This window comes from Paeniglutamicibacter sulfureus, from assembly GCF_039535115.1.
In the GTDB taxonomy this organism is placed as follows: Bacteria; Actinomycetota; Actinomycetes; order Actinomycetales; family Micrococcaceae; genus Paeniglutamicibacter; species Paeniglutamicibacter sulfureus.
The window spans coordinates 571,973-802,658 of sequence record NZ_BAAAWO010000001.1 but is presented as its reverse complement, the minus strand read 5'-3'; the positions used below and the strand labels follow the sequence as shown (position 1 = coordinate 802,658).

211 protein-coding genes, 4 tRNA genes and 1 other RNA gene (2 of these 216 cut by a window edge) are annotated in these 230,686 nt (G+C 64.3%); 125 read left to right on the top strand and 91 right to left on the bottom strand.

Annotated elements, in window-relative coordinates; translation table 11 throughout:
* The 3 genes from ABD687_RS03650 to ABD687_RS03640 all read right to left on the bottom strand — a co-directional run.
* A protein-coding gene (locus tag ABD687_RS03650) for a hypothetical protein (protein ID WP_310287150.1) crosses the window boundary here: on the bottom strand, positions 1 to 340 show its beginning. It extends 569 nt beyond the left edge of the window; the window shows 340 of its 909 coding nt (coding positions 1–340); it begins with the start codon at positions 338 to 340; its stop codon lies beyond the left edge, outside the window.
* 169 nt (positions 341 to 509) lie between these two features.
* Complete coding sequence (locus ABD687_RS03645) at positions 510 to 1,394, bottom strand: hypothetical protein (RefSeq protein ID WP_310287153.1); 885 nt, start codon at positions 1,392 to 1,394, stop codon at positions 510 to 512.
* Between the two features lie 81 nt (positions 1,395 to 1,475).
* Positions 1,476 to 3,200, bottom strand: a complete 1,725-nt coding sequence (locus tag ABD687_RS03640) for a hypothetical protein (RefSeq protein WP_310287157.1) — start codon at positions 3,198 to 3,200, stop codon at positions 1,476 to 1,478.
* A 251-nt stretch (positions 3,201 to 3,451) separates the two neighbouring features.
* Between ABD687_RS03640 and ABD687_RS03635 the strand changes: the two genes are divergently transcribed.
* The 6 genes from ABD687_RS03635 (at position 3,452) to ABD687_RS03610 (ending at position 7,852) form a co-directional block, all read left to right on the top strand.
* Entirely contained in the window at positions 3,452 to 3,928 is a 477-nt protein-coding gene (locus ABD687_RS03635) for a terminase small subunit (RefSeq protein ID WP_310287161.1), read from the top strand.
* Positions 3,925 to 4,050, top strand: coding sequence for a hypothetical protein (locus tag ABD687_RS03630; RefSeq protein ID WP_310287162.1), 126 nt, complete (start codon positions 3,925 to 3,927; stop codon positions 4,048 to 4,050). Before ABD687_RS03635 ends, ABD687_RS03630 begins: the two co-directional genes overlap by 4 nt.
* Before the next feature lie 560 nt (positions 4,051 to 4,610).
* Positions 4,611 to 4,772 (top strand): hypothetical protein, encoded by a 162-nt coding sequence (locus ABD687_RS03625; protein WP_310287165.1) that lies wholly within the window; start codon positions 4,611 to 4,613, stop codon positions 4,770 to 4,772.
* A 114-nt stretch (positions 4,773 to 4,886) separates the two neighbouring features.
* The gene (locus tag ABD687_RS03620) at positions 4,887 to 6,098 is read left to right on the top strand and encodes an integrase catalytic domain-containing protein (RefSeq protein ID WP_007273073.1); all 1,212 of its coding nucleotides are present in this window, start codon (positions 4,887 to 4,889) and stop codon (positions 6,096 to 6,098) included.
* A gap of 172 nt (positions 6,099 to 6,270) precedes the next feature.
* A complete protein-coding gene (locus ABD687_RS03615; RefSeq protein ID WP_007273073.1) occupies positions 6,271 to 7,482 on the top strand; it encodes an integrase catalytic domain-containing protein in 1,212 nt (403 codons plus the stop codon).
* Between the two features lie 46 nt (positions 7,483 to 7,528).
* A complete protein-coding gene (locus tag ABD687_RS03610; RefSeq protein WP_310287168.1) occupies positions 7,529 to 7,852 on the top strand; it encodes a hypothetical protein in 324 nt (107 codons plus the stop codon).
* Here ABD687_RS03610 and ABD687_RS03605 read toward each other — a convergent pair.
* The 8 genes from ABD687_RS03605 to ABD687_RS03570 form a co-directional block, all read right to left on the bottom strand.
* On the bottom strand, positions 7,828 to 8,469 hold the full coding sequence (locus ABD687_RS03605) for a hypothetical protein (protein ID WP_310287171.1): 642 nt from the start codon (positions 8,467 to 8,469) through the stop codon (positions 7,828 to 7,830). The two genes, ABD687_RS03610 and ABD687_RS03605, sit on opposite strands and share 25 nt — an antisense overlap.
* A gap of 43 nt (positions 8,470 to 8,512) precedes the next feature.
* Complete coding sequence (locus ABD687_RS03600) at positions 8,513 to 9,007, bottom strand: hypothetical protein (RefSeq protein ID WP_310287173.1); 495 nt, start codon at positions 9,005 to 9,007, stop codon at positions 8,513 to 8,515.
* 253 nt (positions 9,008 to 9,260) lie between these two features.
* The gene (locus ABD687_RS03595; protein WP_302262616.1) at positions 9,261 to 10,004 is read right to left on the bottom strand and encodes an ATP-binding protein; all 744 of its coding nucleotides are present in this window, start codon (positions 10,002 to 10,004) and stop codon (positions 9,261 to 9,263) included.
* 22 nt (positions 10,005 to 10,026) lie between these two features.
* Entirely contained in the window at positions 10,027 to 11,679 is a 1,653-nt protein-coding gene (istA, locus tag ABD687_RS03590; protein ID WP_302262615.1) for an IS21 family transposase, read from the bottom strand.
* A 356-nt stretch (positions 11,680 to 12,035) separates the two neighbouring features.
* A complete protein-coding gene (locus ABD687_RS03585; RefSeq protein ID WP_310287179.1) occupies positions 12,036 to 12,848 on the bottom strand; it encodes an ExeA family protein in 813 nt (270 codons plus the stop codon).
* On the bottom strand, positions 12,845 to 14,362 hold the full coding sequence (locus ABD687_RS03580) for a DDE-type integrase/transposase/recombinase (RefSeq protein WP_310287181.1): 1,518 nt from the start codon (positions 14,360 to 14,362) through the stop codon (positions 12,845 to 12,847). The genes ABD687_RS03585 and ABD687_RS03580 overlap by 4 nt, the downstream gene beginning before the upstream one ends.
* Before the next feature lie 86 nt (positions 14,363 to 14,448).
* Positions 14,449 to 15,093, bottom strand: a complete 645-nt coding sequence (locus tag ABD687_RS03575; protein WP_310287183.1) for a DUF6431 domain-containing protein — start codon at positions 15,091 to 15,093, stop codon at positions 14,449 to 14,451.
* Positions 15,094 to 15,330: 237 nt separating this feature from the next.
* Positions 15,331 to 15,939 (bottom strand): hypothetical protein, encoded by a 609-nt coding sequence (locus ABD687_RS03570; RefSeq protein ID WP_310287186.1) that lies wholly within the window; start codon positions 15,937 to 15,939, stop codon positions 15,331 to 15,333.
* A gap of 398 nt (positions 15,940 to 16,337) precedes the next feature.
* Between ABD687_RS03570 and ABD687_RS03565 the strand changes: the two genes are divergently transcribed.
* Both ABD687_RS03565 and ABD687_RS03560 read left to right on the top strand, forming a co-directional pair.
* A complete protein-coding gene (locus ABD687_RS03565; RefSeq protein WP_310287188.1) occupies positions 16,338 to 16,667 on the top strand; it encodes a hypothetical protein in 330 nt (109 codons plus the stop codon).
* A 593-nt stretch (positions 16,668 to 17,260) separates the two neighbouring features.
* Positions 17,261 to 17,806, top strand: a complete 546-nt coding sequence (locus ABD687_RS03560; RefSeq protein WP_310287191.1) for a magnesium chelatase subunit ChlI family protein — start codon at positions 17,261 to 17,263, stop codon at positions 17,804 to 17,806.
* Between the two features lie 24 nt (positions 17,807 to 17,830).
* Here ABD687_RS03560 and ABD687_RS03555 read toward each other — a convergent pair whose 3' ends face one another.
* From ABD687_RS03555 to ABD687_RS03540, 4 genes are all read right to left on the bottom strand, one after another.
* Positions 17,831 to 18,493: an ABC transporter permease gene (locus ABD687_RS03555; RefSeq protein ID WP_310287193.1), complete on the bottom strand. Its 663-nt coding sequence runs from the start codon at positions 18,491 to 18,493 to the stop codon at positions 17,831 to 17,833.
* The gene (locus ABD687_RS03550; RefSeq protein WP_264269690.1) at positions 18,490 to 19,227 is read right to left on the bottom strand and encodes an ABC transporter permease; all 738 of its coding nucleotides are present in this window, start codon (positions 19,225 to 19,227) and stop codon (positions 18,490 to 18,492) included. The genes ABD687_RS03555 and ABD687_RS03550 overlap by 4 nt, the downstream gene beginning before the upstream one ends.
* Positions 19,224 to 20,291, bottom strand: coding sequence for an ABC transporter ATP-binding protein (locus tag ABD687_RS03545; protein WP_310287196.1), 1,068 nt, complete (start codon positions 20,289 to 20,291; stop codon positions 19,224 to 19,226). The genes ABD687_RS03550 and ABD687_RS03545 overlap by 4 nt, the downstream gene beginning before the upstream one ends.
* 139 nt (positions 20,292 to 20,430) lie before the next feature.
* Positions 20,431 to 21,366: an ABC transporter substrate-binding protein gene (locus tag ABD687_RS03540; protein ID WP_310287199.1), complete on the bottom strand. Its 936-nt coding sequence runs from the start codon at positions 21,364 to 21,366 to the stop codon at positions 20,431 to 20,433.
* Between the two features lie 416 nt (positions 21,367 to 21,782).
* On the opposite strand from ABD687_RS03540, the gene ABD687_RS03535 reads away from it, so the two are divergent.
* The 3 genes from ABD687_RS03535 to ABD687_RS03525 all read left to right on the top strand — a co-directional run bounded on the left by ABD687_RS03535 (position 21,783) and on the right by ABD687_RS03525 (position 24,756).
* Positions 21,783 to 23,066 carry a DNA-processing protein DprA gene (locus ABD687_RS03535; RefSeq protein ID WP_310287203.1) on the top strand — a complete coding sequence of 428 codons (1,284 nt, stop codon included), beginning with the start codon at positions 21,783 to 21,785 and terminating at the stop codon, positions 23,064 to 23,066.
* A 70-nt stretch (positions 23,067 to 23,136) separates the two neighbouring features.
* The gene (locus ABD687_RS03530) at positions 23,137 to 24,120 is read left to right on the top strand and encodes a tyrosine recombinase XerC (RefSeq protein WP_310287205.1); all 984 of its coding nucleotides are present in this window, start codon (positions 23,137 to 23,139) and stop codon (positions 24,118 to 24,120) included.
* A gap of 132 nt (positions 24,121 to 24,252) precedes the next feature.
* Complete coding sequence (locus ABD687_RS03525; RefSeq protein WP_310287207.1) at positions 24,253 to 24,756, top strand: DUF3145 domain-containing protein; 504 nt, start codon at positions 24,253 to 24,255, stop codon at positions 24,754 to 24,756.
* Between the two features lie 230 nt (positions 24,757 to 24,986).
* On the opposite strand, the gene ABD687_RS03520 is transcribed toward ABD687_RS03525, so the two are convergent.
* From ABD687_RS03520 to aceE, 6 genes are all read right to left on the bottom strand, one after another.
* Positions 24,987 to 26,225 (bottom strand): beta-ketoacyl-[acyl-carrier-protein] synthase family protein, encoded by a 1,239-nt coding sequence (locus ABD687_RS03520; protein ID WP_310287209.1) that lies wholly within the window; start codon positions 26,223 to 26,225, stop codon positions 24,987 to 24,989.
* 247 nt (positions 26,226 to 26,472) lie between these two features.
* The gene (locus ABD687_RS03515) at positions 26,473 to 26,718 is read right to left on the bottom strand and encodes an acyl carrier protein (RefSeq protein WP_217388104.1); all 246 of its coding nucleotides are present in this window, start codon (positions 26,716 to 26,718) and stop codon (positions 26,473 to 26,475) included.
* A 98-nt stretch (positions 26,719 to 26,816) separates the two neighbouring features.
* Complete coding sequence (locus ABD687_RS03510) at positions 26,817 to 27,872, bottom strand: beta-ketoacyl-ACP synthase III (RefSeq protein ID WP_302266005.1); 1,056 nt, start codon at positions 27,870 to 27,872, stop codon at positions 26,817 to 26,819.
* 14 nt (positions 27,873 to 27,886) lie between these two features.
* Complete coding sequence (locus ABD687_RS03505) at positions 27,887 to 28,810, bottom strand: ACP S-malonyltransferase (protein WP_310287212.1); 924 nt, start codon at positions 28,808 to 28,810, stop codon at positions 27,887 to 27,889.
* Between the two features lie 77 nt (positions 28,811 to 28,887).
* Positions 28,888 to 30,153, bottom strand: a complete 1,266-nt coding sequence (locus ABD687_RS03500; protein WP_310287214.1) for a PucR family transcriptional regulator — start codon at positions 30,151 to 30,153, stop codon at positions 28,888 to 28,890.
* A 216-nt stretch (positions 30,154 to 30,369) separates the two neighbouring features.
* On the bottom strand, positions 30,370 to 33,117 hold the full coding sequence (gene aceE / locus ABD687_RS03495; RefSeq protein ID WP_264269682.1) for a pyruvate dehydrogenase (acetyl-transferring), homodimeric type: 2,748 nt from the start codon (positions 33,115 to 33,117) through the stop codon (positions 30,370 to 30,372).
* Positions 33,118 to 33,449: 332 nt separating this feature from the next.
* On the opposite strand from aceE, the gene ABD687_RS03490 reads away from it, so the two are divergent.
* The 9 genes from ABD687_RS03490 (at position 33,450) to lepB (ending at position 44,042) form a co-directional block, all read left to right on the top strand.
* Positions 33,450 to 33,866, top strand: coding sequence for a DUF3052 domain-containing protein (locus ABD687_RS03490; RefSeq protein WP_372342892.1), 417 nt, complete (start codon positions 33,450 to 33,452; stop codon positions 33,864 to 33,866).
* 3 nt (positions 33,867 to 33,869) lie between these two features.
* Entirely contained in the window at positions 33,870 to 34,361 is a 492-nt protein-coding gene (locus ABD687_RS03485) for a redoxin domain-containing protein (RefSeq protein WP_264269681.1), read from the top strand.
* Positions 34,362 to 34,479: 118 nt separating this feature from the next.
* Positions 34,480 to 34,552: transfer RNA gene (locus ABD687_RS03480), tRNA-Val, on the top strand.
* Between the two features lie 785 nt (positions 34,553 to 35,337).
* The gene (locus tag ABD687_RS03475; protein WP_344760957.1) at positions 35,338 to 37,221 is read left to right on the top strand and encodes a hypothetical protein; all 1,884 of its coding nucleotides are present in this window, start codon (positions 35,338 to 35,340) and stop codon (positions 37,219 to 37,221) included.
* A gap of 1,251 nt (positions 37,222 to 38,472) precedes the next feature.
* Positions 38,473 to 39,462, top strand: a complete 990-nt coding sequence (locus ABD687_RS03470; RefSeq protein WP_264269679.1) for an AfsR/SARP family transcriptional regulator — start codon at positions 38,473 to 38,475, stop codon at positions 39,460 to 39,462.
* 140 nt (positions 39,463 to 39,602) lie between these two features.
* Positions 39,603 to 40,268: a response regulator transcription factor gene (locus ABD687_RS03465; protein ID WP_310287220.1), complete on the top strand. Its 666-nt coding sequence runs from the start codon at positions 39,603 to 39,605 to the stop codon at positions 40,266 to 40,268.
* Between the two features lies 1 nt (position 40,269).
* Complete coding sequence (locus ABD687_RS03460) at positions 40,270 to 41,622, top strand: sensor histidine kinase (protein ID WP_310287222.1); 1,353 nt, start codon at positions 40,270 to 40,272, stop codon at positions 41,620 to 41,622.
* Positions 41,623 to 42,060: 438 nt separating this feature from the next.
* Entirely contained in the window at positions 42,061 to 43,545 is a 1,485-nt protein-coding gene (locus ABD687_RS03455; protein WP_310287225.1) for a multicopper oxidase family protein, read from the top strand.
* Positions 43,546 to 43,580: 35 nt separating this feature from the next.
* The gene (lepB, locus tag ABD687_RS03450) at positions 43,581 to 44,042 is read left to right on the top strand and encodes a signal peptidase I (protein ID WP_310287227.1); all 462 of its coding nucleotides are present in this window, start codon (positions 43,581 to 43,583) and stop codon (positions 44,040 to 44,042) included.
* Between the two features lie 6 nt (positions 44,043 to 44,048).
* Here lepB and ABD687_RS03445 read toward each other — a convergent pair whose 3' ends face one another.
* Positions 44,049 to 44,381 carry a hypothetical protein gene (locus ABD687_RS03445; protein ID WP_310287230.1) on the bottom strand — a complete coding sequence of 111 codons (333 nt, stop codon included), beginning with the start codon at positions 44,379 to 44,381 and terminating at the stop codon, positions 44,049 to 44,051.
* Positions 44,382 to 44,920: 539 nt separating this feature from the next.
* On the opposite strand from ABD687_RS03445, the gene argE reads away from it, so the two are divergent.
* The 3 genes from argE (at position 44,921) to ABD687_RS03430 (ending at position 47,682) form a co-directional block, all read left to right on the top strand.
* Positions 44,921 to 46,093: an acetylornithine deacetylase gene (gene argE / locus ABD687_RS03440; protein WP_310287233.1), complete on the top strand. Its 1,173-nt coding sequence runs from the start codon at positions 44,921 to 44,923 to the stop codon at positions 46,091 to 46,093.
* Between the two features lie 50 nt (positions 46,094 to 46,143).
* Entirely contained in the window at positions 46,144 to 47,418 is a 1,275-nt protein-coding gene (locus ABD687_RS03435; protein WP_302266014.1) for an MFS transporter, read from the top strand.
* A gap of 191 nt (positions 47,419 to 47,609) precedes the next feature.
* Positions 47,610 to 47,682, top strand: a tRNA-Val gene (locus ABD687_RS03430).
* A gap of 167 nt (positions 47,683 to 47,849) precedes the next feature.
* Here the strand turns inward: ABD687_RS03430 and ABD687_RS03425 are convergent.
* Positions 47,850 to 48,035, bottom strand: coding sequence for a CsbD family protein (locus ABD687_RS03425; protein ID WP_264269670.1), 186 nt, complete (start codon positions 48,033 to 48,035; stop codon positions 47,850 to 47,852).
* 294 nt (positions 48,036 to 48,329) lie between these two features.
* Here ABD687_RS03425 and ABD687_RS03420 point away from each other — a divergent pair, with 294 nt between their 5' ends.
* From ABD687_RS03420 to ABD687_RS03405, 4 genes are all read left to right on the top strand, one after another.
* Entirely contained in the window at positions 48,330 to 48,845 is a 516-nt protein-coding gene (locus ABD687_RS03420; protein WP_264269669.1) for a gluconokinase, read from the top strand.
* Positions 48,846 to 48,907: 62 nt separating this feature from the next.
* Positions 48,908 to 50,311 (top strand): GntP family permease, encoded by a 1,404-nt coding sequence (locus ABD687_RS03415; RefSeq protein WP_310287236.1) that lies wholly within the window; start codon positions 48,908 to 48,910, stop codon positions 50,309 to 50,311.
* A 40-nt stretch (positions 50,312 to 50,351) separates the two neighbouring features.
* The gene (locus ABD687_RS03410; protein ID WP_310287238.1) at positions 50,352 to 51,125 is read left to right on the top strand and encodes an SDR family oxidoreductase; all 774 of its coding nucleotides are present in this window, start codon (positions 50,352 to 50,354) and stop codon (positions 51,123 to 51,125) included.
* Positions 51,115 to 52,152: an L-idonate 5-dehydrogenase gene (locus ABD687_RS03405; RefSeq protein ID WP_310287240.1), complete on the top strand. Its 1,038-nt coding sequence runs from the start codon at positions 51,115 to 51,117 to the stop codon at positions 52,150 to 52,152. The genes ABD687_RS03410 and ABD687_RS03405 overlap by 11 nt, the downstream gene beginning before the upstream one ends.
* 102 nt (positions 52,153 to 52,254) lie before the next feature.
* On the opposite strand, the gene ABD687_RS03400 is transcribed toward ABD687_RS03405, so the two are convergent.
* Positions 52,255 to 52,980, bottom strand: a complete 726-nt coding sequence (locus tag ABD687_RS03400) for a FadR/GntR family transcriptional regulator (RefSeq protein WP_302266018.1) — start codon at positions 52,978 to 52,980, stop codon at positions 52,255 to 52,257.
* 212 nt (positions 52,981 to 53,192) lie between these two features.
* Between ABD687_RS03400 and gndA the strand changes: the two genes are divergently transcribed.
* Entirely contained in the window at positions 53,193 to 54,632 is a 1,440-nt protein-coding gene (gene gndA / locus ABD687_RS03395; RefSeq protein ID WP_310287242.1) for an NADP-dependent phosphogluconate dehydrogenase, read from the top strand.
* Between the two features lie 166 nt (positions 54,633 to 54,798).
* Here the strand turns inward: gndA and epsC are convergent, their stop codons facing one another.
* The 3 genes from epsC to msrA all read right to left on the bottom strand — a co-directional run bounded on the left by epsC (position 54,799) and on the right by msrA (position 57,084).
* Positions 54,799 to 55,383 carry a serine O-acetyltransferase EpsC gene (epsC, locus tag ABD687_RS03390; protein WP_264269663.1) on the bottom strand — a complete coding sequence of 195 codons (585 nt, stop codon included), beginning with the start codon at positions 55,381 to 55,383 and terminating at the stop codon, positions 54,799 to 54,801.
* A gap of 127 nt (positions 55,384 to 55,510) precedes the next feature.
* The gene (gene cysK / locus ABD687_RS03385) at positions 55,511 to 56,446 is read right to left on the bottom strand and encodes a cysteine synthase A (RefSeq protein ID WP_264269662.1); all 936 of its coding nucleotides are present in this window, start codon (positions 56,444 to 56,446) and stop codon (positions 55,511 to 55,513) included.
* A gap of 95 nt (positions 56,447 to 56,541) precedes the next feature.
* Positions 56,542 to 57,084, bottom strand: a complete 543-nt coding sequence (gene msrA / locus ABD687_RS03380; protein WP_302266458.1) for a peptide-methionine (S)-S-oxide reductase MsrA — start codon at positions 57,082 to 57,084, stop codon at positions 56,542 to 56,544.
* Between the two features lie 204 nt (positions 57,085 to 57,288).
* On the opposite strand from msrA, the gene ABD687_RS03375 reads away from it, so the two are divergent.
* The 4 genes from ABD687_RS03375 (at position 57,289) to ABD687_RS03360 (ending at position 61,847) form a co-directional block, all read left to right on the top strand.
* Positions 57,289 to 58,431, top strand: coding sequence for a Nif3-like dinuclear metal center hexameric protein (locus tag ABD687_RS03375; protein ID WP_377700391.1), 1,143 nt, complete (start codon positions 57,289 to 57,291; stop codon positions 58,429 to 58,431).
* 187 nt (positions 58,432 to 58,618) lie between these two features.
* On the top strand, positions 58,619 to 60,397 hold the full coding sequence (locus ABD687_RS03370) for an HNH endonuclease signature motif containing protein (protein ID WP_310287245.1): 1,779 nt from the start codon (positions 58,619 to 58,621) through the stop codon (positions 60,395 to 60,397).
* Between the two features lie 221 nt (positions 60,398 to 60,618).
* Positions 60,619 to 61,359 (top strand): zinc ribbon domain-containing protein, encoded by a 741-nt coding sequence (locus tag ABD687_RS03365; RefSeq protein WP_264269660.1) that lies wholly within the window; start codon positions 60,619 to 60,621, stop codon positions 61,357 to 61,359.
* Between the two features lie 77 nt (positions 61,360 to 61,436).
* Positions 61,437 to 61,847 (top strand): VOC family protein, encoded by a 411-nt coding sequence (locus ABD687_RS03360; protein WP_264269659.1) that lies wholly within the window; start codon positions 61,437 to 61,439, stop codon positions 61,845 to 61,847.
* On the opposite strand, the gene ABD687_RS03355 is transcribed toward ABD687_RS03360, so the two are convergent.
* Positions 61,844 to 62,632: a YaaA family protein gene (locus tag ABD687_RS03355; protein ID WP_264269658.1), complete on the bottom strand. Its 789-nt coding sequence runs from the start codon at positions 62,630 to 62,632 to the stop codon at positions 61,844 to 61,846. The genes ABD687_RS03360 and ABD687_RS03355 overlap by 4 nt on opposite strands.
* 124 nt (positions 62,633 to 62,756) lie before the next feature.
* Between ABD687_RS03355 and rnpB the strand changes: the two genes are divergently transcribed.
* The 5 genes from rnpB to ABD687_RS03330 all read left to right on the top strand — a co-directional run bounded on the left by rnpB (position 62,757) and on the right by ABD687_RS03330 (position 66,620).
* Positions 62,757 to 63,122: RNase P RNA component class A (gene rnpB / locus ABD687_RS03350), an RNA gene on the top strand.
* A 271-nt stretch (positions 63,123 to 63,393) separates the two neighbouring features.
* Entirely contained in the window at positions 63,394 to 63,606 is a 213-nt protein-coding gene (locus tag ABD687_RS03345) for a hypothetical protein (RefSeq protein WP_264269657.1), read from the top strand.
* Between the two features lie 66 nt (positions 63,607 to 63,672).
* Complete coding sequence (locus tag ABD687_RS03340; protein WP_264269656.1) at positions 63,673 to 63,990, top strand: hypothetical protein; 318 nt, start codon at positions 63,673 to 63,675, stop codon at positions 63,988 to 63,990.
* Positions 63,975 to 64,976: an alpha/beta hydrolase family protein gene (locus ABD687_RS03335; RefSeq protein WP_310287248.1), complete on the top strand. Its 1,002-nt coding sequence runs from the start codon at positions 63,975 to 63,977 to the stop codon at positions 64,974 to 64,976. Before ABD687_RS03340 ends, ABD687_RS03335 begins: the two co-directional genes overlap by 16 nt.
* 183 nt (positions 64,977 to 65,159) lie before the next feature.
* Complete coding sequence (locus tag ABD687_RS03330; RefSeq protein WP_264269654.1) at positions 65,160 to 66,620, top strand: glyceraldehyde-3-phosphate dehydrogenase; 1,461 nt, start codon at positions 65,160 to 65,162, stop codon at positions 66,618 to 66,620.
* A gap of 128 nt (positions 66,621 to 66,748) precedes the next feature.
* Here the strand turns inward: ABD687_RS03330 and def are convergent, their stop codons facing one another.
* From def to ABD687_RS03305, 5 genes are all read right to left on the bottom strand, one after another.
* Positions 66,749 to 67,321 (bottom strand): peptide deformylase, encoded by a 573-nt coding sequence (def, locus tag ABD687_RS03325; RefSeq protein ID WP_302266025.1) that lies wholly within the window; start codon positions 67,319 to 67,321, stop codon positions 66,749 to 66,751.
* A gap of 72 nt (positions 67,322 to 67,393) precedes the next feature.
* A complete protein-coding gene (locus ABD687_RS03320; protein ID WP_264271223.1) occupies positions 67,394 to 67,612 on the bottom strand; it encodes a hypothetical protein in 219 nt (72 codons plus the stop codon).
* Positions 67,613 to 67,786: 174 nt separating this feature from the next.
* Positions 67,787 to 67,862, bottom strand: a tRNA-His gene (locus tag ABD687_RS03315).
* A 140-nt stretch (positions 67,863 to 68,002) separates the two neighbouring features.
* Entirely contained in the window at positions 68,003 to 68,620 is a 618-nt protein-coding gene (orn, locus tag ABD687_RS03310; RefSeq protein WP_310287254.1) for an oligoribonuclease, read from the bottom strand.
* A gap of 143 nt (positions 68,621 to 68,763) precedes the next feature.
* Positions 68,764 to 68,970 (bottom strand): hypothetical protein, encoded by a 207-nt coding sequence (locus ABD687_RS03305; protein ID WP_264271225.1) that lies wholly within the window; start codon positions 68,968 to 68,970, stop codon positions 68,764 to 68,766.
* 384 nt (positions 68,971 to 69,354) lie between these two features.
* Here ABD687_RS03305 and mptB (ABD687_RS03300) point away from each other — a divergent pair, with 384 nt between their 5' ends.
* From mptB (ABD687_RS03300) to ABD687_RS03290, 3 genes are all read left to right on the top strand, one after another.
* Positions 69,355 to 70,953: a polyprenol phosphomannose-dependent alpha 1,6 mannosyltransferase MptB gene (gene mptB, locus ABD687_RS03300; RefSeq protein ID WP_264271226.1), complete on the top strand. Its 1,599-nt coding sequence runs from the start codon at positions 69,355 to 69,357 to the stop codon at positions 70,951 to 70,953.
* Positions 70,950 to 72,560, top strand: a complete 1,611-nt coding sequence (gene mptB, locus ABD687_RS03295; protein ID WP_310287256.1) for a polyprenol phosphomannose-dependent alpha 1,6 mannosyltransferase MptB — start codon at positions 70,950 to 70,952, stop codon at positions 72,558 to 72,560. Before mptB (ABD687_RS03300) ends, mptB (ABD687_RS03295) begins: the two co-directional genes overlap by 4 nt.
* Positions 72,561 to 72,628: 68 nt before the next feature.
* Positions 72,629 to 73,954: a glycosyltransferase family 87 protein gene (locus ABD687_RS03290; protein WP_310293319.1), complete on the top strand. Its 1,326-nt coding sequence runs from the start codon at positions 72,629 to 72,631 to the stop codon at positions 73,952 to 73,954.
* 257 nt (positions 73,955 to 74,211) lie between these two features.
* On the opposite strand, the gene ABD687_RS03285 is transcribed toward ABD687_RS03290, so the two are convergent.
* Positions 74,212 to 75,678, bottom strand: coding sequence for a DUF2079 domain-containing protein (locus tag ABD687_RS03285; RefSeq protein WP_310287258.1), 1,467 nt, complete (start codon positions 75,676 to 75,678; stop codon positions 74,212 to 74,214).
* A gap of 46 nt (positions 75,679 to 75,724) precedes the next feature.
* The gene (locus tag ABD687_RS03280) at positions 75,725 to 76,357 is read right to left on the bottom strand and encodes a uracil-DNA glycosylase family protein (RefSeq protein ID WP_217388294.1); all 633 of its coding nucleotides are present in this window, start codon (positions 76,355 to 76,357) and stop codon (positions 75,725 to 75,727) included.
* A 480-nt stretch (positions 76,358 to 76,837) separates the two neighbouring features.
* On the opposite strand from ABD687_RS03280, the gene ABD687_RS03275 reads away from it, so the two are divergent.
* The 4 genes from ABD687_RS03275 to ABD687_RS03260 all read left to right on the top strand — a co-directional run bounded on the left by ABD687_RS03275 (position 76,838) and on the right by ABD687_RS03260 (position 81,593).
* Positions 76,838 to 77,644, top strand: coding sequence for a DUF2637 domain-containing protein (locus ABD687_RS03275; protein WP_302266031.1), 807 nt, complete (start codon positions 76,838 to 76,840; stop codon positions 77,642 to 77,644).
* A gap of 204 nt (positions 77,645 to 77,848) precedes the next feature.
* Complete coding sequence (locus ABD687_RS03270; protein ID WP_310287261.1) at positions 77,849 to 79,114, top strand: GTP pyrophosphokinase; 1,266 nt, start codon at positions 77,849 to 77,851, stop codon at positions 79,112 to 79,114.
* A 186-nt stretch (positions 79,115 to 79,300) separates the two neighbouring features.
* A complete protein-coding gene (locus tag ABD687_RS03265; RefSeq protein WP_264271230.1) occupies positions 79,301 to 80,902 on the top strand; it encodes an ABC-F family ATP-binding cassette domain-containing protein in 1,602 nt (533 codons plus the stop codon).
* Positions 80,903 to 81,125: 223 nt separating this feature from the next.
* On the top strand, positions 81,126 to 81,593 hold the full coding sequence (locus ABD687_RS03260) for a GNAT family N-acetyltransferase (protein ID WP_310287263.1): 468 nt from the start codon (positions 81,126 to 81,128) through the stop codon (positions 81,591 to 81,593).
* A 16-nt stretch (positions 81,594 to 81,609) separates the two neighbouring features.
* Here ABD687_RS03260 and ABD687_RS03255 read toward each other — a convergent pair whose 3' ends face one another.
* The 3 genes from ABD687_RS03255 to ABD687_RS03245 are packed head-to-tail and all read right to left on the bottom strand — an operon-like array spanning position 81,610 to position 83,456.
* Positions 81,610 to 82,542 (bottom strand): SURF1 family cytochrome oxidase biogenesis protein, encoded by a 933-nt coding sequence (locus ABD687_RS03255; protein ID WP_310287267.1) that lies wholly within the window; start codon positions 82,540 to 82,542, stop codon positions 81,610 to 81,612.
* Positions 82,543 to 82,548: 6 nt separating this feature from the next.
* Complete coding sequence (locus ABD687_RS03250; protein WP_264271233.1) at positions 82,549 to 82,818, bottom strand: acetone carboxylase; 270 nt, start codon at positions 82,816 to 82,818, stop codon at positions 82,549 to 82,551.
* Positions 82,815 to 83,456: a DUF3099 domain-containing protein gene (locus tag ABD687_RS03245; protein WP_310287269.1), complete on the bottom strand. Its 642-nt coding sequence runs from the start codon at positions 83,454 to 83,456 to the stop codon at positions 82,815 to 82,817. The genes ABD687_RS03250 and ABD687_RS03245 overlap by 4 nt, the downstream gene beginning before the upstream one ends.
* 295 nt (positions 83,457 to 83,751) lie before the next feature.
* Here ABD687_RS03245 and fabG point away from each other — a divergent pair, with 295 nt between their 5' ends.
* The 3 genes from fabG to ABD687_RS03230 all read left to right on the top strand — a co-directional run bounded on the left by fabG (position 83,752) and on the right by ABD687_RS03230 (position 86,621).
* Positions 83,752 to 84,471 carry a 3-oxoacyl-ACP reductase FabG gene (gene fabG / locus ABD687_RS03240; protein ID WP_310287271.1) on the top strand — a complete coding sequence of 240 codons (720 nt, stop codon included), beginning with the start codon at positions 83,752 to 83,754 and terminating at the stop codon, positions 84,469 to 84,471.
* A gap of 541 nt (positions 84,472 to 85,012) precedes the next feature.
* Positions 85,013 to 85,477 (top strand): GatB/YqeY domain-containing protein, encoded by a 465-nt coding sequence (locus ABD687_RS03235; RefSeq protein ID WP_302266036.1) that lies wholly within the window; start codon positions 85,013 to 85,015, stop codon positions 85,475 to 85,477.
* Between the two features lie 397 nt (positions 85,478 to 85,874).
* Positions 85,875 to 86,621: an SDR family oxidoreductase gene (locus tag ABD687_RS03230; protein WP_310287273.1), complete on the top strand. Its 747-nt coding sequence runs from the start codon at positions 85,875 to 85,877 to the stop codon at positions 86,619 to 86,621.
* A 153-nt stretch (positions 86,622 to 86,774) separates the two neighbouring features.
* On the opposite strand, the gene ABD687_RS03225 is transcribed toward ABD687_RS03230, so the two are convergent.
* The 3 genes from ABD687_RS03225 to serB form a co-directional block, all read right to left on the bottom strand.
* The gene (locus tag ABD687_RS03225) at positions 86,775 to 87,056 is read right to left on the bottom strand and encodes a hypothetical protein (RefSeq protein WP_310287276.1); all 282 of its coding nucleotides are present in this window, start codon (positions 87,054 to 87,056) and stop codon (positions 86,775 to 86,777) included.
* A gap of 246 nt (positions 87,057 to 87,302) precedes the next feature.
* Positions 87,303 to 89,000 (bottom strand): VanW family protein, encoded by a 1,698-nt coding sequence (locus ABD687_RS03220; protein ID WP_310287278.1) that lies wholly within the window; start codon positions 88,998 to 89,000, stop codon positions 87,303 to 87,305.
* A gap of 160 nt (positions 89,001 to 89,160) precedes the next feature.
* Complete coding sequence (gene serB, locus ABD687_RS03215; RefSeq protein ID WP_302266040.1) at positions 89,161 to 90,069, bottom strand: phosphoserine phosphatase SerB; 909 nt, start codon at positions 90,067 to 90,069, stop codon at positions 89,161 to 89,163.
* 202 nt (positions 90,070 to 90,271) lie between these two features.
* On the opposite strand from serB, the gene ABD687_RS03210 reads away from it, so the two are divergent.
* The 5 genes from ABD687_RS03210 to lplAB all read left to right on the top strand — a co-directional run bounded on the left by ABD687_RS03210 (position 90,272) and on the right by lplAB (position 94,396).
* Positions 90,272 to 91,057 carry an ABC transporter ATP-binding protein gene (locus ABD687_RS03210; RefSeq protein WP_302266041.1) on the top strand — a complete coding sequence of 262 codons (786 nt, stop codon included), beginning with the start codon at positions 90,272 to 90,274 and terminating at the stop codon, positions 91,055 to 91,057.
* An 85-nt stretch (positions 91,058 to 91,142) separates the two neighbouring features.
* Positions 91,143 to 91,946 (top strand): sulfite exporter TauE/SafE family protein, encoded by an 804-nt coding sequence (locus ABD687_RS03205; RefSeq protein ID WP_264271243.1) that lies wholly within the window; start codon positions 91,143 to 91,145, stop codon positions 91,944 to 91,946.
* Entirely contained in the window at positions 91,946 to 92,845 is a 900-nt protein-coding gene (locus tag ABD687_RS03200) for a TrmH family RNA methyltransferase (RefSeq protein ID WP_264271244.1), read from the top strand. Before ABD687_RS03205 ends, ABD687_RS03200 begins: the two co-directional genes overlap by 1 nt.
* A 132-nt stretch (positions 92,846 to 92,977) precedes the next feature.
* On the top strand, positions 92,978 to 93,235 hold the full coding sequence (locus tag ABD687_RS03195; RefSeq protein ID WP_264271245.1) for a type B 50S ribosomal protein L31: 258 nt from the start codon (positions 92,978 to 92,980) through the stop codon (positions 93,233 to 93,235).
* Positions 93,236 to 93,328: 93 nt separating this feature from the next.
* The gene (gene lplAB, locus ABD687_RS03190) at positions 93,329 to 94,396 is read left to right on the top strand and encodes a lipoate-protein ligase LplAB (RefSeq protein ID WP_310287283.1); all 1,068 of its coding nucleotides are present in this window, start codon (positions 93,329 to 93,331) and stop codon (positions 94,394 to 94,396) included.
* 69 nt (positions 94,397 to 94,465) lie between these two features.
* Here the strand turns inward: lplAB and mtnN are convergent, their stop codons facing one another.
* The 5 genes from mtnN to ABD687_RS03165 form a co-directional block, all read right to left on the bottom strand.
* A complete protein-coding gene (gene mtnN / locus ABD687_RS03185) occupies positions 94,466 to 95,236 on the bottom strand; it encodes a 5'-methylthioadenosine/S-adenosylhomocysteine nucleosidase (RefSeq protein ID WP_310287285.1) in 771 nt (256 codons plus the stop codon).
* The gene (locus tag ABD687_RS03180; protein WP_310287288.1) at positions 95,233 to 95,700 is read right to left on the bottom strand and encodes an S-ribosylhomocysteine lyase; all 468 of its coding nucleotides are present in this window, start codon (positions 95,698 to 95,700) and stop codon (positions 95,233 to 95,235) included. Before ABD687_RS03180 ends, mtnN begins: the two co-directional genes overlap by 4 nt.
* Positions 95,701 to 95,887: 187 nt before the next feature.
* On the bottom strand, positions 95,888 to 97,261 hold the full coding sequence (locus ABD687_RS03175; protein ID WP_310287290.1) for an NAD-dependent succinate-semialdehyde dehydrogenase: 1,374 nt from the start codon (positions 97,259 to 97,261) through the stop codon (positions 95,888 to 95,890).
* Positions 97,262 to 97,383: 122 nt separating this feature from the next.
* A complete protein-coding gene (locus ABD687_RS03170) occupies positions 97,384 to 98,100 on the bottom strand; it encodes a VOC family protein (protein WP_310287292.1) in 717 nt (238 codons plus the stop codon).
* Positions 98,101 to 98,133: 33 nt separating this feature from the next.
* On the bottom strand, positions 98,134 to 98,787 hold the full coding sequence (locus ABD687_RS03165) for a dihydrofolate reductase family protein (RefSeq protein WP_302266048.1): 654 nt from the start codon (positions 98,785 to 98,787) through the stop codon (positions 98,134 to 98,136).
* Between the two features lie 149 nt (positions 98,788 to 98,936).
* Here ABD687_RS03165 and ABD687_RS03160 point away from each other — a divergent pair, with 149 nt between their 5' ends.
* Positions 98,937 to 99,368: a VOC family protein gene (locus ABD687_RS03160; RefSeq protein WP_264271252.1), complete on the top strand. Its 432-nt coding sequence runs from the start codon at positions 98,937 to 98,939 to the stop codon at positions 99,366 to 99,368.
* Positions 99,369 to 99,418: 50 nt separating this feature from the next.
* Here ABD687_RS03160 and pepN read toward each other — a convergent pair whose 3' ends face one another.
* Positions 99,419 to 102,076, bottom strand: a complete 2,658-nt coding sequence (gene pepN, locus ABD687_RS03155; RefSeq protein WP_302266049.1) for an aminopeptidase N — start codon at positions 102,074 to 102,076, stop codon at positions 99,419 to 99,421.
* Between the two features lie 205 nt (positions 102,077 to 102,281).
* Here pepN and ABD687_RS03150 point away from each other — a divergent pair, with 205 nt between their 5' ends.
* Positions 102,282 to 104,804 (top strand): PEP/pyruvate-binding domain-containing protein, encoded by a 2,523-nt coding sequence (locus tag ABD687_RS03150; protein WP_310287296.1) that lies wholly within the window; start codon positions 102,282 to 102,284, stop codon positions 104,802 to 104,804.
* Between the two features lie 37 nt (positions 104,805 to 104,841).
* Here ABD687_RS03150 and ABD687_RS03145 read toward each other — a convergent pair whose 3' ends face one another.
* From ABD687_RS03145 to soxR, 3 genes are all read right to left on the bottom strand, one after another.
* Positions 104,842 to 106,356, bottom strand: a complete 1,515-nt coding sequence (locus ABD687_RS03145) for an SDR family NAD(P)-dependent oxidoreductase (protein ID WP_310287298.1) — start codon at positions 106,354 to 106,356, stop codon at positions 104,842 to 104,844.
* Between the two features lie 482 nt (positions 106,357 to 106,838).
* Positions 106,839 to 107,645, bottom strand: coding sequence for a PspA/IM30 family protein (locus ABD687_RS03140; protein ID WP_310287301.1), 807 nt, complete (start codon positions 107,643 to 107,645; stop codon positions 106,839 to 106,841).
* A gap of 769 nt (positions 107,646 to 108,414) precedes the next feature.
* On the bottom strand, positions 108,415 to 108,897 hold the full coding sequence (soxR, locus tag ABD687_RS03135; RefSeq protein ID WP_310287303.1) for a redox-sensitive transcriptional activator SoxR: 483 nt from the start codon (positions 108,895 to 108,897) through the stop codon (positions 108,415 to 108,417).
* Between the two features lie 54 nt (positions 108,898 to 108,951).
* Between soxR and ABD687_RS03130 the strand changes: the two genes are divergently transcribed.
* Positions 108,952 to 109,830: a VOC family protein gene (locus tag ABD687_RS03130; protein WP_310287305.1), complete on the top strand. Its 879-nt coding sequence runs from the start codon at positions 108,952 to 108,954 to the stop codon at positions 109,828 to 109,830.
* Positions 109,831 to 110,130: 300 nt separating this feature from the next.
* Positions 110,131 to 110,775 carry a maleylpyruvate isomerase family mycothiol-dependent enzyme gene (locus ABD687_RS03125; protein WP_310287308.1) on the top strand — a complete coding sequence of 215 codons (645 nt, stop codon included), beginning with the start codon at positions 110,131 to 110,133 and terminating at the stop codon, positions 110,773 to 110,775.
* Positions 110,776 to 110,872: 97 nt separating this feature from the next.
* On the opposite strand, the gene ABD687_RS03120 is transcribed toward ABD687_RS03125, so the two are convergent.
* The gene (locus ABD687_RS03120) at positions 110,873 to 112,936 is read right to left on the bottom strand and encodes an acyl-CoA dehydrogenase family protein (protein WP_310293321.1); all 2,064 of its coding nucleotides are present in this window, start codon (positions 112,934 to 112,936) and stop codon (positions 110,873 to 110,875) included.
* A gap of 131 nt (positions 112,937 to 113,067) precedes the next feature.
* Positions 113,068 to 113,781, bottom strand: a complete 714-nt coding sequence (locus ABD687_RS03115) for a TetR/AcrR family transcriptional regulator (protein ID WP_264271260.1) — start codon at positions 113,779 to 113,781, stop codon at positions 113,068 to 113,070.
* 69 nt (positions 113,782 to 113,850) lie between these two features.
* On the opposite strand from ABD687_RS03115, the gene ABD687_RS03110 reads away from it, so the two are divergent.
* The 5 genes from ABD687_RS03110 (at position 113,851) to ABD687_RS03090 (ending at position 118,428) form a co-directional block, all read left to right on the top strand.
* Positions 113,851 to 115,149 carry an acetyl-CoA C-acetyltransferase gene (locus tag ABD687_RS03110; RefSeq protein ID WP_310287311.1) on the top strand — a complete coding sequence of 433 codons (1,299 nt, stop codon included), beginning with the start codon at positions 113,851 to 113,853 and terminating at the stop codon, positions 115,147 to 115,149.
* Positions 115,150 to 115,151: 2 nt separating this feature from the next.
* Positions 115,152 to 116,489, top strand: a complete 1,338-nt coding sequence (locus ABD687_RS03105) for a 3-oxoacyl-ACP reductase (protein WP_310287314.1) — start codon at positions 115,152 to 115,154, stop codon at positions 116,487 to 116,489.
* Positions 116,486 to 117,394 carry a MaoC family dehydratase gene (locus ABD687_RS03100; RefSeq protein ID WP_310287316.1) on the top strand — a complete coding sequence of 303 codons (909 nt, stop codon included), beginning with the start codon at positions 116,486 to 116,488 and terminating at the stop codon, positions 117,392 to 117,394. Before ABD687_RS03105 ends, ABD687_RS03100 begins: the two co-directional genes overlap by 4 nt.
* Before the next feature lie 89 nt (positions 117,395 to 117,483).
* Entirely contained in the window at positions 117,484 to 118,119 is a 636-nt protein-coding gene (locus ABD687_RS03095; protein WP_310287318.1) for an alpha/beta hydrolase, read from the top strand.
* Positions 118,120 to 118,227: 108 nt separating this feature from the next.
* The gene (locus tag ABD687_RS03090; protein WP_310287321.1) at positions 118,228 to 118,428 is read left to right on the top strand and encodes a hypothetical protein; all 201 of its coding nucleotides are present in this window, start codon (positions 118,228 to 118,230) and stop codon (positions 118,426 to 118,428) included.
* 33 nt (positions 118,429 to 118,461) lie between these two features.
* Here the strand turns inward: ABD687_RS03090 and ABD687_RS03085 are convergent, their stop codons facing one another.
* Positions 118,462 to 119,682 carry a glycosyltransferase gene (locus ABD687_RS03085; protein WP_310287324.1) on the bottom strand — a complete coding sequence of 407 codons (1,221 nt, stop codon included), beginning with the start codon at positions 119,680 to 119,682 and terminating at the stop codon, positions 118,462 to 118,464.
* Positions 119,683 to 120,038: 356 nt separating this feature from the next.
* Here ABD687_RS03085 and ABD687_RS03080 point away from each other — a divergent pair.
* The 3 genes from ABD687_RS03080 (at position 120,039) to ABD687_RS03070 (ending at position 122,833) form a co-directional block, all read left to right on the top strand.
* Positions 120,039 to 120,121 (top strand) — tRNA-Leu (locus ABD687_RS03080).
* Positions 120,122 to 120,287: 166 nt separating this feature from the next.
* Positions 120,288 to 121,613, top strand: coding sequence for a M20/M25/M40 family metallo-hydrolase (locus tag ABD687_RS03075; protein WP_310287327.1), 1,326 nt, complete (start codon positions 120,288 to 120,290; stop codon positions 121,611 to 121,613).
* Between the two features lie 95 nt (positions 121,614 to 121,708).
* Positions 121,709 to 122,833 (top strand): acyl-CoA dehydrogenase family protein, encoded by a 1,125-nt coding sequence (locus tag ABD687_RS03070; protein ID WP_310293322.1) that lies wholly within the window; start codon positions 121,709 to 121,711, stop codon positions 122,831 to 122,833.
* Between the two features lie 31 nt (positions 122,834 to 122,864).
* Here the strand turns inward: ABD687_RS03070 and ABD687_RS03065 are convergent, their stop codons facing one another.
* A complete protein-coding gene (locus tag ABD687_RS03065) occupies positions 122,865 to 123,119 on the bottom strand; it encodes a DUF5703 family protein (RefSeq protein ID WP_372342955.1) in 255 nt (84 codons plus the stop codon).
* A gap of 108 nt (positions 123,120 to 123,227) precedes the next feature.
* Between ABD687_RS03065 and ABD687_RS03060 the strand changes: the two genes are divergently transcribed.
* The 3 genes from ABD687_RS03060 to mshC all read left to right on the top strand — a co-directional run bounded on the left by ABD687_RS03060 (position 123,228) and on the right by mshC (position 125,729).
* Positions 123,228 to 123,419 (top strand): hypothetical protein, encoded by a 192-nt coding sequence (locus ABD687_RS03060; protein ID WP_377700389.1) that lies wholly within the window; start codon positions 123,228 to 123,230, stop codon positions 123,417 to 123,419.
* 97 nt (positions 123,420 to 123,516) lie between these two features.
* The gene (locus ABD687_RS03055; RefSeq protein ID WP_264271268.1) at positions 123,517 to 124,341 is read left to right on the top strand and encodes an undecaprenyl-diphosphate phosphatase; all 825 of its coding nucleotides are present in this window, start codon (positions 123,517 to 123,519) and stop codon (positions 124,339 to 124,341) included.
* Between the two features lie 110 nt (positions 124,342 to 124,451).
* Positions 124,452 to 125,729, top strand: coding sequence for a cysteine--1-D-myo-inosityl 2-amino-2-deoxy-alpha-D-glucopyranoside ligase (mshC, locus tag ABD687_RS03050; RefSeq protein ID WP_310287331.1), 1,278 nt, complete (start codon positions 124,452 to 124,454; stop codon positions 125,727 to 125,729).
* A 109-nt stretch (positions 125,730 to 125,838) separates the two neighbouring features.
* Here the strand turns inward: mshC and ABD687_RS03045 are convergent, their stop codons facing one another.
* Positions 125,839 to 126,789 carry a PAC2 family protein gene (locus ABD687_RS03045; RefSeq protein WP_302266061.1) on the bottom strand — a complete coding sequence of 317 codons (951 nt, stop codon included), beginning with the start codon at positions 126,787 to 126,789 and terminating at the stop codon, positions 125,839 to 125,841.
* A 73-nt stretch (positions 126,790 to 126,862) separates the two neighbouring features.
* Between ABD687_RS03045 and ABD687_RS03040 the strand changes: the two genes are divergently transcribed.
* The 18 genes from ABD687_RS03040 (at position 126,863) to ABD687_RS02955 (ending at position 147,401) form a co-directional block, all read left to right on the top strand.
* Complete coding sequence (locus ABD687_RS03040; RefSeq protein WP_310287337.1) at positions 126,863 to 127,582, top strand: HAD family hydrolase; 720 nt, start codon at positions 126,863 to 126,865, stop codon at positions 127,580 to 127,582.
* Positions 127,579 to 128,706 carry a site-2 protease family protein gene (locus tag ABD687_RS03035; protein WP_310287340.1) on the top strand — a complete coding sequence of 376 codons (1,128 nt, stop codon included), beginning with the start codon at positions 127,579 to 127,581 and terminating at the stop codon, positions 128,704 to 128,706. The genes ABD687_RS03040 and ABD687_RS03035 overlap by 4 nt, the downstream gene beginning before the upstream one ends.
* A gap of 62 nt (positions 128,707 to 128,768) precedes the next feature.
* Positions 128,769 to 129,863, top strand: a complete 1,095-nt coding sequence (locus tag ABD687_RS03030) for a tRNA (adenine-N1)-methyltransferase (protein ID WP_310287343.1) — start codon at positions 128,769 to 128,771, stop codon at positions 129,861 to 129,863.
* Between the two features lie 119 nt (positions 129,864 to 129,982).
* A complete protein-coding gene (gene arc / locus ABD687_RS03025; protein WP_377700388.1) occupies positions 129,983 to 131,734 on the top strand; it encodes a proteasome ATPase in 1,752 nt (583 codons plus the stop codon).
* A gap of 14 nt (positions 131,735 to 131,748) precedes the next feature.
* Complete coding sequence (gene dop / locus ABD687_RS03020; RefSeq protein ID WP_344761015.1) at positions 131,749 to 133,329, top strand: depupylase/deamidase Dop; 1,581 nt, start codon at positions 131,749 to 131,751, stop codon at positions 133,327 to 133,329.
* A 101-nt stretch (positions 133,330 to 133,430) separates the two neighbouring features.
* A complete protein-coding gene (locus ABD687_RS03015) occupies positions 133,431 to 133,616 on the top strand; it encodes a ubiquitin-like protein Pup (protein WP_264271274.1) in 186 nt (61 codons plus the stop codon).
* On the top strand, positions 133,613 to 134,410 hold the full coding sequence (prcB, locus tag ABD687_RS03010; RefSeq protein ID WP_302266064.1) for a proteasome subunit beta: 798 nt from the start codon (positions 133,613 to 133,615) through the stop codon (positions 134,408 to 134,410). The genes ABD687_RS03015 and prcB overlap by 4 nt, the downstream gene beginning before the upstream one ends.
* On the top strand, positions 134,411 to 135,121 hold the full coding sequence (prcA, locus tag ABD687_RS03005; RefSeq protein ID WP_310287351.1) for a proteasome subunit alpha: 711 nt from the start codon (positions 134,411 to 134,413) through the stop codon (positions 135,119 to 135,121).
* A gap of 6 nt (positions 135,122 to 135,127) precedes the next feature.
* Positions 135,128 to 136,495 (top strand): Pup--protein ligase, encoded by a 1,368-nt coding sequence (pafA, locus tag ABD687_RS03000; protein WP_264271277.1) that lies wholly within the window; start codon positions 135,128 to 135,130, stop codon positions 136,493 to 136,495.
* Positions 136,496 to 136,633: 138 nt separating this feature from the next.
* Positions 136,634 to 137,593 (top strand): FKBP-type peptidyl-prolyl cis-trans isomerase, encoded by a 960-nt coding sequence (locus ABD687_RS02995; protein WP_310287353.1) that lies wholly within the window; start codon positions 136,634 to 136,636, stop codon positions 137,591 to 137,593.
* Between the two features lie 37 nt (positions 137,594 to 137,630).
* Positions 137,631 to 138,026 (top strand): FKBP-type peptidyl-prolyl cis-trans isomerase, encoded by a 396-nt coding sequence (locus tag ABD687_RS02990; RefSeq protein WP_310287355.1) that lies wholly within the window; start codon positions 137,631 to 137,633, stop codon positions 138,024 to 138,026.
* 119 nt (positions 138,027 to 138,145) lie between these two features.
* A complete protein-coding gene (locus tag ABD687_RS02985) occupies positions 138,146 to 140,101 on the top strand; it encodes a helix-turn-helix transcriptional regulator (RefSeq protein WP_310287357.1) in 1,956 nt (651 codons plus the stop codon).
* A gap of 2 nt (positions 140,102 to 140,103) precedes the next feature.
* Complete coding sequence (locus tag ABD687_RS02980; RefSeq protein ID WP_377700394.1) at positions 140,104 to 140,463, top strand: hypothetical protein; 360 nt, start codon at positions 140,104 to 140,106, stop codon at positions 140,461 to 140,463.
* 35 nt (positions 140,464 to 140,498) lie between these two features.
* Entirely contained in the window at positions 140,499 to 140,723 is a 225-nt protein-coding gene (gene tatA / locus ABD687_RS02975) for a Sec-independent protein translocase subunit TatA (protein ID WP_264271282.1), read from the top strand.
* Positions 140,724 to 140,744: 21 nt separating this feature from the next.
* Entirely contained in the window at positions 140,745 to 141,566 is an 822-nt protein-coding gene (tatC, locus tag ABD687_RS02970) for a twin-arginine translocase subunit TatC (protein ID WP_310287360.1), read from the top strand.
* 73 nt (positions 141,567 to 141,639) lie between these two features.
* Entirely contained in the window at positions 141,640 to 144,438 is a 2,799-nt protein-coding gene (locus tag ABD687_RS02965) for a DEAD/DEAH box helicase (RefSeq protein ID WP_302266463.1), read from the top strand.
* Positions 144,439 to 144,520: 82 nt separating this feature from the next.
* Positions 144,521 to 146,140, top strand: a complete 1,620-nt coding sequence (locus ABD687_RS02960; protein ID WP_310287363.1) for an amidohydrolase — start codon at positions 144,521 to 144,523, stop codon at positions 146,138 to 146,140.
* 532 nt (positions 146,141 to 146,672) lie between these two features.
* Complete coding sequence (locus tag ABD687_RS02955) at positions 146,673 to 147,401, top strand: polyprenol monophosphomannose synthase (RefSeq protein ID WP_264271285.1); 729 nt, start codon at positions 146,673 to 146,675, stop codon at positions 147,399 to 147,401.
* An 89-nt stretch (positions 147,402 to 147,490) separates the two neighbouring features.
* Here the strand turns inward: ABD687_RS02955 and ABD687_RS02950 are convergent, their stop codons facing one another.
* The 6 genes from ABD687_RS02950 to zapE all read right to left on the bottom strand — a co-directional run bounded on the left by ABD687_RS02950 (position 147,491) and on the right by zapE (position 152,560).
* On the bottom strand, positions 147,491 to 147,850 hold the full coding sequence (locus ABD687_RS02950; RefSeq protein ID WP_264271286.1) for an RNA polymerase-binding protein RbpA: 360 nt from the start codon (positions 147,848 to 147,850) through the stop codon (positions 147,491 to 147,493).
* Between the two features lie 180 nt (positions 147,851 to 148,030).
* Positions 148,031 to 148,963, bottom strand: coding sequence for an SPFH domain-containing protein (locus tag ABD687_RS02945; RefSeq protein WP_264271287.1), 933 nt, complete (start codon positions 148,961 to 148,963; stop codon positions 148,031 to 148,033).
* Positions 148,964 to 149,021: 58 nt separating this feature from the next.
* Positions 149,022 to 149,489, bottom strand: coding sequence for an NfeD family protein (locus ABD687_RS02940; protein ID WP_264271288.1), 468 nt, complete (start codon positions 149,487 to 149,489; stop codon positions 149,022 to 149,024).
* Between the two features lie 157 nt (positions 149,490 to 149,646).
* On the bottom strand, positions 149,647 to 150,507 hold the full coding sequence (locus ABD687_RS02935; RefSeq protein WP_310287368.1) for a methyltransferase domain-containing protein: 861 nt from the start codon (positions 150,505 to 150,507) through the stop codon (positions 149,647 to 149,649).
* 182 nt (positions 150,508 to 150,689) lie between these two features.
* Complete coding sequence (locus tag ABD687_RS02930; RefSeq protein ID WP_310287371.1) at positions 150,690 to 151,355, bottom strand: peptide deformylase; 666 nt, start codon at positions 151,353 to 151,355, stop codon at positions 150,690 to 150,692.
* Positions 151,352 to 152,560 carry a cell division protein ZapE gene (gene zapE, locus ABD687_RS02925; protein ID WP_310287374.1) on the bottom strand — a complete coding sequence of 403 codons (1,209 nt, stop codon included), beginning with the start codon at positions 152,558 to 152,560 and terminating at the stop codon, positions 151,352 to 151,354. Before zapE ends, ABD687_RS02930 begins: the two co-directional genes overlap by 4 nt.
* Positions 152,561 to 153,645: 1,085 nt before the next feature.
* On the opposite strand from zapE, the gene ABD687_RS02920 reads away from it, so the two are divergent.
* A complete protein-coding gene (locus ABD687_RS02920; RefSeq protein ID WP_310287377.1) occupies positions 153,646 to 153,933 on the top strand; it encodes a GNAT family N-acetyltransferase in 288 nt (95 codons plus the stop codon).
* Between the two features lie 98 nt (positions 153,934 to 154,031).
* On the opposite strand, the gene ABD687_RS02915 is transcribed toward ABD687_RS02920, so the two are convergent.
* Together ABD687_RS02915 and ABD687_RS02910 are read right to left on the bottom strand one after the other, a co-directional pair.
* Positions 154,032 to 156,998, bottom strand: coding sequence for a Tn3 family transposase (locus tag ABD687_RS02915; protein WP_302263589.1), 2,967 nt, complete (start codon positions 156,996 to 156,998; stop codon positions 154,032 to 154,034).
* Between the two features lie 78 nt (positions 156,999 to 157,076).
* On the bottom strand, positions 157,077 to 157,649 hold the full coding sequence (locus tag ABD687_RS02910; protein WP_096287908.1) for a recombinase family protein: 573 nt from the start codon (positions 157,647 to 157,649) through the stop codon (positions 157,077 to 157,079).
* A 988-nt stretch (positions 157,650 to 158,637) separates the two neighbouring features.
* On the opposite strand from ABD687_RS02910, the gene ABD687_RS02905 reads away from it, so the two are divergent.
* From ABD687_RS02905 to ABD687_RS02885, 5 genes are all read left to right on the top strand, one after another.
* A complete protein-coding gene (locus ABD687_RS02905; protein WP_302263590.1) occupies positions 158,638 to 159,189 on the top strand; it encodes a Chromate resistance protein ChrB in 552 nt (183 codons plus the stop codon).
* Positions 159,186 to 159,617, top strand: a complete 432-nt coding sequence (locus tag ABD687_RS02900; RefSeq protein WP_310287384.1) for a chromate resistance protein ChrB domain-containing protein — start codon at positions 159,186 to 159,188, stop codon at positions 159,615 to 159,617. The genes ABD687_RS02905 and ABD687_RS02900 overlap by 4 nt, the downstream gene beginning before the upstream one ends.
* Positions 159,614 to 160,969, top strand: coding sequence for a chromate efflux transporter (chrA, locus tag ABD687_RS02895; RefSeq protein WP_302263592.1), 1,356 nt, complete (start codon positions 159,614 to 159,616; stop codon positions 160,967 to 160,969). The genes ABD687_RS02900 and chrA overlap by 4 nt, the downstream gene beginning before the upstream one ends.
* Before the next feature lie 57 nt (positions 160,970 to 161,026).
* The gene (locus ABD687_RS02890) at positions 161,027 to 162,505 is read left to right on the top strand and encodes a malate:quinone oxidoreductase (RefSeq protein WP_409373467.1); all 1,479 of its coding nucleotides are present in this window, start codon (positions 161,027 to 161,029) and stop codon (positions 162,503 to 162,505) included.
* A gap of 313 nt (positions 162,506 to 162,818) precedes the next feature.
* Positions 162,819 to 163,700: a YncE family protein gene (locus ABD687_RS02885; protein ID WP_310287390.1), complete on the top strand. Its 882-nt coding sequence runs from the start codon at positions 162,819 to 162,821 to the stop codon at positions 163,698 to 163,700.
* A gap of 360 nt (positions 163,701 to 164,060) precedes the next feature.
* On the opposite strand, the gene ABD687_RS02880 is transcribed toward ABD687_RS02885, so the two are convergent.
* Together ABD687_RS02880 and ABD687_RS02875 are read right to left on the bottom strand one after the other, a co-directional pair.
* Entirely contained in the window at positions 164,061 to 164,558 is a 498-nt protein-coding gene (locus ABD687_RS02880; RefSeq protein WP_310287392.1) for a hypothetical protein, read from the bottom strand.
* 944 nt (positions 164,559 to 165,502) lie between these two features.
* Positions 165,503 to 165,766 carry a hypothetical protein gene (locus tag ABD687_RS02875; RefSeq protein WP_310287395.1) on the bottom strand — a complete coding sequence of 88 codons (264 nt, stop codon included), beginning with the start codon at positions 165,764 to 165,766 and terminating at the stop codon, positions 165,503 to 165,505.
* A 380-nt stretch (positions 165,767 to 166,146) separates the two neighbouring features.
* Between ABD687_RS02875 and ABD687_RS02870 the strand changes: the two genes are divergently transcribed.
* The 9 genes from ABD687_RS02870 to ABD687_RS02830 all read left to right on the top strand — a co-directional run bounded on the left by ABD687_RS02870 (position 166,147) and on the right by ABD687_RS02830 (position 174,057).
* Positions 166,147 to 166,689, top strand: coding sequence for a GNAT family N-acetyltransferase (locus ABD687_RS02870; RefSeq protein WP_310287397.1), 543 nt, complete (start codon positions 166,147 to 166,149; stop codon positions 166,687 to 166,689).
* A gap of 161 nt (positions 166,690 to 166,850) precedes the next feature.
* Complete coding sequence (locus ABD687_RS02865; RefSeq protein WP_264271762.1) at positions 166,851 to 167,450, top strand: class I SAM-dependent methyltransferase; 600 nt, start codon at positions 166,851 to 166,853, stop codon at positions 167,448 to 167,450.
* Positions 167,451 to 167,837: 387 nt separating this feature from the next.
* Complete coding sequence (locus ABD687_RS02860) at positions 167,838 to 168,482, top strand: DUF6431 domain-containing protein (protein ID WP_302263213.1); 645 nt, start codon at positions 167,838 to 167,840, stop codon at positions 168,480 to 168,482.
* An 86-nt stretch (positions 168,483 to 168,568) separates the two neighbouring features.
* Complete coding sequence (locus tag ABD687_RS02855; RefSeq protein ID WP_310287402.1) at positions 168,569 to 170,086, top strand: DDE-type integrase/transposase/recombinase; 1,518 nt, start codon at positions 168,569 to 168,571, stop codon at positions 170,084 to 170,086.
* On the top strand, positions 170,083 to 170,895 hold the full coding sequence (locus ABD687_RS02850) for an ExeA family protein (protein WP_310287405.1): 813 nt from the start codon (positions 170,083 to 170,085) through the stop codon (positions 170,893 to 170,895). Before ABD687_RS02855 ends, ABD687_RS02850 begins: the two co-directional genes overlap by 4 nt.
* Before the next feature lie 291 nt (positions 170,896 to 171,186).
* On the top strand, positions 171,187 to 171,594 hold the full coding sequence (locus ABD687_RS02845) for an iron chaperone (protein WP_310287408.1): 408 nt from the start codon (positions 171,187 to 171,189) through the stop codon (positions 171,592 to 171,594).
* A 145-nt stretch (positions 171,595 to 171,739) separates the two neighbouring features.
* A complete protein-coding gene (locus ABD687_RS02840; protein ID WP_310287410.1) occupies positions 171,740 to 172,885 on the top strand; it encodes a glycosyltransferase family 4 protein in 1,146 nt (381 codons plus the stop codon).
* Positions 172,882 to 173,253, top strand: coding sequence for a hypothetical protein (locus ABD687_RS02835; RefSeq protein WP_310287412.1), 372 nt, complete (start codon positions 172,882 to 172,884; stop codon positions 173,251 to 173,253). Before ABD687_RS02840 ends, ABD687_RS02835 begins: the two co-directional genes overlap by 4 nt.
* Positions 173,254 to 173,259: 6 nt before the next feature.
* Entirely contained in the window at positions 173,260 to 174,057 is a 798-nt protein-coding gene (locus ABD687_RS02830; RefSeq protein WP_310287414.1) for an SGNH/GDSL hydrolase family protein, read from the top strand.
* 134 nt (positions 174,058 to 174,191) lie between these two features.
* Here the strand turns inward: ABD687_RS02830 and ABD687_RS02825 are convergent, their stop codons facing one another.
* A complete protein-coding gene (locus tag ABD687_RS02825) occupies positions 174,192 to 174,752 on the bottom strand; it encodes a GNAT family N-acetyltransferase (protein WP_310287416.1) in 561 nt (186 codons plus the stop codon).
* A 447-nt stretch (positions 174,753 to 175,199) separates the two neighbouring features.
* On the opposite strand from ABD687_RS02825, the gene ABD687_RS02820 reads away from it, so the two are divergent.
* From ABD687_RS02820 to ABD687_RS02775, 10 genes are all read left to right on the top strand, one after another.
* A complete protein-coding gene (locus ABD687_RS02820) occupies positions 175,200 to 175,829 on the top strand; it encodes a biotin transporter BioY (protein WP_310287418.1) in 630 nt (209 codons plus the stop codon).
* A gap of 8 nt (positions 175,830 to 175,837) precedes the next feature.
* Entirely contained in the window at positions 175,838 to 176,914 is a 1,077-nt protein-coding gene (locus tag ABD687_RS02815; RefSeq protein WP_310287420.1) for a class I adenylate-forming enzyme family protein, read from the top strand.
* The gene (locus ABD687_RS02810) at positions 176,901 to 178,025 is read left to right on the top strand and encodes a thiolase family protein (RefSeq protein WP_310287423.1); all 1,125 of its coding nucleotides are present in this window, start codon (positions 176,901 to 176,903) and stop codon (positions 178,023 to 178,025) included. The genes ABD687_RS02815 and ABD687_RS02810 overlap by 14 nt, the downstream gene beginning before the upstream one ends.
* Positions 178,022 to 178,714, top strand: a complete 693-nt coding sequence (locus ABD687_RS02805) for an energy-coupling factor ABC transporter ATP-binding protein (RefSeq protein WP_310287426.1) — start codon at positions 178,022 to 178,024, stop codon at positions 178,712 to 178,714. The genes ABD687_RS02810 and ABD687_RS02805 overlap by 4 nt, the downstream gene beginning before the upstream one ends.
* On the top strand, positions 178,708 to 179,319 hold the full coding sequence (locus tag ABD687_RS02800) for an energy-coupling factor transporter transmembrane component T (RefSeq protein ID WP_310287429.1): 612 nt from the start codon (positions 178,708 to 178,710) through the stop codon (positions 179,317 to 179,319). The genes ABD687_RS02805 and ABD687_RS02800 overlap by 7 nt, the downstream gene beginning before the upstream one ends.
* Positions 179,316 to 179,642 carry a CHY zinc finger protein gene (locus tag ABD687_RS02795; protein WP_264271752.1) on the top strand — a complete coding sequence of 109 codons (327 nt, stop codon included), beginning with the start codon at positions 179,316 to 179,318 and terminating at the stop codon, positions 179,640 to 179,642. Before ABD687_RS02800 ends, ABD687_RS02795 begins: the two co-directional genes overlap by 4 nt.
* Before the next feature lie 198 nt (positions 179,643 to 179,840).
* A complete protein-coding gene (locus ABD687_RS02790; RefSeq protein ID WP_310287433.1) occupies positions 179,841 to 180,398 on the top strand; it encodes a dihydrofolate reductase family protein in 558 nt (185 codons plus the stop codon).
* A 182-nt stretch (positions 180,399 to 180,580) separates the two neighbouring features.
* Positions 180,581 to 182,971 (top strand): hypothetical protein, encoded by a 2,391-nt coding sequence (locus ABD687_RS02785; protein ID WP_310287434.1) that lies wholly within the window; start codon positions 180,581 to 180,583, stop codon positions 182,969 to 182,971.
* A 67-nt stretch (positions 182,972 to 183,038) separates the two neighbouring features.
* On the top strand, positions 183,039 to 183,422 hold the full coding sequence (locus tag ABD687_RS02780) for a DUF3054 domain-containing protein (RefSeq protein ID WP_302266091.1): 384 nt from the start codon (positions 183,039 to 183,041) through the stop codon (positions 183,420 to 183,422).
* A 57-nt stretch (positions 183,423 to 183,479) separates the two neighbouring features.
* Positions 183,480 to 183,758, top strand: a complete 279-nt coding sequence (locus ABD687_RS02775; protein ID WP_264271748.1) for an Lrp/AsnC family transcriptional regulator — start codon at positions 183,480 to 183,482, stop codon at positions 183,756 to 183,758.
* Between the two features lie 348 nt (positions 183,759 to 184,106).
* Here ABD687_RS02775 and trpD read toward each other — a convergent pair whose 3' ends face one another.
* Positions 184,107 to 185,159 (bottom strand): anthranilate phosphoribosyltransferase, encoded by a 1,053-nt coding sequence (gene trpD, locus ABD687_RS02770; protein WP_264271747.1) that lies wholly within the window; start codon positions 185,157 to 185,159, stop codon positions 184,107 to 184,109.
* 146 nt (positions 185,160 to 185,305) lie between these two features.
* Here trpD and ctaE point away from each other — a divergent pair, with 146 nt between their 5' ends.
* From ctaE to ABD687_RS02745, 5 genes are all read left to right on the top strand, one after another.
* Complete coding sequence (gene ctaE, locus ABD687_RS02765) at positions 185,306 to 185,944, top strand: aa3-type cytochrome oxidase subunit III (RefSeq protein ID WP_377700410.1); 639 nt, start codon at positions 185,306 to 185,308, stop codon at positions 185,942 to 185,944.
* Positions 185,945 to 186,010: 66 nt separating this feature from the next.
* On the top strand, positions 186,011 to 186,799 hold the full coding sequence (qcrC, locus tag ABD687_RS02760) for a cytochrome bc1 complex diheme cytochrome c subunit (RefSeq protein ID WP_264271745.1): 789 nt from the start codon (positions 186,011 to 186,013) through the stop codon (positions 186,797 to 186,799).
* A 68-nt stretch (positions 186,800 to 186,867) separates the two neighbouring features.
* Positions 186,868 to 187,911, top strand: coding sequence for a cytochrome bc1 complex Rieske iron-sulfur subunit (gene qcrA / locus ABD687_RS02755; protein ID WP_264271763.1), 1,044 nt, complete (start codon positions 186,868 to 186,870; stop codon positions 187,909 to 187,911).
* 3 nt (positions 187,912 to 187,914) lie between these two features.
* Positions 187,915 to 189,591 carry a cytochrome bc1 complex cytochrome b subunit gene (qcrB, locus tag ABD687_RS02750; RefSeq protein ID WP_264271744.1) on the top strand — a complete coding sequence of 559 codons (1,677 nt, stop codon included), beginning with the start codon at positions 187,915 to 187,917 and terminating at the stop codon, positions 189,589 to 189,591.
* A gap of 493 nt (positions 189,592 to 190,084) precedes the next feature.
* Positions 190,085 to 190,384, top strand: coding sequence for a VOC family protein (locus ABD687_RS02745; RefSeq protein WP_310287444.1), 300 nt, complete (start codon positions 190,085 to 190,087; stop codon positions 190,382 to 190,384).
* Between the two features lie 143 nt (positions 190,385 to 190,527).
* Here ABD687_RS02745 and ABD687_RS02740 read toward each other — a convergent pair whose 3' ends face one another.
* From ABD687_RS02740 to ABD687_RS02715, 6 genes are all read right to left on the bottom strand, one after another.
* Positions 190,528 to 191,313, bottom strand: coding sequence for a GntR family transcriptional regulator (locus ABD687_RS02740; protein ID WP_264271742.1), 786 nt, complete (start codon positions 191,311 to 191,313; stop codon positions 190,528 to 190,530).
* A 160-nt stretch (positions 191,314 to 191,473) separates the two neighbouring features.
* Positions 191,474 to 191,875, bottom strand: a complete 402-nt coding sequence (locus ABD687_RS02735; RefSeq protein ID WP_310287448.1) for a cytochrome c oxidase subunit 4 — start codon at positions 191,873 to 191,875, stop codon at positions 191,474 to 191,476.
* A gap of 2 nt (positions 191,876 to 191,877) precedes the next feature.
* On the bottom strand, positions 191,878 to 193,596 hold the full coding sequence (gene ctaD / locus ABD687_RS02730; RefSeq protein ID WP_264271740.1) for an aa3-type cytochrome oxidase subunit I: 1,719 nt from the start codon (positions 193,594 to 193,596) through the stop codon (positions 191,878 to 191,880).
* A gap of 6 nt (positions 193,597 to 193,602) precedes the next feature.
* A complete protein-coding gene (gene ctaC / locus ABD687_RS02725) occupies positions 193,603 to 194,478 on the bottom strand; it encodes an aa3-type cytochrome oxidase subunit II (RefSeq protein WP_264271739.1) in 876 nt (291 codons plus the stop codon).
* A gap of 205 nt (positions 194,479 to 194,683) precedes the next feature.
* The gene (locus ABD687_RS02720; protein ID WP_264271738.1) at positions 194,684 to 195,058 is read right to left on the bottom strand and encodes a HesB/IscA family protein; all 375 of its coding nucleotides are present in this window, start codon (positions 195,056 to 195,058) and stop codon (positions 194,684 to 194,686) included.
* A 108-nt stretch (positions 195,059 to 195,166) separates the two neighbouring features.
* Positions 195,167 to 196,576: a dipeptidase gene (locus ABD687_RS02715; protein ID WP_310287452.1), complete on the bottom strand. Its 1,410-nt coding sequence runs from the start codon at positions 196,574 to 196,576 to the stop codon at positions 195,167 to 195,169.
* 196 nt (positions 196,577 to 196,772) lie between these two features.
* Here ABD687_RS02715 and ABD687_RS02710 point away from each other — a divergent pair, with 196 nt between their 5' ends.
* Entirely contained in the window at positions 196,773 to 197,228 is a 456-nt protein-coding gene (locus ABD687_RS02710) for a DUF3043 domain-containing protein (RefSeq protein WP_409373464.1), read from the top strand.
* Positions 197,229 to 197,427: 199 nt separating this feature from the next.
* Here ABD687_RS02710 and ABD687_RS02705 read toward each other — a convergent pair whose 3' ends face one another.
* Positions 197,428 to 198,519: a quinone-dependent dihydroorotate dehydrogenase gene (locus ABD687_RS02705; RefSeq protein WP_310287459.1), complete on the bottom strand. Its 1,092-nt coding sequence runs from the start codon at positions 198,517 to 198,519 to the stop codon at positions 197,428 to 197,430.
* A 60-nt stretch (positions 198,520 to 198,579) separates the two neighbouring features.
* Here ABD687_RS02705 and ABD687_RS02700 point away from each other — a divergent pair, with 60 nt between their 5' ends.
* Positions 198,580 to 199,779 (top strand): alpha/beta hydrolase, encoded by a 1,200-nt coding sequence (locus tag ABD687_RS02700; protein WP_310287461.1) that lies wholly within the window; start codon positions 198,580 to 198,582, stop codon positions 199,777 to 199,779.
* Between the two features lie 10 nt (positions 199,780 to 199,789).
* On the opposite strand, the gene ABD687_RS02695 is transcribed toward ABD687_RS02700, so the two are convergent.
* The 3 genes from ABD687_RS02695 to leuA form a co-directional block, all read right to left on the bottom strand.
* Complete coding sequence (locus tag ABD687_RS02695) at positions 199,790 to 200,620, bottom strand: isoprenyl transferase (protein ID WP_264268920.1); 831 nt, start codon at positions 200,618 to 200,620, stop codon at positions 199,790 to 199,792.
* Complete coding sequence (gene recO, locus ABD687_RS02690) at positions 200,617 to 201,369, bottom strand: DNA repair protein RecO (RefSeq protein ID WP_310287465.1); 753 nt, start codon at positions 201,367 to 201,369, stop codon at positions 200,617 to 200,619. The genes ABD687_RS02695 and recO overlap by 4 nt, the downstream gene beginning before the upstream one ends.
* 82 nt (positions 201,370 to 201,451) lie before the next feature.
* Positions 201,452 to 203,191, bottom strand: a complete 1,740-nt coding sequence (leuA, locus tag ABD687_RS02685; protein ID WP_302266099.1) for a 2-isopropylmalate synthase — start codon at positions 203,189 to 203,191, stop codon at positions 201,452 to 201,454.
* A 190-nt stretch (positions 203,192 to 203,381) separates the two neighbouring features.
* On the opposite strand from leuA, the gene ABD687_RS02680 reads away from it, so the two are divergent.
* Complete coding sequence (locus ABD687_RS02680; RefSeq protein WP_310287469.1) at positions 203,382 to 204,062, top strand: Rossmann-fold NAD(P)-binding domain-containing protein; 681 nt, start codon at positions 203,382 to 203,384, stop codon at positions 204,060 to 204,062.
* 86 nt (positions 204,063 to 204,148) lie between these two features.
* Here the strand turns inward: ABD687_RS02680 and era are convergent, their stop codons facing one another.
* From era to ABD687_RS02660, 4 genes are read right to left on the bottom strand one after another with little or no spacing between them, the layout of a single operon-like run.
* The gene (gene era / locus ABD687_RS02675) at positions 204,149 to 205,120 is read right to left on the bottom strand and encodes a GTPase Era (RefSeq protein WP_372342869.1); all 972 of its coding nucleotides are present in this window, start codon (positions 205,118 to 205,120) and stop codon (positions 204,149 to 204,151) included.
* Complete coding sequence (locus ABD687_RS02670; protein ID WP_264268924.1) at positions 205,117 to 206,427, bottom strand: hemolysin family protein; 1,311 nt, start codon at positions 206,425 to 206,427, stop codon at positions 205,117 to 205,119. The genes era and ABD687_RS02670 overlap by 4 nt, the downstream gene beginning before the upstream one ends.
* Positions 206,427 to 206,900: an rRNA maturation RNase YbeY gene (ybeY, locus tag ABD687_RS02665; protein WP_264268925.1), complete on the bottom strand. Its 474-nt coding sequence runs from the start codon at positions 206,898 to 206,900 to the stop codon at positions 206,427 to 206,429. The genes ABD687_RS02670 and ybeY overlap by 1 nt, the downstream gene beginning before the upstream one ends.
* Positions 206,897 to 208,012 carry a PhoH family protein gene (locus ABD687_RS02660; protein WP_310287475.1) on the bottom strand — a complete coding sequence of 372 codons (1,116 nt, stop codon included), beginning with the start codon at positions 208,010 to 208,012 and terminating at the stop codon, positions 206,897 to 206,899. Before ABD687_RS02660 ends, ybeY begins: the two co-directional genes overlap by 4 nt.
* A gap of 542 nt (positions 208,013 to 208,554) precedes the next feature.
* Here ABD687_RS02660 and ABD687_RS02655 point away from each other — a divergent pair.
* Positions 208,555 to 209,319 carry a GerMN domain-containing protein gene (locus ABD687_RS02655; protein ID WP_344760956.1) on the top strand — a complete coding sequence of 255 codons (765 nt, stop codon included), beginning with the start codon at positions 208,555 to 208,557 and terminating at the stop codon, positions 209,317 to 209,319.
* 103 nt (positions 209,320 to 209,422) lie between these two features.
* Here the strand turns inward: ABD687_RS02655 and ABD687_RS02650 are convergent, their stop codons facing one another.
* From ABD687_RS02650 to hrcA, 3 genes are read right to left on the bottom strand one after another with little or no spacing between them, the layout of a single operon-like run.
* Positions 209,423 to 210,226: a 16S rRNA (uracil(1498)-N(3))-methyltransferase gene (locus ABD687_RS02650; protein WP_310287480.1), complete on the bottom strand. Its 804-nt coding sequence runs from the start codon at positions 210,224 to 210,226 to the stop codon at positions 209,423 to 209,425.
* Positions 210,223 to 211,356 (bottom strand): molecular chaperone DnaJ, encoded by a 1,134-nt coding sequence (gene dnaJ, locus ABD687_RS02645; protein ID WP_310287482.1) that lies wholly within the window; start codon positions 211,354 to 211,356, stop codon positions 210,223 to 210,225. Before dnaJ ends, ABD687_RS02650 begins: the two co-directional genes overlap by 4 nt.
* Positions 211,357 to 211,405: 49 nt before the next feature.
* Positions 211,406 to 212,419: a heat-inducible transcriptional repressor HrcA gene (gene hrcA / locus ABD687_RS02640; protein WP_264268930.1), complete on the bottom strand. Its 1,014-nt coding sequence runs from the start codon at positions 212,417 to 212,419 to the stop codon at positions 211,406 to 211,408.
* A 280-nt stretch (positions 212,420 to 212,699) separates the two neighbouring features.
* Here hrcA and ABD687_RS02635 point away from each other — a divergent pair, with 280 nt between their 5' ends.
* A complete protein-coding gene (locus ABD687_RS02635) occupies positions 212,700 to 213,554 on the top strand; it encodes a DUF3097 family protein (protein ID WP_302266106.1) in 855 nt (284 codons plus the stop codon).
* A 200-nt stretch (positions 213,555 to 213,754) separates the two neighbouring features.
* Positions 213,755 to 214,168 carry a DUF4870 domain-containing protein gene (locus ABD687_RS02630; protein ID WP_302266107.1) on the top strand — a complete coding sequence of 138 codons (414 nt, stop codon included), beginning with the start codon at positions 213,755 to 213,757 and terminating at the stop codon, positions 214,166 to 214,168.
* A 91-nt stretch (positions 214,169 to 214,259) separates the two neighbouring features.
* Here the strand turns inward: ABD687_RS02630 and hemW are convergent, their stop codons facing one another.
* Both hemW and lepA read right to left on the bottom strand, forming a co-directional pair.
* Positions 214,260 to 215,489: a radical SAM family heme chaperone HemW gene (gene hemW / locus ABD687_RS02625; protein ID WP_310287488.1), complete on the bottom strand. Its 1,230-nt coding sequence runs from the start codon at positions 215,487 to 215,489 to the stop codon at positions 214,260 to 214,262.
* Positions 215,490 to 215,491: 2 nt separating this feature from the next.
* Positions 215,492 to 217,336, bottom strand: a complete 1,845-nt coding sequence (lepA, locus tag ABD687_RS02620; RefSeq protein ID WP_264268934.1) for a translation elongation factor 4 — start codon at positions 217,334 to 217,336, stop codon at positions 215,492 to 215,494.
* A 134-nt stretch (positions 217,337 to 217,470) separates the two neighbouring features.
* Here lepA and ABD687_RS02615 point away from each other — a divergent pair, with 134 nt between their 5' ends.
* Positions 217,471 to 218,046 (top strand): type II toxin-antitoxin system PemK/MazF family toxin, encoded by a 576-nt coding sequence (locus ABD687_RS02615; RefSeq protein ID WP_310287492.1) that lies wholly within the window; start codon positions 217,471 to 217,473, stop codon positions 218,044 to 218,046.
* A 50-nt stretch (positions 218,047 to 218,096) separates the two neighbouring features.
* On the opposite strand, the gene ABD687_RS02610 is transcribed toward ABD687_RS02615, so the two are convergent.
* Entirely contained in the window at positions 218,097 to 219,125 is a 1,029-nt protein-coding gene (locus tag ABD687_RS02610) for an AraC family transcriptional regulator (RefSeq protein ID WP_310287495.1), read from the bottom strand.
* Between the two features lie 165 nt (positions 219,126 to 219,290).
* Here ABD687_RS02610 and ABD687_RS02605 point away from each other — a divergent pair, with 165 nt between their 5' ends.
* From ABD687_RS02605 to rpsT, 3 genes are all read left to right on the top strand, one after another.
* Positions 219,291 to 220,502, top strand: coding sequence for an integrase catalytic domain-containing protein (locus ABD687_RS02605; protein ID WP_007273073.1), 1,212 nt, complete (start codon positions 219,291 to 219,293; stop codon positions 220,500 to 220,502).
* Between the two features lie 233 nt (positions 220,503 to 220,735).
* Positions 220,736 to 222,580, top strand: coding sequence for an FAD-dependent oxidoreductase (locus ABD687_RS02600; protein ID WP_264268937.1), 1,845 nt, complete (start codon positions 220,736 to 220,738; stop codon positions 222,578 to 222,580).
* 316 nt (positions 222,581 to 222,896) lie between these two features.
* The gene (gene rpsT / locus ABD687_RS02595; RefSeq protein ID WP_264268938.1) at positions 222,897 to 223,157 is read left to right on the top strand and encodes a 30S ribosomal protein S20; all 261 of its coding nucleotides are present in this window, start codon (positions 222,897 to 222,899) and stop codon (positions 223,155 to 223,157) included.
* A gap of 794 nt (positions 223,158 to 223,951) precedes the next feature.
* Here the strand turns inward: rpsT and holA are convergent.
* The 4 genes from holA to ABD687_RS02575 all read right to left on the bottom strand — a co-directional run.
* Positions 223,952 to 224,950, bottom strand: coding sequence for a DNA polymerase III subunit delta (gene holA / locus ABD687_RS02590; protein WP_302266112.1), 999 nt, complete (start codon positions 224,948 to 224,950; stop codon positions 223,952 to 223,954).
* Positions 224,951 to 225,013: 63 nt separating this feature from the next.
* Positions 225,014 to 227,491, bottom strand: a complete 2,478-nt coding sequence (locus ABD687_RS02585) for a ComEC/Rec2 family competence protein (RefSeq protein WP_310287501.1) — start codon at positions 227,489 to 227,491, stop codon at positions 225,014 to 225,016.
* Positions 227,492 to 228,050: 559 nt separating this feature from the next.
* The gene (locus ABD687_RS02580; RefSeq protein WP_302266116.1) at positions 228,051 to 229,256 is read right to left on the bottom strand and encodes a Fic family protein; all 1,206 of its coding nucleotides are present in this window, start codon (positions 229,254 to 229,256) and stop codon (positions 228,051 to 228,053) included.
* 771 nt (positions 229,257 to 230,027) lie between these two features.
* On the bottom strand, positions 230,028 to 230,686 hold the 3' portion of the coding sequence (locus tag ABD687_RS02575; protein ID WP_310287504.1) for a helix-hairpin-helix domain-containing protein. It continues 124 nt past the right edge of the window; 659 of the gene's 783 nt are visible here — the last part of the coding sequence; its start codon lies beyond the right edge, outside the window — the gene reads right to left on this strand; the stop codon is at positions 230,028 to 230,030.

The window sequence follows — 230,686 nt, the reverse complement described above, 5'->3', positions numbered from 1 at the left end:
CGTCACTCATTGATATAGCTCCACGACTAGCTTGTTCAATTAAGCCAAAAGCTATATTTTTGGATCCTTGTACCGAAAATCTGCCGACTATTGCCGTAGCTAGGTTGGAGTCGAGGGACAAGACGATGCCGATCACGTAGGCAGTAAAACTCAGGACTCCCAGTAACGCGGTGGGAGTCAAATATTCACCCAGGGAATTCATGAGTCCCATTGGCCCGGTTGTCATGTCCTTCGAAGGAACTGGCATGCCGAACAGTAGCCAGACGAGAATCATCCAGAGCGATCCGGTTACCAGCGGCGTCCTAAAATCCCTGAACCCTGGCAATATCTGTGCAAGCAAGCTTTCCCCCATGTCATGTTGTCTTGCCAGAAGCTTATCGGGAAGCGCCTAGACGCCTCATATGCAGCGCCGTGTGGCATCGATACGGCAGGTGTTAAGTGCTACGGAAAAGATCTTGAAGGCTGGTCGCGCTCCCACCCGCTGAGCCCCAATAGAGATTGGGAAGCCCCTAGCCAACTCTGGGCATGGGGAGTTTGGCAGGAGGTGGATCAATATTTGCCAGCAGGCTCAGCTCGCTGGATTCGATAGTGCCGATCTCCAGCGCTGTTATTACAACGTTCGTCGCAGATGAGCGCTTAGCAAGGCCACGTACAACCAACATCACCACCGCAATTAGACCAACGAGCGATGCCCATGGCCAGTAGTAATCACTATTTCCCCATGAAAGGATCAGTACTTGCACAGTCAGGACTGCGAGTGGCCCAGCGATGCTAAGACGGAACTCAGCTTCCGACTTATCCTTATCGTAGTTGTCAAACAGGTCCTTGTTCTTTTCCTGAAGTTTGATTGCGAGTGTAGGAATAGATGCTATTACGGCCTCTGATAGTAGAGGCTGTAGCTGTTTAACCGCATGATCCATTTGCTGAAAAAGCATACGGTCTTCGTCGCCCTGGCATTCATTCCTGTGAATATCGTAATCTTCCTCGCTTGTATAATATGGGTCAATCTCAAACTCTTCTATGAGCTGAAACGGCTTTACTTTTCTTTGCCTAGCCTTTTTGATGCTCGCTCGAACGATTTGATCTATTCTCTTCTTGTCGCTCTGCTTGCTCTTCAAGAGAAAGCGACGGACGATAGTAAGGGCTACGTCGCCACTCTTTATGTTGGCGGAGGTGATCATACCCACCACATACGCAACGAAGCTCAAGACTGTCAGGTAGATAGCTGGTGATAGGAAAGCTCCGAAAGCATTGATGATGCCCATTAAGCCTTCATTCGACTTGCCGTCGGGCAAGGGAGCTCCGATGAGAATCCAAAGGACAATAAGCCATAGGTAGCCAGTCACCAACGGAGTTCTGAAATCCCTGAAGCCGGGCAGTATCTGTGCGAGCAATTTTCCCCCATATGTCACGTTCTCTTGCAACGAGCTTATCGGTCGGCACGTTCGGACGTTTAGTGGCCAACCGACGAACAACTACCGTGGCATATACTCCAATAGCTGCGACCACAGTGAAGCGTCACCCGGTCCTGTCACCAAAAGTGTGACCATCGATACGGCTAAGGACACGCCAGCCACGAAAAGTGCTCTCCGGCCAAGCTTTGTGTCTTCAGCGCTTGCTCCGAGTGAGGCTACCGTGGAAAGCACATCCCGATAGGCTGTATCTTCCTCGACGAGATGTTGGAATTGCTCTTCACGACGCTTGCCCCACTCTTCAATTAGATCAAAGCCTGCCGACGGTTTTTTCCTGTCGCTTGCATCGACAGCATTGACTTGAATTCCATCGGAGCTACGCCATGGCATGGTCCATAATTCTGCTGAATCGCGTGCCATAACGGGCAGGTCAAGACTTGTCGTTAGAAGTTGGTGTCGCAGGGCTTCAATTTGCCGGGGTCCGAACTTTCGATGATTAACGCGAGCCATGTCGCGAGCAGCCGAGTAATCGTCAGCCACTTTTCTGGCGTATTGCATGATCGCGTCTCGAACGAGGAAACTTCGAATAGGATCGTCGAGCATCGCGGCCAGGGTTGTCACCGAATACGGCTTTTCTCCATAGCCGGCCCGATCATTTTCATCTGATACTCGGTCATAGGATCCAACAACGCCCCAACAATTCTCTAGACGATCCTTCTTATCTCTCATGCCCCTCGCAGGTACAAGTACTGCACCTGCGATTTGCGGAGAGATGTAGTTATATGGATATCCCCCCTCCATGGCTAGCGTTCCTAAGGGCATACTGTATTCTTGAGGGGCGCGTCCGTTCATGGGGTCATGATTAGCGAAGACATTGAGGTCGATCACCGGCTGTCCTGATTGTGTCCCAGAGAAGAATCCCCCGCATGACCGGCTCAGCCAATTGCGAGCTAGGTCATGTATCCGTTCTCGTTCTGCCTGAGTGGCTCGTGTGGCCGCTAGCCTTCGATCCAGAACTCCCGGCCGACGGAGGCCGCGCCACTCCAATGAAGGTTCATGTTGAGCGGTCCAAACGCTGTTGAGACTTGACTGACCCATCTTGCTGAGTCTGATGAAAGCTACTACGACAGTGAGTCCCTGACCCAACTGCATGGCCGTCAATTCAACTAACTCGAACTCTTCAGGTAAAACTTCGCGCTTTGCATCGAACACCATATAGCCCGAGTTTGGCCTCGCCACCGTTCCAATCCTTGACCAGGAGAATCCTCGACCTCGACGGGCGTTTGTTACTTTCTCGGCATTTGTACCGTCGCGGTTAGAAAAGTAGCTTTCTTTGTCCCAACCGTTCTTTTTGAGAGCCTTGAGCAACATGGGGTAGTAACTCGGCGGAAAGAATTCCGCCACCCAGATCCCGCCCTGCTGGACGGACTCGTTTTCTGGAATTATCAGATTGTGAAAAGGGTCGTCGAGAGGTTCGACTCTTTGACGCTCTAAATCATTGAACGGACTGAAGAAGTTTAGTGCTCGATTGAGAGTACGACGAACACGCCAATGTAAAAATCGACGCGGCTTTGAAGTAAGGAGCCACATCAGAGTGCGATAGGGGACGTCGTACCATCGCCATTGAGTACCGATCGCAGGTACGAGCGCGTATGCGCGTTCGAATTTGTCGTGAATCGCTTGAGAATCGACGGTTGCGGATTCTTGCGTCGTTGCCTGCTCGCTTGTCGATTTCGGTGGCTCGGTTGAGTCGTCGCCACCGGATTGCAGTCCTTCTACTTCGCTCACGCGCTGTTCAACTCTCTCGGCAAGTATTTTGTTCGCTCTCTGGACAATATGGTCTTATTGCCGATTAGCCAAGTTTCGGAAACAGCCAACACGTCAAAGGGAGTCTCCGAAAACACCACTTGTACTTTGACGGGCAGGGTAAGGATGCTACAAAGTGAGAAACACACTGATAAGCACCAGCCTGTTCGGGGAGAGATTGTAGCCGCTGGCCCTTTCAATATTCGGAGGTTTGTGCATAAATAGGTGCACATATGGCAGACGCTCAAACACCTGAAACTCCAGAAGAAAAGAACAAAGGCGGACGACCGCTCAAGTTTGAGTCTGTTGCCGAACTCAACGCGCAGATTGAGTCCTACTTCAACAAGCAAGACCCTCACTCGGAAATGCGTCGAGTTGAAGATGGTGTCAAGGCCGACGGCTCAACCAACTGGACTACTCGTGAAGTCATGACTGACCAGCGTCCGTACACCATCATGGGCCTTGCCTATCATCTGAAAACAAGCCGCGATACGCTGCTCGACTACGAGTCAGGTATGCACGATGAGAAGGCTGATGACTTCGACGAGACTGGCCAACGGTTTTCCGACGCTATAAAGCTCGCTAAGGCCCGCATCAACATGCAAGTGGAAGAGCGGATGCTCTCTGGTGCAGCGCCCTCTACCCCTTCCATTTTCTGGCTGAAGAACAACGCCAAGTGGAAAGACCAGCAACAGATTGACCACAAATGAGCAAGAGGCCGTTCGGCATCATGAACATCTACATTGGCCAGGCACGTGCAAACTTCGCAGCTGAAGGCCTCGACGACGACATTCAGAACATCTGGGGCAACACGTTCTGTTCGGCTTCGTAACGTCTAAACCAGGTCGCAAGCAGCTAAACGGTGGCTACAAGTTCGTACTTAAGGATGATCTCAAAACGACCAAGGAATACCTAAACGATCCTGAGCACACAAAGATCGTGGTTACTGGTCGCTACAACTACGAAATGCTAATGGACGACGCTCGGTACCTACTCAAGGACGCGTTCGCGACTGGAGCCTAGTCTGATGCGCAGTGGTATTAGCAAGATCAAGAACACGGTGGGGCAGTAGCTCCCACCAACCTGAAGGCAGTTACGGTCACAGTGGCAGCCGCTGCTCTGATTGGAACTGCCACGGTTAGGACCGGGGCTCACATCCTTGGCATCATGCCAGCCGGCAACCAGGATCAGTTTGTAGACAACGTTGTTGAAGCTGACGCAACGATTACCGTCACTCTCAGCTCAGTGGCTACAGCTGAAAACATTTTCAACGTAACGGTTCTGGAGGTATAGCCATATCCGATACAGCAACAGGAACAGTAGTGAGCGAGGTCAAGTACAACGGCGTGCTCTACAAGAAGGGCGAGTGCCTAGAGGCTTCAAAGGAAACGATTGATTCGTCTCGGAGTCGTTGAAGATCCATCAGTGACGGCAGCAGTTGAAAAAGTAGCGAACGCCGGAACTGCCGCAGCTGAAGCAAAAGCTGAGGCGATCATCGATGAGGCTAAGGTCACAGTAGCCGAGATGGTAGAAGAAGCCAAGGTGTCGCGTTGACTCACTAGTAATGCTCGCGAAATGAGGTGCGTGCCTCATTTAAGAATGCTCGCGAAACTCTGGCCACCAGGGCGGGCAGCAGGCTGTGCTGGGGAGATGAAACAGGGGATATCGATGCACACCCGGCGAGAGCTCGTCAGCGGCTTCGCCGCCGAGTATGCGAAAGGGACCAAGGGACAGAAGGGCGTGATGCTCGACTACCTGTGCGCATCGACCGGCTGGTCAAGGGCCAACGCCCGCCGGCGTCTGGCCACGGAACTGCGTAAGCCCGCACGCGGGATTCCGAAGCCCCTGCCGCGGCGCAGGCCCCGCAAGTACGGGCCGGCGGCCCTCAAGCTCCTGGAACGAATCTGGACGCTTTCCGGAGAGCCCTGCGGGAAATACTTGGCTCCGATCATGGCCGACGAGCTCGAGCGTTTGGAACGCTTCGACGAACTCGGGACAGTGGCGGGACTGCTGACCGACGAGGTCAGGGACGAGCTGCTATCCATGTCGGCCTCCACGATGGATCGGTATCTGAAGCCGTTGCGCGCCGCTCGATACCCCTCGGCACTGTCCTCGACCAAGCCCGGGGCGATGCTGCGTTCGGAGATCCCGGTGCGGTGGTCGGGCACGCCCATGGAGCAGGAACCGGGGTTCTTCGAGATCGACACCGTCGCCCACTGCGGACACAGCCTCAAGGGCGAGTTCCTGTATTCGATCACCCTGACAGATGTGTTCACCGGGTGGACCGTGAACACGTGTGTGAAAAACCGTGCGCACAGCCATGTCGTGGCCGGGGTCGACCTGCTGGTCCGGTCCCTGCCCTACCCGATGCGGGCCCTGGATTTCGACAATGGCGGTGAATTCATCAACACCCAGCTCATCGAGTGGGCGCAGGAACGAAACATTGATCTGACTAGGGCGCGGGCGTATAAGCATAACGACAATGCGCATGTCGAGCAGCGAAATCGGGATTGGGTCCGTCGCCATGCCTTCAGGTTCCGCTACGAGGGTCCGGAGGAGATGGCCCTGCTCAATGAGCTCTGGGCGCTGGTGAACCAGCGCAAGAACCACCTGCTGCCGATGGTCAAGGCCAACGGCTACGGCACCGCACGTTCGGGTCGCAGGAAGCGGACTTATGACCGGCCGCGGACCGCGTACCAGCGCATCATGGATCTGGAGGCCATGGACCCGGAACATGCCAAGGCCCTGGCGGGCATCCACGGGGACCTGAATCCGGCGGCCATCACTCGCCGCATCAATGCCATCCAGAACCATCTCATCAACCGGGCCAAGATGCGCGCGCAGTCCGGGGATGCCCTATTTGGCGAGCAAATTAGTTGAGGCATGCGGGATTATTTCGCGAGCATATTGACATGAGGCAAGGCGGGTGTCGCGTTGACTCACTAGTAATGCTCGCGAAATGAGGTGCGTGCCTCATTTAAGAATGCTCGCGAAACTCTGGCCACCAGGGCGGGCAGCAGGCTGTGCTGGGGAGATGAAACAGGGGATATCGATGCACACCCGGCGAGAGCTCGTCAGCGGCTTCGCCGCCGAGTATGCGAAAGGGACCAAGGGACAGAAGGGCGTGATGCTCGACTACCTGTGCGCATCGACCGGCTGGTCAAGGGCCAACGCCCGCCGGCGTCTGGCCACGGAACTGCGTAAGCCCGCACGCGGGATTCCGAAGCCCCTGCCGCGGCGCAGGCCCCGCAAGTACGGGCCGGCGGCCCTCAAGCTCCTGGAACGAATCTGGACGCTTTCCGGAGAGCCCTGCGGGAAATACTTGGCTCCGATCATGGCCGACGAGCTCGAGCGTTTGGAACGCTTCGACGAACTCGGGACAGTGGCGGGACTGCTGACCGACGAGGTCAGGGACGAGCTGCTATCCATGTCGGCCTCCACGATGGATCGGTATCTGAAGCCGTTGCGCGCCGCTCGATACCCCTCGGCACTGTCCTCGACCAAGCCCGGGGCGATGCTGCGTTCGGAGATCCCGGTGCGGTGGTCGGGCACGCCCATGGAGCAGGAACCGGGGTTCTTCGAGATCGACACCGTCGCCCACTGCGGACACAGCCTCAAGGGCGAGTTCCTGTATTCGATCACCCTGACAGATGTGTTCACCGGGTGGACCGTGAACACGTGTGTGAAAAACCGTGCGCACAGCCATGTCGTGGCCGGGGTCGACCTGCTGGTCCGGTCCCTGCCCTACCCGATGCGGGCCCTGGATTTCGACAATGGCGGTGAATTCATCAACACCCAGCTCATCGAGTGGGCGCAGGAACGAAACATTGATCTGACTAGGGCGCGGGCGTATAAGCATAACGACAATGCGCATGTCGAGCAGCGAAATCGGGATTGGGTCCGTCGCCATGCCTTCAGGTTCCGCTACGAGGGTCCGGAGGAGATGGCCCTGCTCAATGAGCTCTGGGCGCTGGTGAACCAGCGCAAGAACCACCTGCTGCCGATGGTCAAGGCCAACGGCTACGGCACCGCACGTTCGGGTCGCAGGAAGCGGACTTATGACCGGCCGCGGACCGCGTACCAGCGCATCATGGATCTGGAGGCCATGGACCCGGAACATGCCAAGGCCCTGGCGGGCATCCACGGGGACCTGAATCCGGCGGCCATCACTCGCCGCATCAATGCCATCCAGAACCATCTCATCAACCGGGCCAAGATGCGCGCGCAGTCCGGGGATGCCCTATTTGGCGAGCAAATTAGTTGAGGCATGCGGGATTATTTCGCGAGCATATTGACATGAGGCAAGGCGGGTGTCTCTAGATCAGGCAACTGCTTTGATCGTTGCCTCTACAGAAGCTGCCCAGGCTAAGGACAAGGAAATCGCTGAGACGGCCGCGGCTGAGGCTGACGAAAAGGCTAAGACGGTTGCATCTGAAGCAGCAGCAGAAGCTGATCGAATCGTTGCTGAAGCGAAAGCGGATGCCGCCAAGATCGCCAAAGACGCTCAGGAGGCCGCTAAAGCGACTCCAACAAACAAAACAGCTACTTCATCAAAGTGGGAGCTGGAACGCAACACAGCTCATGAGAGCGCCTATGACGGGCGCTCTCATTATTTTTCACGAGGTGTACCGTAGTTCTTTTCTAAATCTGCACCGAAATCATTCTTTATTTCCGTAATGCCCTCTTCAAGACGTTCCTTAGTAGCGGCATCTGGGAATACATAGGCGATCTCGCCAACTCCGCTGGCCTTTCGAAGTGTGTTAATGAAGGCGTACCTGGCAGTCTCAAGGTCTTGAAGCTGATCGTGTGGGATCTCGCTCCCAAATGCAGAAATTGACAGCAGCACACACGCAGCGTCGAGCCTCCCTCCAGTTTCAAGAGCCTTCTCATCCGCGAACAGCTCGAACTTGCGCCATTTTTCATTCACTCTAATGAGACTTGCTTGCATTGCCTTTAGATATTCATCTCGCTTTAGCGCCCTACTTGGATCTTGCTGAGTCCTAATTACATTAGCGAGTTCGGTTGCAGCGTCGAGATATTCCAAGCCGACTGTTCGGGTATCGATCATGATGCGTTCGTCTTTGTCTCGTTTTGCCTTGCGTTTGTCGCTGGCAAGCGTAGATAGAAATGCCAAGCTGGCACCAATCAGCAGGAAGCCCCCTGCAATTATGGGTACGCCCCACCAGGGAGCAGTGGCGGTAGTTTCCGCAGCTGCTGAGGCCAGAGATGTGTAGATGGTAGGAACGATCATCAAAATATCAACCTTTGGTGATGTATGGGCGTTGGGCTGTTATTCATCCAACCGGGAACCAAAGAATTTTGCGTGGCTTCTTCGCTACCAACTTAGACGGCGCTACACCGAGTTTTGTTCTGATTGCGTTAACCGCTTCGCCACGTGTGAAGCGAAGATCCTTTAATGCCTGGCTGGGATCGCTACTCATTCGAATTTTCGCGCTCAGTAGCTTTTTGTGGTGAGACCGGATGGCACCAACTAGTTCATCCGGTGCGATAAGCGACAAGTAGTCGGTAATTTCGCCTAGTTGACTCAACTCGTCTTTGATCGTCGCGTCCGCTTGCGTACGGGTAAGACGAATTTTTTGGCCATCTTTGTCTCTGAACTGGATGTCGAAGTCACCCGGCATGATGTTCAGCTTCCTCAGAATGGCTTCAGATTTGTCTGCTGCTCGAAAGAAATCCACGCAATGGGTACCAATCTCCGTGGCCCAGCGATGTTGATCCTCACGCTTTGCCCTACGTTGGTCACTTGCCTGTGTTGATAGGTAGGACATGAATGCGCCTACGAGCGTAGCAAGACCGGCAATTAGGGCGACTCCCCACCACGGGGCTGATGAGTTAGAAATGTTGTTTACGATTACGTCTGGCACAGGATAGAGCATTAGACAATCCTCCCATTCAGCCGCCACAACGTTGCATTACTACTGTTGTATGGACGGAGCTTTCGGTAACGCCTGTGGAACGAACCGGTAGCACTGGTGCGAGGACCCGGTAGTGCCCGAACCCTCGCACCAGCACCCCACCGCTTTAGCTTGCAGGCTCAGCTCCTTGATCGGCGTGGGCGCGCCGGCGCATATTCGGCCCGTCAAGCTGGATCAGTTCACTGCTGGAAACAATGCGGTTAAGGATTGACTCGGCGATCACCGCATCGTGCAGCGACTTGTACCAGTCCTCGGGATCGAACTGCGACGTCACCACCGTGGCGCCCCGGTGTTCACGTCCTGCGAGGATATTGAGCAGTTCGCTCGCAGTCTCCGGGCTGATCGGCGTGGTCAGGAAATCATCCAGGACCAGGACATCGCAGTCGTGCAGGTCTCCGAGGAACTTCAGCCGTTCGGAGTCCGCCCGATGATAGACCGCGAGCTTATTGGCCAGGTCATCAAGCCGGAAGTAGCGTGCCGTGTGGTCGTGCCGGCAAGCCGCGTTGACCAAGGCCTGGGCCAAATACGATTTGCCGACACTTGATTTCCCGAGGATCACCAGATTCGTCGTCTGCTCAATCCACTGGCACGACGCGAGCCGTGCCACGACCTCCCGGTTCAGCGTCCTATCGGGCAGATAGTGGATCTCTTCAATGCAAGCGGCCGGGTTGGGCGTTTTCGACTCCTTGAGCAGTTTCACCACCCGACGCTGGGCCCGGGCCGTGGTCTCCTGGTCCAAGGCGTGACGGACCTTGCGGGAGAACGTCCATTCGTCATAGGCCGGATCGTTGGCCATGTCGATGACAGCCTGGCCGAACGCGGTCATCCGCAACCTGGTAAACAGCCCCATGTCATCTTCCGTCAGGTGGTGGTCAAGCACGGCCTTCCCCCGTCGTCGGCTCGGTCAGGCTTGCGTTGGTCAGCGCCTCGAGACTGAACTGCGAGATCCCGTCCAGGTGGGCACGGCTGGTATCCCGGACGCCCACCGTTCTCCCCGTCGCAGCGGACGGCCCCGGGCCAGGAGCGAGAGTTGCAGGACGCCCGGCATGGTCCGCACGCAGGACGGCGATGCGATGCTTGACCGCGGTATAGCTGATCGGGTTCCTCGCGTCGTGCACGCAGAGGTCGTGGCAGGCCTGTTCCAACAGGCTGCGGTTGTTGCCTTTCCCCAGCTCGAGGATGTTCAAGCACGACCGGTAGCCCTGGGCTTCGATCTTCTTCCGCTCCAGCAACCGGGTCAAAGCCTGGACCGTGTAGGGGCCGACCTTGGTCGCTTGCCGGATGAAATAGGCCCGGGTCCATAGCAGTGAGGTGTCCTCATACCCGTGCGGCGCATGGTCGGCGTCGGTGACGTAGGAATGACGCCGCGCCCCACGCTGGTGCGAAGCGATCACTGCCCCGCCGGCAAGGATCGTGACCTGCTCACCGACCACCCGCACGTCCAGGGTCTGCCCGGCGTGCTGGTGCGGAACCGAGTATTTGATCGTGTCGACCTGCACGTGCCAGTCCCGCGAGACCTTCGCCTTGCGCCACTGAACTTCCCGCCACGGCTCATCCGGGAGGCCGATCAACTCGGGGCGCTCGGCTTCCTCGAACCACTCACGCCGGGAGCGGGGCTCACCGCGGAAGGGCGTCCGTTCGTTGATCATGTCCATCTGTTCGGCCACGGCCTCATTGAGCTCATCCAGGGTCGTGAAGCGCCGGTCGGCAAGATAGTGGATGATCCAGTTCGTCACGATCTTCACCCCGGCCTCGACGTGGCCTTTCTCTTGCGGCTTGTAGGATCCGGTCGGGACTGCCGCGCTCTGGTAATACTCCAGGAAAGCCTCATAGGACTGGTTCACGTCCCGGGCCTTTTCATAGCGGCTGATCTGGTTCGAGGCGGTCGAGGCATTGTCGGGAATGACCAGTTGGGTCACGCCTTGAAAATATTCAAAGGCCCTGCGGTGCATCTGGCACCACGCTGGAAGCTTCTCGTCCAGGGACCCGTACGCGAAGATCATGCCCGAATACGGCAACGACGCCACGAAGACCGAGACCTTCGTGGTTTCCCGGGTGATGGGGTCGGTCAGCTGCATCTTGGTCCCGGCCCAGTCGACCTGCATCGTGCGTCCGGGTTCGTGCGTAAGCGGGCTGGTCAGGTCGTTGGCCTTCACGTGCTCGGCAACGATCTGGCAGAACCGTTCATACCCGTAAAACCGGGCGGAGCCCGTGTGCGGGGTGTCCAGGTAGCGGGCCCACATGACCTTTAACGGTGGCTTTTTCCGGCCGATCCGGGCCTTCACCACGGCATCGATGTTGACGGGAACGAACTCGCTGGACACGTTCTTGCGGCCATCGCTGAAAAGCCGGTCAAGGTCCTCATCGCTAAGCGCACCGACCTGATCAAGGGTGGTCAGTTTCTGGTCGTCAAGGACCTGGCGGGCCTTGGAGATCGTTCGATGCGAGCAACCGGCTCGCGCTTGGACCTGCCGATACGAATTGCCCTGCACCAGCAGGGCCATGATTTGTTTGTAATCAGCCACTACGGTCGGTTTCCTTTCACTGTCCACGACCTGTTGCCGTGGGTGAAAGCAATCCTGACTCTGAATCCCCCGAAGCGCTACCGGATACTTACATTTTTGCTACCGGTTCGTTCCACATGCGCTACCGAAAGCTCCGCCTAAACAACTGTCCGGTTGCCCCGTTTTACGTATCGCTTCAAAACTCCGTGGAAGAGATCGGTCTATATGACCCGTAGATGTGTTGACCGTCGCGTTGTTTGACGATCTTCGCGTCACCGGGTTTGACGACGAGCCGCCCATGGAAATGCCCTGCCGAGGGGTTTCGGCAGGGCATTCGTTGTCTTGCTGACGGCGTGGTCGTCGTCGGTGCCGGGCTCCTATTCGCTGTTTTCGGTGATCGCGGATTGCGCCGCGGCCTGGTCGACGATGGTCTTGTTGCCGGCGTAGGTGGCGATCAACGCGGCGACGGCGAGGTTGTTCACCGCCCGCGGGTAACCCCGGGAGGCCTGGTGGATGGCGGTAACGGCATCCTCGGAGAACAGCGTGTCCGATCTGCCCGCAAAACCGAGATGCGCTTTGATATAGCTGGCTGTGTCGGCCAGGTTCATGCCGGTGAGGGTGAAACGGGTGCCGATGCGCTGGTCCAGCGCGGCCAGGACGGCCATCTTCAGGCGCCTGCGCAGCGTGGGTTGCCCAATGAGCAGCAATGCGAAGTGGGACCCGGTATCAAGGGCCGTGTTGGTGAGCATGCGCAGGGATTCCAGCTCGGTGTTGCTCAAAAGGTGCGCCTCGTCGATGACCACGACCGGCAGGCGGGAACGCTCGTCCAGCTCCCCGGCCAGCAGTGCCGCGGTTTGGGTGGCCAGTACCCCGGAATAGAAGGAAGGCTGGCCGCCCAGGGCCGAAACGATGGTGGCATGGATGCCGCGCATGGTGATGGTCGGGTCCGGAAGATAGATGACCTGGTGGCGGGAGGCCTCGAGCCCGGCCAGTGCCGCGCGCACCGCGACGGTTTTCCCGGCACCGACCTCCCCGGTGATCACACCCATTTGGCGTTGGCCGATGCACCAGTGGATCCGGGCGATCGCCTCGCGGTGCCCGGGGTGCGGATGCTGCGCCTGGGGCGGGATGTCCGCGCTGAAGGGCATGCGGGAAAAACCGTAATGGCTTTGCAGTGACGTGATGCTCACGGCGTGTTCTCCTGGCGGTGGTGCGCTTTGGCGGTGTCGGTGTTTCTGGACGGGGTGGCGAGTTTCTCGAAGCTGATCGGAGCCCCGCTCATGGTGTGTTTGTGTTGGTCCTCGAGCAGGCGCAGGTAATCGATGCCGGTGGAAACGTTTTGGGCCCCGGCGTCCCGGTCGGCGGCCGCATTCTTGGCCTTCGGGTGCACGTGCCGACGAATCTGAAGCAGGGTCGCGGTTCCGGCCGGGACTCCCAGGTGGGAGTGCACGGCGATGGGGGCGGCCAGGTCGAAGGGATCATAGATGAGTTCGACCCGGGTTCCTGCCAGCACCGGGTCCACCTGGTAGGTGTTGCCCAGCAGGGAGATCGTGGCAGTCTTGGTGACCTTACGTTTCTCGGACCAGAGGAATGCCTCACTGACCTGGTCCGGGGATTTGCGTACCGGGGTGCGTTTGACCCAGCTGGCATCCCAGCGCTCAAGCGGTGTTTGCCCGGTGGTGGAGTGGATGGTGCGGTGATAGAGAACCTGCACCCAGGAGGTGAAGAGCGCGTTCAGTTCTTGCAGGGTGGAGATCTCCGATCCCTGCCCGGTGCCCGGAAGCGAGGGCTGGTTGGTGACGGTGATTTCACCCAGGAATTGCTGGGACACGGTATTGAAGAACCGCTCAATTTTGCCCCTTCCCTGCGGGCGGTAGGGGGCCGAATGAACCAACCTGATCCCCAGCTTCGCCGTGACCCGCTGAAGTGCCTTGTCAGCAAAGGCACTGCCGTTGTCGACATAGACCTGACGTGGTATTCCGTGGGTTTGCAGGGCCGGACGCAGCACCGCGGCCAGGCGGACGGTGTCCTCGGCGAAGGCCCACCGGGAGGCGACCACCATCCGGGAATGGTCATCGAGGAACGCGAACAAATAGGTTTTGCGTCCCTCGATCCGCGGCCCATGCAGGGCATCTCCCACCCAGATTTCGTTGGATTCCTCGGTTTCGAAGCGGCCGGTGGAGGCCCCGGGAACGCCGGTGGAAATGTCCAGGGACCGGAAGTGGCGCAGCAGCGTCGTTTCCGAGGGTGCATCGCCCAGCGTGGTGGCGATGATCCTTTTGATTTGGGCGGCAGTGCGGTGAGGCTTCTCCCGCTTCAAGGTCTCGGCCAGCAGCAGCACCCGGGGCTCGGTGATCGGGCCTTGGGCGCGTTGGGTTGGCTTCAACCCGTCAAAGCCGTCCTTCTTCCAGGCCTTGATCCAGCGATCGATACTTTCCCGGGAGAACCGCTTGGTGCCCCCGAAAGGCCAGGGATGGTATTGGGTGGCCAGTGCGCGCACCATGACACCTCGGGCCTTGGCACCGAGCTGGTCATCGGCTGCGTCTCGGATGAGCTGGTAGCGGAACAGGGCGATCTGCTCGGCGCGTTCGCTGCGTTTCACCGGTCCTTTTACCGGAGCCGAGGACGGTGCCGGTGTTGCCGGTGGAGGGTCGGCTGCAACGAAGGTTTCCGGACGCTGTTCCGGGATCAGGGCAAGTGGCATCAAGGCGGTGTCCTTTCAGGGAAACGGTATTTATCGGCACCACCTGCACCGGGGCGCAGGTCATGCTTGTTGCCCACTTTCGCCCATCAACACCCCGCCCTATCAGGGCCAATTGGTGTTGCAAGCCTTTTCACCCACCAGGTGCCGCTGAACACCCACGGCCCGGCGCTGGCCAACGCGGCAGCATGCCAAGGAACCGCACTGGCTTCCGGGACCGCAAAACGCTCGCCCACCACCCGGGCATAGGCCAACAGAACCCCCAAGGCCTGGGCAAGAATTCCACGGGCGGACTGCGGCCAGAGCGACGCGGCATCCGACGCGTCCCGGAGCAGCAGAGACCGAAACCAAGAACACAGGGACGCGGCGGAAGAGCCGAAAGACCGCAGCCAACCACGCACCGTGCTCACCGGCCGGCCCACCCGATCCGCGATGGAGCGGTGGCCGAGCCCCTCGAGGGCCTTGGCTTCGATGGCTGCGGCGATCACCAAAGCCTCATCAGCCTTCCGTGCCGCCAGAACAACCGGCAACAGCACATGAGTCATCCGGCATCCGGTGCACCGGGCCCGCAACGGGCAAAACACCGACACGGACGGCCCCGCGGTTCCCATGCGGATCCGTCGTTCCCGTGCATGGCCCCACGGACGCAATGCCCCGGCGCATTCGGGGCATGAAAGGAGGCCGCAACGCAGATCAGATTCGACAGCGGCGGGCGCATAACTTACCGTGATCATTAGCGCGACTCTTTCGCGTTAGAACGACCCGGCGCAGCCTTCGAAATCTGGCGCTGGGTCGTTTGCCTTAAGTTTGGTTATCGTCAGCTTGCCGCCGCCAATAACCGAAGATCAAGACCTACAAGTCGAAACCTTGCATCGGCACAGAACTCGACGGCTCATCCCCAAACAACGCGACGCTCAACAAGATGCCACATTCAGGTATTGATTCAACGTATGGACTGGGGAACTGAAGAGCTATCGAGAACGCCTCGAACGCGACTTCTTCTGGGTCGGCGGTTCTTCCGGAGCCAGTTCGATCGCTTTGCGAACTTCATTTACGAAGTCGACTCGTGCGGCTTCAATTTTCTGCTTAATTTCGGGGTCATAGATCAACCCCATCATCCTCGCCCAGGAAACCTCTTCCTGCAGCGCACGTCCGGCTCTAGTTACCGATGCAGGAGCGATGAAGTCGAGTTGATTCATAGTCCTCCAGAGTGACTGCTCGATACCCGGTGCGTCCATGACGGCTTGCATGCGCTGATAGTTGTGCTCCCTAATTACGCCTTCGGGAGGACGATCCAGATCATCGGGCTTTGGAGTAGGTCGATCGATGTCTCGGAGCCCGTCGATGTACTTATCTATTTGCACTAAGAAATCAGCAGCATACTCGCGGATATTGTCGTCCCATCGTCTCGGCGATTCACGCTTTGCGCGCTGTCGGTCCAAGAACCAGTTTGAACCTAGGCCTATCAACGCGCCAGCAATCAGGAAGCCTCCTGAAATCAGCGGGCTACCCCACCACGAGTTAGCACTTTCTGCTATTGGCACTGCGGTCATTAAGGCGTACGAGTCGATAGTGATCACTCACGTATCGTCTCACGTCACCGTTTCAATTTGTTGGCGTTGGAGTCTAAACATAAACAGACGTGACAATGCCTGACTTCAGCAGAAACTGCCGTTCAACCCCGATCTACAGCAATAACATTCGGAATAGCGGATCGCGTTGTTCGGAATAGCCGTCTTTGAGAGAAACCTACGACCAATACGTGTAGTTCTGGAACGCGGCAGAGTGGGTGGGGGATCGATGCCGCCGATTGTTCAGGCAGGGTGGCTTACGCAGTGAAAAAACTGGCCATAGTGTTACTGCCTTGTAGAGATCTTTTGGTTCGACTCAGGGATCTTGCTATATCTTGGAGACGGCTCTAGGTTTTTCAGGGTATTTAATACCCGAGCATTCATTTTTCCACTAGGAGATCTTCCCAATGACCGATGGAACCGCACACGAACTTGAACCTGCTGGCGTAGCGATGCATCGTGCGCTTGAGCGGATGTCAGCTGCTTCAAGCCTTGACATAGTGAAGAACGCCGAGTTAGCAGCTGCGGCTTATCCATCTGTGTATTACGCATTGGGATTGTTTGATAACCCGCAACCAGGCTCTTCGGCTGCTGTAATGGCTGGTTATGTGGCTGAAACTGTCGCTGTTGCATCTCTTAGTCGAGTCGCCCTCGGACGGCAGCCTCTAACCGATGAGCAAGTAATGGGCGTCAAAGAATTTCTCAGGTCAATATTCAATGGCCTATTCGATAGGTAAGCACGCTATGCCATCAGAGACGGCAGAAGATTCGATTGCATTGCGGCTACTTCGCTACGAACGATCTCAGAAACTCTGCAATTACCTTGGTGGCGGAATCGGCGGAATACTCGTTATTGTAGGTCTCAGTTCAAATGCGATAACTAATGCTCCGTGGAAACTGGTATCAGCTACCATTACTTTGGCAGTTTTTTCTGCGGTTTGCTTGGGCCTTGCCTACATAGGATTCCTCAGTGCAAGTTTTAATCTAGTCCGACATCAGAAACGGGAAAAACTTGATGACGGGGAGCAAGTTCCCGACAATAAGAGTTGCTTGTACCCCGAAAATTCCTTTGTAACATTCAAAGCTTCGGTGATACTCCTGATTCTCGCAGGGATGGTTCTCTTGGCAGGGTTATGGTTTCAACCTAACGTTGTCGAACCTGCCCCGGCGAGCCCGCCGGTCATGACGCCACCGACGCCAGTCCCTACTGTTCCAACCGTCACTGTGGCTCCCTAGCGTTTTTACATAGTCCAGCATCCATTTACGGGCATAAATGGTGCGGGTTCATATGTAACGCAGTGCCTGCTCAGACTAACTCATTTACGGATGATTGAACTTAATAAGTATCGATTTTGGTGGAAGTCTGGACAGGGCACATAAGCTGGCCGCCAACCCGTGTCCGTGCGGGCGGAACCTGGGTAAGGGCACCGACTGCACCTGTACCCCGATGCAGCGCCGCCGCTACCTGGCCAGGCTCTCGGGTCCGCTGCTGGACCGGATTGACATGCAGCTCTTCGTTCCGCAGCTCTCTGCCCGGGAACTGGCCGGGCGTGGAACCGGCGAATCCTCCGCCGTGGTCGCGGCGCGCGTGGGCGAGGCCCGTACGGCGGCACGTGATCGGCTCAAGCGCTGGGGTATTGGCACCAACGCGGAGGTCCCCGGGTCGATCCTGCGCAACGAGCTGCGCCTGCTGACGGCCACCTTGGCCGGACTGAACCGGGCCACGGAGTCGCTGCGGCTCAGTGCACGCGGCTACGACAGGGTGCTGCGCATCGCGTGGTCAATCGCCGACCTGAACTCCCACGCCTGCCCCACGTCGGACGACGTGGATGTGGCCATCCAGCTGCGCCAGCACGGCAAGGGCGACGTGGGATAGCCGCGTTCGCCGAGGAATGCCAACTTATCGGTCGATTGATCGACGGGCAGGGGACACTGCCTTGGCCAGCAGGGCCAGCAATCCGTCGAGCACCAGTGCGAGGCCGGTGACCAGCACGGCACCGACCAACACCTCGCCGTAGTCGAAGAGGGCCAGCCCGTCGAAGATGTAGCGGCCCAGCCCACCCAAGTTCACGTAGGCGGCGATCGTGGCCGTGGCCACGACCTGCAGGATCGCCCCGCGCATCCCGCCCAGGATTAGCGGCAGCGCCAGGGGAAGTTCGACCTGCAGGATGATCCGCGAGTCCTTCATGCCGATGGCCCGCGCTGCATCCACCACCGCGGGCTCGACGTTGGCCACCCCCGCGTATACTCCTGCCAGGATCGGCGGGATCGCGATCAGCACCAGGGCTGCCAGCGGCGGCAACAATCCGATGCCCATCAGGAGCACCAGCAGCGTCATGATGCCCAGCGAGGGAAGCGCCCGTAGCACGTTGGAGGCCGACACCAGGAACACCGTCCCGGTTCCCGTGTGTCCAATGAAAAGGCCGACAGGGAATGCGATGACGGCTGCGGCCAGCACCGCGAGAAGGGAATACCAGAGGTGTTCGCCCAGTCGGGCGGGGATACCCGCGTCCCCGGACCAGTTCGCGGCGTCGGCGAAGTAGGAGAGCATCTCGTTGATCATTTGCCCGCCTCCCGGACCGCGGCATCCGGAGCCGCCGGGACGACCGGTTTTTCGCGGCCGTTGGCAGGCCGACGCCTGCCCGTGGAACCTGACGGGGCTGCACCGCTGTGCAGCCAGGGGGTCAGCAGCCGGGCGGCGCCGGCGATGAGGCGGTCAAGGACCAGTGCGAGCGCGAGGATCACAATGATGCCGGCCAGGATCTGGTCGGGGTAGTTGCGCTGGTATCCGGCCACGAACAGCTGGCCCAGCCCGCCGACGCCGATTACGGCACCTACGGACACCAGTGACACGTTTGTCACCGCCGCGACCCGCGTGCCGGCGGCTAGCGGCGCCACGGCCAGCGGCAGGTCCACGAACACCCTGCGCCGGGCGCGGGAGTAGCCCAGCGCTTCGGCCGCGTTCAGGACCTCCGGGGCCACCGCGTCCAGCGCGTCAAACACCGTGCGCACCAACAAGGAGGCCGAGTACAGGCTCAGCGCAATGACCACGTTCAACGGGTCAAGGATCTGGGTGCCGATGATCGAGGGAATCACCACGAACAGGGCCAGCGAGGGGATGGTGAAGATCGCGCTGGCCACCGCGGTGATCGCACCCCGGGCGCGCGGCTTGTTCCCGAAGACAAGCCCGAGGGCCAGCGCAACGACCACACCCACCATGGTGGGGACAATGCTCAGGTACAGGTGTTCGAGCGTAAGCGCCCAGGCCTGCCCGGCATTGTCCAGCAGCCACCTCATGCCGGGTTCCGCACGCCGTGGCGCAGGTACGGTGCCAGGTCATCGATGGTCACGCAGGCGGTCGGCACCGAGTCGCCGTTCAGCAGCAGTGCCGCCGAGACCGGGGAGGCCAGCACCGCATCAAGTGCCGAGCGCACCGTGTCCCCGCGCCGGACCGCGCCGCCAGCTGCAAACTCCGCCCCCGTGGGATCGATCCATGCTGCCCTGCCCTGCGCGGTGTCCAGCCGAAGCTTCCATCCCGGTGCGAGCGTCCCCAGCTCGATCAGGTCGTCGGCGCCGGGGGCGGGAAGCGCGGTGGCCTGCACGTCCTGGAGCGTGGCGAAGGACAGCTGGCGGAAACCGCGGTCCTTGGAGACCATTGAGGCGACAAAGTCGGTGGCCGGCCGCGTGAGGATCTGAAGCGGCGGAGCATATTGGTGAAGAACCCCGCCGGGAGCAAGCACCGCGATCCGGTCGCCCAGGGAAAGTGCCTCATCGATGTCGTGGGTGACCATCACGATGGTTTTCTTGATCTCCGCCTGGAGATGCCGGACCTCCTGCTGCAATTCAAGGCGCACGATCGGGTCCACCGCGCTGAAGGGCTCGTCCATGAGCAGGATCGGCGGGTCGGCAGCCAGGGCACGGGCCACGCCTACGCGTTGCTGCTGCCCGCCGGATAGTTGTGCGGGGTAGCGGTTGGCCATCGAAGCGTCCAGCCCCACCCGTTCCATTGCCTCGTATGCCTTGGTGCGGGCCTGGGCCTTGGGGAGTCCCAGCAGGCGCTGGACGGTGGCCACATTGTCCACCACGGTGCGGTGCGGGAACAGGCCTGCATTCTGCAGCACATAGCCGATGCCCAGGCGCAACGTGACAGCCCGGATGTCCGCAACGTCTTCGTCGTCGATGCAGATGCGGCCACTGCTGGGGGCGACCATGCGGTTGATCATGCGCATCGAGGTGGTCTTGCCGCAGCCGCTGGGCCCGACCAGGACGGTAAACGAACCGGTGGGAATTTCCAGGTCCAGGTCGGTCACGGCCTGGGTGCCACCGGGATAGGACTTGGACACTGATTCGAAGGTAATCATTGCTGGTTCTCGGGTCCTATCGGTGGCGGTGCTGCGCGAAAACGGTCAAAAATGGCCTGCTCCCACCGGCGGGAGAGAGCAATTACCCCCGAATCGAACAAGCGTTCTAGTCTTGTCGATTCGGGGGCGTGGTTATACGTTAGTTGCCCAGCAGTCCCTGGTCCGTAAGCCAAGTGATGGCCGCCTGCTTTGGTTCCACCTTGGCGCTGCCGGAAACCTGCTCGTTGAGCTTGATCAGCTCCTCGGTGCTCAACTTTGCCGAAATTGCATCAAGGGTCTCCACGGCCGTCTCATCGAGCTTGTCCGCGGCGGCCACCGGAACGACCTGCTGCGCAGGGAAGTTGTTCTTGGGATCTTCCAGCACGACCAGGTCGTTGGCCGGGATCGCTGTGCTGGTGGTGAAGATGTTCGCGGCGGTGACCTTGCCGTCGAGCAACGCCTTGACGGTGGCAGGACCGCCGCCATCGGAAATCGGTTCGAACTTGGAGGGCACAAATCCGTAGTTCTTCTCGAGCCCCGGCAGGCCCACGGGACGCTTGTTGAACTCGGGGGGACCGGCCATGACCACCTCGTCGTTGTGTGCCGCAAGGTCCTCGATGGTCGTGAGTGACCACTTGTCGGCGGTGGCACGGGTGACCACCACCGCGTCCTTGTCCTCCGCGGCAGCCGGGGTGAGCATGGTCAGCTTCTTGGCCTCCAGAACCGAAGGAAGGGCCGAAAGGATCGATTCGGGCGAGCTGACATCGGCATCCTCGTCCAGGGCCAGCAGCAGGTTGCCGGTGTAGTCGGGGATCAGGTCGATGGAACCGTCCTCCAGCGCCGGGATGTAGGCCTCGCGGGTGCCGATGCGGAACTTGGTCTCAACCGTGTACCCCTTGTCCTTCAATGCCTCGGCGTAGAGGTTGCCGATGATCTCGGATTCGGTGAAATCCGCGGAGGACACGACCAGGGTTTGGTCTGTGGCGCCCGATTCATCCGGCGCAGGAGCCGCCGTGGGATTGGAGCATCCGCTGAGAACCAACGAACCGGCCACCACTGACAGGGCGGCGATAAAAGGAAGCTTCATGCGTTTCATGTGTCAGGCCTAGTTCCGTTTCAGTAGTATCTACCGGCGGGTCCGCCTCGGATGCACGTGACCGTCGGTAGGCGGGCTGAACCTATCGTTACCTATTTGGCGTCCGACTAGCAACATCCCGACGCATCCCGCCCACGATATTGTCGAAGCAGCACCGGGCCAGGACCGCCCGCAGAGTGCTTCCACGAGGTTCCTGCCGACTTGCCCACACAGCATTAAAGCCGGATCGAGGTTCCCTGCGTGGTTCCCCAGACCGCGCTTGGACGCCTCCAAGGCTCCTTGGACGGGAGGCACGATGAAGACAGCACCATAGACGCACCCCCCCCGGCACCCACGCATCCCCTTCCACGCGCGATACCGGGGACCAAGTGCAAACCCCGCCCGGGAGCATCCATCGAACCGGAAGCCACGCAGACATGAGCAATGCAGACCCGGAGGTCTTGGCACGCGCCGGCCTCACCCACATCATCGAACCCAACGACCAAACCGGAGCGGCACTCGTGCAGGTCAGCGGAGCGGTGGAAGCGTACCGCATCATCCGCGACCACACCGGTCCGGCCCCGGCCCACGAACAGCAACAGGTCGCCGAACTGCTCGACGCACACGGAGCCAGCCGCGCGAGCCTGCGCCTGGATGCCGGCCTCGAACGCTGGCGCCCCCGCGCCGCGCTCGCGGACCCCCAGGCAGATCTCAAGCTCATGTCCACGCTCGGGGGAGGGATCATCCACCCCGGAGACGGGAACTGGCCCCAGGGTTTTGAGGCCCTCGGCCTGGCCGCACCACTGGCCCTCTGGTACCGCGGCACCGGCAACCTCGCCATCCTGCGCGATCCCGCCCGGCTCGCCGCGATCGTCGGATCCCGCGACGCCACCGAATACGGACGCACCGTCACCGCGGAACTGGTCCACGGGCTACGGGCACGCGGGATCTGCATCGTGTCCGGCGGAGCGTATGGCATCGACGCACAGGCTCATCAGGCGGCGCTCGCCGAAGATCCACCCGCCCGCGCCCGCCCGGGCGAACCCCTGCTACCTGCCACGATTGCTGTCATGGCAGGGGGATTGAACCGTTTCTACCCGGTCGGCAACGACGACTTGCTCAAGTCCGTCCATCGACAGGGACTGCTCATCGCCGAGGTCGCCCCCGGTGCCACCCCAACGCGCTGGCGGTTCCTTCAACGCAACAGGTTGATCGCCGCGCTATGTGCTGCGACCGTCGTCGCCGAGGCACGCTGGCGCTCCGGGGCACTGAGCACCGCACGCCACGCGGCGGAGATGGGCCGAGAAGTAGGTGCTATCCCGGGGTCAGTCTTCTCCGCCAACTCCGCAGGCTGCCACCGACTCATCCGGGAGGGCGCGGCCATCCTCGTCACCGACGCCGCCGAGGCACTCGAACTGCTCAAACTCCCCGATCCCGCTCCCGCGGACGTTCAAGCCCAACAGGCAAGCAACGACAGGGAAGAACCCCGGGACCACGACGGGCTGGCGATTCAGGACTTGCTCCTCCTCGACGCCCTGCCCGTACGGTCCCCGCGCACCGCCGACCAGCTGGCGGCGCTCGCCGGACTGGGAATGGGAGCCATCCTCGGAGGACTCTCGCGCCTGTCCACACGCGGACTGGCTGAACGCTCCGGCACCGGATGGATACGCCGCTTTCCCAACGGCAGGGAACCGCAACGCGGAGCCCCGGAACCCCGATGAGACATGCCGGAAGCGCACCCACCGGCGTGGCATCATCGTCCCAGCACGGGGTACGGGAGACAGTAGAGACGTGCCAGAGCCAATCGAACAAACCAACGAAGCCACACGGCTGCCCGCCGAGCTTCAAAAAGCCCACGACGGCTTCCTGAGATACATGGCCCTAGAGCGCGAACGCAGTGAACACACCTTGCGCGCCTACGGTAGCGACATCGGCAATCTCTACGCCTACGCCATCCCACGCGGCGCAACGACCTTGGCAGGCCTGGACCTCACCCTCCTACGCGCCTGGCTCATGGCCCTGCAGGAGTCAGGACTCGCCCGCGCCACCCTGGCCCGTCGCTCCGCAACCATCCGCAGCTTCCTCACCTGGGCAGTGCGTGAAGAACTCATCGCCACCAATCCCGCCATCCGGCTGAAATCGCCCAAACGCGAACAACGTCTCCCGCACATCCTGCAGAACAACCAGATCGAACGCATCTTCAAGCCGGTTCCCGAGCCCCAGGGCACACCAGAGGGCAAGGCCCCGGAGCCCACCCGCGAACAGCTCGCGCTCGCCGACCGCGACAAACTCATCCTGGAGTTGCTCTACGCGACCGCCATCCGCGTGGGGGAGCTGGTGTCATTGGACATCAACGATGTCGACCTGGACCGCCGCACCCTACGGGTGATCGGAAAGGGCAACAAGGAACGCACCGTGCCCTTCGGGCAGCCTGCCATGAACGCGGTTGACAACTGGCTGCGGCGGGCCCGACCGGCCTTGCGGACGGACGACTCCGGCCACGCCTTGCTGCTGGGCCGCCGAGGCAAGCGGCTGGACGCCCGACAGGCGCGCCAGGTGGTTTCCGATGCGCTGGCGGCACTGGGGGACACCGCTGCCCGCGGCCCCCACTCACTTCGCCACAGTGCGGCAACGCACCTTTTGGACCGCGGGGCGGACCTGCGCGCGGTCCAGGAGATCCTGGGACATTCCTCGTTGGCCACCACGCAGCTTTACACCCACGTTTCCGTCGAGCGGCTGAAGGAGAGCTATCAGCGGGCCCATCCGCGCGCATAATCCGAAGTCATGGTCGAAAGCCGCTGGCCGAACGCCGTATAATCGTGCACAATACTAATCAGGACTTGTTTGACTTCGAATCAGGGTTGTTGACGTTGGGGAAGACGTTCCAACAGCACATCGGAGGAAAGCATGTCTGACGCACTGACCAGGGGCGTACTTTTCGTACACTCGGCCCCCTCAGCGCTGTGCCCGCACATCGAGTGGGCGATCGGTTCCGTTGTCGACCAGCGGACCGATCTGCACTGGACCGAGCAGAGCGCCGCCCCGGGCATGTCCCGGGCGGAAGTCAACTGGACCGGCAAGCCCGGTACCGGTGCTCTTTTGGCGTCCGCACTTCGCGGCTGGGCACACCTGCGCTACGAGGTCACCGAGGAATCGAGTCCCGGTGTCGATTCGAGCCGTTGGTCCCATACCCCGGAGCTCGGGATTTTCCACGCCACCACGGATGCCGCAGGCAACATCATGGTCAGCGAGGAACGCATCCGCTGGGCTTATGAAAAGGGCGCTGGGGATCCCGCGATTGTCTACCAGGAACTCTCGATTGCCCTCGGCGAGGCCTGGGACGAGGAGCTCGAGCCTTTCCGCTACGCAGCAGAGGGTGCGCCCGTCCGTTGGCTGCACCAGGTCATCTGACCCGTTCTATCTCTGTACCGCCAATGAAGTCATCGACCACTCCTCCTGGTCGATGAGCCAACCGGTGTACTCCTCTACCTGCAGACAAAACGACGCGTAGGGTTTTCACCAGATGAAGTGACGACCGCGAGGTCCGGCTGCAGGCATATACGCAAAGAGCGGTGGCCCGAAGTTCCACGTGAACTTCGGGCCACCGCTCTTTGGTGCCTCAGGCTGCGCCTGCGCGCGTATTAGACGCTTCGGATGGCAACGACGGCATTATGTCCGCCGAAGCCGAACGAGTTGTTCAGGGCGACGATGGTGCCCTCGGGCAACTCACGCGGCGTGCCGACAACCACGTCCAACGGGATTTCCGGATCCTGGTTTTCCAGGTTGATGGTAACCGGAGCCTTGCGGTGGTACACGGCCAGCACGGCCAAGACCGATTCGACTGCGCCGGAGGCGCCCAGCAGGTGTCCCATCTGCGACTTCGTGGCCGAGACGCATACCTTGTCCAGGTGCGAACCCAGGGCGGCGCGCAGGGCGGTGTACTCGGGCTTGTCGCCCACCGGGGTGGAAGTGGCGTGCGCGTTGACGTGGACCACGTCTTCTGGCTGGATGAGGCCGTCAAACATGGCCGCCTTCAGGGCTCGGGTGGCACCCAGGCCCTGCGGGTCCGGTGCGGTGATGTGGTACGCATCGGCCGTCACCGAGGTGCCTGCCAGTTCGGCGTAGATCGTCGCACCGCGGGCGATGGCATGTTCCTCGGCCTCAAGCACCAAGGCACCGGCGCCTTCGCCCATGACGAAGCCGTCACGGTCGATGTCGTACGGACGCGAAGCATGCTCCGGGTCGTCGTTGCGCTTGGACAAGGCCTGCATGGCGGCAAAGGAAGCCATGGGCATGGGGTGGATGGCTGCTTCGGCTCCGCCGCACATCACCACGTCAGCCTTGCCCGAGCGGATCAGTTCAAGACCGATGTGCATGGCCTCGGTGCCCGAGGCGCAGGCGGAAACCGGGGTGTGCGCGCCGGCGCGGGCACCCAGGTCAAGAGACACGGCAGCTGCAGGACCATTGGGCATCAACATGGGTACCGTCATCGGCAGCACGCGACGCGGGCCCTTTTCCTTCAGGGTGTCCCACGCGTCGAGCAGGGTCCAGACCCCGCCGATGCCGGTGGCGAAGGCCACGGCCAGGCGGTCGTGGTCCATCTCCTCGATGCCCGCGTCCTTCCACGCCTCGCGCGCGGCGACCACGGCGAACTGGGTGGACGGGTCCATGCGCTTCATTTCAACGCGTGAGAGGACCTCGGAGGCCGGGTTGGAGGCCTTGGCGGCAAACTTCACCGGAAGGTTGTAGGTTTCAACCCACTCGTCGGGCAGCAGATGGGCGCCGGAGACACCCTTGAGGGCATTGCCCCACAGGGTCGGAACGTCCCCGCCGATGGGGGTGGTGGCACCAAGGCCGGTGATAACAACTTTGCGAGCCATGTTGAAACTCTCTACTGGTTGGGGGCGAAACGGCTAGCGAGGCTAGCGCGCGATCCAAGCGTCGGACGGTGGCCGAATGGACGGTGTCCGGATTGAATCGAAAATCTGGGGATCGGTGACGAAACCGGTAAAGCTAGTTGGCGTCTCAGGGCCTGCCAACCGGGAAACATGAAGTGAAAACGATGCCTCCCCTCGAAACGTGCTTCCGCGAGGGAACACGCTTCAAGGGGACGCATCACTACTTGGCTTAGACCTGTGCGCCGGCGATGAAGTTCACTGCATCTGCAACGGTCTTGAGGTTCTTGACCTCTTCGTCCGGGATCTTCACGTCGAACTTCTCTTCGGCGTTGACGACGATGGTCATCATCGAGATGGAGTCGATGTCCAGGTCCTCGGTGAAGGACTTGTCCATTTCGACTGCCTCGGTCTCCAGGCCGGTCTCTTCGTTGACGATCTCGGCCAAGCCGGCCAGAATCTCTTCGTTGCTAGCCATGATGGCTCCTTTTCTATGATTGCCGGTACCAAGCCCGACGACTATGCAGACCACAGGTGTGCGGTCCGAATGATGGGTTGTGTCCCTGGAGATAAAGCCTAGGGCAGGACAACGACCTGTGCGCCAAAGACAAGCCCGGCGCCAAACCCAATTTGCAGCGCGAGGCCGCCGGAAAGCTCCGGGTTTTCCTTGAGCATCCGATCCATGGCCATCGGGATCGAGGCCGCGGAGGTGTTACCGGCATTCGCGATGTCGCGGGCGACAACCACGGTTTCCGGAAGCTTCAGTTGCTTCACCATCTCGTCGATGATGCGCATATTTGCCTGGTGCGGGATGAAGGCGACGAGGTCCTCGGAACCGATGCCGGCCTTCTCGAGCGCGAGCTTGGCCATCTTGGCCATCTCCCAGACGGCCCAGCGGAACACGGTCTGCCCATCCTGGCGAAGGGTCGGCCACAACTGGGCCTCGGTGGCCGCCATCAGGGATGCGCCCTCGGGGGAGGACTCGGCCTGAAGGACCGCATCGCGCAGGTCAAGCTGCGAGTGGGTCATGCTGATGGCGCCCCACTTCGAGCCGTCCGAACCCCAGACCGAGGGTGAGATGCCGGGGATGTCGCTCGGGCCGATGACCACTGCACCGGCGCCGTCGCCCAGCAGGAAGGAGATCGTGCGCTCGTGGTTGTCGATGTAGTCCGACAGCTTCTCGGCACCGATGACCAGCACGTACTCGGCCATGCCGGAGCGAACCAGTGCGTCGCCCTGGGCCACGCCGTAGCAGTAACCGGCGCAGGCGGCGGAAATGTCGAAGGCCGGTGCCGGGGTGGCGCCGATGCGGTCGGCCAGCGCGGCGGCTGCCGACGGGGTGGCATGCGGGAAGGTTACGGTGGAGACGATGACCGCGCCAAGCTGGCTGGCCTCGATGCCGGCTGACTTCAGGGCTTCGCGCGCAGCTCCCTCGGCCATGTCCAGCAGCGAGGTGTCAGCCCCGGCGCGGGCGCGGGTCACGATGCCGGTGCGCTGCTGGATCCACTCGTCCGAGGAATCGATCCACTGGCACACGTCGTCGTTGGTCACAATGACGTCGGGACGGAAGGAACCCACGCCGTGGATGCGGCTGAATTCGCGCGCGGTGGTTTGGTTCATCACTGCAGTCATGATTCCGGAACTTCCTATGCTTGGGTGTGTTCGAGTACGAAGGCGCGTGCCGCCTCGAGGTCTTCAGGGGACTTCAACGCAAGGGTCGGGATGCCCTTCAGGCCGCGGCGGGCCAGTCCCACCAAGGTTCCAGCCGGCGCAAGTTCGATGATGCCGGTGACTCCCTGTGCGGCGAGCTCCTCCATGCATTTGTCCCAGCGCACCGGACGCGAGACCTGGGCGACCAGCGAGGCAAGGTTCGCTTCGCCACCGGCAACCGCCTGCCCGTCGTAGTTGGACAGCAGCGTGATGGCCGGATCCTTGGCCTCCAATGTTGCGGAAAGCTCTTGGAGCACCTGCACGGCCGGGGCCATGTGGTGGGTGTGGAAAGCTCCTGCGACCTTGAGCGGAATCACGCGTGCCTTGGCCGGGGGATTGGCTGCAAAGTCCTCGATTTGTTCCAGCGTGCCGGCGGCAACGATCTGGCCGCCTCCATTGGCGTTGGCCGGTGTCAGCCCGGCCGCCAGGATCGCCGCGTTGACCTCTTCGGCGTCTCCGCCCAGGACCGCTGCCATGCCGGTCGGGGTGGCAGCCGCAGCCAAGGCCATGGCGTTTGCGCGCTCGCGCACGAACACCATCGCGTCCTGCTCGCTGAGGGCACCGGCCAGCGCGGTGGCGGTGATCTCGCCGACGGAGTGTCCGGCCAACACGACGTTCGTCGGAAGCTCGTCACCGAAGAGTGCGCGCGCGGCAATGAGGCCTGCGGCAACGATCAGTGGCTGTGCCACCGCGGTGTCCTTGATGGTTTCTTCGTCCGACACGGTCCCGTGGGCGGTCAGGTCGCGCTCCGTGATGGCGGAGAGTCCGGCGAGATGTTCGGAAACACCCGGAACCTCGAGCCACGGAGAAAGGAATCCGGGGGTCTGGGAGCCCTGTCCAGGGCACACGATTGCTAGCACTACTCCAGCTTTCCAAAGATGTCGGTCTCGACGGCTGTTTTCGCACACCGACTTGTCGGCGTGCTTTTGTATGAATCCTACAAGGTGGTCAGGCTCTTGCGCGGCACCGATTGCCGCGTTTCGGACAAGATTTCGGTTGTTTCGGCGTCCAGTCGACCCACCACCAACGCGGTTTGCAGCACGAACGCCTCGCGCGGAACCAAGGGATCCCACCCGGTGACGTCGCACACCCTTTTAAGTCTATAGCGCACCGTGTTGGCATGTACGAACAACTCCCGGGCCGTTCCCTCCAGAGAGTGGCCCAGCGATAGATAGCTCGATAGCGTTTCAATCAGGCCGTTTCCGGCCTTGATGAGCGGCTTGTAGATCCCCGAGACCAGCGCCTCGCGCGCCTCGGAGTCGTTGTTCATGACTCGCTCGGGCCAGAGGTCATCGGCATCCACCGGTCGCGGAGCCAGTGGCCAGGCCTTGGCGGCGGCGATGGCGGCGAAGGCTGCCTTGGCGCTGGCGGAGGCTTCCTTGAGCGTCGGGGCCAAGGGACTGTAGACCACCGGTCCTTCGCCGAAAAACGTGGCGAGCCGGTCCAGCCCGGCCCGGTCGGCTTCCACGCCGCCGAGCATCAGGATGGCGCGTTCACCGTGGACACCGACCAGCGAGTCGCGGGCATAGCGGGCTGCCGCGCGGCGGAGTTCACTGACGAATCCCACCTGGGAGGAGGCCGGGGTTGCTCCGATCATCACCAAGATGTTTTCGTGCGACTTCCAGCCCACGGCGGCAATCCTGGAGCGGAGGGAATCCTGGGATTCTCCGCGCATGACGGCATCCACCACCAGTGCCTCGAGCCGCGAGTCCCAGGCACCGCGTGTCTCTGCCGCCCGGGCATACACGTCGGCCGCGGCGAAGGCGACCTCCCGCGAGTAGCGCAGGACCGCCTCGCGCAATTGCGTGTGCTCGGCCTCCGGGGCGATGTCAGGAACCTGGGATTCAACGACCTCGACAATGGTGCGGATCAGTTGGAGGGCCTTTTGCAGGCTGATGGATCGCGTCAGTTCGGTGGGTGCGGCGCCGAAGACGTCGTTGAGCACCCACTGCGGGGAAGTGGTGGGCCGTTCGTACCAGGAGACGAAGGAAGCAATTCCCTTCTGCGCCACCAATCCCAGCGCCGCGCGCTCTTCGGGCCGCAGTCCCCGGTACCAAGGCAGTGACTGGTCCAGGTGCTTCAGCGCCACCGTGGAGAGCACGCCCAAGTGCTGCTTGAGCCGTTTGAGGGTTTCCGGGCTGGCCTTGGCTTGCCGGAAGGGCCGGATCCGCTGCGCCGGATTCGACGTTTGCTCATCACTCATAGAACGAGCATACGCATCATCACGCCGACGAACTATTTTGTATGTTTCACACAATGACGTTCGACACTTCCGGGGTGCCGAGGCCCGGCGGTGGAGCGCACCGCAGGATCATTCCGGGCAGCCAAATACGAGGGCAGACGAAAACGGCGGTGGCGCCAATTTACCCCACGTGTGGGGAAACCGGTGCCACCGCCGTTGATCGGTTACTGCCAGAAGCTAGGCGTCGCCGCCCGCGTTGCCACTGGTGCCGGCGGTGACGTCGTCGAGCTTGTACTTGGCAAAGGCCTGGGCTGGAGCCGAGGCATCGACCTCCCCGCGCTTGGCCAGCATTTGCAGGGTGCGAACAACCACCGAGTGCGCGTCGATCTTGTAGAAGCGACGTGCGGCGGCGCGGGTGTCGGAGAAACCGAACCCGTCGGCGCCCAGGGTGGCGAACTCATTGGGCACGAACTGGCGGATCTGGTCCGGTACGGCCTTCATGTAGTCGGTCACCGCAACGATCGGGCCGGTGGCCCCTGCCAGCTGCTGGGCAACGAACGGCACGCGCGGTTCGGCAGCCGGGTCAAGGAACGACTGCTCCTCGCACTCCAGGCCGTCGCGGCGCAGCTCGTTCCAGGAAGTCACGGACCAGACATCGGCCGACACCCCCCAGTCCTCGGCCAAAATGCGCTGTGCATCAATGGTCCACGGCACCGCAACACCGGAGGCGAGCAGCTGGGCCCGCGGTCCGTCGACGGTGGCCGGGGAGACCTGGTAGATGCCGCCGAGCACGCCGGCAACATCGAGGTTCTCCGGTTCCTTGGGCTGCTGGTAGGGCTCGTTGTAGATCGTGATGTAGTACATCACGTCGGGGTTCTCGTGCTTGCCGCCATACATGCGCTCCAGGCCGGCCTTCATGATGTGACCGATCTCGTACCCATAGGCAGGGTCGTAGGTGATCACGGCAGGGTTGGTGGAGGCAAGGATCGGGGAGTGCCCGTCGGCATGCTGCAGGCCCTCGCCGGTCAGCGTGGTGCGACCTGCGGTGGCGCCCATGATGAACCCGCGGGTCATCTGGTCGCCGGCTGCCCAGAAGGCATCGCCTGTGCGCTGGAAGCCGAACATCGAGTAGAACACGTAGATCGGGATCAACGGTTCGTCGTGCGTGGCGTAGGCGGTGCCCGCGGCGGTGAAGGCGGCGACCGCGCCGGCTTCGTTGATGCCCGGGTGGATCAGCTGTCCGAGCGGAGATTCCTTGTAGGCAAGGACCAGTTCGCGGTCCACCGACAGGTAGTTCTGTCCGTCAGGGTTGTAGATCTTCGCGGTCGGGAAGAACGAGTCCATGCCGAAGGTGCGGGACTCGTCGGGAACGATCGGCACAACGCGCTTGCCGAATTCCTTGTCGCGCATCAGGTCCTTGAGCAGACGCACGAACGCCATGGTGGTGGCGGCCTGCTGCTTGCCCGAACCGCGGGCGGCGACCTCGTAGGCCTTCTCCTCCGGCAGGTGGATTTCCCTGGACTTGGTCCGGCGCGAAGGCACTGCACCGCCCAGGGCCTCGCGGCGTTCCATCATGTACTTGTACTCGGCCGAGTCCTGCTCCGGACGGTAGTACGGAGGCATGTACGGGTCGGCTTCAAGCTGCTCGTCGGTGATCGGGATGCGCAGGTGGTCGCGGAAGGCCTTCAGGTCCCCGAGCGTCATCTTCTTCATCTGGTGGGTGGCGTTGCGGGCCTCGAAGTGGGGGCCCAGGCCGTAGCCCTTGACGGTCTTGGTCAGGATGACCGTCGGCTTGCCCTTGAACTCGGTCGCTGCCTTGTACGCTGCGAAGACCTTGTGGTAATCGTGGCCGCCTCGCTTGAGGTTCCAGATTTCCTCGTCCGTCAGGTTGGCCACCAGTTCCTTGGTCTGCGGTGACTTTCCGAAGAAGTGCTCTCGGACGAAGGCGCCGTTTTCGGCCTTGTAGGTCTGGTAGTCGCCGTCCGGGGTCTGGTTCATGATGTCGACCAGGGAGTTGTCGGTGTCGGCATCGAGCAGGGCATCCCACTCGCGGCCCCAGACAACCTTGATGACATTCCAGCCGGCGCCGCGGAAGAAGGCCTCAAGCTCCTGCATGATCTTGCCGTTGCCGCGAACCGGCCCGTCAAGACGCTGCAGGTTGCAGTTGACCACGAAGGTCAGGTTGTCGAGCTTCTCGTTTGCGGCAAGCTGCAACAGACCGCGCGATTCCGGCTCGTCCATCTCGCCGTCGCCCAGGAAGGCCCAGACGTGCTGGTCGGAGGTGTCCTTGATGCCGCGGTTCTGCAGGTAGCGGTTGGACTGCGCCTGGTAGATCGCGTTCATCGGGCCAATGCCCATGGAGACGGTCGGGAATTCCCAGAAGTCCGGCAGCGAGCGCGGGTGCGGGTAGGACGGCAGTGCATGTCCCTCGCGGGACTTTTCCTGGCGGAACCCGTCCATGTCCTCTTCGCTCAAGCGTCCTTCGAGGAAGGCGCGAGCGTACATGCCGGGGGAGGCGTGGCCCTGGAAGAAAACCTGGTCTCCGCCGCCCGGGTGGCTTTTGCCCCGGAAGAAGTGGTTGAAGCCCACTTCGTACAGGGTCGCCGCTCCGGCGTACGTGGAGATGTGTCCGCCGACGCCTACCCCGGGGCGCTGCCCGCGGTGCACCATGACGGCGGCATTCCAACGCATGAAGGCGCGGTAGCGGCGTTCAATCTGTTCATCGCCGGGGAACTCCGGTTCCTGGTCCACCGGGATCGTGTTGACGTAGTCGGTGGTGGTGACCATGGGGACGCCCACGCTCTTGGCGCCAGCGCGCTGGAGCAATGAACGAACAATGTACTGGGCACGCTCGGTGCCCTGGGTTTCGACCAGATCATCGAAGGACTCAATCCATTCGGCGGTCTCCTCCGGATCCCGGTCCGGCAACTGGCTAGTCAAGCCGCTACGGATGTGAGAAATGTGTTCCTCTACAGCCACGTCCATCTTCTCCTCGTTATGGGGTACAGCGGGGACTGCGGGCCGAGCGCTAGATTGCATGCCTCGAACCGCAGTGGCGGTGCAAGCGCCAAAGTTGTGGCCCGTTCCCCAAGGGTGGTTGGTCGCGGACCGCCGATTACACTCTAATGCGCATGGGGACCCAAAACGTATCTGGGCCCTACACATGCGATGATTTGGAGTTAACAGGCAATGCGCCGAGAGACGAAATCAGGTCGAAGTAGTCACTATTTCGGCGTGTTGAAGCCTCTGCGCTTGATGAGAGCGCAAAAAGGGTGTTTGGTTGTAACCAGACGCTTTACAGCAGCAGGAGGAGTGACGTGAGCGACGCCGCACCGGCAAAGCACGAAGCCGCACACAAAATGGGCTTCAAAGACGGGGACCTGATCCAGGAACTCGGGTACGACGACGATGTGGACTTTGATCTGCGCGATTCCCTTGAGGAAGCAGTGGGTTCCGAACTACTGACAGAGGAAGACCACGAGGTTGTGGACGGAATCGTCTATTGGTGGCGCGCCGACGATGGGGATCTTATTGATGCCCTCGTTGATTCGCTGGTCAACCTGGATGAAAAGGGGGTCGTATGGCTCTTGACCCCGAAACCGGGACGAGATGGCCATGTGTCACCCGCCTCGATCCAGGCAGATGCTCCCACCGCAGGCCTCCATGTCACAAACACCGAGGGTGTTTCGGAGGATTGGTCGGCCACTCGACTTGTTGCGCGCCGCAAGAACTAGCGCGTGGAATTATCACATCCGGCAGCGGGGAACATTTCCCCGACGCCTCGGGCCGGTCAAACGGCCCCGGTCTTCGCCCTTCCCAACCAGCACGGTGAACTCATCGAGTCCCGGGCACTGGGCGAGCAGGCCTACTTCCTGGTCTTTTACCCGTTCGCGTTTTCCGCGGTTTGCGGGTCGGAACTTGAAGAGCTGGAACAGGTTCGCGAGGAATTTGCCATACGTAACACCCGCATCATGGGCGTTTCGGTGGATCACAAATACGCATTGCGCACCTACGCGGACCAGGCCCATTTCGGGTTTGATCTGTTGGCCGATTTCTGGCCGCACGGTGCCGTAGCGAAGTGCTATGGCGCATTCAACAACGAGTCCGGCGCGGCAACGCGGCACACGTTCCTCATCCAGAAGGGTCGTGTGGTGGATTCGTTTAGTTCACCCATCCATGAGGCGCGCGCCATCGCGCGCTACCGAGAGGCACTGGACCTACTCACCTAACAGGTGTCGAAGAATTCTTGCGTCTATTCGACAGCTCGGGCGGGTACATTGCCACAGTCATATTCTTGTCACGAACACTTCCGGCGGATCCAAAACCAAACGAATTCAGTAGTGCCAAGGGCCTTTAGCTCAGCTGGTAGAGCGTCACGTTTACACCGTGAATGTCATCGGTTCGATCCCGGTAGGGCCCACTTTAAAAGAGTCATTGCAATATCCATTCGCCAACTCGGCGGAGAGAACGCTTCCCGGTATTTCCGATCCCGTTGTTACTCCGTTTGCCCTGGCGGAGCCATGGAGGCGACGCGCTTGAGCTGCTCTCCATAGATGGCGGGGGATTTCCGCGTGCGACCGCAGCCACTCGATAGCCGCGCGCTTCGAGCGACATTGCAGTAGTCCCCGGCGGCTGCGCACGTGGTTCTCGCGAGCGTCCAGACAAAGTCCGTCCACGTGGAAAATCCTCCCACCGCGCTTTCGCGTCGCCACCAGCCTTCGGCAAAAGCGACTCCTATCTCATAAGCCCAAGCCGCCTAGGCTTTTCATAGGGTGAGATGGACAGAATCGATTCACGGTCGCACTCGGTAAGCGCAACAGGTGCCACATGCGAAGGCGCAATGAGGCGCGCGATTGCACCGTTAGGGCTCTCCAGCGGATACCCCCCCCTATCCGCAGGTCGGGCCTGGCGCCGTCCTCAAAGGGTCGGGCGCAGGCGAGGGTCCCGCTTCCCCAGGCGGGGCCCTCGTTTTCTTGACACCGATTTCCCCCGTCGGGGGCATTTCCAGTCGGAAGCAGAGCAGCCACTCCATTCGAAAAGCACGATCGTTCGGTGATTGTGGGCATCAAGGTTTCCCAAGGGTGGGCCATGCACAGTTTGTGTATCTTTTAGCTCGTCCAAGGAGTCGACATGAAATTGAACCATCCCGCATCGTCTGCGCCACGTGCACGCAGCAGGGGATCGCAAAAACCCAGGATCGCGCTAATGGCCATCGGCCTACTGGCACTGGCGACCATTACGCCCGCACAAGCCGCGACCGAAGTTGTGGAGAAGAACCCCGGTGGCATCGTGGCAGTGGGGCCGGTGAATACGGACCACGGCTACCCCAGCTGGTACCAGGACAGCGTCGGCACGCGCGTGGAGTTGTGCCTTGATTTTGAAAACCCATACTGCGGATTCGCCGCCGGGGACATCCCGAACGACGAAGCACCGATCTCGTTCCCAGATAATTTCCCGGAGGAAGCGTTTTACATGCTTGCTTCAACGACATTGGACCTACCGGGCGGCGGACGGGCAGTTCTGGTCCTCGGGCTTGAGGCCGCGTTCGCCAACCAGGTGCAGGCTGGTGACCAGGTAGTCTTCGGACGCCAACGTGTCACAGTGCGAGGGGCAGCTCCAAACACGACCCTGACCTTCAAGCATCCCTATGGTTCAATGACGATCGACACCGACGCTGCCGGTGACGGCAAACTCGTCGAGGACATTTCACCGGCGCAGGGAAACTTCACCACTGCACTGAAGAGCAACATCGGCCCCTTCCTGAAGTGGGATCCGGACACGGCTCCTGCCGCTCCGGAGGGTTACCTCGGCGACCCGGGACAGGAACACACCGTAACGGGAAGCCCCTTTGGCTACAATCAGTTCTCCGTCACCGGTGGTGGGCTGAATTTGTCCACGGACCAATTCTCACTTCAGGGAAAAATTTCCACCAACAAGGGTGTCGAGGGGAAAAAGGCCCTTCTTGAAGGAAACATGATCGATGTATTCGCGTCCAGTGAAGGCACCCAACTCCAGATAGAAGGCCAAGCGGGCAAGTTCGTGACCACACCCATGGAAACGGATCCGGCAAGCAATCGCTTTTATGCGCGCATCAAGTTTGAGGGAGATGCCCCTACCCAAATCAAGATCAGCAACATTGGTGACAAGCCCGTCAGCAATTCCGTCATCGACGTCACCAAGCCGCATGGGATCTCGGGCCTGGAGGCCACCTATGACGGCACGCTCCTCAACGTTGCCGCAGCCAGCAGGTTCGGCAATGCATTGACCGCCGAAGGCTTGGGGGTCTTGGACCCGGGCGCCACCACCCAAGCCACGCAAAGGGCAGCCTTTGCCGTGTCGGCGCCTCCGGAACGTGTGATCGTCAAGGACTCGACTGGTGCCAAGGCCTCGGTTGATGTCAGCGTTGTGGGCGGTGAAGCGACGCCGGAGGGCCAAGCTCCGATTGCGCCGGCACCTGATCCGGGTCCTGTCCAGGACCCTGCACCGGACCCGGCAGCACCCGCCATTGCACGGGCCACCCCCGAGTCGGCGAGCATCAACTACGGAGGCAGTATCGTGTTGGACGGTTCGACGTCGAGCGGGGCGGACACCTACAAATGGACTCAGGTCTCGGGTATGCCGGTTACGCTCTCGAGCGACACCAGTGCCACGCCGACCGTCACCGTTCCATACTTCGCCAACACCTCGGACACCGCCCCTTCGCCGGTGACAACAACAGAGGTCATCAAGATGCAACTTGTAGTGGGCAAAGAAGACGGCTCGGAGAGCGAGCCGGCAACAGTCGAACTCAACCTCGTCTCCGATAACGTGACGGTAGCCAGCGACGCAAGGCACCGGGTCAACAAGGAATTCAGGTTGACCGGAACCGCTACGCTGCCGGGAGTCACCGGAGCATTGACGCCAGGGTCCAGGGTCATCATCTACAACACCACGCCGGGCGCTCCGGTCGAAAAGATTGGCACGGCTGTGGTGGACGCCACCAACAACTGGCAGTTGAAACTCAAGCCCGGACCAAGTCGACAAGTCACTTCTGTCATGGTTCAATCCACTCGGGGTGGGGTGACCAGCGCCACGGTTGCCGCCAGATAGCGGTAAACAGCGGGCAACAGTGCTTCGCTGCGCACGGAACGTATTACGGACCGTGCGCAGCGAAGCAGCTGTGTGTCCAGCACAGGGCAGCTGGCTTCCCAAGGCGGCGGTAGCATGCGTTCACGGCTTGATCCCGGACTACTGACCGTGGCATCCCGCCACCGAGTCTCCGCAAGCAAGCAAGGATGCGTTGCTGGCCTGCCGCCCCCGGTATATTCGTGCCGCAGGCTGATTGCAGTGATTCCGGGCCGCCGGCGGTACGGGACCGGTACCAGGGGCATCGACAACTGGTCCCGGACATGGAACTGCGATCATTGCCAGGGACGACGTGGGTGTCAATTTCGTGGATCCGGAACAAGGGCCGCCCCCGGTTTTTTCGATCCAGCCGAGGTCTTCCGGGCGACGCCGCCATTGTGGAATGACCACCAGGATTTCGAGGGGTTCAGTAACGTCGATGACGGGAAAGCCCCACCACCACTCGGTGTCCCTCAACCGGGGTGGCGGGAAGATCTGGGGCAGGGACCTGCCGGACGCAGAAGGGCAACTCGAGGTCATGATTGGGCGGCTTTGCAACCGGCGACGTTTGCGCTTTTTATGTGCCAGTCGGTCACTATCGGAGCGCTCCTGAAAACCGCTTCCCAGACACGGTGAATCCAGTTCGGGGGGGAAATCCGATGAGTAACTGATTTGTCCGCGGACAAGCCTAAGGTTCACGCCATGGTCGCGGTCATCTTTGCACGTGAGGACCGGGCGGCTTCACGCTTCCCGGGCAACGTGGAGAATGCCGAAGACTTTGACGTCGAGCCGACGATGCTCTGCGGGATAGGCGATGAGTCGATCCGGGACGGCTCCACGGCCTCCAATCGAATCCGTGGCCCGTACACTCACACCAACGCCGCCGAAGAGCTGTCGCCGGCAAGGCCCTGGACCGCTGGGGAGGTTGGCTCTGCTGATCAAACATCTGCACCTCCCGGCGGCCCGGTGGAGGACCGAGTGGACGGGTGGAAGTCCGGTGGCACTAGTCCTTGCCGTGGCAACCATCGCCTGGCCAAAAACACTTTCCGGGGCAATCTGACATGCCTACAGAGCAGAGGGTCTTGGAAAATGCGCGGAAGGACCTGGCGGGCCAGATAGGGCACCCCCCCAAATTAGGGTGTCGAGAACCCCCTCAAGGGGGCTTGTAGTTCAGACGGGACAGAGGAAAATCGTAATTGTTGGACTTGGGGATTTTTCATCTTGGGGAGATAAAAAATGGATACGCTTTTGGGGTTTAGAGGGGATAACCATACCGTTTGGGAAACCGACGGAAAAATCCATGTACAGATCTTGGGGACCCTCAAGGTCCGCACGGGCGATGTCGTGTTGGAAGCCGGCGAGGTAGGTGGGCCGAAAGCTCGCCAAATACTGGAAATTCTGCTGTTGCAATTAGGAACTCCGGTCTCCAAGTCACGACTGATCGACATGTTGTGGGAGGGGTCGGCACCGCTTGCGGCAGTTTCAACCCTGGAATCATACGTCTCGGTTCTGCGACGGTGCCTACAGCCAGGACAAGGCAAGAACGGGGTGCTCAGAACCACCACCGGGGGTTACATGCTGGATCCGGAAATGGTCGACCTTGACCTGTCACGCTTTGACAGCCTCATACTCCGAGCCGAAGGTTCCGAACCTAAAATCGCCCTCCCGTTGTTGCGCCAGGCCCTGGCTCTGGCCACCGAACCACTTCTGGGGAGCGAGCTATTGCCTGGGTGGGCCGATGCAGAGCGTTGCGTGCACGCAGCTCGGGTAGCCTCAGCCGGCATACTGGCAGCGCAATTGGCCTTGGAGTTGGGCATGAATCTTGAGGCAATTCGCCTGTCGCAGGAAGTGTTGGATAGGGACAACCTCAACGAGGCGGCATGGACATGCCTGGTCCTCGGATTGGAAGCGGGCGGCAACCCGCTACAGGGCCTGCAAGCGCTCGATGACTGCCGGCGGGTTATGGATCGGGAGCTGGGCTGCTCCCCGGGGCCAGTCCTGCAACAAGCGCAAGAGCGGCTGTTGCGCTTGACCTCGGCGGCTGACGATGACTTCGGACATGTTATTGGTGCATTGCTTTCGATCCAGGAAGTTGTCGCCGGCCATGGCAACAGTGCGTGGCAACATGCGGGAAATGCTGGCAAGGTTCTCGGGTTCAGTCCCCAAGAAGCGGGCAGTGTCATTTTCGGCTACTTGCAACGAGCGCTGGGTGCGGCCTCCGTATAATCCGGTGGCCGGCTTTTGCCCTCATATCGTCTCGACCCTTGCCACGAACGAACTCATGCGTAGATACTGTCCCTAGGGCCTTTGGCCCAGTGTCAAGCGGCCTTGGGGGGATCGCGCTCATGGGGAGAGCTGTATTGCCAGTGGCAACCGAACAGAGCACCACGACCGGGCAAGCTGCCCGAATCGTGGTGATAGATGACCATCGCACTTTCGCCGAGCTCTTGGCCGCGGCCCTGAATCGGGAGGGTGATCTCGATTGCGTGGGTATGGCCCATGGGGTGCAGGCAGGTGTCGAGCTTTGCTTCGAACTATCTCCGGACCTGGTGATCCTGGATTACCGCTTGCCGGACGGTGATGGCCTTCAGGCGGCCGAGCAGATCCTCGCCCGTGCCCCGGACACGCGCATCGTCATGCTCACCGGCGATCCAAACGTACACGCCATCCAGCGTGCCGCTTCAGTGGGAATTTGCGGATTTCTTCCCAAGGATGGAGCTCTGGACATCCTGTTGGATGTAGTTCGCGGTGTGCGGACCGGGGAATTCGTGGTGGCTCCGGCGCTGCTTTCACGCCTTGATTTGTTGGGACGAAAGACCGTCGGGCCAGGTCCGAGTCTGACTGGTCGCGAGCTTGAGGTGTTGCGGCTCATGGCAGCGGGCCAAGATGTGTCGACGAATGCCCGGGCACTGGGCATCAGCACCCACACTTGCCGCGGCTACGTGAAATCGATCCTTGCGAAACTAGATGCGCATACCCAGTTGGAAGCCGTCGTAGCAGCTACAAAATTGGGTCTGCTGGGGAGCCCCTGAGATGAGGGGAGCCGTTGACAGGACGAAGGCCAAAGCCGATACCTCGACCGGGACCCTGGTCGAGGAGGGATCCGCCGTCCGTAGCGCAATCGTCAAATTCTTGGCAACCGGGTTGGTAGTGTTGGCGGTTGTTGCCATCCCGTTCTCATTCTGGGTCCGGGCAGTGTCCCGTGACCTGGCTCTTGAGGATGCGGTGGAACTCACCCAAAGGCTGGCCGACTACGTCATCAGCCCTGTGTTGGGCGTGGTTCCGGAAGAGCCTGACCCGGAGGTCCTGTCCCGGATTGACACGCGGTTGGCCCCGTGGCTAGCCGACGAATCAATCGTTCGCATCAAGGTGTGGAGCGCGGAGGGAACCATCCTGTATTCAGACAGGAGCGAACTTGCCGGTTCCAAATTCGAACTTGAACCGTGGGCGCGGGAGCTGTTGGCTGGTGGCCCCGGGGTGGCTACCGTGGAAGTGCAGGAGGAAGAAGAAAACCAGTTCGAATCCGGCGACGGCGAACTGGTGGAGGTTTACGTGGCTTCCCGCAGTGCGGGCGGTGTTCCGTTGCTATTCGAGGTGTATTTCGACGACGCTGTCGTGCGCGGTCCCGAGAATCAGTTCCTGCTGGGCATGATCCCTGTTCTGCTGGTCGCTGGCGCGGTTCTGCAGGGCGGGCAATTGATCCCCGGCATCCGGTTGGCCCGACAGGTCCAAAAGCACCAGCGGGAACGCCGTGCCATCCTGCAGCAGGCGATCGACGCTGGAGAACGTGAACGAATGCGGCTGGCCGCCGCGTTGCACGATGACATCATCCAGGATTTGGCCGGCCTAGCCTACGTCCTTGAACCATTGCCCGAGCTAGGACCTAACATTGCGCCGGGGGCGGTGCTGCAAGACACGATTGGGAAGCTTCGAGGGATCACGGCGGAGCTCTATTCCTCTTCGGTCACGGCGGACGAGTTGCCGCGCGCTCTTGGCATTCTCGCCGAGCGCGCCCGCAGCCAGGGAATCCGGACGATCGTCCGAATTGATCACCCCCTGCCATTCGACGACCGGCAATCGACCATGTTCCATCGAATCGCACGGGAGTCAGTGCTGAACGCCATCAAACATTCAGAGGCGAAGAACATGGAACTTCACCTGATGCGACTGGGCCGGAGTTGGGATCTGAATGTCAGCGACGACGGGGTGGGGTTTGGTTCCTCGGATCGGTCCGAGTCGGACCATTTCGGGCTACGTCTGATGGCCGATTTCGCCGAGACGGCGGGCGCACGACTAGAAATTACGAGCACGTTGGACAAGGGCACCAGCATTCGGGTCCGCGTCCCGACAAACGGGGCCTTCGCCAATCGCAGCGTTGACGCCTAAAGTGATCCGGTCCTCCCGAAGATCGTCGGGCAGACCGGTGAACACCCCCTTTTCCGCGGGTGGCGTCTGACTCGGCTCAGGACAGCGCACAGGAGTATGGCGGAACAGCCCCGTGACAGGAACAGCGACCCCGCCGTCACGTCGACGCGCAGCGATGGATCCCGCAGCAACCATGGCGTGGACAAGAGGCGAAGTCTCTCGATCGGGCATTCCCAGTCGGCGTCCGGGCCCCTCGTGCATTCATTGGTTTTTCACAAGCTTGTTGGGTCATGCTCGGTGACAGAACCAATGCACGCGCTCGAGTAAGGAACGATCATGCAGCCCTCAAGACGACAAGTCCTGCTGCTAGGTGGAATCGGCGTTCTGGGTGTTGGTGCGGTAGCCACCCCATGGGGAACGGTGGCGGCGAAGTCAGCCAGCCGGCTCAGGGATTCCGACATGCCCAGACCGTATCGGGCTGCATTTATCCAGCCGCCGGTCTTGCGTCCGTACTCGGTGGGCATCGACCCGGCCGACGGAGCCAAGGTCGAGAACTATGTGGTGACCCAAATGGCGGGAACGGCCAAAATCCTTCCGCGCCTTTCAACACCGATCCTGGGCTACAACGGAATTTTCCCTGGCCCCACCATCGAGGTGGAACGCGGTACCAAGACCACTTTGACGGTTAAGAACAAGCTTCCGGCGACCCACCCCACCCACGGGCACGTGCTTGCCACCTCAACACACCTGCATGGTTCGGCTTCGCTTCCGCAATATGACGGCTACGCCAGCGACGTCACCATGCCTGGTTTCCAAAAAAAGTACTATTTTCCCAATTTCCAGCCGGCACGAACGTTGTGGTATCACGACCACGGCGTGCACTACACGGCCCAGAATGCCTATTCAGGGCTGGCCGCACAGTACCGAATCCACGATCCGCAGGAACGCGGACTGCTTCCGCAGGGAGAATTCGACGTGGGCCTGACCATTACGGATGCCATGTTCGCTGCAAACGGTGCCATGGGATACGACGACAACACACACTCGGGCCTTTGGGGCGATGTCATTCTCGTCAACGGCGTTCCGTGGCCGGTGATGAAAGTGAAACGGCGCATCTACAGGTTTCGGGTGCTCAACGCCAGCATTTCCCGGTCGCTGCGGCTGGCACTCAGTACCAACGACGCCATGACCATGGTGGCCACCGACGGGGGACTAATGCCCGCACCCGTCACCGTCACATCGTGGCGCCACGGCGGCGCAGAGCGGTACGAGGTACTGATCGACTTCTCCAAGTACAAAGTGGGCCAGCGAGTCGAACTGCGCAACCTGTCCAACAAGAACAATGTTGACTACGACAACACCAACAAGGTCATGGCCTTTGATGTAGTGAGCGACCCGGTGGATAAAAGTGACACGACGTGGAACACGGTACCCACCGTACTTGCCCCGAACACTGACGTGATGGGCCTGACCAAGGGGATGGTTGAGCAGAAGCGATACATGCGGGTTGCGCGGGATGACAAGACAAACCTGTGGACCATCGGGGGATCAAGCTGGGCCGAGGTGATCGCGAGCGGTTACCAGAAAGTTTTCGCCCAGGTAGCGATGGATAGCGTGGAGGAATGGGAAATTGAGAACAAGTCGGGCGGTTGGTTCCACCCGGTACATATCCATCTGGTCGACTTCAAGATCATTAGCCGAAACGGCAAGGCTCCGATGCCGTACGAAGCGGGGCCCAAGGACGTTGTCTACGTGGGGGAGGGCGAGAAGGTGAAGGTACTCATGCGTTTTGGACCACACAAGGGCCGATACATGGTGCACTGCCACAACCTTCCCCACGAGGACCACGACATGATGACGCAATTTCGGGTCGCGCTGAACGCCAATGAGGTCGATGAGCATGATCCGATGACCGCTGCACGCCCGGAATGGGACAACGACTGATGTCCAGACCCGGACTACCAAGGCGCCGCCGTCTCGTGATCCACGCGGCGGCGGCACTTTTTGTAGTGCTGGTCTTGGGTAGGATATTCCTTCTCGAGCCGATCACGATCGCCTCGGACAGTATGAGCCCGCAGGTCAGCGAGGGCGCCCACGCCCTGTTGCTCAAGACCCCCGCGACAACGACCGGACCGAACACGGATGACCTAGTGGTATTCAGTGCTCCCGATGATGGAACGATTAGCTTGAAGCGGGTCATTGCCGTGGCGGGGCAGGAAATCGCGATCATCGACGGTGTTGTATATGTTGACGGCGTGCGCCGACTGGAACCCGATATCGACCCCAAAGCCATCGATGCAACGTATTTCGGGCCAATTCTTGTTGAGCCGAACACGGTATTTGTGCTGGGCGACAATCGGGGCCCCTCGATTGATTCGCGCGACTACGGTGCCGTACCCCTGGGAAATATGCGCGGTCGCATCCTGCACGTATGGAACTAGCCCGGCCTAGAGATTTGAGTGATGGGCGGTTCCGAGCGCAAGGCGCAGCTGCCCCGGTCCCTCTAGAACCAGCTGTATTGCCTTGTTGGGAATCTCAAAGATGAACGTCACCTGCAAATTTTCGCCCAGCGAGATGATTGCCGACTGCTGGCTGGCCCATAATGGTTCCGCCCTGAAACCGACGATTTCCCCAACGGCGAAGTCTGTTGATTCGAACCGCACGCCTGATGCCTTGCTGGCAGTCAGCTCCAGAAGAACCCGTACGCGATGACCGCCGGAGGCAATCGGCGACTTTAGCGTCGCAACGGGCTCCGGAGGCTTCCAGGAATCCGTTTCCAAGGGGATGATCCCGTGGATCCGCGCCAGTCCGCCGTCCAGTGACCCTAGAGCGCCCAACGGCGTGGCGGGCACGTCCGGGGGTCTGAGCAGTCTCGCAGCTCCGACTCCCACCCCGGCTGTTGCCAAGGCCGCCAACGGAACAAGGGCAAAGACAGTGCGTCGCGACGGGCGCCGTTTGTCCTGGGCCGGGGGTCCATCCTGATTTATGGCCTGATCGATGCTCATGCCTCGATGGTTGCCGATCAACCATGGGGAAACCCTGATGGACACTTGGGTCGTCCGTCCCCGAGTCATCTGGGCGGGCCTGAAAGTGTTCTCCAGCGTGTCCGTGAATGACTTTGGCGCAAAGCAAGGCAGATTCTTGGCGCCAGACGTGATTCCCGCAACAAGTTGCCATCTGCAAAGCCGAATTGGCCCTCCGGTGTTACGTTGCCCGTTCATGCTCGGCAACGCCCTGCCCGGGGAATGAGACACTCTTCGCGTCCCTTTCAGATTTACCATGGGCAATAAGGCCGGCCCCATGAACACCAGGAGAAGCAATGTCACACGCACCCAGCGAAGCGACCATGGCGGAAATCGCGAAGCTGATCGGCTTCGACACCACAAGCCGGGACAGTAACTTGCCCCTGATTGACTACGTTGTCGGGCGCCTTGATGCCCTCGGGATAGATTCATCGCTGGTCCACAACGCCGAGGGCAACAAAGCCAATCTTCTGGCAACCATCCCGGCCGCCGACGGCACCCGCAACGGAGGCATCGTGCTTTCGGGACACACCGATGTCGTTCCGGTCGACGGCCAAACCTGGAGCAGCGACCCGTTTGTCCCGGAAATCCGGGACGGCAAGCTCTACGCCCGGGGCACCTGTGACATGAAGACCTTTGTCGCCGTGATCATGGCCAAGCTCGAGAGCATCGCCCGGGCAAAGCTGGACGAACCCATTCACCTGGCCTTTTCCTACGACGAGGAAGTGGGTTGCATCGGGGCGGTTGACCTGGTCGCCGCCATCACCGAGGCAGGTTTGAAGCCGCGCGGCTGCATCGTGGGGGAGCCCACCAGCATGCGCGTAGTCCGTGGCCACAAGTCGGTGAACGTCATTCGCGTCGATTTCCATGGCGTCGCAGCCCACTCGTCCCTGACCACCCAGGGCGTCAATGCAATCTCCGCCGCCGCCGAATTCACCGCCTTCGTCGATTCGGCAGCACGGGACTTCGCCCAGGATGGCCCCTTCGACGATGCCTTCATCGTCCCGCACACGACTACGACGGTAAACCAGATCGAGGGCGGCATCGCGGTCAACACGATCCCGGCTGTTTGCACCCTCCACTTCGAGTTCCGCTCGATCGCGGACGACGATCCCATCGAGCTCATCGAGCGTTTCCGCCTCGAGGCCAAGCGCATCGAAACGGCCATGCAGGAGCGGAACCCGGAAGCACATGTCGAATTTGAGGTCCTGGCCAAGACACCGGGTCTGGATACCCCGGAGGAAGCGGGAATCGTCGCCCTGGCAGCCCAGCTGGGCGGCACCGCTAGCCCGGACAAGGCCACCTACGGCACCGAGGCCGGACTGTTCTTCAACGCCGGCATCCCCACGGTGGTGTGCGGTCCCGGCGACATTGCCCAGGCCCATGCCCCGGACGAGTTCATCGCACTTGACCAGATCGTCCAGTGCGAGGCATTCATCGACAACCTGATCGTGGCGCTCAGCGCCTGACCGCGCCGCAGCCCGAGCCCGGTCCTTCACCAACCCCCAAGGAGAAAAACATGGCCAACACCCAAGTGGCCACCCCAGCGCAGCTTTCGGCTGCCAGAAAGGCAGTGGTCAGTTCTTCGATTGGCGCCGCCTTGGAGTGGTTCGACATCATCGTCTACGCGACCTTCGCCGTGGTAATCGCGGAGAACTTCTACCCGGAGTCTGACGGGACCTTCGCCCTTGTGCTCACCTTCGCAACCTTTGCGCTGTCCTACGTCATCAGGCCGCTGGGCGGAATGATCCTGGGCAGCTATGCCGACCGCAAGGGGCGGAAGAATGCACTGACGCTGACACTCATGCTGATGATGGTCGGTACGCTCATCATGGCGGTGGCCCCGACCTACGCCCAGGTAGGCGTGTGGGGTGCGGTGATCATCCTGGTCTCGCGGCTGATCCAGGGCTTCTCCGCCGGCGGCGAGTTCGGCACGGCAACGGCCTTCCTGATTGAAACCGCTCCAAACAAGAAGGCCTTCTACTCGTCGTGGCAGGTCGCCAGCCAGGGCGCATCCATGCTGCTGGCCTCGGCCTTCGGCTATGGCTTGACGCAGTGGCTCTCCGAGGAGGACCTGTACAGCTGGGGCTGGCGGGTACCGTTCTTCGTCGGGCTGCTGATCGGCCCGGTTGGTCTTTACATCCGTGCCAAGCTGGATGAAACCGAGGAGTTCATGCAAAGCGAGAAGGAGCACGCTCCGTTGAAGGCCCTGGTGGTCAACCACTACGGCCGGCTGCTGGCCGGTTCGGCTGTCATCGGCGTCGCCACCATTTCGGTCTACATGATCCTGTACATGCCGACCTTTGCCGTGACCAACCTGGGGATCCCTGCCACCGCTGCTTTCCTTGGCGGCGTCGTTGCGGGTCTTATCGTGCTGATCGGGGTCCCGTTTGTCGGGCATCTTGCAGACAGGGTCGGCCCGGCCAAAGTCATGACCTATGCGGCCGTCGGGGCGCTCTTGCTGGCCTGGCCGTTGTTCCAGCTGATGGTCAGCAACCCGACCGTGCCGGTCATGGTGATTGTCATTGCGCTCCTCGGAGTGATCATGGCCTTCTACTTCGGCCCGATGCCGGCGCTGCTGTCGGCCTTGTTCCCGGCAGCCATCCGCGGAACTGGGCTCGCCGTCACCTACAACGTCGGAGTCACCCTGCTCGGAGGCATCGCGCCCCTCGTGCTCACGTGGCTGTTGAGCATCACGGGTTCCCTGAACGCCCCGAGTCTCTACTACATGGCGATTGCCGTCATTTCCCTCGTGGGTCTCTACTTCGTGCGTAAACGCTACGCGCAGGCGTAGCCAAGGGGGAGGTCCGGCCGCCGGATAGTTCCCTTGGGTACCGTCTGGTGGCCTCGGGCCTGCGCTGGACCGGCTTGTCCGGTTCACGCGATTCGGACGCGCGATTTGCCAAGTCAGGGATGTCTGTATTAGATTATCTTCTTGTTGCAACGCACTCGATCGGAAATATTCCGGGAAAGTGCTTGTTCCAGGGGCCTTTAGCTCAGCTGGTAGAGCGTCACGTTTACACCGTGAATGTCATCGGTTCGATCCCGGTAGGGCCCACACGCAAGATCCCTCGAGGGAATGACGTAAGTCGATTCCCTCGAGGGATCTTTTCGTTAAGCCAAAACATAGCCGGCAATGCGGGCGAACGCTCGAATGCAAAAGTGCTTCGCGGCCCCAGACTTGTCTCGGGGCCACGAAGCACTTGTATTGGGTCGAAGGACTGATTATTTGTCTGTAACGTCCTTGGCAGCATCCTTGACGTGTTCCCCGGCCTGCTTGGCCCTTGCCGCCGCCTGATCCTTGATGCCCTCGGCCTGCAACCGTTCGTTATCCGTTGCGTCGCCAAGTTTTTCCTTGGCTTGGCCGGCGACTTCCTGTGCCTTGTTGCTGATCTTGTCTCCGAGTCCCATGGTGGAATTCCCTTCGTTGATCTTGCCTGGACTCGTTCCACGCTATTAAGTCAACCTTGGCATTAGCTGGGAGCCACGGGGTGTGAACGGAAAGCCAGCTCCGCGGCCTTGGGGCCAGGCCCGTGCATCGGCATGTCGGCGCTGATTTTCGCAGACGGAGTACGTTCCGAATGGACTCGGGAAAACACTCGGTTGACACTCGGATGGGCGAGGCCTAGTCTGTATAAATCAGATTTATGTCCGATATCACCATGTTATGTAGGACATTACTTTTGGATCCACGATGGAGTGACGATGAACAGCCTTGCCAACCCGCCCATGATCGTTATGGGAGTTTCTGGATGCGGTAAATCCACGGTGGGCAAGATGCTTGCGGAGGAACTCGGTGCGACGTTCACTGACGGCGACGATCTTCACCCCGCGTCCAACAAGGAAAAGATGGCTGCGGGCCATCCGCTGGATGACGCCGATCGCCAGCCGTGGCTCGCGACCATTGGCCACGCACTTTCCAGAAGTTCCAAAAGCGGCACCCCTGCGATCATCGCGTGTTCCGCACTCAAGCGCAGCTATCGCGACCTGCTGCGTGCCCATGAGCCAGCCACGCTCTTCATCCACCTGCGCGGCCCTGCCGACCTCATCCAGAACCGGCTTGACGAACGCAGCCATGAATACATGCCCTCGACCCTGCTCACCTCGCAATTGAACGCGCTCGAGGCCATCGAAGCTGACGAAGCCGCCATCGAAGTGGACATCAGCCATAGCCCGGAAGACATTGTGGCCCTCGTGGCCAATAACTTGAACTACAAGTAACATCCGGAACCGACCGGTTCCACCCCCATCACCCGACATCCTTATACCTCCGAAGGACAATGATGACCGACGAGTTAGTCATGAACTGGACGCTGGGCACACCTGCGCTCCTCTCCATTGCCGTGGGCGCAATCCTGCTGCTGCTTTTGTTCATTATCAAATGGCGCATCCATGCATTCGTTGCACTCGTGGTCATCTCGCTGCTGACCGCAGTTGCCACCGGCATCCCGGTGGCAGCGGTGATTCCGACCCTCACCGGCGGATTCGGCGGGACGCTGGCCTCCGTCGCACTGCTGGTCGGCCTGGGTGCCATGCTCGGGCGCATGCTCGAGACAAGTGGCGGAGCCGAGGTGCTGACCAATGCGTTGATCAACAAGTTCGGCGAGAAGCGCGCACCGCTGGCGCTGTCCATCGCCTCGCTGCTCTTCGGATTCCCGATCTTCTTCGACGCCGGCCTGGTCGTCATGCTGCCAATCATCTTCACGGTGGCACGCCGCCTGGGTGGCTCCTTCCTGGGCTACGCCTTCCCGGCAGCCACCGCATTCTCCGTCATGCACATCTTCGTGCCGCCGCACCCGGGCCCGGTCGCCGCCTCCGGCCTGCTCGAGGCCAATGTCGGCCTGGTCCTGCTGCTGGGCCTCGTCGTCGCCCTGCCAACCTGGTTCTTCGCAGGCCACTTGTTCGGCAAGTATGTGGGACGGAAGTTCAACATCGCCATCCCGGACATCCTGGCCGGCACCGCCCAGGAGCAGCACGACTTCGCCTCCACGCCGAAGCTGGGCACCGTCGTGACCCTGTTGCTGCTGCCGCTGGTCCTGATCTTCATGAACACCGGCCTGAACACCCTTGCCTCAGCCGGAATCGTGGACAGCCAGGCACAGTGGGTCCAGATCCTGCGCCTGGTCGGCGAGACGCCGGTCGCCCTGCTGATCACCGTGTTGCTGGGCATGTACCTGCTGGGCTACAAGCAGAACAAGGACAAGACACTCATCGAGACCGTCGTCGACTCGGCACTTGGCCCGGTGTGCTCGATCATCCTGATCACCGGCGCCGGCGGCATGTTCGGCGCGGTGCTGCGCGCCAGCGGCATCGGCGACGCGGTTGCCGATTCACTCGACGCCCTCGGCCTGCCGATCATCGTCGCCGGCTTCATCATCGCCGCCGTGGTGCGCGTCGCCCAGGGTTCGGCCACCGTCGCGCTGACCACTGCCGCCGCCATCGTCCAGCCCGTGGTGGTGGGCAACGCGGACCTGAACCAGATTGAGGTCGTGGCCATCGTGCTGGCTCTGGCCGCAGGCTCTGTCTTCGCCGGCCACGTCAACGACTCCGGCTTCTGGTTGGTCAGCCGGTTCTTCGGGATGGACGTCAAGACGACGCTGAAGGTCTGGACCGTGGGCCAGGCGCTAGTCGGCGTGATCGGCTTTGCCATCGCGTACCTGATCTTCGCCCTCGCAGCCGCGTTCTAGTCCCGCAGCTCTTCGAACAACACCCAGGGAAGGAATCCACATGGGCAGCAACCTCTTTGACCTGACCGGGCGTATCGCGCTGGTCACGGGATCCTCGCGCGGCATCGGGAGGGAACTTGCCGCGGGCCTGGCCGACGCCGGGGCCACGATCGTGCTCCACGGCCGCAAGGCCGAGACACTGGCGGCCACGGCCGCCGAGTTCGAGGCCCGCTACGGAGCGGACCGCATCTTCTCCTACGCGTTCGACGTGACCGACGCGGACGCCGTGGCCCGGAACATCGAGGCCATCGAGGCCGAGGTCGGCCCGCTGCGGATCCTGGTGAACAACGCGGGCATCCAGCACCGCGTGCCGATGCTGGAGCTTGATGTCGCCGACTGGCAGCGCGTGCTCGACACCAACCTGACCAGCGCCTTCCTGGTGGGCCGCGAGGCAGCGCGGGGCATGCTTCAGCGCGGCGAGGGCAAGATCATCAACATCTGCTCCGTGCAGACGGACCTGGCCCGGCCCACCATCTCCGCCTACACCGCGGCCAAGGGCGGGCTGCGCAACCTGACCCGGGCCATGACCGCCGAGTGGGCGTCCGGCGGGCTCCAGGTCAACGGCATCGCCCCGGGTTACATCCACACCGAGATGACGCAGAACCTGGTGGACGATCGAGACTTCAACTCCTGGATCCTGGGCCGCACCCCGGCCGGGCGCTGGGGCACCGTAGCCGACCTGGCCGGTCCCGCCGTGTGGCTGGCCTCGGACGGATCCAACTACGTCAACGGCCAGACCATCTTCATCGACGGAGGCATGACAGTTGTCGTCTAGCACCCCTGCAACCGCTGTGGTGGCCCATGCCGCCGGCGACCTTAGGGTTGAGGCCATCGAGGTCCCCGCGCCGGCTTCGCACGAGGCGCAGATCGCCATCGCCTACGGCGGCATCTGCGGATCGGACCTGCACTACTGGATGCACGGGGCGGCGGGGGAGTCCATCCTCAAGGCGCCCATGGTCCTGGGCCACGAAATCGTCGGCACGGTCCTCGCCGCGGCCGCCGATGGAACCGGCCCCGCGGCCGGCACCCGCATCGCGGTGCACCCCGCCACCCCCGGCGGTTCCGGCGCACGCTACCCCGAGGAGAGGCCCAACCTCTCCCCGGGCTGCACCTATCTGGGCTCCGCCGCACGGTACCCGCACACCGAGGGTGCCTTTGCCACAGCTGTGAACCTGCCCTCGCGGATGCTGCGGGAACTGCCGGCGGGGCTTGCGCTGCGCGATGCCGCCTTGGCCGAACCCGCCGCCGTGGCCTGGCACGCTGTCTCCCGCGCCGGCGGGGTTGCCGGCAAGCGGGTCATGGTCATTGGCGCCGGTCCCATCGGCGTGCTGGCCGTTGCGGTGCTCAAGCGGGCAGGTGCCGCTCAAATCATCGCGGTGGACATGTTTGATCGCCCGCTGGAAATCGCCACGGCAGCCGGCGCGACCACCACCTTGAAGGCCGATGACGTCGACGCCATCGCCGAGATCGAGGCCGACGTGGTCATCGAGGCCAGCGGAAACCACCGCGGCTTGGCCTCGGCGATTCGCGGCACGGTCCGGGGAGGGCGCATCGTCATGGTCGGTCTGCTGCCCTCGGGCGAGCAGCCGGCACTGATCTCGCTGGCCATCACCCGTGAGCTCGAACTGGTCGGTTCCTTCCGCTTCAACGACGAGATCGATGAGGTGCTGGGCGCACTTGCGGACGGCACACTGGACGTCTCGGCCGTCGTCACCCACGAATTCGGTGTCGACCAGGCCCTTGCCGCCTTCGCCGTGGCGAAGGACTCCGCTGTATCCGGTAAGGTCCTGCTGAAGTTCTAACCGCTGCTTTCACCCGGTCAGCTTTCGACATACCGCAAAAAACATAGGCGCTCCGCCAGACTCCCATAGGGGATCCGGCGGAGCGCCTTTCGCTTGCGGGTCTTAGGCCTGGGGCTGCGGGAAGAGTCGCGGCCGATCCGCCCACACGCCGCAGATCTCCTGATTGGTGCGGCGCATGATCAGCTCCATGGATTCCCGCGCCCGGTGTGGCTCGCGGGCGGAAATCGCGTCGGCGACCGCCTGGTGCCAGGCCAGCGCTTCTTCGTGGGGGTGCTCGGGCATCAAGCCAAGTTCGGTGCGTCCCCGCAGCGTCTCGCCGATCGGATTGGCCAGGTTCGCAAACATCTCATTGCCCGAGGCCGCCAACACCAGCGCGTGGAAGCGGATGTCCAGCTCCAGGAACGACGCCAGGTCCCCGGAACGGCCGGCATGGCGCATCCGGGCCGCCAGGTTCAGCAACTCGCCGCAAAATTCCGGCGGCGCGTGCTCTGCCGCGAGTTCGGCTGCCATGGGTTCAACGGCCACGCGAAGCTCGGTCAGGGAGCGCAATTGCGCGCCCTGACCGTCGCCGGCCAGGCGCCAGCGGATGACCAGCGGGTCAAAGGGGTTCCAGTGCTCGGGGGCCAACACCCGGATCCCGACGCGCTTGGTGGAAACCACCAGGCCGGCCGAGGCCAAAACGCGTACGGCCTCGCGAACGACCGACCGGGAGACCCCCAGCTCGCCCTCCAACTCGGATGCCAGGATCACGTCGCCGGCGGGAATGGATCCGTCGACAATGCGGCTTCCGAGATGGTCGACGGCTCGTTGGTGCAGGCTATTGGGCATAAGCCAATCCTATCGGGAATCAACTGCACAAATTTCCCAGTGAACAGGCAAAAAGCCACGTGTTTCCGGGGCAACAAATGGCAACGAGGCGTGTTCTTCTGGCCATGGAGACGCCAGACAAACTAAAGTGGACAGAAGTCACGGAGCCGTGCCCGGCGCTCCTTCGTGCCGGTATTCGCCCGGCCCAGCAAAATCGCAACGATGGAGACTTCATGCCTGCACAGATTGGCGTCACCGGCCTAGCCGTCATGGGCGCAAACCTCGCCCGCAACTTCGCCCGCAACGGATACACCGTGGCGCTGCACAACCGCTCGGTCGCCAAGACCGACGCATTGCTGGCCGCGCACGGCGACGAGGGCGACTTCATCCGCACCGAGACCCTGGCCGAACTCGTCCAGAACCTTGAGACCCCGCGCCGCGTGCTGATCATGGTCAAGGCCGGCGGCCCCGTCGACTCGGTCATCGATTCGCTTATCCCGCTGCTCGAGGCGGGCGACATCATCATCGATGGCGGCAACTCCAACTTCGTGGACACCCGCCGCCGCGAGGCCGCACTGGCCGAAAAGGGCCTGCACTTCGTGGGCGTCGGCGTCTCCGGCGGCGAGGAGGGCGCCCTGCTGGGCCCCTCGATCATGCCGGGCGGTTCGAAGCAGTCCTACGACGCCCTGGGCCCGATGCTGGAAAAGATCTCCGCCAAGGCCGTCGACGGCGCTCCGTGCTGCGCCTGGATCTCCACCGACGGCGCCGGGCACTTCGTGAAGATGGTGCACAACGGCATCGAATACGCCGACATGCAGGTCATCGGCGAGGCCTACGATCTGCTGCGCACCGGCGCCGGCATCGAGCCGGCGGCCCAGGCAGCGATCTTCGAGGAATGGAACAAGGGCGAACTCGCCTCCTTCCTCATCGAAATCACCGCCGAGGTGCTGGCCCACACGGACGCGAAGACCGGCAAGCCGCTGGTTGACGTGATCGTCGACTCCGCCGGACAGAAGGGCACCGGCCGCTGGACCGTGCAGTCGGCCCTGGACCTGGGCTCCCCGACCTCGGCCATCGCCGAATCCGTGTTCGCCCGTGGCCTGTCCTCGCAGCGCGAGATGCGCGCCATCGGCCAGGAGGTCCTGGCGGGCCACGAGGTCGCCGTGGAACTGGGCGAAAACTTCGTCGAAGACGTGCGCCAGGCACTCTTCGCCTCCAAGCTGGTGTCCTACGCCCAGGGCCTGGACATGCTCACCAGCGCCGGCAAGGAATACAACTGGGAGCTGAAGCTCGACGAGATCGCCTCGCTGTGGCGCGAGGGCTGCATCATCCGTGCGGCTCTGCTTGCAGACATCACCAAGGCCTACGCAGCGGATGAGAAGCCTGCAAACCTGCTCTTCGCCCCCGCCTTCTCCGAGGCCATCGCCGCTGCCCTTCCGGCCTGGCGCCGCGTGGTGTCCACCGCCGTCCAGCTGGGCGTGCCGGTGCCGGTGTTCTCCGCCTCGCTGGCCTACTACGACGGCCTGCGCCGCAAGCGCCTGCCGGCAGCGTTGACCCAGGGCCTGCGCGACCTCTTCGGTGCGCACACCTACAACCGCGTCGACACCGCCGGCTCGTTCCACACCCAGTGGAGCGGCGACAAGACCGAAATCGAAGCCGAAGACACCCACTAGTCGACACGCGCTTCACCACCACGAGGTGGTGCCACCCGGAATACCGGTGGCACCACCTCGTGGTTTTTTGCGGGCATGTCCGCCGCCCGGAGACGCAAAAAACGGTGCCGGTGCCGCCCCCAAGGGGACCGGCTCCGACACCGCAACTTGTTCGATCAGGCCAGCCCTAGATCCACATGGCCGGATCGATGTATTCGGCCGGATCCACGGCCGGCTTGTGTTCCTCGGCGGTGCGCGGGCGGTTCTTCGCCGGCATGCCGGTGATGATGGAATCCGCCGGGGCATCCTTGACCACCACGGCGTTGGCGCCGATGGCGGAATCCGCGCCGATCACAATCGGGCCCAGCACCTTGGCGCCGGCCCCGATGACCACACGGTCACCGATGGTCGGGTGGCGCTTGACCTTGGCCAGCGAGCGCCCGCCGAGGGTCACCCCGTGGTAGATCATCACGTCGTCGCCGATCTCGGCGGTCTCCCCGATGACCACGCCCATGCCGTGGTCGATGAAGAACCGCCGGCCGATGGTGGCTCCCGGGTGGATCTCGATCCCGGTGAGGAATCGGCCGGCCTGGGAGAGCAGGCGCGCAGGAAAGCGCGTCCTGGGATTCTGCCACAGCCGGTGGGTCAGCCGGTGGATCCAGATCGCATGGAGGCCCGAGTACGCCAGGAAGTTCTCGGCCTGCCCGCGGGCGGCGGGATCATGCGCACTTGCCCCGCGCAAGTCTTCGGCTAGTCGGGAAAAGAATCTCAAACCTTGGCCTTTGTTTGTGCGGCGATCCGGCTGTTGGCCGGAAAGCTGCGGGTGAAGCCCGAAGCGGTGCCGGTCGGGGCGTGTGGTTTCCTGCGCGCCCCAACCGACACCGACCGGATCGGCAGTCTTAGCCACGGATGTCGTCGAAGAGCAGCGTGGAGATGTAACGTTCGCCGAAGTCGGGGATCACGGCGACGATGAGCTTGCCGGCGTTTTCCTCGCGCTTGGCGATTTCCAGGGCCCCCCAGACGGCGGCGCCGCCGGAGATGCCGCCGAGGATGCCTTCCTGCGTCCCCAGCGCGCGGGCAATGGCGACCGAGTCGTCGATCGAGGCGTCAAGCACCTCGTCGTACAGCTCGGTGTCCAGCACCTCGGGGATGAAGTTCGCTCCCAGGCCCTGGATCTTGTGCGGGCCCGGCTTGCCGCCGTTGAGGATCGCCGAATCCTTCGGCTCGACCGCGATGACCTGCAGGCCAGGCTTCTGCTCCTTGAGGAAGCGGCCGGCACCGGTGATGGTGCCGCCGGTGCCGATGCCGGCCACGAAGATGTCGATTTCGCCCTCGGTGTCGTTCCAGATCTCAGGACCGGTGGTCGCTGCATGCACCTCCGGGTTGGCGGCGTTGGCGAACTGCTGCGCCCAGATGGCGTTGTCGGTGGTGGCGACGATTTCCTTGGCCTTTTCCACGGCGCCGCGCATGCCTTCGGAACCCGGGGTCAAGACGATCTCCGCGCCGAAGGCCCGCAGCATCACGCGGCGCTCGGTGCTCATCGTCTCGGGCATGGTCAGCACCACCTTGTAGCCGCGGGCCGCTCCCACCATGGCCAGGGCGATTCCGGTGTTGCCGGAGGTGCCCTCGACGATGGTGCCGCCCGGGCGCAGGTCCCCGGAGGCCTCGGCGGCGTCAACGATGGCAACGCCAATGCGGTCCTTGACCGAGTTGGCCGGGTTGTAGAACTCCAGCTTCACGGCGATGTTGCCCGGCAGCCCGGCACCCAGTCGGTTCAGGCGCACCAGCGGGGTGCGGCCAACAATTTGCGTGACGTCGTTGTAGATCTTCGACATGGTGTCCTTTGTCCTTGGGTGTGGGAGCGGAATGGGCCGTTCAGGCACGGTCCCGTCGGGCAGTGACGCGCCGGGAACCTCAGGTACAAGCCTAGTCAGGACCGCTCGGCGGCGGGTTCCTCGAGCCATGTTGCGTAATATTTCCTGGCCTTGGCCAGTTTCGGGTCGATGATGACCCGGCAGTACCCCTCTTCGGGGAAGCGGTTGTAGTAGTCCTGGTGGATTCCCTCGGCCACGAAAAAGTCACCCGGGACCTCGAAAGCCGTCACCAGCGGATCGGGGTAGAGCTCCCCGAACTTCAGCGCGCTTTCGCGGAAAATCGACTCCTGCGCGGCGTCAAGCGGGTACATCGCCGAGCGGTACTGGGTGCCGACGTCGTAGCCCTGGCGGTTGAGCGTCGTGGGGTCGTGGGTGGTGAAAAACATGTCGAGTATGACCTCGTCCGGAACGACGGCGGGGTCGAATGTTACGGCAACGGCCTCGGCGTGTCCGGTGTTTCCGCCGCAGACCGAGCGGTAGTTCGGGGCGGGGTCGGAACCGCCGGTGTATCCGGACACCACCGCGTGGACCCCGCGCGTGCGCTGGTAGACGGCATCGAGGCACCAAAAACAGCCGCCGGCCAGCACAAAGGTGGTCAGCTCCTGACCGGCGGGACCCCGGGTCGTGGGAGAAAAGCGGATCGGTGTGCTGGAAATCGAGAAATCGTTCACATCTACACTCAAGCACAGGCACCGCCAATTCATTCCCGCGGTCCCGATGCCGCCGCCTGCTGGTCACGGCACAGGCGCAAATTGCGGTCAGCACATGAGGGCATTCGGGGCCGATCCGGATACGGTAGATGCATGCAGAGCAATAAGCAGCAGCCTCACGGCATGCGTATCGTCTCCGGGCCGGGATCGGCCGACCAGGAAAGCGCCGGCACCGCCCATACGGAGGCAAATCCCGCCGCCCCCGGCGCCGTGGCGGCCGCATCGCCGACGTCGAGCATGCCCACGACCGCACCCGGCAACGATTCTCCCCTCGATTCCGCCGCGGCGGGCACAGGCGCAGCGGGGCAGGCCGTGGCTTCCGGGAACGCCTCGACCGCCGCGCCTGCCCGGTTCGGCACCGAGACCGAAGAACCGGCATCCGGCCAGATGGAAGCCATGCTGTCCACTCCCACCCTCGGACAGGTGCTGGTTGCCGTCGAGGAACTCTGGCCCGCTTCGCTGGCCGAGGAATGGGACACCGTCGGACCCGTGGTCGGGCGCCCCGAACGCGAAGTCAAGCGGATCATGTTCGCCGTCGATCCCACCCTTGAGGTGGTGGCCGACGCGGTTTCCCGCGGCACCGACCTGCTGATCACCCACCACCCGCTGCTGCTGCGCCCGGTCAACTCCGTGGCCGCCACCGGGTTCAAGGGGGAGGCGGTGCACCTGCTCATCGAATCCGGCTGCGCGCTGGTCACCGCCCACACCAACGCGGACTCGGCCATCGGCGGGGTCTCCGACGTGCTGGCCGACATCTTTGGCCTGACCCAGACGCAACCGCTGGCACCCTCTAGGGACGGGCTGCCCGAGGAAGGCATCGGCCGGGTCGGCATGCTGCCCGAACCGCTGCAGTTGCACGAGTTCGCCTCCCGTGTCTTCTCCGCGATGCCCTCGGTGGCCGGCGGAGTGCGCGTGGCCGGGGACCGCTCAGGGATCGTGCGCAAGGTCGCCGTGTGTGGCGGGGCGGGGGATTCGCTCTTCGATGCCGTCCGTGCCGCCGAGGCCGATGTCTACGTGACCGCCGATTTGCGCCACCACCCCGCATCCGAGGCCCGCGAGGCCGCATTGAACGGCAAGCCCTACCTCATCGACGTTTCCCACTTTGCTTCCGAGTGGCTGTGGCTGCCCACCGCAGCCGACGCGCTGAAGAACGTCCTGCACGATTTGGGACACGATGTGGAGGTCGGCGTCTCGGCCATCAACACCGATCCCTGGGACTTCATTCTCACCCCGTAACCGGTCGAGCCCACCCACCTGCCTCGATGCGGTGCGCGCCCACCACACCCGGATTTCCCGGGCAGGGAGCGTGCACCGCATCTTTTGCATCCGCGCCGTTCGTACCCGCTTAAACGGCCGCGGGGTTATCCACAGAGCCCATCCCGGCGCTGGCGGGCACCGATGTCAGGGGAGCACCATGGATCCCATGGACACACCGGCCGGCATCATCGACTCGGCCCTCGCCGCACTCGGCGGGGCTTTGGGGACGGGCACCGGAGCATCTTCCGGTCCCGGCACCGCCGTCGATCCACTGCGGCTGTTGGCCGCCGTCGACTTGGTCGCCCGCCGCCTGCTGGAGCAGGGGGCCGCCTCCGCGGCCGGCTCCCCGGTCCGGGCCGCCGCGTTGGCGCAACTGGCCGAACGCCTCTTCCGCACCGGGTCCTACGGGCAGGTCCTGGCCGCCGGCACCTGCGAGGCCGCCGAGGTGCACACCCTTACCGAAGCGCCGCTGGCCGAAACGAACCAGGTGCTGAAAGACGCGGCCGGCTTTGCCGCCGGCACCAGCGGCCTGCCGGCGGATGCAGTGACCGGCCCCGATCGAAAGCCCCTGCATCGCGACACCGCCGAGTTCCTCAAGAACCAACTGCACCTGAGTTATTTCCAGGCCTCCCACCGCGTTAGCACCCACGCCCGGCTTTTGGAGCACAAGGGCCCGGACGGCACCACGCTGCCGCCGACCTTCCCGCAGCTGGGCCGGGCGCTGGCCGGCGGTTCCTCGGATCCAAAGATCCTGGCCAACACAGCGGCGAAGCTCGTCGCGCTGGCACCGTCCCTGGAGGCGCAACCGGATCCGGAGAAGGCCCGCACCGCGCTGGAGGAGCAAGTTGCCCGCACCCTGCACACCGCCGACGAGGCCGCGGTAGGCAGGCTCCTGAAGCAGGTAGCCATCGACCTTGAACACACCAGCGTCGAGGGGCAGGAGGCCGCAAGGGCCCGATTCGAGGGGCTGCGCTTTCGCTGCCACAAACCCGCCGGGTACATCTGGGAGCTCACCACGGATGCCGAGGGCCACGAAATGCTCTGCACCCTGGCCGACGACCTGAACAATCCCCGTACCGACTCCGGCACTCCAGCCACCCCGGAAACCGTCTCCCGGCCGGCACTCTTTGACGAGGCGGCAATCCCGGGCACGGCAAACGGCGCCGAAGCCATTGAACGCGCCGAGGACGCCGAAGACGCTTCCGAGATTCCCGCCTGGGCCGTCAACCCCGATGTCCCCGCCGGGCAGCGCCCCCGGGCCGGATTCAACGATGTCGGCAAGCCACTGCCATGCGCCAACCCTTACGGCCTGCCCGAGAACGACCGATACCCCGGCGAGACCCGAGACGAAGCCAACGCCAGGCGCCGCGCCCAACGCCTCTCGGGTGCACTTCTCGAGGCCCTGCGCTCCTGGATGGACCCCGCGGCCGCGCAGCCCGGGATGCCGTTGAACTCCCGCGTCGAATTGTTGGTCATGATCGACTATGCCGCGCTCACCGGGGCCCTGGAAACCGCCGGGTTCACCAGCCACGGGCAGTACATCTCCGCCGCCGCTGCCCGCCGCCTGGCCTGCAACGCCGGGATTACCCCGGTGGTCATGGGTGGGGAGGGCCAGCCCCTGGATGTGGGCCGACGCAAACGCTTCTTCACCAAGGGCCAGAGGCGCGCCATCGCCGCCCGCGACCGAGGCTGCGCCAACCCCGGCTGTTCCATGCCCGTCCACCGCTGCGAGGCCCACCACCTCAAGTCCTTCTCCGAAGGCGGAAAGACAGAAGTCAGTAACGGTTTGTTGCTCTGCATCCGGTGCCACACCGCCTTCCACGCGGGGCACTTCGGCATCCGGGTCGTAGCCGGCATTCCACATGTCGTCCTTCCCGCATCGCGCGACCCGCTCCAAAGACCCAGGCGGAACTGGGTCTTCCATCCCGAAGCCGCAGCCGCCTGATACTCCACTCCCGCCACAAGGCGAGCCTCCCGCGATGCCGTGACGCCTGCCGCCGCACCTCCCGACCGTGCCCGGGCGGTGCCAGCCTCGCCATCGACAGATTCCGGCGGGTCACAATCACCACGAAGTTCCCCGACTGACTAGGGTTGTGCCTAGGCGATCTCTGATCGCCCAGGCATACCAGGAACGGCAGCGCCACGGCGCGCACAGCGGAGGACACCATGGCAAAGGCAGCACCGGCGGAACAGCTTCGACTCTTGGACGTGGCAGCGCTCGATTCGCAGGCCACCAAGCTCACCCGCCAGATCGCCGAGGCCACCGCGGATGCACAACTTGCCGCGGCCCAGGTTGCCCTCGAGGAGGCCCGAGCCGCACAGGACGAGGTGCAGATCGAGGTCGACGCCGCAGCGGCAGCACTCAAGGAATCCGAGTTGGCCGTGGAAAAGGTCGTGGCCCACATCGGCAAGGACCAGAAGCGCATCGATGCCGGCGCCGGTACGCACCAAGACCTGATGGCGCTGTCACACGAAATCGACTCGCTCACCGTCCGTCGAAACGACCTTGAAGACACCGAGCTTGAGCTCATGTCGGCTCTCGAGGAGGTGCAGGAGCGGGCCGCGGAGGCGCAGGCCCGTACTGCCACCCGAGCCGACGAGCACGCGAAGCACCTGGCGCGCCGCGATGCCGCCGTTGCCTTGCTGCAGGACCAGCTTGCCGAATCCCGGGACGCCCGCGCCAGGCTGGTGGCCACCTTCGATGAAGCACTCATCGCCATCTACGAGAGGTTGCGCACCCGCAACGGCATCGGCGCGGCCCGCCTCTTCCACGGCACCTCCGAGGCCAGCGGCATTGCTCTGTCCGCGGGCGACCTGGGGGAAATCAAGGCTGCGCCGGCCGATGAGCTGGTCTTCTGCCCCGACACCGGAGCCATCCTGGTGCGCAGTGAAGAATGGGGAGCATAGGCCACCCCGCGGCCCATGTCCGTGAGAGTGCGCCGGGTTCCGGGCGGCTGCACCACACATAGATCCGGGTCCGCGACATGGCCGCGTCCCGGGGCACTCTCGGCCGGCTGTTCGAGGAACTTGGCTACACGGCTGGGGTTTGCTGGAAGGGCGGAACCAGCTACGTCGGGGCGCATGACTACATTGTGCTGGAATCGGGCCCCTATGTGCTCGACGAGCCCCATCGAAGGAAGGCACCAGGCGTCAACCACCTGGCCGGCTCAGCCGGATCGCGCCGAAGGGTCGACGCACTCACTTGGCAGGCCCAGTCCCGCGGCTTCGTCTTGCTCTTTGCCGAGGCACACCCGTATGCGGGTGGCCCGGCACGCTACGCGTCCTATCTGGAGCATCCGGCCGGGTTTGAAAACGAGCTGGTTGCCGATATAGCGGGGACCGATGGACCCGACATCGCCGAACCCGACGCGGCAAGTTCCAATCCCGCAAGCTAGTTTCCGACGGCCCTGAAGGCGTGGTCCTCCGGCAGGATGATGTTTAGCTGGTGCGCCTTGCGTGAGGTGCCGGGCACCAGCTCGGCTTCCCAGCGTTCGCGTGCGGCCTCCAGCAATTCCGTAGGCGTCGCGACCTCGGCCCCTCGGGTGAGCAGATGCGATGCCAGTTCGCCACGGGTGTGCTTGGCGAAGTGCGAAACAACCTTGCGCACGCCCCCGCGCAACTGGAACACCGAGACGCTCACGGAGTTTGAAGCCGGCGGCACCCACGCCGCGGCATAAGTGCTGGAACGGCAATCAACAACCAAGTCGTCGCCGGCCCGCGCGTTGAGGACCGGCGTCAGCTTCGGCTTCCACCAACCGGCAAGCTTGCCGATCTCGGGCAGCTTCACCGACATGGACAACCTGTACGCCGGGATCCGGTCGGCAAAACCCACGGCTCCCCAGAGCGCGGAGATCACCAGGATGCTCGCATCAGCTCGCTCACGCGCCGCGGCGTCCAGTCGTTCATAGCCCAGCGCCTCAAAAAGCACGCCGGTGTATACGGTGTGTGCGGCAGCCGCGGGTTCCGTGTGCAATTCGATGTTGCGCGTGACTTCGGCGACCAGCGACTTGCCCACGCCGAGCACCTCGAGCGCGTCATCGGCACGGGAAACCTCGGCCAGGGCAGCCAACAGCTGGTGGCGATGCGGCTTCAGCTCCGGGAACTGAAGGGCATCGGGATCAAAGGGGTCGCCGTTGCCGGCGGGTTCTTTGCCCTCGGAGGGCGGAAGCAAAATCAACACCGGTCAAGCCTAGTCTTCCGTCGCCCCAGTTCCTGATTCGTTGACGCCGCCAACCACCAGATGGGAGTTTGCCGCCTCTCTGGTGCGGAGAGCAGTGCAAAAGCGACTAGACTTGAATGCTGGACGGGATGGCCAGACGATCGCGTGCCACGCAAGTGGCCCGAGGAACGTCCGGGCTCCACAGAACAGGGTGGTGGGTAACGCCCACTCGGGGAAACCCGCAGGCCAGTGCCACAGAGAATAGACCGCCCGCATTCGTGCGGGTAAGGGTGAAACGGTGGTGTAAGAGACCACCAGCGCTCCGGGTGACCGGAGCGGCTAGGTAAACCCCACCCGGAGCAAGGTCAGACAGACTACTGGGTTGTTCGCTCAATGTAGTCGGGTGGACCGCTCGAGGGTGTCGGCAACGGCACTCCTAGATAGATGATCGTCACCGCGATTCGGGTAACCGACCGCGACACAAAACCCGGCGTATCGGCCATCCCGTCCACCACAATCCCGTGCCTCCCGGGCGACCCGTGGGAAGCCAGGCTCAACAACTGCACCGAGCTTGGCATCAAGGATCGGCCGCGCGCACGCATTTGACCAACCCGAGGGCGACCGCCACGCTGCCGGCCCTCGTGCAGCCTGCTACCCGGACCACTTCCACGCACAGGCGCCGAACCCAGGGCATCCACAACCTGCAAGTTTCGGTTGAGCAGCGGACGACGCCTGACTAGACTGTCTCCTGCAAAACTCGACGCGTACGAAAGGACAACACCGTGCATCAACTGGACTTGATTCGTGCCGCCGCAGAAGACGTGGCCTCCGCCCGCATTCTCCTGAACGAACGAATCGAAGCGCTCGACGCCATCGTGGCGGCCGCCCTGGAACACGACATCCCGATGGCCAAGGTGGCCGAAGCCGCCCAGGTGGAAGGTCTGGACGAGATCCGGAAATCGCCGGTGTCGGCAGATACCGTACTTGTCGCCTGAACACCCCAGGGGTGCCGGAGCACACGCCTCGCCCCGGCACCCCTGCCACAGCATTAGACTCAAGGCATGGAGTGGCTATTCTGGCTGATCGGGATACCGGTGCTGTGCATCGGTTTGCTGTGGGCTGCCTCCAAGTTCACCTTTCCCACCGAAGGCGGGGGTGACGGAGCCTCGGGCTTTTTCGATGCCCTGAACGCCTTCTACCAACCCTCCGGCACGGCCGCCCAACAGGCACGGGAGGAACAAAAACGCCAGGTCCTTGAGTCGGCCCAAGGCCAGGACAAGGACCCCCTTGCAGGTTTCCCGCACCAACCACCCGGCCACCCGCATGAGGCGGCCGACGGTTCCGATGATTCGCCACAGGAACCATGGACCCCGCGATAGTACAAAGCGATAAACGAATCGCGCCGCTGGCCACCCCCATCGAAGTCTCGTGCAGCGACGGGCAGATCCTGTACGGACACGTATTTGAACCGAACGGACGGGCCCCCGACACCTCGGACACGGTTCCGGTCAAGGGCATCGTGGTCATTGCCTGCGCTACCGGCGTGACGGCGCGATACTACCGCCGCTACGCCGCCTTTCTGGCGGAGCACGGCTTCAGCGCCATCACCTTCGACTACCGCGGGATCGGCGCCTCCGCACCCGGGTCGCTGCGCGGATTCCGGGCGCGATGGCATGACTGGGGCCTTTATGACATCGATGCGGTCCTCGGCTGGGCCCGGAACCACCACGTGCATCTGCCCCTGCACTTCGTGGGCCACAGCTTTGGCGGGTTCGGCGTCGGGCTTGCGCCCGAATCCCGCCACCTCACCCGCATCCTGACCGTCGGTGCGCAGCATGCACACTGGCGTGACTACGCGACGGGCCACCGCGCACGATTCATCGCCCGATGGCACCTGGTCATGCCGATGTTGACATTGGCCAGCGGATTCTTCCCGGGCAAGCGCAGCGGATGGCTCGAGGACCTGCCCCGGGGAGTCGCACTGGACTGGGCACGCGGCCGCAAGGACTTCACGTTGAATGCACCGCCCGCCTTGCGCAATAGACTCCGCGCCTCCCAACGTGGATTACAGGCACCCATCCTCGCGGTCGCCACCACCGACGACCCGTACGCCTCCGCGCCGGCGATCGCCCGCACCCTGGCCTACACACCGCACGCGCCGTCCACCACACGTTTCCTGGAACCGGGAGCCTACGGCCAGAAGGGCATCGGGCACTTCGGGCTTTTTCACGACATGCACAAGTCCACGTTCTGGCAGCAGACCTTGGTTTGGCTCGAGCACGGCGTTGATCCATGGGCCACGAAGGCGACTCCGTACCGGAGCCCAGGACGCACCCCGGCGTCCGAGACCCCGAAGAGCCAGTAGGTGTGAGAGACCTCACCGACCCGCACCGTGGATCTCCGCGCAGGCATACTAGAATGGTTTCGGGCCCTAGTGCTCCACGGGGGAATGATCCTGCTACCCCCTGAACAACCGTTTCTGCAAAGGTGCTTTTACGGTAACAACCGGCTTGAGGATCGCCAGCCGGCTGATTTGGAAGGATTTTCAGTGACCCAGCAGTCTGTCGAAGCCCTACAGGAATGGAGCGGGCGCGAAGAGCTCGCCGAGGCCATGATCCCGTTGATCGGGCGCCTGTACCGCAACAACAACGTGGTGACCTCCATTTATGGCCGCAAGCTGATCAACCAGTCGGCCATCAACATCCTCAAGGCACACCGCGTGGTCCGCCGCATCGAAGGCGAGGAGCTGCCCCTTGAGCAGACCATGCCGCTGCTGCAGGCCATCGAAACGCTGGACCTCGGGGCCGTCGCCATCGATCTGGGACGCCTGAACAAGAAGTTCACCGAATCCGGCTCCACCGATCTCACCGCTTTCCTCACCGAGGAACTGGGCGAGAAGGTCGGCAAGTCCGGCGCCACCGACGCCGAGCCCACCGACGTGGTCCTCTACGGTTTTGGCCGCATCGGCCGTCTGCTGGCCCGCATCCTCATCGAACGCGGCGGCTACGGGTTGCGCCTGCGCGCCATCGTTGTCCGCAAGGGCTCGGACGACGACATCGTCAAGCGCGCCTCGCTGCTGCGCCGCGACTCCGTCCACGGTCCGTTCGACGGCTCGATCACCGTGGATGAGGAGAACAACACCATCCTCGCCAACGGAACCCTGATCCAGGTCATCTACTCGAATGACCCGACCACCGTCGACTACACCGAATTCGGCATCGACAACGCCATCGTGGTGGACAACACCGGTCGCTGGCGCGACGAGGCAGGCCTCTCCCAGCACCTGCAGGCCAAAGGCGTTTCCCGCGTACTGCTGACCGCACCGGGCAAGGGCAACCTGAAGAACATCGTCCACGGCATCAACCACAAGGACATCACCGCCGAGGACAAGATCGTCACCGCCGCATCGTGCACCACCAATGCGATCACCCCGGTGCTCAAGGCCCTGAACGACCGCTTCGGCGTCATCCACGGCCACGTCGAGACGGTCCACTCGTTCACCAACGACCAGAACCTCATTGACAACTTCCACAAGGGCGAGCGTCGCGGCCGTTCGGCGGCGCTGAACATGGTCATCACCGAGACCGGTGCAGCCAAGGCCGTGGCCAAGGCCCTTCCGGAGCTCGAGGGTAAGCTGACTGGCAACGCCATCCGCGTTCCCACCCCCGATGTCTCGATGGCGATCCTGAACCTCAACCTTGAGACGGAGACGACCAAGGAAGAGCTCAACACCTACCTGCGCGAGGCATCCCTGGGAGCCGAGCTGCACAAGCAGATCGACTTCATCGATTCACCCGAGGTCGTCTCCTCCGACTTCGTCGGCTCGCGCCGCGCCGGCATCGTCGACGGCCTGGCAACCATCGCCACCGGCAAGAACGCCGTTGTCTACGTCTGGTACGACAACGAGTTCGGTTACTCCTGCCAAGTGGTCCGCGTCCTTGAAACCATGGCCGGCACGCACCCGCTGGCGGTTCCGGCCATGGCCGTGACCGAGCCTGCAGCGGTCTAGCTGGTCCTTCCCCAATCGGGGAATAGAAGCGGGCGCTGCCTTCCGGATAACCGGAAGGCAGCGCCCGCTTCTTGCATGGTGCCCGCATCCATGGCTCCCCGGCGAGGGGATGCGGGAACGGGTTTGTCTCAGTGGCCGAAGGGATCCTCGTCGGTTCCCGGCATCCACGTCAGGTTGGGCACGCCCCAGCCCAGTGACTTCTTGGCCTTCTTCCAGCGCCGCGCCCACTTGTCGTTGAGCTTGTCGACGTAGAGGTAGCCGTCAAGGTGGTCGTATTCATGCTGCATGATGCGGGCGAACCAGTCCGTAGCCTCGAAGGAGATCGCGTTCCCGTCGCCGTCAAATCCCTCGACCCGGGCGTAATCGGCGCGCTTGAGCGGGAAGTTCAGCGCGGGGGCCGAGAGGCACCCCTCGATCTCTTCTTCCGGATCCGGGTTGGCCTGCGAGACCTTTGAGAGGGTCAGGCGCGGGTTGACCACCACGCCGCGGGACGGAGCGCCGTCATCGTTCTCGTACGCGTAGGTGAAGATGCGCAGGCCCACGCCGATCTGCGGGGCAGCCAGGCCCACGCCGTTGGCCGCATCCATGGTGTCGTACATGTCGGTGATGAGTTCGCGCAATTCGTCGTTGAACTCGGTGACTTCCTGCGCGCGCGTGTGCAGCACGGGCTCGCCGTAAATGGTGACCGGACGAATACTCAAGGCTTCTCCTAGGGCTTTCAGGGGGATCGGGTAGGGGGGGAGGGGCGGGGGCGGCCCCCGGGACGATGGGCTTCAGGCGTGGGCGAGCAGCGAGGTGCAGATGCCTTCAGGCCTGTGCTTGCTGGTGATTCCGACGACTGTCGGCAGCTGCGCGGCCAGGAGCGCCTGCGCGACCGGGGTCTCCACGATGTGGCCACCGCTTGCGGTGCCTGGGCGCTGATCGACGTGGCCTTCTGGGGGGAACGGAGCTACACCGGGGCTGCCCGCGACCTCCCACGGAGAGCGGGGCATCCGGCGTTCCCCTCTCCCGGTCCAGGTGGCCGGTGGCGATCTCGCGGACGTGACCGTGGTCTTCACCAAAGATGCTGCGTTCCATCTGCTGGTCCGGCCCCTCTCTGCCGTGCGATGACGTGAAGTGTGGTGGGATGACAAAAGCCGCTCCGGAAATTTCCGGAGCGGCTTCATTGGGGTGAGTAACGGGGATTGAACCCGCGACCTTCTGGACCACAACCAGACGCTCTGCCGACTGAGCTATACCCACCAAGTTCGCCCTGAGGCTAGCTGTCCTGCCGGTCGGAATCTCTTCCGAACTGCTGGGCAACGAGAACTATCTTACACATACTTTGAGGTTGAGTGCCAACTCGAAAGCCGCCCTTTTGCATGTGTTATGCACCACAGTTCCTAATCAGCCGGTCTTTGCGCGATGATCCGGGCCGCTGCGGCCTTCGCCGACGCCGAATCCGGCCCCGGAGCTGGGACCATGACGGTGGCCCGGTAGTACTTCAATTCCTCGATGGAGTCCCGGATGTCGCCCAAGGCCCGGTGGTTGCCGGTCTTGGCTGGTGCCTGGAAGAACGCGCGCGGGTACCAGCGGCGGGCCAGCTCCTTGATCGTGGACACGTCCAGGATCCGGTAGTGCAGGTGTTCGGTGACCTCGGGCATGTCCCGGGAGAGGAAATTCTTATCGGTGCCCACGGAGTTTCCGGCGAGCAGTGCCTTGTTGGGCTCCGGGGCGTGGGAACGGATGTAGTCCATGACCAGCTTCTGCGCCGCGTCCATCTCCAAGCCGGCGTCCAGCTCGGTGATCAGCCCGCTGGCTGTATGCATGTTGCGCACGAAGTCGCCCATTTGCTCCAGGGCGGCGGCGGGGGGCCTGATCACCACGTCGACCCCGTCACCCAGGATGTTGAGCTCGGAGTCCGTCACCAGGACCGCAACTTCGATCAACGCGTCATGTTCCAGGCTCAGGCCCGTCATCTCGCAATCGATCCATACAATTTTTTCAGCTGATATAGGCACGGACCCCAATTTACCCGATTCCTTCGCGGGCGGACCGCGGCGCGGCCAGCGCGGGAGCGGATCCGAAATGCACACCCCTGGCGGGGGTGCCCGTCAGGGACGGCCAAGCCTGTGGGAGGGGGTGCCTCGCCAAGTTGCGATGCTCAGTGCCTGGTGGAGCTGCCCGTGGCGCTCAGTAGCCACAGCATCACGAAGACGACCAGCAGGGTGCCGGCCAAGGCGATCGAGGCGACGGTGCTCATCCCCAGCAACGGCGAAGCAACCCCCAGCAGGACCGAAAGGAACGCACCCCAGCCCAGCAGGGAATGGTTGCGCACCGCACTGCCGACACTCTTTGCACGCCTGCCCACGGGTGTTGCCTCACTTCTGTGATCGATCAATGTTCCGGCCCCCAGCCTATGCACCATCCGCGGGCACCAACCCGTTAGCCACGCCCGGTGCGCAGCCGCGTTCAGGTGCCGGCGGCAGGGCGCCGCACTTGCCCTGGCCCGCACCCGCCGACGCGCCCGTGGATGCGCTTATCGGTCCGGTCCGACCGAACAATGTGACCTCGCGCGCACCGGGGCCCGCTTCCGGGTCAAACCCAGCGGGCGATGCTAGGATCGGACTTGATTTTTTACGCGGACTTTAGCGCCCGTGGGCGCCGCCGCGACGCGACCGGACAGCCGGTGCGCAAGCAGAAAACACACCTGGTGGATCCAGCCAAGGTACGACGAATCAGGAGCGGGGCGCAGATGAAAGCGGTGCGATCCTCCGCCGGGACCACTAGCCAGGCGGGTCGCGGGCCGCACCTGTCCCCGCTGATCCAAGGCACCATCGGCTCGATCATGATCATGCTGGGATCCTTCGGTGTCGGCTGGCTCGCCAGTGTCTCCCCGCTGAACCGCTACCCGCTGCTGATCGCGATCCGCACCGACTATTGGGGCGTGGTTGCCGGAACCGTGGTGCTGACCCTGGGGTGTTGGATCCTGTTCCGCGCCTGGCTGCGGCTGGGCCAGCAGCTGGCCGGCTGGCCGGAGGGCTCGCTGCGAACCGTGAAGAAGGCCGTGTGGGCCTGGAGCGTCCCGATGCTGATGGCGCTGCCCATCTTCTCCCGCGACGTCTTCGCCTACATTGGCCAGGGACGACTGGTGGCCGCGGGCCAGGACCCATACGTCGATGGCATCTCCACCATGAACAACTGGTTCCAACTCGGCGCCGACATCACCTGGGCCGAGGACGAAACGCCCTACGGCCCCCTCTACCTGAACGTGGAGTTCTGGGTGAACCAGCTGGTGGGCACGAGCCCGGACCTCTCGGTGCTGATCTTCCGCCTGGTCGCATTCACCGGGGTGATCCTGTGCATGGTCTACGTGCCCAAGATCGCGGCGCTGCACAAGGTCTCCGGTGCCAAGGCCACGTGGATCTCGGTGGCCAACCCGCTGTTCCTGATCAGCTTCGTCGCCAGCGCGCACAACGACTCGCTGATGATCGGCCTGGCCCTGGCCGGCACCTACTACGCGGCCACCCGCCGGGGCGTGCTCGGCGTGGTGCTCATTGCCGCATCCATCGGCGTCAAGCCCATCACCCTGGTCCTGTTGCCTTTCATTGGCCTGCTGTGGGCGGGTCCCGACGCCGGATGGTGGAAGAAAATCCGCTACTGGGCCTATACGCTGCTGCTTGTCTTCGTGATCATGGCCGTCATCGGTTGGGCCAACGGCTACGGCTTCGGCTGGCTCAAGGTCATGCTGGGCACCGGCACCGGTGCCGTCATCTTCGCCCCCGTGGGCGCGCTCAACGCCCTGCTCTCCGGGGCGCTGTCGACCATGGGCGTGCCCAGCGACTGGCTGCTGCCGGCACTGAAGCTCATCGGCCGGCTCGCCTCCGTGGGGCTGGTCCTGCTGCTGATCTTCAAGGGCAAGTCCTCGCACCTGATCCAGCGCATGGCCCTGGCCTTCTCCGCGCTGGTGGTGCTCTCTCCAATCATCCAGCCCTGGTACATCCTGTGGCTGCTGCCCTTCTTCGCCATCACCGGCATCCGCGACGACTGGCAACTGTTGTGGGTCTATGTCACCACCGCCTTCTTCATCGCCTTTGGCGCCGCGGACCAGCTATTCATCTGGCAGTTCCTCTCCGACCTGGACCCGTGGGTCAAGCACCTGTCCACCGGGATTTCCTGGGCCGCGATGGCGTACCTGGCGTTCGTGGACCCGCGGACCCGGAAGCTCTTTGTCGCGACGCTGCCGACCCGGTTGGGCGGAGGCGCCGGGCCGCTGCGCACCGGGCGCAAGAGACCCGGCGCCACGGCGAACGGTCTCGGGCCACGCGAGGATCCCGAGGTGCCCAACCCGTGAGCAACCCCGCCGGGATCCCGGATTTCCCCGACCTTCGAGCCGGCCGACGCTTCGCCGGCACCACCCGCGCCCTCGAGGCGTTGCGCCAGCGCGGTTCCCGCATCCCCTTGCTGGGCCGGCTGACTGGCGGCGGGGAGAACTCCCCGGACATCGCCATCGCCCAGGGCCTGCTGGCATCGATCATGGTGATGGCCGGGTCCTGGGGCGTGGGCTGGATCCCCAGCTCGCAGGAATCCCTGCTGGCCCGCTCCAAGTTCCTGCTTCCGCTGCGCGTGGAGATGCTCGGGGTCATCATTTGCACGCTGCTGCTGGCTTTGGGCTCGATGCTGCTCTTCCGCGCGTGGCTGCGGCTGCGCCAGCGCGCCGGAGAACCGGGCACCGACCCGGTGGCCTCGATCGCCAAGTCCATTTGGGTGTGGTCGATCCCGCTGCTCTTTTCCTTCCCGATCCTCTCCAAGGACGTCTACTCCTACCTGGGCCAGGGGAGGCTCATGCATGCAGGCCTCTCGCCCTACACCGACTGGGTCTCCCAGCTGCCGGGCTGGTTCGCGCAGGGCTCCGACTCCCTGTGGGCCGAATCCACCTCGCCCTACGGTCCGCTCTTCCTGATGTACGCGCGGTTTGTCTATTTCGTCTCCGGCGGCGTGCCCGAATACGGGGTCATGCTCATGCGCCTGGTGGCGGTGGCCGGGGTCGCGTTGTGCGCCTGGGCTGTGGTGGCCCTGGCCAGGCTCACCGGCCGGGATGCGGCATGGCCGCTGTGGATCTCCGTGGCCAACCCGCTGTTCCTGCTGAACATGGTCGGCGGGGTGCACAATGACGGGCTGATGATCGGCGCCACCTTGCTGGGCTTCGTGCTGGTGGCCCGCAAGCGCCACCTGGCCGGCATCCTGGCGGCCGCCGCGGCCATCGCCATCAAGCCCATCGTGGTGCTGGTCCTGCCCTTCCTGGGCCTGGCGATGGTGGCGCGCAACGCGCGAATGGGGAGCAAGATCCGCGCCTGGCTGTACACCGGGGCCGTTGCAACCGCGGTGATGGCACTGCTGGGCGAGGCCTCCGGGCTCTGGTTCGGGTGGATCCCGGCGATGGCAGGCGCCGGATCCGCGGCCTTCCCCTACGCCCCGGTCGGGCTGCTGGGCATGCTCGTCGGCTGGCTGGGCTCGCTGGCGGGCGGGGACCTGGACTTCATTGCCGGCATCGTGTTCTCGGTCTTCCGGCTTGCCTCCCTGGCCATCGTGTTCTGGCTGGCGGTCCGCCGCCCGGCCGGGCCGCCGCTGCTCTACGCCGGCTACGGGCTGGGCGCTGCGGTCGTGCTCGCGCCCATCATCCAGCCTTGGTACCTGCTCTGGCTGATCCCGTTCTTCGCCCTGAGCAGGCGATACCCGGTGAATTGGGAACGCGCCCTGTACATCCTGTGCCTGCTGGTGCTGCTCTCCGGGGTGGTGGACCAGCTGTCCATCGGCCAGTGGTTCTCCCTGCTCTGGGTGCGGCTCTTCGCCGCGGCCATCTGCCTGGCCTACATGGGCTACCTGGTGTTCATCGACCCCAAGACCGCGGCGATCTTCGGCGCGGACCGCCGCCGGCCGCTGCTGCCGGGCAAGAAATAGCCCCTTCGTCCCCGCAAAACCCCCTCCAAAATCCCGAAGACCCCTAGAAATGAGGCAACCGGATCGTGATGCAACCGGTCAAGAACCTGTTCAACGCCCGTGAGGCCACGCGCCCGATCATCATCGGGCTGCTGGTGCTGACCGCGATCGGCGCGTCCATCGCCGTGCTGACCAAGCAGTGGTGCAGGAGCAACGGGTGGCCCGACGCGGAACAGCACCTGCACCTGTGCTATTCGGACTTCACCCAGCTCTTCGGCACCCGGGGGATGGCCGACAAGCTCTTCCCGTACTTCACCGGGCTGCCGGCCGAACAGGCGCTGGAATACCCGGTCCTGCTGGCCATCCTCGCCGGACTCACCGCGCTGGTGATCCCCGGCATCGGCTTCTCACCCGAGCGCCAACTGGCCTATTTCGACGTCAATTCCGCGGTGTCCTTCATCTGCTGGGCGGTCGTCGTGGTGGCCGTCGCCTACGCGGCGCGGCACCGCAGCCGGGACGCGATCATGGTGGCGCTGGCCCCCGGGATCATCCTCACGTCCCAGCTGAACTGGGACCTGTTGGCGGTGATGCTGGCGATGACGGGCCTGCTGGCCTTTTCCCGGAAGCACATTGTGTTGGCCGGGGTGTTGCTGGGCCTGGGCGCAGCGGCCAAGTTGTACCCGTTCTTCCTCTTTGGGGCGATCCTGGTGCTGTGCCTGCGCACCGGGCGGATGCGCCACTTCTGGGTGTCCCTGGCCTCCGGAGCGGTGGCCTGGCTGGCCGTCAACGTCCCGTTCATGCTCACCGCGTTCGACGAGTGGTCCCGCTTCTACACCTTCTCCGGGGACCGCCCGGCAGGCAACTCCTCGATGTGGCTCGCCTTCGTCTGGACCGGGATGGACGGCTCGACGATGTCCTACTTGTCCAACGGCCTCTTCGGACTGGCCTGCCTGGGCATCGCCTGGCTGGGGCTCACCGCCACGCGCCGCCCGCGCATGGCCCAGCTCGCGTTCCTGATCGTCGCCGCGTTCCTGCTGCTGGGCAAGGTCTACTCTCCGCAGTTCGTGATGTGGCTGATCCCGCTCTACGTGCTGGCACGGCCCAAGTGGCGCGAGTTCCTGGTGTGGCAGGGCATCGAGGTGTTCCACTGGGTCTTCGTGTGGCTCTGGAGCGCCAAGTGGGTCTCCGGGCTGAAGTACTTCGGGGATTCCTGGACGATCGAGATCCTCTACGGCCTGGGCATCGTCGCGCACATGGGCATGCTCGTCTACCTTTGCGTCAAGATCATCGGCGACATCCGGAACCCCGAGCGCGACGTGGTGCGCACCGAGGGTCTCGACGATCCGCTGGCAGGGCCGCTGGAAGGGCTTGAGGACAGGTTCGTGCTGGGGAGCAAGACCGCGAACAGCCGATGATGCCCGGCAACCGGCCGACGCAATCCGGTCTGACCCCACGCTGAACCGGCGGGATGGGATCCAGGACAACCTGGCTCCCATCCCGCTTTTGCGTACCCGGGCGGGCGGGCGGCCGGCAGGAGGGTCTGGATTCCGGGGGGACTTTTCCCACGACCCGGATATCGTGGGGAAGTGGTGGGCACCGGCCCGGAAAGCGCGCAGGGGCCGCACCGGTCCACGGTGCGGCCCCCGTTGGAAGTCCCTGGCTGAAACGGTCGCTAGCGACCCAGGTACTCCGAGCAGACAGGCGCCACGGGGATGTCGCGGTGCAACACCAGCAGCCCTTCGTCGAGGGGAGCCACTTCCTCGAATCCCAGGGCGTGCGCGCGTTCCAGTGCCTGCGGCGGGCTCAGCGGATCCCAGCCGCCGAGTTCCTGCTCGTTGAAGTCGATGATCATCCAGTTGGAGAGCTCGGTGCCGATGTCCCCGTGCATGCCCACATAGGTGCGGGTGGTCAGGTGCGGCACCAGCGTGTCGGCTGCCTCGACGCACACGCCGTCGGGGATCATCGCCACGGCCCGTTCCTTGGCGGCGACCAGTGTGCCGGGTGCCCAGTTTGCGCCGGTGAGCGTGCGGCCCAACGGGAACACCGAATGGAAGAACAACGTGCCGACCAGCGCGAAAGCCAGCAGCCAGGCCGGTGCAATGACCCGGATTTTTTTCCAGCCGAAGCGCTCCATGAGCTTGCCCAGCACGTGCACGGCGGAGAGGATGAGGATCGGGGCCATGATCGCGTCGTATTGGTACACCGGAGCCCAGGTGTTCAGGCGGTCGTTGAACAGCCGGCTCAGCAGCATCGGCGCACCCAGGATGACGTACGGGGAGGCCAGCGGCAACAGGGCCAGCGGCAGGAAGCTCAGCAGCCACAGCGCGACCTTGAGCTCGTGGTCGAACAGGATGGCGATCGACTGGAACGGGTGGGTCAGCAGGAAGAGGATCGCCGCCCCGGCGCTGGCGCCCAGGGCGGTGTACTGCCAGTAGGTGAATTCACCGGCGGGGGAGAAGAGCGGAATCAGGTAGCTGGTGACAGCCACGTAGCCGCCCAGGCCTGCGGCCGCCAGCAGCGCGGCCTTGGCGCACTGCTTATGGAAGAGCATGACGATGCCGATGGCCACGATGGTGATGCCCATGTCCTCGCGCACCAGCAGCAGCACGGCGGACAGGCCCACAACCAGCCAGTGGCGGGAGCGGTCGAAGGCCCAGATGATCCACGCCATGATCGGCACGCCGAACGCAACCTCGTGGAATTCCCAGTTCACGATCGCCTGGAACGGCCACCACAGCAGCATCGCCGAGGCGGTGAGCAGGGCGCCGAGGTGCCCGAAGCGCGGCCTGGTGAACAGGTAGACGGGGATCGCGGTGGAAATGAGCAGCAGCGTCAGGACGATGCCCAGCATCCGAGGGTCGTTCCAGATCCAGTAGAACGGTGCCAGCAGCGCCAGGATCGGGTGGAAGTGGTCGCCCAGCAGGTTGAAGTCCACGCCCTTGATCGGCACGATCGGTGCCTTGAACATGGCGTACTGCCGGGCCGCCTGGTCGAAGATGCCCAGGTCGTAGCCGCGGGATTCGAAGTTGGCAAAACGCAGGAAAGAGTGCGCAACGTACAACACCCCCGCGAGGACCATTGCCGTTCCCAGTTGCAGTTTCTGGGCGCGGCTCACGGGAGCGGGGGTGTTGTTGGGCATGGACTCGAGTTTATCCGCAAGTCGCTGCGTGGACGATTCGATGGTGTTACTTGGCGGGAGCCAGACCCGTGCGGGCCATCGCGTCGGCGTAGGCCGCGTAGATTTCCTCAAGGTGGGCTTGCTGGCGCTCCGGGGAGCCGGCAAAGGCGCGCCCGTCCAGCGACTTGACCTTGTAGGTCTTGAATCCGCGACGCCACAGCAGCGGGTTCTGGGTCTTGACCAATTGCTCGGAGAGGCGGTGCGCCTCGGTGCCGTGGGCGATCAGGACCGATGCGCGCGGCACGACCTTGAGCAGACGCAGCAGCGGCTTGAGGCCCGAGGTGATCTGCGGCGGGGTGAACTTGCCGTTGGCCTCGCCCGGGGTGTGCCACGGGTGCACGTTCCACGGCAGGATGTACTCGGGACGCAGCCCCAGCTGCCATTGCATGCCCAGCATGCGCGTGGCGGCTTCCTGCGAGCCGGCGTCGATGAATCCGCTCTCATGGGCCACACCGATGTTGGAGTACAGCGAGATGATCCGCGCCTCCTCGATGTTGTGCATCGGATCCACGTAGGAAACGGAGGTGGCGGGTCGAAGCGCGCGGGTCTCGTCCAGAAGACGGTTGACGGGTTCGATCTGCTCCTCGTAGCGGCGTTCCATGAGGGAGTGTTCGACGTGGTCCGGGGCAATGGCTGTCATGAAGGTGAGGTTCTCCTGCTGGTGGTACGGAGACATGGGGCGTCGTTGCGGGCGCGCGTCATCCAAGGGGCGACGCACGTCCATAACCATGTCAATGCTGCTAGAGCGGGGGGAGTGGGATCGAAGTGGTTCCGGTGGCTGTCATGCCCCAAGGTGAACGCAGGGTTGATCCACGCTTAACAATAGCCGCTCGCGGGCCGTTTGGGCAGGCTCGGCCGCCACGAGCCGAGGGTGATGATTGGCACAGATCCCGCATCGGGGCACACAATCGGTGGGCTTACTTGGTGCTTTCTTCATGGCCCGCCGCCTTGACCGCGTGCTTCCCCGCGGGCCGGACCCGGGGCTGCGCGGTCGGACGGCGCGGGTGCAAGCACATAGGATTGACCGTGGTCGGCCACCGGGGGGAACATGCCGTGGCATGCCCGGAGGGCCACCGTTAGCGCATCACCAGACCCACGATCGATTGAGGCATCCAGCCAAATGAATGAAAAGATCCCGAACGAGCCGCACAAGGCCGTCTTGCGCACCGCGGTGGCTGCGACCGTCGTGATTGCCGTCGGCGCATTCGTATTGTCCTTTGCCGCCCTGACCGACCTTGCCCAGCGCTCGGGCATCGACGAAAACCTGGCCTGGATCTGGCCGGTCATCGTTGACGGCATGATCGTGGCCTCCACGGTGGCCATCGTTGCGCTTAACGGCCACGACCGCCGCGCCATGATCTACCCGTGGACGCTGCTCTTCTTCGGCGCCTTCGTCTCCACGGCAGCGAACTCCGTGCACGCAATCCTGACCGTCGGCGCCATGCAGTCCGACATCCCGCCGGTGGTTTCCGCGCTGGTGGCGGCCATGCCGCCGGTCGTCCTGCTGGCGATCACCCACCTCACAGTGCACATGTACCAGAAGAAGGCAGAAGCCGCCGAGCGTCGCGCCATTGCGTCATACGACGAGGAGGCTGTCGAGGCCGAGAAATACGGGCTGGCCTACGACGACGGCTTCCAGGCTGCCATGAGCGATGCACAGGCAGCCGAGGCCGAACGCCTGGTTGCGGCCAAGGAGCAGCTGGCCGAAGCCACCGCACGGGCCCGGGCCGAGGGCCGTGCCGACGCCGGCAAGAGCGCCCCGGGCGCAAAACCGGCCGCGGCCCCGTCCGCCGGAGCGAAGAACCCGGCCGCCGCTGCTTCCAACGCAGCCCAGGCTTTCCCTTCGGGCAAGGCCCAGGCCATGGATGCCAACGGCCCCTCGCCGCTCTACGACGAGGTTGCCCAATCGCTGGATGCCAAGAACTAGGCACCTGCGCCCACCCGCTGAAGCCCGCGGACCGTTGTTCCAGGGATTTGTCCCCCGCCTCAACGGGCCGCGGGCTTTTCCATGCCCTCCCGCAAGAGGGACAAACTTTGGGACCGCTGCCGCGCCGCCACAAATGACGGGAAGTGGCAGTTGATAAGCTGATCCGTGAGCACCCCCGACCAGCCGTTTTTGTAGGAGGCACGTGTGGGCACCCCCTGGGAAACCCTTGATGATTCGTTGCGCGACCAGGTTAGGGGCAGCGTTGAACGGTATGCCGCTGCCCGCCCGATGCTGGAACATGTCGCCGAGGCCATGCGCACCCGCATCGAGTCCCTCTTTGACGAAACCGAGAACACCCCGTTGTTCGTCGTTAGCCGGGTCAAGACTGTCGAGTCCTTCCGTGACAAGGCCTCCCGCATGTTGGTGGGGGAGGAGGGGGAAACTCCCGCGCTGGAGTTCCCCAGCCCGCTGCGCGAGATCCACGACCTGGTGGGAGTGCGGGTGATCGTGAAGCTGCCGCATGAGATCCGCGAAGCGGCGAACCTGATCAAGCGCCGCCGCTCCGACTTCGACTGCCGCTCCGACCGGGAGAAGGACATCGGCTCGGTGGAATCGGGAACCTACGGCTATTCTTCCCGCCACCTGATCCTCAAGACCCGCGGAGAGGAGGTCGTGCGCGACTTCCAGGCGAGGCTCGGCGGGGACACCAAGATCACCGGAAACTTCGTCTTCGAGGTGCAGATCCGCACGATCCTTTCCCACGCGTGGAGCGAGATCGAGCACGACATCCGCTTCAAGAACGCCGAGCCGCGCGCCTGGAGCCCGCACATTGACCGGCAGTTCACCGCCACCGCCGCGATGCTCGAGGCGGTGGAAGACCAGTTCTCCGAGTTGCACGAACGCTTCGAGACCGTCACCGGCTTCTGGGATGCCGAGGGCGAGGGAGCAGTGCCGCTGGGAGCGGCGCGCATCCAGTTCATCTGGCAGACGCTGCTGCCGCACGTGGACAGGAAGTCCGATGACGACTGGGGGTGGGCCGCGGAACTGCTCGCCGCCCACGGACTCGCCCGCACCCGCGAATTTGCCGCGCTGCTCCAACCCAACGTGATCACCTCGGTGCGTGCGGCCCTTGACCACCGCTACTCCCCGGGCCCCGACCGCCTGTTGGACGACGTACTGCTGTGGCACTTCGGAACCACCCACATCGATGCCACCAGTGGAGGGGATGCGCACCGGGCCGATTCACTGCGCCGCCGCCTGGTGCAGATGGACGCGTACCGGATCAAGCAGGCCCAGAACACTCCCGTGCCGGCGCCCGCCGCCGGATTGCCTGCATCGGCGGCGCGAGCGGCGTTGGACGAATCCCAGGCCGAGGCGACAGCCGATTCGAAGCCAGATTCCAAGGCTGTGCCCAGGTCCGGTGGCGCCAAGGCAGACCAGCAACCTGCCAAGGGCAACGCCAAGCCCTGAGCATCTCAGATCCCCGGCGGCACCGCACATCGTGTGCCGTCGCGGGGGCTCAACTGCGTCGGATGCGGGCCCCCGGTGTGGAGCCGGCGTGAGATTGAACGCATCATCACACCAAAGGGCTTGTCACCCGCGTAGACTGGGTAGGTTGCCCAGCAGGGCCCCAAAACTTTACCGAAAGGTCTCACTGTGATTTCCGTTGCCGATCTGGAGCTGCGCGCCGGCGCACGCCTTCTCATGGAGGGCGTCTCGTTCCGCATCGACAAGGGCGACAAGATCGGCCTCGTCGGGCGAAACGGTGCCGGCAAGACGACGATGACGCGCGTGCTGGCCGGCGAATCGTTGCCTGCCGGCGGTGCCGTCACCACCACGGGATCCATCGGCTACCTGCCGCAGGACCCGCGGACCCCCAACATGGAGCAACTGGCCCGCGACCGCATCCTCTCGGCCCGTGGCCTGGACATCATCGTCGGCAAGCTCAAGAAATGCCAGGACGACATGGCCTCGGAGGACGAGGCCGTTGCTGCCAAGGCCATGCGCCAGTACGACCGCATCGAGGCCGAATTCATCGCCGGCGGCGGCTATGCCGCCGAGTCGGAGGCCGCGGCGATCTCCAACAACCTGGCCCTGCCCGACCGCTTGCTCAACCAGCCGCTGTCCACCCTGTCCGGTGGCCAGCGCCGACGTGTCGAATTGGCCCGGATCCTCTACGCGGACGCCGAGACGCTGCTGCTCGATGAGCCGACCAACCACCTCGACGCAGACTCCGTCACCTGGCTGCGCGGCTTCCTGGCCAACCACCAGGGCGGCCTGCTGGTGATCTCGCACGACACCTCGCTGCTTGAAGCCACCGTTAACAAGGTCATCCACCTCGATGCCAACCGCGCCACCATGGACGTCTACAACCTGGGCTGGAAGCGCTACCTGGCCCAGCGCGAGACCGATGAGCGGGCCCGCAAGCGCGAGCGCGCCAACACCGAGAAGAAGGCCACCACGCTGCTCGCGCAGGCCAACAAGATGAAGGCCCGGGCCTCGGGTGCTTCCGCCGCGCAGTCCATGCTCAAGCGCGTGGACCGGCTCATGGGCGGGCTGGACGACGTCCGCGTCGCCGACCGCGTCGCGGCCTTGCGCTTCCCGGATCCGGCCCCCTGCGGCAAGACCCCGCTGATGGCCGAGGGCCTGTCGAAATCCTACGGCTCGCTGGAGATCTTCACCGATGTCTCCCTCGCCATCGACCGCGGCTCCAAGGTCGTCATCCTGGGCCTGAACGGCGCCGGCAAGACCACGCTGCTGCGCATGCTCGCCGGGGTCTCCAACCCCGACACCGGCGACCTGATCCCGGGACACGGCCTGAAGATCGGCTACTTCGCCCAGGAGCACGACACCCTGGACGTGGACCGCTCGGTGCTCGAAAACATGCGCTCGGCGGCCCCTAGCCACATGGGAGATGCGGAGGTGCGGGGCATTCTGGGTTCCTTCATGTTCTCCGGCGACGACGTTTCCAAGCCGGCCGGCGTGCTCTCCGGCGGCGAGAAGACCCGCCTGGCCCTGGCCACCATCGTGGCCTCCAGCGCGAACGTGCTGCTGCTCGATGAGCCCACCAACAACCTGGACCCGGCCTCGCGTGCCGAGATCCTCTCCGCGCTGTCCAACTTCTCCGGCGCCGTGGTCATGGTCTCGCACGACGAGGGCGCGGTTGCAGCGTTGAACCCGGACCGTGTGGTGCTGCTGCCCGACGGCGACGAGGACCTCTGGAACGATTCCTACCTGGAACTGGTCACCCTGGCCTAGTCAGGATTCGGCCCGCCTTTCCCGTCCCTGCCAATGGCAGTCATCGGGAGGGCGGGCTTTTTCATGTCCGCGGCCGGGGGAGCGATGCCGCCGACAGTGCCCGAAGCGCATCGATCCCGCCCCACCTTGCGCGCGGAGCCGGGCAGGGGCTAGCTTCGGTGTAGCGGACCCGCTCCACCGGGCGGGTCTGCTGCCACCCCCCTGCACGCCACGGGACGGAACCATGGACCCCACCGACTGGACTATCGGACCCGCTACGGACCCTTCCGAGCTGGTCGCGGCCTCCGACCTGTTCGATTTCCCGGTCAGCGAGCACGGGGCCAGGGATTTCCTGGCCATGCCGGGTCACCGGTTGCTGCTGGCAAGAACCGCCGACGGAACCGCCGTCGGCTTCGTTTCCGGCGTCGTCATGCGCCATCCCGACAAGCAACCGGAAATGTTCGTCTACGAGCTGGGCGTCGCGGAGAGCCACAGGCGCCGTGGGATCGCCGCCGCACTGTTGCGCGCACTGGCACTTGAAGCCTTGGCGCTTGGTTGCACGGGTATGTGGACCGGGACCGAAAGGGGGAATGTCGCTGCCCTGGCGACCTATGGGTCCCTGGGTGCCACGGTGGATGACGAATCGGTGTTCATCCAATGGGCAGCGTTGGCAGAGGCCTTCGTCCCGGGAACGACGCCTTCCAGCACGTAGGGCCGGCGGCGTGGGGCTAGGAGTGGGGACCGGCCACCCCGGCGTCCCGTGCGGCGGCGGCCTTGCGTTCCAGCTCATCGAGGTAGGCATCCTCGGTGGCCTCGTCGGTGGGGCTGCCGTCGCGGCGGACAAGCTTCTTGGGCTTTCTGCGCAGCCGGTGCGCCTGGTGCAGCACCGGTTCCTCGCCGCGCAGCGCAGCCGCCGCCCGCTCCTCGCGGTCCTCGCGGTTGATCCTGGCCTGCTGCTTGGCCGCATAGCCGAAGCCGATGAACACCAGCACGCCGAAGGCGAACCACTGGAAGGAATAGGACAGGTGCGGTCCCTCGTCTTCCTCGGGGCGCTGCAGCTGGGTGGGTGCCGCGGCCGGAGCCGGGTCCTCCAGATACATCAGCCCATAGCTGCCGGTGGCCACGGGGTATCCCAGTTGCCGCTCGTAGGTGGCCAGGTCCACCGAGGCCAGCTGCCCCTCGGGTGCCCCGCGGTCCAGCGTCGGCTCGCCGGTCTTGAGCCGGACCTGGACATCCACGGTTCCCGCCGGCGGCGCGGGGATGGCGTCCGGGCGCCCGGAGTTGTCATTGCCGATGGGCAGGAAACCGCGGTCAACGATCACGGTGGTTCCCTCCAGGGTGCGGAAGGGGACCAACACCTCGTAGCCGGGGCGGGAGCCGGAGATGCGGTTGCGCACCACCACCTGGTCATCGGCCAGATAGCTGCCGCGCAGGGCGACGGGCGTCCATTTGCCGTCGCTGGGTAGTTCCTCGAAGAGACCCTGGGCCTGGGCAAACGGGATCGGCTCGGCGTCGTAGTTCAGCTTCACATGGGAGATCTCGGTCAGGGCGCCTTCACGGCGGTCCATCTGCCATTTGCCCAGGAACGTGAAGGTGGTGGCGAACAGGCACACGAGCAGCAGCCAGCCAATCCAGCGGGTGCTTGCCAGGAATCGATACACGCTTCTTCATTCTCCTTGGGTGCTCGAGCCGGGTGCGGCGTCTTCGAGCGGCAGGCGCTGCTTGAAGAGCAGGCGCTCGGTGAGGTAGTTTTCGAGCCAGTCGGCATGATCGGCACAGGCCAACCAGGTTTTCCGTCGTTCCGGAGTGTGGATCTTCGGGTTGTTCCACAGCAATGCAACGGTGGCGTCGGCACGGCAGCCTTTGCGCGAACATTTCGGGGGCCCGGTGGGGCCCTGGGGCAGGCTGGCGCCTCCGAGTGAATCAAAGATGCTCATGCAGTGCCCCCGTGCCGGTGTCGGCCGGCCGCGGGCTGGCCCGGTTCGGTGGGCTGTTCCGCATCTTCCACAAAGCTCCCGTCGATGGTGGTGGGCGCTTCCTGCGGGTAGGGAGCGTCGACAGCCGCCCAGTAGGCGTCCGGGCCATCAGGCTGCGCGCTTCCGGAAGCATCCTCCGTGGCGGCGCGCTCTGTAACGGTTTCGCCGAACTCGTCGAATTCGTAGCTTTCACCTGCAGTCCAGGGGCGGGCAGGGGCCGCTTCCGTGGTGGGTTCGCCGAAGGGCGTTGGATGGGTCTGGTCGTTCCCGGTTTCCGGTGCCGCGGTGCCGGACCCAAGCTGGTGCGGGTCATCGCCCGCGAAGTATTCCGCTGCCGGCTGGCGCTTGGTCACGTCCGCACCGCCGTTGGCGATGACGACGGCGACGTAGGGCAAGACGATGGCGGCGGCGAGGAAGGTCCACTGCAGCCACCCGTGCACGAAGAAGGCAGCAATGAAGCAGGCCAGGCGCACGGACATCGAGATCGTGTATTTGAGCACGCGGGAGTGCTGTTCCACGGTGTGGGACTCTTGCGCCTCGGTGATCCGATGGACCGGTTGGCCCTGGTCATGGTGGTGGTTGTGATGTGGCTCGCTCATGGTTCTTCCGTCGATCCGTTAAGCACTATTGTCTCACCGACTCGCGCCGCCTTACGAATCCTTGCCTTGCCCCCGAGGGGAAATTCCGTGCCGGGCCCGACCGGGGGCCGCACGGCAGGGGGGTGTTCCCTTGCCGCGCAATGGTTTTCCGACTCCGGCTCACAGGTTCAGTACACACCGGTCACTTGAAGATGACTCGCTGAACAGCGGGTACAAGACGGGGTTGGCACGGCTCCGGCTAGAATTGGATGCGCATACCCCCCTGCCCACCCCAGAACTTCTTTATGGAGGATCCATGTCCGAAACCCCCACCGGCCGCAGCGTGCTGGTCACCGGAGGCAACCGCGGAATTGGCCTGGCCATCGCCCGCGCCTTCGAAGCCAACGGCGACAAGGTCGCCATCACCTACCGCAGCGGAGAGGTCCCCGAGGGGTTGCTGGGCGTTCAGGCCGATGTCACCGACACCGCCTCCATCGATGCAGCGTTCACTGAGGTTGAAGCAGCCCACGGTCCGGTAGAGGTGCTGGTTGCCAACGCCGGTGTCACGCGCGACATGCTCCTGTTGCGCATGAACGAGGACGATTTCACCTCCGTGATCGACACCAACCTCACCGGTGCGTTCCGCGTCATCAAGCGCGCCTCCAAGGGCATGATCAAGATGCGCAAGGGCCGCGTGGTCCTGATTTCCTCGGTCGTCGGCCTCTACGGTTCCCCGGGCCAGATCAACTACGCCGCCTCCAAGTCGGGCTTGGTGGGCATCGCCCGCTCGCTGACACGCGAATTGGGGTCGCGCGGCATCACCGCCAACGTCGTGGCACCCGGCTTCATCAACACCGACATGACTGCCGCATTGCCCGAGGCCACGCAGAAGGGGTACCTGGCTTCCATCCCGGCGAACCGCTTCGCAGAGCCCGAGGAAGTGGCCAACGTGGTGCGCTGGATTGCCAGCGACGAAGCTGCGTACATCTCCGGAGCCGTCATCCCCGTTGATGGCGGACTGGGCATGGGCCACTAGCATCATCCAGCATGACCCTTCCCCGCTCCGGTGAGGGGGGAGGGCTCATGCGGTCGCCACACATTCTGTGCTGACCGCATGAGCGGGTCAGCGTGTTTGGTGCCCCTTGACGGGGGAGTATCAGCGAGGGCAGCGGAATCCCGATGCCGAGGCAGAACACCCTTTGAAACGCAGCAGGATCGTGCGGCTCTGACCAGCTTCCATTTCCTGGTCGATGGTTGTTGAAAAACGGCCAATTTTATTTATCTAGGTAAATTTTTGAGTTAGTCAATCTCCTAGCTGGGTGCGTCATGCACGAAGCTCGCCACCACTACCTTCATTGAAGACGGGGTCTTCCATCGTGATTCGGGAAACAGCCCACGGCAGGGGGACCTGTCAATGCATCGGAAACGCGGAGCGCTGACGCTGCTTTCCCCAACGCGCCGTCCAACCGATGCGACGTGCTCCGGTTCCACGCCATAAACTGGGGGTGACACCGGCAAACGTACGGGTGCAGCCGCACAGCGTACGAGCCGGGCTACGACGGGAAGAAGAAGCCATCATGGAAAGCCTCAAGGACCGCCTCCGCGCGGACATGACCGCGCACCTCAAGGCCGGGAACAAGGTGGAACTCACCACCGTGCGCAACCTCCTGGGTGAGATCAACACCCGCGAAAAGGGCGGTAAGACCCCGCTCGAACTCGACGACGCTGCGGTGATTTCCTTGCTCCAGAAGGAAGCGGCGCGTCGGCGCGAAACTGCCATGACCTACACCGAGGCCGGCCAGCTGGATCGCGCCGCGGCCGAAGAGCAGGAAGCCGCCGTCATCGAAGGCTACCTTCCGGCGGCACTGACCGAGGACGAAGCCAAGGCGATCGTCGCCGACGTCGTCGCCGAATTGCGCGCAGGTGGAACCGAGCTTGGCATGCGCCAGATGGGCACCGTCATGAAGCAGGTCACCGAAAAGGTCGCTGGCCGCTTCGACGGCAAGGCACTAAGCAACATGGTTCGCGCGGAACTGGCCTAATCGTTTCCACGGGGGAGAGCATCCCAAGGGGGGGGTGCGCCCCCGTGCCGGGGACAGCAGCGTGGACACTTCCTGCAACTGCTCCGTGGCGCGGTCGGGGCGATGGCCCCAGGCAAACTCACTCGCGGCGTCCGCGCAGGTGGCGGCATAGGCCACCGGAAGGCATATCGTTGGGCGCCCACCACCGCGTGCCCCGCACCTGGCCAAGGGGCCCCCTGGACTAAACTTGTTTGGAGGATTCCTACAACAGTGCACACCCGTGTGGACTGGCAGGATTGAGAAGGCGGAGCGCACGTGTTGTGTGTTCCACCCAAAGACTTTCACCACCAACACCATAAAAGTGCCGAATCCAGTGCGCGCCGCAGCGCCAGGCCCGGCCACCACTTTAGGAGCAGCATTGAACGATCTTTCAGCCAAGGGCGCCATCGTCACCGGATCCTCCCGCGGCATTGGTGCCGAAGTAGCCAAGATCCTCGCCGCACAGGGTGCCGGCGTGGTCATCAACTACCGCCAGAAGGCGCCGCGTGCCAACAAGATCGTTGCCGGTATCGTCGAGGCCGGCGGCCGCGCCGTGGCCGTGGGCTCCGACCTGACCACCCCCGAGGGACCGGCCGCGCTGGTGGATGCCGCGATCGAGAACTTCGGCTCGCTCGACGTGCTGGTGCTCAACGCCTCCGGCGGCATGGAATCGGGCCTCGGTGAGGACTACGCACTGCGCCTGAACCGCGATGCCCAGGTAGCAATGCTCGAGGCGGCCACCGCGAAGATGGCCCCGGGCTCCCGCGTCGTCTTCGTCACCAGCCACCAGGCGCACTTCATCGACCAGGTCGAGACCATGGACGCCTACGAGCCGGTGGCCCGCTCCAAGCGCGCCGGCGAGCTGGCCCTGCGCGAGTTCATCCCGGCGCTTGAGGCCAAGGGCATCAGCTTTGTGGTCGTCTCCGGCGACATGATCGAGGGCACCATCACCGCGACGCTGCTGGACCGTGCGGAGCCGGGCGCCATCGAGGCCCGCCGCGCCGCCGCCGGCAAGCTCTACTCCGTCGAGGAGTTCGGCGCCGAGGTGGCCGCCATGGTCACCGCCGATGTTCCCACCGGCCACACTGAGTACGTGGGCGGGGCCGGCGACTTCCTCAAGAAGTAGTCCTGCCGTCCGGCATCTCGCTCGGGCGCCTATGGGAAAACCGTGCATTTCCACCTTCCCCTGCGAAGGCGGAAATGCCCGGTTTTCCTGCTTTCCGCCAGAAAGCGTTTCAGGCGACCGGAGGGAATTCGCGTGCCGCGGGTCCGCGACGAGTCACTTTCGCGTGATCAGGATCCGCACCAGGGAGCGCAGGCCGAAGATGAACCCGCCGAGCGCCAAGGTATAGCCAAAAAACTGGTAGAGCCGTAGGTTCTGCGCCAACATGGGGCCGCTCTCGGCTACCATCAGCAAGATGCTTCCGAGGATCGCGGCGATGGATATCCCGGCGATGATGCCCTCGTGGACAAGCCCGGTGAGAAAGCCGCGGTCCGTGGGGGAGGCGAACTGACGGACGTTGACCTGCAAGTTGCCGTTCTCGATCTTTTCGTTCAGCATGGACAGGTTCCGCGGCATGCGCTGCAGGCTTGAAATGAACCCGATGGCGTTGGAGGCCAGTAGGTGTGCTCACATGTGGCCCACGCGTCCAGACTACGTGACTCGCTGCTCCGCCGACACGGCTGCCAGGCGTCCCGGGCGGGCAGCGGGAATCCGCAGCGATGCGGTGAATGGAAGAAGGCGGCGTTCCCGTCCCCCGGCCGGGGGGACGGGAACGCCGCCTTCATGGATGCCCGTGGGCCAGGGCTAGGGCTTCTTGCCGCAGATGACCTTGTTCCAGGGCTGATAGGTCCAGGACTTGGTTTCAGCCGGGAGCGTCTTGTCCGGTGCGGTGCGCGTGCGAGTGACGTTGATGGAGAAGCCCTTCTTGCCGCCGCGTTCGGGCTTGCAGTTGGCGGCAGGATTGTACTCGGTCCCCGGGTTGGTCAAGTTGTACTTGGCCGAGGACTTGCTGCCCACCTTCCAGTAATCGGTGCTCCACAGTCGCGTGTTGACCTTGCCGCCGCCGACCCACGCCTCGATCATCACGCCGTAGGGGGTGTTGTTCTTCCATGCCATGTCGACCTGGCCCTCCCAGAGGGTGGCCTCGCGTCCGGCCGGGTAGCGTTCAAACCAGCGGCTGTGCGGCTTGTGCGTAATGTCGTCGTACCCGGCCAGGAACCCGGCGTTGTACATCTGCGTGGAGATCTGCGAGAGTCCGCCGCCCACGGCCTCGGTGGCGAAACCGTTGACGACCACGCCGGAACCGAAGTAGCCATTGGCCGTAGTGATCGGGCCCAGCGCCTTCTCCAGCGAGAAGGTTTCCCCGGGCATGACCAGCACGCCGTTAAGCCGCTTGGAACCGGCATAGAGGTTCTTGGTGCGCACGGTGTCCGCAGCCGGGTACGGCGTGGAGAAGTTCACGATGGCTTCCTTCACACCCAGCTTTTTCGCCTCCGCGGTGGTCAACTCCGGGACCGTGGTGGTCAAGGAGACCTTGGCGGTGCGGTTCTTGGCCTTGGAGGCAGCCAGGACCAGCTGGTCCAGGTTCTTCGAGTCGATGGTGGTGCCGTTCTGGGACGGGATGACCTTCGGCGCCCCGCCGGAGAGCACGATCCTGGCGTCCTTGGCCGTGGACTTGAATCCGTCGGCCCCCTTCGCTGCGGCGGCAACCAGTTTCTCGGTGTCCAAGGACATGGTCACGGCGTCGCCGGAGACCTTGAACGAGGCGGCATCGCCCAATTGCTCGGGGGTCAGCGAGGCGGTGGACTTCCCATCGGTGAGCTTGATCGGGCCGGCCACCAACGGCTTCGCCGTCTCCTCCAGCGCTGTCTCCAGCGTCTTGGCAGAGGTCTTGGGCTCACTCAGCGCGGCGGGCAGTTCCAGCGGCTCCGCCGGGTCGAACCAGGATTCCGAGACGACGCCCACGGAATCGTCCACGTTCAGCACCACACCGGTAACCGGCTTGGTCAGCACGGGCTTTGCGCCGTCGAAAGCCAGCTTGCCTTCGGCGGTCTCCGTTGCGACCTTGGCGGCCAAGGAATCGAGCTCGGCGCGAAGCTTGGCCTCGTCGACGTTGCTGGCCGGTTCAATCTGCAACTCGCCGGTGAAGCGCTCGAGCAGGGTGGCTGGGTTCAAGTCGAAGCCGACGAGTTCGTCCACGGTGCCCTCGAGATCAATCGAGAGACCGGCGGCGGCCGGGTCGAGGGACTCCTCACGGCCGTTGACCTGCACCGGGATTTCCTGCGCGGTGGCAGGGGTGAGCTTCTCCGCCAGGATCTGGCGTGCCGCTTCCGGGGACAGGGAGCCGACGTTCACCCCGTGGACGGTGGTGTTCGCCGGAATCTGCGAGCCTGCGTATGCCGCAGCCCCTGTGTACAGTCCGCCGGCAAGTACGACGCATGCCCCGCCAATGAGCCAACCACGGTGTGACTTGCGTTCGGGGCCGCGCTTTTTGCGTCCCATGTTTTCACTGTGCAAAACGAATCGTTCTCTTCCATCGGGGGCACGGCCGCGAACCGTGTTGGGGGTTGAGGCGTCCCTGTAACAGGGCTTCGCCACCACCTGCCATTCTACCGGTGGCATCCAAACGAAGGACTAAATAACGGGTGATTAGGGAAAATCGTTATGAGATCCCCACCAAGTCGGCGATGATGTCCAGCCGCGGCAGGTCGATCCTGGCATCCGCGGCTTCACGCAACAGCGGCTTGGCGTTGAACGCGACGCCGAGCCCGGCGGCGCCGACCATGTCCAGGTCGTTGGCACCGTCCCCGGCCGCGATGGTGTGCTCCATGTCGACCCCGAGTTCGCGGGCCCAGGTGCGCAACATGACTTCCTTGTACGCGCGGTCCACCACCTGCCCGTTGACCATGCCGGTGAGCTTCCCGTCGACGATGACCAGGTCGTTGGCGCGGGCAAAGTCCAGACCCAGTTCGGCCGCCAGCGGATCCAGGATCTGGGCGAAGCCGCCGGAAACCACTGCCACGTGGTGGCCAGCCGCCTTGAAGGCGGCGATAAGTTCGGCCGCACCGTCACTGAGCTCCAGGCGCCCGCGCACCGCATCGATCACCTCGGCATCGAGCCCTGCCAGGGTGGCCACCCGGGCATGGAGCGAGGCGGCGAAGTCCAGTTCGCCGCGCATTGCAGCCTCGGTGACGGCCGCGACTTCGGCCTCCCGTCCGGCGTGGGCGGCCAACAACTCGATGACCTCTTGCTTGATCAGGGTGGAGTCCACGTCCATGACCAGCAGCAACTTTTTCGCACGCACAAGTGCGGCAGGCACCACGGCAATGGCGGAAGTGCGCAGCTCGAGATCCTCCGAGCGGGCCAGCAGGTTGTCCAGCGGGTTCACCAGGGCACGAAGCTGGCGCACCGTCCCGGTGACCTCCCAGCGCGCACCGTTGCGACCGGCACGCTCGAAGGACTGCTCCTTGATCACCGCGTGGCCGGCGGCGGCCAGGGTGCGGCGCAGGCCGGCGGGTTCGGCACACGGCGTGGCGGCTGAATGGAAGACGATGAAGGCGGTGGATTGCATTCACCTATTCTCCCGCGGCCACACGCGCCCGCCCAAAACGTCGCACGCTTTGTTGCGCGGGATCTTGTCCGACATCACACGCCCATTACGGCCCCGGGACGCCGAGCGGGAACGGGGGCAGCGACGCGCCAGGGGCCCGCCAGCGGCATGTCGGGCGCCTTCGGTTGGGTCAAAGACGGGTCACTGGCCTAGTGTTTTACCCATGAATGAAGTGCTGGGCCTCGCCGACGTCTCCGTGGTACGCGGACGCAAAGACTTACTGACTGACATCAACTGGCACGTAAAGGAGGGCGAGCGTTGGGTGGTTCTTGGACCCAACGGAGCCGGCAAGACCACGTTGCTGCAGATCGCCGGTGCCCGGATGCACCCCACCCGCGGTGTTGCGGGAGTGCTGGGCGAGGTACTCGGCGCCGTCGACGTCTTCGAGCTGCGCCCGCGCATCGGCCTGTCCTCCGCAGCCCTGGCCAACCACATCCCCGAGCACGAGAACGTGCTCAATGTGGTGCTGACGGCATCGTATGGAATGACCGGACGCTGGCGCGAAGACTACGAGAAACTGGATGAGCGCCGCGCTTTCTCCCTGCTGCACGACTGGGGCATGTCCACCATGATCAACCGGCCGTTCGCTACGCTCTCCGAGGGGGAGCGCAAGCGCGTGCAGATCGCCCGGGCGCTGATGACCGATCCCGAGCTGCTGCTGCTGGACGAACCGGGTGCCGGCCTTGACCTGGCCGGCCGAGAGGACCTCGTGGCACGCCTGACCGAACTGGCCGGCGACGAGGAAGCACCGGCGATGGTGCTGGTCACCCACCACCTCGAGGAAGTCCCCCCGGGATTCACCCACGCGCTGCTGCTGCGCGATGGCCGCGTGGTCTCCGCCGGTCCGATCACCGAGACGCTGACCGAGGAAAACCTCTCGGAGACGTTCAACACGCCGCTGAGCCTGCGCGCCGAGCGCGGGCGCTACAGCGCCGTCGCCAAGCACTAGCCCAAACCCGCGGCAGCACCGCCGCCGCGGCCATTCGGGCCCTGGCGGACAGCAATACATCATCAACAGGGGAGCGGTTTCCGGCGTGGACTTGTGGCGCGACATCATCATTTTCTTCGCGGGCCTCTGGGCCGGAACCATCAACACCATCGTCGGATCCGGCAGCCTGGTGACCTTCCCGGTTCTCGTGGCTCTCGGATTCGCGCCGGTCAACGCGGTGGTCTCCAACGCCATGGGACTGGTTGCCGGTGGATTCTCCGGCGCCTGGGGCTATCGACGGGAGGCCGCCACCGTCTGGCGGACGATGCTCAAGCTGGTCCCCGTCTCGCTGGTCGGCGGACTCATCGGCGCCTGGCTGCTGCTGCATCTGCCCGACACGGTCTTCGGCTACGTGGCCCCGGTGCTGATCGTGCTGGCGCTGCTGCTGGTGATCTTCCAGCCACGGCTTTCCGCCTGGGCGAAGGGGCGCCAGGCTGCCAGCGTCGGGGTCAATCCGGACGAAGCCGACAGGACCCGCATCGGGCCCACCCTCTACATCCTGGTGTTCCTCATCGGCATCTACGGCGGCTACTTCACCGCCGCCCAGGGCATCTTGCTGATGGCGGTCTTCGGGATCTTCCTGCATGCCTCCCTGCAGCAGTCCAACGCCATCAAGGTGATCCTGTCGCTGGTGGTCAACCTGGTGGCCGCGGTTTCCTACCTGGTCTTCGCCCCCGAACGCATCCACTGGCCGGTGGTGCTGCTGATCGCGGTGGGCTCGCTGATCGGCGGGTTCATCGGCGCGAAGGTCGGGCGCAAGCTCTCCCCGGGCTGGCTGCGCCTGGTCATCGTGGTCCTGGGACTGGTGGCGCTGGCCAACATGGTCGCCAAGCTCATCGTGGGTCCCTGATGCAGGCCAACCACCAAGCCAACGACCAAGCACCCGGCGCGCAGAACGGGTTCGAGGAAGCGGTGCGCGAGGCAGCCGGCGGGGACATTTCCCGGCGGCTGGTCTTCCTGCACTCGGGTGTGGACCCGCGGGTCCATGACTACGCGGGGCTCTCGGACGCAGCCTTGCGCCAGGTTGCCGATCCGGCCAACGGGCGCTACATCGCCGAAGGCTCCAAGGTCCTGCGCCGGGCACTGGCGGCAGGGCACCGCCCGCGATCCTTCTTCATGGCACCGAAGTGGCTTGATTCGCTGCGCGACGTGTTGACCGCGCACCCCGGGGTGCCGATCTTCGTGGGATCCGACGCGGTGCTCGAATCCATCACCGGCTTCCACCTGCACCGCGGAGCGCTGGCGGCGATGGACCGCCCCGAACCGCTGGAACTGGAGAAGGTACTCTCCGGGGCCCGGAGGGTCGCGATCCTCGAGGACATCGTCGACCACACCAACCTCGGCGCCATCTTCCGCTCCGCCGCAGCGCTGGGCATCGACGCCGTGCTGATCACCCCGCGCTGCGCCGACCCGCTCTACCGGCGCTCCATCCGGGTGTCCATGGGCGCAGTGTTCCAGGTGCCGTGGGTCCGACTGGATGCCTGGCCAGATGGAATGCGGGCCGTGGCCGCCGCGGGATTCGAGATCGCCGCCATGGAACTGACCGCCCACGCCCGGGGCATCGATGAGGTGGCCGCCACCGACCGCGGGAAATTGGCGCTGGTGCTGGGCACCGAGGGTGCAGGGGTCAGCGACGCGGTGCTGGAGCAGGCCGACCTCCACGTCATGATTCCCATGCGCCCGGGCGTCGATTCGCTGAACGTGGCGGCGGCCTGCGCGGTGGCCTTCTGGGAATTGCGCGCTCGCTAGGCGAACCGTCGGCTGAATTGGAAAATCCTTGTCCCGTTCGGCTACACTGGAACGTCGGCTTCGTGATCCCACGGGCCGGTTTGGCACATTCGGTTGCTGGCAAAATCCAGTGACGTGAGCAAAGGTTTTAGCATGAAGGCTGATATTCACCCGCAGTACAACACCATGGTGTTCAACGACCTCGCCTCGGGCGAGAAGTTCCTGACCCGTTCGACCGCCACGAGCAAGAAGACCATCGAGTGGGAAGACGGCAACACCTACCCGGTCATCGACGTCGAAATCTCCGCCGCTTCGCACCCGTTCTACACGGGCAAGCAGCGCATCATGGACTCGGCCGGCCGCGTCGAGCGCTTCAACGCCCGCTTCAAGGGCTTCGGCGGCAAGAAGTAATTCCGCCTTCACGCCTGCACACGGGATCCTCCACTTCGGAGGGTCCCGTTGCTGTTTAACCTCCGCCACGGCAAGGTGGATAGGATTGATCCCATGACTCACGGCTACACACATCACGGTGAATACAAGGTTGTCGGCGGCAAGTTGGTTGTCGTCGACCTGCTGGTGCAGGACGGGACGATAGCAGCCGCCTCGCTGAACGGGGACTTCTTCCTGGAGCCCGACGAAGCCCTCTTCGACCTGAACCAGGCGCTGGTGGGCCTGCCGGCGACCGTTGAGCACTCGGCGGTGCGTGACGCCGTCACCACCGGCCTGCGCGAGGGCGCGGTGATGTTCGGCTTCGACGCCGACGCCGTGGCCCGCACGGTGCGCCGCGCCCTGGGCCACGCCACCACCTGGGCCGACCACAGCTGGGAGGTGCTGGGCCCGGACACCATGCCGATCATCGAGAACGTGGCCCTCGACGAGGTGCTGGCCCGCCAGGTCGCCGCCGGCACGCGCGGCCCGACGCTGCGCCTCTGGGACTGGGAGGACTCGGCCGTGGTGATCGGCTCCTTCCAGTCGGTGCGCAACGAGGTCGACGCGCAGGCCGCTGCGGAGCACGGCATCAAGGTGGTGAGGCGGATCAGCGGCGGCGGGGCGATGTTCATGGAGGCGGGAAACTGCATCACCTACTCGCTCTACCTGCCCTCCTCGCTGGTGGACGGCATGAGCTTCGCCGATTCCTACCCGTTCCTGGATGCCTGGGTCATGGAGGCCTTGGCGACGGTGGGCGTCAAGGCGCACTACAAGCCACTGAACGACATTGCCACCGAGGTCGGGAAGATCGGCGGGGCGGCGCAAAAACGACTGGCTGGAGGCGTGGTGCTGCACCACGTGACCATGAGCTATGACATCGACGCGGATAAGATGCTACAGGTGCTGCGCATCGGCCGGGAGAAGATCTCCGACAAGGGCATCACCTCCGCGGCCAAGCGCGTGGACCCGCTGAAGACCCAGGCAAAGCTGTCGCGGGCCGAAATCATGTCGACGATGGCAGACACCTTCGCCCGCCGGTATTCTGCCACCCCGGGGCGGTTGGACGCCCCGACGCGGCAGGCCGCACGCGATCTGGCGGAATCGAAGTTCTCCACCGACCAATGGACTGCGCGCGTCCCGTAGCCATGGTGCGGTGCGGGACCCCCGTTCGACGGGGGTCCCGCACCGGCCTCGTGGGCAGGATCCCCGGTGTCAGGCCAGCGCCAGCTCGGTTTCCTTGCGCGGGGTCCCGGAATCCTGCCAGGACCTCAGGAACGCCGCGGTGATCTCGGCAGAGCGCTCGGCGGCGTCATCGACGTGATCCAGGAAGTCCTCATCGGAGGCCGGACCGCAGAGGTCCGAGATTCCGCGGATGGCCAGGAACGGGGCCCCGAAGGAGGCGCAGGTCTGCGCAATCGCCGAGGACTCCATGTCGGTGGCCAACGCTCCGTCGAACTGCTCCTTGATGACGGCCGAACGTTCGTGTCCGACGAACGAGTAGCTGGACACGACCAGCCCGTGGTGCACGGTGGCCACGATTCCGTGCCCCGGGCTCCCGATGTTGCTCGCGTCGAGGAGGAATCGCGGCGCCGGGTAGGAAGCGGGCATGCCGGGCACCTGCCCGAGCTCGTAGCCGAAAGCGCGCGCATCGGCATCGGCATTGATGTTCACCGAACCGATGACAACGTCTCCCACCCGCACCGAATCGCCCAGTCCGCCGGCGCTGCCGGCGCTGATGACCAAGGGCGTGGGGGCGTCGGGGTCTTCCCGGTTGGCCCGCAGCAGTGCCGCGGTGGCGGCGCTACCCGCGTTGACCAGGCCGATGCCGCCCTGGACGAAGAGTGCGTTCAGGCCCTCAAGGGTTCCGGTGCGCTGGATCGAGTTGCCGACGCGGACAGGTTCGCCCACGGAGGTGGCGCGCGCCAGGAACGGGAGGGTCTCCTCCTCCATGGCGGCGATGACCACGACGTCGATGCCGCTCACGCGGTGACCTGCTCCCAGGCGGCGCGCTGCGCCAGGAACGCACGGGCGGCCTCCTGCGCGCCGGCGAGCGAGTGGTTTTCGCCCCAGCCGCACTGGATTTCGTTGGCGGCAGGGACCTCGGTGGCCTGCAGCACGTCGGTGAGGGTGGCCTCGACGAGGTTGGCCACGGACCCGACATCGGGCTCGCCCTGCATGATGAGGTAGTAGCCGGTCTGGCAGCCCATGGGGGAGAAGTCGATGACGGATTCCGAGTAGTTGCGGGATTTCTCGGCGAAGAGGTGCTCCAGGGAGTGGATCGCCTTCATCTCCAGGTGGGCAACGTTGGGCTGGGTGAAGCGCACGTCATACTTGGTAATGACATCTCCCTGCGGGAGCACCTTGCGGTCGGCGACACGCACGTAGGGTGCGGCGACAGTGCGGTGGTCGAGGTTGAAGGACTCAACGTTCATGCGTTCGGGGTTCATGGTTGCGCTTTCCTGCCGGTGTTTCGACGCCGGGCCAGCTTGTGCCCGGTACTTCCACCATCAATTCTAACCGGAGCGCGGCCGGCCCCCGGAATGCCGGATCGCCCGCCGACCGAAAGGCAACCCGCCCGGGGCCTGACCCGGCAGGGGGCCGCCGCGTACATGCAGCCCCCCACTCGACGTTCCGCTAGCCGCGGAAGGTGACCAGCTTGCGGTTCACGAACTCCTCCATGCCGTATTTGCCCAGTTCGCGGCCCACGCCCGAGCGCTTGACCCCGCCGAAGGGGAGTTCGGCGGCCGACCCGCTGGTCTGGTTGATCGAGACCATGCCGACCTCCAGCTGCCTGGCGATGCCATGCGCCCGGTCCATGTCCTCGGTCTGGATTGAGGCCCCCAGCCCGTAGGCCGAGGCGTTGGCCAGGGCCACCGCCTCCTCGTCGCCGGAGACCTTGTAGAGCACGGCCACCGGGCCGAAGAGCTCCTCGGTGTAGGCGCGCATCTGCGGTGTGACATCGGCCAGCACCGTCGGTGCGAAGAACGATCCGGCGCCCTCCAGAACGGATCCGCCGACCAGGACCGTGGCACCCTTGTCGATGGCGTCCTGCACCTGGGCGGCAAGACCTTCCCTGGCGGCGGCGGAGGACAGCGGGCCCAGGAAGGTCTCCGGGTGTGCCGGGTCCCCGACCTTGATGCCGCTCACGGCGCCGGTGAAGGAATCGACGAACTCGTCGTAGACCAATTCGTCGACGATGATGCGCTTGGCGGCGTTGCAGGCCTGGCCGGTGTTGCCGAAGCGGCCCATCATGGCCTGCTTGGCCGCTCGGGCGACGTTGGCGTCCTCCAGCACCAGGAACGGATCAGAGCCGCCGAGCTCCAGCACGACCTTCTTCAGGTTGCGGCCGGCGATCTCCGCCACGGCGGAGCCTGCGCGTTCGGAGCCGGTGAGCGAGACGCCCTGCACGCGGTCATCGGCGATGATGTCGGCGACCTGCCCGTTGGTGGCGAAGATGTTCACGTAGGCACCCATCGGGGCGCCGGCGTCGGTGAAGATCTGCTCCATGGCCAGCGCGGATTCCGGGCACTGCGGGGCGTGCTTGAGCAGGATCGTGTTGCCGTTCATCAGGTTGGGGGCGGCGAAGCGGGCGACCTGGTAGTAGGGGAAGTTCCACGGCATGATGCCCAGCAGAACGCCCACGCCCTCCTTGCGGATCAGCGCGGTGCCGCCGGCGGCGACCTCCAGCTCCTCGTCGGCCAGGAACTTCTCGCCGTTGGCTGCGTAGTAGCGGTAGATCGAGACGGTGATGTCGATTTCCTTGCCGGACTGGAAGATCGGCTTGCCCATTTCGCGGGTGATGATTGCGGCCAGTTCGTCGCGGCGTTCCTCGTAGATGTCCGCTACACGGGTCAGCAGGGCGGCACGCGTGGCGATCGGCGTGGTGTTCCAACTGCCGAAGGCGGCATCGGCGCGTGAGAGCGCGGCCTGGATGTCCGCGTCGCCGGCCGTGGGATACGTGGCTTCGAGAATGCCGGTGGCCGGGTTGGTTACTGCGTAAACACTCATGGGAACTCCTTGGGACGGCAGAACGTGGTTACTGGCCACCGTAATCCACGTGTGCCCCCGATCACCAACCGGCCCGTGGGGCGGCGTCATCCCTGGCCGCCGTCCTCCCGGGTGCAGACGGCCTATGGTGCGGGAAGGACGCAGAATTCGTTGCCGGAGGGGTCCTGGTAGACCCGCCAGGGAATGTCTCCCCAGTCCGGGCGCAATTCCCGCCCGCCGCGTGCGCCGATCCCCGCTGCAACCTCGTCGGGATCGTCGGCTGCCTCCAGCCTCACGTCCAGGTGCATCCTGTTCTTCAGCTCCGACTTGGGTGCGGGCTCCTCGCAGAACTCCAACAGCGGTCCGCGCAGGGAGGGGTGCCGCAGGGTCCTCGGCGCCGCGGCGCCGGCGTCGGTCCACCCCGTCAGCCAGGCCCAGAAGCGTGCGTCCCGTTCCGGGTCGGCCGAATCGATGGGAATGGCGGCGATGGGACCGGTGTCGCGGTGCGCGGTCCGGTCGTCCATGACGCAGAACGCGTTTGACTCCGGGTCGCCCAGCACTACCCAGGGGACGTTGCCCTGCCCGATGTCCAGGTGCCTGGCCCCGAGCCGCAGGGCCTCGGCAACCACTGCGTCCCGTGCCGGGCCGCTGAGCACATCCAGGTGCAGGCGCACGGGATCCGCCGGCGGGTCGGGGACTGGTTGAAAGCAGAGGTCCAGATCGGGTCCGCCGGGAATCGAGAGGCGGGTCTCAAACCCCTCCGGGGAGTCGGTGAGCAGCTCGGCGCCGAGCAGGTCCTGCCAGAAAGTGCCGAGGCGCCGCGGATCCACCGCGTCGAAGACGATGTTTTCCAGGTACATGGGCACAAGGTTACAGCAGGCGTTCGGTGTGCCTCAGGAACGCTGCAGGCGCACGTGCATGGCGCCCTCGCCCTGCTCGGATGCGACCAGCCGATAGCCGTCCTCTGCCCAGTTCCCGGTGAAGAGCGGTTCCCCGGCGCCCAGCAGCACCGGTGCGATGGCCAGGTGCAGCTGGTCGACCAGGCCCGCGGCCACCGCCTCGCGCACGGTGTGCACGCCGCCTCCGATGCGCACATCGCCACCGTTCGCGGCCTTCCGCGCGGCCTCGAGTGCGGCACGGATCCCGTCGCTGACGAAGTGGAAGGTGGTGCCGCCGGCCATCGGCAGGGGATCGCGCCCATGGTGCGTGAGCACAAAGACGTCGTGCCCGAAGGGCGGGGACTCGCCCCACCAGCCGCGCCACGAACGCGCGTCGTCGTCCGCGTCCCAGGGGCCGCGGATGGGGCCGAACATGTTCCTGCCCATGACGGTGGAACCGATGCCCTCGTCCCCGGCCCGCAGCCAGGCATCGTCCTTCCCGGTGCTGCCGCCGGGTTGCCCCGTCCTTTGGTGCCAGTAGGCGGTGCCGAAGATCCACTCGTGCAGCTCCTCGCCGCCCACCCCGAGCGGTTCCTTCAATCCCTGGTTGCTGCCGGCGCCGTAGCCGTCGATCGACAGGCCGAAATTGTGGACCCTCACCAATGACATGGTGCGCTCGCTTTCAAGTCGGTGTTCGATGCCGCCGCGGCCGGCTTCGGCGACACACGGCCCAGAATACGTTCGGGGCAACCGGGCGGCAAGGGCCGGCGGGGAGAAGGCCTCTTGAATCGGGACCCCGTGCGGAATAGCGTGTGCCCATGGACCTCTCAATTCAAATCACCATCGACAGCGACAACCCGCACAAGCAGGCCGTCTGGTGGGCGGAGACGCTCGGCTGGACGGTGGAGCCCAGCGACCCGGACTTCATCCAGCAGATGATCGACGAGGGCCATGCCAGCGAGGACGAAACCCTGATCTTCGACGGCGAGCTGGCTTGGCGGAGCGGGGCGGGAATCTGCCCGCTGGACCAGCTGGGCAAGGTGCCGCGCCAGCGGATCCTCTTCCAGCTGGTACCCGAACCCAAGACCGTGAAGAACCGGATTCACCTGGATCTTGACCTGGGGGACAGGCACGCGGCACGTGAGAAGTTGCTGGACCGCGGGGCGACGTTCCTGCACGAGGCCAGCCAGGGGCCCTTCGCCTGGTACACGCTGGCCGACCCCGAGGGCAACGAGTTCTGCATCCGGTAGGCGTCGGTGCCATTCCTTGCCGCCCCGGCGGCACGGCGGGGGGGTGGAGGCTAGCCGGCGCCGAGACGTTGGCCGGCGCTGAGACGCTGGGCGGCCAAGGCGCGGGAGAGGTAGTCGCGTTCCTCCAAGAGGATGCGCCGCAGCGCCGCCGGGGCGTCCGGATTCCCCGCGAGCCAGCCGTCCACCCGTGCCATGACCGGGTGCACCGCGTCGTCCCCCAGGTCCTGGGCGGCGGGGAAGAGCCCGGCAATCACGCGGGTGGCCATGCCGATGCTCATCGATTCCCAGATCCCGGCCAGCTCCGGCCAGTACTGCACGTAATACCCGTCGAGCAGCTCCCGGGAGCCCAGCTGGAAGCCAGCCGCGATGGCGGAGACCGCCTCGTTTGACAGTGCCGAGCCATCCGCGTCGCGCCCGGTGAGCACCGCGGTGAATGACGCCTTCTTCACGGCGGGCTCCGGACGCGCGGCCAAGGCCAGCAGGCGGCCGGAGGTGGCCACGGCCGAGGGGTGCGCGGCGGCGTCGGCCTCGAGTCGGGCCAGCGCCGACTCGTCCAGCGTGCCGGAGGCGGCCTTGGCCTGCCACAGCGCCCAACGCAGGTCCTCGTCCAGCTCCAGCCCCGGATGTGGCTGCTCTCCGGCCAGCAGCGCGTCGACCAGTGGCCCGGCGACGCCGCCGCGGGCCAGCACTGCCAGTGCGCGGGCGGCGGCGACCTGCTTGTCGCTGCCCGGCTCCGCCCGGCCGAGCCAGTCGGTGATCGCCTCGGCCAGGGCCGCGCGCTCGGCATCGCGCAGCACCGGGGGAAGGTAATGGGTGATGGCCGTGCGGGCTTGGGTCAGCAATTGCGTGAAGACCGCTACCTCGGTGACCGATTCGGCGTGGGAGCGCACAGCGGCCAGGAAATCGGGGGCCGGCAGCTTCGCATCGCGCACCATGTTCCACAGTGCCGCCCAGCAGCTGGCGCGGGCCAGCGGATCGGACAGCGTGCCCAGGTGCGCCAGCAACGTCGCCAGGGAGACCGGATCGAAGTCCACCATCGCGTAGGTGTCATCGCCGTCGTTGGGCAGGATCAAGTCGGGGCGGGCCTCTCCGAGCAGGAAGGGGAGCGCCACGGTGCTTCCGGCCAGCTCCACGCGGTGGGATGCGGTGCGGGCCAGCGCCCCGTCGACCACGTTGAACAGCCCGACGTCCAGTACGTGCGGGTGGGCGATCGGGGTGCCGGTGATCGGGTCGGTGCCCGACTGCGTGAGCGTCGCGGCGGTGATCTTCGAGTCGACGATGTCCAGCTCGATGCCCAGGCGCGGGACCCCGGCGGTCCTGAGCCAGGCGTCGGACCAGGCGCCCATGTCCCGTCCGGAAGCTGCGGCCAGCGCGGAAAGGAAATCGGCCAGGGTGGTGTTGGAGTATTCGTGGGCGCGGAAGTAGGTGCGCGCGGCGTCGCGGAACGCATCGGCCCCCACGTAGGCGGCGAGCTGTTTGAGCACCGCGGCGCCCTTGGCGTAGGTGATGCCGTCGAAGTTCTGCTTCGCGGCCTCCAGGTCGGCGATGTCCGCGACGATGGGGTGGGTGGATGGCAGCTGGTCTGCCACGTAGGCCCAGCCCTTGCGGCGGTTGGCGAAGGCCACCCAGGCGGTGTCGAATTCGGTAGCCTGCGCGTTGGCCAGGGTGCCGATGTAGTCGGCGAAGGACTCCTTGAGCCACAAGTCGTCCCACCAGGCCATGGTCACCAGGTCGCCGAACCACATGTGGACCATCTCGTGCATGATGGTGTTCGCGCGGGCCTCGTGCTGGGACTCGGTGGCGCGCGAGGTGAAGACATAGTGTTCGGTGAAGGTCACCAGCCCGGGGTTCTCCATGGCGCCGAGGTTGTACTCGGGCACGAAGGCGGAGTCGTACTTGCCCCACGGGTACGGGTAGTCGAAGAGCTCGTGGAAGAAGTCCAGCCCTGCCTTCGTCAACTCCAGGATGTTCGCCGCGTCGAAGTGCGCGGCCAGCGAGGCGCGGCAGGTGGCATTGAGCGGGATGGCCAGTTCGCTGCCGTCGGGCAGCGTGCGGCTGTAGGTGTCGGTGGCCACGAAGTAGGGTCCGGCCAGCACCGTGGTGATGTAGGTGGAAATCGGCAGGGTGGGGGCGAAGTGCGTGGTGGCGGTTCCGTCGCCGTGCTGGTCCACCCGGACGGGGGACTGGTTGGAGGCCACGTGCCAGTGATGCGGGGCGCGCACGATGAAGGTGAACGGCGCCTTGAGGTCTGGCTGTTCGAAGTTGGCGTAGACGCGGCGGGCGTCGGCCGGTTCGAATTGCGTGTAGCAATAGGTCTGGCCGTCGGCCGGGTCGACGTAGCGGTGCAGGCCCTCGCCGCTGCGCGAGTACTTCGCGTGTCCATCGATGACGACGGTGTTCACCTCGCCATCTCCCGCGGCCAGGCCGTGCAGGTAGATGCGCGAGCCGGCGACGGCTTCGGCGGGGTCCACCGGGGCTCCGTTGAGCGTGATCGATTGGACGGATTCGTGGATGAAGTCGATGAAGGTGCCGGTGGTGCCGTGGACCGTGAAGCACAGCGTGGTCAGCGAGCGGTACCCGGTCACCGAGGGGTCCTGCGCCGTCGAAAGGTCCAGGTCCACCTCGCAGGAGACCATGCGGAGGGTGCCGGCGCGCCAGGCGGCCTCGTCGCGTGTCAGGTTTTCATTCTGGCCGGGGGTTCTCTGCATGTGATCCACCAGACCATTCAAACATGAAACGAGCGTTTGACAATGCCGGGCCCCGGAGAGCTTCGCACAACGCGGCGGGGCCGGCGCCCACGGACGAACCTGTCTTTTTGCGGTGCCCTCGGCTAGCTTGAACTCAAACCACTGTCCGGGACTCCCCGGTGGCGCCGGGCCCACGCGGAAACCGGAACGGATTGAGGGTATCGGCATGCTCGAAGGACACAGTGAAGCGGCGCGCCACCGCCGGGAAACGCCGGAGGTGGGCGACCTGAAGGATTTCGGGGCCGGGGATCTTGCCGCGGCCGGGGGGAAGGGCGCGAACCTGGGGGAACTGCTGCGGATCGGGCTGCCGGTCCCGGCGGGTTTCATCATCAGCACCGCAGGGTTTGCGTCGATGCTCGACGACACCGGGCTGCGGTCCGGGATCTCGGCACTGCTCGATGGCGGGGCCGCGGGACACGACATCCGGACGGCGGTTGGCGCCGTCGCGGTTCCGGCCCCGCTTGCCGGGAAGATCATTGCCGCCTACCGCCGGTTGGGCTCCGGTCCCGTGGCCGTGCGCTCCAGCGCCACGGCCGAAGACCTGCCCGGTGCCGCCTTCGCCGGCCAGCAGGACACCTTTCTGAACGTGACGGGGGAGGCTGCGCTCCTCAAGGCGGTGGTGGCGTGCTGGGCCTCGCTCTGGACGGATCGGGCCATTGCGTACCGGGCGCGCCGGGGCATCGACGAGCGGGGTCTGGGGATGGCCGTCGTCGTCCAGGAGATGGTGCCAGCCGAGGTCGCCGGTGTCATGTTCAGCGCCGACCCGGTAACCGGCCGGCGGGACAGGACCGTCCTGGACGCGGCGGCGGGCCTGGGGGAGTCGGTCGTCTCGGGCCTTGTCACGCCCGAGCACTACGTCCTCGATGCCTCCGGACGGTTGCGGGACTGGAGCCCGGGAGGGGCGGAAACCGTCGTTGAGGCCGCATCCGGCGGCGGAACCAGGCAGCGACCGGGCACGGTGTCCGTCGGCCGGATCCTGGGCAAGGCGCGGCTGGCCGAGCTGGCGCGCATCTCCCGCCGGGCGACCGAGCACTTCGGGACACCGCAGGACATGGAATGGGCGGTGTCCGGGGACAAGGTGCTGGTGCTGCAGTCGCGGCCGATGACCGCACTGCCTCCCGAACCGGTGGTGCTGAACCCCCTGCAGCGGCGGGTGGGACCGTTCTTCATCGAGATGTTCCAGGAACGTCCCTATCCGCTGGATGTCTCCGGATGGCTGCGCTTCGGGATCGTGGGGATGCTGCAATCCATGGCCGGAAGCCTCGGGGTCCGCTTCCCCTCCGTGAGCCAAATGCTCCCGGAGGAGGACGGGGTGGTCAGCCGGCTGGTGGTGCCCTCCCCGCGGCCGACGCTGCGGACGCTGGCGGCGCCGTTCTCGGTGGTCCGGCGGGCGCGCCGCTTCGATCCGGCAAATTGGCGGGCGGACGCGCGGTTCGCCTCCTTCCTGGCGGACATCGACGAGCTCAATTCCCGGGACCTGGGGCAACTGGACTGGGCGGCCGTGGTGGCCTTTGCCCGCCGCGCCCTGCGGGCCACCGAGCTGGTCACCCAGCTGCGGGTGTCCTACCTGCCGGGCGCGTTCCTGCCCCAGCTCGGGCTCCGGGCGATGTTGTTGATCCTGGGCAAGCACCGGCTGGCCTCGGCCTTGATCGCCGGTGCCCCTACCCAGACCTCCCGGGGCAACGAGGTGCTGGAGCACCTGGCCGGCCTGGTCCGGAACGACGTGGACCTGGCCCGGGCCTTTGCCGGGCTTTCGCCCCGGGAGCTGCTGGAGCAGTTGGCGGTCGAGTCGGAGTTTGCCGCCTTCGGCAAGGAGTTCGACGACTTCCTCGCCGAGTACGGCCACCGGGAAACCGTCAGCCTGGTGCTCAGCAGCTCCCCGACCTGGATTGATGCCCCCGCCGTTGTGCTCGGGCTGGTGAAGATGCTTCTGGTCGAGCCTCCCGCGACAACCAACCAAACCGGCGAGGCACTCGAGTCCCTGCTGCACCACCGGGCCCTGCGCGGCCGCCGGTTGCGCACGTGGGCGCTGGGATCCGTGGAAGCCGCCCGGCGGGGGATGGGGTTCCGGGAAGACAGCCACTTTTACCTGACCATGGCACTGCCGCCACTGCGCCGGGCGCTGCTGGAGCTGGGAGCGCGGCTGCGCTCCGCCGGCGTCCTGGACGAGGCCCACGAGGTGTTCCACCTGCGCTTCGAGGAGCTCGCGTCCATTGACGGCGGCGGCTCCCTGGCACCCGGGGAGGCGGCACGTTGGCACGGCATCGTGCGCGCGCGGTCGGCCAAACGGGAAGAACTTGCCGGTGTCCCGCTGTTGGATCTGGATGCGGCGTTCGCCCCGCGCGCCCCGGAGGGCAACGCATTGCTTAGGGGCACCCCGGCAAGCCGGGGCACCGCCACCGGAATCGTGCGCGTCATCCGGGGGCCGGAAGGCTTCGGTGAACTGCGGGCCGGGGAGATTCTGGTTTGCCCGTACACGAACCCCTCATGGACGCCGCTTTTCCAGCGGGCGGCGGCCGTGGTTGTCGATACCGGTGGCCTGGGTTCTCACACGGCCATCGTGGCCCGCGAATACGGCATCCCCGCCGTGATGGGAACCCGCACCGGCACCAATGTGCTGGCCGACGGGGACCGCGTCACCGTCGACGGGGGCACCGGACGGATCACCGCGGTCGGCGAGGGCCCCTGACCCCTCCCCGGAGCCGGCGCCCGAACCATGCGTCTTCCTACCAGGGGGAGGGTTCGTAGTCCTTCAGGAAGCAGCCGTAGAGGTCGATGCCGCGTTCCCCGTCGACGATCGGCTGGTACACCCGGGCCGCGCCGTCGATCAAATCCAGCGGCGCGTGCCAGCCCTCGGCGACCATGCGGACCTTGGAATCGTGCGGGCGCTCGTCGGTGATCCAGCCGGTGTCCACCGCGGTCATCAGGATCCCGTCGGTCTGCAGCAATTCCTCGGCGCTGGTGCGCGTGAGCATGTTCAGCGAGGCCTTGGCCATGTTGGTGTGCGGATGCCCGGCGCCCTTGTAGCGGCGGGAGAACTGCCCCTCCATGGCCGAGACGTTCACGATGTACTTCCGGTGCGCGTCGCTCGCCGCCAGGGCCGGGCGCAGGCGCGAGGCCAGCAGGAAGGGTGCGGTGACGTTGCACAGCTGCACCTCGAGCATTTCCAGCGCGTCGACATCGCCCAGGATCTGCGTCCAGGAGTTCTCCGTGACCACATCGGGCACCAGCCCGCCGGCGTCGATCGCGGTGCCCGCGGCAATGCGTTCCAGCGAGGCGGATCCGGCGGTCATCGCGAGCTCGGCAACCGCCTGCGCGTCGTAGGTGGTGGGGGTGGCGGGGACCAACAGCGCCGAGTCCTCCAGCCTAAAGGCGCTGGCCAGCGCGCGCGGGTGCTCGGACGGGGGATTGGCCTCGCCCCATACCTCGGGGCCGCCGGCGGCGAACTCGAGTTCGGCCGGCAGTGGCTGGTTCTCGGACTCGACCAGGTGCAGGTAGGAGTTCGAAGTGCGGCGCACGGTCTGCGCGGCATTGTTGATCAGGATGTCCAGCGGGCCCTCGGCGGCGACGCGGTCGGCCAGCGAGATCACCTGGGAGGGGTCGCGCAGGTCGATGCCGACGATGCGCAGGCGGTGGATCCAGTCCGCGGAGTCCTCCAGCGCGGCGAAGCGGCGGGCGGCATCGCGCGGGAAGCGCGTGGTGATGGTGGTGTGGGCGCCGTCACGCAACAGACGCAGGGCGATGTGCATGCCGATCTTGGCGCGCCCGCCGGTGAGCAGCGCGCGCTTGCCGGTCAAGTCGGTGCGGGCGTCGCGGCGTTCGCGTCCGGCGGCGGCGCACTCCGGGCACAGGTAGTGGTGGAAGGCATCGACCGTGGTGTAGCGCTGCTTGCAGATGTAGCAGCCGCGCGGCTTGATGTACTCCCCGGCGGTGTGGTCCTCGGTCGGCGTGCTCAGATCCAGACCCAGTGTTTCGTCATCCAGGCGCTGCGGGGAGCCCGTGGCGGTGCGTTCAACGACGGCGCGGTCGGCGGCGTTGATGGCAGAGCGCTTCTCGTTCTTGCGGTGCCGCTTGGCGGCCTTGAACATCTTTCCCGTGGCCCGGCGCACGGCAACGTGGCGCTCGTCTTCGGCGTCCAGGCGGTGCACCTGGCCCAGCACCTTGAGGGCGGCCTGGAGTTCGGCGTCGGTAAAAATCTCGTCGTTGCCGGCCGCATCGGCCGCAGGATAATTCTCAGTCATGTCGATATCTAGTCTACCGGCAGCTCTCCCCGTGGCCGGAACGCCTGATTTGGTGGGCATGGGGCAAACCGGTGCAGGCGGTGCGGGCCTATGAAACAACTATTAAAGTGGAAGGTGAGCGAGGCAATCAACGGGCGCCTGGCTGCGATCCGGTCATGGCGGAACGCCTCTGTGCAGGACCGGGGCTCCGTCCACACCATCCTCAAGGACGGCAACGAACGCGCCAACGCCTTCGCAGAGGCGACCTTGGTATATACCGAAACGCATCAAGTGGTTTCCAACGTTCGATGCGGAGGGTGGCCACGTTGCAGTTTGGTGGAGACGGCCGGACTTCGCCTGCTCGATATGCTGCTGCCATTTAGGCCAACACCATTTGTGTGTCCGCCGACGACGCCTTTCCGCGACAGGAAACGTGGCGGATACGAATAGGTCGCATCCGCCACAAACGGGTCCCGACATTGGGCCGTGGTCTTCGCGAAGGGTTACTGGTTCTTGGCCTTCAGGGCCGCCAGGCGGGCCTCGATTTCCGAGGGGGCCACGGTTTCCTCGATCGCCGGAGCGGTTCCCTGCTCCAGGATGTTGCTTTCGCCCTTCATCGCCGCCAGGCGGGCCTCGACCTCGGTGGCCTCACCCAGGTCCTCGAGGGAAGCGAACTGTGCATCGAGGGAGGATGCGGCGAGTTCCGCCGCGCCGCGCACGCGCGACTCATCGGCGCGGATCTTGGATTCGAACCGGTTGATCTCCGAGGTCGGGTCGTTCATGTCCAGGGCCTTGACCGCGTCCATCATCTGGCCCTGGGTCTTGGCGTTGCGGGCGCGTGCCACCAGCTCGTCGCGCTTGGCAACCAACTCCTGACGCTTGGTGCCCATGGTGTTCAGCCCGGTCTTGAGCTTCTCCACGATCTCGCGCTGCGAGGCGATGTTCGGTTCGGCGTTGCTTGCCTGCTTCTCGCTGGCCATTTGGCGCTGGATGGCCAGGGTCGCTAGTTTGTTGAACTTCTCGGCATTGGTGCTGTCGCCGGCTGCGGTGAATTCCTCGGCCTTGTTGGAGGCAGCCAATGCCTTCTGGCCCCACTCGCGTGCATCGTTCAGGGCGATCTTGTAGTCGTCCTCCAGCATGCGCAGGTTGCCGATTGTCTGTGCGACGGCGGTTTCGGCCTGGGCGATGTTGTTGGTGTAGTCGCGAACCTGCTGGTCCAGCATCTTCTGCGGATCTTCGAGAGCGTCCAGCGCAGCGTTGGCGTTGGACTTACCGATTCGAAACAGTCGTGAAAAAATTGAGTTCTTCATGGGGTGTATCGCCCTTTCATAAGCCGCGTTGCATCAATTCTATGCGACGGCTTGAACCGGCCCAACCGAAGACCATTGTTGTTCGTCCGACCCCCAGACCACAGAATGTCAGTCCTTTTCCGAACGCGATCATAGATTCCCACAGCCGACCCTGCGATTCTGGTTCCACGAGTGGAAGGATCCCGGGAAGCGCCATCACGCCCAACTATCTCATAGGCCGTCAACCCGAAAACAACTTGCGAAAGTCTTTCCCACGAGCAGCTTTCTTCCCCGTCCGCAGTTTCGCCTCCACAAATTGAGGCCGGCTCGGCCGTGCCCAGCAACGAGGGTCCCGCCTTTCGGAAACGGGACCCTCGCCTGCGCAGCATCCCCACGCGGGATTGCGCCCGACCCAATTGCGCGGGGTGGGGGGAGTCCGCGCATCGAGCCGAACGGTTTAATCGGTGACCCAACAAGCAGTTCGCAAACCGTGACTGGGATTGTTGTCCCTAATCAGACCGTGAAATCAGCATGACCAACGAACCTTGTGAAAAGCTAGTAATGGTGCCACATCCCCTTCTTGAGGGGGTCACTCAAGCCCTCGATCACGTGGGAAAACAGGTGTCGCCCCCCTATTTGAGGGGCGCGGCGCTCCCAAGGCAAACAACCCCGGCGGACGCAAAACGACCAAAAGCGCATCGGTTGTTGACTGACTTACTGAGGCGCCGCTCGTCAGGAACTGCAAGTCTGGCAACAGCGACAGGGACTTCCTGAGGGCAGGAGACGGCGTTCAACCGTTGACACCTTTTCCGTCGTCGTCCACGCTCCTTCGAACCCAACGCGAACCCGGGCCTTCAGATGCCGCCTCGTCTTGAGGATTGAAGAGGTGGCACTTCGCGAGGGAGAGGCAACCGCAGCCGATGCAATCGTCGAGTGATCCTTGGAGTTTTTCCAGCTGGCGGATTCTTTGTGCCACCAAGAGCGCCCAGTGCGTGCTGAGTTGATGCCAATCGTCCTGGGTCGGCGCCTTGTCCGGTGGGAGTTCGGCCAGTGCCTCTGCAATCTCCGCCAGGGTGAGACCTACTCGTTGTCCTGCGGCAATGATGGCCAATCGCCGCAGGGTGTAGCGGCGAAAGACGCGCTTGTTGCCGGCCGTTCGTTCAGAGGTGATGAGGTTTCGAGATTCGTAGTACCTCACGGTAGGCACCGAGACTCCTGCCCTGCTCGCAACTTCACCGATAGGCAGCATGCTCTTGGGTTTGGCGGTGCTCATGTGCTCATGTTGTCAGGCCCCCAGCTTGACCTCAAGTTAGCTTTAGCTAGTTCCATGGTGCGTACGCGCCGCCCGCAAACAACCACTGAGATTGAGGCTGCCCAGGAAACAGCTCGGCGGGGGAAGTGTCGCCAGCCGATCAACGCAACCTTCTGCCGCACGAATCAAACCGGATTCTTTTGGCTGGAAGTTACGGCCCAAGAATCATCTGACTTCAACGGCATGCCGCAGTACCGATTCCCAACGAAAGGCATTTCACAAATGAAAATCCGAAACGTATCCATCACGGTCAGTGACCTCGCGATGGCAGTGCAGTTCTACCGCGACACCCTGCTGCTGCCGGTCGAATGGACGCCCGCCGGCGCAGATGTCGTCATTGGCTCGTCCCGACTATCGATGGCCGCGGGGGATGGTTTTGACGGCGTCCATCACCTCGCATTCGGAATCCTGCCCTCAGAGTTTGAACGGGCGCACGAATGGCTAGCCCGTCGCGTGTCGTTATTCCAGGCGGACGGCTCCGAGATCATCCCTGGCCCGGATGATTGGAATTCCCGCTCCTTGTATTTTCTCGGTCCCGAAGGCATCATCCTGGAATTCATTGCCCGCGCCGCGGACACGTGCACTGATTCCAGCAAGGGTGACAACCCGAGAATCTTGTCGATCAGTGAAGTCGGCCTCGGCGTTGAAGACGTGCTGGACGCCGTGGCAACGCTGTCCGAGGAGTTGGCCATCCCCAACTTTTACGATTGCTCCAGCACCTTCGCATCCATGGGTGGCCATGATGGTCTCCTGATCGTTGTGCACCGGGAGCGGGTGTGGTTCCCCACGGAATCATCTCGACCAGCCCGGGGGTTCCTCACCGTTCAGATCGAGTCACGAGCGAGGAAATCCCGAGTGGATCCCGCCCCAGGAATTTCGATAATCAGCGGGTAGCTTTCCGTCTCCACTAGATGCTCTCTAGTTTGGGCCATGCGGAGTCGATTCACCCATGACACGATGCCCAATTGAGAATCACGGGAAGGTCGACAGCCGCGCATCCCCTGTCGGGTGAGGCGGCGTGAAATGGAACGTTGGTTTACCGTGTGGGCTACCTGTTGGGCGTTCCGAAAACCATGGCTTGACGGTATCGTGCGGCCTCCCGGCAAGGGAGTTCCGCACGTCGCCGCTGGTGCACGGTGCCGACCTGCGCTCCGCTTTCTTGCCAATCCGGCGCACTGCTGCTTTGGTGGTTCCATGACCCCGCGACACAACCCCGAAGTCTGGCCCGTGGTGCACGACGAGAGGCTGGCGTTGCTCCGCGATCTGGAGAACCTGTCGGCAAAACAGTGGGAGACACAGTCATTGTGCCCAGGTTGGGATGTTCACGACGTACTGGCCCATTTGACTGACTCCGCCAAGGCCACGAGGTGGGGATTTATCCGGCGCATGGTCCTTGCGGGCTTCGATTTTGACAAGGACAACGCCGTCGGCATCGCCACGCAGCGGTGCGTAGACCCTGCCCAAACCCTGGCCGGGTTCCGCGATGTGCTCGGGCGCACGAGCACCCCGCCTGCGGCACCGGCCACGCGACTGGTCGAGGCGTTCGTGCATGGGGAGGACATTCGTCGTCCGCTGGGCATGCGCGGCGACTATCCGGCTTCCCCTGTCGCCAAGGCCCTGGCCTACCAACTGCGGACGAGCGTCAAGATGGGCGGCGGGAAGGAACGTGCCGCGGGATACACCTTGGTTGCCACCGACACGACCTTCGGGCACGGTGCCGGCCAGGAAGTTCACGGGAAGGCGATCGCCCTGCTCCTGGCGGTTTCGGGGAGGCCCGTTGCCCCCGACGAACTCACCGGTCCGGGAGCCGGAGCGTTCGTGGAAAGAACGCGCGGCTAGACGCAACCTGCAACAAACCCGAAAGGGCGGCGCGGGCCGGGGCAGTTGCTTGCCCGTTGGTCCGCGCCGCCCTCCCGTCGGGAGCGCGTGCCGGCGACTACTTCTTGGCCGCCTCGTGTGCTGCCTTTTTGGCTGCCTTTTCCCTGGCGATCAGCACCTTCTCATCCACGGGGGCATCCGCGCTGGCGCGCAGCCGACGATAATATTCGGCCGCCTCGTCCTGGCGCTCCTGCTCGGACCCGTCGGCGATCTTCGCCCGAAGGTGCTCTGGGCCATAGCCGAAGGCATCGACCAAACCCTGGGCATGTGGGCGCAATCGGTCCAGCAGGATGTTGATGTATCCGGAAAGGGTGCGGGCACGCTGCATCGACAGGCGTCCGTTCATCAGGTACCAGCCGAGGTTCCCCTCGATCAGGGACAGCGCGTAAACATCTCGCAGCCAGGTCAGCACCGTGCGGGTGCCTGCATCCGTGGTCTGGGCCAGCGCCCGGGTGAAGGCTTCCCAGCGCAGCAGTTCGCCGTGCGCGCGGGCAGCGGCGATGAGCGCGTCCTGCTTCTCGTTGAAGGCGGCAGCCGCGGTAGCGCGGTCCTTGGTGGAGACCCCGCGCAACGCGTCGGCGATCTCCGCGACCATGGTGTTGATCCGGTCGGTGAGCAGCGCCCGCTGGTTGGCCTCGTCCTTGAAGAAGTTCGCGCTCTTGCGCTCATCCCCGGTGTCGGCGAAGGCCTGGCCAACCGAGCGCAGCCCGGTGCGGTGCAGTGCCACGTTCTCGGCCTGCTTGACGACGTAGCGGGCCAGGACCCCGGCGTCGAGCTTACGGAATTCCTGCCCGTAGTCGGTGAGCAGTCGCTTGCCGACCAGCTGCAGCAGTACGTTGTTGTCGCCCTCGAAGGTGACGTAGATGTCCAGGTCCGCGCGCAGGGAGGTGAATCGGTTTTCGCCAATGAACCCGGCGCCACCGCAGGCCTCGCGGGCCTCCTGCAGAGTGTCCAGGGCGTCCCAGGTGCTCAGCGGCTTCAATGCCGCGGCAAGGGTTTCCAGGTCCTGGCGGTCTTCATCGGTGTCGGTAATCCCGGAGAACACCCCGTCGAATTTTTCCAGCAGGTCCTCGTGGGCGAAGGAAGCGGCGTAGGTGCGGGCCAGTCGGGGGATCAGCCGGCGTTGGTGGCGCTGGTAGTCCATGATCGTTTCCTCCCGGGTATCCGAGGAGGCGTTGAACTGGCGGCGCTGGTTGGCGTAGGTCACCGCGATCTGCAGGGCGATCTTCGAGGCCGCGGTGGCGGCCCCGTCCAGGGAAACGCGGCCCTGGACCAGGGTGCCGAGCATGGTGAAGAAGCGGCGGCCGGGGGAGTGGATCGGCGAGGAATAGGTGCCGTCCGCGGTGACGTCGCCGTAGCGGTTGAGCAGGTTGGTGCGGGGGATGCGCACGTCGGTAAAGTGCAGCCGGCCGTTGTCGATGCCGTTGAGCCCGCCCTTGAGCCCGTCGTCCTCGCCGCCGACTCCGGGCAGGAAACCGTTCTCGTCGCGGATGTCAACGTAGAAGGCATGCACGCCGTGGTTTACCCCGCCGGTGATGAGCTGGGCGAACACGGTTGCCGCCTTGCCATGGACGCCGGCGTTGCCGAGGTATTCCTTCCAGGCCGCCTTGAAGGGCGTGTTGATCACGAATTCCTGCGTGTCCGGGTCGTAGGTGGCGGTGGTGCCGATGGAAGCGACATCCGAGCCGTGCCCGATCTCCGTCATGGCGAAGGCGCCGGGGATTTCCAGGGACATGATGCCCGGCAGCCACTTGTCGTGGTGCTCCTTGGTGCCCAGGTGCAGCACCGCGCAGCCGAACAGCCCCCACTGGACCCCGGCCTTGATCTGCAGGGACGGGTCGGCGGTGACCAGTTCCTCGAAGCTGGCGACGGATCCGCCGTGGTTGTCCTCCCCGCCCAGGCGCTTGGGGAAGGCGCGGTGCACGGCCTTGGCGTTGACCAGCTCGTGCAGCTGGGAGAAGACGCGTTCGCGGTGCTCGTCCATGCCCAGGCCCGGGATGCCGCGCACGGCCTCGGTGCCGGCCAGGGCGCGGGCTTCCTTGCGGATGGCTGCCCAGCGGCCCAGCAGCTGTTCGCCGAGGGCCGCCACATCGACGGTGGCGTCTGCGGTGTCAAGGGTCATTTGTTCCTGGGTCACTGGCGTATCTGCCTTTCGGTTGCGCTGCCCTCGCGGTGCGGGGTAACTGTCTTGGGGTTCGTAGTGGTTGGTGCTGGCGTCTGTGTGTGCCGTTGCCGGCGGCCATGTGGTTGCGTTCAGGGTCGTTCTGCTTGCGCCTGGTGGGCCACGCCGTGCGTGAGCCAGTCGGCAATGCTTTGGGCGAGTTCCTCGATGCCGGGCCGTTCCTTGGTCTCCGGTGCGCGCAGCCACAACTCGCCGGCGGCCCGCACCATGCCGATGGAGGCGCGCGGCCAGAGCTCAAGGGCGGGGCTGGCAAGCTGACCGGGGGCGATTCCCATGTAGGCGTGCATGCGTTCGCGCATCATCGAGGTCAGTTCGTCGAAGAAGTCGTTCAGCGCGCCCTCGCGCATCCGGCCACCGGCACCGGCCGGGTCGGTGAGCACGTCGACCGAGGGGCTGGCGGTGACGAAGAAGTAGATGTTGGGCGAGTTCGAGGCCATCTGCAGGTAGGCGAGCATCATGGCATGCAGGGCCTCGCCGTTGCCGTTGGACTTGCGTCCTGCAGCGATGACCCCGGCACGGAAGCGCTGGATGACGAATTCGCCCACTGCGTGGCGCAAGCCGTCCTTGTCGCCGAAGTAGCGGTAGAACACCGGCTTGCTGGTGTTGGCGTGCGCGGCGATGTCCTCCATGGAGGCGTTGGGCCCCAACTCGTGAATTGCACGCCGGGCGAGCTTGATCAGTTCGATGCGACGGGCCGTACGGTGTGCGTCCCAGCGTGCCGAGCGGCGGTCGGTGCCGGTATCGCCCTGCTGTGCCATGGGGACTTCGGTGGTTGGGTTCTTCACGTTACCCAGCGTATCAGGTACGCTGGGTATCAGTAACCCATCTCACATCTGCGCCAGGAGCCCCACAGCATGTCCGAACCATTGCAAGCCATTCGTCCGGCCGTCGTCATCGGCGGGAACCGCATCCCCTTCGCACGATCCAACGGCGCCTATTCCAGGGCCAGCAACCAGGACATGCTCACCGCCGCACTTGACGGACTCATCGCACGCTTCGGACTGCAGGGACAGCGCCTGGGCGCCGTCGCCGCCGGTGCGGTGCTCAAGCATTCCAAGGACTTCAACCTGGTGCGCGAATCCGTGCTGGGCACCTCCCTTTCCGCGCAAACCCCCGCCTACGACGTGCAGATGGCCTGCGCCACCGGCATGGAGGCCATCGGCTCGCTGGCCAACAAGATCAAGCTCGGACAGATCGACTCGGCCATCGGCGGCGGCGTGGACACCACTTCAGATGCACCGATCGCCGTCTCCGACGGACTGCGCGCGGTACTCATGGATATCTCCCGCGCCCGCTCCACCAGCGCCAAGCTCAAGGCACTGTCGAAATTCCGCCCCCGCGACCTGGCGCCGAACGCACCGGGCACCGGCGAGCCACGCACCGGCCTGTCGATGGGCGACCACCAGGCGATCACCACCAAGACCTGGGACATCAGCCGCGAGGCGCAGGACGAACTTGCCCTGGCCAGCCACAAGAACCTGGCCGCTGCCTACGACAGGAACTTCTTCGACGACCTCATCACCCCCTTCGCCGGGGTCTCCCGGGACAACAACCTGCGCGCAGACTCCACCCTTGAAAAGCTTGCGACCCTGAAACCCGCCTTCGGCAGGAACCTGGGAGCCGCGGCAACCATGACGGCCGGCAACTCGACGCCGCTCACCGACGGCGCCTCCGCGGTGCTGCTGGGCTCTGAGGAGTACGCCCGCGAAAACGACCTGCCGACGCTGGCGAACTTCGTGGACTTCGAGGCCGCCGCCGTGGACTTCGTGCACGGTGCCGAAGGGCTGCTGATGGCCCCGGCCTACGCGGTGGCCCGGATCCTGAAGCGCAACAACCTCACGCTGCAGGACTTCGACTTCTACGAGATCCACGAGGCCTTCGCCGGCACTGTGCTCTCCACGCTGGCCGCCTGGGAAAACGAAGATTTCTGCAAGAACAAGCTGGGCCTTGACGCACCGCTGGGGTCCATCGACCGCAGCAAGCTCAACGTCAACGGCTCCTCGCTGGCCGCCGGCCACCCCTTTGCCGCCACCGGCGGTCGCATCGTGGCCACCCTGGCGAAGATGCTTCATGAAAAGGGTTCGGGCCGCGGCCTGATCTCCGTGTGCGCCGCGGGCGGGCAGGGCGTCGTGGCGATCCTGGAGGCACGCTGATCATGGCCGATAAGTACCTGGAGCTCGTGAACTCCGGCTTCACCAAGAAGCTCGCCAAGTCCCTGGGCCTGCCTCGCCCCTCGATCCTGCGCCGCCACGTGCCCGGCGCCCCGTTGCTGCCGGGCCCACTGTTGTTGCTGGGCAATTCGCCCTCCACGCAGGAACTCGCCGACACGCTGCTGGGCTGGGGCCTTGACGTGCGCCGGCACGCCGTCGGGGTGTCCACGCTCGGCGGAATCCTCCTGCTGCTCGACGATCTCGTTGCCCCGGAGGGGCTCTCGGCACCCATGCTCGCGGCCGGGCAGGCGCTGCGCCAGCTCGCCCCCGGCGGACGCGTGGTGGGCATCAGCCGCGCCGCGCTTTCCACTGACGCACCCGCGGTCGCCGCCGTGCGCCAGGGCATCGACGGTGCATTGCGCTCGGTGGGCCGCGAGTTGCGCGGCGGGGCCACCGCCAACGGGGTCGTGCTCGGCGAGGGCGTTGCCCCCACCGCACCCTCGGCGCTGGCGGCCCTGCGCTTCCTGCTCTCGGGCCGCAGCGCCTACGTCAACGGGCAGTTCCTGGCCATCGACTCTGCCGAGGGGAAACTGCCGGAGGACTTCGGCAGGCCACTGGCCGGGAAGGTCGCCGTGGTCACCGGTGCCGCACGCGGCATCGGTGCGGCCATTGCCGCCACGCTGCACCGCGACGGCGCCACCGTGGTGGTGGTCGATGTCCCGGCCGCGGGTGACGCGCTGGCGAAGGTCGCCAACCAGGTCTCCGGCACCGCCTTGCAGTTGGACGTGACCCGCGCGGACGCCGGGGAGAAGATCATCGAGCACGCCCTGGCGCGGCACGGGCACCTGGACATCGTCATCCACAACGCCGGGATCACCCGCGACAAGCTGCTGGCCAACATGGACGCCGCGCGCTGGGATTCGGTCATCGCGGTGAACATCTCCTCGCAGCTGGCCATGAACGCGGCATTCCTCGCCGCCGACCTGCCGGGGCTGCGCATCGTCTCCCTGGCCTCGACCTCCGGCATTGCCGGGAACCGCGGGCAGACCAACTACGCGGCGTCCAAGGCCGGGGTCATCGGCATGGTGCGGGCCTCCGCACCCGCCTTTGCGGCCAAGGGCGGCGGCATCAACGCCGTGGCGCCCGGCTTCATCGAGACCGACATGACCGCCAGGATCCCGGTGGCCACGCGTGCCGTGGCCAGGATGCTCATGCCCTCGCTGATGCAGGGCGGGCTGCCTGTCGATGTCGCAGAGGCCATCGGCTTCCTCGCTTCCGACGCGGCGGCGGGCATCAACGGACGCACCCTTCGGGTGTGTGGGCAGTCGCTGGTGGGGGCATGAGCGCGCACACGCGGGTGTTGCTCGATGCTTCCCCGTCGCTCGGATCGCTCTATGCCAAGGCCGCCGGCGCGCGGCTTACGGCCCAGTTTCCGGGTTCCAAGCCGGCGGGCGGCGCGCTGCCGGAGGTCGAGCACCACCTGGAGGGCTTGCAGGTCGATGCGGCCAAGCTGGTTGCCTACCAGCGGCTGATGGGGGACACGGTGCGCGATGAGCTGCCCAGCGTGTTCGTGCACGGGATGGTGTTCCCGCTGGCAATGTCGGTGATGGTGCGCGAGGACTTCCCGCTGCCGCTGCTGGGCATGGTCCACCTGGCCAACCAGGTCACCCACCTCCGGCCCATATCGCCGGGCGCCATGCTCTGGGCCACCGCCCGTGCCGTGAACCTGCGCGAGCACCGCGCTGGCACCCAGCTTGACCTGGTGGTCGAGGCCGGCGAGGGTGCCGATGTGGTGTGGCGCGGGGCCTCCACCTATCTGGCACGCGGGGTGTGGCCCGGGGCCAGGCCGAGCGCCCCTGCGGCACCGAGGCCGCCGCGGGACAATCCGGAACGCACGGCGTCGTGGAGGCTTGCCGCCGATACGGGGCGCGCCTATGCGGCGGTGCTGGGCGACTACAACCCGATCCACCTCTCGGCGGCCTCGGCCCGGGCACTGGGCATGAATCGCGCGATCGCCCACGGCATGTACCTGGCCGGGCGCGCGCTGGCTTCAGCGGCACCGCACGGTGTCGGCTATGACTGGGGGATCGAGTTCGCCACCCCGGTGTTCCTGCCCTCGAGCGTCGATGTGGCCATCCGGGTCGGCGAGCGTGAAACGACATTCAGCGGGTGGGGTGCGCGCAGCGGCAAGCCGCACTTCAGCGGATCGGTCGCCGCGCACGGGAAGGTGCCGCCCGCCGGGGACTAGGTCAGGCAACACACCGCGGGCCGGGAACTGGTGGGGGGCTTTGTGGAAGACTCGAGTTGTTCCCGGCCCGTCGAAAGGTGCAGCCCGCCATGCAGAAGCGTCGACCAGTCGAGATCGGCATCGAAGACTACGCGGACTTCCTCCCGCCTGGCAGGCGACTGCCGCTTGTTTCCCCGGACTCGACGTGGTGGTTCTGGAAGAACCATCGGGTCCACCTCTCCAGGTTCAGAAATCCGGACGCCGCGGTGCGCTTGCTTGTCGTCCACGGCGCGGGAGCCCATGGCGCAGCGCTTTGGCCCGTCGCCGCCCTTCTGGCCGGCGGCCGGGTCGACATCACCGCCGTCGACCTGCCGCTGTACGGGAGAACCGTCACGGGATCGCGCCACACGGTGGTGTACGAGGATTGGATCGCACTGCTGGTTGACCTGCTGACGGCCGAGGACGACGGACGGCCCGTGGTGCTCTTCGGTGCAAGCATTGGCGGGTTCCTTGCTGTTCAGGCGGCTGCCGCCTCTCACGGCGTCGCCGCGGTCATCGCCACCTGCCTGCTGGATCCGCGGGATCGGGGGACCCAGGCGGCCCTAACGCGCTTCGGGTCCTTCGCGACGCCCTTCATGCCGTTGCTCTCGTTGGTGAGGGGACCCGTGGCCCGGATCCCGGTGAAGATTTCCTGGATTGCCGACCTCGCGCGCATGGGCCGGGACCCCGCGTTGGGGCGCCTCTGAGCCAGGGACCCACGGGGAGGCGGCGCCTGGCTGCCACTGGGGTTCCTCGCTTCCTATCTGCGGCACCCGCACACCCAGGCCCGAACCGTGCCGCTCGAGGTGCACCTCATGCACCCGGAACTCGATCAGTGGACACCGAAGGCACTGAGCGAGCGCACGCTGCGTACCCTGCCCGGCCGCACCGGCACCCGGGTATTGCGGTGTTGCGGCCATTTCCCCCTCGAGGAACCCGGGCTGCAGGACCTTCTGGACGGCCTCGAGGAAGTGCTTACCGACGCGGCATCCGGCCAAGACGCGACGCCGGGCTGAGGGACACGCGGTCCCTCGGGACCGCTTCGGGATTCAGCGACCGCCGGCCGGGCGCAGCATCGCACCGGAATAGGAAGACAGCGCGGCGGCGGCCGTTTGTTCCCAGCCGTGCTCCGCGGCGAATTCGGCAGCCTGCCGTCCCAGGCGTCGGCGCAGCGGCTCGTCGGTCGCCAGCTTGGCCAGTGCCACGGCCCACGCGGCAGGCTCGGAACCATCGACCAGGATGCCGGTGCGCCCGTCCTGCACGGCATAGGGCAGCCCGCCCACGCGATGGGCCAGCACCGGGGTTCCGCAGGCCTGCGCCTCAAGGGCCACCAGGCCGAAGGATTCGCTGTAGGACGGCACGGCCACCACGTCCGTGCTGCGGAAGGCCTCGGCCAGATGCGCGGCGGGCATCGGCAGCGAGAAACTCACAAGGTGCTCCACCGCTTCGGCCTCGACGAGCTTTTGCAGGTTCAGCTCCTTGGACCCCGAGCGCGCCCCGATGACCGAGAGCCTCACGTCCAGGTCGGGCCGTTCGCGGGCGAGGATGCCAAGGGCCCGCACCAGGATCTGTGGGCCCTTGAGCTTCTGGATGCGGCCGGCGAAGAGAACGCGTAGCGAATTCGGCGCGCTCCCGGGATGCTCGCACACCCCGGGGTTGAAGACGCCGAGGTCCACGCCCGGCTCCACGACGTCCAGCGTTTTCGCGTCGGCGCCATAGAGGTGGATCAATTCCTCGACCTCGGCCGGCGTGTTGGCAGTGAGCCGGTCTGCCTGTTCGCACAAGAGCATTTCGCCGCGAATGCGGGCACCGGATTCCTCGGTCTGCGCCGAGATCTTCTTGACCTTGCCCATGGTGTGCATGGTGTGCACCAGCGGAACCTGCCAGGCATCGCGCAGGTGCAGCCCGACGATTCCGGAGAGCCAGTAGTGTGAGTGGATCGCGTCGTAGGGGGCAAGCGTGGCGGCATAGTGCTGGATCGCCAGTGCCACGTCGTCCAGGTGCTCGGCGAGTTCCTCCTTGCTGAGCTTGCCGGCGGGTCCTGCCTGCACCTCGTGGCAGGTGAATCCGGGCGCCACCTCGACGGCGCGGGTTTCACCGGCACCGCGGACAAAGACATCGACACAAACCCCTTGCTCGGCCAGCGCGAGTGACAGATGGCGGATGTACACGTTCATTCCGCCGGCGTCCCCGGACCCCGGCTGTTCCAGCGGAGAGGTGTGCAACGAAATCATCGCGATGCGCTTGGGAGGGGTCGTGGTTGTGGACATCGGTGCTCGGTCGCCTACTAACGCGCTGGTTGGTTCAAGGGTGCTGGCGTGCCGCCACGTGTGGTGATCGGGCTGGCAAACACCATCATCCTACGCAACGCCACTCACCGCAGAGCCTATTGTCCGAACGGGAGAGAATCACGCATTTGTCCCGATCGATATGACTCTGCTCACAAACTACGCGGTGGTGCGGGGTTTTTCGCCCCAACGGGCGCAAATAGCCTTGTAAACCCGGGGTTTTTAGCCAACGGAACCCCCGAATTGAAGTGCGCCCCAAACCCGTGCTAGAGTCTTATCTCGCCGCGGACAACGGAAACAAAGTTCTTCACGAACTTCTTCCGGTGCAGCGGCCACCAGCGAGGGTGGCGGAATGGTAGACGCGCTAGCTTGAGGTGCTAGTCCACGTAAGTGGGTGGGGGTTCAAGTCCCCTCCTTCGCACGGATCAACCCCCGACCAGACGAAAGTCAGGTCGGGGGTTTTCTCGTACCCGGAGGAAAACGGGCCTCGACACGGGGCCTATCGCAGCCCCTCGCGCCTTGAACACATACCTCGATAGGGTGGAGGCAGATCGACCCACCACCACGAGAGGCAGAAGGATTCCCCCATGTCAGCTGCGCAGAATGCCCCGGTCACCGTCGTCGCCGAGGATGAGGTTGCCGGCATCTGCCAGGCACTGATCCGGATCGACACCACCAACTACGGCAACAACGAGGGCGCGGGGGAGCGCAAGGCCGCCGAATACGTGGCCGAACTCATCGCCGAGGTTGGACTCGAGGCCACGGTGCTGGAATCCGCCCAGGGCCGCGCCAACGTCGTCACCCGCATCGAAGGCACCGACAGGTCGCTGCCCGCCCTGATCGTCCACGGCCACCTGGACGTGGTGCCGGCGTTCAAGGACGAATGGTCGGTGGATCCCTTCGGCGCCGAGATCAAGGACGGAATGATCTGGGGCCGCGGGGCCGTGGACATGAAGGACATGGACGCGATGATCCTCGCGGTGATGCGCGAGATGCAGCGCACCGGCACCCGTCCGCGCCGCGATCTTATCTTCGCGTTCTTCGCCGACGAGGAAGCGGGCGGTGACTACGGGGCGCGCTGGATGGTCGATAACCACCCCGAGCTCTTCGAGGGCGCCACCGAGGCCATTAGCGAGGTCGGCGGCTTCTCCGCCACCATCGACGGCAAGCGTGCCTACCTGCTGCAGACAGCCGAAAAGGGCATCGCCTGGCTCAAGCTCACCGCCGCGGGACGCGCCGGGCACGGATCCCAAATCAACGATGAGAACGCGGTGACCCGGCTGGCCGCCGCCATCACCCGCATCGGCGAGCACGACTGGCCGATCTCCTACACCGACACCACGCGCGCCTTCCTTCAGGGCGTCTCGGAGATGACGGGGATCGAATTCACCGACGACAACCCGCAGGTGCTGCTGGCTGAGCTGGGAAACGTGGCGCGCTTTGTCGGCGCCACCCTGCAGAACACGGCCAACCCCACGGTGCTCTCCGCCGGCTACAAGCACAACGTGATTCCCGGGGCCGCCGAGGCGCTGCTGGATGTCCGCACCTTGCCGGGCCAGCACGAACTGGTCATGGAGACGCTGCGCACCCTGGCCGGGCCGGACGTCGAGCTCAGCGCGCTGCACCTTGACCGCGCCTTGGAGGTGCCATTCGCCGGGAACCTCGTCGATTCCATGGTGGCGTCGCTGGGGCGCGAGGACCCGGAGGCAGTGGTGCTTCCGTACATGCTCTCCGGCGGCACCGACAACAAGGCACTGTCCCGCCTGGGCATCACCGGCTACGGATTCGCCCCGCTGCGCCTGCCGGCGGAACTGGACTTCACCGGCATGTTCCACGGCGTCGACGAGCGGGTCCCGGTCGATTCGCTGAAGTTCGGCACCCGGGTGTTGCGCGACCTGCTGACCACCTACTGACAACAGCGCAATATGCCCCCGAAGCACCACCATGACCCGAACGGAAAGCGAAGAACCCACGAGTGAAAACCATCAACGAGGTGCTCGGCACCGAGATGCTCGACCGGTTTCGGGCACGGGCCGCCGGCTACGATGCCGAGAACGCCTTCTGCGCCGAGGACTTCGCCGAGCTCACCGACGTCGGCTACCTCCGGGCCATGCTCCCGGAAGCCCGTGGCGGCTTCGGCTGGGGCATGGAAAGAATGACGGCCGCCCAGCGTCTGCTCGGCAGCTACGCACCTGCCACGGCTCTGGCGGTGAACATGCACCTGGTCTGGACGGGCGTTGCGACGCTGCTCGCCGCCCGCGGGGATGACCGCCTGGACATGGTCCTGGACTGGGTGCAGGCGGGGGAGGTCATGGCCTTTGGCGTGTCAGAGGCCGGGAACGACGAGGTCCTCTTCGACTCCGTGACCCGGGCGGTGCCCGACGCCGACGGATCGTACTCCTTCACCGGGACCAAGGTCTTCACCTCGCTGGCTCCGGTGTGGACGCGGCTCGGGGTCTTCGGCAAGCACGAGGGAACCGGACAGGGACAGTTGGTCCACGGCTTCCTGCACCGGGACGCCACCGGCATCGAGATCCCGCAGAACTGGAACACCCTGGGCATGCGCGCCACCCAGTCGAACTCCACCGTGCTGACTGGTGCCCGGGTTTCGGCCGAACACATCCACACCAAGCTGCCCGTCGGACCGGTGCCGGACCTGCTGGTGTTCGGCATCTTCGCCTCGTTCCTCTCACTGACCGCCTCGGTCTATATAGGGCTGGCCGAGCGCGGCATGGAGCTGGCGGCGGCAAACCCGGCCAAGCGCAGCTCGCTGAAATTCGGCGGACGGACCTACGACCAGGACCCCGACATCAGGTGGCAGGTCGCCGATGCGGGCATGCACGTCCTGAAGCTCGACGCGATGCTGCGGATGACCACGCGCGACCTCGACGACCGGGTGGACCACGGGGGATCCTGGTTCCCGCGGCTGGTCACGCTGCGCACCCAGGCCGGGGACGCCGCCCGCTCCTGCATCGACATCGCCGCCAAGGTCTCCGGGGGCGGGCAGTACTTCCGCGGCTCCGAGCTCGAACGGCTCTATCGCGACGCCCTGGCCAGCCTGTATCACCCCTCGGATGCCGAATCGGCGCACTCCACCGTGGCTTCCTGGCTGCTGGGCCCGGTCAAGGAGTAAGGCAGCCGGTGCAACCTGGGTGCCGCGTGCTTCAGCCGCGGATGTTCAGCGTGGGCTTGACGCGCATGACCCGTCGTCGCATCCAGTACTTTTGGCCTCCGCCCTCGTAGAGGCAGGTGCGCACCAATTCCCACTTGCCGTACTCCGAATGCTCGCGCAGGGCTGCGCGTGCCACCGAGCGATGTTCGCCCGGCAGCGCCGCAATCACCAGGTATTCGAAGAGGTGCTCGGGGTCTCCGGGCATCTGGTCCCGGGGTCGGGCTACGGGGATTTTCTTTTCGATCATGACCCTGTCCATAGTGTGGCTTGTGCCTGTAACGTCGAACACATGAGTACAGACCCGCGTGTTGCCCTCAGTGTATTGATCGGTTGCCTCGAAGAACACCTTTCGGCCGTGGCTGCAAAACGCGGCGCCCAGGACGCCTCGATCAGCTCGGCATTCCTGGCCGTGGCCGATGCCTTTGAGGAGTACGAGGACGCACTCTACGAGTCCTACGAGGAGTTCCTCCCGCTGAGCGTGGTGGAGGAAAGCGACGACGACGATCCGTACGACGAAGACAGCCAGGGGGAACCCGTCACCACGTAGCCAGGCCGGCCATAGCGACTCCGACCACAGTATTAAGTTCGACTCATCATGGAGCGCCAATGGGCCTTGGCGTGCCTTGGTGAAGTAGTGTCGGTACGTGAATTGGTTTGAAGCGGCCTTCCTAGGGCTGATCCAGGGTCTGACAGAATTTCTCCCCATCTCCTCCAGCGCCCACTTGCGCATCGTGGGGGAGTTGCTGCCCAATGCGTCCGACCCCGGTGCGGCGTTCACCGCGATCACGCAGCTGGGCACCGAAACCGCGGTGCTGGTGTTCTTCTGGAAGGACATCGTGCGGATCGTCGGCGCCTGGTTCAATGCGCTGCGCGGCCGGGTGCCGCACAGCGACCCCGACGCAAAAATGGGCTGGCTGATCATCATCGGCTCCATCCCGATCGCGGTGCTGGGCCTGCTCTTCGAGGAACAGATCGACACCTCCTTCCGCTCGCTGTGGATCGTGGCGACCACCCTGGTGGTCTTCGGACTGATCCTGGCGGTTGCCGACTACTACGGCAAGCAGAACCGCGAGCTCACCGCGTTGACCCCCAAGCACGGCATCCTCTTCGGCTTCGCCCAGGCGCTGGCCCTGATCCCCGGGGTATCGCGCTCCGGCGGAACCATCACCGCCGGGCTGTTCATGGGCTACACCCGCGGTGCCGCCGCCCGCTATTCGTTCCTGCTGGCCATCCCCGCGGTCTTCGCCTCCGGGTTGTACAAGCTGGCCAAGTCCTTCAACGAACCCGGCGTGTACTCGCTGCCGCAGACCGGCCTGGCCACGCTCATCGCCTTCGTGGTCGGGTTCGTCATCGTGGGTTGGTTCCTCAAGTACGTTTCCTCGCACAGCTACAGCCTTTTCGTCTGGTACCGCGTGGCCCTGGGCCTGGCCCTGTACCTGCTGCTGGGCTTCGGTGTGATCAACGCCTAGCAAAATCGGACCCCGAAACCCGGAATAACCGCCGGGCCCGTGGACTTGTTCCAAGTAACTGCATTGCGCCCGGCCACGTTCGGGCAAAAACCTAAGAGAAAGGACGCCCCGTGCTTGCATGGTCCGCGCCCACCGTCCCGCATGTCCCGGGAAACGCACCGATCCTTGAGGTGCACGACACCGCCACCGGCCGGCTGAGGGACACCGCCCCGGCAGAGCAGTCCAACGCGCCGGCGAGCATCTACGTCTGCGGCATCACCCCCTACGACGCCACCCACATGGGGCACGCCGCCACCTACGTCGCCTTCGACCTGCTGCAGCGCACCTGGCGCGATGCCGGGCGTGAGGTCACCTACGTGCAGAACGTCACCGACATCGACGATCCGCTGCTGGAGCGCGCCGCGGCGACCGGCATGGACTGGCAGGTGCTGGCCAAGGAGCAGACCGACCTGTTCCGTGCCGACATGGAAGCACTGAACGTGATCCCGCCCGAGCACTACATCGGCGCAGTGGAATCCATCACCTGGCTGGTCCCGCTCGTGGAGGAACTCGTCGCCAAGGACCTGGCTTACGCGGTGCCGGGCGAAAACGGCGAGCCGGACGGGGACATCTACTTCGACGCCGCCGCCGCGGCCTCCGACGCCTGGGAACTGGGCACCGTGAGCGGCTATGACCGCGAGACCATGCTCGGCTTCTTCGCCGAGCGCGGCGGAGACCCGGAACGGCCGGGCAAGCGCGACGCCCTTGACCCGCTGCTCTGGCGCGTGGCCCGCGCCGGGGAGCCGGAATGGGACGGCGCCTCGCTGGGCGCCGGGCGCCCGGGCTGGCACATCGAGTGTTCGGTCATCGCCCGGCGCTTCCTGCCCGCCCCCTTCACCGTGCAGGGCGGGGGATCGGACCTGATCTTCCCGCACCACGAGTTCTCCGCCGGTCACGCGGCCGCGCTGGACGGCAAGGCGCTGGCACAGTCCTACGTGCACACCGGCATGGTGGGCCTGCACGGCGAAAAGATGAGCAAGTCCCTGGGCAACCTGGTGTTGGTTTCCCAGCTGCGTGCCGCCGGCGTGGACCCGGTGGCCATCCGCACGGTGTTGCTGGGCCAGCACTACCGCAGCGACTGGTTCTGGACCGATGAACTGCTCACCCAGGCCCAGGACCGGGTGGCCCGCTGGCGCAAGCGCATCGGCTCCACCACACTCACCGAGGCCACGGCCGTGGTCACCCGCATCCGTTCCAAGCTGGCCAACGACCTGGACGCCCCCGCGGCCCTGTCCGTGCTCGATGCCTTCGGCGCCCAGGAACCGGCGGAGGACGACGGCTCGCAAGAGGCCGGCGGGCAGCTGCTCGCCGATGCGCTCGATGCACTGCTGGGACTCAAGATCTCCTAGGTCCCCGTCCGCCGGACAACGGCCGCATGATGAAAAAACGCGTCCCCCCGCCCTGTCCCCCCTGCGGGGGCCGGGCGGGGGGACGCGTTGGTGTTGAAGCGCCTGGCTGTCAGTCGCTGGACCCGGGCGTGTCGGGGGCCTGGCCGCCGGTTCCCGGTGTGCCGGGACCTTCTTCCCCCGGCGCACCGGGGCGGTGCCTGCGTTTGAGGTAACGCTCGAACTCGCGGGCGATCGCCTCGCCGGTGGCCTCGGGCAGCTCGGTCTCGTCCTGTGCCTGCTCCAGCTGTTGCACGTAGGCGGCGATGTCCGCGTCCCCGGTGGCCAACGCGTCTACCCCGCGCTCCCACGCCAGTGCGTCCTCGCCGAGTTCATGCAGGTCCAGGGCCAGCGGCAGAAGCTCCTCCACCCGGTGCAGGATGGCCAGTTGCGCCTTGGGAGAGGGCGGCTGCGCAACATAGTGCGGAACCGCCGCCCAGATCGAGAGCGTGGGCAGCCCCGCGGCCTCGGAGAATTGCGCCAGCACCCCCAGGATGCCGGTGGGGCCCTCATAGCTGCCGGGCAGGGCACCCAGGGCCTCGCAGACCTTCGGGTCGTCGGAAGAGACCGCCGCCTGGATCGGCCGGGTGTGCGGCACATCGGCCAACAGCGAACCCAGCGCCATCACGCCCTGCACGTTTTCCTCCTCGGCGCGCGTGAGGATCTCTGTGATGAAGGCCTTCCACCGGTACGTGGGCTCCACGCCGCGCACCAACAGCAGGTCCACCGGGGATTCGGGCAGCGATGCGCGGTAGATGCGGGTGGTCGGCCACTTGACGACGCGCTTGCCGGCGCCGTTGCGGCGCACCTGCGGGCGGGAGAACTGGTAATCGTAGTAGTCGTCGTCGCCGATGCCAGCGACCTTCACGGCGCCGGTGGCCGCCTTGATGTCCTTGATCGCCGAACTGGCGGCGTCACCGGCATCGTTCCATCCCTCGAAGGCGACCACCATGATGGCCGGGCGCACGGGCCCGGGAATCGTGGAGGCGGCCACCAGGGAGGAAAGTGTCACTGGATCATTCATATCTTCGCTCACATCCTCACCCTAGCGCGCGCACCGGTCGCCGGGGCAAGTGCGCACCCACTAGAATTGGGACATGCCAACCCAGAATCCCGACCCCATGCCCGCGCGCCCCGTGAACTCCCGGATCCAGGGAGTCTTGTGGGACATGGACGGAACCCTGCTTGACACCGAACCCTACTGGATGGCCGCCGAGGCGGCTCTGGTGGCCGAATTCGGCGGCCGGTGGAGCGAGACCCAGGCCTTGGGACTGGTAGGAAACGCCTTGCCCGACGCCGCCGCCGCGCTGCAGCGCGCGGGCGTCGAGTTGCCCGAGCGCGAGATCATCGACAGGCTCACCGCCGAGGTCCTGGCCGGGGTGGCCCGCCGCGTCGACTGGCGCCCCGGCGCCCTCGAACTGCTGGAGGCGCTGCACAGCGCAAACGTCCCCTGCGGACTTGTCACCATGTCCGAGGAACCGCTGGCCGCCCTCGTGCTGGATCAGCTGCCAAAGAAATATTTCGCTTTCCGCGTCACCGGTGACATGGTTTCCCGCGGCAAGCCGCACCCCGACCCGTACCTGCTGGGACTGGAGAAGCTCGGGGACTTGGTGCCGGACCTGGATCCTTCCCGCGTGGTCGGGATCGAGGATTCCGCCCCCGGCATTGCCTCGGCCGCAGCCAGCGGGATCGTAGCGGTGCTCGTTGAGCACATCGCCCCGGTGCCCGACTCTCCGTCCTGGCAGCGCGTCGAGTCGCTGGCCGGCCTCGACGTCGAATCCCTGGGCGCACTGGCGTCCATCGGGGTGCGCGCATGAGCGAACCTGCCACCAAGCGCGACGGGATCCCGCTCGGATCGGTCTTCGGGGTCCCGGTGTCCCTGGCCTGGTCCTGGTTCATCATCACCGGCCTGATCGTGATGGTCTTCGGGCCCACCGTGGCCCGCTCCCGTCCCGACCTGGGGGCCGGCGCCTACCTGGTCGCCTTCACCTACGCGGTGCTGCTGGCCTTCTCCGTGCTCATCCATGAGCTCGCGCACGCCCTGACGGCCAAGTCCTTCGGCTGGCCAGGGGCTCGGATCACCCTGAACCTCTGGGGCGGGCACACCCAGTTCTCCTCCTTCAACGCCACTCCGGGCCGCTCGCTCGCGGTGGCCATGGCCGGCCCGGCCGCCAACTTCGTGATCGCCGGGGCAGGCTACCTGTTGCTGCTGCTCATCCAGCCAACCGGGGTCGTGTTCCTGCTCTGGGACATCCTGATCTGGGCCAACCTGTTGGTGGCGATCTTCAACGTGCTTCCGGGCCTGCCGCTGGACGGCGGGCGCCTGGTCGAATCGGCCGTCTGGCGCTACACCGGTTCCCAGGACCGCGGCACCATCGCCGCCGGCTGGGCCGGGCGGGTGCTGGTGGTGCTGGTCGTGGGCTGGTTTGTCATCGTCCCGCTAACCCGCAACGAACCGCTGGACTTCCAGGTCCTGATCGTGGCGATCCTGGTCGGCGGGTTCATGTGGGTCGGGGCCTCGCAGGGCATCACGCACGCCAAGCTGCGCCTGCGCCTGCCGCTGGTTTCGGTGCGCGCACTGATGGAGCCCGCCACCGCGATCCGCCAGGACTCCACCCTCGCCGAGGTCACCACGCGCCTGGCCAGCCGCGGCGGACGGGTCATCCTCGTCAATGCGGCCGGCAACCCCGTTGCGGTGATCGACGAGGCAACGCTGCACTCCATCGATGCCGCGGTGCTCGCCCAGACCCCCGCGCTCTCCGCCGCCCGCGCCCTGGACCCCGGCGCCGTGGTCAGCGCCAACGCCGACGGCAGGGCATTGATCGGGTACCTGGCCACGCTGCAGGGCAGCGAATACGCGGTCATCGATGACTCCAACCGCGTCGTCGGGCTGCTGAGCCAGGCGCGCATCGTCGCGGCCATCACCGGCAAGCAGCGCTAGGCGCGCTTCACCGGTCACCACACTTCACCACCATCCCAGGACCTAAGGACACAGAACCGAGAATGAGCGACATGCCAGCCACCCCCCACGGCGCCCAGAGCCGCCGCGGCCCCTTCCGCCCCGGCGACCGGGTCCAGCTCACCGACCAGAAGCGCCGGATCAGCACCATCACCCTGACCGAGGGCGGGGAGTTCCACACGCACAAGGGAGTCCTCTTCCACGATGCGCTGATCGGCGCCCCGGAGGGCTCCATCGTGGAGAACACCAACGAGGTCCGCTACCAGGCGTTGCGCCCGCTGCTGAAGGACTTCGTGCTCTCCATGCCGCGCGGCGCCACCGTGGTCTACCCCAAGGACGCGGCGCAGATCATCCAGATGGGCGACATCTACCCGGGCGCCCGCGTGGTTGAAGCCGGCGTGGGCTCCGGTGCCCTGTCCATGTCGCTGCTACGTGCGGTGGGCGATGGCGGCTACCTGCACTCCTTCGAGCGCCGCGAGGAGTTCGCGCAGATCGCCCGCGGCAACGTCGACACCGTCTTCGGCGGCCCGCACCCCGCCTGGGACATCACCATCGGGGACTTCCAGGAGAAGGTCCTCGAAACCGAGGAACCCGGCTCCGTCGACCGCGTGGTCCTTGACATGCTCTCGCCCTGGGAATGCGTCGACGCGGTTTCCACCGTGCTGGCCCCCGGCGGAGTCTGGGTCAACTACGTGGCCACCGTGACGCAGATGTCGCGCACCGTCGAGGCGATCCGCGCCACCGGCCTCTACACCGAGCCCGAGTCCTTCGAGACCATGGTCCGCGGTTGGCACGTCGAGGGCCTGGCCGTGCGCCCGGACCACCGCATGGTCGCGCACACCGCCTTCCTGATCACCTGCCGCCGGCTGGCCGACGGAGCGGTGGGCATCCCGGGCGCCAAGCGCGTGAAGGAGCACACCTACTCGGCCGAGGACCTTGCGACCTGGACCCGCTCGGACGAGCCCGATGCCTGGAACCACGAGGCTCTGGGGGAGCGCGGCGTCTCCGCCCGCAAACTGCGCCGCGCCGCCAAGGACGCCAAGTCGATGACCCAGCGCGGCTCGCTGCCCGAAGGCCAGGAACCGGCCGACGACGTGGACGCCAACGGCGACACCGCCGCGGACGCCAGCGGGCAGTAGCACGACCAGACCCGCCGTGAGGTCGCGGTCACATTTCCGCCATTGGGCCCCGCCCATGCATAGGATGAGAACAGCAGTGGCGTGTGCCGGCTTACCCCGGCACACGTGTTCCTCGAATTATGCGAAACGGGTGGAAAATGGGCGACGAGACAGATCGAACACGGCTGGAGGGCCAGGTCGCGGCCGCCGAGCGGCAGCTGAACGTGGTGCGGGACAAGAACCGCCTGCTCGATCGACAGCTCGCCTCGGCGGGAGCCAACAACGCCCGCCTGGTCGCCATGCTGGAGCGCACCCGCGAGGAGATCCTGGCCCTGAAATCGGGGCTGGAGAAGGACGGGGACACCCCCTTCAGCCACGGCACCATCGTCGAACTGCATCCGCGCAGCCGACCCGTCCCGGGCGTGGCGATTTCCTCGACCGGCGTGCAATCTGCCGACATCGTCCAGGGCGGCCGCAAGCTGCGCGTGGGCGTGTCCCCGCTGTTGGACTTCGGAAAACTCGCCATCGGCCAGGACGTTCTGCTCAACGAATCCCTGGTCATCGTCGCCGGACTCGGCTACGAGCAGTCAGGTGAACTGGTCACCGTCAAGGAGGTCCTGGCCGACCACCGGGTGGTGGCCATGGGCAGGGCCGATGACCAGCGCGTCATCCGCCTGGCCGAACCGCTGACCGGGGACATCGTGCGGGTCGGGGACGTGCTGACCCTCGATGCGCGGACCGGCCTGGCCCTGGAAAAGGTGCACCTGTCCGACATGCAGTCGCTGGTGCTCGAGGAGGTCCCGGACATCTCCTACGCCGACATCGGCGGGCTGAGCGACCAGATCGAGGCCATCCGCGACGCCGTCGAGCTGCCCTTCCTGCACCCGGACCTCTACCGCGAGCACGGGCTCACCGCGCCCAAGGGCATCCTGCTCTACGGCCCTCCGGGCTGTGGCAAGACGCTGATCGCCAAGGCAGTGGCGCATTCGCTGTCCGAGCGCACCAACGAACGCAACGGCGACACCGGCACGGCCAAGAGCTACTTCCTGAACATCAAGGGCCCCGAGTTGCTGGACAAGTACGTCGGGGAAACCGAACGCCACATCCGGCTGATCTTCTCCCGGGCCCGCGAAAAGGCCGCCGGAGGAAACCCCGTGGTGGTGTTCTTCGACGAAATGGACTCGCTCTTCCGCACCCGCGGCACCGGCGTCTCCTCCGACGTGGAAACCACCATCGTCCCGCAGCTGCTGGCCGAGATCGACGGCGTCGAGCGGCTGGACAACGTCATCGTCATCGGCGCATCCAACCGCGAGGACATGATCGACCCGGCGATCCTGCGCCCGGGGCGGTTGGACGTGAAGATCAAGATCCGCCGCCCCGATGCCCAGGGAGCCGCGGAGATCTTCGCCAAGTACCTCACCTCCGACCTCCCGCTGCACCCGGACGACCTGGCCGAGAACGGAAACGATCCGGCCGCGACAGTGCGCGCGATGATCCAGGCGACCGTCGATGCCATGTACTCCACCGGGGAACAGAACCAGTTCCTCGAGGTCACCTACGCCAACACCGAAACGGAGATCCTCTACTTCAAGGACTTCGCCTCCGGCGCGGTGATCCGCAATGTGGTGGACCGGGCCAAGAAGTCGGCCATCAAGGCGCTGCTCACCGGCCAGGAGCGGGGGTTGCGCATGGACTACCTGCTCGAGGCGGTGGTGGAGGAATTCCACGAGCACGAGGACATGCCCAACACCACCAATCCCGACGACTGGGCGCGGATCTCCGGGCGCAAGGGCGAACGCATCACCTTCATCCGCACCATCGTTGCGGACAAGAACGGGCGCGGGAAGACCCTGCCGGCACCGGGGTCCGACGAGACGGGGCAGTACCTGTGAGCGTGCACCGGGTCATGGGCCTGGAGACCGAGTACGGCGTGCTGGCCCCCGCAATGCCCGGGGCCAACGCCACCATGCTCTCGGCCCAGGTCATCAACGCCTACGCGGCCACCATCCGGGAGGCGCGCGGGAAGATCGCCGGCACCCACTGGGACTACACCGACGAGACGCCGCTGAACGACGCCCGCGGCTTCACCCAGCCGCGCGCCACCGCGGATCCCTCCCAGCTCACCGACCTGGAACCGGAGCTGGACGCCGAGCAGGTGGCCATGGCCGGCGGGGACGTGACCATCGGCTCCACGCTCTACGAGGGCGGGGACAACGACCATGAAGTGCTGATGAACATGGTGCTGGGCAACGGCGCCAGGCTCTACGTCGACCACGCCCACCCGGAATATTCCTCCCCGGAGACCACCAACCCCTTCGACGCAGTGCTGTACGACCAGGCCGGGGACCACGTCGCCCTGGCGGCGGTGCGACGCATCGAGTCCCTGGCCGGGCTGCCGGATGTGCACCTGTACAAGAACAACACGGACAACAAGTCGGCGTCCTACGGGGCGCACGAAAACTACCTGATGCCGCGGGAAGTGCCCTTCGACTCCATCGCCGCCGGGCTCATCCCGTTCTTCGTCACCCGCCAGGTCATCTGCGCCTCCGGGCGGGTGGGCCGCGGCGTGCTGGGCCAATACCCCGGCTTCCAGGTCTCCCAGCGGGCCGACTTCTTCGAGGCGCAGATCGGGCTGGAGACCACGATCCGCCGCCCCATCATCAACACCCGCGACGAGCCGCATGCGCACTGGGAGAAGTACCGCCGGCTGCACGTGATCATCGGGGACGCCAACCTTGGGCAGGTCTCCACGCTGCTGCGCACCGGAACCACCGCGCTGGTGCTGGCGATGATCGAGGCGGGCACCGTCCCGGCGATTGAGCTGCGCGACCCGGTCGCGGCCCTGCAGGCCATCAGCCACGACCCCACGCTGCGCACCAAGGTCGAGCTGGTGGACGGGCGAAAACTCACCGCGCTTGAGATCCAGTGGATCTACGCCCAGGCGGCGGCCGAGCACAGCGGGGCCACCGACGCCGACGACGAGGCGACCGTGGAGATCCAGCGCCGCTGGGAGGAAACCCTGCAGCTGCTGGAATCCGACATCTTCTCCGCTGCCTCCACCGTGGATTGGGTGGCCAAGTACAAGCTCATGACCTCCTACGCGCAGCGCCACGGCGTGGATTTCTCCGACCCGCGGATCGCACTGATGGACCTGCAATGGGCGGACATCCGCCCGGAAAAGGGGCTCTACCACCGGCTGGCGGCGCGCGGGCTGATGGAAACGCTCTATTCCCCGGCGCAGATCGCCCTGGCCGCAACCAACCCGCCGACCGACACCCGCGCCTACTTCCGCGGGCGGGTTCTGAGCCAGTACCCGGAGCACGTGGTGGCAGCGAGCTGGGACTCGGTCTCCTTCACGGTCCCCGGGGCCCGCAAGCTCGAGCGCATCGCGACGCTGGAGCCGCTGCGCGGCACCAAGGCCCTGGTCGGGGACCTGTTGGATGCGCAATTGTCGATTCACGAGTTCATCGCCACGCTGCGGAGCTAAAGCCCCTACCCAGTGGCAAGATGTAGATACCAGCGAAAACAGTGCCGGGCACCGCAGCGACGGGGCCCGACACGTACGACACGGAAAAGAGCGGGACGGCAATGACACAGGAACAGCACTCGGGACAACGCCGCGAGGACACCCAGGCCCAGGAGACCGAGCAGGAAGTTGCCGCAGCGGCCGGCCAGGACGCCGGTGTCGATGACCTGCTCGATGAGATTGACGGGGTGCTGGAGCGCAACGCCGAGGAATTCGTGCGCGGCTTCGTGCAAAAGGGCGGCCAGTGATCGAGCTCGGTCCCGGTCCCTCCTTCGTGGAATACCTGAACCGGGACCGGCCCGACCTGCTGCCCGGTGCCCCGATCCAGTCCCAGGGCGCTTCCGGAGCCGCGGGGCAGGTGCCCCACGGAACCACCATCGTCGCGCTCTCCTACGCCGAGGGCATCGTGATGGCGGGGGACCGGCGCGCGACCATGGGCAACGTCATTGCCAGCCGCCGCATCGAGAAGGTGTTTGAGACCGACAGGTTTTCGGTGGTTGGCATCGCCGGGGCCGCCGGGGTCGCCATCGACATCGCCAAGCTCTTCCGCGTGGAACTGGAGCACTACGAGAAGATCGAGGGAACCCGGCTCTCGCTGGACGGCAAGGCCAACCGCCTGGCCTCGATGATCCGCGCCAACCTGACCTTGGCCATGCAGGGCATGAGCGTGATTCCGCTCTTTGCCGGCTACGACACGCTGGCCGGCACCGGGCGGATCTTCTCCTTCGACATCACCGGCGGGCTCTACGAAGAGGTGGAGCACCACTCGGTCGGCTCCGGTTCACCGTACGCCCGTGGCGCGCTGAAAAAACTTTGGCAACCGGACATGGATGCCACGGCCGCGGTGCGCGTGGCCGTGGAGGCCCTCTACGACGCAGCCGACGACGACTCGGCTACCGGGGGACCGGATGCGGTGCGCAAGCTCTGGCCCGTGGTCTACGCCGTGGACTCCCATGGGGCCCGCCGCGTGGAGGACGCGATCCTCGCCGAGATGGCACGGTCGATCATTGCCACGCGGACCGATGACGGGAAGGAAGCCTAGATGAGCGCGCAATACTACGTTTCGCCCGAGCAACTCATGAAGGACCGGGCGGATTTCGCCCGGAAGGGCATTGCCCGGGGGCGGGCCGTCATCGTGGCTTCCTGCGCCGACGGCATCGCGCTGATCGCGGAGAACCCCTCCGGCTCGCTGCACAAGATCGGTGAGATCTACGACAGGATCGCCTTCGCCGCTGTGGGCAAGTACAACGAATTCGAGTCCCTGCGCCAGGCCGGGGTGCGCTATGCAGACACCCGCGGCTATTCCTACTCCCGCCACGACGTGACGGGCCGCGGCCTGGCCAGCGTCTACGCCCAGTCCCTGGGCGCGGTGTTCACCGCCGAGGCCAAGCCCTTCGAAGTGGAGCTGGCGGTCCTGGAACTGGGCGAAACGCCGGCACTGGACACCTTGTTCTCGCTGAATTTCGACGGGTCGATCGCCGAGCAGCCCGGCCACATCATCATGGGCGGCGACACCCCCGCAATTCGCGAAGCCTGGAACGGATATTGGGCAGGCAAAGACCTGGCCGCCGCCGGGACCGACGAGGTCATCCGCGCCGCCGCCCTGGTGCTGCCGGGAGTCGGTGAAGGCTCCGAGGACGCCCGGCTGTTGGAGGTCGCTGTGCTTGAACGCGTCACGTCCTCGGGTTCGCACCGCCATTTCCGCCGCCTTGACACACCAACCATTGCCCGGTTCCTGGGCGCAGGGAAGTAGACACGCATGGACCGCAGGATCTATGGCATCGAGACCGAATACGGGATCAACTACTCCGATCCCGGGGGCCGTCCGCTCACGCCGGAGGAATCGGCACGCTACCTCTTCCGCCGGGTGGTGGCCTGGGGGCGCAGCTCAAACGTGTTCCTCACCAACGGATCCAGGCTTTACCTCGATGTCGGCTCGCACCCGGAATACGCCACTGCCGAGTGCGACGAGCTCCGCCAGCTGATTGCGCACGACCGGGCAGGGGAGTCAATCCTCAACGACCTGGTGGCCAGCGCGGAGGAGCGCATGGCCGCCGACGGGTTCAACGGCCGGCTGTACCTGTTCAAGAACAATACCGACACCGCCGGGAACTCCTACGGCTGCCACGAGAACTTCCTGATCCCGCGCAAGCTCGAGTTCGCCCGGCTCGCCGAAATCCTGATCCCGTTCCTGGTCACGCGGCAGCTTATCGCCGGGGCCGGCAAGATCGTGAACATCGACGGTGAACCGCTCTACGCCTTCTCCCAGCGCGCGGACCATGTGTGGGAAGGCGTCTCCTCGGCCACCACCCGGTCGCGGCCCATCATCAACACCCGCGACGAGCCGCATGCCGACGCCGAGTACTTCCGGCGCCTGCATGTCATCGTGGGGGACTCGAACATGTCCGAGACAACCCAGCTGGTCAAGCTCGGGGCGACCGACTTGATGCTGCGGATCATCGAGTCGGGGAAGATCATGGAGGACCTGCGGCTGGAAAACCCCATCCGCTCCATCCGCGAGATCTCCCACGATTTCAACGGCACCACCCTGGTCAAGCTCGCCAACGGCAAGCACCTCACCGCGCTCGCGCTCCAGCGCCGCTTCCTGACACTGGCCACCGACTTCGTTGCCCGAGAGGGAGCACACCACGATCAGGTGCCGGCCGTGCTGGATTTGTGGACCCGCACCCTGGATGCGGTGGAATCGGGGAACTTCTCCGGGATCGACACGGAAATCGATTGGGCCATCAAGCACAAGCTGATCAATTCCTATGCCAACCGCCACCAGCTGGACCTGGGTGCCCAGCGCCTGGCGCAGCTGGACCTGACGTACCACGACATCGACACCAAGCGCGGGCTCTTCCATGTGCTGGCGGCCCGGGGCAAGGTGGCTTCTGTGGTGGATCCGGCGGAGATCGCCTTGGCCGTTGACAACCCGCCGCAAAGCACGCGGGCCAAGTTGCGCGGCGATTTTGTCCGGGCCGCCAAGAACGCGGAGCGGGACTTCACCGTTGACTGGGTGCATTTGAAGCTCAACGACCATCCCGGCCAAACGGTGCTCTGCAAGGACCCCTTCGCCAACGAGGACTCCCGCGTGGAGGCACTGATTACGGCCATGGGCGGCTAGCCCCCCATTCGTCCCGTTGCAGCGTCCAATAAGGAGATTCACAGTTTCGGCCTTTAAGCTGGCTTTAGTCAGGTTCGAAAGCTCACCGCACAGCGTGGGTGTTTCCAGTTCCAAAATCCCCAACTGAAAGTTGATTTCGTGCGCAAAGTAATGGCACTCGTTGCAACGGCCTCGTTGCTGCTGGTGACGGCCTGTGGTTCAACCACCGCGGCATCCAGCGGTGACGTTGCGCCGTTGGAATCGATCAAGGTCACCCCCGGTGCGGATGATTCCTCGGATCCGACCGTCACCTTCGACACCCCGCTGGTTGCCACGGCAACCGGCGCCAAGGTCATCGTCGAGGGCAAGGGCGAGGACATCAAGGAAAACCAGAACGTCAAGTTCAAGTCCATCGCCTACAAGGCCGAGGATGCCAGCCTGCTCGGATCGGGCTTTGCCGGGGAACCGGTGACCTTGCCGACCAACGAGGAATTCAAGGCCCAGCTCCCGGCGCTGTATGAAACCCTCCTGCAGGCCAAGGTCGGCTCCTGGGTCGCCATGGTCGAGCCGGCAGCCGAGGCAGCACCCGCCGAAGGTGCTTCACCCTCTGCAAGCCCCGCCGAGGCAAAGGCCGAAACCGTGGTTGTCCTGAAGGTCGTGGCCAGCGAGCCGATTCCAGAGGCTTCCAAGAAGCTAGGAGCCGATGAGGTCAAGAAGCTCAAGGACGAAGGATCCCTACCTACCTTCGAGATGAAGGACGAGAAGCCGGCCATCACCATCCCGAAGGACAAGGAAGTTCCTGCAGGCTTGGTCGTTGACGTCGTGAAGGAAGGCACCGGCAAGGTCGCCACTGCCACCTCGGACGTGTCAGCCAATTACACCGGCGTCCGCTGGGAAGACGGCAAGCAGTTCGACTCCAGCTACGACCGTGGCGAAGCGTCCGACTTCAATCTCTCCGGCGTCATCCCGGGTTGGACCCAGGGACTGGAGGGCCTGAAGGCTGGTACGCAGGTCATGCTCACCATTCCGACCGATCTGGCCTACGGGGCGGATGCGGCATCCCAGGGGCGACCTGCGGGACCGTTGGTCTTCTTTGTTGAGCTCAAGGAAGTAAAGTAGCTAAAAGCTTTTAGCAACCAACCGAAAGGATTCCACCATGTCTTTTGGACAGCGTGATTACGACCGTACCAAGCCGGAGATTGAATTCCCGGGCACCGATGCCCCGACCGAGCTGAAGATCGAGGACATCGTCGTTGGCGACGGCGCCGAGGTCGTTCCGGGCTCGACCGTCTCGACCCACTACGTCGGCGTGGCCTGGTCCACCGGCGAGGAGTTCGACGCCTCCTGGAACCGTGGCACCCCGCTGGACTTCCGTGCCGGCGTCGGCCAGGTCATCCAGGGCTGGGACCAGGGCCTGATCGGGATGAAGGTCGGCGGCCGCCGCCGCCTGGAAATTCCTTCAGAGCTCGCCTACGGCTCGCGCGGCGCCGGTGGAGCCATTGGCCCGAACGAAGCACTGATCTTCGTCGTGGACCTGGTGGCTGTCCGCTAAGCACAGCAATTCGCCTTTGGCCGTGTTTTCCCAAGTTAAACGGGGGAGAACACGGCCAAAGGCCGTTAACGCGGCGTTGCATTGGCTCGGCCTTGTCGCCAAAGGGTAATCTTGCGAGCGTGGCTCAAATTAACTCCGGCGGTCCTTCCCGTGCCGAGAAACTCGTCAGTCTTACCTATGCGTTGATCAACACCCCGCATGGATATTCCAAGCGCGAACTGCGCAAGATCGTCGATGACTACCAGTCGCTGAGTGACGCCGCATTTGACCGTAAATTCGACCGGGACAAGAAAGACCTGCGTGAAATGGGCGTGCCGGTAAAAACCCTCGGCACCGGCTCCGAGGAGCGCTACCTGATCACCCCGGCCAGTTATCGGCTGCCCGAAGTGAGTTTCACGACCGAGGAAGCCGCGGTACTGGGCCTTGCTGCACAGTTGTGGAAGGACACCGACCTGGAATCCTCGGCCATCCGAGCCACTGGTCGGCTCTCGGCCGGGTTGGAAGACACCGGCCGCGGGGTACGGTTCACGGAGTATGTTCCCCGATTGCATGCCGCCGGACCGGCGTTTGCCGCCTGCCTTGAGGCGGTCTGGGCACGGCAGGTCCTGTCTTTTGAATACCTGGACGCCCAAGGCCGTGCCAGCGATCGCACCGTGGACGCCTGGGGGATCGGTTCGCGCTTCGGCAACTGGTACCTGGTCGGACTGGACCACGACCGCCAGGACGTGCGCATGTTCCGGCTGACCCGCATCCTCAGCGATATCCGCACCGGCCACCAGCATTCTTCCCGCCCCACTGGATTCTCCATGGCGGACACCTTGGGTGGCCTGAATCCAGACATTGCCGGTGAAAAGGCCCGGCTGTCGGTGGCCAAGGATTCCGGCTGGGCGCTTCGTTCCCGGGCAGAATCCATTTCCCCCGGCGATGACCACGATGTACTGGTACTGCAATTCCACGACCTGATGGGCCTTTCGGCCGACGTGGCAAAATTGGGTGCCGATGCCAGCGTGCTGGAACCCGCTTCCCTTGCAACGGCCGTGCGCCGCAGGCTCGAGGGGGCACTGGCCGCCCAGCAGGCGCCCGTACCCGCCTACAAGCTCAGCAAACGACGCAATGTCGGGCGCCCTCCGTCCACCGAGGCAGTCGCCCGAAACCTCGACATCATTTCCTATGTGGCCAAGTTCGGTTCACCTACCGTTGAGCAAACGGCCACCCACTTCGGCTTGACTGAAAAGCAGCTTTTGGCCCACCTGCAGACGATCATGATGTGCGGGGTGCCAAACGGGCTGCCCGATGAATTGATCGACGTGGAATGGGAGGCGGGAACCATCAGCATCAACAATGCAGAGGCCCTCAATGCGCCCATCCGGCTCAGCCTTACCGAGGCCGCGACCATGCTGGCCGGTTTGGCATCGTTGCGCGGACTGCCGGACTTCGAACATGCCCACGCGGTCGACTCGGCCTATGGGAAGCTGCAGGCAGCCGCGGTGGGATTCGAAGGACTGGAATCGGTATTGTCCATTGCCTTGCGCTCAACCGAGGAAAGCGAGATCTACGCTGCCCTGGTGCAGGCCATCCGTGAACACCAGACGGTGGAGCTGACGTACTACAGCGCTTCCAGCGACGCACTGGGTGTCAGGCAGGTCGAACCCATTCGTCTCGTGGAGAATGCCGGCCGGCAGTACCTTCGCGCCTTCTCGGTGCCCAACAACGAAATCCGCAGTTTCCGCATCGATAGGATCCAGTCGGCGACGTTCAGCGGCCAGCAGTTCACCTTTGCCCCGGATCGGCATCACGACCAGGACGATATCTTCTTCACCCCAAGCCCCGCCGACGAGTTGGTTGTCCTGGGCTTCGGTCCTCGCCTGGCTTCGCTCGTGGATGAATTCGCCCCGGAGCAGTGGGCCAAGGGCGCGAATGAAAACATCGCGGAGATTCGCATGACTTCCACTTCCACTCTCCCGGGAATGGTGGCCTACCATGGCGGGGACCTGCGAGTTGTTGAACCTGCCCCGCTATGCACCGAGGTCGAAGCATGGCTCAGTGCGGCAGTGGCCAACTTGGAGGTGAAGTAGTGATGTTCGCATGGTGGTTCTGGGTGTTGCTGTGGATCGTGCTCGCCTTGGGCACGCTGTTATTCCTTGTCCTGGCCGCAATCCGGCTCTTTCGCGGCTTCATGGCGCTGACCCACGAAGTAGGCGATGCCATGGACCGGGTGGGCTCCGCCATGGATGAGGAGGCGCTACCCCGGGATTATCCCGAGGTACCGGAGCGCACGCCGTCTGGAATAGCAGCTCTCTTCCAGGACCGGGATATCGCCAAGGAGGCGCACGCTGCAGGAAAGCTGCGCCGTTCCACCGCGCGACGCAACGCGCGCATTGAACGCAAAGCCCAGCGCGGACAACCCCAACGCGTAGGCGATTTAGAATTGTTCTGACGTAGACTTAAAACGATTGAAAGGTAGGTTCCCCAATGGGTGGAATCCAAGGATGGCATCTGGTCATCATCGTAATTTTGGCACTCTTGCTGTTCGGTGCCCCGAAGCTTCCGGGTTTGGCCCGCTCTGTTGGCCAGTCCTTGCGTATCTTCAAGTCCGAGGTCCGTCAGATGAAGGACGACGACAAGGCGCCCGAGGCCGGCGAAGAAACCGTCGAGGGCAAGATCGTTGACCCCGACCGTCGTGAGAACAACTCCTAGTCCTTCGTGAGCGAACAAGACGTGGACTCCAAAAAGGGACGGAAGAACAATCCCGAGGGCCGCATGGCCCTCAAGGCCCATCTGGTTGAAGCCCGGAACCGTCTCTTCATTTCACTGATCGCGCTGGTTTTGGGAACGGTCGGCGGATTCTTCCTTTATGACGAGGTCCTCGGGCTGCTCATCTCCCCGGTCCGTGCATACGGCGGGGAAGTCAACTTCACTTCCGTCATGGCACCTTTTGACATCATGCTCAAGACCTCTTTGCTCTTGGGGCTGGTGTTCTCGGCACCGATCTGGATCTACCAGCTCTGGGCATTTATTGTTCCGGGGCTGAAGAAGAACGAACGCAACACGGCCATCGGGTTCGCCGCAGCCGCTGCGCCGCTCTTCATCGTGGGCGTAGGTATGGCCTATTGGGTCTTGCCCCATGCCTTGAAGTTCTTCATCTCATTGACCCCGGAGAACGCCCAGTCCTGGTTGACGACCGACACATACCTACCGTTCGTGTTCCGGCTGTTGATCGCCTTCGGGCTGGCCATGCTGGCACCGGTGCTCATGGTCGGGTTGAACCTGGTCGGCGTCCTGAGGGCGAAGTTGATCCTTCGGCATTGGCGCATCACGGTCTTCCTCATTGCCCTCGTGGCCGCCATGGCGGCTCCAGGCGGAGATGCAATCACCATGTTTGCATTGGCCGGTCCATTGTTCGTGACCTTCGCGACGGCAACATTGATTTGCCACCTGAACGACCGCAAGCGAGACAAGAAGCGGGCCCAGCTCGAGGCCGAAAACGCCGCCAGTGCCGGCGAGGGATCCATCATTCCCGATTCGCCGGATCTCCCATAGGGACACCCCCCCGTGCCCGGAGTACGGACACGGGCGCACCTACTACCCTCCTGAAAGGGGTCGCAGCGTGAGCATGCCGGCCGAGCGATTTGACGCAGCCAAGAACCAACCCGAGGAGAGCGAAAGCGGGCTCCCCGAGTTCCGGGCCTCACTGGGATTCGACCTCGACCCCTTCCAAGAGGAAGCCTGCCGGGCGGTGGCGTCAGGTTCCGGGGTCCTGGTGGCTGCACCCACCGGCGCGGGAAAAACGGTGGTGGGGGAGTTCGCCATATTCCAGGCGCTTCGCACCGGACGCAAGGCCTTCTACACAACCCCCATCAAGGCGCTCAGCAACCAAAAGTACAGCGACCTCGTGGCCACCTACGGTCCCGAACGCGTTGGTCTGCTCACCGGCGACATGACGATCAACGGCGAGGCCGAGATCGTCGTGATGACCACCGAAGTCCTGCGCAACATGCTGTATGCGGATTCGGACACCCTTGATTCCCTGGGCTACGTCGTCATGGACGAGGTCCACTATTTGGCGGACAAGTTCCGCGGCGCAGTATGGGAAGAAGTCATCATCCACTTGCGCGAGGATGTCCAGGTCATATCGCTCTCCGCCACGGTTTCCAACGCCGAGGAGTTTGGCGGCTGGCTCGACGCAGTGCGGGGCGATACCCGCATCATCGTCTCGGAGCACCGTCCGATTCCGCTCTTTCAGCACGTGATGGTCGGTGGCCGCCTTGTCGACCTGTTTGCCGAGGATGTTTCGTTCGACCAGGTGGCCGATACCCCGGAACGGGTGGCCGAGGTCAACCCCGAACTCACCAAGATGGCCCACCGGGGTCTCACCGGCTCCCGGGGCCGCGTCCAGCGCGGACGTGGCCGCCGCGGCGGGGGAGGGACCTGGGGAGAGAAGCGCGAGCAGATGGGCACGCGCGTCTCCCGACCGGACATGATCATGGCCCTTGACCATGCCGGGTTGCTTCCGTCGCTGGTCTTCATCTTTTCCCGCAACGGCTGCGACGCCGCCGTTGCCCAGTGCGTCCGCTCGGGGCTTGCGCTGACCACCATCGCGGAGTCCACCGAAATCGAACAGACGATTGACATCGTCGCCCACAAACTGCCGCCGGACGACCTAGAAGTGCTGGGCTTCTGGCCGTGGCGCGAAGGACTCATGCGAGGCTTTGCTGCCCACCATGCGGGCCTTTTGCCAATCTTCAAGGAGGTCGTTGAAGACCTCTTTGTCCGCGGCCTCGTCAAGGCAGTCTTCGCGACCGAGACGCTTGCCTTGGGCGTCAACATGCCTGCCCGGTCGGTGGTCATGGAAAAGCTCGAGAAGTTCAACGGCGAATCCCACGTGTCTGTCACCGCGGGGGAGTACACCCAGCTGACCGGCCGTGCCGGGCGTCGGGGCATCGACGTCGAGGGGCACGCGGTGGTCCTGTGGCAACAGGACACCGATCCGGCGGCCATCGCGGGGCTAGCCTCCAAGCGGACCTACCCGTTGAATTCGAGTTTCCGTCCGACCTACAACATGTCCCTGAACCTCACCTCGCAGTTCGGCCGGGAGCGGGCTCGCGGCATCCTGGAAACCTCATTCGCCCAGTTCCAGGCAGACCGTTCCGTGGTCGGCATGGCTCGCCAAGTACGCTCCCGCGAGGAGTCGCTGGCCGGCTACGCCAAGTCAATGACCTGCCACATGGGGGACTTCAAGGAATACGCCGCCTTGCGCGAGCAATTGTCAGTGGCGGAGAAGGAGGCCTCGAAGACCATTTCGAGGCTGCGCCGCTCGGCAGTCAGCGAATCCCTGGAATCCCTCACGCGCGGGGACATCATCGAGATCCATGGGGCTAGGAAGCTTGGCCGTTGCGTTGTCATTGAGTTGGACAACTCGTGGCACGACCCGCGCCCCACGGTACTGACAGAGGACAAACACATCCGCCGCGTCGGGGTTCAGGACCTCAACGGCCCGGTTGAGGTGATCTCGCAGATCCGGATCCCCAAGGGCTTCACCGGCCGCAGTCCCAAGGAACGCCGGGACCTGGCCGCTTCGCTGCACAACGCACTGGCCGAATCGCGTCCGCCACGCCGCGGCGCCCCGGAGTTCACCTTCAGCGGCAGCGATGAACAGGAAGAGCTCATTGTTCGGCTGCGTGCAGCGCTCAAGGCCCACCCGTGCCATGCCTGCCCGGAGCGCGAGGACCATGCCCGCTGGGGTGAACGCCACTCGAAGCTGCTGCGCGACACCAACAAGCTGCGCGCCCAGATCAGCGGCCGCACCAATACCATTTCAAAGACCTTTGACCGCGTCGCGAAGGTGCTCGAGGACTTCGAGTACCTCGTGCCCGCCTCGGACGACCTGGGCCAGGCCCAAATCACCGATGCCGGTCAGCGGTTGCGGCGCATCTACGGCGAACGCGACCTCCTGACATCCCTGGTCATGGAAACAGGCGCCATGAACGAGATGACCGCCGAGGAACTGGCCGGATTCATTTCCGCCCTGGTTTTCCAGGCGCGACGCGAAGACCACGGCCCCGATCCGCGGATGCCGACCGCGAAGGTTCAAATCGCCTGGGAGACCTCGGTCAACTTGTGGTCGCGCCTCTCCGACGCCGAGGCCAACGCGGGCCTGCCCGAGACCGTAGCCCCGGACTCCGGGTTGATCTGGCCGATCTACAAGTGGGCCCGGGGCTCGGATTTGCGCGAATGCCTCCGCGGCACCGACCTGGCCGGCGGCGATTTCGTGCGGTGGGCCAAACAGGTCATTGACGTGCTTGACCAATTGGCCAAGATCCCGGACCTGAACACCGGACTTGCCCGGTCCTGCAACCAGGCGGTCCAGCGGATCCGCCGCGGGGTTGTCGCATATTCAAACGTGGTGGACTGAGTCCCGCCACCGCGGGACCACTCACGACAGGATTGAAGGACGCCGACACAACGGGCGTGCTTGAGAAAAGTAAAGGTAGACAATGTCTCTTGAGATGTACCGCAATGGTTCCATCTATTCCCCGGCCGATCCCTTTGCCACGGCGATGCTGGTCGAGGATGGGACGGTGGCGTGGATCGGCACCGAGGCAGCGGCAGGCGCCTTGCTAGACGCACGGATGACCGAGATTGATTTGCAGGGGGCCCTCATCACGCCGGCCTTCGTGGACTCGCATGTGCATCTGGCATCGTTGGGTGCCCGCCTCAAGGGCCTGGGCCTGGGTGCCGCCCGCAGCGCCACCGAGGTGCTCGCAGCCGTGGACGTGGCCGCGGCCAACACCTCAGGGACCATCCTCGGTGCAGGATGGGACGAGTCGACCTTCGCCTCCGGCACATTGCCCACGTCCGACCAGCTACACCGGGCAGCCCCCGACCGGGAGATCTACCTGGCGAGGGTCGACGTGCACTCCGCACTCATCAGCCCCGCGCTGGCCCATCGCGTCGGCCTCGTGCAAGGTCCCGAGTACGTCGATGGGTTGGTACGCGGGACTGCCCACGAACGTGTCCGGTCCGCAGTTTTCGCCTACGACCCCACAGCGAACACCGAAAACCGCAATCTTGCCCTTCAGCACCTGGCTGCCACGGGACATGGGACCGTGGTCGAAATGGCCGCCGAGCACATCTCCGGACGCGCCGACCTCGAGGCGCTGCTGGCCCGCACCGACGCCGAGAAGGCTTCCAGCCCCGAGGTCTACGCCTATTGGGGCCAGGCGGTGGGCACCGAGGAGGAAGCCCGCTCTTTGTTGGCATCGTTCAATTCGACCTCCGTGGTGGGATTGGGCGGCGACCTGAACATCGATGGCTCGATCGGTTCCCGTACAGCGTTGCTGCGCGCGGACTACTCCGATGCCGCGGGGGAGAGGGGCACCTCCTATCTGGATGTTGACAGCATCAGCGCCCATGTTGCCGCATGTTCCCTGGCCGGCATCCAAGCCTCCTTCCACGTGATCGGCGACGCCGGCCTGGACCTCGCACTTGAGGGTTTTGGCAGGGCCGCCGAATCCGTGGGCATTGCCAAGGTGCAGGCCGGCAGGCACCGGTTGGAACACGTTGAAATGGCCGACGACGCCGCACGGGCCCAAATGCTTGCCTTCGCCTTGACGGCTTCTATGCAACCGGGCTTCGACGCAGCATGGGGAGGTCCGGGCCGCCTGTACGAGCAGCGGCTCGGCGGTTCCCGCGCCGCGTCCATGAATGGCATGGGACAGTTCCTGGCTGCCGGGGTTCCCGTCGTGGTCGGGTCGGATGCCCCCGTCACCTCGGTCAGCCCGTGGGCCTCCGTCAAGGCCTGCCTCGAACTCAGTGACCCGCAGGCCCGGATCTCGGCAAGGGCCGCGTTCATGGCGCACACCCGTTCCGGATTCCGTGCCCTCGGCACACCTAACCCCTTCGCCGGCCAACTGGTCAACGGTGCCGACGCCACCTTCGCCATCTGGGATGCCGCAGAGTTGTCGGTGCAGACCCCGGATCTCCGTGTTTCCTCTTGGAGCACCGATGCCCGGGCCGGTACCCCCATGCTGCCGGTGTTGGAAGACGAGTTGCCCAATTGCCTTCGAACAGTCCGGGCAGGCCACGTGCTCTTCGATGCCCTCGGCGTGTCCTAGAATCATCTTCTCCAGTGAGACGGAATTCAGATCTTCCGCCTCGTGGTAGGCCCTGAAATGAAGTAACGCGATTTGAAAGTTTTATTTTCCGGCAAAACGCATGAACCCGCGATTTATAGGTTGACTTGAGCGGACTCATGAAGCCGGTGGTCCGGAAACGGTTGACAGTTAAAAACTGGACGGTAGGCTGGAACCAATGTCTGATCCTTCGATCCGGCTTACCGGCATTCCGGTGTGCAAGAACAAATCGACCCCGTAGGCACTAGATAACACCTGCCCCGCCCCTTGTTGGCGGGAATGGACGGACCGAAGCCCACGGGGTCGATTTGCGTCCGGCGCCATTACCGAGGCGTCTTGCGCATCACACGGCGAGGGTCCGGGATTCGCTGGGGCGTTTGCGTATAATTGAGCACTGACCCCCACCTGATCCCCGAAGCCAACCGCCGCGGGTTCCCGACTTGCGGCACGTTGGCGCTCGGCCCAATGCGGCCCTCTTCCGCGGATCATTCCATCAGCAGAAAGGGACTGCCGCGTGCGCGTAGTCACGATCATTCCGACTTACAACGAGCTTGAATCGCTCCCCATCACCGTAGGCCGTTTGCGTGCCGCAGTGCCCGATTCGGACGTGCTGATCGTTGACGACAATTCTCCCGACGGCACCGGCGACCTCGCCGAGAAGATGGCCGCCGAGGACAAGGCAATCCACGTCATGCACCGCACGGGCAAGGCCGGCCTTGGCGCAGCCTACCTGGCAGGTTTTCGCTGGGCCCTGGACGCCGGCTACGACGTGCTCGTGGAAATGGATGCCGACGGCTCCCACAAGCCCGAACAGCTTCCGCTGCTTTTGGCCGAAATCCCCAAGGGCGCGGACCTGGTCATCGGTTCCCGCTGGGTCAAGGGCGGCTCTGTCGTGAACTGGCCGCTGCACCGCAAGTTGATTTCACGCGTGGGCAGCTTCTACTCGAGGACCATGCTCGGGGTGAACCTGCGAGACATCACCGCCGGCTACCGCGCCTTCCGCCGAGAGACCCTCGAGGCCCTCGATTTCAACGCCATCGATTCCGTCGGCTACGGCTTCCAGGTTGATATGACCTTCCGGGTTGCGCAACTGGGCAAGAATATCGTCGAGGTTCCTATCACTTTCGTCGAACGTGAACTGGGCGTCTCAAAGATGAGCGGCAACATCGTCATTGAAGCCATGCTGAACGTGACCAAGTGGGGACTGAGCGCCCGCTGGAAGAAACTCACCAGCCGCAAGTAGTCGCCGGGATGCCGTGAGGGCATCCAGAAATGGCGAGGGCCCGAATGGATGTTCCATTCGGGCCCTCGCCATTTGTATTGCCGGGGTCGTTATCCCTTGAGCGCTGCTTGGGCTGCACCGCGTGTTGCGCGCAACTTGTCCAGGCGATCCTTCAGGATTGTTTCCAGCTCATCAACGGAGCGGCGCTCGAGAAGCATGTCCCAGTGGGTACGCACCGGCTTCTCGTTGGATTCCTCCGGCTCCGCTTCGCCATTGACCAGCTTTGCAAGCTTTCCGGTCTTGGAGGTCCAGGTTGCCGGGATGTCTGCCTCGGCGGCAAAAATCACGAACACCTGCTCGCCGTCTTCGCAACGGTATTCAACGCGCTGGCGCGCTGCTGGCTCGACGCCAGCCTCAGTTTCCATGCTCTGTGCGCCAAGGCGCATTCCTCGCAGGCTGCGATCGCTCATATTGTCTCCCTACTGCGATTACATACGGGTTCGGCTACCGATTTAAACGTCCCGGTCCAGCTCAAAATTCCCGCGGGGCGCAAGTCTCGAAGTTTCCATTATACGGCCACGACGCGGCTTCGGGCGGGCGACCTCGGTTGTGAGGTCGCCCGCCCGATCAATTCCGGCCCGGAAGGGTCGTTACATCAGGGTACTGCTGGGGCTTTCGGGCTTGTTCTCGCCGTCGCCTTCGGTGAAGTTGCCCAGGGCTCCGCCGATTCCCTTGAGCGCCTCGCCAACCTCGCTGGGGATGATCCACAGCTTGTTGGAGGAGCCTTCAGCAATCTTCGGCAAGGTCTGCAGGTACTGGTAGGCCAGCAGCTTCTGGTCCGGCTTGCCTGCGTGGATTGCATCGAAGACCTTCTGGATGGCCTGTGCCTCGCCATCCGCACGAAGGATCGATGCCTTGGCATCACCCTCGGCCTTGAGAATGGATGCCTGGCGCTGGCCTTCGGCTGTCAGGATGGCCGACTGCTTGGTGCCTTCAGCCGTGAGGATCGCGGCGCGGCGGTCACGTTCTGCACGCATCTGCTTCTCCATGGAATCCTGGATCGACAGGGGTGGATCGATGGCCTTGAGCTCGACGCGCGAGACACGGATACCCCACTTGCCGGTGGCCTCGTCCAGGACCCCACGCAGCTGGCCATTGATCTGGTCGCGGCTTGTGAGCGCTTCTTCGAGGTTCAGCCCGCCGACCACGTTACGAAGCGTGGTGGTGGTCAGCTGCTCGACGGCTTGGATGTAGTTGGCGATTTCGTAGGTGGCCGCACGCGGCTCGGTGATCTGGAAGTACACCACCGTGTCAATCGAGACCACCAGGTTGTCTTCGGTGATCACGGGCTGCGGCGGGAAGCTCACGACCTGTTCGCGAAGATCAAGCATGGGAAGCAACCGATCGACAAACGGAATCAAGATCGTCAGCCCGGGAAGCAGCGTGCGGTGGTATTTGCCCAGTCGCTCCACGATCCCGGCTCGCGCCTGCGGCACAATACGCACTGAGCGCAGGAGCACAATGATCACGAAGATTGCCAGTACTACCAGGACGACCGTTAGGCCTAGACCCGATGTTTGCATCTCTTCTCTCTTTCGTAGGGGCGCCATGTTCCGGACGCCGAAAAACTTTTTTGAGTCCTTAGTCCAGACCCGGCAGCTGCTTCCGAAGCGTGATGTAGGCCGTTGCCCCATCGATGCGGACCACCGAACCGTAGGTACCGGGCTGCAGGGCAACCTCGTCCTCGGTGCGGGCCGACCAGGTTTCCCCACCGATCTTGGCCCGCCCGTTCATCCGGGAAGTGGGCTCCAGGACCAGGGCATCTTCGCCAATCAGTCGATCCACATTGGTTCGCAGGGCTTCGGGATCCTTACGCAGATGTCGCAGCGCGATGGGGCGGACCAGCATGATCATGAGCAGGGAAAGGACGGAGAAGACCACGACCTGCAACCAGAATTCGCCGCCCGCCAAGGCGACTCCCACACCACCAAGCGCTCCAACGCCCAACATGATGAAATACAAGTCAAGGGAAATCATTTCGATGATGGCCAGCAAGAGGAAGAGCGCGAGCCAGACCACCCAAGCGTTGTCTATAAGCCACACATACATATTTACCCCTCAAGTCCGGATGCGTTGGATACACACCAACCTCGTACACCATCTTGCCCGATCGGCATGCCAAATCGAATCAGCACAAGGGAGGATGTTCAACCTACGCAACCTCATCATTGCGATGATCGGCGGCACCTCCGCTGAGGTCGCCGGGCTATTGGTTCTGGCGGAATTCCTGGATGCGGAATGCCGCGGTGATGAGCATGGCGTTTCCTGCATCAGCCAACCGGCCACGCAGTTCCTCGGGGTCCAGATGATGACCGGCCGGTCCCATCATGGCCAGCTCGAAAGCTGCGGCCGAATCCAGCACCAACGGTATCCGGACCTCCTCGGTTGCATTGAGCGTGAAGCCGTCGCCCATGGAAGCCACGACTCCGGCAGCCTTGTCCGGGGCGATTGCAAGCAGCCCGAGAAGTTCCGCACCCTCCGCAAGGTGTCCGGGGAGCGGGGTTACGACCAGGGCCGTTCCACCCGGGCGCAATACCCGGGCAAATTCTTTGCCGTTGTGTGGGGAGAAGATGTTCAGCAGCACGTCGAACGACTCGTCCTCCAAGGGAAGTTCGCGCCACAGGTCCCACACGAGCGCCAGGGTGTTGGGCACCTTCGCTGCCCGCCGCATAGCATAGCGGGAAATATCCAACGCAACAGCGCTGGCGGAGGAGAACCCGGGAAGCGCTTGAAGCACCTGCCTCAGGTAGTATCCGGTCCCTGCGCCCGCGTCCAGGATCCGCGGTTCCTCGTATCCGCGCAGGGCCTTGCGGGCTCGGAGCCCCAGGGCTTCGGCCAGCGACTCATAGTGCCCGGCATCAAGGAAGGAAGCCCGGGCAGCAACCATCTGCGCCCCGTCTTCCTTGAAGTTCGTTCCCTTGCCGGCCAGCAAGTTGAAATAGCCTTGCTTCGCGGCGTCAAATGCGTGTCCGGCATCGCAGCCGAGCCGGTCGGGCCTCCCGGGTTGCTGCTGCAGACGCAACCCCTCTCGGCAAACGGGACAGCGAAGACCCTCGTCCGGATTCATGAGCTGCTCCAATGGTGTCAATTCTTGGGGGTGGTGATTAGCTGCAACCGGCTCGTTGACCGGTCTTGCGGCGTGGCCTTCTGACCACTGTAGTAGGCGCGGGCGCGCCGCCCGGCCTTCATGGCCGGGCAAGGAGCCGGGGTTGTGCCCTGTGCCGGGGGAGTGACGGCGTTGGGCCGTCCCTAAAATCCGAGCCCGCTCCTGGCCGCGGCAATACCCGGGTGGGCCCAGCGTGGATATTCGTGGTTGGCGCACAACGACCGGGTCACGGCCTTGTCGATGTACACGGTGCCATCGAGGTGGTCGGTCTCATGCTGGAATATTCTCGCCTGCCACCCGGAGAATTTCCGTTCATGGGTGGTGCCTTCGGCGTCCCGGTACGTGGTGTCGATGTCGGCAGGCCGTTCCACAACTCCCTGGTATCCGTTGAATGACAGGCACCCCTCGTAGAAGGCGACCGTGCGGTCACCGACGGGCCAATAACGGGGGTTGACCGTTTCGAGATACTCCAGCGGCTCACGTTCCCGCGCGAGGGCGACCTCCGGAACGGATTCGTAAAGGTCTTGCAGAACGGCGATGCGCAGGGGGATGCCCAGCTGCGGGGCTGCGAGTCCGACTCCCGGGGCATCGAGCATGACCGCGCGCATGGTGTCTAGGAAGGCTCGCAACAGACCGGGTTCCAGCTGGCCGGTGAAGTCCGCCGCGGCCATCCGCAGCACCGGATGCCCCAACTGCACGATGGGCGGAAGAACACCCGCCTCGTGAAGTCGGACCAGTTCCTCGACCCCGGCCCGGATGGCTTCGGTGGACCAGGGGGCGGATGCTGTCGATTCGCCGTTTGGATTCATGAGTGGACGCCCTCCAGCGAAGTGGTAGTTCCCGATATCTGTTCGTTGCCCGTGTCCAGTGCGTTGATGCGGCTGCGTAGTCGGGCCGCCTCGAGTTCGGGCAGGTGGTTGAAGGAGTCAGTGAAGCCATCTTCCACGAACATGTCCAGGCGGACTTGGTGGTCGTAGAGGACGTCAATGACGTTGGCCAGCCGGCGCAGCCCATAGGGCGTCATTCGTTCGGTGCCCGGCACGCCGGAAATGATCCAGTGATCGTGGTCGCGTACCAGCTTCAGGTAGTCCACGGTGGAGGTCAGGGCTTCACAGAGATCTGGGAAGCCAAACCATATCTGCCGCCCGTCAATGCGCAACGCACGGATTCCATGGCTTGTCGGCGTAAGCCGCACCGTGTCGCCGGCGCAGGGTTCGGTCAACCCCAGGCGATCGAGGTCACCTGAGTCGGGGGAGCGCAGCAGTGTTCCCATGCTGAATCCGGATCGCTGTGCCGCCTGGCGCTCGATCGCCCTGTAGTCGCGTTGCGCATCGAGTTCGTGCACCGTCATGTTCTCGCGGATGGTCGTTATCGTCGGCAGAACCAGGTGGTGGTAGTACTCGTCCGAGAGGAGTTCCTCCGGCGGGTAGTTCGACGTGGTGATCAACAGGATGCCCCGGTCAATAATGTATTTGACGGTGCGTGCCAGCAACATGGCATCGCCGGGATCGTTGCAGTGGAATTCGTCGAAGCACAGGACCTCCACACCGCCGAGCATGGTCTCGATGGACCGTTCAATGGCGCTGGTGCGTGCCGCCACGCGGTCGGCGCGTCCGCGCGTTTCCCCGAGTGAGTCGGGTTCGTCGATCTGCTCAAGGGCAACCGTGGTGGCCTTGTGGGCTGTTGCATGGAGGTCGCGGAAGAAGTCGTGGAAATGCACACGCAGTTTGCGCTCAGTCGGCAGGGCGTCGAAGACCGCTCCCAGCAACCAGGTCTTGCCGCGCCCCGGAGGTCCCCAGAGATAGACATGGTTTTTCCCGGGGGAGCGACCCAGGGGAGACAGATGAGCTGCGGCATTGCCGGACAGCAGGTCGATGGTTTCATACTGCCTGGCATCGAGTTGCAGGTGTTCGGAAGTCGCACGGATTTCGACGGATTGCTTTATGGCGTGCCGGACGTGCCGGGATGCGCCGCGCAGGATGGAACCCTGAACGGGCGACGTTGGGTGTGGCATACCATCGAGTTTCCCTGAATAACTATGCAAGTACCAAAACACGGCACCAGGTAGTTATGTCAAGTGTTTATTATTTGGCCAGGACGCTGGCGGGAGAATGGCCGATTGGGATAGACCCACGCATGTCCCAACGGTACTCGGGACGTTTTCACCAACCCCGGACGCCATCGGTCCGGCGCGCCCGGTCCCAAGGCTCGGGCTCTGGTCGGGCGCCCGGTCACCGGGCGGCACCGCGCGCCAAGCCGACACATGGAGACGCGCTAAACAGTCACTGGAAGATGTGAGCGAAATGTTGGATTTCACCACTTCCCCAGCCGTTTCCAGTTCGCCGATAATCTACATTATGTCAACTTAGGTTTCGGGAGCCCCTCTCGTGCTAGTGCAACTCAAAGCAGTCGTTGTCCTGTCTCATTACAGATGCTCTCACTACACCCGAAGCATTCGGGTGTTCTCGGCTTACACTGGGTGCGATGGGACGCGCGCTGTTGGCGTCCGACGTTGCGGCCGGGTCCAAGGATCCTGCCGGCTCCCTGGTCGTCAGGGAGCAATTTTCCTCCGTCACAACCAGCGACCTTCTGGCGCGTTGCTGGGCGACCGACTTCGAGAATTCGCCACCGGTTCGCCGCGTTGCTGCCTACAAGGGAAAATGAAATTTCTCCGGCCTCTGGTGGTGCGCCTCCATCAACCGGCATGTCGGTTTCGAGTCCTGGCTGGAACGCGACCACCTGAATCGCCTGGATTTTGATGCCACCGTCACGGGCATTGCCTCTCAGCCCTTAAGGATCACGTTTCCGGAGCCACTCCCCCAAACTTGGCATGTTCCCGACTACTTTGTTCGCCGAGCCGACGGCACCGGCGTCGTTGTCGATGTCCGACCCGATGCCAAGGTCAAGGCCGAGGACCAGAAAGTTTTTGACCACCGCAAACCTCTGCGCCACGGTGGGATGGGATTACCGCCGCTTGGGAGACCTGCCCGGGGTGGGGCGCGCCAACCGCTACTGGATCGCCAGCTATCGGCGTATTTGAACCTCAAACCAGCCAATCGTCGTCTTGAAATCGGGTCAACCTGGATCGGATCGAAAGCAATGGGTATGCGCATCGAGTCCGCATCCAAGATGCACTTGCTCCAGCGAGCGTGCGAGGAACTCGGGTGCATTGAAGTGGAGTTCCGGGCGCATTGGCATAATCACCAATCCCGGCGCGCAATCGAACGACTCGGTGCCAAACAAGACGGCATTCTTCGCAATCACACGATCTTCGAGAACGGCACCGTCCCTGACACCGTGGTTTTCTCCATCATCGAAGCCGCATGGCCAGCCGTGAAATTCGGGCTTGCCGAAGGGCTTAGCGACTACCAAAGTTGGTCGCCCTAAGCGCCAGGTTGGCAATGAAGAGTGTCTCGCAGAGGGTCCCCCTGCGGGCGCCTTGAAATATTTTCGGGGTGGCTTGTGAAAAAGTGAAATATCCGACGCTAAGGTTTTGTCGAGCGCCGTAGTGGCCTGTATTTGCCGGGTTTGATCTTGTTGGTGCGTGGCCAGGTGTAGTCGCCGGTGAGGTTGATGTGTTCCCATCCCAGGGGTGAGAGGAACCGCAGCAGGTCCGGGTCGGTGGCGTTGCCCTCTTGGTTCAAGGTGGTGATGGTGCGGTCGAGGTAGACCGTGTTCCAGAGGACGATGGCCGCGGTGAGAAGATTCAGCCCTGAGGCCCGGTAGCGCTGCTGCTCGAAGCTGCGGTCGCGGATCTCTCCAAGTCTGTTGAAGAAAACGGCCCGGGCCAGGGTGTTCCTGGCCTCGCCCTTGTTCAGCCCGGCCGTGACCTTGCGGCGCAGGTCGGGATCTTGGAGCCAATCCAGCAGGAAGAGAGTTCGTTCCAGTTTGCCCAGTTCCCGCAGTGCGGTGGCGAGTCCGTTCTGGCGTGGATAGGCGCCGAGTTTGCGCATCATCAAGGAGGCGGTCACGGTGCCGGTCTTGATGGATGTCGCCAGGCGGAGGATTTCATCCCAGTGCGCGGTGATGGTCTGCGTGTTGATGGTGCCGCCGACCAACGGCGCCAAAGTGGCAAGCTCCGGATCGTTAGTGGGTGTGTAGAGGCGGGTGTCGCCGATGTTGCGGATCCGGGGCGCGAACCGGTATCCAAGTAAGTGCATGAGGGCGAAAAGGTGGTCGGTGAACCCTGCGGTGTCGGTGTAATGCTCCTGGATCGCCAGATCAGACTCGTGATACAGCAGCCCGTCCAAGACATAGGTCGCGTCGCGGTCACCGACGTTGATCAGTTTGCTGTGGAAGGGCGAATATTTGTCTGAGACATGCGTGTAGATCATCCGCCCGGGCTCGGCCCCGTATTTCGGGTTCACGTGCCCGGTGGATTCGGCATGGCTGCCGGCGCGGAAGCGTTGCCCGTCCGAGGACGAGGTGCTGCCATCGCCCCAGTGCGTACCGAAGGGGTGTGCGTGCTGGGCATTGACCAGCTCGGCCAGGGCGGCACTGTAGGTTTCATCCCGGATATGGGAAGCCTGCTGGCGGTCCAATTGGGCGTAGGTGACGCCGGTGCATGACTCGGACATCTTCGTCAATCCTAGGTTGATTCCGTCGGCCAAGATTGCGGTGAGCAGGAGCTGCTTATCCTTGGAAGGTTGGCCAGACTTGAGATTGGTGAAGTGGCGTGTGAAGCCCGTCCAGCCATCGACTTCCATCAACAGGTCGGTGATCCGAATCCGCGGGAACATGGCGCTGGCCTGGTCGATCAAGGGTTGGGCGTGTTGCGGCACGATCGTCTCAAGCGGAGTGATCTTCAAGCCGTTTTCCGTGATCAGCACCCCGGCCAGTTCATCACGGGAGGCAAGCTCGTTGACCTGGTGCAGCCGTTCGCTGAGCCGGGCAAGTCGGTCCTTGAGATATTCTTCGCCGCCATTGGTTATGACCAGGGGAAGGTCCCCGGCGTTCTTCATGGCCGTGTAGTCGGGGCCGGCCAGCAGGTAGTCATCGAAGTCGCGGAACTGGCGGGAGCCGGTGACCCACATGTCTCCGGACCGCAGCGCATTCTTGAGCTCCGCGAGGGCGCAAAACTCGTAGAATCCACGGTCGGTTCCGTTGTCGGTGAAAACCAGGGGCTTCCACCGGGACCGGATGAACGACGTGGGTGCATCCTCCGGGATCTTTCGGGCACCGGCGGTATTCATGGTGCGGATGACCTTGATGGCGGCCAACAGGTCCTGTGCGGCGGGGGCTGCCTGGAGGTCAAGGACGGCAAGAAATGCCGGGGTGTAGCGGCGGATCGTGGTGAAGTGTGCACTGACGAGGGCGAGGTGGTCCTCGTGTGCGGGCCGGGTCAGTTCCTTGGCTTGGGTGATGCTTGCGGCCAAGGTTTCCCAGCCGATGGCTGTGTCGATCGCGGCGAAGGGATCCTCCCCGTTCTCCTTGGCCGTGATCAGGGCATCGCCGAGCTTGGAGTGCAGGCGCATCATGGCTGCGACGGTGGTGCGGGAGGCCAGCGTGTTCTGGTTTTGCTTGTTCCGGGCGGTGCGAATGATCCGGCCAATGATCCGGTCGTGCAGATCGATGATTTCGTCGGTGACCGTTGCCATGCTTTCCACGGACATCGCGAACAGGGTCGCGTACCGGCGTCCGGGCTCGAACTTGGCCAGGTCCGCCGCTGTCATGGAGGCGCCCTCACGGGCCAACTTCAGCAACCTGTTCCGATGCACCAGTTTGCCGGCGTCCCAGGGCAGGCAAAGCGCACGCCAGGTGGTGAGCCGGTCAATATGCTCGTTCATCGCCCGTGCGTTGGGTCGCAGTGGTGCCTGGCGCAGCCAGCCGATTTCGGTCAAGGAACTATCGGTGCGGCGAAGCAACAAACCATCCAGACGACCTCGGTGCTCGCCGGAGAGTTGGTCTCCCAAGATGGCGTAGATTCGCCGGTTCGCCCGGGTCAGCGCCTGCGCGCAGGCCCTTTCAATGATCCCCACCCCGGGCGAGGCAACCTTCCTTGAGCGCAGGAAGTCCCGCGCGCCTTCGACCAAGACAAGGCCCTTGTCTGTTTGCGCGGCAACCTCGCCCACATGCTCCACGAGCTGGCGAAAATCCGCGATTCCGAACGCGGACATGCCCAGATACGCACGAATCTCTCTACCGTGTTCCTGCCGAGTTTCCCCACGTTTCCCATATTCGTCCCAGGCCTCGGCCGGGATGGCCAGGCGGGCCGCAAGCCAGTCGATCATTTCAGTGGGTACTTCGGTTTCGTCGGTCAGTGCGATACCCGGGTGCCGAAGCAGACAGAGCTGGATGGCAAAGCCCAACCGGTTGGCATCTGCGCGGCGTTGGCGAATCAACGACATGTCCGCTTCGCCCAGTGTGTAGTGGGCAGCCAGGTCCTCGGTGCCGGTGGGGATTTCAAGGACCTGGCCGCGTTCGGCAGTCGTGAGCAGGGAACGCAGGGCCATGTCAGAAATCCTTGTTAGTTGGAAGGCCGCCATCTACGGACTTGTCCTGGTGCTGCTGCGGAGCACCATGCCCGTGGGTCATGGTTTGGCCAGATGCCGGTAGATGGTGGGACGGCTGACGCCGAATTCCTGGGCGATGTGCTCGACGGTATGGGCCCGTTTCCCGTCGGCATCTTTTTCCTCATACATTTCCCTTGCCAGCTTGACCTGGCGGGGACCGAGCTTTGGTTTCTGCCCGCCGGTCCGTCCGCGTGCCCGGGCGGCGGCCAGCCCGTCGCGGGTTCGTTCGGACATCAGCGCGTGTTCGAACTCGGCGATCGAGCCGATGATCTGGAAAAACATCCGTCCGGCGGGTGATGAGGTGTCGATGCCCTGATCCAGGACCACCAGGTCCACGCCGCGCTCCTGCAGCGTCTTGGACAGGTCTATGAGGTTTTCCAGCGACCGCCCGAGCCGGTCCAGCTTGGTGACAACGAGCTGATCGCCGGACCGGTTGGCCGAGAGTAGCGCCTTGTCGAGTTCGGGTCTGCGGGCGAGTTTCCCCGAGGCGGTGTCGAGGAACACCTGCTCGCAGCCGGCCGCGCGCAGGGCATCGTGTTGGGCCTCGGGGTGCTGATCGCGTGTTGAGACACGCCCGTATCCGATTCGCATGACGAAAATGTATCACCAACCCGGTTGAGCGTTACATTGGCGCGTACACGGCAAGCGTTACAAAATCGACCGCGGGAATCCGCGGGCCAAGAAACCGGAAGAAGAGTGTCTCACGAACGATCGTTTTTCAGACGTCGACGGGATGTCACCTTCCGAAGTCGTCTGCACACATTTCCGTAGCCCACTGCACTCGTTGCCTCAGGCGTCGGGAGCAAGCGATCAGTACAGATTGATCAGTCCACATTGAGGCATCGGGCGTCCTCCGTCTTAAGCCCTAGGTGCCCAGCGGCAATCAGTTCGTTGGCAGTGACCAGCTGCTCGATGGTGACTGGCTCAGCAAGTAACTTGCCATCATTTGTTAGGTTCCCGCCGACAATTCATCGAAGTTTCGCAGAATTTTGGGCCGGCCTTTCGGGTGGCCTCTGCAACCTTCGATTGCTGCGCTGACGCCACATGCGGATCCCTCGGCCAGCGCAGCAATCCTGACCCTCATTTTGAAATGAGCGGGGTCCTCAACGCCCGGTTAGGTGAAAGGGCAGTTCCTTGGTCAGCGGCCGGGCTCTTTCGGGCCCGCGCCGAGGACTCGGATGATCCAGTAAAGACCAGCCGCGGCGATCAGCACGAACGCCACGTCATCTAATGGATCGGCGATGGGCTCAAGGACACGATCGAGGATATTGACGGCTTCCCTTCAGACTCGAGTGTGTCGGCGACGGCTTCCCAGTCCGTCTCGGTCGTCAGCTCGGGGGGCGCTGCGGCGTCGGGCTGATCTGCTTGTTCGGAGTGAACGCCGGTGTTGGCAGTCGCCGCTGGCCCTGCGTCTTGGTTTGCTGTGCGGCCCGTCAACAGCACCACGCTGCTCGCCAGAGAACCAGCTGCCCACTTCATTTCCCGCGTCATGATAGTAACCATGGTTACACTTTAAGCGCCCCCAATCCGCGATTGTCAAGAGACGAAGATCGACCTTCTGCATCTGCTCAACGACGGAATGGGACGCCTTGTTTTGCAGTGGTACCGTAACCGTGGTTACATGGTTTTCATGGTTGATAGTGTGCCTGCCCCCGGCGAGTGGGTGTTTCTGACGTACCGGTTGCCGCGTGTGCCCTCGGCTCCGCGGCTGGCGTTGTGGCGCAAGTTCAAGCGGTTGGGTGTGGCGCAGCTTGCTGACGGGTTGGTGGCGCTTCCTGCCGATGTACGGACCCGGGAGCATTTGGAGTGGGCGGCCGAAGAAATCGAGGAAGCTGGCGGAACAGCGGGGGTGTGGGTCGCACGTCCCTCGACGCGGGCGTTGGAGCGTTCAGTCATTGAGCCGATGAATGAGGCCCGGGCGGGTGAGTATGCCGAAATTGCCAGGCAGGCTCAGTTAGCGCGTGATGCCGCTGAACCTGAACGGACGCGCGGCCTGCGGAGACTGCGGGCGCAGATGCGTCGGGTCGAACGCCGCGATTTTTTCCGCCCGCCCCAGCGCGAGCAGGCCCGCCAGGCACTCAAAGACCTTGCCGGACAGGAATTGGTTGCTCCGATGGAGGTCTCATCGTGAGGTGGGCGACCCGTGCTGGAGTGCATATCGATCGGTCGGCGTGTGCGTGGCTGATCGTGCGCCATCTTGATCCGCAGGCGCAGTTCGTCTTTGTCTCCGGGCCTGATGAGGTCCCCGACGATGCCACTGCTTTCGATATGCGTGGGGCGGAACTCGGCCACCACGGAAGTGATTGCACGTTCGAGACGATCCTGCGTCGCTATGACCTGGCTGATCCGGTGCTGTGGCGGATTGCCGCGATCGTGCACGAGGCCGACCTGGAAGATGATCACTACGATGCACCGGAGGCAGCCGGTTTCGACCTGATCCTGCGTGCGTTGGCGTTGGCACACACCGATAAGGAAGTCCTCAGCATGACAGCCCCAATTTTCGATGCCGTCTACGGTTACATCCGCCGCAGCGTCATCGCTGGAGGAAACCCCGCATGAGCGCCACACCCCGTATCCACGACTTGGTTCCCCTGAGGGAAGCGACCAAAGCCTGGTTCAAGATCTCCCTGCAAACCTTCGGTGGTCCCGCCGGGCAGATCGCGGTCATGCAACGCAGCCTGGTTGACGAGCACCGCTGGATCGGGGAACGCCGGTTCCTCCACGCCCTGTCCTATTGCATGCTGCTGCCAGGACCGGAGGCCCAACAACTGGCGGTCTACGTCGGATGGCTGCTCAATGGTGTGCGGGGCGGGCTGATTGCCGGCGTGCTCTTCGTGCTACCCGGTGTGGTGGCTTTACTGGCACTGTCCGCGGTCTACGTAACCTTCGGCGAGACAGCACTCATCTCCGCCCTGTTCGTCGGGCTGGCTGCAGCGGTATTGGCCATCGTCGCCCAGGCCGTCATCAAGATCGCCAAACGGGCGCTGCACCACCCCATCCTCGTGGCCATGGCCGTGGCCGCGTTCACTGCCCTGACCATCTTCGATGTCCCGTTTCCGGTGGTCATCACCGCAGCCGCATGCACCGGATGGGCCCTAGGCCGGGCCCGCCCCGGCCTGATGGACGCACCCGCCAAGAAAACCGCGGACGCGGCTGAACCGTTGATATCCGATGACGCCTTGCACCACGCTCAACCCTCCTGGAAGAGAGGCCTTCTGGTCTTGGGTCTCGGCATCCCTTTGTGGCTTGCACCGGTTGGAATCGCCTTCGCCCTGACCGGCCCCCAAAGCATCTTCACCCAGCAAGGCCTGTTCTTCTCCGGGACCGCCCTGGTCACTTTCGGCGGAGCTTACGCGGTGCTGGCCTACGTGGCACAGCAGGCCGTTGCCACCTACGGATGGCTGGTGCCAGGTGAGATGGTTAGAGGTCTGGCTCTGGCCGAGACCACCCCCGGGCCGCTGATCATGGTGGTGCAGTTCGTGGCCTTCCTCGGAGCCTTCCGTGATCCAGGCTCCCTCGATCCGTGGACGGCAGCCATACTTGCCTCATTTTTAGTCACTTGGGTGACGTTCGTACCGAGTTTCCTGTTCATTTTCCTCGGTGCCCCCTACGTTGAACGTTTGCGCGGGAACCGTTCCCTCTCGGCTGCTCTGACTGGGATCACTGCAGCTGTCGTCGGGGTGATAGCGAATTTGGGTGTGTACTTCGCCATCCATACCCTCTTCGCAGATGCAAGCCCCATCAAATGGGGGCCCGTCAGCATGGAGATACCGGTCCTCGCCAGCCTGCTGCCCTGGGCGCTGCTGCTAACGATCGCGGCAATGGTGATGATCTTCAAATTCCGCTGGAGCGTGTTGCGAACGCTTGGTGTCTGCGCCGCCGCGAGCCTGCCCCTGACATTCTTGCCCTAACTGACCGACCCCCACACCATTCGAGACAACCGAGGGATAACCTTGACCGACCGAACCATTGCCTCTTATTCGCATAAAACTGCCGATGTTGTTCTCATCGGCGGCGGCATCATGAGTGCCACGCTGGGCTCCATCATCCGGCAACTGGAACCGGGCTGGGACATCTGCCTGTATGAGCGCCTGGACCAGGCAGGGATGGAAGCCTCGGATTCCTGGAACAACGCCGGCACCGGCCACTCCGCCCTCTGCGAGTTGAACTATAGTCCTGCATCCGCGGACGGTTCGGTCGAGACCACCAAGGCCATCAAAATCAACGAGCAGTTCCAGGTCTCACGGCAGTTCTGGTCACACATGGTCGCTGCCGGCCACATCGGCGCGCCCCGCAAATTCATCAACCCGATTCCGCACTTGAGCTTCGTCTGGGGCGACGGCCCGGCGGATTACCTGCGCCGCCGCTACGAGGCCTTGAAGCCACAACCGCTGTTCGAGACCATGGAACACACCGAAGACCACGCCACGCTGGCTCAATGGACCCCGCTGGTCATGGGGGGCCGTGACCCACAGCAGCGCGTCGCCGCGTCCCGGGTAGAAGGCGGCACCGACATCGACTTCGGCTCCCTGACCCGTGAGCTCACCGGCTTCATGGAAAAGAACGGCGTAGACCTCAACTTCGGCACGGATGTCACCGAGATCGCCCGTGGCACCGATGGCCGCTGGGAAGTCTCTGTCAAGGACCGCGCAACCGACGAGGAAACCACCGTGCGGGCGCGTTTCGTCTTCATCGGCGCAGGCGGCGGTGCGCTGCAACTGCTACAACGTTCCGGCATCCCCGAGGGCAAAGGTTTCGGCGGCTTCCCGGTCAGCGGGCAGTTCCTGCGCTGCGGCAATGAGGAAGTCGTCGACCAGCACCACGCGAAGGTCTACGGCCAGGCCTCCGTCGGGGCACCCCCAATGTCCGTCCCACACCTGGACACCCGGTTCGTCAACGGCAAGCGATCCCTGCTCTTTGGTCCCTACGCCGGGTTCTCCACCAAATTCCTCCAGCGCGGCTCGCTGCTGGACCTGCCGTTGTCCCTGCGGCCCAGCAACCTGGTTCCGATGCTCGCGGCCGGTAAGGACAACCTGGACCTGACCAAGTACCTGATCACCGAGGTGCTCAAGAGCCGTGAGTCCAAGAACGAAGGCCTGCGCGAGTACTACCCGGAAGCCACCGGCCACGCCTGGGAGCTGATCACCGCCGGACAACGCGTGCAGGTCATCAAAAAACACCCCACGAAGGGCGGCATCCTGCAGTTCGGCACTGAAATGATCACCTCATCGGATGGCTCTGTCGCCGCCCTGCTCGGGGCCTCCCCTGGAGCTTCCACCGCAGCACCGATCATGTTCGAAATGCTCGAACGTTGCTTCCCGCAGCAGGTCGCCGCATGGCAACCAAAGCTCAAGGAAATGATCCCCGGTTACGGCGTGAAGCTAAACGAGAACCCACAGCTGGCCCGGGAAATCATGTCCGAAACCGCCAAGGTCCTCCAGCTCTAGCAGGCAAGAGAACACCTCAAAACTCGCCCTGAAAAGATCTAACGGCGGGCCGGTATCCGGGCCCTCTGCGTCTCAGCAGGCAAGCGTTTTGAGCTGCTGGCGGTTGTGAAACATCGCGTGCGGTCCGCGGGTTGGATGTGGACATATGCATGTAACCACGGTGACCTATTGGTGTATGTTGTGGTTCTGCGAAGGGGTGGTTGAGATGCGGGTGATTCATCGGGGGCTGTCGGTGGGTTCCACGGCGGTGGTGTTGATGGCCGGGTTGGCTGGTTGCAGTCCCAGTACCGCGCCTGGTCCATCGGCGCAGGCGGTGGAGTTGCCGGGGGCGGGCGAAGACATCGACTTCGATGACGTGGTGTACGCCGCGGCCATGGGTTCGGCGCTGGTTCCGGCCCGCGAAGACGGCCTCTACCTCCTCGATCCGGAAACCGGGCAGGCCGCCGATGTGCCGTTCTCCGGCTCCGTGGACTCCGTGGACGCCGGGCAAGGAGGGATCTTCGTGCTGGACTGCAGCGGGCGGCAGATCCAGGTCCTCGATCCCGAAGGCCAAGTAATGTCCTCGGTCTCCACCGCTGCCGGAGCGGACTACGTGCGCTACGCTGCGGCGACCAAGGAGCTGTGGGTCAGTGAACCCTCTCGGGAAGGCATCGAGATCTTCACTGTGGACGAGGACCTCGAAACGGCCCCCCGCCAGGTCGGTTTCGTTCCCGTACCCGGCGGAACCAAGGGTCTCACCCTGACCTCCGACGGGGCCACGGCCTACACCCACGCCGGGAACGAGGTCGCCAAGATCGACGTCAAAGCGCGGACTGTCGCCGCGCGCTGGGCCAGTGGTTGCGAGGCGACCCATGGATTCCCGCGGGTCGATGAGGGCGACGGTATCCTGCTGGCTAGTTGCGCGGAAAACGGCAAGGTCACGCTGCTGGATGTGAACGACGGCCACATAATCGATGAGTACGAAGTCGGCGGCGGGGAATCCCTGCCGGCGTATTCTCCCGGCCCAGACCACTTCTACGTCCGCAGCGACCCCGGCACCACGATCGCCACCCTGGCGGTCTCACCCCAGGGCCTGGAACTCATCCGAGAGGTTCAGGTGCCCAAGGTCGGACACTGCCTGGGTGCTGACGAAGAGGGCCACTACTGGACCTGCGACGCCGGCGCTGGGCAGTTGCTGCTCTTCGAAGACCGCTGAGCTGACCGGAGCACCGTAACAACGATCCTGCCAACCCAGGTGAACGGCGCGGCCCGGGACCGCGCTTACCCTCGAAACCGCCAGAACACCCATGTCATCAGTATCACCAGCTGACACGGCCACCACAAAACGCCGATAGAACTCCACCATCTAAAACCAAAATCCCACTCCAACCGGCGCCCGATAACGATCATTACCCGACACCACACTGGCTTAGCGTCGGATATTTGACTAATTCACAAGCCACCCCTTTTCCATCAGCAAGCTTTACCCGTACTTGGTACGCGCCTTAAGGATGCCTTAGCGCACGATTCTTGCCGTTCTCTGCGGCGGCCCCAACGACCGACGCTTAGGTCTGGGTTAAGATCCTGCGGACTGCTTATTTCTCTTATTGAGGATGGACAGCACGCCTCTAAAAGCCGCCCAGGCTAAACAGGAGCAGACCAAGATGAAGATCGGTGCGATGATCGGAACGTTCAACGGTCCTTCAACTTCAATTGCGGTTCGTTCGAAGAGGAACAGGTAAGCCAGAATCGGGACCATCGCTCCTGCCGCGGCACCCAGGGCAGCGACGAGCGCTTGACGGTTTCCCGAGGTCGGAAAGTGCTTCTTTCCCTGGATGGCCACGGCCACCGCCGCGCCGATTGCGGGAGGAATCGAAATGACGGCGCCACAAACCGCAGCCCAAAAAAGCATCAGTGGGACGTTGGTCCAGTGCCAGTCTTGCCTCTCCATCAATTCGCCGGAAGGCAGCAAAGGCAACAAGGCGAGCGACCCCAATACAGCTCCTGACAGCACGGCTAGGCCGAGTAGGGGGAAGATTAGCGTGCCGATTTTTTGTGCGGGAAGAGTAGCCATGGGTACAGCTTATGGCGCATCTAAAAAGCACCTCTGACATGTATGTGTCACGCGCGCGGAAGCACACTGGAACGAGGCACGCCCTGAAATCTCTAAATCGTATAGATACGCCGGGTCCATGGATTCGGCCAATGGTTGCGTGAATCATTGTGGGCATCCACCGGGGTTCTTCCTCGAGGCCCAGGAGCCCCCAGCACAGAGTCGGTGCTTTTCGGGCGCGCTTTCGAACTTTCAGGTCGAGAGGTTTTTCAGGCCGCAGCGATCCCGCAACGCCGCCCACGACTTCTGGCATGGTTCCGCGGTAAAGGCAGGGCTACCTAAGTCGGCCATCTCGATAGTGACCGAACCATAGAGCGTTCCTTGGTGGAGACAGAAATCGGGGATGAACGATTGTGCTGTTCCAGGTGCTGCTAACGACAACCTCGGCATTGGAAGTTTGATCCATTGACGACCTACGTGCGGTCCAATGCCCCGCTGGTATTTCTCTCTGGCCGGCGTTTGGACAGCTTAGTCAGTACGAATGTGGCGGCCAGTCCAAGCCCAACCGCAACAGTCCAACGAAACAACATGGGAATATCTGTGAATATGTCCAACGCGACGTTTGCGACGAGGGTGGCGACGATACTCGCGATAACTATCAGGTTGGGACGCATGTACTTGAGAGTGTCAGTTCAACCACGTTGCGGTCAACTAGCGCTGCCCCGCAGAGCATTCCCCAACCGGGACGGCAACTGCTATGCATACGACCAGAGGAGAAGACATCGACAGTCCAGACATCTCAGGGCCTCATGTCCATTTCAGCAATGCTTGGAGGGCCATCGTGGTGCGACCCAGCCCGTACCCCTGCCTCGTGCTTGATCAGTATCGGCGAGAGCCGCAGCACGCCCGACCGTGCATGTGCAGTCACTCAAAGCGATTCGCCAGGGGCAGCAGACGGCGTGTCCCTAGCCGCGGCGGGGTTTCCTCGCCGCTACAGCGTGCCAAAGTACGGTTCCCAGCGCAGGAAGGGCTACCAAGAACACTGCGTCGAGGACGGGAGAGCCAAATTGATCGCTGACGCCCAAGAGCACGCAGAAGGCAATGAACAACCCGACATAGGTCCACTTCACGCGAGGGGACTTCGCGTCTTGGCGTGAACTAGAGGTGATCAGCAGGTGTGCCACCGCGATGGAAACGGCAACGAGCGCAATGCTGATGGCGATTTGCATGGATCCCCTTGGAACCTAGTGAAGGTACTTCGCGGAAGTTGTGCATCATCGTCATACTTCTGTCGCTGTTGAGACGCCAAATACTAGTCAGTTGCACTTTTCTAATCGCGAAGATCGAATGAGCCATTGTTCTCCAATCGATAGTAAGACGTCAATGGCTCGTCTCTTGGCGTTCTCAGGAACGGCCAATGACCCAATGGATTTGTCCTGCGCTTGCCTGTGGTTCATGGACATACTTTTCCGCAGAACAGCATGTCCTGCTCAGTTGATCTGGCGAGGATTTGTCTCCGCTGGATGAACCGAGGCAATCGAGGCAATCGTGTTCCGTAGAGCGTTCCTTGATTCGGGACAGGTTCCGTCTGTGTAGTTAGAGTCGGAGCATGTCCATCGACTTTGTTCCAATGACACCAGCCGACACCGAAGATCTCATCGGCTTCTTGACCTCAAACCGTTTCCCGTTCCATGTTCAAGCCGCACCTCAGGCCACGGACATACGAACGAAGATTGAGAATGGCCATTTCTGGAACGAAGACACCCAAGGTTATTGGGTCATGAGGGACGAACATCGTATCGGTATGGCTGTTCTGGAGGATTTGCAAGAAGTCGATTCTCCGCTCTTCGACCTGCGCCTGGAGGAAGCCCAACGCGGCAAAGGCGTGGGAGTCGAAGTGCTGCGTGCCCTCTGCGACTTGGTTTTCGAGTCGAGGCCGAACATGCTCCGCTTCGAGGGACAAACGCGAGAAGACAACATCGCCATGCGCAAGACCTTCCTCCGCGCAGGCTTCCTCAAGGAAGCGCACTACCGATTGGGATGGCCAACCAAAGACGGCGGACACATCGCCTCCATTGCCTACTCGATCCTGCGCCAAGACTGGAAAAATGGCACCGTGACCCATTTCGAATGGGAAGACCTCAAGATCTAGAATTCCGTCCCGCTTAGCGTTCCGCTTACGGGGTCCCCTGTCGGGCTTGGTTCTATTTCCTTTTTCTGTTCCTCTGCTAACTGTCCGGGACGCTCCTGTCGGGACGACGCTGGAGGATGTCGCGCCAACGGTCGTGCTAAAGAGTCTCTAGGCTTACTTACATGACTGACTCCCAAGTTCAGCAGGCCTACGCCGCTCGGGCATCCGAGTACACGACTATTCTTGGGGCTATCGATGACATGCATGAGCCGGATCGGAACCGCATAGAGCATTGGGCTCAGCAGATTAGCGGCCGTATCATCGACGCGGGATGCGGACCAGGACATTGGACTGACTTTCTGCATAAACGGGGTGCAGACATCTCAGGCATTGACCTCGTACCCGAATTCATTGAAAGCGCCCGTCTTCGCTTCCCCGATGTGCCATTCCAAGTCTCCTCGCTGCGCGCCCTCGACGAAGCCGATGGAAGCCTGAATGGAGTGCTCGTCTGGTATTCACTGATTCACCTGCCCCCAGCGGACTTGCCGCCCGTTCTCTGTGAGTTAGCCCGCGTTCTTTCGCCTCAAGGGCACCTGCTCGTAGGCTTTTTCGATGGTGAGGCTGCAGAACCGTTCGACCATACTGTTGCGCCGGCGTACTACTGGTCGGTGGCTCAGATGTGTAGCCTGCTGCATGACGCCGGGTTCGACGTGATTGATACAGAAACACGCCAGGATCCAGGCGGCCGGCCCCACGCAGCAATCTCGGCCATTGCCCGATAAGCATGCGGCTAGCGCGACGCGGGAACCGCATCGCACCGGCCGATCAAGCGCCATTCGTGGCCCACACCGCCATTCACGGCCCCTCGAGCGCCCGGAGGCGGTGAAAGCGGGCCTCGAGCCCACCGGGGTACCGCCACCGAGTTCGTGGTTGACGCAGTCAGAGTTGTCTGGTGAGGATTTCCTCCGGTTGCGGCTGTCGGGTGTTGAGCGTCGCGTTGTTTGGGGATGAGCCGTCGAGTTCGGTGCCGATGCAAGGTTTCGACTTGTAGGTCTTGATCTTCGGTTATTGGCGGCGGCAAGCTGACGATAACCAAACTTAAGGCAAACGACCCAGCGCCAGATTTCGAAGGCTGCGCCGGGTCGTTCTAACGCGAAAGAGTCGCGCTAATGATCACGGTAAGTTATGCGCCCGCCGCTGTCGAATCTGATCTGCGTGGCGGGCTCCTTTCATGCCCCGAATGCGCCGGGGCATTGCGTCCGTGGGGCCATGCACGGGAACGACGGATCCGCATGGGAACCGCGGGGCCGTCCGTGTCGGTGTTTTGCCCGTTGCGGGCCCGGTGCACCGGATGCCGGATGACTCATGTGCTGTTGCCGGTTGTTCTGGCGGCACGGAAGGCTGATGAGGCTTTGGTGATCGCCGCAGCCATCGAAGCCAAGGCCCTCGAGGGGCTCGGCCACCGCTCCATCGCGGATCGGGTGGGCCGGCCGGTGAGCACGGTGCGTGGTTGGCTGCGGTCTTTCGGCTCTTCCGCCGCGTCCCTGTGTTCTTGGTTTCGGTCTCTGCTGCTCCGGGACGCGTCGGATGCCGCGTCGCTCTGGCCGCAGTCCGCCCGTGGAATTCTTGCCCAGGCCTTGGGGGTTCTGTTGGCCTATGCCCGGGTGGTGGGCGAGCGTTTTGCGGTCCCGGAAGCCAGTGCGGTTCCTTGGCATGCTGCCGCGTTGGCCAGCGCCGGGCCGTGGGTGTTCAGCGGCACCTGGTGGGTGAAAAGGCTTGCAACACCAATTGGCCCTGATAGGGCGGGGTGTTGATGGGCGAAAGTGGGCAACAAGCATGACCTGCGCCCCGGTGCAGGTGGTGCCGATAAATACCGTTTCCCTGAAAGGACACCGCCTTGATGCCACTTGCCCTGATCCCGGAACAGCGTCCGGAAACCTTTGTTGCAGCCGACCCTCCACCGGCAACACCGGCACCGTCCTCGGCTCCGGTGAAAGGACCGGTGAAACGCAGCGAACGCGCCGAGCAGATCGCCCTGTTCCGCTACCAGCTCATCCGGGAAGCAGCCGATGACCAGCTCGGTGCCAAGGCCCGAGGTGTCATGGTGCGCGCACTGGCCACCCAATACCATCCCTGGCCTTTCGGGGGCACCAAGCGGTTCTCCCGGGAAAGTATCGATCGCTGGATCAAGGCCTGGAAGAAGGACGGCTTTGACGGGTTGAAGCCAACCCAACGCGCCCAAGGCCCGATCACCGAGCCCCGGGTGCTGCTGCTGGCCGAGACCTTGAAGCGGGAGAAGCCTCACGGCACTGCCGCCCAAATCAAAAGGATCATCGCCACCACGCTGGGCGATGCACCCTCGGAAACGACGCTGCTGCGCCACTTCCGGTCCCTGGACATTTCCACCGGCGTTCCCGGGGCCGCCACCGGCCGCTTCGAAACCGAGGAATCCAACGAAATCTGGGTGGGAGATGCCCTGCATGGGCCGCGGATCGAGGGACGCAAAACCTATTTGTTCGCGTTCCTCGATGACCATTCCCGGATGGTGGTCGCCTCCCGGTGGGCCTTCGCCGAGGACACCGTCCGCCTGGCCGCGGTGCTGCGTCCGGCCCTGCAAACCCACGGAATACCACGTCAGGTCTATGTCGACAACGGCAGTGCCTTTGCTGACAAGGCACTTCAGCGGGTCACGGCGAAGCTGGGGATCAGGTTGGTTCATTCGGCCCCCTACCGCCCGCAGGGAAGGGGCAAAATTGAGCGGTTCTTCAATACCGTGACCCAGCAATTCCTGGGTGAAATCACCGTCACCAACCAGCCCTCGCTTCCGGGCACCGGGCAGGGATCGGAGATCTCCACCCTGCAAGAACTGAACGCGCTCTTCACCTCCTGGGTGCAGGTTCTCTATCACCGCACCATCCACTCCACCACCGGGCAAACACCGCTTGAGCGCTGGGATGCCAGCTGGGTCAAACGCACCCCGGTACGCAAATCCCCGGACCAGGTCAGTGAGGCATTCCTCTGGTCCGAGAAACGTAAGGTCACCAAGACTGCCACGATCTCCCTGCTGGGCAACACCTACCAGGTGGACCCGGTGCTGGCAGGAACCCGGGTCGAACTCATCTATGATCCCTTCGACCTGGCCGCCCCCATCGCCGTGCACTCCCACCTGGGAGTCCCGGCCGGAACCGCGACCCTGCTTCAGATTCGTCGGCACGTGCACCCGAAGGCCAAGAATGCGGCCGCCGACCGGGACGCCGGGGCCCAAAACGTTTCCACCGGCATCGATTACCTGCGCCTGCTCGAGGACCAACACAAACACACCATGAGCGGGGCTCCGATCAGCTTCGAGAAACTCGCCACCCCGTCCAGAAACACCGACACCGCCAAAGCGCACCACCGCCAGGAGAACACGCCGTGAGCATCACGTCACTGCAAAGCCATTACGGTTTTTCCCGCATGCCCTTCAGCGCGGACATCCCGCCCCAGGCGCAGCATCCGCACCCCGGGCACCGCGAGGCGATCGCCCGGATCCACTGGTGCATCGGCCAACGCCAAATGGGTGTGATCACCGGGGAGGTCGGTGCCGGGAAAACCGTCGCGGTGCGCGCGGCACTGGCCGGGCTCGAGGCCTCCCGCCACCAGGTCATCTATCTTCCGGACCCGACCATCACCATGCGCGGCATCCATGCCACCATCGTTTCGGCCCTGGGCGGCCAGCCTTCCTTCTATTCCGGGGTACTGGCCACCCAAACCGCGGCACTGCTGGCCGGGGAGCTGGACGAGCGTTCCCGCCTGCCGGTCGTGGTCATCGACGAGGCGCACCTTTTGAGCAACACCGAGCTGGAATCCCTGCGCATGCTCACCAACACGGCCCTTGATACCGGGTCCCACTTCGCATTGCTGCTCATTGGGCAACCCACGCTGCGCAGGCGCCTGAAGATGGCCGTCCTGGCCGCGCTGGACCAGCGCATCGGCACCCGTTTCACCCTCACCGGCATGAACCTGGCCGACACAGCCAGCTATATCAAAGCGCATCTCGGTTTTGCGGGCAGATCGGACACGCTGTTCTCCGAGGATGCCGTTACCGCCATCCACCAGGCCTCCCGGGGTTACCCGCGGGCGGTGAACAACCTCGCCGTCTCCGCGTTGATCGCCACCTACGCCGGCAACAAGACCATCGTCGACCAGGCCGCGGCGCAATCCGCGATCACCGAAAACAGCGAATAGGAGCCCGGCACCGACGACGACCACGCCGTCAGCAAGACAACGAATGCCCTGCCGAAACCCCTCGGCAGGGCATTTCCATGGGCGGCTCGTCGTCAAACCCGGTGACGCGAAGATCGTCAAACAACGCGACGGTCAACAGTCGGGATGTATGAGACTTTGGATTTCAGTGCCTGGACGAGCCGGAGAGCATCGAACCCTGACCAAGAACGTCGCTGCCGTGCCCCCTCCGATCGGCGAGCCGGTTTGCCGGCCACATTCCTACCTACCCGACGCCACAGTTCTGAAGAACCGGTGTCCGAGCGAAGCGGAACGGTGACCGGCGATACACTCGTGCTTATGGGTGAAAAAGCGAAGAGTGTCGACGAGTATCTCAATGCACTCGACCCCGCATACCGGGCAGAACTCGAACGGCTCCGCGCGCTCGTAACACAGCTCGTGCCGGACACCGAGGAGACCATAAGTTACGGAATGCCGACCCTCAAATACAGGAATCGGGCACTCGTGTACTTCACCGCATCCAAAAAACATATGAGCTTCTACCCCTCTTCATGGGCGATCGAGGAGCTGAAGGACCAGCTTAAGGATTACAAGACCACCGAACACTCCATCCAGTTCACGCTCGAAAAGACCCTGCCTAGCCGCCTCGTCGCAGATCTTGTTCGCGTACACGTGCGCGAAATCGACTCAGACAGGCAATAAGCCGCTCGCGGCCTATGCCGACCGCCCGCGTGGTCGGCGCTGGGGTGTCGTGAGCACAGCATAGGACGCAGCCGTTCACCCACTCTTCACCGTCGTGTTCCCGAAGCTGGACACGGTGGCAACCTTCAATAGTCATGGTTGAGGCGTGAAGGTTGCCATAGTTGCTGAATCGTTCTTTCCCGAGATGAACGGGGTCACCCATTCGCTGCTGAAAGTCTTGCAGCATCTGGATGCGCGCGGGGACCAGGTCTTGGTCATCGCCCCGTCGACGTTGGAGAATGCGCCTCCTACGATGGAAGGCGCAACCGTCAGGCGGCTGCCCGCCGTTCCCCTCGCCGGTTACCGGAACATCCGGGTTGCCATGGGTGGGGTGCTGCGGGTGAAGACCCTGCTGGCCGAGTTCAATCCCGACGTTGTCCACTTGGCATCCCCCTTTGTCCTGGGCTGGCGTGCCGTCCGGGCCGCGGCAGCTCTGGGTATTCCCACGGTTGCCGTCTACCAAACGGACGTTCCCGGATATGCAGCCCGCTATGGCATGCCATTCCTGGAAAATTGGGCATGGCAAAGGGTGAAACGGATTCACGTAGCTGCCACTAAAACACTCGTTCCCTCGAGCGACTCTCTGCAAAAACTGCAGGGCCACGGCATCCCGAGGTTGGAATTGTGGCGCCGTGGTGTGGATACTGATCGCTTCCACCCTGACAAGCGCAGCACAAGTTTCCGTGACACAGTAGCGCCACAGGGGCAAAAAATTATTGGCTACGTGGGGCGTCTGGCTCTCGAAAAGCAGGTTGAGGATCTGGCTGTCCTGGCTGGGATCCCCGACACCCGGCTAGTCATCGTCGGCGACGGACCGCAGCGGGAAACGCTCGAAGCCCTTCTTCCGGACGCATATTTTACGGGCTTCCTGGGCGGTGAGGAGCTGGCGGCCGCCATGGCCTCCTTCGATCTGTTCGTGCATCCGGGCGAACTCGAAACGTTTTGCCAGACCATCCAAGAGGCCATGGCATCAGGGGTCCCCGTCGTTGCCACCGGGCGCGGCGGCCCAGTGGATCTCGTGGATTCCTCCCGGACGGGCTGGCTTTACGCCCCAGGAAATCTGGCCCAGTTGCGTGATTACGCAATGGATCTCATCGGCGATGACGCCAAACGTGCAGCCTTCGCCGCCGCAGCTTTCCAGCAAGTCCAAGGCCGCAGTTGGCAGGTCGTGTGTGAGCAGCTGATGAATCTCTACACTCAGGCCATTGAAGAGCACCCGCGGATTCCGGCAGGCGCGAGAGGAAGCCGATGACAAATTCGGTTGCCGGCGTGGGCAACCTTGGCCCAGAGCTTGCCCCCGCGCTGGCAGAAATGCTCCATGAGGACATTGGTTTTGACGCGGATGCAGCTCCGATGGCCTGCTGGGCCAATTGCTCGGGCCGCTCCTACTCCCCCTCCCACGGGCCCGGTGTGGCCACGCAGCTCCAAGGTGCGCACGACGGCGGGCGGCCCCGTTTTGCGACCGATCTTGCGGAGCCGGCCGAATCCGAGTCGCAGGTCCCACGCGCAGGGACGCCACCGTCGGAAGCGACTCACGATCCGAATTTCTCGTTTCCGGTGAGCGCGGATGAGGCCCTCCGGCTGCCCCTTGCCTCGAAATCGAGACAGGCAGCCGTTTAATTTCTCATGATTGATCGTGGACCGGGCCGCTATGTTGCCGTGGGAGATTCCTTCACTGAGGGCGTCGGGGATGGCAGCAAGCGGCGTCCCAATGGCGTCCGGGGATGGGCTGACCGGCTGGCCGAGGCTCTCGCCAGCGACAGTCCAGGCTGGGAATATGCGAATCTCGCCATCCGCAGCAAGAGGCTTCGGCACATCATCGCGGAGCAGCTGGAACCCGCCATCGCGATGGAGCCAACGCTCATCACGCTGTATGCCGGCGGCAATGACGTCATGGATCTTGGGACGAAGATCGTTGACATCTTGGCCGAGTATGAATTCCTGGTCAGTCAGCTGGCGCAGACGGGCGCAACGCTCGTGCTCTTTACCGGTTACGACGTGGAGGTCTCGCCCATTCTGGGGCCCTTGCGCCGCAAGAATCACGCCTACAACGACGGCGTCCGGCTCATCGCCGCAAAGTACGGCGCCGTATTGGTGGATTACGCCTCCTTCAACGCCTATGCGAACTCCCGCATGTGGGGGCCCGACCGGCTACACATGTCCAAGGCCGGGCACAAATACATGGCAGCGAGGGTCCTGGATGTCCTTGGGGTGCCGCACGGCATCACGCACCGGGACAAGCGGAAGGCACCGCGCGGCGTGCGCCAGCGGGCACGGGAACACCGGACGTGGGTCACCGAGTGGGTACTACCCATGTTCGGGCGAAAGCTACGGGGCACTACGCTGGGCGATTCCCTGAGCCCCCGTTGGCCCCAGCCTGTGCGGGTGCCACCAAAGAAGGGACTGAAGAAATTGATCCGATAGGGCCGTTCCGGGATGGCGAACCCTTGTCGGTGGTGCGCTACCCGCGCCCCGATCCAGTGGTGCCGGGCTTCCTTGACAGGGTCCTGCCCGTCGCGGATTAGTTGCGCTCCGGTAAAAGTTCCGCGCGGCGCCGCTCAGTCCCGGGGAAGGCCACCTTTATCCCGGGCTGTGAAATCCCAGGCCGAGCGGAGTATTCCCATGACGACGATGTCCTCATACTTTCCGCGAACCCAGGCGTGCTGGCGCAGACGACCCTCGACCACGAATCCCGCCTTCTCATACGCACGGATCGCGCCGAGGTTCGACTCGATCACCTGCAGGTGGACACGGCGCAAGTTGCAGCGCACGAAGGCAAACTCAACGATCTGTGAGATAGCTGCGGTTCCAATGCCGTTTCCACGTGCTTCGGGAACCAATGCGATCCCGACTTCCGCGTGGCGGGCGAGCTCGTCGAAATCGAAGAGCGAAACACTGCCGACGGCTGCACCGTCCACATCGATCACGAAACTCACGTCCTTGCCTGAATCATCGGCATCGCTCTGCGCAAGCCGGCTTCTGAAGGCTTCCCCAGTCAGCGGCGCAGGCGATGCCGCGCTCCGCTCCTCCCAGGTGGCTAAATCGTCGGCAATTCGGAACAAAACGTCAAAGTCGTCTTCGGAACGGGAACGAAGCCTGACGACTCGCGGGCTGGACATGCTCAGGATCCTATCAATCAACGCCAGCGGCCCGACAGCAATGGCCAAGCCCTGGCCAGTGCTGGATGCCTTGGGCATCCCGGTGGGAAGTGGTGGACACGTAGCACTTGCCCCCGTTCCTTCGCCATGACCTCCGACGGGCAGGAGGGGTTACTCCCCCGCCCCAGCCGCGAGCACGGTCTCGACGAGGGCAAGAGACCTCTCTCCTGTGGTGAAGCGAGACAAACTGCATTTATTGCGGATCCATCCGGCACTACCGAAATCCGTGCCTCGCATCCCGGCGCGAGGGCCTCGAATGACCCGAGGCCACCAACGGCGGGCACGACACCGCGGATGGCGGTTTCACGAAATGTGACTTCGAGTGCTTTGGCTTTGGCGACGGCATCACTATAGTGAACACTGTTCAATTGAACGACGTTCAAGCATGAAGCGCGTAAGGAAACTCCCATGACCAATCCTTCTCCCCTCTCGATACGAGGCGGCGCCCGGCAGCTTGACGCCACCGGCCTTGCGCGGGTCGCCGTCTTCGCGGCGCTTGTCGCCGTACTGGGCCTGCCGGGTGGCTTCTCCATCGCCGGCGGAGTCCCGATCACCGTCCAAACCCTCGGGGTGATGCTCGCCGGCGCCATTCTCGGGCCGCAGCTTGGCGCCCTCTCGATGGCAGTGCTGCTGGCACTGGTCGCGATCGGCATGCCCTTGCTTGCCGGCGGCCGTGGCGGCATCGGCGTGTTCTTCGGCCCATCGGCTGGCTACCTCATCGGCTGGATCGTCGGCTCGTTCGTCATCGGCCTGATCGTGCATGCGGGCGGGCGCAAGCCGGTGCTGTGGCGAACGATCCTCGGCATGCTCGCAGGCGGGATCCTGGTGATCTATGCCGTGGGGATCCCCGTGCAGAGCATGGTGACGCGCCTGCCCCTGGGCGAGACCGCCATGCTGAGCCTCGCATTCATCCCGGGTGACCTCGTGAAAGCCGTGGCCGCGACGGCCATCGTCATGACCCTGGTCCGGGCCTACCCGCGCGCCTTCCACCGCGTATGGGCCTCCCAGGCGGCACCGGTTCCGGAAAAAGTCCAGTGATTGTCCCGGTGAGCGGTGCCGAGCCGGGGCTACTCGAGCGCCTCCACGGGATCCGCGAGGCAGGGGATGTCCCGCTCGTCGGCGATGCCAGATGGCCGAAGGCACAGTGGGACGCCACCGTCGCGGCAGCTGCCGCGGCGGAGCTCCCCGACGGGACGGCCTGGGCCACGCTCACCTCCGGCAGCAGCGGCGCCCCGCGGATCGTGCTGCGCAGTGCCGAGTCGTGGTCGGACTCCTTCGCCGCCGTCAGCGGGTTCCTGGACGCAGGCAGTGGCGACACCGTGGCGCTGCCCGCCCCGCCCGCTTCCTCGCTCACCCTTTTCTCGCTCGCGCACTCGCTTTCCGGCGGACCTCGCCCGGTGCTGCGTCCGACACCCGAGGCCGACGTCCTGCACGGCACCCCGCAGGCGCTCCGGGCGGTCCTCGACGCGGGCTCGCACCCGCGGCTGCGCGCGGCATTGATCGGCGGTTCCCATCTGGACCCGGCGCTCCGCCGGCGGGCGGAAGCGGCAGGCATCCGCGTGAGCGCATACTACGGTGCGGCCGAGCTGTCCTTCGTGGCCTGCGACGAGGGCGAGGGCCTGCGCCCGTTCCCCGGCGTCGAGCTGGAGATCCGCGACGGGGAACTGTGGGTGCGCTCCCCCTACGTCGCCTCCGGATATGCCGGTGCCCCCGGCCCGCTGCGCCGCGACGGCGCGTGGGCGACAGTCGGCGACCGTGCAGCATTGGACGATGGCCGCCTGCGCCTGCTGGGCCGCGCCGACGAAGCAATCCTCAGTGCCTCCGCGACGATCGTGCCCGAAGAGGTCGAGGCCGTGCTGCGCTCGATTCCCGGCGTCCGCGACGCGATCGTGTTCGGCCTGCCGCGCGAGCCCGTCGGAGCCTTGGTTTCCGCGTTGCTGGAGCTCGAGGGCGATGCACCCGTGGATGTCCGTCCGCATGCCGCGGCCCAGCTGGCCCCGGCGCACCGGCCACGCCGCTGGTTCGCCGGCCAGATCCCTCGCACCGCGTCGGGAAAGCCCGCGCGTGCCGAAGCCGTTCGCCAGGTACTGGCCGGGGAGGTGCAGTCCCTTGTCATCCGCTAGCGATCCAGTCATCATCGCCGCCCGGCGCACCCCGATCGGCACCCGCGGCCGTGCCCTGGCGCACTTGCGCGTCGAGGAGCTCGCGGCGCCCGTCATCCAGGCGGCCCTGGAAGACGCCGAAGCGGCGCACGGCTCGCCGATCACCGTGGCCGATGTGATCCTCGGGAACTGCATGGGCCCGGGCGGGAACCCCGGCCGCATCTCCGCACTGGCGGCAGGACTCGGCCACGGGGTCCCCGGCGCAACCGTGGACCGGCAGTGCGGCAGCGGCCTCGCGGCCGTCCTCGATGCCGCTGCCGCGATCCGCGCAGGTGACCGCCGGATACGCGTCGCCGGCGGCGTGGAGAGCGCTTCCACCGCACCCGTGCGCTCGGTGGACGGCATCGCCTACGGCCGTGCGCCATTTACGCCCGCGGGCTTCGAAGACCCGGAGATGACCCGGGCCGCCGAGGACCTCGCCGAACACGACGGCATCCCCCGCGCCCGCCAGGACGCCCATGCCGCGCGCAGCCACTCCCGAGCCCGCGCGGCGGTTTCCGCCGGCCGCTTCGATGCCGAGCTGGTGCCGCTGTCCGGGCTCCACTACGACGACGCGATCGGCGGGGCGGAGCGGCTGCTCCCCCGGTTGCCCGCACTGTTCCCCGGCGGCACGCTCACCGCGGGCACCGCCACGCGCATCGGGGACGGCGCCGCCGCCCTGGTGCTGGGACCCGCGGGTTGCGCACCCGGGCTCGCGATCCGCGCCTCCGCCGTTTTCGGCTGCGATCCGGCGCTTCCCGGCATCGGGGCCGCCGGCGCCATCCAGGACGCCCTGCACTCGGCGGGATGGAAACTGGCCGATGTCCATGCGCTGGAAATCGTCGAGGCCTTCGCTGCACAGTCCCTGGCCGTGCTGGACCGGATCGGGATCGCGGAGGACGACCCGCGCCTCTGTGCCGATGGCGGCGCGCTGGCGCTCGGCCATCCCTGGGGTGCCAGCGGCGCGATCGCCGTGGTGCGCCTCTTCAGCCGCCTGGTGCGCGCCGGGGCGCCGGCGGGAACCCGCGGGGTCGCCGCGGCATCGATTGGCGGCGGCATGGGCATCGCCGCAGTGCTGGAGGTGGTTCGATGAGCACCACGGCAATCCAACTCAGGGACGTCGGGATGCGTCTGGGCGACGTTGACGTGCTGCAGGACGTTTCCCTCGATCTGGACGCACGCACCGTAGCGGTCATCGGGGAGAACGGCTCGGGCAAGTCCTCGTTCGCCAGGCTGATCGGCGGCCTGGCCACCAGGACCTCGGGCGAGCTGGGCATCCTGGGGATCGACCCGAGTCGCCGGGGCGCCGAGCTGCGCCGGCGCATCGCCGTCGTCTTCAGCAACCCCGACGCGCAGATCATCATGCCCACCGTCGGCGAGGACGTCGCCTTCTCGCTGCGCGCCGACAAGCTCCGCCCTGCAGAGCTCGGGCAACGGGTGGCCACGGCCATGGAACGGTTCGGCCTCGCGCATCTGGCCGAACGGCCCTCCCACGATCTCTCGGGCGGGCAGAAGCAGCTGCTCGCGCTGTGCGGCGCGTTCGTGCGCAACCCGGAGCTGGTGATCGCCGACGAGCCGACCGCCTACCTGGACGCACGCAACGCCCGACGGGTCGCCGACCACCTGTTCGAGGACGTCGGACACCGCCTGGTGCTCGTCACCCACGACCTCGCGCTGGCCGCGCGTTGCGACCAGGCGGTGATGTTCGCCGGCGGACGCATGGTCGGCGTCGGCGAACCCGACGCGATCATCGCCAGGTACGAGGCCGTGCTGCGGTGCTGACGCTCTACAGGCCGGGCACCGGCTGGCTGCACCGCATGCCCGCCGGCCCAAAGCTGCTGCTGGTCCTGGCGGTCGTGCTCGGAGTCTCGCTGCTGCCCTCGCATTGGTCTTCGGCGGCCATCGCCGCGGCGGCGACCATCGGGGGCTACACGGTGGCGGGCCTGGGACCCGGAGGGTCCGGGATCCTGGAACTCGGCCGCCAGGTCCATGCGATCCGCTGGGTCATCGCGATCACCGCGCTCAGCCAGTTGGTCTTCCTGGGCCCGGAACCCGCGCTCGCCAACGTCGCCCGCCTCACCGCCGCGATCGCGATCGCCGCCCTGTTGGCACTCACCACCCGGGTGACAGCGCTGCTGGATGCCATCGAACGCGGGCTGCGCCCGTTGGAACGACTGGGCCTGGACGCGCAGCGGATCGCGCTGCTGCTCACGGTGACGATCAGCACCATCCCGGTGCTGGGCCGCCGGGCGGGCGAGGTGCGCGATGCACAGCGGGCGCGCGGTGCCCGAAACAGCCCGCGCACCTTCGTCGTCCCCTTTCTCATCGTGGCGCTCAAGCACGCGGACGAGCTCGGCGATGCGCTCACCGCGCGGGGTGTGCGATGAGCCTGGAGAGGCCGAACGTGCTGGGTCCGGCCGTCGATGGCCAGACGCGCTGCGTCCACTATCGAACCGAGCTCGACGTGATCGCGATCCAGTTCGCGTGCTGCCGCGAGTTCTACCCGTGCCACCTGTGCCACGCGGAGGCGGCCGACCATGATGCGGCGCAGTGGCCGGTGGATTCCCGCGACGAGCCGGCCGTGCTCTGCGGCGTCTGCGGCCACCTATTGGCGATCACCGAGTATCTCGATGTCGACTCGTGCACGCGTTGCGCAGCGACGTTCAACCCGGGATGCAAGCTGCACACGGAGCTGTACTTCCAGAATTGATTCGGTGCAGCAAGATCTGCTGCCCCGACTTTCGGATCCCGGGCCAGGGTGCGCACTGCAGCGGGCCGCTGCGGTGCGATCACCCCCCCCTGCGCCCGAGGACTGTCCGCGCCCAGGGGTTCCATTGCCCGTGCCGGACTGCGAGCCTTGTTTCATCGGGCATGCACACCGCACATTTCAAGACGAGGGGCCCTCCACATGCGTCGAATCATCAATTCAACCTATGTCTCGCTCGACGGAGTCGTCACCAACCCGCAGCATTGGCCCTCCCTGCCGGACCCGGGCGATGAAAAGGCCACGATCCAGCAGGAGCTCATCGAACAGTGCGACGCGGTGCTGCTGGGGAAGGACACCTACCTGGGTTTTGCCGGGGTCTGGCAGGGACACTCGGGGGACGCGTTCACCGATCGCATCAACACCATGCAGAAGTACGTCGTCTCCACCACCCTTCGGGAAACCACGTGGGACAACACCGCCATCATCGCAAACGACGTCGCCGCCGGCATAGCGCGCATCAAGGTCCAACCGGGCAAGGACATCTTGACCTATGGGTTCGGACGCCTCGCCGGCACGCTCATGGAGAATGGGCTGTTGGATGAGATCCGGCTGTGGATCCACCCGTTTTTCCTGGGCAATGCCCCCGAGGCAGGTCTTTTGATCCACCATACGGACGCGGCCCGGTTGCGGCTGAGCGGTTCACGGACCATGGCCAACGGCACCGTCATCCATTCCTACGCGGTGGAGAACGGTTCATAGCATCGGTTCCAACTGCCGGGATTCATGCAGAACTCCCACGCCCGCCCATCACCAACGTGCCGGATCACTGGATCGTCGATGTGAGATGCGACATGATCCGGCGCGCTCAACAGGAAATCCCACATCTCCGGCTGTTAGTCTCAAGGCCGTCCGAGCCATTTACGACCACCGGAAGACCGACAGTGCACCACGACCCCCAGAGTGATCCGCACCGCCTGACCCGACGCGGGCTGCTGTCCCTCGCGGTATTGGCCGCCGGAGGGGTCGCCCTCTCTCCCCTGCACTCCCCCACCGAGGACCCGGTGGCTGTCCCGAAGCCGCAAACTCCCGCTCCGACCGCAAAGCCGACGCCCAAGCCGACGCCAACGGCCAATCCCGGCCCACCGCCGTGGCGGCACCGCGACCCCTTGTTGACGACTCCGCTGAAACGGGCGGCCAACACCCGCGGCGCCATTTCGAGCTTCAAGGGGGCCTTCCCGGCAATGAACGTCAAGGCCGTGGTTCCCCTGCCCGGGCTGACCTCGGCACCGGTCCCCTGGCTTGCGGTGTCAATCGTCGGACCGGTCAACCAACTGCAGATCGTCAACCCCGATGCCGGGGCGCCAATGCACGTGGTGTCGATTCCCGGCAGCCACAACGGCGGGATCGAATCCCTGGTCTGGGACCGGGCCAGCAAGACCCTCTATCTGAGCACCAGTGGCAGCCTACTGTCCTGGAGCCCAGCCAGCCCCAAGCAGGTGCGCCGGGTCGCGGTGGTTCCCGGGGCGACGGTGCTCTACGAATTGCGCCTGGATTCGGTCGGAAACGTGTGGGGAGGCACCTATCCAAACGGTGCAACCTTTACCTACACCGCGGCGACCAAGAAGATCCGGGCCCACTCACGCGTCGCGGCCGACACCGATTACGTCAGACGCGTGGCCATCGGCCCCAACGACCAGGTCTGGGTCGGGACAGGTTCCCGCAACCCGCGGCTATTCACCTTCCCCGCAAGCCACCCCGGGCGCCGCACCGAGGTCCAGCTGCCCGACCCGATGCACAACGGCTTCATCTCCTCCATCGACGTGATCGGAAACCGCGTCGTGGTCACGGCCAGCGACATCACTGCCCAGTTGCTGCTGGACCCGGTCAGCAAGAAGTGGACGGGCAAGGTCGATCGGGTCTGGGGCGCCCGCCGCGCCTCGGCGGAAATCAAGGGCAGCGGACAGAAGCCGGCCCAAGGCGGCGGGCGCGCTTCGGCCCAGGTCAAGGGCGGCGGGCGCATCTTCAACATCTCCCAGGGAATTCTCTACGCGACGGACACCGCGACGTGGCGGGACACCAAGCTCGGTCCGGTAGGCACCAGTGCACCCCTGGCACTTCACGCCACCTCCAAGGCGGTGCTCGTGGCCAGCCAGATCCCCACGGGCCTGCGCCTCGAAACCTTCAACCTCGCCACCGGCAAGATCGACAAGGTGCGCACGGTTTCGCTCACCGACGGGGAATTCACGATCCAGTCGCTCATGGGGCACTCCGATGGAAAGGTGTATGTGGGCGGCTACATGGGTGACGGGCTGGCCGCGGTCAATCCCGACACCGGCGCACGCTGGCACTCCCCCGACGACGAAAGCCTCGTCAACCAGATTGAGGCCATGATCGAATTCGATGCCACGCGCAGCTACATCGGTTCCTACGGCTCGGCGGACATCATCAGCATGGACAGCTCAATGAAGGACAAGCCCGGGGGCTATGTGCGGCTTGAACGGCTGAGCCGCAAATACCACCAGTCCCGTCCGTTCGGCTGGGCCGTGAACTCACGCAACGTGTTCTTCGGCACCGTGCCGGACTACGGGCGGGCCGGCGGCGTGCTGGGAATGATCGATCCCCGCAGCAACAAAATCAGCTGGGTGCTCAACGGCGGCGGTGCCGGATTCGTCCGCGCCCACTCCATCATCGGCCTGGCAGCCGATGAGCGCTATGTCTACGGGACATCGTCGGTGCGCAACGGCTACGGCATCCCGGACACCAAGGGACCGGCCAAGGTCTTCAAGTTGGAAATCGCCACGAAAAAGAAGGTCTGGGAAACCTCACCAGTCGCTTCTTCCGGTGCCCTCTATGCACCCAAGCTCATCGCCGGGTGGTTGGTGGTGGCCGACGTCGAGGGCCTGAACATCATCGATCCCGCCAACGGCAAACTCGTCCGGCGCCACCGCCTCACCCCGACTCGCAACGCCGCCCACCGCCCGGGATGGGCCAACGCCGACATCGCCCAGGTGGGCGACGGTTCCAAGCTCGTGCACAGCGCGACGGGCACCACCACGGTCGTGGATTTCCGCGCCGGCACCAAGGCGGTCATCGGGACCCCGAAGGGCAAGCAGCGCTTCAGTCCCCGACTGGCAGCCACTCCCTCGGGCGGGGTCTTTGGCTCCACCGAGAAGACTGTGCTGGTCGAACTCGACCTGCTCCCCCGCCCCGCAACGCCCACGACCAAGCCCGCGCCACCGGGGCCCTCGAAGGCACGACCACCGAAACCGGCACCAAGGCCAACACCGACCAGGGCACGGCAACCGAGTCCAACGCCCACGCCCTCACCGTAAGGCACTTCCGATCGGTCACACTCACGTTGGGGGCACAACTATGTACTACGCCACGTAGAATAAAAGCATGACCTCTCGTAAGACCTGGATCGCATATTTCGCGATCGATGTGGTCCTTGTCCTGATCTTCGCGTTGAGCGGGCGGGGCTCCCACCAACATTCATTGACCATTCTGGGCGTGCTCCAGACCGCCGCGCCTTTCCTGCTGGCACTGGCCGCACTGACGCTGCTCTCACGCCCCTGGACCAACCACTCGCGCATCTGGCCCACCGGCATCCTCGTATGGCTCGGCACCGTCGCCTTGGGGCTATCCCTGCGCGTGCTGTTTGGCGCCACCGCCGCGGTGCCGTTCATCATTGTCGCAACGATTGTTCTCGGAGTGTTCCTGGTGGGACGCAGGGTAGCCACAAACCTTATAGCGCGCCGCCGCGTGCGCACGCCAACTTCCTGAACTAGGCTCAAATCAAGTTCAGAAAACCACCGCCCATAACCATCTGGAGGTACCCACGTGGTCACTGCATTCGTCATGATCCAAACCGCTTCTGACAGCATTCCCGAGTGCGCCGAAAAGATTTCGGACATCGAAGGCATCTCCGAGGTCTACTCGGTCGCCGGCGACTGGGATCTCATCGCCATCGCCCGGGTCCGCCACCACGAAGAGCTCGCCGAAGTCATCGCCAACAAACTATCCAAGGTTCCAGGCATCACCGGAACCCAAACACATATTGCGTTCCGGGCATATTCAAGCCACGACCTGGATGCTGCGTTCTCCCTCGGTCTCGAATAGCCACACTGCCGGTCCCCAGCGCATGAAAAGTGGCGGGTGTGCCGCTTGCCTTGACGGAGGCAAGCGGCACACCCGCCACTGCATTTAACCACCGCCTTGGACCCGCTCGGGTTTCCGGGCGCGCTCCGCTCGACCTCGGTTGCGGAACCGCACGACCAGCGGTGACCGCCAAAGCCCGCACGCTCCTGCCCGAAAAACCACACGAGGCCCATCAGCGTCCGAAAAAGACATTCGTGGGAGCTGGCCAACAAATCGGGCGCGGGGCCCCTGAAACGGCACTGGCGCGCCTCCCATCCGTACAGGATGGAGGACGCGCCAGGCGGCGTGCAGATCCGCACGCAAGAATTCCTAGGCCGTCGCCTTGACCCATTTCTCCAGAACCAGCCGGGCGGATCCGGAATCGATCGACTCCGCGGCCTTCACGACCGCCTTCCCTAAGCGATCCTGGACGGAGCCGGAGGCATCCTGGTCAAAGGCCACCAACCCGGCCGCGGCGTTGAGCAAGACCGCATCGCGGGCAGGGCCGCGGACACCGTCAAGCACGTCGCGCACCACCTGCGCGTTGTGCTGGGCGTCTCCCCCGCGCAAATCGTCGAGCGTCACCCGGGCCATGCCGAGGTCCCGCGCATCGAAGCGCGACTCGGTGACCGTGCCGTCACGAACTTCCCAGACCCTGTTGTCGGCGGTCGTGGTCAGTTCATCCAGTCCATCCTCGCCTCGGAAGACCAACGCACGAACCCCCCGCGCGGCCAGCACCCCTGCCATCAGCGGAGCCATGCGCAGGTCCGCGCAGCCAATCGCGGATGCAGTCGGCCCGGAGGGGTTGGTCAGCGGCCCCATGAAATTGAATGCCGTCGGCACCCCCAGCTCGCGCCTGGGCACTGCGGCGTTCCGCATTGAGGGGTGGAAGATGTTCGCGAAACAGAAAGTGATGTTCGCGGTGTCCAAGACAGCGTTCAGGTTTTCGATGGGAACGTCGAGTCGCACACCCAGGGCCTCGAGCACATCGGCGGAGCCCGAGGACGAAGAGGAGGCACGGTTCCCGTGCTTCACGATTCGGGCCCCTGCCCCGGCACACACCAGGGACGACATCGTGGAGATGTTTATGGTGTTCTGTCGGTCACCCCCGGTGCCCACGATGTCCAGGCGTTCGCCCTCGACGACCAGCGGCCTGGCATTGGCGATCATCGCCTCCACCAGGCCGGTGAGTTCGGCAACGGTCTCACCCTTGGATCTGAGCGCAACAAGGAAACCGGCCACCTGCGCATCGCTGGCATTGCCCGTCATCACCTCGCCCATGGCCCAATACGCTTGGTCCCTGTCGAGATCGCCGCGGGCGATCAGCGCAGAGAGGATTGATGGCCATGTGGGGAACTTTGGGTCCGTTCGAATCGTTGACACGCCACTAGGTTATCTACGAATCGTAGAAAGTCTGAAATGTTAATCCCGCGTGTTTCCGCGGCTGTAGGCGTGAAGCGGTGAAATTTCCCGCCACGCGGGGCTCAATGCATTGGTGTCAGAGGTACTTTTATAGACATAATGGCTCTGTGACAACTGCGACTCATGCCCTAATTGCCCCGGCGCATCCTGCGCCGAACCGTCCCAACATGGTGTCGGTAGGAACTGTCGTCTGGCTTGCCAGCGAGCTGATGTTCTTTGCCGCGCTTTTCGCCATGTACTTCACACTCCGCGCTGCATCGCCGGAAATGTGGGCGACCGAAACCGAGAAACTCAACGTTCCGTTCGCACTTATCAACACGATCATCCTGGTCTCGAGCTCGTTCTCCTGCCAGTTGGGTGTCTTCCGTGCCGAGGATCTTAAGCCTCGCCGCACCGGCGGACTGTTCAACTTGAAGGAATGGGGAATGGTTGAATGGTTCGTCCTGACCTTCATCCTCGGTGCCATCTTTGTTTCCGTTCAGGCCTACGAATACACCGAGCTCATTGCTCACGGCATTGCCTTGAACTCCAACGCCTACGGTTCCGTGTTCTACATGACCACCGGATTCCACGGCTTGCACGTGGCCGGCGGACTCATCGCCTTCCTGCTGATCATCGGACGTGCGCTTATTGCACGTAAGTTAGGTCACTACGAGGCAACCGGTGCGATTGTCGTGTCTTACTACTGGCACTTCGTCGACGTCGTGTGGATCGCCTTGTTCGCGATCATCTACTTCCTGAAGTAGCGCAACCAACAACGTTGCCTACTTCGGCAACTTCCCCGTTCTAAAAAATAAGTGAGGAACCAGCAAGTGAAGGCTCTTTCGCAAAGGCGCCGCCATCCACTCGCCGCCGTCGCACTGCTGTTGATGGGCCTGCTCATCACTGGAGGCCTGTACATGGCCGCCGGCAGCGTCAACGAGGCCAAGGCGGCTACAGGATTCAGCGCAAGTGACATCGAGGAGGGCAACAAGCTCTTCGTCGCCAACTGCGCTACCTGCCACGGTTTGAATGCAGAAGGATCCGCTGACGGTCCTTCGCTGATTGGCGTAGGCGCCGCTGCAGTCGACTTCCAGGTCGGAACCGGCCGTATGCCGATGCAGATGCAGGGGCCCCAGGCTCAGGCCAAGCCGGTACAGTTCGATGACGCCCAGATCTCCCAGCTCTCCGCATATGTGGCCAGCCTGGGTGCCGGACCGGCAATCCCGTCCGAGGACATGCTTGATACATCCCATGGCAACTCTGCCGCAGGCGGTACGGTTTTCCGCGTGAATTGCGCAATGTGTCACAACGCCGCCGCTGCCGGCGGCGCACTTACGCGCGGCAAGTTTGCCCCGGCCCTGGCCGGTGTATCCGAGAAGCACATCTACGAAGCCATGGTTACCGGCCCGCAGAACATGCCCGTCTTCAACGACTCGAACATCACTCCCGAAGAGAAGCGTGACGTGATCACCTTCCTGAAGGAAGTCGAAGCCCAGGGTTCGCCGGGCGGCGCCAAGCTCGGTTCGCTGGGTCCGGTCGCTGAAGGTCTCTTCATCTGGACCGCTGGTTTGGGCATCATCATTGCCTTCACCATCTGGCTCACCTCGCGTCCTTCCTAGGTCGCTGGCGGCCCGTGCCGCCACATCACTACGTACTAATGAATCTTGAGAAAAGGATGAGAGACAACATGGGCGACCATAGTCACGGCAGTCCGGACGACTCGGGCACCGTTGCTAAGGCTGGCACGGGAACCCTGGAGAAATTCCAGGATCCCGGCCTTCCGCCGCATCGGAAGCGCTTGGCAGATACCGACCCGCATGCAGAGAAGCGAGCAGAGCGTCAGGTAGCGCTGCTGTTTATCATCTCCATCGTCGGAACACTGTCGTTCTTTATTGCTTACTTCGTTCTCGGACGTCCGGAAAACATCTCGGAAATCCGCGTACAGAACGCGATGCTCGGCCTTGGCACCACTTTTGCCATGCTCGGCATCGGTATCGGTATTGTCCACTGGGCAAAGACCCTGATGCCGGACCACGAGATTTCCGAAATGCGTCACGAGATCACCGCTGAGGCTGATCGCAAGGACGCCGAGGAGATCATCAACCAGGTGATCGAAGAGACGGGCATCAAGCGCCGTCCATTGATTCGAAACACCCTCATCGGCGCCATGGCATTGGCTCCGATTCCCGCGATCTTCATGTTCCGCGACCTCGACCGTTCCGGCAAGAACGCCGGCGAAATGGTCGAGCAGCTGCGCCACACGATGTGGGACACGGACGTTCGCCTGACCCGCGATCCCTCCGGAACCCCCATCAAGGCATCGGATGTGCAGATTGGTTCGGCTTTCCACGTCATTCCCGAGGGACTTGACGAAGCCGAGGACATGCTCAACGAGAAGGCCAAGGCCGTTGTCTTGCTGATGCGCCTGGATCCATCGAAGATGCAGGTCTCCGAGGGACGCGAAGACTGGCACGTGGACGGCATCGTTGCCTACTCCAAGATCTGCACGCACGTCGGTTGCCCCGTGGCCCTCTACGAGCAGCAGACGCACCACTTGCTGTGCCCGTGCCACCAGTCGACCTTTGACCTCACGCAGGAATGCAAGGTCATCTTCGGCCCGGCCGGACGCGCGCTGCCTCAGCTGCCAATCACGGTTGACTCCAATGGCTTCCTGGTCGCCCAGAGCGATTTCCAGGAGCCTGTTGGACCGAGCTACTGGGAGCGTGGCTAATCCATGAGCACCACAACTGAGTACACTCCGAAGACTTCCACCGGACGCATTGCCAACTTCGTCGACCAGCGTGTCGGCGGATCGGTGATCGTCAAGGAATTCGGTCGCAAGATCTTCCCGGACCACTGGTCCTTCATGTTCGGCGAGGTGGCACTGTACACCTTCGTCCTGCTGTTGATCTCCGGAACGTTCCTGACGTTCTTCTTCGATCCGTCGATGGCACACGTCATCTACAACGGTTCGTACAACCCGCTCAAGGGCATCGGCATGTCCGCCGCATACTCCACGTCGCTGGATATTTCCTTCGACGTGCGTGGCGGTCTGTTCATGCGCCAGGTCCACCACTGGTCGGCGATCCTGTTCGTTGCCGCCGTGTCGGTCCACATGCTTCGCGTGTTCTTCACCGGTGCGTTCCGCAAGCCGCGCGAACTGAACTGGGTTGTCGGCGGCGTGCTGCTGATCCTGGCGATGGCTGCCGGCTTCACCGGTTACTCCCTCCCCGATGACTTGCTCTCCGGCAACGGCCTGCGCATCATCGACGGCGTCATCAAGTCGATCCCGCTGGTGGGCACCTACATTTCGCTCTTCCTCTTCGGTGGCGAATTCCCGGGCACGGTCATCATTCCGCGCCTGTACTCCCTGCACATCATGATTGTTCCGGCGCTCCTGCTGCTCATGGTCGGCATCCACCTGTTCATGGTGGTCGTGCACAAGCACACCCAGTACCCCGGCCCGGGCCGCACCAACGACAATGTCGTGGGCTTCCCTGTCGGTCCGGTCTACGCTGCCAAGGCAGGCGGGTTCTTCTTCATCGTCTTCGGCATCGTGGCTGCGATCTCCGGATTGCTGACCATCAACCCGATCTGGAACTACGGCCCGTATGACCCCTCGCCGGTCTCCGCCGGCACCCAGCCTGACTGGTACATCGGCTTCGTCGATGGCGCCTTGCGACTGATGCCGGGCGTGTTGGGCAACTTCTCCTTCGAGTGGCTCATCCCGTTCCCGTGGGGTACCAACACCCTGACGCTGAACGTCCTGATTCCGGCTCTTATCCCTGCCGGCATCATGTTCACGATCATGTTCGCATGGCCGTGGATCGAAAGCTGGGTCACCAAGGACAAGCGCGAACACCACCTGTTGGATCGCCCGCGCAACGCCCCGTTCCGTACGGGCATGGGTGTTGCAGGTGTCGTTTCCTACTGCGTGATGTGGGCAGCGGCCTCCTCCGACTTGATCGCCACCCACTTCCACGTGTCGTTGAACGACGTCACTTACTGGTTGCGAGTGCTGTTCTTCCTCGGCCCGATCCTCGGCTTCATCGTGGCCCGCCGCATCGCACTGTCGCTGCAGCGCAAGGACCGCGAGATCGTCTTGCACGGTCGCGAAACCGGAATCATCGAAATGTCGCCGGAAGGCACCTTCTCGGAGCGCCACGAGGCGCTGGATGTCTACAAGCTGCACCAGCTGGTCAACTACGAGGACCGCAAGGTCATTCCGGCCCAGCCGAACGCGGCCGGCCACATCAGCGGCAGCGAAAAGCGCCGCGGCGCCCTGTCCAAGTTCTTCTTCGAGGATCGTGTGGCCCCGGTTACGCCTTCCGAGTTGGCAGCAGTGCATGCCGAACATGGACACGGACCGGCAGAAATCGAAGGTTCCTCCACGGAATCCATCGAAAAGTAGTATCTGCCAGGACTTCATCCTGACTGCGGGGCCCACCATTTGGTGGGCCCCGCAGTGTTTAACCCGCAGTTGCCCAGCCCGTCGCCGCCGGCGACGAGCTCCGCGGGACCGCAAGGCCTTCCCCCGTCCGCCAGCCGTCGGCCCGTTACTCGCGCCCGACAACAGGGCAGTCACCGACGCCACGCGCAGAAGCGTGGCCAACGTCGTAAGCCCGGAATCGGGCATACACGGGCCGATCCCGGTGCAACAATGGATGTGGGCATGCGGCGGTATATGCCACCGTTGAAATCGGCCACTCACGTCGCCGTGCTGCCAGCCCCCAGACGGCAACTCTACGATTCCAGGTGGACACCATGGAAAAGGCAAGCATCCGCTACATCGTCGATGACGTTTCCTCAGCCGTCAATTTCTACGTAGACCTTCTCGATTTCAGCGTGGACCTGTACACACGGGCCCGGGCTTCGCGATCCTGGGACGGGGGGCCTTGCGGCTGATGCTCAGCGCCCCGGGCGGCACGGATGAACACGGTGTCCCGGGCGGCGCTGGCCAGGCCATGCCGGACGGCGCGATGCCCGCACCCGGAGGATGGAATCGCTTTTCACTGCTGGTGGAGGACCTCACCGCTGAAATGGAACGGCTCGTGGCCGCAGGCGTGCCACTGCGCTCGAATGTGATCACCGGTGCCGGCGGCAGGCAGTTGCTGCTGGAAGACCCCTCGGGGAACCTGGTGGAACTCTTTGAACCGTCTTCGACAGCGGCTTCCGGCACTACACCGGAACAGCCCGCGCCCTAGACGGTCCCGCTCCCCCGAGGCGTTCGTCGGCCGCACCAACACAGCGCTCCGCGCACCGGCATGTCGTGCCGATGTTGCCAGGTTCATGCGCACGGCGTCTTGGACGCCCTCCAGGCCGCTGGGAGGCGTTCCCGGGCGCTGGACTACCGCACGGTGCTGTAGCGCGGACTGCGGGTCCCCTGGCGCTGCAGCGGGACAAAGAGCTTGTAGCGGTCGGAGCGATAGAGGGAGATCGAATAGTCGACGAGCACCTCACCGACAAATGCGTATCGGGTGATACGCAGCAAGGGGAAACCCACCTCGACCTTCAGGAGCCCGGCGTGCTCGCTGGTCGCCGCCGTGCTTTCGATCTGGTCCTCGCCCCACTCCAGCACCAAGCCGTAGCGTTCATTCAGCGACTGGTACAGGGAAATGGGCGGGGGGTCGTTGAGGAACCCGGGTACCAACGCGCTGGGCATGAAGTTCTCATCGAGGCTCATCGGCTTGCCATCGGCCAGCAGGAGACGGCTGAAGCGGATCACGGGCTCGCCCTCGTCGATCTCCATGTGGCGCGACAGGCTGCTGGTAGCCGGCGACTCCTCGAAGCGCAGCACATGCGCATCGGGGACCATGCCACGTCGGATCATTTCCTCGCTGTAGGAGTTCAAGCGGATCTGCAGGTCCAGCTTGGGGTGCGCCACGAACGTCCCGACGCCGACCACCCGCTTGAGCACCTGGTCCTCGACCAGCGAGTCGATGGCCTGCCGCAGGGTCTTGCGGGCCACACCGAATTCCTCGGCCAGCTCGCGCTCGGGTGGAAGCCGGTATCCGGGCTGACAGACCGTGGTTGCGTGGGTACGCAGGATCTCGCGAATCTGCCGGTACTTGCTCACGGGCGAATCGCCATCGATCAGGCCATGCACCTTGGGCTGCGGCGCGTAGGGTTTCACATTTGCTCCAGTGTCGGTGGGCCGGCTTCCGGCCCCTCTGGTTTCCATTCTCCCGCATTCCTGGGCCATGGCGCTTAAAAAGCGGAAGCGGTGCTTCTCTCCCCGCGAGGGGAAAGAAGCACCGCTTGCGCCGATGCACTTCGGGTGTTACATGCCCGGGTTAGTGGGCGTGGTCACCGCGGCTGTACTCGTAGACCCAGCCAACCAGGCCGACGATCGTGAGGCCAACGCCGATGTACAGGACCCAGAAGCCCAGGGCCAAACCGGCAAAACCGATCGCGGCACCCGTACCAAGTGCCAGCGGCCACCAGCTCCACGGGGAGAAGAGGCCAACGGTGCCGGCGTTCTCGTGGATCTCGCCGTCAAGACGGTCCTCGGGACGGGGACCAACGCGACGGGAAGTGTGCAGCAGGTACCAGCCGATCATGATGCACATGCCAGAGAGCATGAACAACGCCAGGTAGCCTACGTGTTCTTCCCAGTTGGTCATGATGCCGTACACGATCGCCACCGGGGTGAAGAAGAAGATGCCGCCCAGGAAGAGCCAAGTTTCAATTTTCATCTCTACAGGTCCTTCTGGTCTGCCGGGCCGAAGATCTTGGCCACCGGGGTCTCCGGGGTCGAGCGGGCGCTCAGTTCCGGGTGGTGGAGGTCAAGAGCCGGACGCTCGGAGCGGATACGCGGAATCGAGTGGAAGTTGTGGCGCGGCGGCGGGCAGGAAGTTGCCCACTCCAGCGATGCACCAAAGCCCCACGGATCATCCACGGTAACCTTCTTGGCGTTGCGGTGCGTGGTCCAGACGTTCCAGAAGAACGGGATCATCGACATGCCCAGGATGAAGGCGAACACGGTGGAGAACTGGTTCATGGTAGTGAACCCGTCTTCCGGCATGTAGTCGGCGTAACGTCGCGGCATGCCGATGACGCCCAGCCAGTGCTGGATCAGGAACGTGCCGTGGAAGCCCACGAACAGCATCCAGAAGTGGATCTTGCCAAGGCGCTCGTTGAGCATCTTGCCGGTCCACTTCGGCCACCAGAAGTAGAAGCCTGCGAACATCGCGAAGACCACGGTTCCGAAGACCACGTAGTGGAAGTGTGCCACCACGAAGTAGGTGTCCGAGACGTGGAAGTCCAGCGGCGGAGCCGCGAGGATGATGCCGGTCAGGCCACCGAAGAGGAACGTCACCATGAAGCCGATGCTCCAGAGCATCGGGGTCTCGAAGGTGATCGAACCCCGCCACATGGTGCCGATCCAGTTGAAGAACTTCACGCCGGTCGGAACCGCGATCAGCATGGTCATGAAGCCGAAGAACGGAAGCATGACGGAGCCGGTGACGTACATGTGGTGGGCCCACACGGACACGGACAGCGCAGCGATCGAGATCGTTGCGAAGACCAGGCCCTTGTAGCCGAAGATCGGCTTGCGGGAGAAGACCGGGAAGATCTCGGAGACGATGCCAAAGAACGGCAGCGCAATGATGTAGACCTCCGGGTGTCCGAAGAACCAGAAGAGGTGCTGCCAGAGGACGGCACCGCCAGCTTCCGGGTCAAAGACGTGCGCCCCGAACCGGCGGTCCGCGCCGAGCGCGAACAGTGCTGCTGCCAGCGGCGGGAATGCCATCAAGACCAGGATCGAGGTGATCAGCGCGTTCCAGGTGAAGATGGACATGCGCCACATGGTCATGCCCGGTGCACGCAGGCAGATGATGGTGGTGATGAAGTTGACGGCGCCAAGGATGGTGCCGAAGCCCGAGAGCGCGAGGCCGAAGACCCAGAGGTCTCCACCCACGCCGGGGCTGAAGGTGGTGTTCGACAGCGGCGCGTATGCGAACCAGCCGAAGGACGCCGCACCCTGCGGGGTCAGGTAACCTGCCAGCGCAATGGTGGAACCGAAGGAGAAGAACCAGAAGGCCAGCGCGTTCAGGCGCGGGAAGGCCACGTCGGGTGCGCCGATCTGCAGCGGCATCATGACGTTGGTGAACCCTGCAAAGAGCGGGGTTGCAAACATCAGCAACATGATGGTGCCGTGCATGGTGAACAGCTGGTTGTACTGTTCCTTGGTCTGCAGGATCTGCATGCCCGGTTCAAACAGCTCGGCACGGATGACCAGGGCCATCACGCCGCCGATGCAGAAGAAGACGAACGAGGTGATCAGGTACATGTACCCGATCGTCTTGTGGTCGGTGGAGGTGATCCAGTTGACGAAGATCCGTCCCTTGGAAATCGGTACCACGCGCGGTGCGAGGGTCTTGACCTCATCGGTTGCGTATTCGTAAGTAGTCACGATGGATTACTCCCCTTCCGATGCGTGGGCCGAAACCTGGTTGACCTCGCCCGGCTTGCGGTCCTGTTCCTCACCGATGTGGCCGTCCTTCAAAGTGGCCAGGTGGTTCAGGAATTCGGCTTCGGACACTACCTGCACGTTGAAGAGCATCTCCGAGTGGTATTCACCGCAGAGCTCCGCGCACTTGCCGTCGAATCGTCCTTCGACCTGCGGCGTGAGGTAGATGTAATTGGTCTTGCCCGGAATCATGTCGAGTTTCTGCAGGAATGCAGGAACCCAGAACGAGTGGATGACGTCGCGGCTGTTCAACTCGAGCGTGACGGATTTTCCAACAGGGAGGTACAGGGTGGGCAGAGTTTCCTCGACGCCCTCTTCACCGGTCAGGTGTGCCTGAACGGTGGCATCGTACTTTTCCTGGCCCTGGTAGGTGTAGTTGTAGTCCCATGCCCACTGCTTGGCACGGACATCGACCACGAGCTCGGAATCCACCTGGGTGTTGATTGCCTTCTCGGTGCTGTCTGAGAACGTGAAGAACGTCAGGACAAGCACGAGCGGCACGGCCGTGTAGAAAATTTCGATTGGCAAGTTGTAGCTGAGCTGGCGCGGGAAGCCAGTGTCATTCTTGCGGCGGCGGTAGGCGATGATGCACCAAAGCATCAGGCCCCACGTCAAGATACCGATCAAAAGTACGGTAATCCACGAGTTGACCCAGAGATCCTGGATCATACCGGTGTGGTTGGTGGTGTCACGTTCGACGTTTGGGAGCCAACCTCGCTGGACTTCCGCTGAACATCCCGTCAACAACAACGCGCCGGCGCCAGCAATCGCCATGACTTTGGCTCTGCCTTTGCGGCGGCTGCTGGTTCGGTCTTGCGAACTCACAGACGGCCCTTCCTCTTTGTTGGTGCTGAATGAGTCTTCGACACCCAGCGGCCGGACTCAAGTGAATCAACGCTGATGAGGTCGAAGAAAACCATAGTTTTACTACTTATCGTAGAGCTTACCCTCTCGGGCATGCGAATGCCGACCAAAACACCGCCCAGGGACGAAGATGTCTCAACGTATGGGCGGTGCATTTGGTTCCGACTTAGTGGAAGGAATCTCCACAGGCGCAAGAGCCCCCGGCGGACGGGTTGTCGATGGTGAAACCCTGCTTGGAGATGGTGTCTTCGAAGTCAATCGAAGCGCCGTCCAGGTAGGGAACGCTCATCTTGTCGACAATGACCTCAACGCCGTCGTAGTCCTTTACGGCGTCGCCCTCCAGCAGGCGCTCGTCGAAGTAGAGCTGGTAAATCAGGCCCGAACATCCCCCTGGCTGAACGGCGACGCGCAACCGAAGATCGGTGCGGCCTTCCTGTTCAAGCAGTGAACGGACCTTTTCTGCTGCGACCTCCGACAGCTTGACCTCGTGGCTCGGAAGCTCGGTCGGGTCTGCGGTGGTCTCGTTGGCTGCAGTTGTCATGCGTGATCCTCCATATACTGCTCACTTGGACTACGCCTCAAGCGCGGCCCCTCACCTTCAATGGTACGACGAGACCGCACGTACTGGCGCAGCGACGCCGCCCGGACCTCATAGCCCGTGGTTGTTCAAGCGTGCCAAGAACAGCGCCTCGGCCAAAATTGCGTGACGGAAATCGCCCAGGTGCAGCGACTCATTGGCCGAATGCGCGCGGGAATCCGGGTCTTCGACGCCGGTCACGAGGATCTGCGCGGCGGGGAAGATCTCGAGCAGGTCGGAGATGAATGGAATGGATCCGCCGATGCCGGTTTCAACCGCCGGGACTCCCCACGCTTCCCCCAGCGCCCACAGGCTAGCTTGCGCGGCCGGGGCCGAGGTGTCGGTGGAAAAGGACTGCCCGGCCTCGTCGGCTTCAAAGGTCACTTGGGCTCCGCGCAGGTCCTGGCCCATGATGTGCGCGCGCAGCGCGGCAACCGCCGACTCCGGGTCCTGCCCGGGGGCGATGCGCAGGCTCAGCTTGAATCGCGTGGAAGGCAACAAGGTGTTTGAAGAAATCGCAACCGAGGGGATGTCCATCCCGATGATCGAAAGGGCCGGCTTGTTCCAGAGCCTGTCGGCGATGTTGCCACTGCCCGCCAACTTGACCGAGTCCAGCACCGAGGAATCCGCCCGGAACGAGTCCTCGGGGTAGTCGACGACCGCACGCTCGTGGGAGGCCAGGCCCTCGATGGCCACGTTGCCCTCGGCATCATGGAAAGTGGAAATCAAGCGAGCTGCCAGGGTGGGGGCATCGAGCAGGGGCCCGCCAAACATGCCCGAGTGCACCGCATGGGCCAGGGCGCGGACTTCCACCACTCCCCCGACCATGCCGCGCAGGGAAGTGGTCAGCGCCGGGACCCCCACCTTCCAATTGCTGGAGTCGGCGACCACGATGACGTCCGCCTCCAGGCGATCGCGGTGGGTCTCCAGGAACCGGCGGAAACTGGGCGAACCGGCCTCTTCCTCGCCTTCGAGGAAGAAGGTGACACCCAGGCCGAAGTCCGCAATGCTGTCCAGCACCGCGCGCAGGGCGGCAATGTGCACCATGATGCCGGCCTTGTCATCGGCCGCTCCGCGACCATACAGCCGGCCATCGATCTCGGTGGCTTCAAAGGGCTTGGTGTCCCACAGGTCCTCGTCGCCCGGAGGCTGCACATCGTGGTGCGCATAGAGAAGGATGGTCGGCTTGCCGTCGCGGGCCGGGCGATTGGCCACGATAGCGGGGCCCCCGGGCACTCCTGCTGGGGTGGGAACGCGGAGGATTTCGACATTTTCCATGCCGGCTTCGCGCACCAGCTGCGCCACTGCCTCGGCGCTTCGGTCCAGTTGGTCGGGGTCGAATGATTCCCAGGCAATGCCGGGAATGGCCACCAGCCTGCCGAGTTCGGAGACGATGCGATTGAAATCGGTGTCTACGTGTGCGCTCAGGGACTCGCGATCCACGCCGAATGATGCCGGGGCGGCGGTGTTCTTGGTAGTCATGGGAAAAAGCCTACAACCGCGCCGTGCGCCGAATGACGATGGCGTGCCGGGTGCAAGCTAGACTGGAAAGGTGTTTGGACGCAAGAAAGATCAGGCAGCTTCCGTAGAAGCGCCCACAGAAGAGACCACAAGGCCCGCCGGCAAAAATGCCCCGACCCCAAAGCGCAGTGCGCAGCAGGCGCAAAACCAGCGCCCGTTGGTACCCACCGACCGCAAGCTTGCGCGCGCGGCCGAGCGCAACCAGCGCCTGGAGGCCCAGAACCGCATGCGGTTGGCCAATGAGACCGGCGACGAGCGCTTCATGGCAGCCCGTGACCAGGGACCGCAGAAGCGCTTTACCCGCGACTACGTGGACCGCCGCTTCATGGTCGGCGAATACCTGATGTTTGCCGTCTTCGCTTTCCTGATCGTTTCGCTGACCCTCTCGAGGTTCCCGGCGGTCCAGGTTTACATCACCTTTGCACTGTGGATCCTGGTGGCACTCGTTGCCGTCGACGCCTTCATCATGTCGCGCGGACTGAAGAAGGGGCTGATTGCCCGCTTTGGCTCGGTCGAACGCGGCGTGACCTACTACGGCATCATGCGCGGACTTCAGTTCCGCAAGTTGCGCCTGCCCAAGCCGCAGGTGCGTCGCGGCGAGGATCCGCGCTAACAATACGCACACGCGTTCAAGATTCCACACCAAGGCGTGTGGCACCCCCGGGGAATGGATTCCCGGCAGGGCGCCACACGCCTTTTCGCTGTCCGGGATCCGATGGAAGAGCACCCTCGCTCCCCCGCCCGTCGGCCCAAGCGAAGTCGGGGCCCCTTCGCCGATTGATCGGTGAAGGGGCCCCGCTCGGCGCATGCGCCTACTTCCTGGCCAGGGACCTGCCCTGGGCCTGTGCCTTTGCCAGTGCCCTGTTGATGCCGCGGACCCATAGCGGGCCCTCGTAGAGGAACGCGGTGTAGCCCTGGACCAGGTCCGCGCCGGCCTCGAGGCGCTCGATGACATCGTCCCCGGTGCTGACCCCGCCCACGGAGATGATCGCCATTTCAGCCGGGACCTTTTCGCGCAGCACCCGCAGGACCGCCAGCGAGCGGGCCTTCAACGGTGCGCCGCTGAGTCCGCCGGCCCCGATCTCGGCAACCTTGAACGCGTCGGAGACCAGCGGTTCGCGGGCAATGGTGGTGTTGGTGGCAATGATGCCGTCAAGCCCCAGCTCGGTGGCCAACGTGGCGACGTCGGCAATGTCGTCGTCGTTGAGGTCGGGGGCGATCTTGACCAGCAGCGGGACGTGGCGTCCGGCGACGCGGTCGGCCTCGGCGCCAACCGCGCTCAGCAGCGGCCGCAGCGTCTCGACGCCCTGCAACAGGCGCAGCCCCGGGGTGTTGGGCGATGACACGTTGACCACCAGGTAGTCAGCGTGGGCGGCCAGTTCACGGGTGGAGACCAGGTAGTCGGAGACGGCGTCATCGAGTTCCACGGTCTTGGTCTTGCCGATGTTCACGCCGATGACCGGGCGGCCGGCGCCAAAGCGGGTGCCCAGGCGCAGCCGTGCGGCACGGATGCGGGGGGCCACCGCGCGCGCGCCGTCATTGTTGAACCCCATGCGGTTGATGACCGCCTTGTCCTCCACGAGGCGGAAAAGCCGGGGCTTCTCGTTGCCCGGCTGGGCGACACCGGTGATGGTTCCGACCTCCACATGGCCAAAGCCAAGGTCGGCCAGGGCAGGAATGCCTGCCCCCTCCTTGTCGAAGCCCGCCGCCAGGCCGAAGGGCGAGGGGAAATCGATCCCCATCACGGTGCGGCGCAGCGCAGGGTCCGGGGCACACAGCTTCCGCGCGATGACAGACACCCCGAGTTTCTCTGCCAACCGGAGGGCGTCGAAGGAAAAGTGGTGAGCCTTTTCGGGGTCCATCTTCGTGAAAACAAGACGGAAAATCGTGGGATATATGCGCATGACTCCTAGTCTTCCCGCATCCACGGCTCCAAACAACTTCAAGTTGGTTATGCTCAACACATGTCGCACGCCTCCTCCCTCGGCTCCGGACCCGCACCACCGCTTCCGGACGATCCCAGCGCAACGTGGCCGGAGTACAGCGCAACCACCCTGCCGGGCACCTGGGAGCCGGACATCCTGGGCGAGGGCTTCAGCTACACCACCCTGCCCCTGGGCGAGGACGACGAAGGCGAGCTGTGCGCCACCCTGGTGCGCCACCAGCGTCCGACCCCTGCACCCGCGCATGCACGTCCCGCCCTTGGCTCCCGGTTGCGCAGCGCACTGGGCGCACTGTGGCCCGGACCGTTGGCACCGGAAGCATCCACCGACGGCACGTCGGCGACGGCAGGGCGGCACGTCGGCTTCGTGCTGGCCGTCCACGGCTGGAGCGACTACTTCTACAACGCCGAGCTGGCCCGGTATTGGAGCGATCGTGGCTACGCGTTCTACGCGCTGGACCTGCGCCGCTACGGTCGCAGCCTGCGCGCACACCACCTGAACCCCGGATTCACCGCGTCCCTGAACGAGTACGACGCGGACCTGGACGCGGCGCTGGAGATGATCCGTTCCGTCGAAGGCGCGGACGCGACGGGCATCTGCCTGGCGCATTCCACCGGCGGGCTGGTGACAAGCCTGTGGGTCAACCGGCACCCGGAGGCCTTCGACGCGTTGATCCTGAACAGTCCGTGGCTGGAGATGCAGGGCAGCTACCTGGTGCGCTACGCCGCCCAGGGCGTGGTCGAGCCCATTGCCCGACTACGGCCCCGGGCCAAGCTGCACCTGCCGGAATTGGACAACTACTGGCGCTCGCTGTCCCGGCAGGGCAATGGCTCCTGGGATCTGCATCCACGCTGGCGCCCGCCGATTGCCTTCCCGACGACCGCCGGCTGGATCACCGCGGTGATGGCCGGGCACCGGGAGGTGGCCAGGGGCCTGGACATCAAGGTCCCGGTGTTGGTGCTGACCTCGAAGTCAACGCATCTGGGCACCAGCTTCGACGAGGCCATGTTGCACAACGACAGTGTCATCGAGGTCAACGTGGTGCGCGAGCGTTCCCTGAAACTGGGCAGCGAGGTCACCAACGCGATCCTCCACGGGGCCATGCACGACGTGTTCTCGTCCCTGCCCGAGCCGAGGGCAGCAGCCTATGCGGCGATGGACCGCTGGGGCGCCGGCTACCTGCCGGAGCCCGGGGCGCGCGCCGACGACGGGCAACGCTGAGCGCGTTCTCTCAGGCGTTGGCGGCCGCGTCCCCGGCGATGGCCGGCTTGTCCACCGCTCCCCCGTACCGGCGGTCGCGGCTGGCGTATTCGCGCACCGCATCCCACAGGGTCGTGCGGTCGACGTCGGGCCACAACTCGTCGATGAACACCATTTCCGCATAGGCGGACTGCCAGAGCAGGAAGTTGGACGTGCGCTGCTCGCCGCTGGTGCGCAGGAACAGGTCGACATCCGGCATCTCGGGCTCGTCCAGGTGCCTGGCCACCGTCTTCTCCGAGATTTGCGAGGGCTTCAGCGTCCCGGCCGCGACCTGTTCGGCGATCGCCTTCACCGCATCGGCGATCTCGGCCCGCCCGCCGTAGTTCACGCACATGGTCATTTGGCAGGTCTGGTTGCCGGCGGTGAGTTTCTCGGCGGCCTTGAGCTCGTTGACCACTGTTCGCCAGAGCCGCGGCTCGCGTCCGGCCCAGCGGATGCGCACGCCCCATTCGTTGAGGGTGTCGCGCTGGCGGCGCAGCACGTCGCGGGAGAAGCCCATCAGGAAACGAACCTCCTCGGGGCTGCGCTTCCAGTTCTCTGTGGAAAAGGCATACACCGAGACGTACTTGATGCCCATTTGCACAGCCCCGGCGATGACGTCCAGCAGCGCGGCCTCGCCGGCGCGGTGACCCTCGGTGCGCGGCAGCCCGCGCGCGTTGGCCCAGCGGCCGTTGCCATCCATCACGATGGCCACGTGCTGCGGGATGAGCTCGGGCTGGATGTAGGGCATGGGCGCGTCCTGCGGCCGCAGCGCCGGAACGCTGGGCCCGGGCTTGCCGGTGATCTTGGGGGCTTTGCTCATTGTCGCTCCACGAGTTTGAGGGATTTTACTGCTCGTTCAAGGTGCCATTGCAGGTAGTTGGCCACCACTGCCGCGCCCTGGGCGCGGGTGGCCCCGTCCGCCGCGTCGATCACTGCCCAGTCGCCCTCGAGCAGGGCTGCAAGCAGGGAAACCGTAGCCGGTGACGGGGACATTGATCCGGCGGGCCGGCAGTCATGGCAGACCACACCGCCCAGCGGGATGTTGATGGCCTGGTGGGGGCCCATCGCGCCGCAGCGGACGCAATGGGCAAAGCTGGGCGCCCAGCCGGCGGTGGCCAGCGCGCGCAGCAGGTAGGAGTCCAGCACGGTACCGGATTCGTGCCCGCCGCGGGCCAGGGTGGCCAGCGCGCCGTGCAGCAGGCGGTATTGCGGGGCTATGGATTCGGCGTCGGCGTCGGTGAGGCGCTCGGCGGTCTCCAGCATTGCGGCCCCGGCGGTGTAGGCGGAGTAGTCGGCCACCAGCGCCTGGCCGTAGGGGTGGCGCAGCTGGGCCTGGATGATGGTGTGCAGCGAGCGTCCGGCAACGATCTGGGCGTCGACCTCCATGAACGGCTCGAGCGTGGCCCCCAGCTTGGAACTGGTGCGCCGCACACCCTTGGCCACCGCGCGCACCACCCCGAGCTCGGGGCTCAGCAGGGTGATGATTCGGTCGGCCTCGCCGAGCTTGTGGGTGCGCAAGACGATGCCGCGGGTGCGGTAGCTCTTTGCTGCAAAGGTTGAACGTGACACGTAGTCCATGATCCCAGAGAAATGCGGCGGCGGGTGCATCCTCCGGGGTTTCCGAAGGTGCACCCGCCGCCGCTTGGCATGCCTAGGCCTGGTCGCGCACCGCGCGGTTGACCGCGGAGATGACTGCCTTCAGCGAGGACATGGTGGTGTTGGTATCCATGCCGACGCCCCAGAGCACGCGCTCGCCCACGGCGGCCTCGACGTACGCGGCGGCGGCGGCGTTGCCGCCCTCGGACAGGGCGTGCTCGGTGAAGTCCAGCACGCGCACGTCCACGCCCTCGTTGCCCAGGATGTTGACCAGTGCGTTGATCGGGCCGTTGCCGGCCGCGGTGCGGCGGTGCGGGACCCCGTCGATGAGCAGCGTGGCGGTCAGCGCGAAGCTTCCGTCCTCGGCGGTCTCGGCGGTGGCCGAACCCAGCTTGAAGCGGCCCCACTCCTGCGCGTCCGAGCCCTCGGTGACCGGCAGGTACTCGTCCTGGAACACGTTCCAGATCTCGGCTGCCGAGATTTCCCCGCCTTCGCCGTCGGTCTTGCGCTGGATGACCCCGGAGAACTCGATCTGCGCGCGGCGCGGCAGATCCAGCGAGTGCTCGTTCTTCAGCAGGTAGGCGACCCCGCCCTTGCCGGACTGCGAGTTCACGCGGATCACTGCCTCGTAGGAGCGTCCGATGTCCTTCGGATCGATCGGCAGGTACGGCACGCCCCAGGTGATCTCGTCCACGGTCTTGCCGGCCGCCTTCGCGTCCGCCTCCATGGACTCGAAGCCCTTCTTGATGGCGTCCTGGTGGGAGCCGGAGAAGGCGGTGAAGACCAGGTCGCCACCGTAGGGGGAACGCTCGGCAACGGGCAGCTGGTTGCAGTATTCGACGGTGCGGCGGATTTCGTCCATGTCGGAGAAGTCGAGCATCGGATCGATGCCCTGGCCGAAGAGGTTCATGCCCAGGGTGACGAGGTCGACGTTGCCGGTGCGCTCCCCGTTTCCGAAGAGGCAGCCCTCGATGCGGTCCGCGCCGGCCAGGTAGCCGAGCTCTGCGGCGGCGACGCCGGTGCCGCGGTCGTTGTGCGGGTGCAGGGACAGCACGATGGAATCGCGGTTGGCCAGGTTGCGGTGCATCCACTCGATGGAGTCGGCGTACACGTTGGGGGTGGCCATCTCCACGGTTGCCGGCAGGTTCAGGATCATCTTGTTTTCCGGGGAGGCCTCCAGGACCTCGGCCACGGCGTCGGAGATGCGCTTGGCGAACTCCAGCTCGGTGCCGGTGAAGGATTCCGGTGAGTATTCGTAGGTGATCTTGGTGCCGACCAACTGCTCCTCGTACTTCTTGCACAGGCGCGCGCCGGTCAGGGCAATGTCGACGATGCCGTCCTGGTCCTGGTTGAAGACCACGCGGCGTTGGAGCACCGAGGTGGAGTTGTACAGGTGCACGATGGCCTGCTTGCAACCCTCGAGCGCCTCGTAGGTGCGCTCAATCAGGTGTTCGCGGGACTGGGTGAGGACCTGGATGGTGACGTCGTCCGGGATGCCGCGCTCGATGAGCTGGCGGACGAAGTCGAAGTCGGTCTGCGAGGCCGAGGGGAACCCCACCTCGATTTCCTTGAAGCCCATCTTCACCAGCAGGTCAAACATCTTGTGCTTGCGCTCGGGGCTCATCGGGTCGATCAGCGCCTGGTTGCCGTCGCGCAGGTCCACTGCGCACCAGCGCGGGGCGGTGGTGATGTACTTGTCCGGCCAAGTGCGGTCAGGCAGGGAGACGTGGATCTGGTCCTGGAACGGCACATACTTGTGGACGGGCATTCCGGAGGGCTTTTGCAGGTTCAGCATTTCAAGGGGCCTTTTCTTTGATGGTGAGAAAGTGAGCCGGGACAGTGGGTGACTCCGCAGCGAGGGGTCGGCCGAAGGACGCGTTAGAGTCCTGTTTGGTTCTCGCCGCGGCGGCTTAGTAGAAGTAGTCCGAAATGCATTAATCCAACATATCACCGCACGAACACCGAATGTGAGTTGACGGATAAATGTGTCAAATGCCGGACACCGGGTGGCCTGGCCCTGCCCCTTCGCTGCCCTGTGGGCCATCGCGGCCAATGACCCGGTGGACGGCGAACCGCCGAGGGAAGAGCAGGCTGGCCAGTGTGTTCCCGGTGCGCCCGCCGGTGCCGCACTGTCCAGCAGGGCGGGGTGGGTCCTGCGTGCCCACGAGCTGCGGTTGCCTCCCGTGACGGCATCTGTCGGCCGTGCGGTTGACATTCCTGACCCGGGACGGCGCGCAGGGGATGTTTCCGGTTCGGTGGACCGGCTGCTGGAATTGTGTCCCGAGCATCCGTACGACGACGTCGTCGCGGGGGTCGTCATGCCTGGGTGGCACCGAGGACGGACCGTGCTGATTGGGGACGCGTGCGCTGCGGTGTCGTGGCTTGCGGGCCAAGGCGGCTCGCTGGCCATTGCCGGGGCCCTGCTGGGTGACGTGCTGGGCCCGGTGGACTCGGCGGCGGGGATCGGCCAGGCCCTGGCGGAATTCGAGCGACGGTGGAAACCCCTCGTGGACGTGGCGCAAGCCTCCGGGAGGCGGGCCGCCTCGTCGTTCCTTCCCGCCAACAGGACCGACCGGCTACTGCGCCGGTGGATCATCCGGGCCACTCACCTGCCAGGGATTGACAGGCTGCTGGCGCGGATGATCGTGGGCCGGATCGCCAGGTAGGCCGCGCGGCCCATGCAACGGCCCCGTGCGCGGTCCCCCGAAAGGGTGGCTGCGCACGGGGCCGAATATCCAGGTGGGCTGCAGGACTAGAAGCCGAGCTTGCCCAGCTGCTTGGGGTCGCGCTGCCATTCCTTGGCGATTTTCACGTGCAGGTCAAGGTACACCCGGGTGCCAAGCAGCGCCTCGATGGCCTTGCGCGAACGCGTTCCCACGTCGCGCAGCCGTGCCCCGCCCTTGCCGATGACGATGGCCTTTTGGCTGGAGCGCTCGACGTACAGGTTCACCCGCACATCCAGCAACGGGCTGTCCTCCGGGCGTCCCTCGCGCGGGACCATTTCCTCCACGACCACGGCCAGGGAGTGCGGCAGCTCGTCGCGCACGCCCTCCAGGGCCGCCTCGCGGATCAGCTCGGAAACCATCTTGGCCTCCGGCTCGTCGGTCAGCTCACCGTCCGGGTACAACGGCGGGGACAGCGGCATCTGCGCCACCAGCACGTCGGCGACCTCGGAGACCTGGAAGTCCCCGGTGGCGGACACCGGGACCACTGCTGCCCAGCCGCTTTCGCCCAGGGTTTCGACGCCCAGCTGGGTGACTGCCATCAGCTGGGCCATCAGCGCGGCGCGGTCAACTGTGTCGGCCTTGGTCACGATCGCGACGATGGGCTTTTTCTGCAGCTGTGCCAACTGGGCGGCGATGAACCTGTCGCCGGGGCCGATCTTCTCGTTGGCCGGCAGGCAGAAGCCGATCGCGTCGACCTCGGAGAGGGTGTCGGCAACCAGGTCGTTCAGGCGCTGGCCCAGCAGCGTGCGCGGGCGGTGCAGGCCCGGGGTGTCGACCAGGATCAGCTGCGAATCCTCACGGTGCACGATGCCGCGGATGGTGTGGCGGGTGGTCTGCGGCTTCGAGGAGGTGATGGCCACCTTCTGCCCCACCAGCGCGTTGGTCAGCGTCGACTTGCCCGCATTGGGGCGGCCCACGAAGGAAGTGAATCCGGCGCGGAAGTCCTCGGGCCAGCCTCCGGTGGGCAGCATCTGTGGCTTCTTGATGTTCCGGCTCATGATTGCTCCTTGTGATGCCCTGCATCTTTGGCGGCGGATTGTTCGCCGGTCGTGGGTGGTGTTGTTTCCTTGCGCACCAGGATCTTGCCGATCCGGTTGCGTCGGCCGCTCAGTGAGAGGACCTTCATTTCGATGCCTTCGAACGTGGCGTGGGATCCGAGCACCGGCACCGATTCGAGCACCTTTCCCAGCAGTCCGCCCACCGAGTCGACTTCGTCCTCGTCGATGTCGATGTCGAAAAGCTCCCCGAGTTCGTCGATGGAGGTATGGGCGCGCACCACAAAGCTGCCATCGCCCACCTCCTCGATGTCGACCTTTTGCCGATCGTACTCGTCGTCGATCTCGCCAACGATTTCCTCGATGAGGTCCTCGAGGGTGACCAGGCCGGCCGTTCCGCCGTATTCGTCGATGACAATGGCCATGTGGGTGGATTCCTGCTGCAGCTCGGGCAGCAGTTCGGCCACGGACTTGGACTCCGGCACGTAGCGTGCCCTGCGCGCCAGATCCTCGACCTTGTCGGTGCTCTCCGGGCTCAGGTGCAGCTTGTAGGCCACGTCCTTGAGGTAGACGATGCCAAGGATGTCATCGGTGTCCTCCCCGATGACCGGGACGCGCGAGCAACCCGAGGCCAGGAACAAGTCCATCGCGGCCTTCAGGCCTTCGCCCTTGTCGATGGTCTTCATCTCGGTGCGCGGCACCATGACAGAACGGACGTAGGTGTCGTCCAGGTCGAAGACCGAGTTGATGATTTCCGCCGTCTCGTCCTCCAGCGCGTCACCCTCCGTGGCCCTGTCGACAAGATCGCGCAGGCGTTCCTTGGACAGGAAGCCATCCTCCTCGGCGACCGAGCGCGGGCTCATGGCCTGGCCGATGCCCACCAGCCAGGTCGGGATGGGCCCGAGTACCACGCGCAGGAAGCGGATCAACGGCGCGGTGTAGCGCACGACGGTGTCGGCGTGGCTGCGTCCCAGGCGTCGCGGAGACACCCCGACCAGCACGAAGCTGACCGCCGCCATGGTGACGGTGGCCAACAGCCCGGCCAGCCAGATGTTGCCGAGGCGGTCCAGGTAGAGGATGGCGACTGCCACCGCGGAGGCGGTCTCGAACCAGATCCGCCAGAAGCGCACCGCGTGCGTGTGGCTTTGGGAATCGGCGAGGATGTTCGCCAGGTGCGGCGAGGCGTAGTCGTTGCGCAGGGCTTCGGCCTGCTGCCGCGAAAGGTAGAGATAGGCCGATTCGGCGGCCGTGAGCAGCGCGGCGCTGAGGATGAAGACCAGCGCACTGAGCGCGAGAATGACCGCGGTCACTAGTCCATCGTCTCCCGGGGAGCCGGGCGGCCCAGGAAGTCCTCGAGCAGTTGGCGCTGGAGGGAGAACATGATCTCCTTTTCCTCCGGCTCGGCGTGGTCGAAGCCCAGCAGGTGCAGCATGCCGTGGGTGGTCAGCAGCAGGATCTCGTCCTCCACGGAGTGCCCCTGGGCCTGGGCCTGGGTGGTGGCGACCTGCGGGCAAATCACGATGTCACCGAGCATGCCTGCCTCCGTGGGCGAGCCGGGGACGCCGGGGCGCAGCTCGTCCATGGGGAAGCTCATCACGTCGGTGGGGCCTTCGAGGTCCATCCACTCCACGTGCAGCGCGCTCATGGGCTCTTCGTCGAGCAGGATGATGGAGACGTCCGTTTCCGGGTGCACATAGAGTTCCGCCAGGATATGGCGTCCCAGCGCGCTGACGCGCTCCAGGTCCGCCGCAACCGCGGATTCGTTGTTGACCTCTACGCTCATGGGGATTGCTCCTGGTTTTCGGGCGCGGGGCCCTGTTGTTTCTTTTCGGCCGCGTGTTCGGGGTTCTTCGAGGTGCCGGCGCGACGGCGGGCACGCGCCTGGGACCGGTTGAAATTGGGGTCCTGGCGCACCGTCCAGCGTTCGTAGGCGCCGACGATGGAACCCACCAGTCGGTGACGGACCACGTCGCTGGCGTCCAGTTCGCAGAAGGCGATGTCGTCAACGCCCTCGAGGATCTCGGTGACCACGCGCAGCCCCGACTTGGTGCCGCCGGGAAGGTCGACCTGGGTGATGTCCCCGGTCACGACGATCTTGGACCCGAAGCCGAGCCGCGTGAGGAACATCTTCATCTGCTCGGGCGTGGTGTTCTGCGCCTCGTCCAGGATGATGAAGGCGTCGTTGAGCGTGCGCCCGCGCATGTAGGCCAGGGGCGCGACCTCGATGGTGCCGGCGGCCAGGAGCCTGGGCATCGAGTCGGGCTCGATCATGTCGTGCAGCGCATCGTAGAGGGGGCGCAGGTAGGGGTCGATCTTGTCGGTGAGCGTGCCGGGCAGGAAGCCGAGCTTCTCCCCCGCCTCGACGGCCGGGCGGGTCAGGATGATGCGGCTGACTTCCTTGGCCTGCAGCGCGGCGACCGCCTTGGCCATGGCCAGGTACGTCTTGCCGGTGCCGGCGGGGCCGATGCCGAAGATGACGGTGTTCTCGTCGATCGCGTCGACGTAGCTCTTCTGGTTCACGGTCTTGGGGCGGATGGCCTTGCCGCGGCCCGAGAGGATCTTCAGGCCCAGCACCGATTGGGCCTCGTCGGCGCCGGTGCTTTCCAGCATGCGCACCAATTGCTCAATGGTCTGGGCGGAAATGCGGGTGCCGTTTCCAGCCAGCGTGCGGGCCTCGGAAATCACGCGCAGGGCCTTGTGGGCCTGGACCGCGTCGCCGCTGACCTTCAGCTCGTTGCCGCGGACGTGCAATTCCGCCAGCGGATAGGCTCCCGTGATCACGCGCAGCAGCTCATCGTGCGCACCGAGCGTGGCGACCATTTGGTCCGAACTGTCGAACTGGACCAGGGCGTCGGTTCCCCGGGGCTGGCCCACTTGGTTCAATTGTTGGTCCATATGACTGTTGAAGCCTCCGCATTCCGTGCCGGCGAATGGCGCCTGCGGTCGTTCCGCGGCCAGGGTTCCCTGCACTTTTCCAATCCTATCGTGGATGGAAGCGTCGGGACTTGGAAGTGCCGACCAGGACTACCCGTGTGGCGGCACGGGCGTGCGGCCAAGAAACCATATAGCGAATGGTTTGCAAATTGGGAAGGCAACGATTGGGGCACAACTTGCATCGATACATATCAATCAGGCAACAGTCCACGCGAATCACGGATTTCCCGCCCTACCGGTCGACAACCTATGCCAAGCTGGGGAAGGACCCACGGCAATCCCCCGCCATGCCGGTCCAGCCATTCGCCCCAGATTCCTGCAGAGAGCCCAGTATTCCGATGTCCCGTTCCAGCCGGTCCCCCCGTTCCCGCCTTGCGGTGCTGGGGATGACTGTGGCACTTGGTGCCCTGGCCGCGTGCGGGCTGGGGGTACCGGGCGAGCGGTATTCCATGCCTAAAGCGGCAACCAGCGTGCAGTCTCCTGCGCCGTTGCCAAGCGTGGAAATGGAATCACTGAACACCACCGCACACATCCCGGTGTACTGGTTGGCGGAAAACGACGGAACCGTCTCCCTGTACCGGGAGTTCGTTCGCGTCAAGGAGGCGGCCGACCCCATCGCCGACTCGGTGCGCTACATGCTCTCCCAAGAGCCGGCGGACCCCCGCTATTTCAGCGCGTGGCGCCCCAGCTCGTCCGTCGGCGCCTCAATCGGCCCCGACAACGTCATCACCTTGGACCTTTCGGCCAAGGCCTTCGGCTCGGACGTCGATGAGGGACTGGCCGAACGTTCCATCGCCCAATTGGTGTTCACGGCCACCGCGGCCGCGTCGAACGCCGGAATCCTCACCGAGGGACTGGAACCCACCGTGCGGATCCTCGTCGACGGCGAAACCGGCTACGAGGCCTTTGACCACATCACCCTGGACCACGACTTCGGGCGCGACACCGCGCTGGCCGCGCCGCTGTGGATCATAGACCCACAATTCGGAACCACACAGAAGGCCGGCCAGGTCACCTTCCACGGCGTGAGCGCGATCTTCTCCGGCGGGGAATTCTGGGAAATCACCCGCCGCGCCGAATCCGGCGACGAGGACACCGTTGTGGCCTCCGGTGCACTGCACACCGGCGGCGATGCGCTGGGACACAACGAATTTTCCTTCAGCTATGTGCTGGCCCCCGGCGAATACACGTTCACGGCCTGGGGCGTCGACGCGCAGACCGGCGGCCGCTCCGGCACCGAGTCCAAGGACTTCACCGTCAAGCACTAGGCCTTGCACCCCTGGCGCTTGGCGGGAACCCCACCAGCACAAAAAGATCCCCCCGTTCCCCGCCGGAAAAATTCCGGCGGGGAACGGGGGGATCCTTGGTGTCCTAGAGCTGTCCCAGCAGGTGCCGGGTGAGCACCAGTGCGGCAGGGCCGGCCGTGGAGGCGCGCAGCACATGGCTTCCCAGCAGGGCCACCTTGGCTCCGGCCGCGGTGAAGCGGTCGAGCTCGGCATCGGAGATCCCGCCCTCGGGTCCCACCACCAGCTGGATCTCCTGTCGCGTCCCGGATTCGTCCGGCACCGGCACGGGGGCGGCTTCCAGCCACCCGGCAACCACGGCCGCGAGGGACTCGGTGCCGCGTTCGTGCAGGACGACCACCAGGGCAGGAACCGGGCCCGAGACCCGTTCGGCGATGTCCCGGGCAAGCTGTGCACTGTTGAGCATCGGGCGCACCTCGGGCAGGAAGGTGCGGCGGGACTGCTTGAGCGCGGCGAGCACCGTGCCCTCCCATTTGGCGAGGGCCTTGGCGGCCTTCGCGTCGTTCCAGCGCACGATGGCCCGGTCCGACTGCCAGGGACGCACCGCGTCGATGCCCAGTTCGACGGCGGACTCCACCGCCTGCAAATCCCTGTCCCCCTTGGCCAGCGCCTGCACCAGGGTGATGGCCACCGGCTGCAGCGCCTCGGCTTCGAGGGCGCGCACCGTTGCGACAAGTGCCGCCTTCTGCGTCGCGGTGACCTCGGCGACCGCCCGCACCCCCGAGCCGTCGACCAGGTCGATCATTTCGCCCACGCGCACACGCTTGACCGTTACCGCATGGTGGCCCTCGGGGCCGTCCAGCTGCAGCTCGGCGTCTACCAGCGCATCCTTGAGCTCACCGGGCGACAGGAAGAAGCACTGGTTGCTCATGCGCCCAGGTTGCCCAGCTTCCCGCGCAGTCGCGAGAACATTCCGCCGCTGTTTTCCATGCGGCCCTCGGCGAATTCCTCGCCGCGGAGCTTGGCCAGCTGCTGAAGAAGCTCACGCTGTTCGGAGTCGATCTTGGTGGGAGTCTCCACCTGCAGGTGGACGATGATGTCCCCGCGCTTGCCGCCGCGCAGGCGCGGGACGCCCAAGCCCGGAAGCCGAACAGTGTCCCCTGACTGCGCGCCGGATTCGACCTCGATCACCTGGGAGCCGTCGAAGGTCTCCAGGTCCAGGTCCGCGCCGAGGGCGGCGGCCGTCATCGGCACGTTCATCCGCGCGTGCAGGTCAACGCCGTCGCGTTCAAAGATCTTGTGCCGGCGGACCTCGATCTCGACGTAGAGATCGCCGTTCGGTCCGCCCCCCGGGCCGGCCTCGCCCTGGCTGGCCAGGTGGATGCGGGTGCCGCTGGCAACGCCGGCGGGAACCTTGAGCTGCTTGGAAATGCGTTCGCGGATGCGGCCCTGGCCATTGCAGTCGATGCAGGGGTCGGGGATGGTGGTGCCGAAGCCGCGGCAGGCGGCGCAGGTCTCAACCGTCATCATCTGGCCCAGGAACGAGCGCACCGGGCGCTGGACCTGTCCGGCACCGTGGCAGATGGTGCAGGTGACCGGGGAGGTGCCCGGACGGCAGCAGCTGCCCTCGCAGGTCGGGCAGGTGACTGCCGTTTCCATCTCCAGCGGGTAGACGGTCCCGGCCACCGCGTCGGCCAGGTCGATGATGGCGGTGATCAACGCGTCGCGGCCGCGCTGGGTGCGCGAAGCAGGACCCTGGGCTCCGCCGCCGCCGAAGAACTGCTCGAAGATGTCACCGAAGCCACCCCCGCCGAATCCTCCGCCGCCGCCGAAGCCGGTCTGGCCGTTGCCGTTCTCGTTGCCCGTGGCATCGTAGTTGGCGCGCTTGTCCGCATCGGAGAGCACCTCGTAGGCGCGGGTGACCAGCTTGAACTTCTCGCTCGCGTCCTCGCCGGGGTTCACGTCCGGGTGGAGCTTTCGGGCCAACTTGCGGTAGGCCTTCTTGATTTCCTCGCCGGTGGCGTCCTTGCTGACGCCCAGGACTTCGTAATGGGTGCTCACAGTGCTCGCTGTGTCCTTTCGTACTTCAAGAAATATGTTACGACCCGCATTAGCCGGCCAGGATTCGGGAAAGATATCGGGCGACGGCGCGAACCGCGGCCATCGAGGTGGGATAGTTCATCCGCGTCGGACCCAGCACGCCGATCATGGCCTGCTCGCCGGGACCGTATCCGGTGGCGACCACCGAGGCCTCGGTCAGGGCGCCGTATTGGTTTTCCGTGCCGATGCCCACGGCAATGCCGTGGGCGTCCTGTTCTAGCTCGGAGAAGAGGCGCAAAAGCACCACCTGTTCCTCGAGCGCCTCCAGCACCGGGGTGATGCTCAGCGGGAAATCCAGGTTGGCGCGGGCCAGGTTCGCGGTGCCGGCGGTGAGGATCCTGTCCACCGAGGAATTGCGCGCCAGGGCGCCAAGGGCCTCGGCCAACGCACGGACCGCCGGTGCCAGGCGCGGCTCGACGAGTTCCGGGACACCCTGGGCGAGCCGGACGACGTCGGATATCGGCTTGGCGTCCAGGACGGAGAGAAGCACCGCGCGCAGTTGTTGCAGGTCCGACTCCCCCAAGGAGGGCGGGAGCAGGATCACGCGCTGTTCGACCTTGCCGCTGGAGGCGATGAGCACCACCAGGGTCTGCCCGCCGCCCAGTCCCACCAATTCGATGTGGCGAACGGTGGCGTTCGAATAGTGCGGCACCTGGATCAGGGCAACCTGCCGGGTGATGCTGGCCAGCAGCCTCACGGTGTTTTCCAGCACGTCGTTGACGTCGTGGGATCCCTCGAGCAGCGCCGCGATGGCGCGTCGTTCCGCGCCCGAGAGCGGCTTGATGTCCCCGATTTGGTCAACGAAGTGCCGGTAGCCCTTTTCCGTGGGGATCCGCCCGGAGGAGGTATGCGGGGCCACGATGAGCCCTTCCTCCTCCAGCGATGCCATGTCGTTGCGGATCGTGGCGGCGGAGACGCCCAAATCGTGGCGATCGAGCAGGGCACGCGAACCAACGGGCTCCCGTGACTGCACGTAGTCCTCAACGATGGCTCGAAGGACTTCGAGCCTACGTGGTTCGGTCATTCTCACCTCTCCCAGCAAGCCGGATCACCATGGTCCAGGGGGCAGTGTCCACACCCCCGGCCGCGCACCGAGGCCCGACGGCAGGCATTGGCACTCGACACGTTCAACTGCTAAGTCTAATACCTTTCGCATCCCTTGTTAGCATGGTTTGGTCCGTGACCGCGATGCCGCGTTCGACACATCAGCCAGTGGGAGGGCGGAACGCTGCCCGGCCCCTGGCAAACGAATCCGCTGCGTACATGGGTCCGGGACCTGTTGACCACTAGCTGAAAGTGACACGATGAGCTACCACGGCTGGGGCGCCCAGGACATCAGCGCCCCCAGGAAACGCACACTGCGCAAGGTCCCGCTGGCCCGCGGCCTGCTGCTGGAGGACGTGGAAAGCGGATGGGTCGGCGAGGTGGTTCGCACCGAAAAATCCGGCGGCATGCGCGTGATGGTTCTCGAGGACCGCCACGGACGCACCAAGTCCTTCCGCGCCGGCTTCGGCTTCCTGCTCGAGGGCGAGCCGGTGGAAATCATCGAACCCGCCGCCGCTCCCCCGGCTCCCCAGGGAACCGCACGCAGCGCCTCCGGCTCACGCATGGTCACCGACCTGAAGGCACGCACGGCGCGTGCCAGCCGCGTCTGGGTCGAGGGCAAGCACGATGCCCAGCTGGTCGAGAAGGTGTGGGGCCACGACCTGCGCGTGGAGGGCATCGTCGTCGAACCGCTGCACGGCGTCGACGACCTGGCCGGTGCCATCCGTGCCTTCGCGCCCTCCCCGCAGCGCAAGCTCGGCATCCTGGTCGACCACCTCGTCGCAGGAACCAAGGAGGCAAGGATCGCCGCCGAGGCGATGCGCGTTCCCGGCGCTGCCGGCAACGTCCTGATCGTCGGGCACCCCTACGTCGATGTGTGGCAGGCCATCCGCCCCTCCGTGCTGAAGATCAAGGCGTGGCCGGTCGTGCCGCGCGGCACCGACTGGAAGACCGGCATCCTCAAGGGGCTGGGGTGGCCGCACCAGGAGCAGATCGATGTCGCCCAGGGCTGGGAGAGGATCCTGGGGCAGGTGCGCTCCTACGCCGATCTGGAGCCGTCGCTGCTGGGCCGGGTCGAGGAAGTCATCGACTTCCTGACCGCCGGGGACCACTGACCCGCCCACCCGCGCGTGAGGTTGATCACCGCGCCGACGCGAACGGGCACGTGGGACCATCGGGGATAACGCGGAATCCCGGCCAAATCCGCCAGCTGGTCCCAATTGCACAACGAACGGCATTTCGTGTTCGCCGGTGTCACCCGATTGGGGATAAACTGGCCAACGGTTCAACCAACCCAACGAAGAGGACATCAGCAGTGGTAAACGAGGCACGAAATGCTCCCGGCGGCGACAGCCAGTCGGATCGATTCGAAGGTTCCTCGGCCGCGCCCCTGCCCCTGACCCCCTCCGAGGACCGCCAATGGGCCACGATCGCCCACTTCGGCGCGATCCTGGGCTGCATTCCCTCCCTGGTCATCTACGCGGTCTTCCGGGCGCGCGGCCCGTTCACTGCCCAGGAATCCAGGGAAGCGCTGAACTTCACCTTCCCGCTGACCGTCCTGGCCATCGTGCTGCACCTGTTCTCGATGATCCCCGGGATTGGCTGGATCTTCGCGATCCTGGTGGTGGCCATCTGGCTCTTCCTGACCATCAGCGGAGTGCGTGCGGGAATCAACGTCAACAAGTCCCGCCCCTACCGCTACGGATTGAACCTGCGCCTCTTCCGGTAGCAGCGAAACGTCCAAAAAAGGAAGGTGTGGTCGAAATCCCCTCGGGGTTTCCGACCACACCTTCCTTTGTGCCCTGCCAAATCGCCTGGGACTAGAAATCCAGCAAACGCCGCAGCACGGCATCGGCCAGCAGCCGGCCCTGCAGGGTAAGTACGACCTTCCTGGCGAAGGCCGCCTCGGGCACCACCAATCCATCGGCGATCAGCCCGGCAATGGCCGTGCGGCCCGCGGGCTCAAGGTCCGCGGTGTCCATTCCATCCACGATGCGGGTCAGCAGCATGGCCTTCTCCAGGTAACGCGCCTCGGCGTCAGGTGTTTCCCGTCCTGCCGCTGGCGAGGTGCCGGCGTCGATGCGCTGCTGGTAGGCGGCCGGATGCTTCACGTTCCACCAGCGCAGCCCGCCCACGTGTGAGTGCGCGCCGGGGCCCGCTCCCCACCAGTCGCCGCCCTGCCAATAGGCAAGGTTGTGCAGGCAACGCGTGGATTCGTCCTTGGACCAGTTGCTGACTTCGTACCATTTGTAGCCGGCGGCGGCAAAGAGCTCGTCGGCGATCAGGTATTTGTCGGCGTGGTCGTCGTCGTCGATATTGGCGACTTCACCGCGGCGGATCTGCCCGGCCAGCCGGGTGCCCTCCTCGATGATCAGCGCATAGGCCGAAATGTGGTCGGGATCGTAGGACAAGGCCGTGGCCACGCTGGTGCGCCAGTCCTCGACCGACTCCCCCGGGGTGCCGTAGATCAAGTCGACGCTGACCTGCAGGCCGGCGTCCTTGGCCCACTGCACGGCCTGGCCAACCCGCGCGGGGTCATGGGTGCGGTCAAGGGTCTTCAGGACGTGCGGGACCGCCGACTGCATGCCGATGGACACGCGGGTGAACCCGCCGTCGGCCAGCAGCTGCAGGGATTCGGGCGTCACCGAATCCGGGTTGGCCTCGGTGGTGACCTCGGCGTCGGGCGCCAGGTCCCACTGGGTGCGGATCTCGGCCAGCACCCGGACCAGGTCCTCGGCGGGCAGCAACGTGGGGGTTCCGCCGCCGAAAAAGACGGTGGAGACCTCGCGGCGCGGCACGCCCGATTCCTCCAGGGCCTTCGCGCCAAAGGCGATTTCCGCGGAGACCGCCTCGGCGTAGGTGTCCTGGCTGGAGCCGGATCCCAGCTCGTGGGCCGTGTAGGTGTTGAAGTCGCAGTAACCGCAGCGCACCGCGCAGAACGGAATGTGGACGTAGACCGAAAAACTCCGGTCCGCGGCGCCCTCGGCGCAGGTTGCCGGAAGCAACCCGTCCGACGGCGCCGGGTCCCCGAGGGGCAAGGCAGAAGGCATTGCTACTTCTTCTTGGGCTCGTCGGATGACAGGGCGACGATGAAGGCTTCCTGGGGAACCTCCACGCGGCCGACCATCTTCATCCGCTTCTTGCCGGCCTTCTGCTTTTCCAGCAGCTTGCGCTTGCGGCTGATGTCGCCGCCGTAGCACTTGGCCAAAACGTCCTTGCGGATGGCGCGGATGGACTCACGGGCAATGATGCGTGAACCGATGGCTGCCTGGATCGGCACCTCGAATTGCTGGCGCGGAATCAGTTCCCGCAGCTTTTGGGTCATCATGAGCCCGTAGGCGTAGGCCTTGTCGCGGTGCGTGACGGCGGAAAATGCATCAACCTGTTCTCCCTGGAGCAGGATGTCGACCTTGACCAGGTCGGAGACCTGTTCGCCGTCGGCCTTCCAGTCCAGAGAGGCGTAGCCGCGGGTCTTTGACTTCAGCACGTCGAAGAAGTCGAAGACGATTTCCGCCAGCGGAAGCCAGTAGCGGATCTCCACGCGTTCCTCGGAAAGGTAGTCCATGCCGCGCATGACACCACGGCGGGACTGGCACAGTTCCATGATGGCGCCGACGAATTCGTTCGGTGCCAGGATCGTGCCGGCCACCATCGGCTCGTGGACCTCGAGGATTTTCCCGTCGGGGAACTCGCTCGGGTTGGTCACGGTGCGCAGCTTCTTGTCATCGGTCATGACCTCGTACACCACGTTGGGTGCGGTGGAGATCAAGTCAAGGTTGAACTCGGCCTCGAGGCGCTCACGGGTGATTTCCAGGTGCAACAGGCCCAGGAAGCCCACACGGAAACCGAAGCCCAGGGCCACGGAGGTCTCCGGGACGTAGGTCAGCGCGGCGTCGTTGAGCTGCAGCTTGTCCAGCGCATCGCGCAGGGCCGGGTAGTCAGAACCGTCGATCGGGTACAGGCCGGAGAACACCATGGGCTTCGGGTCCTGGTAGCCGCCCAGGGACTTTTCGGCCGGCTTGGCGAAGTTGGTGACGGTGTCGCCGACCTTTGACTGGCGCACGTCCTTCACGCCGGTGATCAGGTAGCCCACCTCGCCGACGCCCAGGCCCTTGCTGGGCTTTGGCTCCGGGGAGGAAACACCGATTTCGAGCAGATCGTAGACGGTGCCGGTGGACATCATCTGGACCTTCTCGCGCGGCGAGAGGTTGCCATCGACGACCCTGACATAGGTGACAACGCCGCGGTAGGTGTCGTACACGGAGTCGAAGATCATGGCCCGGGCCGGGGCGTTCGGATCGCCGACCGGTGCCGGCAGATCGCGGACGACCTTGTCCAGCAGCGCCTCGACGCCCATGCCGGTCTTGCCCGAAACCTGGAGGATGTCCTCCGGGTCGCAGCCGATGAGCTTGGAGATCTCGGCGGCGTACTTTTCGGGCTGCGCTGCCGGAAGGTCGATCTTGTTGAGCACGGGAATGATCGTCATGTCATTCTCCATGGCCAGGTAAAGGTTCGCCAGCGTCTGGGCCTCGATGCCCTGGGCGGCGTCAACCAGCAGGATGGCGCCCTCGCAGGCGGCCAGCGAACGCGAGACCTCGTAGGTGAAGTCGACGTGCCCGGGGGTGTCGATCATGTTCAGCGCGTAGGACTGTCCGTCGACCTCCCACGGCATGCGAACGGCCTGGGACTTGATGGTGATGCCGCGCTCGCGCTCGATGTCCATCCGGTCCAGGTACTGGGCCTTCATATCGCGTGAGGAGACGACTCCGGTGAGCTGCAACATCCGGTCGGCCAGGGTCGACTTGCCGTGGTCGATGTGGGCGATGATGCAGAAGTTTCTGATGATCGCCGGATCAGTCGCGGCAGGCACCGGTGCGGTGCGGGCCATGGGTGACACGTAAGGGACCTCGCTAATGGGGGACGAAAATGTTCAGGGGGGTGCAAAATACTTCGCACAGGCCATTCTCCCATGCTTGGGGCACGGTGTCGCATTGCGACTCAGGAGCATGACCGAACTGGTAGTTTGACCACATGAAGTTCAACACCGCCTCCATCCTCAGGCTCCTGGGCCGCGCACTCGAATCAGCCCTCAGGGGCGCGGCAAGGCAGCAGCGCAGCACCGGCCGCCCGGCCGGCAATCGCCCCGGCTCCACCTCGACCCGCAGGCGGGACCCGGCCACGTCTCCGGCCTCGGGCGAGACCGCCAGCTGGGAGTTCGGCGGCTACCCCGGGGACTTCCGGGGTGCGGTAAACGCAGCGTATTCCCCGCGCGCCGACGGACGCCCGGACCCGGGTGAAGTCGTATGGGCCTGGGTTCCCTACGAGGAGGACCACGCGCAGGGCAAGGACCGCCCGGTGTTGTTGGTCGGGCGCGACGGCCAGTATCTGCTGGCGTTGATGCTCACCTCCAAGGACCGCAACAACGGGCAGGCCCAGGACCGCGACTATGTGGACATCGGCACCGGTGCCTGGGATCGGCAGGGCCGTCCCAGCGAGGTGAAATTGGATCGGGTCATTCGCCTGCACGAGGCGGGTATCCGTCGCGAGGGCGCGATCCTGGGCCAGCAGGCCTTTACCCGAGTCGCCGAACGACTCGCCGCGGCCTGATTCAACTTCACCGCGAACCGGCGGCAAGATCCGTTGCCTGACCTACCCCCTTAGGTGCCCCACAGCGCCTCGCGGCGAGAAGCCAACGGCGTGATGCCGTAATGGGACTTGAAGGCGCGCGTGAAATAGCTTTGCGACGCGAAGCCGACCTGCAGTGCCACAGCCCCGACCGGCACCGATTGCCTGGCCGGGTCGGTCAGGATGCCGCGGGCCAACTCCAGGCGCCGCTCCCTGATGTAGCTGCCGGATGGCTCTCCCGCTTCTAAGAAGATGCGCGAGAGGTGCCGCTCACTGATGCCGATGGCAGCAGCTATCTTGGCCGTCCCGAGTTCCGGGTCGCACAAATGGTCTTCGATATGGGCATGCGCCGCAGCCAGGTACCCGGCACCGGTCTCCCTGCTTCCTCCTGATACCAGGATCTGGAGCAGGTCCAGGGCGGAGCCTTCGGGACACGGCCGATTCCCTGGCTGCCCGGTGAGTGTGGAGCTAACCAGTCCGGCCAGCGCGCGCATCTGCTGATTTGACGCCGCCCCCTGGCTGAAATCGATGATCCGGGGCTTGAGCAGCGGCTGTCCCGCGGAAAGTTCCAGGTATTCTTCACGCGGGATGGTCAGGACCATTTCCTTCAGTCCCTTGCTGAAACCGCGCATGAACGGGCGGTCCGCGTCGCAGATGATGGCCTGGCCGGGCCTCACGATCTCGTGGCCATCGCGATGGTAGAAGAGCGCCTCCCCGCGAAGCGTGAAGAAGACGGCTATCGCATCCGTGGGATTCCGCCGGATGAAACGTTCGCTGCGTTCCACGACTTGGGCGCTGCCGGTGACGCCGCCAAACCTGAGCGAGCCGTAGCCCAGGCTGACTTCCCTGGCTTCAAGCGGCTCCTCATCAATGGTCCTGATGTCCAGGGGAATAAGCGCCTTGGCGTTGTGGTGCTCCCACAACTCAACCCGATTCGTTGCCGGAATGCCGTTGGTGCTGAAGCGCAGTTGCTTGGCCGGCCTGGATCCGGGCGCAACTGCGCGGTCTTGTCCCTGCTCGGCAACGGATGCCCGTTCGGCATCATCTTGATTGTGGCCCATGGAGCCACAATTGTATCCGGAATCACAACGGACCAAAAGACGCCGCGTTGACTCACTAGTAATGCTCGCGAAATGAGGTGCGTGCCTCATTTAAGAATGCTCGCGAAACTCTGGCCACCAGGGCGGGCAGCAGGCTGTGCTGGGGAGATGAAACAGGGGATATCGATGCACACCCGGCGAGAGCTCGTCAGCGGCTTCGCCGCCGAGTATGCGAAAGGGACCAAGGGACAGAAGGGCGTGATGCTCGACTACCTGTGCGCATCGACCGGCTGGTCAAGGGCCAACGCCCGCCGGCGTCTGGCCACGGAACTGCGTAAGCCCGCACGCGGGATTCCGAAGCCCCTGCCGCGGCGCAGGCCCCGCAAGTACGGGCCGGCGGCCCTCAAGCTCCTGGAACGAATCTGGACGCTTTCCGGAGAGCCCTGCGGGAAATACTTGGCTCCGATCATGGCCGACGAGCTCGAGCGTTTGGAACGCTTCGACGAACTCGGGACAGTGGCGGGACTGCTGACCGACGAGGTCAGGGACGAGCTGCTATCCATGTCGGCCTCCACGATGGATCGGTATCTGAAGCCGTTGCGCGCCGCTCGATACCCCTCGGCACTGTCCTCGACCAAGCCCGGGGCGATGCTGCGTTCGGAGATCCCGGTGCGGTGGTCGGGCACGCCCATGGAGCAGGAACCGGGGTTCTTCGAGATCGACACCGTCGCCCACTGCGGACACAGCCTCAAGGGCGAGTTCCTGTATTCGATCACCCTGACAGATGTGTTCACCGGGTGGACCGTGAACACGTGTGTGAAAAACCGTGCGCACAGCCATGTCGTGGCCGGGGTCGACCTGCTGGTCCGGTCCCTGCCCTACCCGATGCGGGCCCTGGATTTCGACAATGGCGGTGAATTCATCAACACCCAGCTCATCGAGTGGGCGCAGGAACGAAACATTGATCTGACTAGGGCGCGGGCGTATAAGCATAACGACAATGCGCATGTCGAGCAGCGAAATCGGGATTGGGTCCGTCGCCATGCCTTCAGGTTCCGCTACGAGGGTCCGGAGGAGATGGCCCTGCTCAATGAGCTCTGGGCGCTGGTGAACCAGCGCAAGAACCACCTGCTGCCGATGGTCAAGGCCAACGGCTACGGCACCGCACGTTCGGGTCGCAGGAAGCGGACTTATGACCGGCCGCGGACCGCGTACCAGCGCATCATGGATCTGGAGGCCATGGACCCGGAACATGCCAAGGCCCTGGCGGGCATCCACGGGGACCTGAATCCGGCGGCCATCACTCGCCGCATCAATGCCATCCAGAACCATCTCATCAACCGGGCCAAGATGCGCGCGCAGTCCGGGGATGCCCTATTTGGCGAGCAAATTAGTTGAGGCATGCGGGATTATTTCGCGAGCATATTGACATGAGGCAAGGCGGACGCTACCCCGCCACCGGCCTCCAAGGGTGTCCGAGGGGTTTTGCACTCAGCGGACATCTTTTACAACTGTGCGGCCAGCAAAGCGAAGGGCCACCCACCGTGGGCATGTGAGCTGCAACACTCGTGGCATACCCAGCTCCACCCGCCCCGGGCAGTGAGCACCAGTCCAAGTAAGAGAGGCACGCAATGCCTGTTTTCAATGATGGAATCACCGATACCGTTTCTCCGGAGACCGCGAACGTGGTCCAGACCGACGTCCTGATCGTCGGATCCGGTCCTGCCGGCAGCTCGGCCGCACTGTTCCTGTCCAACCAGGGCATCCCGAACATCATGATCACCAAATACCGCTGGACAGCCAACACCCCGCGGGCGCACATCACCAACCAGCGCACCATGGAGGTGCTGCGCGATGCAGGCATCGAGGACCAGGTCCTGGCCGAGGCGACACCTCACGAGCTGATGGGTGACACCGTCTACTGCGAGTCCATGGCCGGCGAGGAAATCGGGCGCCGGCCCACCTGGGGGCTGCGCCCGGACCGCCGGGCCGACTACGAACTGGCCTCCCCGTCCATGCCCTGCGACATCCCGCAGACACTGCTGGAACCGATCATGCTGAAGAACGCCACCATGCGCGGCACCCAGACGCAGTTCTCCACCGAGTACCTGGGACACACCCAGGACAGCGAGGGCGTAAGCGTGCAGGTACTGAACCGGCTCACCGGCCACGAGTACACGATCCGCGCCAAGTACCTCATTGGCGCCGACGGCGCCCGCTCGAAGGTCGCCACCGACATCGACCTGCCCATGGAAGGCGCCATGGACATCGGCGGTTCCATGAACATCACCTTCAAGGCGGACCTCGCCCACCTGGCCGCCCACCGTCCGTCGATCCTCTACTGGGTCTTCAACCCGGGCTCCAACATCGGCGGCTTGGGCGCCGGACTGATCCGCATGGTCCGGCCGTGGAACGAGTGGCTGATCTGTTGGGGGTTCGACATCAACGGGGAACCCCCGGTGCTCGACAACGACGAAGCGATCAGGGTCATCCGCAACCTGGTGGGCATCGACGACCTCGAGGTCGAGATCCTGGGCTACTCGCTGTGGGGCAACAACGAGCAATACGCCACGCACCTGCAGAAGGGCCGCGTCTTCTGCGCGGGAGACGCCATCCACAAGCACCCGCCGAGCCACGGATTGGGTTCCAACACGTCCATCCAGGACGCGTACAACCTGTCCTGGAAACTGGCGGCAGTACTCAAGGGCCAGGCCGGCGAGGAGCTGCTGGAGACCTATTCGGCTGAACGGGCACCGGTGGCCAAGCAGATCGTCACCCGCGCCAACGACTCGGGACGCGAGTACAAGCCGATCTTCGATGCCCTGGGAGTCACGGATGCGGCAACGGACGAGGAGTTCATCGAGAAGCTCAAGTTGCGCAAGGAGAACTCCCCCGAAGGCGCGGCACGCCGCAAGGCGCTCCGGGAGGCGCTGGACAACAAGGACTACGAATTTAATGCCCAGGGCACGGAGATCGGCCAGTTCTACGAATCGAGCGCCGTGGTTTCCGACGGCGGCACACGCCCGGAGCCAACGGAAGACCCGATGCTCCACCACCAGAAGTCCACCTATCCGGGACTGCGCCTGCCGCATGCCTGGATCGGAGACAGGGACCGGAAGTTCTCCACCCACGACATCGCCAAGGGCACCCAGTTCACGCTATTCACCGGCATCACCGGGCAGGCATGGGCGGATGCGGCGGTCAAGCTCGGCTCCCGGCTGGGCATCGATCTGGTAGCCGTGGTCATCGGCGAGGGCCTCGAAGTGCAGGACCTCTACGGAGACTGGCTGCACCAACGAGAAGTCGAGGAAGACGGCGTTATCTTGGTCCGCCCTGACAAGCACATCGGCTGGAGGTCACATCGCATGGTTGAAGACCCGCAGGCCGCGCTCTTCGAGGTGCTGTCCTCGATCCTGGGGCGTCCGGCCACCGACACCGGCATATCGATGGAGGACCTGATGGAACTTGCCCTCTAAATAACAGGCAGCTTCTGTAGGCCCGAACGGCCCCTGACTTCACGGTCAGGGGCCGTTCGTCGTCCATGAGGGGCAACTCCATACATGGCCAAACCTGCGAACCCCGCTTCGCCACGGCAGAAGTAGCTCACAGTCACGGCGGGCGGTAACGACTCGTGATGGCCATCCGAACCTGCTAGTATTATTTCTTGTGTGTCCGCGCAGGTCGACGGGCACTTCTCCCGGGTCGCCATAGGTATCCCCACGCCGCTCAGTCAATGGCCCGGAAGATATCCCTCACCGACCATACAAGCGATGAGCAAGAGAGTTTAATACAGTGGCTAATATCAAGTCCCAGAAGAAGCGCATTCTCACCAACGAGAAGTCGCGCCAGCGCAATGCTGCCGTCAAGTCCGAGCTTCGCACCGCAATCCGCGCAGTGAACACTGCCGTTGCAGCCGAAGACAAGGATGCAGCATCAGCAGCACTCGTTGCAGCTGGTCGCAAGATCGACAAGGCCGCTACGAAGGGTGTGCTGCACAAGAACAACGCAGCCAACCACAAGTCGGCCATCTCCAAGAAGGTTAACGCCCTCTAAGGATTGCTTCACTGAATCGTCAGGCTCCTTTTCCTCCATATCTAGGGGAAAGGGAGCCTTTCGTGTTTAACCACTCATATGGTTCTTCGAAGCCGGGGATCACAGGGGGGCCATGGGAAGCTCCTGTAGTATTCCCGGCCGGGCGATTTTTGTATCACAATGATTGCCGGTACCAGCCGATGCTCCGAATCGACCATTATGCCGCCGCTGACGTTCTCAGGGAACCTGCACCGGCATGTACCTCGTTGGACCAGGACACGTGGACCAGAACTGGCCGCCTTCGGCAGGTTCCGAATGGATGGCCATAATACTGACGATCGGTGCGGCTGACGGGCGTGCAGCCATGATTCGAATGGCGGTGACATTGCCCGGCCTTACGTTGCCATGCAGGTCCGAATCTTGCGGCATGTAGGGGTAGGACTGCGGAACTTTCCATTTGCCGTCGTCAGATCTCTGGACGGGTTGTGGAGTGCACTCGTCCCCGAAGCAGGCAGCAACCGAGTCCGGCTCGCTGGTAAATTCAAGTTCAACGTCGCCCAGATCCGCGTACCCCGCTGCCGGGCACGCGAGACCGGGTCGCACTACAACCAAAACAAGAGCGATGAGAACCCCAAACACGCCAACGGCAAGCACGAATTTCCACCGCCGTTTCATGTGTCGATCCTAGCGTCCCAACCCGCGTATGGCTTGCCCCTTGGATTGGGGTTTGGACATGGCCGTGGGCATTCCGGTGGTGAGGCCACGTGCAAACTGTCTTGATCGTTTTCGGCCGGCGCCGCGTGGCGTTACCTGCCCTAGCGGCGCGCCGCCAACGAAATCTGGGTAACGGCCCGCTCAACGGCGTATTCCGGGTCACGCGAGGCGCCCTTGACCTGCGAATCCGCCTCTGCCACCAGCCGGATGCAACGGGCAAGGTCATCGACGTTCCAATGCCGAGCTTGCTCCTGGGCCTGCTGGACCTGCCAGGGCGGCATGCCCAGTTCGCTGGCCAGTTGACCGGAGGATTTGCGCGCCCCCGCGACCTTCGCGACTTGGCGCAGCTTCATGGCCAGCGTGGCGACAATCGGCACCGGATCGGTGCCCGTGGCCAAGGCGTGGCGCAGCGTGCTCAGCGCGATGTCCGCCCGACCGGCCAGCGCGGCATCGGCGACCTTGAACCCCGTGGCCTCCACGCGACCGCCGTAGTATTTGTCCACCATGTCCTGGTCGATGGCGCCCGTGGTGTCTTGCAGGAGCTGTGAGCAGGCTGCGGCCAGTTCGGACAGGTCGCTGCCCAGGGCGGCAACCAGGGCGCGTGCGCCTTCGGCGCTTAGCTTGCGCTTGGCCGTCCGAAACTCCTGGGTGACGAAGTCGATCTTTTCCGCGTCCTTTTTCAACGGCTGGCAATCAACGACTACCGCGCCGGCGGCCTTGAGTGCGTCAAGCAGTTTCTTGCCGCGCACTCCCCCTCCGTGGTGCATGATCAAGGTGACCTCAGGTGCCGGGGCTTTCGCGTAGGCGAGGGTGTCGTTGAGGAAATCCTCGTTCATGGTGGCCAGCCCGCGGACCTCAATGAGCTTGGTTTCACTGAAGAGCGACGGGCTGGACGCCAGCAGCATTTCCCCGCGCTCGTAGCTGTTGGCTTCAAAGCGGGTCAGTTCGATCTCGGCACCCCCGCGCAAGGTGTTGCGCACGGTTTCGAAGGCCCTGGTGGCAAGCAGCTCCTCGGAGCCCTGCAGCAGGATCAACGGGGCGGGCGCCACTGACCGCCATGAAATGCCCGCATTCTTGGATGTGCCTCGTGGCGCTGCCATGACCGACCCTTACATAGTGTTTAACGAACCCCATCGATCTTATCTCCAACGCCAAATGCTTCATCATTCCCCACCCTTTGACGGTCCCCGTGTCGACGTCCGTTCCGCTGTCGGACCCAATGACGAGACCCGAAGCGACTTCCCGTCCCAGCCAACGATGATGGTGCCCCGCAGGTCGGTGCGGAAGACTGCCACGTGGTTCTCCTCGAGTGCCTGCAAGGCCTCATCCGAGGGGTGCCCATAGGTGTTGTCTGCACCCACGCTGATCAATGCCAGAGCCGGACGGACGGTTGGCGCCGTGCGCACGCCACCGTTCTCGGCACCATGGTGCGACACCTTCAAGATGTCGGCGTGTCCGATCAGCCCCTTGTCGATCAGCTGGTCCATGGCCTCATCTTCCATGTCCCCGGTTGCCAGGATGGAAATGCGCCGCTGCAAACCGTCCGCCTCTATCTCGAAGCGGACGACCAGGGACGCGTCGTTTTCTCCCGTGAACACACCGTCCGGGATCGGGCCCAGGACCTTCCAGACCACGGGGCCTGCGGCTCCGGTCGCCCCCGATCCAAGCTGGCTGGCGGTCACCAGACTGCCCCGGGAGTCGGTCAGATGTGGCGGATCCGCGGGGTCGTCAGCAGCCGAGTAGTAGATCTTGTCAACCGGTCGCCGGTCGCCGACCCCTGCAATCCCGCCGTCGTGGTCGGCATGGCGATGGGTGATGAACAGGGCAGCGACCCGCGTGACGCGCATGTGCTTCAGGCAGGCGGCGATATCTTCGGCCGTTTTGCCCGTGTCAACCACCACCGCCCCGGCATCCCCGGCGTTGATCAGCAACCCGTCGCCCTGGCCTACGTCGCAGGACACCACCATCCAGTCGACGGCCGGTGCCGGTACCAGTGCGGTGACCGGCAGCAGCAGCCCGAGCAGCAACCCCGTCACCACGCCCTGCGCCGCCAACCCCATGCGTGATTGCCAGGATCCTGCGGCGGGATGCACGTGGCCCAGGGCAAGCAGGGTTCCCAAGACAATTCCCCAAGCCAGCAGGACGCCCGCCACCCCGACCGGCCATGGCCGCAGCGCCCCCGGGAGAGCAGCAATCCACGTTCCCACGAGGCCCACCACCATGGTGGGCATGCCGGCGAGCCACACCAGCGCCATTCCCGCCAGCGGGAACACCATCAGGACGACCACGGCGAGCGTCCCTGCCACCGTGATGAGGGAAATGAACGGTGAAACCAGGAGGTTTGCCGGCACCGAGTACAGCGAGAAGGCCGGGCTAAGCGCCACCAGCACCGGCAGGCAGGCGATCTGCGAGGCCAAGGCAATGGCCGTTCCATCGGACACGATGGACGGCACCCACCGATTCAACCGTGCCGCCATCGGCCTGCCGATGATCACGATGCCGGCAGTGGCCAGGACCGAAAGTTGGAACGCCGGCTCACCGGCCAACCACGGATCGATGGCCAGCAGGACCACCACGGCCAGCGTCAGGGCCGCCATGGCATTCCTGCCGCGGGACGCGTGCAGGCCCACGGCCGCAATGGTGCCCATCACCGCTGCGCGCAACACGCTGGGTTCGTAACCCACCAGGAACACGAAGCCGAGCAATGCCGCCAAGCCCAAGCCCAACGTGGGCAGCCGACCCAATCCCAGCAAACGGCCGACGGATATGACAAAACCAAGCACCATCGCACAGTTTGCCCCGCTGACAGCACTGAGGTGGGACAGTCCGGCAACCTTCATCGCTTCCGACAATTCCTCGTCCGCCCCGCTGCGGTCACCAAACACCATGCCAGGGAGCAGGGCGCGGGCGGGTTGTGGAAGTGCGTCGCTGGCACCGACAAAGCGTTCCCGCATGCCTTGGAAAACGCCCGGCGCCGTGGATTTGCCCAGGGGCAGGAGATCGGCGGAGGCATTGAGCCAGAAGCGTTGCCTATCCCCTGGCTCGCTGTTCGAGACCGTGGCGAGCACTTCAACGGTGCTCCCGCCGGCCAGTGGAATGTCCGGCGCCCGGGATTCGGGGTAGCTGAGCCGCACCGGTACCCCCGAGATCCGCCAACTGCCGTTGCCGGCGACCACCAGAGCACGCGCGGCGACGGTGAATTGCCGGTGGGGCCTGGCATCTTCGGAGAACTTGTCAGTTTGCAACGATGCCCGCGGGGCCTCGGTGAACGACAACTGGATGCGAACCGGCGTCCCAGCGCGGGCTGCCTGTTCAAGCGAGTCAGGGTTCGTGCCCGCCCCGGACAAGAACAATTGCGTGAAGACCAGGGCCGCCGCGGCACAGCCAAGGGCGGGTGCGGCAAAACTGGGGGTCGCGGCCGGGCCCAGCCGCCCATGCCGCGGGCGCAACAACGCCAGAAGACCTGCACCGGCCACCAACCACAAACCGACTGCCCAAAATACCTGGTGCAGCTGGCCCAGCTGCACCCCGCCCAACGCCGCCACCCACGCCCCGGCCAACGCCCAGCACCCGCGCAGGTCTACGCGGCCGGGCTCCAGATCCGACTCCCCCTTCGAACGCCGGGACAAGGCTGCATGCATCAGGTCCGCGAGCCTGCCCATGGCGAGTGCCGCGTGCCATTTGCTTTCTGAGGTGTGATCACGCCGCGCGTAGGAACCCATGCCCTCCAGTGCACACGTTTCCGCTGCCGTGCATTCAGCGTCGGCGCCCGACTGTGGAGAAACACGCCCGATGATCCGGAGAACGAGAAGAGGGGCGCCGACCGGTTCCCGCACTCCCGGGGTTGGCCGGTCCGATGGGCGATTCAGGTGATTCTGCCGGGCGTCAGCAACTTAAGGAAAAAATGCCTGTTGGTCGTAGCCCAGGTTCATCGGTGGTTCAGATCCAGGCGGTCGGCTCATCGAAGCAGAGTCCGCAGTCGGCCTCCAGGGCTTCTTCGGCACTGCCCCCGGGGCTTCCGCGTCGGGACACCAGTTCGGACACGGGCCAAGGTTGGCCCCGATGTGCGGTAGATGCGCCTAGGCGCGGCCCACGCTTCGGTTCCCATGCTCCAGGACTCAATGTGTTCCCCGAGATAACTGGCAGATAAGGGCATGTCTAGATCTTTCTGCGAGTGTCGAACATCGGGCTTTGCGACTCTCAGCCGCGACGGCGCCTGGCCCGTGCGCCGAACGCATCGAGTGCGGCGAGGATCTCCGGCGCCTGCCAGACACGGTTCCTGCGGCCGGTGTTGGTCTGAGTGAGCACCTCGGCGTCGACCAGCCGGTCGATGGCTTTCTGGGCCGCGACGTCGCTGATCTGCAACTCACCGGCCAGGGTCTTTGCGTTCACCACGGGTTGGCGGAGCAGGTAGCTCTTCGCCTTGTGCACGGATGAGTCGCTTCGGGCCATGATCAAGTCGTCCCAGCGCGCAGCTGCGTCTTGGATGTCTCTCACGAGTACACGGCCGTTCCGGATCGCGGCAAAGGATGCCTCCGCCACGGCGGTGACGATGGCGCTTGTGTTCCCGGCCCGATACTCGGTCAGCGCTCGGAAGTAGGCATCCGTGTCGTAGAGGAGCCCGGCCGAGACGGGCACGGTGACATTGCGGGTCAGGCCGCCGTGGCGGAGCATGCCCTGCAGGAGTGCCCGTCCGGTCCGGCCATTGCCGTCGGGGAAGGGATGGATGGTCTCGAATTGCGCGTGCGCAATCGCCGCCTGGATGAGCACCGGCACGTCCGTGCGCCGGGCGAATGCGACAACGTCGGCCATCAGGCTGGAAACGCGGGTGTGGTGGGGCGGCACAAACGCTGCGGCGTGCGGCGAAATGCTGCCGCCGCCGATCCATACCTGTTCGTTGCGCCAATAACCGACATATTCGGGCGCAGTGTCCCGCAGCAACGCATCGTGCATCGCGATGATCGAGTGCTCATCCAAATGGTCGGACAGCGCGATGGCCGCGGTCATGGCGCGAACGTTTGCGACGACCAAGCGCGCGTTCCCGGACTTCGACTCACCGATCTCCGCGAGGGCCACCTGCTTGGCGCTGGAGGTGAGGTTCTCCACTTCCGAGCTGGAAGCAGACTCGCTTCGCAGCAGGATGGATGCGAACGGGGCGGCCATCGTTCCGGCCTCGGCGTCGAATCGGGCGAGTTCCTGGCTCGCATCATCGGCCAGGGCGATCACCTCGGCGGGCAGAGCAACCGGTGCTGCAGCGATGAGCGGCGGGACGGCGGCCCGGTAGTCGCCGCGGGCCTGGAGCTTGGCCCTACGTGAGGCGACTTCGTTCCCGGCGCGCACCCACGGGCGTGCTTCGTATCCGGTCGCCGGCCAGACGCCGGACTGCTGCTTATCTATGGTCACCATCCAAACATACCAAAGGCTATGCATTTAGCCTTTGGTATGGACGACGCTTGACAACGTTATCAAAGCCGAAACAGCCACACACCCACCGCACAGAACACTTGGTGCAGCTGCAATCCTCCCAGTGCCGCAACTCAGACACCGGCCAACGCCCAGCACTCGCGGAGATCGACCCGACCGGGCTCGGTATCCGGCTCCGCTTTCGGCCGCCGGGCCATTCGGGCGCGTAAAGCATCCGCCATGCTTGACACGTGCCGGACTTAGATATTGTCCGCCACTCGATTCGTTGCACCGATCGCCTCGGCCGCATTGCGACAGGCCATGAGTTGCCGGTCCGCCGAACATGGGCCGCCCGGCCCGACGCGTTGAGGGAAGCCTTCCGCTCGCCCGCCGTCCACGAGCGACAAGCTCCAACGGGTTGCCTGCACGCTGGGCACCCTCTGCGCTTGAGCGCGAAATTTCCGGCCAACACCGTCAAGGCCACGGTCACTATGCGTGGTGGACGGCCGTCGGTGCACCACGTGCCCAGACAGTGCGTGACGAGCGCGCGCTCCGTAAGGTCGAATTCCCCGGCTGCCGCACGAAGGCCCCCTGTGGGCAACTCCTGGCCACAGAAGGGAGTTGTTGGACTTCCTGGCCAGGCAGACCAAGGGAACGCAGGCCCCCAACTTCCCGGCTGTGCCGGAGCCAAGGGCGGGCATCCCCTTCCGGCCGTCCTTCAGTGACCAAGCAGCCCGGTGACCCCGCCTCCGACACGGCCACGGCCCGGGAAACTCATTCAAAGACCACGCGTTCGCGCAGGTTGCCCAGCAGCGCCGGGCCAATGCCGCTGACGGCATCAAGTTCCCCGAGGTTCTTGAAAGGCCCGTTGGCCTGACGGAATTCCAGGATCCTGCCCGCCAGCGAGGGACCGATGCCCGGCAGCTCCTCCAATTGCGCCTGCTCCGCGGTGTTCACATTGATTTTCCCCGGCGGCGCGCCTGGCCCACCCGCACCCTCCGAACGGCCGGAATCCAGAACCCCGGGCACCGGAACCTGCCCGGTCTCGCCACGGCGCGGGATGCGGATTTGTTCGCCATCACGGATCTGTGCCGCCAAGTTGATCGCCTCCGGAGCGGCATCCTTCGCCAGCCCGCCGGCCAGATCCACCGCGTCAAGCACCCTGGATCCCAGCGGCAGGGAGTACACCCCGGGTTTCTTCACGGCTCCAACCAAGTGGACCACGGCGCTCGCACCGCTTCCCGGCGGGCCGGTGGTGCCCGGTTTCGGAGGTCTTTGCTCCGTCTCCGGGGTCTCCCCCGGTTCCGGTGGCGGATCTTGGGCACCCGGCTCCGCCGCGGGATCCGTGTGGCCGCTCTCCGCCACTTCCAAGGGGATGGACTCGGCACCGCTTGGAGCACGCGGCGGCGGGTTGAACAGCAACGACACCGAGA

Bases quoted from the DNA above. Each gene is read 5' to 3' on its own strand.
- hemW (WP_310287488.1), bottom strand. From the start codon at position 215,489: ATGCCTTCTGCCTTGCCCCTCGGGGACCCGGCGCCGTCGGACGGGTTG.
- ABD687_RS03410 (WP_310287238.1), top strand. From the start codon at position 50,352: ATGGGCAGCAACCTCTTTGACCTGACCGGGCGTATCGCGCTGGTCACG.
- ABD687_RS03545 (WP_310287196.1), bottom strand. From the start codon at position 20,291: ATGATTACCTTCGAATCAGTGTCCAAGTCCTATCCCGGTGGCACCCAG.
- ABD687_RS02795 (WP_264271752.1), top strand. From the start codon at position 179,316: ATGAGCCTGGAGAGGCCGAACGTGCTGGGTCCGGCCGTCGATGGCCAG.
- ABD687_RS03140 (WP_310287301.1), bottom strand. From the start codon at position 107,645: ATGAAGAACTCAATTTTTTCACGACTGTTTCGAATCGGTAAGTCCAAC.
- ybeY (WP_264268925.1), bottom strand. From the start codon at position 206,900: ATGAGCGTAGAGGTCAACAACGAATCCGCGGTTGCGGCGGACCTGGAG.
- ABD687_RS03555 (WP_310287193.1), bottom strand. From the start codon at position 18,493: ATGATCAACGAGATGCTCTCCTACTTCGCCGACGCCGCGAACTGGTCC.
- ABD687_RS02960 (WP_310287363.1), top strand. From the start codon at position 144,521: ATGTCTCTTGAGATGTACCGCAATGGTTCCATCTATTCCCCGGCCGAT.
- ABD687_RS03065 (WP_372342955.1), bottom strand. From the start codon at position 123,119: ATGATCGAAAAGAAAATCCCCGTAGCCCGACCCCGGGACCAGATGCCC.
- ABD687_RS02920 (WP_310287377.1), top strand. From the start codon at position 153,646: ATGGGTATGCGCATCGAGTCCGCATCCAAGATGCACTTGCTCCAGCGA.
- ABD687_RS03030 (WP_310287343.1), top strand. From the start codon at position 128,769: ATGAGCGACATGCCAGCCACCCCCCACGGCGCCCAGAGCCGCCGCGGC.
- ABD687_RS03285 (WP_310287258.1), bottom strand. From the start codon at position 75,678: ATGCCCAACAACACCCCCGCTCCCGTGAGCCGCGCCCAGAAACTGCAA.
- ABD687_RS02580 (WP_302266116.1), bottom strand. From the start codon at position 229,256: ATGGTGACCATAGATAAGCAGCAGTCCGGCGTCTGGCCGGCGACCGGA.
- ABD687_RS02980 (WP_377700394.1), top strand. From the start codon at position 140,104: ATGTTCGCATGGTGGTTCTGGGTGTTGCTGTGGATCGTGCTCGCCTTG.
- ABD687_RS03520 (WP_310287209.1), bottom strand. From the start codon at position 26,225: ATGGCTCGCAAAGTTGTTATCACCGGCCTTGGTGCCACCACCCCCATC.
- ABD687_RS03510 (WP_302266005.1), bottom strand. From the start codon at position 27,872: ATGACTGCAGTGATGAACCAAACCACCGCGCGCGAATTCAGCCGCATC.
- ABD687_RS03070 (WP_310293322.1), top strand. From the start codon at position 121,709: ATGCTCGACCGGTTTCGGGCACGGGCCGCCGGCTACGATGCCGAGAAC.
- pepN (WP_302266049.1), bottom strand. From the start codon at position 102,076: ATGCAGAGAACCCCCGGCCAGAATGAAAACCTGACACGCGACGAGGCC.
- ABD687_RS03605 (WP_310287171.1), bottom strand. From the start codon at position 8,469: ATGATCGTTCCTACCATCTACACATCTCTGGCCTCAGCAGCTGCGGAA.
- ABD687_RS03225 (WP_310287276.1), bottom strand. From the start codon at position 87,056: ATGCTGAACGAAAAGATCGAGAACGGCAACTTGCAGGTCAACGTCCGT.
- ABD687_RS03130 (WP_310287305.1), top strand. From the start codon at position 108,952: ATGGTGCGTACGCGCCGCCCGCAAACAACCACTGAGATTGAGGCTGCC.
- ABD687_RS02790 (WP_310287433.1), top strand. From the start codon at position 179,841: ATGCGTCGAATCATCAATTCAACCTATGTCTCGCTCGACGGAGTCGTC.
- ABD687_RS02700 (WP_310287461.1), top strand. From the start codon at position 198,580: ATGTCGCACGCCTCCTCCCTCGGCTCCGGACCCGCACCACCGCTTCCG.
- ABD687_RS03595 (WP_302262616.1), bottom strand. From the start codon at position 10,004: ATGGGGCTGTTTACCAGGTTGCGGATGACCGCGTTCGGCCAGGCTGTC.
- ABD687_RS02910 (WP_096287908.1), bottom strand. From the start codon at position 157,649: ATGCGAATCGGATACGGGCGTGTCTCAACACGCGATCAGCACCCCGAG.
- ABD687_RS03075 (WP_310287327.1), top strand. From the start codon at position 120,288: ATGTCAGCTGCGCAGAATGCCCCGGTCACCGTCGTCGCCGAGGATGAG.
- ABD687_RS02875 (WP_310287395.1), bottom strand. From the start codon at position 165,766: ATGCAAATCGCCATCAGCATTGCGCTCGTTGCCGTTTCCATCGCGGTG.
- leuA (WP_302266099.1), bottom strand. From the start codon at position 203,191: ATGCTGAACCTGCAAAAGCCCTCCGGAATGCCCGTCCACAAGTATGTG.
- ABD687_RS03540 (WP_310287199.1), bottom strand. From the start codon at position 21,366: ATGAAACGCATGAAGCTTCCTTTTATCGCCGCCCTGTCAGTGGTGGCC.
- ABD687_RS02880 (WP_310287392.1), bottom strand. From the start codon at position 164,558: ATGGCTACTCTTCCCGCACAAAAAATCGGCACGCTAATCTTCCCCCTA.
- qcrA (WP_264271763.1), top strand. From the start codon at position 186,868: ATGGGCGACCATAGTCACGGCAGTCCGGACGACTCGGGCACCGTTGCT.
- ABD687_RS02870 (WP_310287397.1), top strand. From the start codon at position 166,147: ATGTCCATCGACTTTGTTCCAATGACACCAGCCGACACCGAAGATCTC.
- ABD687_RS03370 (WP_310287245.1), top strand. From the start codon at position 58,619: ATGGACACACCGGCCGGCATCATCGACTCGGCCCTCGCCGCACTCGGC.
- ABD687_RS02965 (WP_302266463.1), top strand. From the start codon at position 141,640: ATGCCGGCCGAGCGATTTGACGCAGCCAAGAACCAACCCGAGGAGAGC.
- ABD687_RS02945 (WP_264271287.1), bottom strand. From the start codon at position 148,963: ATGCAAACATCGGGTCTAGGCCTAACGGTCGTCCTGGTAGTACTGGCA.
- ABD687_RS03415 (WP_310287236.1), top strand. From the start codon at position 48,908: ATGACCGACGAGTTAGTCATGAACTGGACGCTGGGCACACCTGCGCTC.
- ABD687_RS03500 (WP_310287214.1), bottom strand. From the start codon at position 30,153: ATGAGTGATGAGCAAACGTCGAATCCGGCGCAGCGGATCCGGCCCTTC.
- pafA (WP_264271277.1), top strand. From the start codon at position 135,128: ATGGACCGCAGGATCTATGGCATCGAGACCGAATACGGGATCAACTAC.
- ABD687_RS03170 (WP_310287292.1), bottom strand. From the start codon at position 98,100: ATGTACCTGGAAAACATCGTCTTCGACGCGGTGGATCCGCGGCGCCTC.
- ABD687_RS03150 (WP_310287296.1), top strand. From the start codon at position 102,282: ATGCTCGAAGGACACAGTGAAGCGGCGCGCCACCGCCGGGAAACGCCG.
- mptB (WP_264271226.1), top strand. From the start codon at position 69,355: ATGAAAGCGGTGCGATCCTCCGCCGGGACCACTAGCCAGGCGGGTCGC.
- ABD687_RS03160 (WP_264271252.1), top strand. From the start codon at position 98,937: ATGGACCTCTCAATTCAAATCACCATCGACAGCGACAACCCGCACAAG.
- ABD687_RS02615 (WP_310287492.1), top strand. From the start codon at position 217,471: ATGAAGTTCAACACCGCCTCCATCCTCAGGCTCCTGGGCCGCGCACTC.
- ABD687_RS03580 (WP_310287181.1), bottom strand. From the start codon at position 14,362: ATGCCACTTGCCCTGATCCCGGAACAGCGTCCGGAAACCTTCGTTGCA.
- ABD687_RS03460 (WP_310287222.1), top strand. From the start codon at position 40,270: ATGAGGGGAGCCGTTGACAGGACGAAGGCCAAAGCCGATACCTCGACC.
- ABD687_RS03620 (WP_007273073.1), top strand. From the start codon at position 4,887: ATGCACACCCGGCGAGAGCTCGTCAGCGGCTTCGCCGCCGAGTATGCG.
- ABD687_RS03320 (WP_264271223.1), bottom strand. From the start codon at position 67,612: ATGCCCCGCTCTCCGTGGGAGGTCGCGGGCAGCCCCGGTGTAGCTCCG.
- tatA (WP_264271282.1), top strand. From the start codon at position 140,499: ATGGGTGGAATCCAAGGATGGCATCTGGTCATCATCGTAATTTTGGCA.
- ABD687_RS03615 (WP_007273073.1), top strand. From the start codon at position 6,271: ATGCACACCCGGCGAGAGCTCGTCAGCGGCTTCGCCGCCGAGTATGCG.
- ABD687_RS03470 (WP_264269679.1), top strand. From the start codon at position 38,473: ATGGATACGCTTTTGGGGTTTAGAGGGGATAACCATACCGTTTGGGAA.
- ABD687_RS03455 (WP_310287225.1), top strand. From the start codon at position 42,061: ATGCCCAGACCGTATCGGGCTGCATTTATCCAGCCGCCGGTCTTGCGT.
- ABD687_RS02605 (WP_007273073.1), top strand. From the start codon at position 219,291: ATGCACACCCGGCGAGAGCTCGTCAGCGGCTTCGCCGCCGAGTATGCG.
- ABD687_RS03435 (WP_302266014.1), top strand. From the start codon at position 46,144: ATGGCCAACACCCAAGTGGCCACCCCAGCGCAGCTTTCGGCTGCCAGA.
- ABD687_RS03525 (WP_310287207.1), top strand. From the start codon at position 24,253: ATGTCTGACGCACTGACCAGGGGCGTACTTTTCGTACACTCGGCCCCC.
- ABD687_RS03535 (WP_310287203.1), top strand. From the start codon at position 21,783: ATGAGCAATGCAGACCCGGAGGTCTTGGCACGCGCCGGCCTCACCCAC.
- cysK (WP_264269662.1), bottom strand. From the start codon at position 56,446: ATGTCGAAGATCTACAACGACGTCACGCAAATTGTTGGCCGCACCCCG.
- ABD687_RS03550 (WP_264269690.1), bottom strand. From the start codon at position 19,227: ATGAGGTGGCTGCTGGACAATGCCGGGCAGGCCTGGGCGCTTACGCTC.
- argE (WP_310287233.1), top strand. From the start codon at position 44,921: ATGTCACACGCACCCAGCGAAGCGACCATGGCGGAAATCGCGAAGCTG.
- ABD687_RS02930 (WP_310287371.1), bottom strand. From the start codon at position 151,355: ATGAATCCAAACGGCGAATCGACAGCATCCGCCCCCTGGTCCACCGAA.
- ABD687_RS03035 (WP_310287340.1), top strand. From the start codon at position 127,579: ATGAGCGAACCTGCCACCAAGCGCGACGGGATCCCGCTCGGATCGGTC.
- ABD687_RS03275 (WP_302266031.1), top strand. From the start codon at position 76,838: ATGAATGAAAAGATCCCGAACGAGCCGCACAAGGCCGTCTTGCGCACC.
- ABD687_RS03180 (WP_310287288.1), bottom strand. From the start codon at position 95,700: ATGAACCCCGAACGCATGAACGTTGAGTCCTTCAACCTCGACCACCGC.
- ABD687_RS02695 (WP_264268920.1), bottom strand. From the start codon at position 200,620: ATGAGCAAAGCCCCCAAGATCACCGGCAAGCCCGGGCCCAGCGTTCCG.
- gndA (WP_310287242.1), top strand. From the start codon at position 53,193: ATGCCTGCACAGATTGGCGTCACCGGCCTAGCCGTCATGGGCGCAAAC.
- ABD687_RS03195 (WP_264271245.1), top strand. From the start codon at position 92,978: ATGAAGGCTGATATTCACCCGCAGTACAACACCATGGTGTTCAACGAC.
- ABD687_RS02935 (WP_310287368.1), bottom strand. From the start codon at position 150,507: ATGAATCCGGACGAGGGTCTTCGCTGTCCCGTTTGCCGAGAGGGGTTG.
- ABD687_RS02655 (WP_344760956.1), top strand. From the start codon at position 208,555: ATGGAATCACTGAACACCACCGCACACATCCCGGTGTACTGGTTGGCG.
- ABD687_RS03600 (WP_310287173.1), bottom strand. From the start codon at position 9,007: ATGTCCTACCTATCAACACAGGCAAGTGACCAACGTAGGGCAAAGCGT.
- ABD687_RS02915 (WP_302263589.1), bottom strand. From the start codon at position 156,998: ATGGCCCTGCGTTCCCTGCTCACGACTGCCGAACGCGGCCAGGTCCTT.
- qcrB (WP_264271744.1), top strand. From the start codon at position 187,915: ATGAGCACCACAACTGAGTACACTCCGAAGACTTCCACCGGACGCATT.
- fabG (WP_310287271.1), top strand. From the start codon at position 83,752: ATGTCCGAAACCCCCACCGGCCGCAGCGTGCTGGTCACCGGAGGCAAC.
- ABD687_RS03475 (WP_344760957.1), top strand. From the start codon at position 35,338: ATGGCCATCGGCCTACTGGCACTGGCGACCATTACGCCCGCACAAGCC.
- ABD687_RS03200 (WP_264271244.1), top strand. From the start codon at position 91,946: ATGCAGGCCAACCACCAAGCCAACGACCAAGCACCCGGCGCGCAGAAC.
- ABD687_RS03425 (WP_264269670.1), bottom strand. From the start codon at position 48,035: ATGGGACTCGGAGACAAGATCAGCAACAAGGCACAGGAAGTCGCCGGC.
- ABD687_RS02990 (WP_310287355.1), top strand. From the start codon at position 137,631: ATGTCTTTTGGACAGCGTGATTACGACCGTACCAAGCCGGAGATTGAA.
- ABD687_RS03090 (WP_310287321.1), top strand. From the start codon at position 118,228: ATGCACCCGGAACTCGATCAGTGGACACCGAAGGCACTGAGCGAGCGC.
- ABD687_RS03250 (WP_264271233.1), bottom strand. From the start codon at position 82,818: ATGAGCATCTTTGATTCACTCGGAGGCGCCAGCCTGCCCCAGGGCCCC.
- ABD687_RS03125 (WP_310287308.1), top strand. From the start codon at position 110,131: ATGACCCCGCGACACAACCCCGAAGTCTGGCCCGTGGTGCACGACGAG.
- hrcA (WP_264268930.1), bottom strand. From the start codon at position 212,419: ATGACCGAACCACGTAGGCTCGAAGTCCTTCGAGCCATCGTTGAGGAC.
- ABD687_RS02865 (WP_264271762.1), top strand. From the start codon at position 166,851: ATGACTGACTCCCAAGTTCAGCAGGCCTACGCCGCTCGGGCATCCGAG.
- ABD687_RS02950 (WP_264271286.1), bottom strand. From the start codon at position 147,850: ATGAGCGATCGCAGCCTGCGAGGAATGCGCCTTGGCGCACAGAGCATG.
- ABD687_RS03175 (WP_310287290.1), bottom strand. From the start codon at position 97,261: ATGAGTGTTTACGCAGTAACCAACCCGGCCACCGGCATTCTCGAAGCC.
- ABD687_RS02720 (WP_264271738.1), bottom strand. From the start codon at position 195,058: ATGACAACTGCAGCCAACGAGACCACCGCAGACCCGACCGAGCTTCCG.
- ABD687_RS03635 (WP_310287161.1), top strand. From the start codon at position 3,452: ATGGCAGACGCTCAAACACCTGAAACTCCAGAAGAAAAGAACAAAGGC.
- ABD687_RS02585 (WP_310287501.1), bottom strand. From the start codon at position 227,491: ATGCATGCAGCCTTGTCCCGGCGTTCGAAGGGGGAGTCGGATCTGGAG.
- prcA (WP_310287351.1), top strand. From the start codon at position 134,411: ATGAGCGCGCAATACTACGTTTCGCCCGAGCAACTCATGAAGGACCGG.
- era (WP_372342869.1), bottom strand. From the start codon at position 205,120: ATGAGCCGGAACATCAAGAAGCCACAGATGCTGCCCACCGGAGGCTGG.
- ABD687_RS03335 (WP_310287248.1), top strand. From the start codon at position 63,975: ATGGACCCCGCGATAGTACAAAGCGATAAACGAATCGCGCCGCTGGCC.
- ABD687_RS02745 (WP_310287444.1), top strand. From the start codon at position 190,085: ATGCTCAGCGCCCCGGGCGGCACGGATGAACACGGTGTCCCGGGCGGC.
- ABD687_RS02650 (WP_310287480.1), bottom strand. From the start codon at position 210,226: ATGAGCAACCAGTGCTTCTTCCTGTCGCCCGGTGAGCTCAAGGATGCG.
- ABD687_RS03165 (WP_302266048.1), bottom strand. From the start codon at position 98,787: ATGTCATTGGTGAGGGTCCACAATTTCGGCCTGTCGATCGACGGCTAC.
- zapE (WP_310287374.1), bottom strand. From the start codon at position 152,560: ATGCCACACCCAACGTCGCCCGTTCAGGGTTCCATCCTGCGCGGCGCA.
- ABD687_RS03575 (WP_310287183.1), bottom strand. From the start codon at position 15,093: ATGATCACGGTAAGTTATGCGCCCGCCGCTGTCGAATCTGATCTGCGT.
- ABD687_RS03040 (WP_310287337.1), top strand. From the start codon at position 126,863: ATGCCAACCCAGAATCCCGACCCCATGCCCGCGCGCCCCGTGAACTCC.
- ABD687_RS03045 (WP_302266061.1), bottom strand. From the start codon at position 126,789: ATGAATGATCCAGTGACACTTTCCTCCCTGGTGGCCGCCTCCACGATT.
- ABD687_RS03220 (WP_310287278.1), bottom strand. From the start codon at position 89,000: ATGGGACGCAAAAAGCGCGGCCCCGAACGCAAGTCACACCGTGGTTGG.
- ABD687_RS02830 (WP_310287414.1), top strand. From the start codon at position 173,260: ATGATTGATCGTGGACCGGGCCGCTATGTTGCCGTGGGAGATTCCTTC.
- ABD687_RS03360 (WP_264269659.1), top strand. From the start codon at position 61,437: ATGGCCGCGTCCCGGGGCACTCTCGGCCGGCTGTTCGAGGAACTTGGC.
- arc (WP_377700388.1), top strand. From the start codon at position 129,983: ATGCGAAACGGGTGGAAAATGGGCGACGAGACAGATCGAACACGGCTG.
- ABD687_RS03095 (WP_310287318.1), top strand. From the start codon at position 117,484: ATGCAGAAGCGTCGACCAGTCGAGATCGGCATCGAAGACTACGCGGAC.
- ABD687_RS03400 (WP_302266018.1), bottom strand. From the start codon at position 52,980: ATGCCCAATAGCCTGCACCAACGAGCCGTCGACCATCTCGGAAGCCGC.
- ABD687_RS02660 (WP_310287475.1), bottom strand. From the start codon at position 208,012: ATGGACCAACAATTGAACCAAGTGGGCCAGCCCCGGGGAACCGACGCC.
- ABD687_RS03105 (WP_310287314.1), top strand. From the start codon at position 115,152: ATGGCCGATAAGTACCTGGAGCTCGTGAACTCCGGCTTCACCAAGAAG.
- ABD687_RS03365 (WP_264269660.1), top strand. From the start codon at position 60,619: ATGGCAAAGGCAGCACCGGCGGAACAGCTTCGACTCTTGGACGTGGCA.
- ABD687_RS03340 (WP_264269656.1), top strand. From the start codon at position 63,673: ATGGAGTGGCTATTCTGGCTGATCGGGATACCGGTGCTGTGCATCGGT.
- ABD687_RS03260 (WP_310287263.1), top strand. From the start codon at position 81,126: ATGGACCCCACCGACTGGACTATCGGACCCGCTACGGACCCTTCCGAG.
- ABD687_RS03375 (WP_377700391.1), top strand. From the start codon at position 57,289: ATGCAGAGCAATAAGCAGCAGCCTCACGGCATGCGTATCGTCTCCGGG.
- ABD687_RS03110 (WP_310287311.1), top strand. From the start codon at position 113,851: ATGTCCGAACCATTGCAAGCCATTCGTCCGGCCGTCGTCATCGGCGGG.
- ABD687_RS02820 (WP_310287418.1), top strand. From the start codon at position 175,200: ATGACCAATCCTTCTCCCCTCTCGATACGAGGCGGCGCCCGGCAGCTT.
- ABD687_RS03515 (WP_217388104.1), bottom strand. From the start codon at position 26,718: ATGGCTAGCAACGAAGAGATTCTGGCCGGCTTGGCCGAGATCGTCAAC.
- ABD687_RS02600 (WP_264268937.1), top strand. From the start codon at position 220,736: ATGCCTGTTTTCAATGATGGAATCACCGATACCGTTTCTCCGGAGACC.
- ABD687_RS02805 (WP_310287426.1), top strand. From the start codon at position 178,022: ATGAGCACCACGGCAATCCAACTCAGGGACGTCGGGATGCGTCTGGGC.
- ABD687_RS03280 (WP_217388294.1), bottom strand. From the start codon at position 76,357: ATGACAGCCATTGCCCCGGACCACGTCGAACACTCCCTCATGGAACGC.
- ABD687_RS03085 (WP_310287324.1), bottom strand. From the start codon at position 119,682: ATGTCCACAACCACGACCCCTCCCAAGCGCATCGCGATGATTTCGTTG.
- ABD687_RS02635 (WP_302266106.1), top strand. From the start codon at position 212,700: ATGAGCTACCACGGCTGGGGCGCCCAGGACATCAGCGCCCCCAGGAAA.
- ABD687_RS03245 (WP_310287269.1), bottom strand. From the start codon at position 83,456: ATGAGCGAGCCACATCACAACCACCACCATGACCAGGGCCAACCGGTC.
- ABD687_RS03100 (WP_310287316.1), top strand. From the start codon at position 116,486: ATGAGCGCGCACACGCGGGTGTTGCTCGATGCTTCCCCGTCGCTCGGA.
- ABD687_RS02780 (WP_302266091.1), top strand. From the start codon at position 183,039: ATGACCTCTCGTAAGACCTGGATCGCATATTTCGCGATCGATGTGGTC.
- ABD687_RS02835 (WP_310287412.1), top strand. From the start codon at position 172,882: ATGACAAATTCGGTTGCCGGCGTGGGCAACCTTGGCCCAGAGCTTGCC.
- ABD687_RS02855 (WP_310287402.1), top strand. From the start codon at position 168,569: ATGCCACTTGCCCTGATCCCGGAACAGCGTCCGGAAACCTTTGTTGCA.
- ABD687_RS03235 (WP_302266036.1), top strand. From the start codon at position 85,013: ATGGAAAGCCTCAAGGACCGCCTCCGCGCGGACATGACCGCGCACCTC.
- ABD687_RS03120 (WP_310293321.1), bottom strand. From the start codon at position 112,936: ATGACCCTTGACACCGCAGACGCCACCGTCGATGTGGCGGCCCTCGGC.
- ABD687_RS02705 (WP_310287459.1), bottom strand. From the start codon at position 198,519: ATGCGCATATATCCCACGATTTTCCGTCTTGTTTTCACGAAGATGGAC.
- ABD687_RS02825 (WP_310287416.1), bottom strand. From the start codon at position 174,752: ATGTCCAGCCCGCGAGTCGTCAGGCTTCGTTCCCGTTCCGAAGACGAC.
- ABD687_RS03210 (WP_302266041.1), top strand. From the start codon at position 90,272: ATGAATGAAGTGCTGGGCCTCGCCGACGTCTCCGTGGTACGCGGACGC.
- soxR (WP_310287303.1), bottom strand. From the start codon at position 108,897: ATGAGCACCGCCAAACCCAAGAGCATGCTGCCTATCGGTGAAGTTGCG.
- ABD687_RS02735 (WP_310287448.1), bottom strand. From the start codon at position 191,875: ATGAAAATTGAAACTTGGCTCTTCCTGGGCGGCATCTTCTTCTTCACC.
- ABD687_RS03565 (WP_310287188.1), top strand. From the start codon at position 16,338: ATGACCGATGGAACCGCACACGAACTTGAACCTGCTGGCGTAGCGATG.
- aceE (WP_264269682.1), bottom strand. From the start codon at position 33,117: ATGGACGTGGCTGTAGAGGAACACATTTCTCACATCCGTAGCGGCTTG.
- serB (WP_302266040.1), bottom strand. From the start codon at position 90,069: ATGCAATCCACCGCCTTCATCGTCTTCCATTCAGCCGCCACGCCGTGT.
- ABD687_RS03630 (WP_310287162.1), top strand. From the start codon at position 3,925: ATGAGCAAGAGGCCGTTCGGCATCATGAACATCTACATTGGCCAGGCA.
- lplAB (WP_310287283.1), top strand. From the start codon at position 93,329: ATGACTCACGGCTACACACATCACGGTGAATACAAGGTTGTCGGCGGC.
- ABD687_RS02940 (WP_264271288.1), bottom strand. From the start codon at position 149,489: ATGTATGTGTGGCTTATAGACAACGCTTGGGTGGTCTGGCTCGCGCTC.
- ABD687_RS02860 (WP_302263213.1), top strand. From the start codon at position 167,838: ATGATCACGGTAAGTTATGCGCCCGCCGCTGTCGAATCTGATCTGCGT.
- ABD687_RS03145 (WP_310287298.1), bottom strand. From the start codon at position 106,356: ATGACTGAGAATTATCCTGCGGCCGATGCGGCCGGCAACGACGAGATT.
- ABD687_RS03290 (WP_310293319.1), top strand. From the start codon at position 72,629: ATGCAACCGGTCAAGAACCTGTTCAACGCCCGTGAGGCCACGCGCCCG.
- chrA (WP_302263592.1), top strand. From the start codon at position 159,614: ATGAGCGCCACACCCCGTATCCACGACTTGGTTCCCCTGAGGGAAGCG.
- ABD687_RS03015 (WP_264271274.1), top strand. From the start codon at position 133,431: ATGACACAGGAACAGCACTCGGGACAACGCCGCGAGGACACCCAGGCC.
- ABD687_RS03420 (WP_264269669.1), top strand. From the start codon at position 48,330: ATGAACAGCCTTGCCAACCCGCCCATGATCGTTATGGGAGTTTCTGGA.
- ABD687_RS02610 (WP_310287495.1), bottom strand. From the start codon at position 219,125: ATGGGCCACAATCAAGATGATGCCGAACGGGCATCCGTTGCCGAGCAG.
- dop (WP_344761015.1), top strand. From the start codon at position 131,749: ATGGGCCTGGAGACCGAGTACGGCGTGCTGGCCCCCGCAATGCCCGGG.
- ABD687_RS02905 (WP_302263590.1), top strand. From the start codon at position 158,638: ATGGGACGCCTTGTTTTGCAGTGGTACCGTAACCGTGGTTACATGGTT.
- ABD687_RS02715 (WP_310287452.1), bottom strand. From the start codon at position 196,576: ATGACTACCAAGAACACCGCCGCCCCGGCATCATTCGGCGTGGATCGC.
- holA (WP_302266112.1), bottom strand. From the start codon at position 224,950: ATGGCAGCGCCACGAGGCACATCCAAGAATGCGGGCATTTCATGGCGG.